Here is a 230686-nt window from a genome sequence, read left to right on the forward strand (position 1 = left end):
TGTTGTTGGCGCAGTTGGCGCCGCACTCAATGATACACACCCCATTGTTGCAGCTGCTGCACACATTCGGGCAGGTGCCTCCGGGTGAGGCCACACCCGTGTTGCAGTTCGATATCCCCGCGGAACCACCGCTCGCGCCGCTGCTGCCTCCGACGCTCGCGGTGCCGCCGGTAGCACCCGTGCCACCCGCTGCTGTTCCGCCGCTGCCGGCGGCCCCAGCCCCAGCCCCGGTGCCTCCGCTGTTCGTGCCGCCCTGTCCGCCCGCAGCAGTCCCGCCTTGACCGGCGGTACCCGCCAGGTTGCCGGTGCCGCCTTGCGTGGCGCCCGCGTCGCCCGCGCTACCGCTCGAGCCACCCGCGCCCTGAGCTTCTGGGGGCGTTTCGGGATACAGGCTGCAGCCGAGCGCAAGCGCACTCGCCGCCAACCAACAAGCTCTCAAGCGACTCAACGCGCTTAGTGTGACACGCGGGGGCCCGGCGAATTAGCGCAAGTTCTTGAATCTAAGATCGTTTCTCTGTGGTTCCGACGGCCGTCGGGCCTGAGCCAGGACCAACGCGCCGCCAGGCTGCTTGCCCCGCCTCGGCGCCCGCGTTGCACACACTCCCGAAACCTGTTAGTAACTCAGGCGCGAGTTACTAGATGCCGTCCGGTAACTCACACCGTCTTCCAGCGGCGCGGGGGCACGTCCGCCGGTGCTGACCAAGGAGTTCGTCATGCATCAGACGATGAGGTTTGTGAGGCTGCTCGGGGTGGTCGCTCTGGGGGTGACCGTGTCCGGATGCGCGCTCAGCGAGGAGTCGCCGAACGACGACGTGGGAGTTGGCGGGAGCTACCCGGATCGCGATGGGGGGCCGAAGCCGGAGTACCCGGATTGCAACGGCTCCGTCGGTAGCGGAGTGAGCGGCAGCGCCGCGAGCGGCAGCGGTGCCAGTGGCAACGTGAACTGCGCTGATGGCGGTGTGGGCGCAAACGGAGGTGCAGGCGGTTCCGCGGGGGAAGACGCCGGACCTCCCCCCCCGCCCTGCTATGAGCACACCTTCAGCTACACCGACGCGAGCGCGACCGAGGTCCTGGTTACAGGGTCCTTCAGCAACTGGGCGCCGACGGTCGCAGGCGGAGCGCTCGCGCTGACGAACGATGGTGCAGGCAACTTCAGTCTGACGACCCAGGCGGTGCCGCCTGGCACTCATCAATACAAGTTCATCGTGGATGGGAACTGGATCACCGATCCGAGTAACCCCACTCAGGTCGACGATGGCTTCGGCGGAACCAACTCCCAGATCAGCCTGTGCACCACCGAGTGCGGTGACACGGCGGCGTTCGACTGGCGAGACAGCGTGATGTACTTCGCGATGGTCGATCGCTTCAACGACTCCGACGGTCAGGCTCAACCGGTGAGCGGCGTGACGGGTGGAGACGCAGCGAACGGGCCCAGCGGACAGTACGAGGGTGGCGACCTCAAGGGTGTCACGAACAAGCTCGGCTACCTCTCGGATCTGGGTGTGACCGCGCTCTGGCTGTCCGCACCCTACGAGAACCGCAATTCCGCGGGGAATGCGATTGACCCGGGCTCCGACAATCACACCTACTCCGGCTATCATGGCTACTGGCCGAGTCCGGCGAACGTCGACTACTCGAATCCGAGCGCGCCGTCGCCGACGCCTCAGGTGGAGTCGCGCATCGGCACCAGCCAGGACCTGAAGTCGCTGGTCGACACGGCCCATGGCACCACCGGAGCGAACGGGCAGGGGATGAAGGTGCTGTTCGACTACGTGATGAATCACGTGGACAGCGCCTCGGGGCTCTATCAGGCGCACAACGATTGGTTCGCGCGCAAAGGTGACGGCAGCATCGCGCTGTGCGGGCCAGAGAACCTCTGGGATGACCCCTACTGGGGCACCCGCTGCGCGTTCACGGACTATTTACCACCGTTCGACTTTGATAACGCTGCCGCGAGGAAATGGTCCGTTGACGACGCCATGTGGTGGGCGAAAGAGTACGGCATCGACGGTTACCGCCTGGACGCGATCAAGCACGTGCCGCTCAACTGGCTCACGGATCTGCGCAGTCGCCTGAACAGCGACATTCAGAACCCGGCGGGTGACCGCTTCTACCTGGTGGGCGAGACGTTCGCCTACGATGACCCAGGCTTGCTGAAGAAGTACGTCGACCCGCAGACCATGCTCGATGGTCAGTTCGACTTTCCGTTCAAGGCGCGGTTGTGTGAGGCGGTGTTCACGAACGAAGGCTCGCTTGATGGCTTTGCAGACTGGATGGCGGGCAACGACGGCTACTACGGCAGCAACGCGATCATGACGACGTGGATCGGTAACCACGACGTGCCTCGCGCCATTCACTTCGCCAGTCGTCAGATCGGCAACTGCCGTGAAGGTTCGAGCCCCGGCAACGGTTGGGCCGCTCAGAGCTTCATGCAGCCAAGCGACGCGGCGCCCTACGAGCGCTTGGGTGTCGCCTTCGCCATCATGCTCACGAACCCAGGCATCCCTCTGATCTACTACGGCGACGAGGTGGGCTTGGCTGGGGGAGGGGACCCGGACAACCGGCGCATGATGCCCTGGAGCGGACTCAACACGCACCAGCTCGCGTTGCGAGATCAAGTGACGGCGCTTGCTCAGCTCAGAGGCTCACACCCAGTGCTGGGACGCGGCGTGCGCACCAACCTCTCGAAGAGCAAGGATACCTGGGTGTACCGGCGCAGCGGCTGCGAGGAGCAGGACATCATCGTTGCCATCAACCGCGCGGACGGCGCTCAGTCCGTGGACATTCCGGCGGGCAACTACACTGATTTGCTCGCTGGCGGCACGCAGGCGGGCGGCAGTGTGAGTCTGCCAGCGCGCTCCTTCCTGGTGCTCGAAGCCCAGTAGTCGTTGCAACGTGACACGCCGCCTGCCATGCCTTTCGCATGCAGCGGCGTGTCAGTGACCAGAGCGGGTCAGCCACCACGCTGCTGCTGGCGTCGCTGCTGACGGCTTGCGGTGCTGACTCCTCGGCGCCCTCAGATCCGGCGCTTTTCGAAGACTGGCGCGACGCCATCGTCTATCAGCTGCTGGTCGATCGCTTCGACAACGGCGACACCGCGAACGACGTCCAGGCTGGCATCGCTCCGGTGCCGGGTGATCTCGCACGCTTCCAAGGTGGCGACTGGCGAGGTGTCGAGCAGCGCTTGCCCTATCTCGAGCAACTGGGCGTCAACACCTTGTGGATCAGCCCGGTGGTGCGCAACGTAGACCGCACGGAAACACAAGACGGCTACCACGGTTACTGGGCGCTGGACTTCGACGCGCCCAATCCGCGCTTTGGTAGCCTGGAGGACCTGCGGGCGTTGGTAGAAGCGGCTCACGCCCGCAACATGCGCCTGATCATCGACGTGGTGACGAACCACACGGGGCGTGTCTTCAACTACGACCTGAACCAAGACGGGGCCATCAGCGAAGACGAGGTGGAGCCCACCTATGCTTCGGCTGCCCCAATTGAGGCCCCGCTGATCTGGCGTGCCTGCGTCGACGGCGGCGAAGCGTGCTCGACGCTCACCCCCCACTGGACCGTCAACGGCGAGTCGACGGCGCTCGCCCAGGACGACTTCCATCGCCGAGGAGCCGGAGGCTTCGGTGACGACTCGCAGCTGTACGGTGACTTCCCAACGGGCCTCCGCGATCTCGACACCTCCCAAGACTCGGTGATTGACGCGCTGGTGGAGACGTACCTCGGCTGGGTCGCACAGACCGACGTGGACGGCTTTCGTGTGGATGCGGTGCCGCACATCGAGCAGCCGTTCTGGGCGAAGTTCGGCTCGCGGCTGCGTGAAGGCATCGCGGCGCTTGGCAAGCGAGACTTCCTGCTGCTGGGCGAAGTCTTCAACCGTGACCCGGCGGTGCTCGCGAGCTACACCGATAGGGACGAGCTCGACACCGTCTTCGACTTCTCCTTCAAGTTTGATTTGGTGGACCGCGTACTACTGGGCGGCGACAAGCCAAGCATCGCCCGTCAGGTGCTAGAAGGCAACCGGAGCTATTTCCGCGAGGAGCCGCAGCCGCTCGGTGCCGGACTCGACCCCTGGCAGCTGCGTTTGGTGTTCGGCGACAACCACGACGTTTGGCGCATTCGCGGGCAAATCGACGACCCCTACGCGACCGATCTGGTGATGACGGCCGTGTTCGGTGCAGACGGGATCCCTGCGGTGTACTACGGCACCGAACAGGACTTCAAAGGTCAGGGCGGCCACGAGTCCCGCGAGGTGATGTGGACCACGGGTTTCCCCACGGATGGAACTTCGTTCAAGGTGGTCCAGGCGCTATGTGCGCTGAGGAAGCGTGAACCGGCGCTCCGCTATGGTAGCCTGCGCGTGCTCTACGCAGCAGATTACGGCGGGCTCGACACCGAGAGCGACGCGGGCATGCTGGTCTGGCAACGGGAGCATGACGGGCGCCGTCTCCTCGTGGCGCTGAACGGTCACGCGCTTCAGAGTTCGCGCGCGTCGTTCCGCACTGACTACCCGGAGGGCACGCCGCTGTTTGACGCGCTGCGCGGCAACCAAGTGACCACGGTGCAAGCCGTGGGACAAGTGAGCCTCGAGTTGCCACCACGCGGTGCGTTGATCTTGGCTCCGCGTTGATTGTTGAAGGGTAGCCGCGCGAGTTGCTGCGACGGAACCTGCAAGGTGTAGGCTCCGCCGGTGGCCATCAGCGTCTTCGAGCTGTTCAGCATTGGGATCGGTCCTTCGAGCTCTCACACCGTGGGTCCGATGCGCGCCGCGCGTCGCTTCACCAAGGGGCTCGAGCGGGATGGCTTGCTCTCCCAAGTGACGCGGGTGAAGACCGAGCTCTTCGGTTCCCTCGGGCACACCGGAAAGGGACACGGCTCCGACTCAGCGGTGGTGATGGGGCTGCTCGGTGAGCGACCGGAGACCCTCGAACCCGATGCCGTGCCGCGCGCTCTTGCGGCGATTCAAGCGTCGGGCGAGCTAGCGCTGCTTGGTAGCCATGCTGTCAAGTTTCGCGCGGAAACGGACCTCGTGTTCCACCGTCGGGAGCGGCTGCCAGTGCATCCGAACGGCATGCGCTTCTGCGTGTTCGACGCGGCTGGAGCGGAGCTCAGGCGCCGCGAGTTCTACTCCGTAGGCGGTGGTTTCGTGGTCGGCGCTGATGTGGATGAAGACACCCCGCTGGTCGAGGTGGAAGACGGCGCCTTGCCTCATGCCTTCACCTCGGGGGATCAGCTCCTCGAGCTGTGCAAGGAGACCGGTTTCTCGATCAGCACGCTGATGCTCGAGAACGAGAAGGTGTGGCACAGCGAGGAACAGATCCGAGAAGGCTTGCTCCAGCGCTGGGCGGTGATGCAGGCGTGCGTGAAGCGAGGGTGTGAGCGCGAAGGGATCTTGCCTGGTGGCCTCAAGGTGCGTCGCCGTGCGGCAACGATCTTTCGCCGCCTGAAGCAGGACGCGCGCAGCGATCGTGATCCGCTCCTGGTGATGGACTGGGTGAATCTCTTTGCCCTCGCGGTGAATGAGGAGAACGCGGCCGGCGGACGCGTCGTCACAGCGCCGACCAATGGCGCTGCGGGCATCGTGCCTGCGGTGCTCCACTACTACACTCGCTTCTGCCCCAACGCCGACGAAGACGGCGTCGTGCGCTTCCTGCTCGCGGCAGGCGCGATCGGGATGTTGTACAAGCTCAACGCCAGCATCAGCGGCGCCGAAGTGGGCTGTCAGGGTGAGGTCGGCGTGGCGTGTTCCATGGCTGCTGGAGGTCTGACGGAAGCGCTCGGTGGTACGCCACTTCAAGTGGAGAACGCCGCCGAGATCGGCATGGAGCACAACCTCGGCCTCACGTGTGATCCAGTGGGTGGCTTGGTGCAGGTACCGTGCATCGAGCGCAATGCCATGGGCGCGATCAAGGCGATCAACGCCTCACGACTCGCCTTGCAGGGCGATGGCCAGCACAGCATTTCCCTGGACAAAGTGATCGCGACGATGCGTGCCACCGGCGCTGACATGAAGACCAAGTACAAGGAAACCGCGCGTGGCGGTTTGGCGGTCAACATCATCGAGTGCTGATTCAAGCTTGAAGCGAGCACCTCAGCGCTCCCTCTCCCCCACAAAAAAACTGCCGCTTCTGATCGGCAGCTGCAAATGTGTGCAGTGATTTCGATAAATAAGCGAAATTGAGCTAGGTTCAGCCCGTGGTCAAGCGCTACTCCCTGGAAGCTCTCAAGCGCCTGCGCGAGCAGCGGGTGGAGGAACAGGCTGAGCGTGTCGCAGAGCAGCTGCGGCAGGTCGCTCAGGCGGAGCGCCAGGCCCTTGAAGCCACGGCGCAGCGCAAGCAGCTCGAAAAACAGCTCGCTGACGAACGTAGCGCTGAAGCCGAGCGGCTCGCTCGCGGTGAAGCCACCGTGCAAGACCTCGCGCTGCAAGCGGCTTGGGAGAGTCAGGCGGCTGGGCGCATCGAGAACGCACGCCTCAAAGAGCGCAAGCTAGCGGAGCAATTGGTTGCCGCGCGGAAAGAGGAGGCGCGGCGGCGTGAGGAGCTCGCATTGCGAGAAGGCGAGGCCAAGGCCGTCGAGCGCCACAAGGAGAACTGGCAGGCGGAGATTTCCCGCGCCGAGGAGCTCGCGCTGGAGGAGCAAGCCCAAGAGGTTTGGAGCGCGCGGCAGCGAGGGCGCGCCTGATGCTTCAGCGATCGCGTTGGCGAGCTTGGGGGTTAGGGTCCCTAGGGCTGCCCGTGCTACCGCTGGTCGCGCTCATGGCCTGCAGCGGGCCCACCGCGCCCCCCGCGGGGCACGGCGTACAGACTCCCATCGGGATGGATGCAGGTGCATCCCCCGAGGCTTCCGCCTCGGAGCCCCCCAAATCCACCGCAGATCGCTTCGACCTCGAGCAGTTCACTCCGCTCTTGGCTTTGCCCAGCTTGAAGAAGGCGAGGGAAGCGGTCGAGCGCGCTCAGCCTGGCGTCGCTGTGAAGCTCGTAGAGAAAGTTTTCTCTGCGGAAAAAGAGAAGCTGCCGCTCGATGAGCGGTCGAGCTGGGAGTACTTGATCGGGCGCCTCCACGAGCAGGCCGGCGGCGCAAAGGCAGCTGGCGAGGCGTACACCCGTGCCGCAGAGGGCGCCGATTGGGCGCTGAGCAACTACGCCAAGCTTGGCGTTGCGCGTGCGCTGACCACGCAGCGCAAGTACGACGACGCGCTGCTCTGGCTCGAGAAGGTCAAGCCCGAGGCCCCAATCGAAGACGACCTGGACTTGCTCATCGCCGAGGCAGCGAAGGGCGCGGGGAAGCTAGACAGTGCGATCCGGCACTGGACCGCTCATCTGGAGTCCCGGGAGCGACCAGCGGACCGCCTGAACGTTGCGCTGCGCCTATCTTCGGCATTGCTCGAGCGCGCAGACAAGCAGCCAGAGAAAGCGGTAGAAGACCGACTCGAGGCGCTGCGTTGGGCTCGCCGCGTGCGAATCGAGAATCCTCGCGGAGACGCGCGCCGCCGCATGGCAGAGCAGCTCGAGGCGAAGGCGCTTGGCGCATTGCCCGACGACAAGAAGAAGCAGAATCAAGCTCTGAGCCTCGACCTGGAGCTTGTGCGTGTGCGCTCGCTGCTCGACGCGGGGTTCGACAAGGCGGCGGACGAGGCCGCAGAGGCGGTGCTCAGCGAGCAGCCCCAAGCCGTGCGCTACGCGGAGATTGGCTGCGAGATTCAGCTCATTCGCGCCAAGGCGCTTGCTTCCAAGCGGAAACACGGAGAGGCTGCGGATGCGCTGGCTGAGCCGATTCGGCGTTGCAAAGGCGACGACTTGCGTGCCCGGCTGCTGTACCTAGCCGGCGTGTACGCCGCGAAGGACGGTCGCCACACCCAGGCGGTGCAGCGCTTCAACCAGCTGGAGAAGGAAGCTCCCAGCCATCGCCTCGCTGACGATGCGAGGATGAAGGCCGCGTACAGCTACTTCGAACTCGGCGTCGAGAAGAAGTTCACCGACCTCCTGAGCACCATGGATCGCGACTACCCCGAGGGCGACATGGTGCTCGACGGAGTGTTCCGTTTGGCGATGCGCCGGATCGAAAAGGGGGATTGGCCAGGCGCTGCCCAGGTACTCGAGCGCGCAGCGAAGCTCGGCAAGCTGCGTGATGGCGCGCGGGGGCGGGAGTACGCGGGACGTGAACGCTACTTCTGGGCGCGGTCCTTGATGCAGCTTGGCGAGACGGAGCGCGGAAAGGCCGAGTACGAAGCCATCGTGCGGGACCTACCGCTGTCCTACTACATGTTGCTCGCTTACTCGCGCCTTCATGGTCTGGATGCCCAGCGTGCAACGCAGGTGCGCGACGAAGCGATGGACAGTTCCGCGCGGCAGCCATTTAGCTTTGAGCAGCGGCCGGAGTTCAAGGAGCCTGGGTTCTTGCGCGCGCTGGAGCTCTCCCGGGTTGGAGATCTCGCGAACGCCAGGCGAGAGATCAGCGCGATGGGGATCGCGAAGCGTGGGGCTGCGCCGGGGGTGCTTTGGGGGATTGCGCTCCTGTATGCGCGCGCCGGCTCCGCGAACCTGAGCCATGGCGTCGCGCGCGGCTTGCTGACGGATTGGCCGCAGCGTTGGCCAGCAGGCGACTGGATCCAGACATGGGAAATTGCGTTTCCGCGTCCCTACCTACCCACGGTGCAGAAGAACGCCACCAAGGTGGGGATCAGCGAGACGCTCGTCTACGCGATCATGCGTGAAGAGTCGGCGTTCGATGAGGACGCCGAGAGCTCCGCGAGCGCACATGGGCTCATGCAGCTGATCGTCCCGACCGCCAAGCTGTTCGCCAAGGGACTGCCGTACGATGCTCGCGCGCTCAAGCGGCCGAGCATCAACATCACTCTTGGCTGTCGGGCTTTAGCCAAGCTGTCTGAGACCTTCGACACCAACCCGCTGCTGGCCATTCCTGGCTACAACGCCGGTCCCGGCCGGCCGCGTCGTTGGCTGCGGGAGCGTCCAAACCTGGATTTCGACCTCTGGGTCGAGGCCATCCCGTACTCCGAGACACGCCGCTACACACAGCGCGTGCTCGCCAGCCGAGCCGCGTACACCGTGCTCTATGACGCAGCGAACGCCGAGCAGAACCTGCTCTTGCCGTTGCGGATCAAGAACTAGCAAGCTCGGGCGCGCGCGGCGAAACCCGGCGGAAAACAGCTAGGCTGTCGATTACTGGTTGGCGTGACCGATGTGTCACTCGCTTCTGCTATGCTAGCCACGCGTGGCTGACCCTCCATCGGTTCGGTTTCGAGCAGCCCACTCGTTTGGAGTGGTGAGCGATCGTGATGCGGTGCGGTCGGCGCTCTCAGGTCTTTGCGCTGAGTTGTCGGAGCGCACGGGACTGATTTTCTTCGGTCACGTGGTGCGCTCCTATTCGGCGCTACTGGCGGACGTGAAGCAGAAGCGAATCGACTTCGCCTGGGCGCCGCCGTTGGTCGCCGCGGAGCTCATTCAGCAAGGTGTTGCGGAGGCGTTGGTCACCTCGAGACGCGAGGCCAGCAGTCTCTTCCACTCCGCGCTGTTCGTGCATCGGGACTCGGGACTGATCGATGTCAGTGACCTCGAGGGCAAGCACGTCGGCTGGGTGGACACCGCGAGCGCGGCTGGCTACGCCGTGCCGCGCCGCTGGTTGCGTGATCGAGGCTGCGATCTCGACTCCTTCTTTGCGCGGGAGAGCTATCTCGGCACTCACGCTGCGGTGGCGCGAGCGGTCTTCGAGCGACGTGTGGATGTCGGTGCGACGTACGCGATCCTCGACACCGGTTCGCGCAAGACTCGGGATGGCGGCTGGAACGAGGTCGCGATCCCCGACGCGGGTATCCACATCGTGTCGCTCGCTGGGACCGTCCCAGCTGACTGCGTGATCGGCGCCACGGAACTACCCCCATCGAGTCGCGCCAAGGTGCGCTCCGCGTTAGTGGAGTTGGGCACGGGCGCCTCGCCGCTGGTCCAGAAGGTGTTCCGAACGTCGGGCTTCGAGGTCGCGAATCCTGGCTACACAGGGGCGTTGGCGCGTCTCAGCGTGGTCTGAGCCTCGCGAGTCTTCGAGCGCTGATCCGAGTTCTGACGTATCGTCAGCGCTGATACTTCGACTTCCACTCCGCGTAGGGCATCCCGTAGATGCGCTCGCGCGCGGCATCTTGGTCGAGTTCCACTCCGCGCTCCGCGGCAGCCGCCTGGTACCACTTGGCCAGGCAATTTCGGCAGAATCCGGCGAGGTTCATCACGTCGATGTTCTGCACATCGGTGCGCTCGCGGAAGTGCTCCACGAGGCGACGAAACGCAGCGGCTTCGAGTTCGGTGCGCATCTGAGAGTCGTCCATGGGGCGGAGCATAGGTGCTTGGCAACGCTTCGCCAACCCTGGCAAGCGGTATGCCACTCGGCGCCCGCGGAGCTCCCAGTGGTGGCGCTGAACCGCGCGAGCGATCGCCGATTCCCTTCCCACCCATGATTGCGCGGGGAACTCATCACCACCATCTACGCGCCGAGCGTGATCCCGTGCGGGGGGCGAACGGGAAGTCATGACAGGCAGTGACGACAGGCAGCAGCGATCGACACGCAGCAGCGATCGACACGCAGCAGCGACGATCAACCCAGAGCGAGTTGCTCACGGCGCTTGCCGCTTGGCTTTTTTCGGTGTGATGGGTGAGAATTCGAGCAGACTCCGCCCAATGTCTTGAAGTTTTCGCGTGGAAACAGATGCAACTGTCTGCCCGCTGCTACGCGAATTGCGCGGGCGCGGGTGGCATTCGATGTGACGAGTCATGAATCGAGTTGACGACGACGCGGTATCCCAAAAAGCGAGACCTAGCGCTTCCCTCGACGGTTCATCCGGGGAACCCTTTGAGGTTCTATCGCCGAAGCGCCTACGAGTGGGCGATTCACCTGCGAGTCAGCATGAGCTATCCCCAAATTCCGTAAAGAATTGTGGGGAGGAGCGCACCGACGTTGGACAAGCAATCGATCGGGCCTCTAAGCTCTTCAAGGTGGACTTGGAGGCCGAAAACGCGAAGCTGCGCGCCCAAGTCGCGGCGCTGGAGCTCCGTCTAGACCAGACGTTTGAGCAGAGCACCGCAGTGAAGCTGGTGATCGATCCAGCGGACGGCTCGATTCTCGAAGCCAACCCGGCGGCCATCAGCTTCTACGGCTACTCGGCAGAGGAGTTCTCAGCGCTGCGCATCACGGACCTAAACCAGCTTCCCCCCGAGCTGGTGGCCGAAGAGTTGGCCGCGGCGCGTGAACAGAAGCGCTCCTACTTCGAGTTCAAGCACCGCCTCAAGAGCGGAGCGGTGCGTGACGTTCAGGTCTACTCAGGACCCGTCCGAATGTACGATCGAGACTGCCTGTACTCGATCATTTGCGACATCACCGATCGCACTCAGCTCGCCGATCAGCTCGCGCACGCTCAGCGTATGGACGCCCTGGGGCGCCTGGCAGGCGGAGTGGCTCACGACATCAATAACCTGCTCACCGCACTCGACATGCTCGCTAGCTTGATCCGCAGCGACGTCGAGCATGCGCGACCAGTAGAGACTCACCTCCGCGAAGTGGAGCAACTCACCCAACGCGGTGCATCGCTCACTGGGCAGCTCCTCGCCTTCTGTCGGCGACAGATGCTCGAGCCGCGCTTGCTCGATCTGGGCGCGGTGATGACCGGAGTGGAGACCCTGCTTCGACGCTTGCTCAACAATCGTGTTTCGCTGACCGTTGATATCCCCAAGGAATCGATCCAGGTCGTCGCGGACCTCACGCGGCTCGAGCAGGTGTTGCTGAATCTCGTGTTGAACGCCCGGGACGCGATGCCTGAGGGCGGTCAGATCGGCTTGAACCTGGAGCGGATCTCGACCACACCGGACTTGCGAGAGGAGCTGGAGATAGAGTGGCCAACCGCAGCCAAGGTCACGATCACGGATCAAGGCGTTGGGATGGATGAGGACACTCTCCGTCACGCCTTCGAGCCGTTCTTCACCACCAAACCCTCAGGGCAGGGGACGGGGCTCGGCCTCTCGACGGTCTACGGCATCGTTCAGCAGTCGGGCGGGCGCATCCGGGTCCTGAGCCAGCTGAATCGCGGCTCGAGGTTCGAGCTCTTCTTCCCCGAGGCGGTGGAGCCTGAATTGCTACCAGAGCCGGCACCGCCCGTGGAGAGCATTGCTGGCGGCAGCGAGACCTTGCTGCTGGTGGACGATGACGGCGCGGTGCGCACGACGCTCGCTGCGGTGCTCAGGGAGGCGGGGTATCAGGTGCTTGAGGCGTGCGACGGAGAAGAAGCCTTGGCGATGCTCTGCGAGCAGCGGTTCGCCGTAGATCTCGTGGTGAGTGATGTCGTGATGCCGAAGCTAAACGGGCCAGAGTTCGTCGCGCGCGCTCGCGCGAGATTCGCAGGCCTGCGGGTGCTCTACATGTCCGGCTTCCTAGACCTCCCCAGTGTTGGCAGCGGCCTGAAGGGCGTTGGTGGGGATCCCCTGTTGACCAAGCCCTTCCCTGCGTCGCGCTTGGTGGGCAAGGTGCGGGACCTCCTGGACTCGGCCCCCCAGCGCCGTACGCTTGATAAGTCTTGATTGCTGCGCGCACCACGTCTCTCGGTTTCGACGAACTGTTGACCTACCTGGTCGAGGCGCAGGTCATCTCGAGTAGTACCGCGCGGACATTGCTCGACCAGGAGCCGAAGCAGCGCCTGATCGCGGTGCGGATGCGCACGCCAAACGCACCGCCAAGCTTGGACGAGCAGCGGCGTCTCGCACCAGGAGTATCGGCGTTCGAGCTCTTGATGTCCTTCAATGCCAAAGGCCCGGAGGGGGAGTATATCCGAGAGGATACGGTTGTTGAGGTATTTGCCGAGCGAGTCGGGGTGCCTTTCGTGAAACTCGACCCGCTCAAGCTCGACGCAGCCATTGTAACGTCGGTCTTTTCAAAGCCTTTTGCCCGCAAGCACGGCATGTTGGTGATTGATGCGGATGAATCTCGGGTGTTGGTTGCAACCAGCGATCCGTTCAACCCTCTGGCTCTCGAGGCCGTGCAGGACGTAGCGCGCAAGCGCGTCGAGCTGGTGGTCACGCCCCCAAGCGACATCCAGCGCCTGATCACCGAGTTTTTCGGTTTCCAGCGTTCGGTGGAGCGTGCCGAACAGGACCTGACTGAGTCGTTCAATCTCGGCAACCTCGAGCAGTTCGTGCGCATGCAGTCGGAGCGCGAGATCGAAGCCTCGGATCAGCACGTGGTGAACGCGGTTGAATACCTCTTCTCTTACGCCTTTCAGCAGCGTGCGAGTGACATCCACATCGAACCGAAACGGAACGAGAGCCTCGTGAGGTTTCGCATCGACGGAGCGCTCCACCAGGTGAATAGGCTTCCCGCGGTCGTGCATCGCGCCGTCATCAACCGCATCAAGACCCTCGCGCGTCTAGACATCGGAGAGAAGCGACGACCTCAAGATGGGCGCATCAAGACGGAGTTCCAGAACAAGGCCGTCGAGTTTCGCGTATCAACCTTGCCGGTCGCCTTCGGCGAGAAGGCCGTGCTGCGTATCTTCGATCCGGAAATCGTGCACGACGACATTCGCCAACTTGGCTTCTTCGAGCGCGAAGAACAGCTCTTTGAACGGCTGATTACGCGTCCCCACGGAATCGTTTTGGTCACCGGCCCTACTGGCTCCGGGAAGACGACGACTCTCTACACCGCGCTGCGTCGGCTCGCGAACGACGACGTCAACATCACCACGATCGAAGATCCGATCGAGATGGTGTTCGAACGCATCAACCAAACGGCCGTGCAGTCCGCTATCGGGATCAGCTTTGCTTCGGCACTACGTACGATCCTGCGCCAAGACCCGGACATCATCATGGTCGGTGAGATCCGCGACCTCGAAACCGCGCGTAACGCGATCCAGGCGTCCTTGACGGGACACCTGGTGTTCTCGACGCTGCACACGAACGACGCCCCGAGCGCCGTCGCCCGCCTGATCGACCTCGGGATCGAGAACTTCTTGTTGGCTTCAACGTTGAGCGGCCTGATCGCGCAGCGCCTGGTCCGCCGAGTTTGCGCCAGCTGCGCGGAGGAGCGCTCCCTGACGGAGTCCGAGTTGGGCCAGCTTGGTGGGCTCGTGGATGTTACCGGGGGGGCGCTACCTTTGGTCCGAGAAGGCGCCGGCTGTGTCGACTGCCGGCATACAGGCTTCAAGGGGCGCCAAGGCATCTTCGAGATGTTTGAAGTCAACGAGGCAATTCGCGAGCTAATCATGCAGAAGGGCAGCGTGGACGCAATACGCGCTCAAGCCCGAGGCGATGGCATGTTGAGTCTGCGTGAGGCCGCAGTGCAAAAGATGTTAGCGGGAGAGACCAGCTTTGGAGAGGTCCTGAAAGTCACTGCAGTCGACTAGCGGTTCGCGTCAGGTGTTCCGCTCGAGCCCGCACCGCTCGAGTTACCACGAGGAAACCAACTAGTTTGCCGGTTGACGGTCGACACCCAGGAGCCTATGCCTCCGCGGCGCAGTCACGCGCTCGCCCGCTCGCACTGTCCTATTCGGTGCGGCTGCACGCGACACCTGGGGCCGTTTCTTCGTTGTTACATCGCGCGATATCGGCACACGGTGGCGTATGCACGCCGCTTGCAAATCGAGCCAAGTCGCGCGCCAACCCCCATTACAGCGGGGTTCTTTCCGCGCAAAAACCGCAATGCTCAGGCTCCGGTGCGGTTGTCGAGCCGAGCGTGGAGAGCTTTGATAGTCTCCGTGTGTTTCGGGCGCGGCCTCGTCGGCTGACTCGCTAGGAAGATATCACCGTGGAACTGTACGCAGGCTATCGACGCGGGGTGGAGCTGGTGGCACCCCACTGCGACATCGAGACCAGGTTGGCGGACGTTCCTCCGTCAGCCAAGGTCCGAGGCCCGCTGTTCCGCTCGGTGTATCAAGCGCTCGAAGCAGCCGGGCATCTCAAGGCCTTCCAAGACTTGGTGCCGATCCGCAAGCGCTCGTCCTTCGGTGAGTTTCCCTTGGGCGAGTACCTCATTGAACTGGCTGTCGCCGGTGCGCTGATGGCCACCCCTGAGTCACTCGAACAGGGCATGTTCGACATCTCACGCAACAACGCCCGGGTCTTCGCGTCAACATTGATGGGGAGAGCGCTCCTTCGCCTCCTCGCTCGGGATCCCGTCAGGCTCACGGAGCAGGCGGTCGCGGCGCGCCGCCAGATGGCGAACTACGGGGACTGGCGGATGGTGCGTCATGGCCCTCACGACATCGAGATGGTTTATCGCGACGAGTACACGTGGCTCGAGAGCGCGATCGCGGGGGCCGCTGTCGGTTCTTTCGAGGCCTGCGATGTCGAGCCGCGCGTCGAGACGCTGCTGAAGGATCGCTACAACGGCTCTACCCGGATTCGTTGGGAATGAACCCAACGGCGCGCTCGATTTGAGAGAGCAAGCGCGCCCGCGTGATGGGCTTTTGCAATACGGGAACGCGGATCTCCCGCAGGTAGGCTTGGTATTCGGGGGGAGGGTCCGTCGTGACGAAGATGGTCCTCAACGCAAGCTCCGGTCGGTTTGCCTCCAGCCACTCGAGCAGCGCACGGCCATCGACGGAAGCCATGGCGAGATCGGTGACGACTACGTCTGCTGCCGAGCCTGACAGCAAGAGCTCAATCGCCTCCTGACCATCGGCCGCCAGGAGCACATCACAGTGCTCTCGAAGCGAACTCGCGTAGGCCTTCAGCATGCGCTCGTCTTCATCCACAGCCAAAACGGCGATTCGCTGCGCTCGCCGTGCGGGGGTTTGACGAAAGCGCGCTGCGTTCTGCATAGCCTTGAGAAGATCGACGCGGCTTGGGCGCTGGATCAAGGCGACGAAGGTCGCACCGACGCCGTGGACGGACTCAACCAACAGGTCCCCCCCCAGACCGCGCATGATCGAGCGTGAGATGGAAAGGCCGAGACCCGTGCCGAAGTCTTCACGCTTCGTCGTGAAGAACGGGTCGAAGATGTGCTCGATCGTATCGTGAGGGATACCGGGTCCCGTGTCTGAGATCGACACCGCGACCGCATCGTCATCCGCGCGGATAGAGACCCGAATGCGGTGAACCGAACGCTGTACCTCACGTACCGCGTGCGCCGCGTTGATAAGCACGTTGGTAAACACCTGGGTCAGCCGGGTGCGAGACGCCACGACCGGCGGGACGTCAGGAGCGTAGTCGCGCTCCAAGGCAGCGAACGGAGTGATCTCCCGTCCGACGATGCGCACTACTTGATCCATCAGCTCCGGGAGGTGGACGACTTGCGGTTCCTCCGTGTCATCCGGGCGCGCGAACACCTTCAGGTCGCGGACGACGCTCGCGATGGTCTCCGAAGCCGACAGCACCTCATCCACGAGCTCGTTCGCCTCATGAGAAGGCACCCCGCTGCGCATGCTCTGAGCAAGCTCTGTCAGTTCGTCCAAGCTCGCGCCGCGTTCGCGCTCCACGAGACCACGCACCCGATTGCGGGCATCAAAGAGCGGTCCGAGCTGTACCCGGATGGCCTCCACCGTCAGCATGAGTGCCGCGAGGGGGTTGTTCACCTCGTGAGCGACGCCCGCGACCACAGTACCCAGCGCCGCGAGTTTCTCGGATTGGACGGCTGACGCCTGCAAGCGTTCCTGGTGACGGCGCAAACGCGCGCGCAGATGCACCCGATCGAGGAACGCGAGCACGGCTTGCTGACTCGGTAGACCGCTACCGAGCACCAACGAATCATCCGCCCCCGCATCGATCGCAGCGAGGACGCCTGACTCGTCAGGAGAGTACACACCTAGCGGCTTGCCGCCGTGGCTCAGACGAGCCTGGCGGACCGCGTCCGACACAGGGAGCTCAGCTGTTTCAACTTGGCAATTGGGAGTTGCGGGCAGGCCTTCGAGCATCTGCCGGAGGCTCGTGGCGAGCTTCCCGTCGAACAGCAGGAGCAGCGTGTGCGGAGCATCGGCAGGAAAGTGCGAGTCCACCGGCGGAGTCTACTTCAATGCCCCCCCGGCATGTCGCGACTTTCTACCAGTCGACGAGTATCGCTGCGCGCGTGAGGCCCGCGCCCTGCGCAAACAGCACACTCTTCGAACCTTCCGCGAGATGTCCGTTGGCGCGGGCATCGAGTAGATTGCTGACCACGCCGCAAGCGCCCAGGTGGGCATATTCGTCGAAGGTGACCGGCACGTGCGCCGCGGCCAGGCCTGCAGCTTCGGCGATCGCCCCGGGAACCCAACGGCGCGGCTGGACGCTCGCAAACACGTTGATCTCGTTCCCGCGAACGTGCGCGCGCACCAGGAGTTCACTGACCGTGGACATGCCGATGTGAACAGTTTGCGCGATCAGCGAGCGCGCGAGCTCGGGAGCTAGACTACCCGGGTAGTAATCCGGACCTGCCTTCCACCACGGCGGATCTTCCTCCTTCCCGCGGCACCAGGTCACCGCGGGGTAGTACTCCCCATGGGTGACGGCGTGGAGCGTGCCGATCCCGCGCCGCTCGGCGGCGCACACGACCATCGCGGTGGCGGCATCTCCAACGTTCGGCGATGCCGGATGCATAAGCGGAAACGCCCTGGTCATCATGTGGCTCTGGGTGAGCAGCACGCAGCGTGCGCGACCAGACTCGATCAACGCCGCCGCCAGACCGAGCTGGGCCACCGAAGTTGCACAGCTTGCCTCGAGTCCGAGAGCCATTGCACGACGGATCCCCAGTAGGTCCGCCACGCGTGGGGCACTTGGAGGAACCACGCGATCAGGCACCGCTGCCCAGGACATGACGACGTCGACCTCGTCAGGCGACACTCCCGCGTCGAGCAATGCTGCTGCGCCTGCTTTGCTTTCCGCGAGGCAAGAGTTGACGTCCGCCGGCGCAACTCGCCGCTTCCGAGCCCCAAGGAACGGGTCATCCGCTTCTGCCGCCAAGTAGCGTTTGCCGAGTGCCTCGCGCGGGTCATCCTCCACCCGTACGTCCACGAGCTCACGCCGGTTGCTCGAGCGGCCCCGTTCCGCGAACTCCTGGGGCCAATCCGCATTCGTTCGGACTTGCTCTGGGTACCAGGCGCCGAGTCCAGTGATGCGCGCTCTCATGCGACCCCCTTGTTCGACAGCATACTCATGTGTTGCAGCGCTTCATTTCGGCCGCCGCCGGCGAGTCGTACGTCGCGGTCGATTCGGATGTCCAAGACGGCTGGGCCACCTAGCTCGAGCAAGCGATCAAACAATTCCTCCCGGATTTCCCCGGGGTGGTTCACTCGTACGCCAGTCACGCCCATCGAGCGAGCCCAGGCGGCGAAGTCCACGAAGTCTGTGGACCACTGCGCTTCACGACCGAATACTTGCTTGTAGCCGTGGTAGACCATGTTGTAGCGCGCGTCGTTGAACACGGCGAAGATCACCGGTAGGCGCTCCTTCGCCGCGACCAACAGCTCCATCCCAGCCATCTGCATGCTTCCATCGCCACAGATGCACACCACCGGACGCGCTCGATTCCCGATAGCAGCGCCGATCGCGCCGCTGACCCCGGAACCCATGCTTCCGAGGCCCAGCTGGATTTGAAAGCCTTTGGGATCCTTCGCCGTGAGGTAGTGAAGGGCGAAGAGCATATGCTCGCCGATGTCGGTGACGAACGTGGCGTTTGCACCCGCGGCGCGCTCCAGCTCGACGACGGCGCGCTGGGGGGTGATCAACGGCTGATCCTCACCCCCAAAAGTTGCGTCGTCGAACGGTGAGCGAGCCCGAAGCTCACGCAGCTTCCCGCGACAACGCGTGTTGCGCAGGCCTTCCTCGAGCACGACGTCGTACATCTTTTCGGCGAACGCGCCCACGTCACTCACCACGCCGAGCTCCGTCGGCAAGTTGCGATTGAACACGGTCGCGTCGCGGTCTACGTGGACCAGACGCCCTCCAGGGGCGACGTAAGGCGTCGGACCGACGGAGCAATCATCCAGATCCGTTCCAAGCACGACCGCGACGTCCACCCCGAGCTTCGTGTAGTCACGCGCCCAGATAGAGGCCGCCAGCCCGCCATGGCGCAAGGAGCGAGGATGCTCCTCGCTGACGATGCCCTTCGCCTTGGGCGTGGTGACGAACGGAACGTCCAGCGCATCGACGAGCCGGCGCAACACCTTCGAGTAAGGCCTCGCTCCCGAGCCGAACACCAGAAGTGGGTGCTCCGCTTGGGCGAGCAAGCGACACACTTCGAGAACGACGCTACGGTCTGGCTCACTCAGGCGGCGAGTTACCGTGCGGGAAACTCGGAAACCGTCCGTCTTGGCGGCTCCGCGGTCGATTGGCACGACCAACAGCGCTGGGCCAGGGTTTGCGGGGTCCGTTGCTGCCTCCAGCACCGCCGTCGCTTGGGAGCTGGCCGCGGACGGACTCGTTACGCGCACCGCGCGCCGGGTCATCTTGTCGAACAAGGACTCGACGTCGATCCCCTCGGGCCCAGAGTTCTGCAGTAGCCGACCGCCATTGGCCGCCCATGCGACGTCGCCGATGACCAGTACTAGCGGCACTCCTTCGTTGTGGGCCGAACACACGCCGGTGACCGCATTCGTTGCGCCTGGCCCCGCGGTGACGACCACCGCCGGTACCTTCCCGCTCGCGCGGTAATACGCCGTGGCGGCGAACGCCGCCGCGCTTTCGTGCCTCGACTCCACCAACGTGGCGCCTGGGTGACGCAAGATGGAGTCGAACACTGGAGAGACCGGACCACCGGGAATACCGAAGAAGGTGTCTACCCCTTCCTTGACCAACGCATCGATGATGCCGTCAGCTGCGGTCTGGACCTCAAACGCAGGAATTTCCGTGCGAGAAGTTGGTGCCGGGGGCGCTTCGAAGGAAACGTTCGGAGACTTCTCCGTGAATGGCGTGAGCTCGCGGATGCACGAGCGAGGCGATGACTCAGGCACGACTTCGCGTTCAGAATCGATGGAGAGATCGGATCGCATGAGATCCTCCCGGGTGCGTTGTTGTTGTTGCTCGGCGTGGACCGATATCGCTTGCTCGGCACCACGCAGATCCGAGCACGTACTTTTCAGAGTCCCCGGGCAGTTCTTTGACGCAGCTCCGCAGTGCCCAGCGCATCGTCAAGAAACGACACTGGGCGCAGAATTTCCGCGCATAAATATGAACACCTGGCGGATGCCAAGGCGCCCGAAGAAAGGCCCTGGTTTTCTAGGCTCGTGACGAGCACGAGCGATCCTCACGCCGAAGGTTGCATGAGGTTTTTGTTTGATACGGACGCGCTACGCGCCGCCCGGACATCGTGGCTCAGGAGGGGTATCTGAGCGCGAGGCCTTCTGGCCTAATTTACGCGATACGTCAATAGAGAAACCACACAGGAACACCAATCGGTACACACGAGGGGTGGTGATGGCGGGCAGTGTCAGCGACTAGCCGCCGCGGTGTGTTCGTTGTGTTTCTGCTCCACAATCGTGTGTGCTTTTTCGACACAGAAACGATTGTTGCGCGAGCTTCTACGACCACCCGGAGCGCGAATTAAGGGTTGGCGCTCCAATGCTGTTCCAATCGGCGCTGCGCAACGAGTTTTGCTCAGATGGCTATGGGCTACGCATTTCTAGCCTGATGGCGTGCCGACCCTGCGGAACGTCAGGTTCAGGCGTGGAGCGCTGATTCCAGGCTGCTTTGGGACGCCGTGGACGTAGTGGTGTTGGGTCGTCCCGGCCATTATCAAAAGTGAGTTATGAGGCAGGTCGAGTGCGTGGCTCGCTCCTCGCTCGCGCGGCTTGATGCGAAATCGACGAGTCGCGCCGAATGATACCGAGGCGACTTGGGGAGTGGGCCCGAGCTCCGGTTCGTTGTCGGAGTGAAAGCCCATGCTGTCGCTCCCGCTCCGATACAAGTTGGCGAGCAGGTGGTTGAAGTGGCACTGCGAGCTTTGCTCAACGAGCATGCGTATGCGCGCTGCCGCTGGAGTCCACTCTCGCGGCTCGAGTGTCTGTCCCGAGTAGCGATAGGGGACTTCGCCACACCACGCCACGAGCCGGGGCTGCAGCACCGAGCGCCCAAATAGCTGGATAGCTCGCTGCTCCCAGCTGAGCTGAGCCTCGAGTTCGGCGTGGAGCGTGGCGGCGACGTCGCTTGGCAACCAGGACTCGTGGAGCTCCAGAAACGCCCCGTGCTCCAACTCAATCCGCACTCTCGTCCTTGGTTGATGGGGTCAGCAAATCGCCGATCCACCTCACGTTAGGAAGCCTATCCCAACGCCCATGGGATGAGTGGGGGAGAGCTGCAGCGGGCGTCCGCTGTACCGATCTGAAGCACTTGTTACAAAACAACAGCTGCCCGCGACCGAATACGGTCGCGGGCAGGTTGCTCCTGTTGGAGTCGTTTCAGTTCACGCGTTCGAGAACCGCGGCGGCTCCGAGGCCGCCTGCCGCGCAGATGCCGAGCAGGGCCATGGAGCGCTCTCCGAGGGCGAGCTCATTGGCGACGGTCGTGACCATGCGAGCGCCGGTCGCGCCGAAGGGGTGACCAATCGCCAGCGAGCCGCCGTGGAGGTTGATCGCCTCCGGGTTCACCTCGCCGACGGCTTGCTCCCGCCCCAGGCGCTCCTTGGCGAAGGCGTCGCTCCCGAGCATCTTCAGCACGCTGAGTACCTGAGCAGCGAACGCCTCGTGCATGTCGATGAGGTCGATGTCGCTCAGGGACAAGCCCGCGCGCTCGAGTGCCTTGGGCATCGCCAGTGCCGGCCCCATCAGGAGCTGATCCGCCGGATCCACTCCCACGTAGGCCCACGACTTGATGGCTGCGAGCGGGGTGTAGCCAAGCGCCCGCGCCTTCTCCTCGCTCATCAGCACCACCGCAGCAGCGCCATCGGTGAGCGGACTCGCGTTCCCTGCGGTAACGCTACCGTCCTTCGAGAACACCGGCCGTAGCTTGCTGAGCTTCTCCACAGAGGTGTCTGCGCGGACGAGACCATCGGCGTGCACCCACTTGCCACCAGGCGTCTCCACCGCGACTACTTCCTCTGCGAAGCGACCCGACTCGATGGCGTGGGCCGCGCGATGGTGGGAGCGCGCCGCAAGCTCGTCCTGTGCCTCGCGACTGATCGCGTTGCGCTTCGCCATGCGCTCCGCCGACTCGCCCATCACCTCGCCCGTGCTGCGCTCGGCGATCTTGGGTTGGCGCGGGAGGATCTCGGTGATTGGAGTCAGCTGGGACAGCGCCGCGAGGTAGTCTGCGGGCGACGGCTTGCCTAGCGCGAGGGGTGCGAGGCTATGGGTCACCTTGGAGGGCAGGGTGATGGGTGCGTTGCTGGTCGAGTCAGACCCGCCAGCGATGATCACGTCGGCTTCCCCGCGCTCGATGGCTGCGGCCGCCAGGGTGATGGCTTGGAGCCCTGAGGCACATGCGCGGGTGACGGTCATGCCCTCGACGCTCGCGGGCAACTGAAGGTCCAGGGCGATTTCGCGAGCGACGTTAGGGGCGGTCGTCGGGAGGATGACCCCGCCCCAAACGATGCCGTCAATTTCCTTGCGGGAAAGTTCCAGCTTGTTCAGCAGACCACGAGTGGCCGCGACCCCGAGCGCGATGGTGTCGAGCTGGGTGAAGCTCGTAAAAGCTTTGACGAAGGGCGTACGCATGCCCCCGACAACCACTGCGCGCCGGGCGCTGTGCCCGTTGCCGTTTGCGCTGCCACCGTTGGTTTTGCTGCGTGTACCGGTGTTCGTGCGGCGTTTCGCTGCCATGGTTTCCTCCAATCAGGCGCCGATTAGGGCGCCTCCGCAGACACGGATGATGTTGCCTGTGACGCCAGCGGCGGCAGGCGTGCACAAGAAGTTGATGGCTTGGCCGACGTCCTCTGGTTGTCCGCCCTGACCCAAGGCGCTCATGCGGCGACCGGCTTCACGGATTACGACCGGAATCGCCGCGGTGAGGCGCGTCTCGATAAAGCCAGGAGCGATCGCGTTCACCGTGATGCCGCGGTCCGCGACTTCGCGAGCCAGGTGCTTGGTGAGGCCAACGATGCCGCTCTTCGACGCCGCGTAGTTGGTCTGGCCTACGTTACCGGCGATGCCCGCGATAGATGATAGGTTCACGATGCGCCCGCCGTCGTTCAGCGTGCCCTTCAGGAGCTCGCTTGTGATGCGCTCGACGGCGCTCAAGTTGATGTCGATCGCCTGGTCCCACAGCGCTTGCTTCATCCGCGCGAGCGTCTTGTCGCGCGTCACGCCTGCGTTGTGAACGACGATGTCGACGCCGCCGTGCTGCTCCTTCAATGCGCGGGCGATGCTCCCCGGCGCTTCGGGATCGGAGACATCTGCTAGCAGCACCGAGCCGCCGATCTTGCGTGCGACCTGGCTCACCGGACCGTCGTCATCGGGGCGATCGAGGCACACGACGTGGGCGCCCTCTGCCGCCATGATCTCCGCCGTAGCGGCACCGATTCCGCGGGCCGCGCCGGTGATCAGCGCGACCTTTCCTGCGAGCGGGCGCACCCACGAGACCTCGCCATCGAACTTTGCGCTGGCGCTGACGCTGATGGGCTGGGCAGTGACGAAGGTGCAAGCGGGGCTGAGCAAGAAGCGCAGCACGCCAGCGACGCGGTCGTCCGCGCCCTCTTCCACGCGGATCAAGTTGGCGTTCACGCCCTTCTTGCCTAGCTCCTTGGCGAGGCTGCGGGTGAAGCCTTCCAGCGCGCTGCGCGCCGCCGCGGCAGCTGCGCTGGTTGCTGTCTCGTGGGGCCTGCCGAGCACCACGATGCGCGCGTTCTTGCGCAGCTCGGGCAACCAGGGATGGAAGAACGAGTAGACGGCGTCCAGATCTGCTGGGCTCTGGATGCCCGTCGCATCGAAGACCATCGAGCCGATACTCGGCTTCTTGTTTTCGCCGAGCTCGGGCTCGCTCACGAGCTTCGGCAGGCGACCGTACGCTTCACCAAGCTCCTTGAACGGGCCTTCCAGCTCAGGAGCGGCGAGCCAGGGATTCCCACCGGCGATGATCAGGGTGCGAGCGATCACGGGCGTGAGTTCGCCGATGCCACCGACCAACACCGACTGATCCATCAGGGGGCGCTCCACGGACGGCCCGCGTTGACGTAGCAGCTGCGCGGGCATCGGGATGGGCAGGCCGGCGCTTTGAATCAGCTTACGGGCGCGAGGGTTCTGAGCCAGGTCGAGCAGGATGTCGCTCATGGTTGTTCTCCGTGTTCGTTGTTGAAGCTACCGACGAGATACGCAGGGCCACCCGGGGCGTCACCGACGAACACCGAGTTATCGAGGACGTACAGCCCGACCCTTGCTGGCAAGACCAACGGTCGCGTGAAGCGCACGTCGAGCTCGTGGAGTGCCTTGATGCTTCCGGCGAAGAGGCCCCGATTCAAGCCCTCGGCGGTGCGCGCCATCGTGGAAAATCCGTGCAGAATTACGTTCCGGAAGCCTGAAGCCTTCGCGTAGCCGGGGATCCAGTGAATCGGGTTGAAGTCACCGGTCAACTTGGCGAAGTCCAGACCAGCGTTCGCTGGCAACTTCCAGTAGCCAATCTCGCGGGCGTTGCTCGGCACGCGCGGCTTGTCCTTCTTGGCTTGCCCGTTCTTTGGAGACTGCCCGTTTGCCTGGTCTTGCTTCTTCGGCAGCGGGACGATCGCGAAGAAGTCAGCGACCACGGCCTCTGGTTGCTCCTTCGTGCCGGTCACCACGTGTTGCTGCAGCACGACTCGGCGACCATCGTCGTCGATGCTCTCGAGACGCGCGGTAACCTGGAGCTTCTTGCCCAGCGGGAGCTGGGAGTTGACTCGCATGCGGCAGCCGCCGTTCATCACCTTGAGCAGCGGGTAGGGCAGCCCCTCGAGCGTGCGGGTGGCTAGGGGAAAGCCCCACTGGGGGAAGAGGTGCGCCGGGACGATGCCACGGTAAGCGCTGGGGTCACCTCCCACGTGTCGAATGTAGTCCTTGACCAGCGCCGTGGGGAGCGGGTCAATCTCCGTGCGGAACTCGGGCCCAGGAGTGACCGGAGTGGCGCCAGCGCCAGGCTTCTGGCGCAAGGCTGCAAACGCGGTGCGCCCAAGGGCGCCGATGACGGGTGCTTGGGTCAGGATGTGTCGATTCGATACGCCCATGAACTACCTCGTGAGCCCGGCGACTGCGGGCGGTCGTATCGCAGGCGTCTCCCTGCGATGCCGCACGCTGTCTACCACCCGGTAGAGGAGCAGCAAGGGATTTTCTGCAACGCGTCATTCTGCCTGAATTTTCGCTCAGGTGCGCTTCGACTCAACCCTTGGGAGTGTTCCGGTGTCCCTCCTACGGCAGATTGGCATGGTTTCTGGAGAGAGCGGGTTTTGACGTCTTGCAGCATTCCCGCAACACAAGACAGCGTCGCTTGCTCCGCTCTCTACCAGGCGGTAGAGACGGGGCGTGGACACTCAGCGCGCTTCGAGTGCGGAACTGATCTGCGAGGCGGCGACGCGGTTATTCGCCCGTCAGGGCTTCGACGGCACCTCACTGCAGGCCATCGCAGCACAGGTTGGGATCACCAAGCCGACGCTGCTCTATCACTACCCCTCCAAGGACGCTCTGCGCGCTGCGGTGCTCGAGAACTTGTTCGCCCACTGGCGAAGCACCGTACCGCAGCTCTTGGAGGCCGTTACCAGCGGACACGCTCGCTTCGAAGCGCTGACGAATGAGCTCATTCGATTTTTCCGTGAGGATCCAGATCGCGCGCTGCTGCTGATGCGTGAGCTGATGGACCGCCCAGCGCACATGCGAGAGCAGGTGATAGACAACCTCCGGCCCTGGCTGCGGGTCGTCGCCGAGTACATCCGCACGGGCAAGCGCATCGGGCAGATCCGCGAGGATGTGGATGAAGAATCGTATCTGCTCCATGTCGTCACGCTGACGATCGCCACATTGAGCAACGCCGCCCTCGTGCACGCAGCGTTGGCGCCTGAACAAGCGTCGCCGGAGGTTGAAGAGCGTCACCTCAAGGAGCTGCGAAGGTTGGCCAAGGTGTCACTGTTTCGCGAGTGAGCGCGGCTCCCCGCTGATCGGTGGGCCACATTCGCGCGCGAATGTTCCGAACGGAGCGAGACGGACGCTGTCGGCGGGTCGAGCGGCCTGGTAGAATTCAAACATGCGTTTGCCCCCACACACGCGTTCTTCGAGCTGCGTTTCGCTCTCGAAGCGCACGACTTCGACCCTCGTCTTGCTGCTGAGCATCGCCGCGGCCGGCGTTTTCGCCGCCTGCGGTAGCGACAGCGGCGCCAGTGTCAATGGTGGCAACACGCTCACCGGTGGCAGCGGGGGTCAGACAGATGGCGGCCCTGGAGGCAGCGCGGGTGACGGTGGCACCGCTGGCGGACTGAACCTCGACTCGAGCTCACCGCTGACCCTATCCATCGAGCCCCAGAACCCGGTCTTGAACGTCAGCGGTAGCCCGGCCACTCAGGGGTTCGCTGCGAAGCTCAGCGACGGAACGACGGCGACCGCCAACTGGCTGCTCGATGACGTGGTGCTGGGCACAATCGACAGCGCCGGGACCTTCACTTCCGGTGGATTCATCGCGGGATCCGTCGGCGTAACCGCCCGCGTAGGCGATCTCGAGGCATCGACGACGCTCAAGGTGGTCGTCGACATCACCGACAATGCCGCAGGCGTTCCAGACGCTGACCGTGGCTTGTTGGACGCTGGCGGCGCCTCCGACGCTGCGTTCAAGTGGCTGTACCCGTACGACAAGACGATATTTCCGCGAGGACTCAGTGGTCCCGAAATGCAGTTCGGCGGCAGCGCCGCGGACGCCATGCGCGTCGAAGTGAGCTTTCCAGACTTCAGCTATGTTGGCTACTTCGGAGCCTCGAACCCCAGCCGCGTGACCCTGCCGCCGAATGTGTGGGAAGCGATCACCAAGAGCGCCGGCGCCGGCGTGGATGTCCAGGTCAAAGCCAGCAAGCTGAGCGGCGGCACGGCGACTGGACCGGTGAGTGAAAGCTGGCGCATCGCCCAAGGGTCCCTGAAAGGCATCATCTACTACAACACGTACCGCTCGGCTTCGACCAACACCGGCGCGGTGATGCGCGTGCGCCCCGGCGGGGCCGCGGAGGTGATGATCGGCCAGTGCACCGTGTGTCACTCGGTCAGCTCTCAAGGCAATGTGCTGGTTGGAGGCTTGAACTGGGGCAACGGCAATCCGCTTGAATCCGGGAGCTTCGATCTGACTCCCGACGGAAACGCGACGCCGCGCTACACCGACGGCGACGGGCGGAAGATGTCATTCGGCGGGCTGACTCCAGACGGAGCGCTGATGCTCTCGAATGGCGTGCCAACGAGCGGTCCGGCGATTCGCGGACTCTCGGGCGACTACCCGTCGCGCCTCTACGACACGGCTACCGGCGCCCAGGTCTCGGCGCCTACGTTCGAGAGTCAGGTTCAGTACGCCATGACTCCGACCTTCGCGCCAAATGCGACGAAGGTGGCGTTCAGCTGGCAAGAGCACAACTCTGGCAAGACGCTGGCGGTCATGGACTTTGACGGCACCACAACGCCGCCGACTTTCGGCGTCCCGAATCCGGTGGTGGCAAGCAGCCAAGTCGTCGGCTGGCCGAGCTTCACTCCGGACTCTCAATCCGTGCTGTTTCACGAGGGTGATGCCTACGACACGGGCAACGCCAACACCCACGCGTTCGCCGAAATCCGCTTGGTCGACCTGCAGAGCCAAGCGGTCAGCTCGCTCTCGGCGCTCAACGGCTACGAGGCGAGCGGCGCTTCTTACCTGCCGTACGGCGAGACCGAGGAGGGGCGCTTGAACTACGAGCCCACCGTGCTTCCGGTGCCCGTCGGAGGTTACTACTGGGTGGTATTCACCAGCCGTCGCGCCTACGGCAACGTCGTAGCGCCAGGAGGCACCGAGCCTGGCGGTGACAACAAGTGGGGCACGAACGACGCCAACGGCGAGATGCCTTCCCCTCGAAAGAAGCTGTGGGTCGCCGCGGTGGACATCGACTACCAGGGCAAGCTCGACCCGAGCCACCCTGCCTTCTATCTCCCGGGACAAGAGCTTGCCGCGGGGAATATGCGCGCGTTCACGGCGCTCGAGCCGTGCAAGGCTCAAGGCGCTTCCTGCGAGTCCGGTGCCGAGTGCTGCGACGGCTTCTGTCGTCAGACGGGCAGCGACGACGCGGGTGCTCCGGTGTTCGAGTGCGTGCCGCCGCCCACCGGTTGCTCCAACGAAGACGAGAGTTGCACGACCGCAGCTGATTGCTGTGGCGCGTCTTCCGGTTACCTTTGCATCAACGGACGTTGCGCGCGCCCAACGCCGCACTGACGCCCAACGCCGCACTGACGCCCAACGCCGCATTGCGCAGCAGCGCGCGGCGGCTCGAAGAGCTACCGCGCGGCAATGCGCGTGACCATCAAAGCGATCTCAAGCCGCCTTGCGCGCTCGAAGTTGACCGGCGATCCAGCGCAAGAGCTCTGCGGACTCCTCCCAGCCGATGCAGCCGTCGGTGATGGAGAGGCCGTACTCGAGCTTGGCTTTGTCGCCGGTCCACTTCTGGTTGCCGGCGCGGAGGTTCGATTCGATCAAGAGTCCCAAGATCGCTCGTTGTCCAAGGGCGAACTGACGCACCACGTCTTTGCACACGCGGCCCTGGCGGCGGTAGTCCTTGCTCGAGTTGCCGTGAGAGCTGTCCACCATCACCGCGCGCGTGAGCTCTGGGGCGACTTCAGCGACGAGGGCCTGCGCCTCCTCGATGTCTTCGGTGTGGTAATTCGGGCGCGGTCCGCCTCGCAGCACCACGTGGCGGTCGGGGTTGCCGCGGGTCTTCACCACGCTGGTCAAGCCGTCGTCGTTGATACCCAAGAAGGCGTGAGAGTGCCCCGCGGAGATCAGCGCGTTCACGGCGGGAGTCAGGCTGCCATCGGTGCCGTTCTTGAAGCCGACGGGCATCGATAGCCCGCTGGCCATCTCGCGATGGGTCTGGCTCTCCGTCGTGCGCGCACCGATGCTTGCCCAGCTAAGGAGATCCGCGAGGTAATGCGGGGTGATGGGATCGAGCGCCTCGCTAGCGCAAGGTACGCCGAGCTCGTTGATCGCTAGCACCGTCTGGCGCGCCCTGAGCAGGCCGCTGCCGATGTCGCAGCTGCCGTCTAGATCCGGGTCGTTGATCAGGCCCTTCCAGCCGATGGTGGTGCGCGGCTTCTCGAAGTACGTGCGCATCACGATCACGGCCACGTCTGTGAGCTCTTCACGAAGCTCCGCCAAGCGACTCGCGTACTCGTAGGCTGCCTTTTGGTCGTGGATCGAACACGGACCGACGATCAACAGCATGCGGTCCTTGTCTTCCCCACGGAGCAGCGCCTTGATCTCGCTCCGGGTGCGCAGCACGAGCTCTTCAGCTGGCGCACTCAAAGGGCAGCTTTGCTTTGCGCTCAGCGGTGTGAGGAGAGGCTCGAAGCCTTGCAGGTTGCTGTTTTCGACTCGATTGCTCATGGCGTCCTCTTGCTTGGCTTCGGGCCCTGGGTCGCTCGCACAAAGCCGAACGGCCCCAGGGTTTCCCGGGGCCGTGGTGCTCATCTCAGTATCGACTCAAGACGGAGAGCGGCGCGCCCCGGGATGGCTCCCGAAGTAAAAAAAGCGCCAGAAATAGACTCGCCCGTTCATCAGTGGCTGCACTTTACTGCGCTCCGAGTCCAAGGTCAAACAGCAGGGCAAAACACCACCTTGGCGACAGCTGGGTTGCCGCGAAACGTTGCGCCTCCCCCCCAAGAAATCCAGAAGTGCGGATCCCAGAGCAGGATCGGGGGGTGAGGATCGCCGGGAGAGCGCCCGTGCTCAGGCTCTAGACCTCGCACAAAGGCAAAACGCCGAGCGCTTTCGCCCGGCGTTGATTACCTTGTGGAAATTTAATCTAGCTCAGCCCCAGACACCGGGCGTTCAGCCCCAGACGGGAGTCAGCCAGCTCTTCCGGCTCTCGACCCGGCCCCGGCACACGTCGAGGAAGTGCTTTTGCAGCTTCTTCGTGATTTCGCCCACACCGCCACCGCCGATCTTGCGCTTGTCCACGGAGTTGACGGGAGTGACCTGAGCGCCGGTGCCACACAGGAACATCTCGTCGGCGAAGTAGAGCTCCGAGCGACCCAGGGGGCGCTCGTGGAACTTCAGGCCGAGATCTTCAGTGGCGAGGGTGATCAGGCTGCGACGCGTGATGCCGTCCAGGTTGTTCTCCGTGCTCGGCGGGCTGAAGAGCGTTCCGTCGCGCACGATGAAGATGTGCTCCGCGCTGCCTTCGCTGACGAAGCCAGTTTCCGTGAGGAATATGGCTTCGTCGTAGCCGTTGTCCTTCGCCTCACGCCGAGCCAGCGCGCTGTTGAGATACGCGCCGGTGGACTTGAGCCGAGAAGGGATCGCGTTGTCCTGCACGCGGCGCCACGACGAGATGCAGACGTCGATGGCGTCTTTGTCGATGTAGCGGTTCAGCGGCAAGCAGTAGACGATGAAGCTCGTGTCGTCCTCGAGCAACACCGGTGTCAGCTGGGTCGAGTTGTGAATCAGCAGTGGGCGGAGGTAGATGTCTTGGTGGATTTCGTTGCGGCGCAGGACCTCCAGCAGGATTTCTCCCGTGGCTTGGTCATCGCCGGGCAACTGCAGATACAGGACGTTCGCGGCGTCGCGGAGGCGCTTGATGTGCGCATCCAGACGGAACACGAAGACCTGCTTCTCATCGTCACCGAGATAGCCCCGCACACCGCCGAAACAGCCCAAGCCGTAGTTCAAGGCTTTGGAACGAACGCTGACGGTTGCTTCAGCGTCGTCCACATACTTTCCGTCGATGTAGGTGATCATGGCGCGGCGAGCTTGCCAGATCCCCCTGGGCATTCAACGCGAAAGCCGCTGACTTGGCTAACTCCCGCGGCGTCCACCCAGGCAACGCGTGTATCCTGCCATGCAATGGTGAAGGGAACGCAGCGCGTCGCTTGGGCTTTGGGTCTGCTCGGGCTTGGCTTGGTCAGCGGATGCGGTGGTGCGGCACCAGCGCCGGGAGAGCCACCCACCAGCGATCTGCAGGAACTCGAGCGTCGTCTGGATGAGCATCAGTCCGAACTCGAGGGTCGCTTTGGCGCGCTGGACCTCCGCGACAAAGGGACCGAAGCGCCCGAGGCGCCGGTTGGCGACGTGACCGGCGGCGAGGCCGCGGAAGAACCCGCCGCCGAGGCACCACCTCCACCTGCGGCCCCCGCACCGGCCCCGGAGTCAGCTGACTTGGACGATGAGGACTCAGGCGGCGATCGCCGCGAGCTCAGCGCCTGCGACGTCGGCTGCCAGGCTCTGGAGGGAATGCGTCGGGCCGCCGCACGCATCTGTGAGGTTGCCGGGACCACCAGCGATCCCTGCACCCGAGCCCGCACTCGGGTGGGGCGCGCGGAGGAGCGAGTCACGGGGTCCGGGTGCAGCTGCTAATAGCTGGCCGGCGTGTTCCGCGTGGATGTGCTTGCACCCGATGTCTCCAAGTTGTCACTCGCGGGAGCCCGCCCAATCGCGTAGGGCTCGCGGGCGTTGGTAGAACCGTTGTTCGTTAGCGCCTTCCGGGCGCGCGTTGTTCCTTGTTCGCGCCACCCGGGCGCGCGTTGTTCCTTGTTCGCGCCACCCGGGCGCGCGTTGTTCCTTGTTCGCGCCACCCGGGCGCGAATTGCACATGGCAATGAGCGGAAGCGGCGCTGAGCGTGCGCCGGCGAAGCCTGGTCAGCGCGCTCTCTCGGTTAGCTGGCCGATTGGCGCGACGCGCTCGCTTCGGCTATGCGGGGCAGACCGCGAGGATCGTTGGCGGAAACTCGAGAAACGCTCCGAAATACCAAGCAGACCGCGAGCGTCCATTCACCCACCTCCCTCGCCACCTGTAGGACAATCCTGCGCCCGCTCGCGGGCGTTTGTTGCTCGATGTAGTAGCCTGCTGCCCTGCATGCTTCGCCCCTCACATTCCCGTACTGCAATGCTCTCTTCCAATCGCATGTCTTCTCGTCGCTTGTTTGGTTCCGCGCTGGTGCTGGGCGCGCTGAGTTTGGTCTCTGTCAGCGGTAGCGCGCAGACCCCTGCGGAAATCCAGCAGGCGCGCACGCTCTACAGTCAGGGCCTCACCCAGGAAGCTGCGAGCGACTGGGCTGGTGCTCTCGCGTCCTTCGAGAAGGTGGCTCGCATTCGCATGACCCCGCAGGTGCGCTTCCACATCGCGCGCTGCAAGGAGAAGCTTGGTCGGCTCAATGAAGCGCTCGGCGGCTATCGCCTCGCCGAGCACGAAGCAGGCACGACCGACGGCGTACCGGAAAGCGTGTTGGTTGAGGTGCGGACTGCACGGGAGGAGCTGGAGAAGCGTGTCCCGCGCCTGATCATCGAGCGTGGTGAAGGGGCTGAATCCGCGAAGATCGCCCTAGACGGCGTCGAGCTCGGTCAGGCGCAGATCGGGCGCGAAGTGAACGTCGACCCGGGGCCGCACCTGATCAAGGTGACGCTGCCCGATGGTCGTCGCTTTGAGCGCACCGTGCAGGTGAAGGAAGGCGAACAAGATCAGGTGATGTTGGATGTGCCGCCCGACTTGCAGCCCGTCGCCACGGACGACGATGAGCCGAAGCCGGACGACGACAGCCAAGTGGCCGCCTTCGACTCCAAGGATGGTTTGCCCCCGTCGAGCGGCAGCCCGATGCCGTGGATCATCGGCGGCTTGGGCGTCGCGAGTCTCGCTGCCAGCGGCGTGTTCTACATCCTGCGCGGCCAGGCGAACTCCGACCTGGACTCCGAGTGCATCAACGACGTCTGTCCGGACACCCTCGAGGACACACAAAGCCGCGGGGAAAGCTACTCGATGCTCACCGGCGTCACGCTGGGGATTGGCATTGTGGGCGTCAGCGTCGCCGCGATCTGGCTCTTGACCGGCTCGTCCGGCAGCGAGCCCAAGGCGGCGAGTAACAAGCACCTGCGTTTCGATGTCGGCTTTGACCCTCGGCAGCCGTCTGTCGGCCTAGCTGGTCACTTCTAAGCGATGCGCTTTCAGGGCAAACGCGCCATTGTTACGGGGGCGGCGAGTGGCATTGGGCAGGCCTGCGTCGAGCAGCTGATCGCAGAGGGCGCCCGCGTGATGGCGCTAGACCGCGCGGAATTTACGAGCGACGCAGAACTCTCCGGCGCCTGCGATATCAGTGACCCCGAGGGGGTCAAGGCGAGCTTTCAGCGCGCCGTCGACGCGTTCGGTGGGTTGGACGTGTGCATCGCGAACGCGGGTGTTCTGGGGAGCCTGGCGCTGCTCGAAGACTTGAGCGCCCAGGACTGGCTCGACGTGCTGCGCGTCAACGTGGTCGGCACCTTCAACTGCGTTCAGCAGGCATCCATTGCCATGCGGAATCAAGGAGGCGGCGCCATCGTGTGTACAGCGAGCGTCGCTGGTCTGCGCTCCGGTGCTGGGCCGATTCCGTACAGCGCGAGCAAAGCGGCAGTGATCAACTTGGTGCAAACGACTGCCCAGCAGCTCGCTGGGAGCGGAGTGCGCGTCAACGCGGTGTGCCCCGGGCTGGTCGAGACGGGCATGACGCGCATGGTCTTCGAGGTCGCGCGCGCCCGGGGCAGCGAGGGCAAGATCGGACAGCTCAATCCGTTGCGTCGCCCGGGGCAACCTGCAGAAATCGCGCAGGCCGCGCTTTTTTTAGCCTCGGACGCGAGCAGCTACCTCAATGGTCAGGCCATCGCCGTCGACGGTGGACTCAGTTCCAGCCTCCCAGTCGTGCCTGGGCGCTTCATGTGAACTAGACTCCTTGCGACCCAGCCACGCCGCATACGCCGGTTTGTCTGCGTCAGGGAGTGTGAGTCTTGGGGCGCTGGCAAGATTGCGTGAGGGCAGTCGGGCGATGGGTGTTGGCCTGTGGAGCTTTGTCGATCGCCGGCTGCGCGGCGCCCGTGCTGAGTCAGGACGGTCAGCTCGTGTTCGCCGAAGGCGGACAGCGCGGTGCGACCGTGCTCACCGCCAACGGCGTGCAGTTCATCGACCGCAGTGATCCGCCGCAGCCCGTGCGTCGCACGAGTGCGTTTGAACCGTGGGAGCCACCGACTGGCTTTCTGCTCCCCGCGAACGGTGTCCTCACGCGGCGCTCCAAGCCCATCAGCGTGGCGGGGCGCGGGGTGAGCTTCGTCGTGCGAACCAGCGACGTCTACGCGCCGACGTGGGGCGGTGAGCTCTTGTTGCGCGTCGATGTGGTGGTGCCGGCTCAGGCGTTCCCCAAGCTAAGACCTGAGCTACGGTCCCCCGCGGAAATGATTTTGGTGGTAGACTTCAGCAATCCCGAGGCGCTAGATCTGGTCTACACCGCGCTCGAGGATCTGGGGGCAAAGGATCGCGTGATGGTGCTGGATGCTCGGCGCAATCAACGTTTGGTGCCGCTCCTGCCGGGGACCCATCGCGCGTTGATCGCCGGAGCGGTGGAGCAGAACTTGGCACACCCTCGTGCAACGCGCGGGGCGCTCTACGGCGCGCTACAGGCCGCTCGGGAGCAGCTGCGCGGGAAGGGGCGCAGCGGCCGTGTCTTGGTGATCAGCGATGGTCTCGGCTTCGCGGACTCACGCGGTGGTGTCCCTGCTCGCGCCCTGGCTGCGCTGCATCGAGAGCTGGGGGACCGCCTGCTCGTGGTAGCTGCAGAAGAACGCGCGAACTTCCCGAGCGATGCACGGGTCGTGCGGGGTGATATGGAGCAACGGCTCGACGCGCTAGTCGAGTGGCTGCCTCCGCCAGGGCCAGTCGTGATCCGTGACCTGACTCTCGAGCTGACTTCCGCGCCGGCGCCGTTGCGTATCCTCGAGGCATCGGGCGCAGACGTCGAGTGGGGACTCGAAGCCGATCGGCTCCCCCTCGGCGATTTCAACCTTGGGGAGTCGCGCACGGAGGTTTTGCGAGTTGCGATCCCCGAATGGCACGAAGGGCAACCGCTCACGGTGCGGCTGAAAGCGGACTACCGTGTCGAGGGCCTCTCCAAGCACTCCCGCTCGAGCTTGAACCTCGGCTTGCGCTACAGCCAAGACATCGAAGTGCTCGCGAATCAGCGCAATGGAGACGTCATCGCCTACGCCTCGGGACTCGCGATGGTGCGCAGGCTGGAGCGTGTGTTCCAGGGCAACGACGTCGATCGTCTGGGCGGGCTGACGGGGGTCGTCGAGTGGCAGGCGAGGTCGCTGCAAAAGATGGCGCGTGTCAGCCGAGATCCAAGCCTAGCGCAGCAAGCCGAAGTGCTGCAGACGCTGCTCGAAGCCACGCGGTGATCTCCGCGTCTTTAGCGCTTGCGACTTGGAGCTGAAACAACGCCGCAAAAAGTCGTGAGGGTTCGTGGGCACGTTGCGTTGATACATGGAAAAACAGTCGGCGGCGCCGCCGTCCGCAACGGCTCCAACTGCGCCGCTTATGGGCCTACTCTTGACGACGTGGGACTACGTTGACGCCATCAAAAACTTCTCGTTCTGCTGGAGCGTGACAGCAAGTGCGATCCAAACTAACGGGTCCCCACGCGACCTCGGTCGAGGGCGCACTTGTGTCCAACTCGCTTTGACCCGTCTCCTTCAGGCGGATGCCCCGTATGTCTAGTTCTTCCCGTTTGATTTGCGCTTTGCTTGGTCTGTCCGTCGCGGCCTGCACCCTCGAGCGGGGCGGTGCTGGTTTGACCAACACCATCGATGGAGGCGTCAGTGGCGCTGCCGGGCTCGATTCTGGGGGTAACTCTCAGGGTGGTTCAAGCGCCGGTAACGGTTCTTTCGGTGGGAATCAAAGCGTCGGAGGAGTAGGGGGTGAGGGTGGCACTGGCGCCGTTGCCGGAGTCGGCGGGAGCGCTGGCGTGGCTGGCACTGCTGGCACTGCGGGCGCTGGTGCGGCAGGCTCAGGCGGTGCCGTGGGGAATGAAAGCGTCTGCACTGACGGTGTGGACAATGATCACGACAACCTGGTTGACTGCGCGGACGCGGTAGACTGTGCGAGCTACGAATGCGTCGACACCGCCCCTGCCGGCTGGCAGGGCTACTTCAGGTTGCGTGACTACGACACCTATGACCCCGCGACCCCGAAGTTGCCGTGCGCGGGCGGGGTCCAGCCTACGCGTTACTTTACGGAACCGACGCCTTCGAGCTGTAGCGCCTGTGCGTGTGCGCCCCTGAACGGTGCGACCTGCGGGGATACGCCAATCTTCTGTGCGATGGGCAACGGGAGCTGCAACAACCCAAGCGACTGGACTTCGAACCTCGCTGACGGCAACTGCCACAAGCCGGGATCCGGCGACAAAGGCTCGTGTTATCTGGGCCAACCGGCGGTGACCAACGCGGGTAGCTGCCAACCCCAAGGTGGCGCTCAGGTGGACACGAATCTGTTCCAGGGCATGGTGGACATCTGCGGTGACGCAACGCCGCCGGGTGGTGGTTGCGGAGCGCAGCAGTCCTGTGTCCCGCGCGCTGCCGCTGATTACGCGGGCTACATCTGCGTTAGCAAGGCGGGGGAACAAGACTGCCCCTCGGGCTGGAACCTCCGCCGCGTCGCGTCCGCCAATGGTTCCGATGCACGCACCTGCTCCGCCTGTAGCTGCGCACCCAACACCACTTGCAGCCCCGGGACGTACAAGGTGTATGACCTGAACGACTGCGGCGGAGACGACTCGACGGTGAACTCGAGCAGCTGCAAGAACCTCGACGGTCCCATGGATTTCGGATTTTGGTCGATGCGGCGCAGCAGTCTCGCCACCCCCGGTGGCGCGTGCACCCCGAGCGGCGGCATGCCGGGGGGGCAAGTGACGCTGACGGGAACGCAGACCTTCTGCTGCCGTCCGTGATACACACGGCGCGATGGTCGCGCTAACCGACCCCCAAGAGCTCGTCGGAGCTGTTCTGAACCGCACCTGGAAATTGGTGCGGGTCATCGGGCAAGGCGGGCTGGGCATCGTCTACGAGGCTCACCACCAGTCTTCGCCGGGAACGTGGGCGGTGAAGCTGCTCCAGCACGAGTTCGTCGAGGAGGAGACCACGGTGGCTCGGTTCCTTGCCGAGGCGGAGGCGGCGAAGCGCCTCGACCATCCAGGCATCGTGCGGGTGTTCGAAGCCCAGCGCGCCGAGGATGGAACGCCGTACCTGGTGATGGAGCTCTTGAGCGGACAGTCGCTCCAGTCTTTGATGACGGGCCCGATGGCTCCGCGCAGGGCAGTCGAGATCTGTGGTCAGCTGCTCGAAGCCCTGGACGCGGTGCACCGGGTTGGAGTGATTCACCGCGACGTAAAGCCCGACAACGTCTTCGTGCTCACCGCTCCTGAAGGCGACCGCGTCAAGCTGTTGGATCTGGGCCTCGCGCGCGTGATGGATGCCGCGGGCGGTATGAGTCGCAAGACGAAGACGGGCATGATGCTCGGGACTCCTGGCTACATGAGCCCCGAACAAATCAAGAACGTCAAAGAGAGCGACCTGCGTAGCGACCTCTGGGCTGTCGGGGTGATCCTGTATGAGCTGTTGAGTGGCCGACAGGCCTTCGGTGCGCCTACCGAATTCGCTCGCATGACCGCCGCGCTCACGGAGCCCATCGTTCCGCTCGGCTCGCGGTCGCCGGAGCTGGCGACCTGGGATGGGTTCTTCGAGCGTGCTCTGGCCAAGGAGCCCGTCGAGCGCTTTCAGACCGCCGTTGAGATGTTGTCAGCGATGCGCGCCGTTCCCCTTGGGCATGCGTCAGTCGCCCCCGCTGCGAGCGTCGTTCCAAACACCGCTGCCTCACCCCCAACCCTGGCCGGTACGGCACCGGCTAGGGTGCCGTCGCTGGTCTCCGCTCCCGCGCCTGGTGTTCCCCGCACGAACACGCGAGTTTCCGCGGACAACCCGGTCCAGTCCGGGCAGCAGGATCGACACTTCGCGCCGCCGGTAGAGGTGGTCGAACAGCGACGCGGTCCGCGAATTTCACTCTGGGTCGCGCTGCTCTTGGCAGGCGCTTGCTTGTGTCTCGGCGTGCTACTCGGCATGCTCCTGGCCCGCTGATCGAGCGGCGCATGGCGCTGCCGGCGAACGCGACACAACACACTAGGACCAAGGGACCGAGATGAGTGATCTGAAAGCGCGCTGCCTAGAAGCATTCCCGGAGTGGCTGAAGAGCCTGGGGCCGGACATCGCATCGCTCGCCGACCTGCTCAGCGACGACGAGCTGGACGAAGGCACCCGCCGCTGGGTGACGGGAGGTATCAACTATCTCTTCAAGTCCCTCGATTTGATTCCGGACGGAATTGAGGATCTGGGCTTCATCGACGACGCATTCGTGGTGCGAGTCGCAGCGTCCAAGGCCCTGGCGGGCTGCCCTGACAATGAATCGCTCAAGCGGCTTGCAGCGGACGCTCAGCTGATCGAAGCCTTCCTGGAAGAGGACTTCTCGCGTCTCGAGACTTACGTTGGTGGGCTCAGCCAGGTCGCTGCCCGAGGCCGCACCGTAGACGAGGTGGTCGCTGACGCCGGGCTACGCGAGCAGCTCGTCGGCGAGGCCCGGGCTTGGGCGGAGGGCTACGACGCCCCCACGTTCGCCAGGGACGAGAAGAACCTGGTGAAGTTGCGCGCGTTCTTGGCAACCAAGCTCCCCAGCTGAGCGACGCGCACCTTGGAGCGCGCTCGAATCAGGCGCGCACCAATGATTCACGGCCGGCACGAACAGCAGGCGCGCGCGTCACGGCGCGACCGGAGCACGGTCGCTTCAGCGATCCGAACCGCGGGAGTTCTTGCTCTCGCCTTCGGATGACGAAATCAGCTCATTCAGCAGATCTCGGCACTCCGGCTTGCCCTTCAAGTGGCCGATCAGCAGGTTGCTGTTCTCCATGAAGGCCTTCTCGTAGCGCAAGCCTTCACGCGATCGCGCCGCGACCTTTTCTCTTCCCTGCGCCAGGTCCTCTTCGAGGGCCTCCGCGTAGCGCGCGAGTTGATCTCGGAGCTCTTCGATTTGCCGCCTCAGGTCTCGCGCGACCCCTTCCTTGGCTTCGCGCTTTGCCCGGCGGGTGTCGAGCCATTGTCGCTTGGCTTCGACCATCGCGCGGCTCGCTCCGGCACGCTCGAAGATCGCACGGGAGCCGCGTCCGGCGCGTTCTGCAGCGTCCGCCTGAGACAAGGTCTCCAGGGCTTCCTTCTCGGTGCGAGAAAGCTCCGTCCGGGCCGCTTCCTCCTCCTCGGCGAAGGCAGCCGCATCGCGCAAGGAACGGGACTCCTCTTGAGCGAGTTCCTCCACCTTACGACCAATTTCCGCGCGGAGAGCGCGGCCACGGCGTTCCAGGGCTTCGAGCTTGCGCGTATGACTGGCGATCTCTCCCTCGAGGCCGTTGGCCTTGGCCGCGGTGTCCCACAGCCGTGCAGCGCCTTGCAGTACCTCGGGAGGACCATTGCCGGACGGATACGCTCGCGCGATCATGCGGGAGAACAGCCCTGCGCGGTTGGCCCACTCGGTCACGCCCGGTGAGCGTGGGGGCGGTGGAGGCGGTGGGGCTGCAGCCGGCGCGACGCTGCTATCCTTCTCCCAGCCCTGGGAGGGCAGAGAGCGCTGTAGCGCCTTGAGCTCTTCAAGCAAATGATGGCCATCGCGGTAGCGCTTGCGGGGATCTTTCTCGAGCAGGCGCAGCACGATGCGCTCTGCGACCGGATGACAGTCCTTGCGAATCGTCGCGGGGCGCGGCGCTGGCGATTTACGCTGCATCTCGAGCAGCGTGTCGCGGTCACTCGAGCGGAACGGCAGCTGGCCCGTCAGCATTTCGAAGAACAGGATGCCGAGCGCGTAGAGGTCAGACTGCGGCCCCGCTTGTTCGCCGCGCGCTTGCTCCGGCGACATGTACTCGGGCGTACCGAAGACGGCCCCCTTGGGCGCAAGCCTTGGGTCGTGAGCGAGTGCCGCCAGACCGAAGTCCAGGATCTTCACGAAGTCCCGTCGACCGCCCCGCGCCGTGAGCAAGATGTTGTCGCTCTTGAGGTCGCGATGGACGACGCCTAGGTCGTGGGCGCGAGCCAAAGCGGCGCCCATCTGCTCGATGATATCGACGGCGCGTTGGATGGGCATCTGCCCGCGCGCAATCTCTGCAGAGAGGGGCGTGCCGACCAGGTACTCCATCACCAGATAGAGTTCGCCCTCGTCAGTCTCACCGATATCGTGGATGTCGATGATGTGCGCGTGATCGACGCGATTCGCGGCGCGCGCCTCGCGCAACATCCAAGCCCGGAGGTGCGTTTCCCCGCGTAAATCAGGGCGGATGAGCTTTACCGCAACGACACGGTCGATCAGCACGTGACGCGCGCGATAGACGATGCCCATGCCGCCTTCGCCGATGCGCGCTTCGAGGCGGTATCGCCCCGCGATGACTTTGTTCAGGGATGGGTCGTCAGTTCGGCGCTGGGGTTTGGCCTGTACCATATACGCTCACTCGCTACGGCCGGAACGCCGAGCAACGTAACGCAGGTTACATGCCCCATCGCCCGAAAGGCAAAGCAGCTCGCGCAATTGCTCGGGGTTTGCTCCCACTACTTCAGAACGAGTAGTTCAGAACCGGGACGCGGACTTCGGTCTCTTGAGAGAAGCCGTATTGGCGGGTCTCCTGGGCGCTGAAGACGTCGCGAACTTCGACGGCTGGCACGCTCAGCGCGACATAGCCTTCACCCAGACCGAGCAACGCTGGCGGAGTGAGCTGCATTCGGCTTTCCATGCGCTCGCGGGGCGTCAGTTTGGCCACGCGCCGCTCCGCCTGCTTTCGCTTCACCGGCGCCTGGGAGATTGGCTCTCCTTGAGCGGCGGGATCGGCGACCGGCTCATCGCTTGGGCCGCGGTCTTCAGTGTAGTCGGCTGGAGGCTCATAAGCGGTGGCGCTGAGCACGGCCACGGTGGTGGGAATGGCGAGCGCCATGCCACCAGCGAGTAGGTACAGCGGCAGCTTGGCGCTGCTGCCTTGTTCAGCGAAGTAGCCGGCGACACCACCGCCGATGCCACCCGCGATGCCGCCAACGGCATAGGCCCAGGCGGGCTTCACCTTGAGAGCTGCTTCGGTGAGCATGACCGCTTCGGCGCCGAGCAGCGTGCCACCCGCGATGCCTTTGCCAGTCGCGGAAACCTCATTCGACTGCGCGTGAGCGGTTTGTGGCTGCGCCAACAGCGCCATTCCGGCGCCAGCGGCGGCCAGGGCTAGTTTGCTGATGGTGCGGCGCACCGAAGAAGAACCAAAGCGCATCATCCCTCCAATGGCCTACGAGCTGTGCTCGAAGGGCGGCTAGCATATCACGCGGGTTTGGACCCGGTGAGACAAACACCTCCAACCCAGCTCGGGGTCAGGCGACTGTGTCACAAACGGTGCAGAACGGAACATGCTGAAGTGGGCGACCCTCAAGTGGGTGGCTGGCCGCGATGTCCAGGGCGCCAGCTGGGGGTTCGGCCTCGTGACCTGTCTTGGGGTGTTTGCTGCTTGGGTGCGCCTGCTCCCGTGGATGTTCGCGAGAGACATGCCATCGGCGGTGATTTGGCCGTTTGCGCGCGTGTTGCTCGCTTCTGGCCTCGAGTTGGCGCTTCAAGTGGGAGTGCCCTTGGGCTGGCTAGTGGGATGGATTCTCGCGGTTGAGCGGGGTGAGCTGCGCGCTTTGGGAGCGCTCGGGCTTCGACCGTCCGGGCTCGCTTGGCGAAGCGCAGTGGGGCTTAGCGCACTCGCCCTGTGTGTGGCTTGCGCGACTCGGCTGCTGAGTGGTCCAGTGGACAGCGCTCCCAGCCGGGTGCTGAGTGAGTTCGTCACTGCGGGACAGCGGTTTTGCGATGGCCACCCCGGCGAAGTCGCGAGGATCCCTGTTGGCGGCTTGGTCGAACACTGTGACTCCCGGCGCGTCGTCGGCCGCATCCCCGGCTCGCGGCCAGCTTGGTTTGCGATTTCGGATCCGCGGCAAGTCTCCTCGTCGGAGTTCGAGCTGGGGGCGAGCGAGTGGCTGGTCCAGAGCGCCGACGATCGTTGGATCCACGTTGACGTGGGGCGCGTGCGGGTGCGGGGGTTCGTCGCACCCAAGGCGATGGTTCGAGGGTGGGGGCGCACGCTCGGGCTCGCGGCGAGCGGCGGCTTGATGGCCTGGTTTCTGCTGCCGTTGCTCCACACGCTGCGGTCGCGAGGCGTTCTGGTGGTCTGCGCGTTGACCAGTGTGCTCGGCGTGGTGGTTCTGAAAGAGGTGGATCGACGGGCGCTTCCAAGCATCGCTTACGGGTTGCTGCCGATCCTCGCGTGCCTTGGCTGGATCAGTGCGCTGCTCCTGGATCGGCTCCAAACGAGGCTGCTTTCCCGGTGATTGCCCGACTCGCGGCGGGGTGATAGGGAACAGCTCCCCAAATCGAGCCGCCCGGACTTGGGCGGCAGGGAGAAATCATGAGTGTTGGCCCCTGGCAAATCGTCTTGATCGCCCTCGTTGTGCTGGTGCTGTTTGGTGCTAGCCGGCTCGGGGACATCGGCAAGGGCCTTGGAGAAGGCATCCGCAATTTCAAGAAGGGGATCGCGGGTGAGGACGAGGAGGAAGAGCCGTCCAAAGAACCCAAGGAACCGAAGCAACTCACCGAAGGCAGCGGTGCCAAGAGTTCCTCGAAGAGCAAGCAAGAGGAGAACAGCTAGGCGTGGCGAGGGGGGTTGCGGCGCGGCTCGACCGGGTTCCCGCGTCGGCCACTCTGGCGATGAACGCGCGGGTGGAGGAGCTGCGCGCGGCGGGAAAGCCGATCCTCGACTTTGGCGTAGGCGAGGCGGATTTCGAGCCCCCAGCCGCAGTGCTCGAGGCCGCGCGCGATGCGCTGCATCACGCGAATCACTACGCGCCGGTGGCGGGCACGGACGAGCTTCGAAGCGTCATAGCGCAGACATCCGAGCGTGACCGGGGGTTCGCGGCGAAGGCGTCTCAGGTGGTGGTTTCGTTCGGCGCGAAACAGGCGCTCTTCAATAGCCTGATGATGCTGCTGGATCCGGGAGACGAGGTGCTCGTTCCGGCGCCCTACTGGGTGAGTCACCCAGCACAGGTGGAGCTGCTGGGTGGTGTTCCGCGCGTCATTCATGCCCGGAAGGAAGACGGCTGGAAGATCCGCCCGGAAGCGCTCGAGCGGTCGATCTCCCCACGCTCGAAGGCGTTGATCTTGTGTTCCCCGGCCAACCCTACCGGTGCGACCTACTCGTCGGAAGAACTCAGCGACTTGGCGGGGGTGCTGAAGGCGCATGACCTCTACGTGCTTTCGGCTGAGGGGTACCACGCCTTCACCTACTCCAAGCCCCACGCTTCGATTGTGAACGCGGCACCAGAGCTTGCGGAGCGCACGTTGATCATCGATGGCATCAGCAAGACCTACGGGTTGGCGGGCTGGCGGGTGGGGTGGACCATCGCGCCGAAGCGCTTGGCGCGTTCGCTCGAGAAGATACAGAGCCAATCCACTTCCGGTGTGAGCGTGGTGGCGCAGGCTGTCGCCGCCTGCGCGCTATCGGGCTCTCAAAGCGTCGTGGAGGCCGCACGGTCCGCATACGAGGCAACCCGGAAAGTGCTGGCGTCCGGTCTGGACGCTATCGATGGGATCAGCTGCTCTGTTCCCGAGGGCGGGATCTACGTCCTACCGGAGATCAGTGGGCTCTACGGTATTCAGCACCAAGGGCGCGAACTTGCCTCGGCGCGAGACGTTGCCTTGTGGTTGCTCGACACCGCCCACGTCGTGTGTATCGACGGCGACGCCTTCGGCGCGCCCAATCACGTGCGCTTCACCCAGACAACTGATTCCGCGAGGATTCAGCGAGCCCTCGAAGCAATCCGGGCGGCGGTGGCTGGCGCGCGCAGGGATCCCTGAAGCACCCGCGCCTGTCCTCACGCTTCGTTCAGCCTTCGCTGCTCCGCTAGCGCAACCACAAGAGGCCAATCCAGCCAGCCAGGAAGGCGAGCCCTCCGAACGGCGTGATGATCCCCAGCTTGGTGACGCCGCTCAGCGCCATCGCGTAGAGCGACCCGGAAAACAACACGATGCCCGCGGTCCAGCAGAGCGCGGGGAGCTGAATCGATACCTGTGCACTCCGGGCGTACAGAGCCAGCGCCAGCAGCGCCACTGCGTGGACCAGGTGGTAGTGGGCGCCGGTTTGGTAGGCGTCGAGCAGATTCGCCGCCACGCGATTGCGCAGGCCGTGAGCGCCGAACGCACCCGCAGCCACGGCGAGAAAACCAAGAATTCCTGAGAGTTTCAGCCAGGTCATGGAAGGTAGCGGTGCGACATTGCGGAGCTGGCCAGTGCGCCAGGGCTGGAGTATAGACTCGCCGAATCGCGTGCGTGCAGGCGCGATGATCAATCCACTCTGTTGTTCTCACCAGCATCCCGCGCACGTTCTCCAGCGTATGCTGCGTGCCACGCGCGAAAGCCGCGCCAATTGAGCCCGATGCGAGCGCCCACTACAGCGACCCTCAATCAGCTCCGCGAAGCGTCCGCACATCAAGCGGCGGCCGTCGAGATCCGTCTCGCGGATTCCGCTTTGGTCGACGCGGGGGTGAAGGCGCAGCTCAAGGCGCTGGTCGAGCTGACCAAGCCTGGTGTTACCCGCCTGGTCATGGTGACGGCACTCTGCGGCGCGTTGGCGGCACCGGCGGAGATCCAGTGGTTGAAGGTGCTGGTCGCGCTGTTCGGGACAGTGCTCGTCGTTGCTTCAGCGAACGCCCTGAACATGTTCCTCGAGCGGGACGTCGACGCGAAGATGACCCGTACCGCGACGCGTCCGCTGCCTAGCGGCCGCATCTCGCCGGAGCTGGCGTTCCGCTTTGGTCTCGGTCTAGCCGCCGTCGGCCTGCCGTTGCTCACCTTCGCGGTGAACCCCGCTAGCGGCTTGCTCGCTGCGTTGGCGCTGGTGAGCTACGTCGCGATCTACACGCCGCTCAAGCGCGCAAGCGACTTTGCTCTGCACGTCGGCGCGGTGCCGGGTGCCCTCCCCCCCGTGATCGGCTATGCGGCGGTGACCGGTTCCGTCGGGAAAGAAGCGCTGCTGCTGTTCGCCATTCTCTTGGTCTGGCAGCTGCCGCATTTCGCAGCCATCACCATCTTCCGCCGTTCTGAATATGCGCGCGCCGGGTTGAAGGTGATCGCCGTCCAACGCGGAGTCGCTGGCGCCAAGCGCTTCATCATCTTTCATTCCTTGATGCTGCTCCTCGTGAGCCTCGCACCTACGGTGTTGGGTGTTGCCGGCTGGTCCTACTTCGCCATCGCTGCCGTCGCGGGTCTGTTGTTCGTAGCGCTGGGCTTGCACGGCGCAGGCTTCTTTGGCCGCCGCGTCGCGGACGATGATCGCTGGGCAAAGGTGCTCTTCTTCTCCTCGATGCCTTACCTGGTCGTGCTCTACGCGGCGCTGGTGATCAGCATCAGCGCTTGAGCTGGGGTGAGGAGATGAGCACGCTGCGAGTTCTGGCATCCAGGGCTCCGCGATGTGTTGCTCGCTGCGGCTTCGCCGCTGCGCTGTTGCTGTTGGGGGCGCTGGGGAGTGGTTGCCGCCACAAGGAGAAGACGCCGGTCGAGCGCGGGCAGGGGATCTTCATTCGCACCTGTGCTGGCTGCCACGGCACCGATGGTCGCGGGGGCACGACGCGAACGGGGTTCGCCACGCCGCCGAAGGACCTGACGGATCCAGCCCTCCACAGCCGCCTGGGACGCGACGGCATCAAACACACGATTGAGGTTGGCAACGGCGACATGCCCGCCTTTGGCGCGCTGATGGCTCCAGAGGACATCGACGCGCTGGTTGCCTATATCGAGAGCATCAAGCGCTAGCAGCTAACCCCGATTGGCGCGGGGCTCGAGGGCGAGCTCGCTGGACTTGTCTCCATGCGGAACTGCGGCGAGCGGGGCCAACAACGCGGCCAAGAGCAGACTCATCGCACACAACGGAATATCCGTCGAACCGCGGGCTAGTATCGCTAGAGCGATCACCACGCCCGAGAGCTTGCGCTCGGCGCCTTGCAACAGCGCGCCCGCAGCCAAGGCAAAGGCCAGCACCTCGATGCCAGCTCGCACCGTTTGGGGGACGAGGGGAGCGGGATGCTGGGTCAGCTCGGTGAGCGCGCGATCCGCGATCACGGCGAACAAGCTTGCGTCCGGGGCAGAACCGGATGCCGCCGCTCCAACCAACAGCACGGACAGCAGTGTACCCACCGCGAGCACCGTGGCGCCGACTCGCGGCTTCGGGACCCACAGCCACAACACGCTCAAAACCAACGCGCCAACATCGAACAGCATGCCGATGGTTGCGACTCCTCGAGCCACGCCGAAGAGTGACACCAACGCGTTGTCCGATGCGTAGATGGCGAGCGCGCGCGCGACAGTATGTGTCAACGCGCTCAGCCCAGCCGCGAGCAGGACCAACGCGGCGCCTCGCGAGCGTGGAGTGCGCAGCGCAGGCAGGCTCGACCAAAACGCGAGGATGCTGGTGACCAATGCTACCACCAGGACCGAATCCGCGCGGATACGGTGTCGGTGTGCAGTCATGACGACTGTCAGCGTGCCCGCCCCAAACACCGCCATTAGCAAGCGATAGACGATGCCTAGGCCGTTCTGTTTGAGGTTCGTTAGGAGCAAGACCACCGTCGTGACCGTGCCCACCAGGAGCGCCGCCTGGCTAAAGACCGCACCGAAGCGATCTCCCCAGGTGATCCAGCGCTCGAATCCAGCGCGGGCCCCCGGGAGGGCCGGCGCCAGGGCGCGGCCAAAAACGCTCGCGAGGAGCAGCAGCCAGCCGACCAGCGCGGCCATGGGTAGAGCAGGCGGCGCCGTTAGGTCCCGGGCATCGACCCTTGACCGGGTGACTTCCGGTGCTCCCTCGGGTCGGTTGTCGGAGGCGGGCAGCGAGGGTGGCGCGGCTTCGTCTGCGGCGTCCGGCTTGGACTCCACCTGGTCAGGCTCTCCGGGGGAAGGCACAGGCAAACGCTAGTGGCCTCCGGCGCAGCTGACCAGTTTTGTCGGTCGATGCTTGGGACTTCTCGGGTTGGCGGAGAGCGGCTCAGTCGCGAGAAGCGTGCTCTTGGGGCGGCTCGAGCTCGAGGGGCAACCACGGCTCATCGGGCATGAGCAGCTCTTCAGGCAGCCACAAGGAACCAGTGCGCCCAGGCCCCTCTTCGCGCGGGCCGAACTTGGGCGGCTGCACACTTGGGGGCTTGCTCCCCGGAGCGGCCTTCAAGATGAAGGGGCGCGCGAAGTAGGTGGAGCACGCGTACCAGGGGTCTCGATAGAACTCCCAGTGCAGGTACACGTTGCCATCGGGGGAAACGATCGCGCTTGGGGGCGCTCCGAATGGAGACGCTCGCTTCACGGCTTCCAGTGCGGCGACGTCGAACGCCGTTACGCCGCTCGAGCGCGTGACGCCCATGTCCACCAGTCGCCCGTCGGTACGACTCACGATGATCTCGAGGTTCGTGCGCAAATCGGGGCGGTTCATCGGGTGATCGTTCGGGAGTCGAGACAACGACGCCAGGAACGAATCAGCGAACACCGGGTGCAGCCGATTGTGGATCTCGTTGAGGTAGCGCGCGAAGGGCACGCGAGCCGTGTTCAGCGCTGTCTGGTTACCCGGCTTGACCTTCGCAACGTAGTTCTCGATGGCGCTCTTCCAGCGTTCGAGGCCCACCGCCTTCCAGGTACCGCGGTGTTTGCTGCGCCGCCGCTCGCCGTCGAGCTTGCGAAGGCGTGCGAGCTCACCTCGGCCCATCACGTCCAGCGCTGAGTCCTGCTGCAGGTTCAAGTTGATCCCGTCTTTCGTCTTCCCGCCGGCGCCGAAGCCGAGCAGTCGGTTCTTCCGGCGCGGAGGGGGAAGACGCTTCTTGCGGGCCTTGTGTCCCTTTTTCGCCTTCTTGGCTTTGCGACCTGGCGCGACCGGATCGCTTCCGTCGGGAGACGTCATGAGGTCCGGTGAGCCATCCACGGCCTTGGAGCCTTTTTCCTCTTCTTGACCGGCGGAGGCGGCCTTGGCCTTGCTCTCGGAGTCTTCCTTGCCCTTGTCGCGTCCTTCCTTCTGCTCCGGGTCGGCCTTCTGCTTGTGCACCAGATCGTCGCGTCCGCTGCCCGCGACGCGTGGAGTGGCGCTGGCTTCTTCACCGGGCTTCGGTGTGGTGGCCTTGTCGTTGGGCGCCTGGGCCATTTCCCCAGGGGAATCCTCCGACTGCTTTACGACGGACTCTTCGGCGTTACCGGGGTTGTCTGCGGCGCTGGAGTGCGTCGCTCCCGGGTTGGGTTCCGGATCGTTCTTATCCGTCGAGGTGATGCGAGCCTGGGTTTGCTCCGCAACCTTGCGCGCCTTTTCAGCGATGAACTCGGCGTCGGGGTTGTCCTCTTCGTCCTGCTCTTGGTGCTGCTGGACAGCCACCCGATTCTTCGGATCCGGAAGCTGCTGGGGCTTCTGCTTCTCCTCTTCAGGAGCCTTCTTCTCTTCCGGCTTCTTCTTCTCGACGACCTTCTTCTCAGGCTCCGGAGGTGGCGGCTTGGGCTTCTCCGGATCGTCGGGCAAGGGCACCTCGGGGTTGTCCTTCGGCTTCTCCTGGCTCTTCTCTTTCGGCTCGGCTTCATCTTCCGGGGTCTGGTCGTCGTCCTTCGCTGGTGTGGGATCCTCCCTGGGGATCTCTAGCAGGGAGACCTCAAGCTCATTTGCTCCGCTGCCCGAGCCGAAGTAGCCCCCGACGCGATCGGCGAAGAGCCCCACATCGAGCTGCTGCTCAATGACCTTGTTCCCGACCTCCGCCGAGCCAGCCCAGACCATGTGGGCCACGATCGCCGCAGCCACCCATAGCCCCAAAGGGATGGCGATGACTGATGTGGGATAGGCCTCGCGCTTCATGTTGGACCGAGCACAGCCCGCAGCCGCGGAGACACCGCACGAGCCATGAGAGTTCTAATGCCCTCGGGAGGAAAACCTAACACCCGCCCTCGCCCCCAGCAACGAGCGGCGGTGGACGCGACTTGGCCCCACGGGGCCGTGCGGACGGCCTCAACCCGGCGCGTCTCGCAAGCGCGCCTCAGTGGGCTCTAGTGCACGCGTCACAGCTTCGTAATCGACGCGAAATGCTCGGCGATTTCGGAGGCTTCCCAGATCCCGTCGGAGCCCTCTTTGAACCGCCCGGGGCTCTCCACGACTTTGTAGACGGCGAGCTTGCCACCGGCAACGGTCAGCACTTGACCCGTCACCTCCCGGCTCAAGTCGCTCCCGAGGAACAAGTGCACGGGCGCCACGTGGTCCGGCGTCATGCTGTCCACCTTCGCGAACATGGGCAGGTCTTCCGTCATGCGCGTCTTGGCGATCGGTGCAACCGCGTTCACTCGGATCTCGAAGCGCTGGAGTTCGATCGACGCCGTGCGCGTCAACCCGTAGATGCCAGCCTTTGCCGCCGAGTAGTTCGTCTGTCCAAAGTTGCCCAACATACCCGAGACGCTGGTGGTGTTGATGATGCTCCCGCCACCACCCTGGGCCCGCAGTTGCCGTGCGGCAACTTGCGTGCACAAGAAGCTACCCTTCAGGTGCACGTCGATCACGGCGTCCCAGTCGCTCTCCTCCAGCTTGAGTAGCGTCTTGTCCCGCAGGATACCGGCGTTGTTGATCCAGACATCGACCCGCCCGAACGCCTGGAGGGCGCTGTCCAAGATCCCCTGGGCACCGCTCGGCGTCGCGACGCTGTGAGCGTCTGCGACCGCTTCACCTCCACTCTCACGAATGCGTGCGACGACCTCATCTGCGGCGCTCGCGTCGCTGCCAGAACCATCGCGCGGGCCACCCAGGTCGTTCACGACGACCTTGGCGCCTTCCTTGGCCAGGAGCTCTGCAGTGGCGGCTCCAATGCCACCGCCTGCACCCGTGATCACCGCGACCTTGCCTTCCATCAACGACATGGCGCGCAGGATAGTGGCTACGGGACGCCCGGGCCACGTCGGATGCGACTCACCAGCTGAAGTGCAATCCCTGAAGCGTTTGGCTCTGGGTTTGGGGGTGAGGTGCGCCGCGGATCGCCAAGTCCAACAACAAGGCGACACCAACCCCCACGCCGGTCCCAATCACGTCCCAGGTGAGATCCTTCCAAGATGGGTCCCCTGCGCCGGTCGCGTCGTAGACTTCCTTGCCTATCCCAAGGCTCAAGGAGAGCGCGGCACCGGTCAGGGCACGAGCTCCGTACGAGTCAAAGAACAGCGCGCCTGCGCCGTAGCCTCCAGCACCTAACCCCGCGGAAACGCTGAAGTGAAGCGCCTTGTCTCGACCCCACCAGGGATCGGCGTCCGCAGCTCGCGCCGTGTTGCTGGCGAGCGTTGTGTTGCAGAGCGCCGCGAAGATGGCTGCGCCCCAGCGTGCTCGACGGTGCGTGGGGCGTTGGCTCACTTGCTAAGTCGCTCGAGCACGAGTGGGGTAGGCAGAGGCGCGCCACGTTTCACCGTGTACGCTGCGCGCACCCGCGCAGTGAGGGCCGCGGCGTCCTTCGGGCGTTGAACGTGGAGCCAGCAAAGCGTGTCTCCCGTTTTGATTTGATCCCCCCGGTTCTTCACGAGCTCGATGCCCACAGCGGGGTCGATGGTGTCCTCTTTGCGTTTGCGTCCCGCGCCAAGCTCAAGCGCACTCAAGCCTAGTTCGAGCGGGTCACACGCATGGATGAAGCCCGTCTTTTCGGCGGTCACGGCGATGCGGTGCTTCGCTACGGGCAGGCGGTCCGGCTCTTCGACGACGCGAGCGTCGCCTCCGTGAGCCTTGATCATCGCAGCGAAGGTCTTTCGACCAGCGCCGTTCTTGATCGCGCCATCGAGTAGCTTTCGCGCCTCTGAAGTGCGCTTGCAAGCACCACCAAGCACCAGCATCTCGGCGCCTAGGGCCAGGGTGAGTTCTAGCGTATCGGCCGGACCGGCGCCGTGGAGGATCTCGATCGCCTCGCGGGTCTCCAGGGAGTTGCCAATCGTGTTGCCAATCGGCGCGGACATATCGGTCAGCAGCGCTACGACTTGCTTGCCAGCTCCGCGGCCGACCCGCACTAGGGCCTTGGCTAAGTGCCGCGCGGAATCAAGATCCTTCATGAAGGCGCCACGGCCGACCTTGACGTCGAGGACCAGTCCATCGATGCCTTCCGCGAGCTTCTTTGAAAGGATGCTGGCGACGATCAACGGAATGCACTCGACGGTGCCCGTCACATCGCGCAGCGCGTAGATGCGGCGATCAGCCGGGGCTAGGTGCTCCGTTTGTCCGATCATCGACGTGCCGACTTCGCGCACCGTCTTTTCGAAGCGCTTCGTGTCGAGATCGACTCGATACCCAGCAATCGCTTCGAGCTTGTCCAGAGTGCCACCGGTATGACCTAACCCCCGCCCGGAAATCATGGGGACAGCGACCCCGCAGGCCGCGACCAACGGCGCGAGGCAGATGCTGATCTTGTCTCCAACGCCGCCCGTGGAGTGCTTGTCGACCTTGGTCGCCTTCACGCTCGATAGTTCGAGCACGTCGCCGGAGCGCAGCATCGCTTGAGTGAGCGTCACTGTTTCCTTGTCGCTCAAGCCCCGTAGGAACGCTGCCATGAGCCAGGCGCTCATCTGGTAGTCCGCGACTTCACCCTTCAGGTAGCCGTTGATCAGCGACTGGATTTCTTCCGGGGGATGCTCTTTGCCATCCCGCTTCTTGATGATCAGCTCGACCGGCGTCATGGCGCGCATCCTACACCGCTGAATCCGCAAGGCACGGATCGCGTGCTCCGGGTGCGATCTGCGGGGGCACAAAAGCCAACTGGCCGGTGGAATCCACCGGCCAGTCGTTGCTTGAGGGTTCGACTCGGGACTACTACTGCGGGTTCTGGTCGAAGCAGCAGCGGAACCCCACGTCGAACAGCTTGAACGACGAGTCGACGGTGTAGAAGCTGAAGTTACAGCTCGCGCCGTCCTCCGACTGCGTGTTGAACGCACCGCCCATCAGACTGAACAAGCAGTTCGGGTCGGAGGGGTTCTCCGGCGTGCAGGCGTTGCTCGCGCTGGTCGTGCGGTTCCACGTGATCTCGCGCAGGTTGCCCATGATGTCGAAGAAGTCGAGGGAGCCGCTGTAGTCCGCTCGGCAGTTCTGCAGCGTGGGTGACGCGGCTCCACCGGTGTAGGCGGTTGGTAGCAAGCCATCCGTCACACCGTTGCCAGCGTTGCCGTCCCAGTCGTAGGGGCCGATGTTGCAGTGAGGGTTACCCTGGGGATACGACCCGTTCGAGGTGCAAGCACTTGCCGGGGCGTAGCCGCGGGTACAGGTACCGCTCGGGCCACGGCAACCAGTGCGCCACTCGGGGAAGGTGCATAGCCGGCCGCCGACTGCGGCGCAGGTCTGTGCGGCCTCAGACGGGGTGACGTTGAACCACGGCACCACACCAGGGACGGAGCAGGCGAGGGTCTCGTCTGCGGTCTCCGTGCTCGGCGGGTTGGTGTGCCAACCATTGCCGGTGCCAGGGTTCGTCGACGTAGCACCCGGTCGAGACGCTTCGTACATGTACATGTACTTGCCGCCACCGATCGAAGCCACCGCGGGAGCTACGTGGCGAGGGTCGCTACCCGGCGCGTTGTAGGTCTCGTCGATGTCACCGTCACAGTCGTTGTCCTTGCCGTCGCAGAGCTCTGCGCTGGCGAGGGTCGTGTTCTTCACCGCGGTGCACTTGGTCTGAGCGGCGTTACCTGGATCACACTGATAGGTGCCCGAGGTGCGGCAGATGCCGTGGCTGGTCGCGGTGCCATCGTCGCTGAAGCAGGCCTTGCCCACGTAGTTGCCCGTGGGGCCAACGACTGCGAGCTGGAAGTCGTCGTCGATGGTGCCGTTGCAGTTGTCATCCCTGGTGTTGCATGTGTTGTCCGGGCTGCTGCAGTAGTCCGGGAAGGCACCCGTGCAGTAGCCGGACGGGAACGCACAGCGCCAGGAGCCGGACTGGCAATTCACCGCGACGTTCGTGGTGCAGTTCGGGTCCGTGGCAGCTGGGCTCACGCCGCAGACCTGAGCCGCCGTGGGCTTGTTCGCTGGGGCGACGTTGTCGACCTGGCAGTCGCAGTTGTCATCGATGCCGTTGCAGAGCTCCGTTGCGCCGGAGCTACCGGAGCAGGCCGTCTCGCAGTCGTTCGCCGCGCCCGAGCACTCGATGAAGCCGCTCTTGCAGCCCGCGAAGGCGCAGGTACCTGCGTTGCAGGTCCAGTTGCCGTTACCGCCAGCCAGCGCGAAGCAGTCGCGGCCACACTGACCGCAGTTGCGGACGTCGTTCTGCAGGTCCGGCTGGCTGCTCAGGGTGCCGTCGCAGTTTGCGTCCACACCACAGGTGTCAGTCGTGGAGGTTGCCTTGACGGAGCCGTTGCACACTGGGCTGCCGCCTTGGCAGCGCAAGATGCCCGACCTGCACGGCGTGGTAGCGCCGGGAGGTGCAGCGGGTGGAACGTCACACGTGACTCCCATTCCGACCGCATCCGACGTGCAGAGGTTGTTCACGCAAGTTGCACCGCCGCTGCATTGAGCGTTGGTGGTGCAGGGGGTGGCGGGAGTGACCACGACGCCGTCGATGACACCGTCGCAGTTGTCGTCGCGTCCGTTGCAGATATCCGGGGTGGGATCGACCGCGCCCTGACAGGACGGCGCGCCGCTGATGCACTGGATGGTTCCCGTGCGACACGAGCCGACGGAAGAACCACAGGTGCCGCCCACGTCGATCGGTGAGTCGTCGATCTGGTTGTCGCAGTCGTCGTCCTTGCCGTTGCAGGTCTCCTGGATATCACCCGGGCGAAGGACGAAGGGAGCGGAGTCGCCCTTGCAGATGCCGTTGCGAACGCCCGTCGCGGGGAAGTTCGGGTTGGTCGCCGTCTTCTGATCCGAGCTGGTGTCGCAGCAAGTGATGCTGCCACCGATGCACTTGCTCTTGCCCTTGTGCGAGGCGGTCGAGCACTCACCAGAGGCGCCACCGAAGCACTCCGCGCCGACGTTGGTGTCGTCAGTCTCGAGGCTCGGGTCGGCGTTGTCGATCAAGCCGTCGCAGTCGTTGTCGATGCCGTCGCAGACTTCGGGGCCCGGCGTCGCCACGGAGCACTGATACTCGCAGCCGTTGTCGGGGGAGCCGTCGACGTCGTAGAAGCCCGGATCGCACTGATCGATTTGGCACTTCGTGTTGGTCTCGTCGCAGGTCCCTCCCGAGCCAGCGGTGGTCTCGCACTTGGCGGTGCCGTTCGGAATCACGCACTTCTTCCCGCAGCGACCGCAATTGAGCACGTCGTTGCAGGTGTTTACGTCCTCGTCGACGGTGCCATCGCAGTCATCGTCGCGACCGCAGACCTGAGCGGTGGTTCCGCCGCTGTCCGTGGTGACGGTGCCGTCGGGGTTCCACGGACAGTAGTACTCGCAACCGTCCTTTGGGTCCCCGTTGAGGTCGTAGAACTCAGACTCGCACTTCTCGTAGGTGCAAGTGCCCGCTTGCGAGCCGTCGGTGACCGACGGTGGATTGCAGCCGGGATTGACCAAGTGCTCACCTAGGGTGCAGTTGGTGGCGCAGTTGCCGCAGTTTTGCGGTCGCGTGTAATCGATGTTCTCATCGATCTCACCGTTGCAGTTGTCGTCGAGCCCGTTGCAGAGTTCCTGATCGAGGCAACCATCCGGCTTCGCCGCATCGTTACCGCCATCGACCTGGATGAAGCCACCCGTGCCGGAGTCGATGCCAAAGCCATCGAGGTTACCAGCGTCAGCGCTGGTACCACCGCTGCCGCCGTTGTTCTTTCCGTCACCGTCACACTGGTCGAAGCAATAGCTCTCAGTCGCGCAGCCCATCATCCCGGTGAGCGCAGTCGCTCCGGCAATCAGGAGTGCGGTCCAAACGTGGGGTCTCATTTCGAGGCTCCTTCCGACTTTTGCGCGCCAAAGGGACGCCGTTTGCGGCGTCGCATCCAAACAAGAGCCAGACCGAGTCCCGCGAAGGCCAGTCCAGCGGAATTTCCACGCTGATTCACGCGGCAGGCACAGCCGCCGCCGCCAGTTGCCAGACCCCAGACGCCCTTGGGCGCTTCCGAGGAGTTCCCAGCGTTGCCAGCATTGCCCGCGTTGCCACCTGTGGCTCCGGCGCTGCCCGCGGTTCCGCCGTTGCCACCAGTTCCGCCGTTGCCGGCGCCACCTGTTGCACCGGTTCCGCCAGTACCGGCGGTCTCGGTGTAGCAGTCCCCCTCGCGACACTCCTGACCGGTGGGACAGAGCACACCGGCACAGGGGTCGTCACCACACGAGCCATCGATGGGATCGCAGGTGCTTCCGTCGTCGCAGAATGGATTGACGCAGGAGCTGTCGGCGCATGCAAAGCCTGTGTCCGCATCTCCCTTGCAGACCTGACCTGCGGGGCAGTCGGTGCCACAGCCGGTGGGCTCACAGGTGCCTCCCTTGCAGACTTCGCCTGCGGGGCAGGAGACTTCAGCGCAGGAGCCGGTGCAGGTGGCGTCAGTGAAGGTGCCGTTGGGCTTGCAGACTTCGCCCGGCTGACAGGGATTGGGATCGCACGGGTCATCGACACAGGCGCCGTTGTGACAGGCGAGCCCACCGGTGCATCCGAAGAAGTTGCAGTTGGTGTCGGGTCGACACTCGCCAGCGAATCTTCCGTAGGGAACACACTGCTGTCCGTCGGGACAGGCGATGCCGTAGCAGGGGCCTTGGCATCCCGCTTGTCCCTTGCACTCACAGACGGGGACGGTGCGCCCGCCGATGGTCGGCGTGCCTTCGGGTCCGCAGGCGAGCGAGCCATTGGTGTTGAAGGTGGTCTTGGTGGTGCAATCTCCGCAGGGATCCGAGACACAGAAGTCCCCGGCGGACGTGTCAGTGCCAGAGCGGTCGACATTCTTGCAGTCGGAGCCGGTGGGGCACTTGAATTCGCCCGAGCCGCAGGGCTCGGCGCACTGGCAGTTGCCCGCGCTAGCTTCGACACAGGTCTTGCCAGGGTTACACAGAGCTTGCTCGTTGGGGCTCGCGTCCTCGTCGATCTGTCCGTCGCAGTCGTTGTCTAGACAGTCGCAGGTTTCAGGCTGCGGCCCGACGCCACCGGAGCAGACCACCGAGCCCTGGACGCAGGCGAGCTTGCCCGGTGAGCACTCGCCTTCGGAGACACCACAGGCGTCACCGATCTTGCGGGTTGGGTCGTTGGGATCGGTCGTGCCGTCGATGCCGTCCGGCGCGGGTCCTGCTTCATCGACCTGGCCATCGCAGTCGTTGTCCTTGCCATCGCAGACTTCGGGGGTCGGGCCGATGCCTCCGTTGCAGATGAGGTTGCCGGAGCCTTGGGTGTCGCACGCGAGCACACCAGGTCGGCACTCACCCTGGTCGCGGTTACCTGGGTAGAGAGTGGTGTCGTAGGTGGCGTTGCAGGCGTTTCCGAGCGGAATGCCGTTGTCGATCTGGTTGTCGCAGTCGTTGTCCTTGCCGTCGCAGGTTTCTGCGACTGGTCCTTGCCCGCCTTGGCACTTGAGGGTGCCGTTGTCGCAGACGTTGACGCCCTTGGAGCACTCCCCGGTGTCGATGCCGCAGCTATCTCCGACCGGTGAGCCGAGGGCGTCGTCGGACTGCCCGTTGCAGTCGTTGTCGGCGCCGTCGCAGACCTCGCTGGATGGCACGGTGCCCCCTGAGCAGGCCCATCCGTTGAGTCCGTCACAGACGAGTGTGCCGGTCTGACAGGGTGAGGTGAGCGTGCCGTTGCCTTGGCAGGTTGCGCCGGGAGGCGGACACCAGGCGAGTCCTTGATGCTGACAGCTGGGCGGCGGGGTGCAGCCGGTGGGGCTGGTATTCCAACAGGCGGAGTTGGTGGGCGCATCCATGAGGGGCGCGTCGTCGGTGATGCCGTTGCAGTCGTCGTCGACGCCGTTGCAGACCTCGGGCGCGGGCGGGCTGCCGCCGGAGCAGACGAGGACACCACCCACGCAGTCGGTCAGGCCCTTCTGGCACTGGCCAGCGTTGGTGCCGCACTCGTTGCCTTCGCCGGGGAGCGTGCCCTCATCGACGCTGCCATCGCAGTCGTTGTCGATGCCGTCACAGATCTCCGTGCTGGGGCCAACGTATCCGGTGCAGGTGCCGTTGCAAGGCCTGGTGCCGCGCTTGCACTGGGAGTTGGGGCCGTAGTTGAGGCCCGGCATACCCGGTACGTCACACGCGGTGGGCGCGACCTCGTCGATCTGGTTGTCGCAGTCGTTGTCGAGGCCGTCGCAGATCTCCGTCGCGGGGACGGCGGAGCAGGTGGTGAGCCTTGGAGCAGGATGTCCCGGTAGACAGCCGTTGGGGGTGGAGACGGTGCCACCCGCGGGGCACGAGCGGACACCGGCGCAGTTAGCCGGCGGGCTGAATCCGCAGGGAACAGCGGCGATGCCTTCATCGACCTGCCCGTCGCAGTCGTTGTCACAGCCATCGCAGATCTCGGCTGAGGGAACACACTGAGAGCAACCTGGCAGCGAGAAGGGGGCTGAAGAGCCGGAGGCGTTGTCGACGATGCCGTCGCAGTTGTCGTCGACGCCGTTGCAGGTCTCAGGCATCGGACAGCAGACGGGATCGCCGAAGCCCTCGTCAGTCTGTCCATCGCAGTTGTCGTCGGCACCGTTGCACTGCTCCCCGGCGTTGGGGCAGAGGCCGAGGGTCGGGTTAGCCGACTGCGCTGAGGTCACGCAGGGGATCTTGGTGACGTCGGGGGTGCCGTTGGCGACGGAGGTGGCGTACTGCGAGAGGCAGGTGGCGCGGCTGCCCGTGCAGCAGTCCGTGCGCGTGTTGCAGTAGTGCGCGTACCCTTCGTCGATGCAACCGTTGCAGTTATCGTCGACGTTGTTGCAGTTTTCCGGGCGGATTGCCGAGGAGATGATGGTCGCCAAAGCGACGGAGAGCGTCGTCTCGTCCGTGGCGAACAGCGACGCGGTGGTACCGCCAGCAGCGGCGATCGCGTCCGTGTTTGCCTGCGTCCCGCCGGCGAAGTTGATCACGTGGGTGCGGATCTTGAAGGTCTTGCCCCCCACGCTGACGCCGGTGGCGTAGAGCGCTTGCGCAGCACTCACGGCGTTGGCTTGGGAGTCACACGTCTCGTCACCGTCAGTGATCAGGATGACGTTGACGTCGCGGCAAGAGGTGCCGCCGTTCACGCCGGTCCCCGCGCGGTCCTGAGAAGCTAGAGGGGTGTTGTACGTCACACTGCCGTCGGGCGCCGTCCAGCTACTCGCGAAGTAGCGCCGCATGTCGCGCAGCATGCCGTTGAGCGGCGTCGAGCCCGACGCGTAGGTCTCCATGCCGTTGTTGCAGTTGTCGTCGAACCACGCGAGCACGCCATTGGTGTTGCTCGCCTGAGGGGGACTGTTCCAAAAGTCGTCCGTCTGCATCGGCACGCGAATGAAGGCGCCGGCTCGGGTCGTCGAGTTCCCTGGGCGCGGCCCACAACCCGCGCAGGTGCCTGCAGTGTCGATTTCCTCCTGGAAACAAAAGGTGTCACACTGGTAGTCGTCCGCGCCGCAGGTGCCGCCGGTGAACGGGTCGCAGTCGCTGTTGCACGCGCCCGCCGTTGGTCCGCAGTTCCCAATTGCGGTTGCGAATGTGGCTAGACCGAAGTTCACCTGACCTGAGAACGCCTGGACGGTCTGACGTAGCGCGCACTTCGCGTCGTTCATGCGGCTCGGGTTCTGACCGCAGGAGTTCAGCTGGTAGCCCGCAGCGTTTCTATTGCACTCCTGATCGTAGTTCGTGGGCGGCGTGGTGCAGGCAGTCATGGAGCCCGATGTGTCCACCGCCAGCATGAAGTAGGGCCGCGAGGCAGCGGGCCAGTCAGACGGGTTCGTCGAGCTGCAGCTCTGAGCCTGGGCTTGCGATGTCCAGCCAGCCAACACACCCAAGCTGGCTAACGCTGCGAGGGCCATCGGCCCTAAGCGTGAAGTGTTGTGTCCCACGTTTCGTCTCCCATCGCGTATCCGTGGACGAACTCCGAGCAGCAGCGCCGTAGCGCCCCCCGCGAGCCGTCCTCTGCCAAGCCTTACGAGGATCCCAAAATCTTCCCTCGGATTCCAGGCGAGTTTTCACTTTCCGCGCGTGGCGTTTGCGACTCTTCTGGCTAAGGGTCGTTGGCGTCCACCTCGAGACCGCAAGACGGCCAGAACTTTGGAAGCTTCAGGCCTTGCTCGCTCGCCTCGGTGAGTTCAGGCAGCGCGCGTCGACTCGAGCCGCTTCAACCGAGCCGCTTTAACCGAGCCGCTTTAACCGAGCCGCTTCAACCGAGCCGCTTCAACCGAGCGCGTGATCGGCGGCGATTGGGAGCAGCGGTTGACTCGAGCCGGGCTCGTCGCTGCTGAGCTGGTCTTCGTTGCCGTCCGGCTGGTCTTCGTTGCCGTCCGGCAGGTCTTCGTTGCCGTCCGGCAGTGTGTGGGAGCGAAGCGCACTCGCTCTCATCCTCACACGTCGATTCTCTTCAAAGCGCGCGGTCATCGACTTGAGCTGAAGCCCATGTCACCGCGGGCGCATGTCACTGAAGGTCAGAGGGCGGGGCTTTAGGATCGCTCGGCGTCGGTGCGGGCTGAAGCTGGTTCCGCGAACAACGGAACCAGCCTTCACGAGCCCACGCTCAGGCGCGCGCCGATTGGGAGCGACTACGGCGGCGGCGCACCAACCCAAAGAGGAGCAGACCGAGCCATAGACCCTGACGGGAACCGCCGGGTTGAGTGCGGCAAGCACAGCCGCCGCCGCCAGTTGCCAGACCCCAGATCCCCTTCGGCTCTTCCGCAGCGGTTCCAGCGTTGCCAGCATTGCCCGCGTTGCCACCTGTGGCTCCGGCGCTGCCCGCGGTTCCGCCGTTGCCACCAGTTCCGCCGTTGCCCGCGGTTCCGCCGGTACCACCGGTTCCGCCAGTACCGGCGGTCTCGGTGTAGCAGTCCCCCTCGCGACACTCCTGACCGGTGGGACAGAGCACACCGGCACAGGGGTCGTCACCACACGAGCCATCGATGGGATCGCAGGTGCTTCCGTCGTCGCAGAATGGATTGACGCAGGAGCTGTCGGCGCATGCAAAGCCTGTGTCCGCATCTCCCTTGCAGACCTGACCTGCGGGGCAGTCGGTGCCACAGCCGGTGGGCTCACAGGTGCCTCCCTTGCAGACTTCGCCTGCGGGGCAGGAGACTTCAGCGCAGGAGCCGGTGCAGGTGGCGTCAGTGAAGGTGCCGTTGGGCTTGCAGACTTCGCCCGGCTGACAGGGATTGGGATCGCACGGGTCATCGACACAGGCGCCGTTGTGACAGGCGAGCCCACCGGTGCATCCGAAGAAGTTGCAGTTGGTGTCGGGTCGACACTCGCCAGCGAATCTTCCGTAGGGAACACACTGCTGTCCGTCGGGACAGGCGATGCCGTAGCAGGGGCCTTGGCATCCCGCTTGTCCCTTGCACTCACAGACGGGGACGGTGCGCCCGCCGATGGTCGGCGTGCCTTCGGGTCCGCAGGCGAGCGAGCCATTGGTGTTGAAGGTGGTCTTGGTGGTGCAATCTCCGCAGGGATCCGAGACACAGAAGTCCCCGGCGGACGTGTCAGTGCCAGAGCGGTCGACATTCTTGCAGTCGGAGCCGGTGGGGCACTTGAATTCGCCCGAGCCGCAGGGCTCGGCGCACTGGCAGTTGCCCGCGCTAGCTTCGACACAGGTCTTGCCAGGGTTACACAGAGCTTGCTCGTTGGGGCTCGCGTCCTCGTCGATCTGTCCGTCGCAGTCGTTGTCTAGACAGTCGCAGGTTTCAGGCTGCGGCCCGACGCCACCGGAGCAGACCACCGAGCCCTGGACGCAGGCGAGCTTGCCCGGTGAGCACTCGCCTTCGGAGACACCACAGGCGTCACCGATCTTGCGGGTTGGGTCGTTGGGATCGGTCGTGCCGTCGATGCCGTCCGGCGCGGGTCCTGCTTCATCGACCTGGCCATCGCAGTCGTTGTCCTTGCCATCGCAGACTTCGGGGGTCGGGCCGATGCCTCCGTTGCAGATGAGGTTGCCGGAGCCTTGGGTGTCGCACGCGAGCACACCAGGTCGGCACTCACCCTGGTCGCGGTTACCTGGGTAGAGAGTGGTGTCGTAGGTGGCGTTGCAGGCGTTTCCGAGCGGAATGCCGTTGTCGATCTGGTTGTCGCAGTCGTTGTCCTTGCCGTCGCAGGTTTCTGCGACTGGTCCTTGACCGCCTTGGCACTTGAGGGTGCCGTTGTCGCAGACGTTGAGGCCCTTGGAGCACTCCCCGGTGTCGATGCCGCAGCTATCTCCGACCGGTGAGCCGAGGGCGTCGTCGGACTGCCCGTTGCAGTCGTTGTCGGCGCCGTCGCAGACCTCGCTGGAAGGCACGGTGCCCCCTGAGCAGGCCCATCCGTTGAGTCCGTCACAGACGAGTGTGCCGGTCTGACAGGGTGAGGTGAGCGTGCCGTTGCCTTGGCAGGTTGCGCCGGGAGGCGGACACCAGGCGAGGCCCTGATGCTGACAGCTGGGCGGCGGGGTGCAGCCGGTGGGGCTGGTATTCCAACAGGCGGAGTTGGTGGGCGCATCCATGAGGGGCGCGTCGTCGGTGATGCCGTTGCAGTCGTCGTCGACGCCGTTGCAGACCTCGGGCGCGGGCGGGCTGCCGCCGGAGCAGACGAGGACACCACCCACGCAGTCGGTCAGGCCCTTCTGGCACTGACCAGCGTTGGTGCCGCACTCGTTGCCTTCGCCGGGGAGCGTGCCCTCATCGACGCTGCCATCGCAGTCGTTGTCGATGCCGTCACAGATCTCCGCGCTGGGCCCAACGTATCCGGTGCAGGTGCCGTTGCAGGGCTTGGTGCCACGCTTGCACTGGGAGTTGGGGCCGTAATTGAGGCCTGGCATACCCGGTACGTCACACGCGGTGGGCGCGACCTCGTCGATCTGGTTGTCGCAGTCGTTGTCGAGGCCGTCGCAGATCTCCGTCGCGGGGACGGCGGAGCAGGTGGTGAGCCTTGGAGCAGGATGTCCCGGTAGACAGCCGTTGGGGGTGGAGACGGTGCCACCCGCGGGGCATGAGCGGACGCCGGCGCAGTTAGCCGGCGGGCTGAATCCGCAGGGAATAGCAGCGATGCCTTCATCGACCTGTCCGTCGCAGTCGTTGTCACAGCCGTCACAGATCTCGGCTGAGGGAACACACTGGGAGCAGCCTGGCAGGGAGAAGGGCGCCGAAGAGCCAGAGGCGTTGTCGACGATGCCGTCGCAGTTGTCGTCGACGCCGTTGCAGGTCTCAGGCATCGGGCAGCAGACGGGGTCGCCGAAGCCCTCGTCGGTCTGGCCGTCGCAGTTGTCGTCGGCGCCGTTGCACTGCTCACCGGCGTTGGGGCAGAGGCCGAGGGTTGGGTTAGCCGACTGCGCTGAGGTCACGCAGGGGATCTTGGTGACGTCGGGGGTGCCGTTGGCGACGGAGGTGGCGTACTGCGAGAGGCAGCTGGCGCGGCTGCCGGTGCAGCAGTCCGTGCGGGTGTTGCAGTAGTGGAAGTAGCCCTCGTCGATGCAGCCGTTGCAGTTGTCATCGACGTTGTTGCAGTTTTCCGGGCGGATTGCCGAGGAGATGATGGTCGCGAAGGCTTGCGCGAGGTCCACCTCGTTGCTGGCGACCAAGGCTGTCTTCGAATTGTTGAGCAGCCCATCGTCGCCGCGATCTGCAATCGGGTCTACCGCGCTAGCCGGCACCCCAGCGAAGCCGATGACGTGGGTGCGAATCGGCACGGTTGCGCCTCCAACCGTCGCCCCGGTGTTGAACAGATCGCGGGCAGCGTTGGCGGGGTTACCGCTGCACTGCTCGCTACCATCTGTAACCAGAATTACGTTGAGCGAACGGCAGGACGGGTCCTGCGAAGTGAGCGGGGTGGTCATCTCGAAGCCACTGCTCGCACACCAGCTATTTCCACCCCACGCCGAGTTGTAACCTCCGCGGTAGTACTCATGGACCGTCTGAAGCGCCCCGGCGATCGGTGTGCTGCCCGCAGCGAACAGCTCCCGGTTGTCGCACACGCCATCGAACCAGGCTAAGAGCCCCGACACGTTGGACGTGGGGGTATTGGCTCCCCACGGATTCGGATCTTGGAGCATGGGTACAACGACGCGTCCGCCCAGGTCCCAACCCGCAGCGAGGTTGGGGGGAGAGGCTGGCTCCGCTCCGCTGTTGCAGTCCATGTCAGTTGGACCACAACTGCTGCCGCCCAGCGAACAACCATTGCCCAAGTACGATTCACCGTTGTTCGCGTCTGCGCAATTGCTGCCGCTCGCAGTGGTGCAGCTGTCCACACACGCAGCGCCGTTGCAGCCGGTGAGCGTGCGGGAGAAGGTTGCCAAGCCGAAGTTCACCTGCCCTGCGAAGGCCTGAACGGTGTTGCGCAACGCACACTTCGCATCGTTGATGCGCGTGGGCTCCATGTTGCAGCTGTTCCTGGGCGCGTTCGATGCACACGAGTTTGGGTGTTGGTTGGCAAAACCCGGCGCGGAGCACGCGATCATGCTCCCCGACGTGTCGACGACGAGCATGAAGTAAGGCCGCGCTGCCGCGGGCCAATCCGCAGGGTTCGGAGACGAGCAGTTTTGTGCTGCAGCCGAGGAAGAGAAGGCAACGCCAGCGACCAGCGCGCCCAAACTGAGGAGGAGGCGTGTTGAAACCATAGCCAAGCAAGCTCCGGTACCTGACTCCAGGCACAACAGAACCTTCTCATGGTCCCAAATCGATCCCCGCGCGGCTATGGAAAAGCGACAGGCGGGCTCACTGCCCTCACGCTGACTTCTCGCCGTGCGCTCAGGCTGACTCTTCTCGCAGTGGCTCTTGGCTGATTTCTCAGAGTGCCTTCTGGCTGACTTCTCGCCGTGCGCCTCGCACCCGCAACCACACTCGTGGTCTCGCCTCTCCGAGCATCTCGCCAGTAGATGCCCTCGTCAGTAGATGCCCTCGTCAGTAGATGCCCTCGCCAGTAGATGCCCTCGCCAGTAGATGCCCTCGCCAGTAGCTGCCGTCGTCAGTAGCTGCCGTCGTCAGTAGCTGCCCTCGCCGGCAGAAAGCGTGGGCGGCCATCCTGGGTTCTGGCTGCGAGTTGTCCCAGGTTCATTCGCAGCGTTAGCGCCGTGAGTTTTCGAGCTGCGTCGAGAAAGGCGAGCTGGTGCTCGGAGGCGCACCTAATAGTTTCAGCTGAGCCTGCCCACCTCTGCGTCAGTGCCTTGGGCGACGTTTGTTGAGGCCGCGCAGCGTCAGCGCAACGCGCTTGGTGCATTCACCCCGCGCATTCACCCCGTGCATTCATCCCGCGCATTCACCCCGAACGTGTGTTTGCCTTGGGCATCAAACCGGAGCAACTCGCGGCACCCAGAGCCAACACACTTGAATTGTGTTTGGACCAGCGAAGCAATTCACGAGGCTACGTTTGGCATTCCGCAACGTTATGGGTCGCTCGGCTACTGAATCGACCGGGTTTTCCATCTTGAAATGAGCGCCTGGGTTTGCCCACGTCGTCTGACCCAGCGCCGATATCGTCTAGTGTCCTTTCTCCGTAGTTCCCTGCAAAAGTCGCCCGCCCCTGAGGGTGTGGGCGCAGGAGCTTTGCACCTTCGCGCTACTTTGAGACGAGGAAGCGCCGTGTTGATTTGTTCAGCGAATCACAGATTCACTTGCTGGGGCGGTCAGGGAAAACCGCTCCTGAGTGTCCAGTTCCACTCGCGTTGTCTGCTCCATGGATTCAGCTTTAAGCTCGGGTGCAACGTCAGCCCGCGCGTTCCCGCAAGCTGACGTTCTTCACCAGCCCTTGTTCGACCCACCGCTAGCGTGAGTCATGAGTCTACCGCCCCCCAACATAGACCAGCCCGATCTGAAGGGCATGAAAGCGGCCAGGCGACGCGGAGCGCCGCGCTTCGCAGGGTCGCGGCTCGGCAAGTATCACGTGGGTGCGCGGCTCGCGGCAGGTGGTGCTGCATCCGTCTATCTCGCGCGCCTCACTGGCCCCCACAACTACGAGCGGCTGCTCGCGCTGAAGATCATCCACGAGCACCTTGCCGACGAACAGGAGTTCGTCGACATGTTCCTCGATGAGGCGAACCTCGCCTCGCGTCTCGCACACCCCAACGTCGTCCATGTCTTCGAGCTCGCGCGTGAAGACGACGTGCTCTTCATGGCCATGGAGTACCTGCATGGCCAGCCGCTCAGCCAAGTGTACCGACGCTTCGTCGAGAAAGCGGAACCACTTCCCCTCGACCTCGTAGCGTGGATTGGTGCGCGCGCGGCTGACGGTCTGCACCATGCCCACGAGCTCTGTGACGAAACCGGTCGACGACTTGGGCTCGTCCATCGCGACGTGAGTCCGCAGAACGTCATTGTCACCTACGACGGCCAGGTCAAGGTCGTCGACTTCGGCATCGCACGGGCCGACGGTCGTCTCGCTCAGACTGCCATGGGGCAGATCAAGGGCAAGTTCAGCTATATGGCGCCGGAGCAGGCGCTGGGCAAACCCTACGATCACCGCTCGGACTTGTTCGCACTCGGCGCCACGCTCTACGAGCTCGCCATGGGCCGCCGCCTGTTCCGCGGGGAAGATGAGATGGAGACCTTGCGCAAGGTCATCTCCGCTGAGGTCCCCACGCCGCGGAGCATCAACCCCGATTTCCCGGTGGCGCTCGAGACGATCCTGCTCCGCGTGCTCTCCCTGGATCCCGAGCGACGCCACGCCTCCGCCAATGAGCTGGCGCGCGATCTCGATGCGTTTGCGGCAGCGGGCGGCGCCAAGGACCATGCGGAGCGCCTGGGCGAGCTGATCACGGAAGCGTTCAACGACGAGCGGGCAAAGCAAGAAGCCGCGCTGGCCAGGCTACGGGAGGCAACCGTGGTCGAGAGCGTCGGTCAACATCCGACGCTCCCCAGCGACTCGACTCAGCTGAACTCAGGTCTCGACAACGCCACCCCAGAGGTTTCGACGACCACGTCCCGCAGTCGCTCGAAGTACTGGATCGGCTTGGCACTTGCTGCGGTGGTCGCGATCTTCGTCATCGTTTCGATGAGGAAAAATCCAGACGCTGCGGCTGCCGGGGGCAACGTGGCGGTCGAGGTGACCTGGACCCCCGCCGTCCCAGCCTCGGTGAGCATCGACGGGCAGCGCGTTGAGGGTATCCCCGCGGTTACGCACCTCCCACGTGCGGAGCGCAGCGTCAGCGTCAAAATCGCCGCAGAAGGCTACGAACCGACGGAGCTCTTGGTGGTCCCCGATCGCGATCGCAGCGTGCTGCTTCGCTTGACGGAACAGCGCTTGCTCCCCCCTGAAGTACCGCCTTCGCCCATGGACGAAGTACCGAGCGCTGCGCCTGCAGCCAGCGAGGAACCGCCCACGAAGTCCGGCAAGCAGCCGCGTTGGTATGGAAAGCCTGCAGCGAAGCCAGCCACCACAGGCGCGCCAAAGTCCAAGGTGATCGACCAAAATCCGTTCTAGCGTCGCGTGCCTCGAGGGCGCTGGTTGCTTTCGGCTGGAGTTCTGGACGGCTCTGCTATGCTGGCGCCGGTGCCTGCGTCGCGCTCGACAGCTAACCATGCGGCTTCGTGGTTGAGCATCTTGCTCATCGCCGCGATGACTCAGCCAGCGTTGGCTCAGGGGGCGGAGGAGTGCGACCTAACTCCCCGAGAGTGCGGACGTCGCGCCTTCGACGCAGGGGTCGAGGCTTTCAAGAAGGAAGACTACCCCGCTGCGCTCGCGCAGTTTCGCCAAGCGTACGAGGTGCAGCAGCATCCGATCGTGGTCTTCAACCTGGCCCTCGCGGAAGCGAAGCTGAACTTGCCCCTCGAGGCAATGGAGCACTTCGAGCAACTGCTCGCGGATCCCGCCGCCGAGGCTGAACTCAAGTCGCGAGCGAAGACCGAGCTCGAGCTAGCACAGGGGTTGGTTGCGAGTGTCAGCGTGGAGTTCTTGGGATCTGACAAAGGCTCACGCAGCATCGAGCTCCAAGTGGGGGACCAATCTTCGAAAGGCGATGCACCGACGATTCGGGTCAATCCTGGCAAGTACCACGTGAGCGTTACCGTGGATGGTAAGGAGGTCGTGTCCCGCGACCTCGAGCTCGCGCCATCGGAGCGTTTCCGGCTCGCCGTCGATCAATCCGGCGCAGTGACTGCCCCTCAGGACAGCGCGCCCAAGGACGTACAGCCCGAGCAACATGGTCTCAGTCCGGTTTGGGCCTATGTCGGCGTCGGGCTAACTGCCGTCCTCGGTGGTCTAACACTGTGGAGCGGTCTCGACACTCAGGCGGCGGTTCAGGACTTCGATGAACGCGAGGCAACGCTGCCCGAAGCCGAGGCACAGGCGCTGCTGGATGACGGACACGCAAAAGAGACGCGCACCAACATTTTGATTGGAGCCACCGGCGTCGTCGGGGTGACGACCCTCGTCCTTGCCGCGTTCTTCGTGGATTGGGGGGGGAGGAAACACCCGGAGCAAGCGTTCGTCACAGGACCAGTCGTCGGGCCTGCATTGGATGGCAGTGGTCTGAGCCTGGGCTATCGCGGACGCTTCTAGTACGTTCCGCTGCATGGCCAACGAGCTGTCGTGAAGGGGCTGTCGTGAAGGGGCTGTCGTGAAGGGGCTGTCGTGAAGAGGCTGTGGTGAAGAGGCTGTGGTGAAGAAGCTGGGACGTCCATCGGGTCGCTTTACCCAACATCGGCGCATCGAGCGGCTACAAGAGATCCTCACCAAGCATCCGAAGGGCCTCTCGCTGTACGAGCTGGCGGATCACTTGGGGGTCACCGTGCGCACCATGCGCCGTTACCTCAAGGAAGTGGAGAAGGACTTCGACTTCGAGAAGACGCGGCCGCGCAGCGGTGCCCAGCTGTGGCGTATTCGTGCTTCGGAGATCCCACGCAAGGTTGAGCTCCGCCGCACCCAGGCCTACGCGCTGCTAGCGGCGCGCCGCCTGTTCGAGCCGCTGCGTGGGTCGGCTCTGTTCGATGAGATCGACATGGCGATCAACAAGCTGTTGAACTTCGCCCAGCGGCCTGGGCGCGGTCCCAACGCTGGACTCGCCGACGCTCGCCTCGAAGATCGCTTTCTCTATCTGCCGCACGCGCCGAAGAACTACATGCAAAAGACGGAAGAGCTCGATGACCTCTTCCAGGCGGTGAGTGACCTGCGCCCGCTGTCGATGGTGTACCGGCAGAGCGACAAGAAGTCTGAAGAGCGCGTGACGATTCACCCTTATGCGCTCGTGATGCACCGTGACAGCATCTACGCCGTAGGTCTCCATGCGGAAAAGAACGAGGTTCGTACGTTCGTGCTCGACCGCATGCGGGACACCGAGGCGTCGGCGACGGATCGCTTCGAGTTGCCCGAAGGCTTCTCCATCGATGAGTACTTTCAGGGCCAGTTCGGCATCTGGCGCAGCGATGACAAGCAGCAGGTCGTGATCGACTTCGATGCCCAAGCAGCGCAGTTCGTACGCATGCGCGTCGTGCACCCGAGTCAGCGGCTACAGCTCCTATCAGGGGGCGGCGTGCGACTCACGATGCAAGTCGGCAACCTGATCCCTGTACGCACCTGGGTGCTCGAGTGGGGCGCCCGCGCCCGCGTCGTGGAGCCCCCAGAGCTCGTGCAGATGGTCACCGAAGAACTCAGCGAGGCGCTGAAGAACTACAGCAAACCGGTCAAAGACAAGCCGGTAGAGAAGAAGGCCAAGAAGGCCAAGAAGCGCACAACGAGCTGAGTCCCCATCCAACCTTGCGGAGAAGCGGCTAGCGCTTCTGTCCGTAGGTCTGATCCAGCGCGCGGAAGTGGCGGTAGTAGCCGAGCACCTTGACCACGTAGGCTTGTGTCTCTGCGTAGGGTGGGATCCCGCCGTAGCGCATCACCGCGTTCTCGCCTGCGTTGTAGGCAGCGATGGTCAGCTCGAGATTGCCGTTGAAGGTATTGGCGAGGATGCGCAGGTAGCGCACGCCACCAAAGATATTCTGCCGCGGATCGAAGATGTCCGTGACCATCATGCGTTCCGCCGTCTCCGGGATCATCTGCATCAGGCCGCGGGCGTTCGCCGGCGAGAGCGCCCGGGGGTCGAAATCGCTCTCCACCTTGATCACGGCGCGCACCAGCGCCTCGGGGATTTGGTACAGCGTCGCCGCTTGACGGATGTGCACGTCGTAGCGCGTGTAGCGCTCCGGGCTCGTATCCTTAGGGAAAAACGGTTGGACCTTGAGCTTGGGCTTCTCTTTCAGGTAAAGCGAGCCCTGCTTGTTCCCTGGCACGTTGGAGAAGGAGATGGTGCCGTCCTTGTCCACGTGCTTGAAGATGTCCGCTTCCGCGCTGCCGCCAACGAGCAGCGTCGCGCTCGTGAGGAGACCGCCAGCCAGGGTAGCGCCTACGCGCCGGGGACGGCGGATGCGCAGCGCGCGTCGAGTCGTGGTTTCAGGGTCGCTCATCGTCGGCCTTCGCGCGTCGCGCGTTCTGCGATCTTAGCAGGCGAGGTGGCGAGCAGCGCAAACTCCAGGCGTTTTGCCAGCTTGGCAGCGACGTGAGCTAGGCGTTGGAGCGAGCCAGCGCGCCTAACCCCCCAAAAATCCAGAGGCCTAGGGCGCTGAAACGTGGGTCAGCAGCTGCCTTGAGTGTCAGCCTGGCAGCTGCGCGAGCGCTTTACATAAGTGGCTTTGGTGCCAGCCGCAGGCTCACTCGCCTTCGGAGAGATACGTGTAGGCGAGCATCGAGCCTTCGTAGTGGTTCATCAAGAGGCGCATCTGCTCCACGGTGATGCGGCCGCGAGACAGCGCGCGCTCCGCTTGGCGGCGCACCGAGTCGATCATCACATCCGGAGAGTACTGCACGTAGCGCAGTACGTCGCTCATGCGATCCCCGCGGATCACCTGATCGATCTCGTAGCCTTCTTCGGTCAAGCGCACGTGCACGGCGTTGGTGTCGCCGAACAGGTTGTGCAAGTCGCCGAGGATCTCCTGGTAGGCGCCGTTCAGGAACATCCCGAGGTAGTAGGGCTCGCCGTCCTTCAGCGGGTGCACCGCCAAGGTGCGGCTCGCGTCCTCTTCGACATCGATGAAGTGATCGAGCATGCCGTCGCTGTCACACGTCAGGTCAGCGAGCGTCGCGCGCACCGTGGGGCGCTCTTCCAAGCGATGGATCGGCATCACCGGGAACAACTGATCGATGGCCCAGGTGTCGGGCGCCGACTGGAACACGCTGAAGTTACAGTAGTAGATGCTGCTCATGGTGAGCTCCAAGGCATGGAGCTCTTCCGGCACGAACTTCAGCCGGCTCATGGTGTCGAGGATCTTCTCGCAGCAGTTCCAGAACAGCTTCTCCGCTTGGGCGAGCTCGCGCAACCCGAGGTAGCCGTACTTGAACAAGCTCTGCGCCTCTTCCTTGAGCTGGCTCGCGTCGTGGTAGCTCTCCTGCACGTTCTTCGGCAGCACGTTGCGCCAGGTGTCGTAGAGGTCACGCAGCAGGCGATGCGCCTCGGGGCCAGGCTCTTGAGGCTCACCGAAGCGCACCTCGTTGACGCCCACGACGTCGAAGATCAGGCAGCTCTGGTGGGCCACCGTCGCGCGGCCGCTCTCGGTGACGATGATCGGCATGGGTGAGCCGGCCTTGGTGCACACGTCTTGGATGCCGCTGACGACGTCTGCGGCGTACTCGTTCAACGAGTAGTTCCGCGAGGCATGGAAGTCCGTTTGCGAACCGTCGTAGTCGATGGCGAGACCACCGCCGACGTCCAGGTACTTCACGCCGCAGCCCATCTTCGCGAGCTCGGAGTAGATGATCGCGGCCTCCTGCACGGCGCTCTTGATCGGCATGATGGAGGAGATCTGGCTGCCGATGTGGAAATGCAGGAGCTTGAGGCAGTCGAGCATGTTGCGCTGGGCCAGTCGGTCCACCACCTCGATCACCTCGGCCTTGGTCAGCCCGAACTTGGCGCGTTCCCCCGCGGAATCCTTCCAGCGGCCCACGCCCTTCGCCGCGAGCTTGGCTCTGACGCCCAGGCTCGGCTTCACCCCAAGCTTCTCTGCGGCCTTGAGCGCGAGGTCGAGCTCTTCCATCCGCTCGAGCACCACGACGACGGTCTTGTCGAACTGCTGCGCGACGAACGCGGTCTCCATGAAGGCCGCGTCCTTGTAGCCGTTGCAGACGATGAGGCTGCCTTCGTGCTGGCTCATCGCCAGGGCGATCATCAGCTCGGGCTTCGAGCCAGCCTCGAGGCCGAAGCGCCACGGCTCACCGCGCTGCACGATGTCCTCTACCAAGTGGCGTTGCTGGTTCACCTTCACGGGGAACACGCCCTGGTAGTGCGCGGGGTAATTGTAGTCTTTGATCGCCGCCTCGAAGGCCTCGTTGATCTGGCGAATGCGGTCACCCAGGATGTCCGGGAAACGGATCAAGAGCGGCAGCCCGAGGCCACGAGCGCGCAGGTTGTTCACCAGCTCGTGCAGATCCACCGTTTGTGGCTTGAGCGGGTCTGGCGTCACGACCACGTGACCGTTGTCCGCCACCGAGAAGTAGGGGCTGCCCCAGCCGTGAATTTGATACAGCTGCCCACCCTCTTGCGGGGTCCAGACGTGTTCGTCTTCGTCGTCGCTCTCGACGACGCGCTCGGAGCGTGACTCGGGACTCCGTGTCACATCAGGTCGCTGCTGCTGGGGTTTGCTGCGCTTGCCATTGGCGATGACCCGTTTGTTCATGGCTTTCTCCGAGTGCTTGGAACTTGCGGCTAGCCGCCCGCCCAGAAAGTAGTTGGCAAGACCCCTCGCTTGTACAGCGAGAGGAAGTCCATCAGGAATGCGACGGTGATGTGAAGCAGGAAGCCGGAGTAGATGCTGCGCGTGCGCATCGCAAGGCTGCCGAGGACGACACCCGCGACGATCGCCCCGTGCGCCTCAAGGTAAGGCTTACCGTAATGGATCATGCAGTAGGGCACCGCCATCACAAAGATCGCAGCGAACCCCATGGTGCGTTTCAGCGCGCCTAGGATGAACCCTCGGAAGAACATCTCCAAGGCCAGGAACTGCGCAAAGTAGATCACTTCCCAGATCAGGAAGTCCCACCAGCTGCGGCTGGCCTGCTTATAGAAGGGGTAGTAGTTCCCGAAATCGGGCTGCTGTGCCACAACCAGCATCGCCGGAACCACGACTGCGAGGCACATCCCGTAGATCCAGGCATGCTTGAAGAAGCCCTTCGTCCGGAGGCCCATGTCGAGCAAGCTGTCTTCCCGGAACAGGATTTTCCATAAGGCAAATGGAAAGAAGACGTAGCCTGCGACGCGCGAGAAGGACCACCAGCAGTAGCCGTAGTACTCGTCGTACTTCTTGAGCTTGAGCCAGGTGTGGTGCGGCTCGAGATCAGTCAGCCATGGCCGCAGCACTTGGTCGTAGAACTGCCTTCCGCCGTAGTACTCCTGCAGGGTGAGCACGATCGCTACGATGACGAGACAGGCCACCGGGCGGTAGTCAGTCTTGTCGCCCGCTGCTTCGCGTAGCGCCCGAGCTTCCTGGTCGAGCTCCTTCCACGTCTGGCGAAAGAAGCGCCAGATCGGCCACGCGATTGCCGCGAGGATCGGCAGTGGCAAGAGGGACTTGACCAGCGGGTGGCTGAGCACTGCATGAAACCAGGAGACCTCTGGTATTTCCCTTGTGGGAAATACTAGCTCCGGGTCCAGCGCGGCGAGCAAGTCGAGCATCGTTGGCGCGATCAACCGGCGGCGCGGCAGAGTTCAACTGCGCGATCGAGGCGAGCCAAGGAGCGCTCGCGGCCAAGGACGCTCATCACCTCAAACAGGCCAGGGCTGGCGGTGCGGCCCGTGAGCGCGACGCGCACCGGCTGAGCGACCTGCTTCATGCTGCGCCCGGTCTCTTCCAGCCAGCTCTTGAGCGCCTCGTTCATGGGGTCTACCTCGCCGACGCTAGCGGGCCACGGTTCGAAGCCGGCGAAGCGCTCGCGGAAGGCCTGCAGGTGCTCTGCGTTGTCCGGCACCAGGAACTTCTTCTGCGCCTTCTCGTCCATCACTGGCAGCTCGCGTAGGTAGAAATCCAGGTGATTTACCGCGTCTTTGAAGTCGCGGGCGCGCTCACGGATGAGCGGCAGTGCCGCGCGCACTCGGCCTTCGTCGTCTCCAAGGCCCGCTTCCTCGAGGAAAGGCTTCACCTGGGCAACGTAGGCGTCGTCGTCGGTCAGCTCGGGTTGCTTGAGATGCTCGAAGTTCACGTCGGCGAACTTCTTGTCGTCGAACTTACCGTCGCCGCGGTTCACTCGCGTCCAGTCGAAGGCGTCGATCAGCTGCTGACGGCTGAAGATCTCTTGGTCCCCGAAGGACCAGCCGAAGCGCGCGAGATAATTGAGCACGCCCATCGGGCTGTAGCCCCGCGCCTGGTAGTCCTGCACCGCGACGTGGCCATGACGCTTGCTGAGCTTCTCGCCCTTGGGTGAGAGCATCATCGGCAGGTGCGCGAAGTCCGGGCACTCCCAGCCGAAGGCTTGGTAGAGCATCACTTGGTGGGGTGTGTTGCCGATGTGATCGCGGCCACGAGCGACCAGGTTGATCTCCATCAGGTGGTCATCGATCACCGCCGCGAAGTTGTAGAGGGGCAGCCCGTCGCGCCGCATGATGACGAAGTCCTGCTGTTCTTTGTTCGGGGTGTCGATCACGCCGAACACCTTGTCGTCGAACGCGGTGCTGCCCTCGGTGGGCGCCTTGAAGCGCACCACGTGAGGCAGGTCGGGGGAATCCGTGCGGTTCCGGCAGGTGCCCGGGTACTTGAACTGCGCCTTGGGGTTCTCCGCCTTGAGCGCCTCGCGCTGGGCGTCGAGCTCCTCCTTGGTGCAGTAACAGCGGTACGCTTTCCCCTCGGAAATGAGCTTCTCGGCGTGCTCCTTGTAGATCGCCTTGCGGTCGCTCTGGAAGTACGGCTCGTGAGGGCCGCCGACGCCGGGGCCTTCGTCCCAGTCCATGCCTAGCCAGCGCATGGCGTCGAGGATCGCCTGAACGCTCTCCATCGAGCTGCGATCCTGATCCGTGTCTTCCACGCGCAAGACGAAGCTGCCGCCCAGCTTGCGAGCCCACAACCAGTTGAACAGCGCCGTGCGGGCGCCACCGATGTGCAGGTAGCCGCTTGGAGAGGGAGCGAAGCGAACGCGGGGCTTGGGGTCGCTGGCCATGGCGCCCGCGAGTAGCATGATGCTCGGGCGGTCGCCGCCCTTTTTGCTGATACGTCACGCGGGGTTGGCTCCCGATTGGCCCTCTCCCCCAACAAAAACCGAAACGGCGCTCCCCGACACAAGTCAGGGGGCGCCGCTCCAAGCTTCGGCTGAGCGTCGCTCAGCCTGCTGCCGAAATCAGGCTTCGGCGGTCTCGGCTGCCTTCAGCCCTGCAGCCTCGGCCACATCGGGGTCGATCCCGTGACCACCACCCAGCTCTCGGGGGTAGGCCTCGTTGCCGTGCTCGGTGATGTCGAGACCTTCGATTTCCTCTTCAGCCGTGACGCGCAGACCGACGGTCGCCTTGATCACCTTGAACAGGATGAACGCGAGGCCGAAGGACCAGACGAATGCTGCGAGCACGCCGATGGCCTGCGTCGCGAGCTGCGCTCCGGTGAACCCGCCATGGTTGAAGATCGCCGCCGAGAGCGTGCCCCAAGCGCCGCACACACCGTGGACGCTGACCGCACCAACCGGGTCGTCGACCTTGATGCGGTCGAAGAACTGCACGGCGAACACGACGAGTGCACCACCGATGGCGCCGATCACGACCGCGGACATCGGGGAGACGTTGGCGCAAGGCGCGGTGATCGAGACCAAGCCAGCCAGCGCTCCGTTCAGGGTCATGCCGATGTCGGGCTTCTTCGTCATGCCCCACACCACGATCATCGCCATCACTGCACCCGCGCAGGCCGCGAGGTTCGTGTTCACAGCGATCAGCGCGAAGGCCTTACCCGAGCCGCCGAACGGGTCCGCGCCGCCACCGGTCACCGCCGTGGTGCTGCCCGCGTTGAAGCCGAACCAGCCCATCCAGAGGATGAACACACCAACCGTGGCAAGCGCCATGTTGTGGCCACGAATGGGCAACGGGCGGCCCTTGGAGTCGTACTTGCCGATGCGCGGTCCGAGCACGATGGCGCCAGCGAGCGCCGCCCAGCCGCCGATGCTGTGAACGACGGTGGAACCCGCGTAGTCGATGAAGCCGGGCAGGCCCTTGCTCGCCAGGAAGCCACCTTCAGGGGCTTCGAGCCAGCCGCCGCCCTTGAACAATCCACCCCACGCCCAGCTACCGAAGATCGGGTAGATGATGGCGGTGATGAACACCGAGTAGATCAAGTACGAGGTGAACTTGGTGCGTTCGGCCATGGCGCCCGAGACGATCGTCGCCGCGGTGGCGGCGAACACCGTCTGGAACATCAGGAAGGTGAACGACCATGTCTCGTTGTCGTAGCCCTTCAGCATGAAGCCAGTGGTGCCGAAGAAGCCGTTCGACACGCCGAACATCAGCCCGAACCCGAGCGCCCAGAAGATGATGGACCCCAAGGAGAAGTCCATGAAGTTCTTCATGAAAATGTTGACGGCGTTCTTGGCGCGGGTGAATCCCGACTCCACGAGGGCGAAGCCGGCCTGCATCCAGAACACGAGGATCGCCGCCACCATCGTCCAGAGGTGATTGACGGGCGTGCCGCCACCAGCGCTCCCGAGCGGGCTGTTCTCCAGCGACTCGTCGTCCTTGATTCCGGACTTCTCCTGGAACTCCTCGAACGTCATGTTCTTCTTGGCTTCGGCCGGAGCCTCTGCCGCCGGCGCTGGCGCCGGTTCGTCTGCGAACGCTGCCTGCGACCAGGAAGCAGCGCTGAGCGCGACCGCCAGCGCGACAAGCGCTAGCCCGATTCGATTCCGCATGGATATGGCCCATGCGTACAGAGGGGTGTGGTTCGATGTCATTGGGATCTCCGCTCCATCCGATCTTCTTCGGCTCAGCGCGCTGAACCGTGGGGCGACTCTGCGGCTGCGCCCGTTTCGGATTTCTTTCGGCGGCGGGTCGCCTCGACACCAATGCCGCGGTGTGTCGGAAGCCTTCCCGAAATCCCCCGTCAGCCCCTGGGTCGCAGAAAAACCGCTCGAACTCCGCCCAGCCCCAGGATTGGCGTGGCGAGCCAAGGCGCTGGCGCCCAAGGCACAACGAAACACTCTGGATCCCCTTGGAGCAACGCCGGTCATGGGGCCGAGCCCCCATCGACGTATGTTTCACGCTGCGTTGCCGACGCCCGGGTTTGGGGGTGAGGACCGCGGGTCACGAGCCCGAGCACCCCTTGCGCCGCCCCGCTTGGCCTGCTACGTCGCCCGACCCCATCTGGTGTCTCACCAGACTTTCGGGCCATGTCGGACGCGCCTCAACAAAGCAGATGGTCTGCTGCGCTGAGCGCCCCAAGTCGGCTGACGAGTCCGCCGGCACTTCCTACGGGAGAGCCATCGTGAAAAAGACCCCCCTGCAAGTAGTCAAAGAGAAGTTCGAGAACAAAGAGAAGCTGGTTGCCGCCGTTCAAGCGCTGGCCACCGACGAGCTGTGGATTGACCGCGTGAGCGAGGTCAAGGGCCTGGCCAAGGTGTCCAACAAGAAGCTGCTTCACCTCCACAGCGTGCTCAGCACCGTGAAGGACAAGTTCGGTTCTCGCGGCAAGCTCATCACCTCGATTCTCGACCTCGAGAAGCGCACGAAGGACGAGGGCTACAAGACCCGCCTGGAGCGTCTCTCAACCCCCGCGCTGCTCGACCAGCACGGCGCAGCCACCAAGCGCGCAAAGCGCGCGGAGAAGGCCGCCAAGGCGCCTGCCGCTCCCGCGAAGAAGAAGGTCGCGCGCAGCAAGAAGGCGAAGGCCAAGGCCAAGGCCGCCTGAGTCACTCAGCGTAACTGAGCGCAGCAAGGAAGCGAGAGGCCAACCCGAACGGGTTGGCCTCTTTGCTTTCGGGTTTCACATTCGAGTCATTCTGGGGTAGCGCCTTCCGCGCCGAGCTATGCTCGGCTACGTGGCGGAGGACCCGAGTGCAGACCTGAGCGCAGGCGACGTGGTCGCTGAGCGCTTTGAGCTCGTGGCTCGCCTCGGCAAAGGCGGGATGGGCACCGTGTGGCGCTGCCGGCATCTGACGTTGGCCTCGGACGTCGCGTTGAAGCTGCTAGACCCAGCGATCGCCAGCTCTCCTGAGGGCCGCGCGCGCTTCAAGCGAGAGGCCCAGGCGGCCGCGGGGATTCGTAGCCCTCACGTCGTTCAGATCCTGGATCACGGAGTTCACGAGCAGACGCCATTCATCGTGATGGAGCTGCTCGAGGGTGAGGCGCTGTCCCAGCGCCTAGACCGCGGAGCCCTTAGCCTCGCGGAAACAAGTCAGATCTTGGTCCAGGTGGGGCGCGCGATATCCAAGGCGCACGCTGCTGGGGTGGTGCACCGGGATTTGAAGCCGGACAATATCTTCATCGTCAAGAACGACGATGAAGAGGTCGTCAAGGTGCTCGACTTCGGCATCGCAAAGGCGCGCTTCGACCAAGCGGCTGAAGACACGACGCGCACCGGTGCGATCCTCGGCACGCCTCACTACATGAGCCCGGAGCAGCTGCGAGGCGACAAGTCGCTCGATCACCGCGCCGACATCTGGGCGCTCGGCATCATCGCGTATGAATGCGTCACCCAAGCGAAGCCGTTCATCAGCGCCAACTTTCCCGACTTGGTGATCAAGATCTGTTCAGAAGATCCTCCGCCTCCGTCCAGCAAGGTGACGATACCGCAGGACTTCGATGCCTGGTTCGCCAAGTCGACCGCGCGGGACCCCGGCCAGCGATTTGGATCCGTGCGGGAACAAATCCACGCGCTCCGCGCGATCGCAGAGCCGAGCTTCGACGCCGCGCGCGCCCTCGCCGGTGAGCGAGAAGAGGTCCACCAGCGTGAGCCGCGCGTCAAGGAGTTGGGCCGCCTGGCTGCGCCCGCTATCTCCGAGGTCGCGCTCGACACTCAGCATGGAACGGCGAACACACGCCCCATCGAACTCACCAACAAGAAGCCTTCCCGGACCTGGGTTTGGGCGCTCGGCGCTCTGGTCGTCGCTGCTGCGGGTGTGGCCGTGGCTAGCGTTGGCACCAAGCTGACCCAAGAACCGCTATCCGCCTCTGGAGCTGCGCAGACTAGCTCCTTCCCGCCGGAGTCATCATCGGGAGCCACGGTCGCTAGGGTGCCAGCGTCCGCAAACGCTTCTGCGGGGGCTAGCGCAGAGAGCGAGCCTTCTTCAGCGCCGAGTGCTACTCCCTCACCCCCAAACCCCGTTTCCCCCACGCTGAAGCTGCAACCTACGGTGACTGCAAAAGCGAGCACCCAGGCGAAGCCAACGTCTCCACCTGCTGCGCACACCGCGCCCAAGCCGGGCTCGCAGAAGCCCGCATCCACCGCTACGGGGCCAGTCGATCTCGGAATCTGATGCGCTGACCCGTTGCGGTCAGTAGGCTTCCGAACATGCTTGGGCGAATCCTGCCGACGTGCCTGCTGATGCTCGCGCTGTCGACGAGTTCGGCGCTGGCGCAGCCTGCTGGAGCCGCGGATCGCAGCGCTGCGCGCCAGCTCGGACAAGAAGGCGTCGCGCTCTACCAAAAGGGCGAGTACGACTCGGCATTGGACCGCTTGAGTCGCGCCGAGGCGCTCGTCCCCGCGCCTTCACTCTCGCTGTGGGCGGCGCGCAGTCTGGTGAAACTAGGACGCTTGGTTGAGGCGAACGAGCGTTACCTCGCGGCAACCCGGGTCAATGTCGAAGAACAGGGGCTCGACGCTGCCCGCCTGGAAGTCCAAAAGAAGGCCCAAGCCGATGCGGCCAAGGAGCGCACAGAACTCCTACCCCGCATCCCCAAGCTGACGGTGAAGCTGAAGCCAGTGGGTGCCGTTGCGCAAGTCACTATCGACGGTCGAGAGTTGCCGGCTGCGCTGATTGGGGTGCCGCATCCCATCGACCCCGGCAAGCATCGCGTGGAGCTCGGGGGTGAGGCCCAGGAAGTGATCTTGACGGAAGGCGAGGCAAAGGAGGTCGAGCTGAACGCACCAGCCGTTGACGCGACGCCCCCACCGATGCCAGCTAACGTAGCACCCAAGCCAGCTACCACTCCGCCCGCCGACGCTTCTCCCCGCGCGGGTAGTCCTCCCGTGGATGCCGGGAGTGAGTCGTCTGCGCTTCCCGCCTACCTCGCGCTCGGCATGGGCGGCGCCGGTTTCATTTTTGGTGGTGTCACGGGCTTCATTGCCCTGCAGAAAAAGAGCGATCTGGACGACAACTGCCCCGACAAGAGCTGCGGACCCGAGTTTCATGCGGATGTCGACAGTTACGACAGCATGAAGCTCCTCTCCACGATTGGCCTCGCGGTCGGCGTGGTGGGCGTGGCGAGCGGAGTGGTGTTGCTGATCAGTCGCTCTCGCGAGTCCGAGGTGCACGCCCGAGTGGGGCTTGGCAGCGTTGGTGTTGGAGGTCGATTCTGATGCGCCGCGTGACCTGGGGTGTGAGCGCCGGAGTGCTGTGCGCGCTCGCCGTGACCGGAGGCTGCCTGCTGCCCAACTTCGAGAAAGTGGACGGCACGGCAGGCGCGGGCGGTACCGCGGGGCAAGGCGGCAGCGCGGGTATTGGAGGCAGCGCAGGCAACGGTGGTGCGGCGGGCAACGGCGGTACTGCTGGCAACGGCGGTACCGCTGGCAACGGCGGTACTGCTGGCAACGGCGGTACTGCTGGCAACGGCGGTACTGCTGGCAACGGCGGTACTGCTGGCAACGGCGGTACTGCTGGCAACGGCGGTACTGCAGGTGGCGCAGGCAGCCCCGGCGACTGTCCAAGCGGTACCACCACGGACACACCGGCGAGCTGCGGTTCGGGTCCGCTCTTGGGCTGCGGGACGGACAAGACCGACGACTGCTGCTCGACGACTTGCTTGCCTGGCGGCACGTTCAGTCGGAGCTACTCAAAGGCGTCGGAACAGGGTTGGACGGATCCTCAGTACACGGCGACGATCAGCCCCGTCTATCTGGATATCTACGAAGTGACCCACGAGCGCTTCAACGCTTTTCTGGATGCGGGAGAGGGGATCGCAGCGAACCCGCCGTCGCTCAACAGCGGAGCATTCGGTGATTTCCCCGGTTGGCAGTCTGGCTGGCCCTTGCCCAACGACAAGGCCGAGTATGCGACCCAGTTCTCTGGTGGCGATGGCTACTGCACAGGCGGCTCAGGGTGGGGTGGCAACGACGATCTACCCGTGAACTGCGTGACTTGGTACCAGGCGCTCGCCTTTTGCATCTGGGACGGCGGCCGCCTACCCACAGAGGCTGAGTGGAACTTTGCCTTCGCAGGCGGCTCGCAGGAGCGTCGATTTCCCTGGGGAGATGGCGCAGCGGGTAGTGGCTACGTCAAGCTATGCGATGATTTCCAGACAGGCGGAACCGCCTGTGAGATCCCCAATGCCTTCGCGCAGCCGGGTTCGTTCGACGACGCTGCGAGAGGCCGCTGGGGCCACGCCGATCTGGCGTCCAACGTCATCGAATGGATGCTGGATTCGGGAAGCCTCGAGGCGGGCGGCGCCATCCGCCAGACACCTCTCAGCGAGTACCCGATGCCGTGCAGCGATTGCGTGTACTGGAACGGGCTGGACGATGGCAGGATGATTCGCGGCGACGGTGCGGTCGGACGCTTCGACACGCTCGAGGTGGGGTTGCGTCAGGCAGAACACGCTCAAGTGATGGCGAGCACCGGCACCGGGTTCCGCTGCGCGCGGCCGGCGAAGCTGCCGAACTAGTGTCCTGTCTCCGTAGTTCGCTGCAAAACTCGCGCGCCCAAAGAGGCTGTGGGCGCACGAGTTCGGGTGCTGCTGCATCCGGGCGCTGGGCTAACGCGCATCTGCTCCTCAAAGCTCGCGGACGTTCTCGAAACATACGTCGAGGTTTCCCAAATCGAGCTGCCGTACGGATACGTCGGCCTGCTGCCCAAAAAAGGCGCAGGCCGCTTCCAAGAGCCCCACGTGGAACGGGATTGGGTGCCACACATCTCGGATCCCGATCACCATGCGCTGGTCGTTCACCTCGATCACCTCCACGTTTCCCACGTCTTGGGTGAGGCGATACGCCCTGGGCATGGCGCGAACGGCGGTCTGCAGATGGCCCGCTGCGAGGGTCATGAAGGTCTTGCCCGCAAGGGACTCGCTGAAGCCCTTTACGGCGAACCCGCCGACCCGCCACAGCGACTCTCCCAGTCCCAGGCGAGGAAAGAGTGTCTCCGCAGCCCGCAGACACAGGACGTTGTAGTCCCGCATCGGGTAGAGCTTGAAGGCGACGCGCTCCGCCTTCTCGTGCAGCGCACGCTGGATGACGTTGAACTGCACGCCTCGGATGTTGTGGTGGGCGGGCGTTCCTTCGAGCACCGGACGTGGGTCGCAGGCCGCTGTGACGTCGAACGCTTCGAAACCTAGCACGACATAAAGCTAACGGACGTTTCACGCATTTCGCGACACGGAAAAGCAACTGACGTGGAGCAACGCAGCGTCGATGTGGGCAGGAGTGAGACTCGCTACTCGTTGCTCCCGCTAGCGTGCTGTGTTGAGCTGACGCCGAGGAGGTCTGTGGATGCTGTATGACCTGATAGTCGGACCGGCCAATTCAGCCGAGCAGATAAGCAGTGAAGGCGTTCCAACGGACACCTTCGAGGGCGCTTCGATCAAGCCGGTTGATACGGTGAAACTCGAGAAGCTGCAACGGCTCCTCCTGCCAGACGCTGATGTCGGGTGGACCGGTGAACCTTCGATGACCAACGACGAAGGTCCCTGGGTGTTTCGCTTGCCACCAGAGTTTGTTTCCGCATTGAATCAGCTAGGCGGGGCCGAGCATCGACGGGTGCTGGATGCGTGGGCGGCAACCGAGGAGTTCGCACTGGATCGCGTGAAGCCACGCGATGTCGCCGAGTGCCTGAGCATCATCCAACGACTCGCGGCCCGAGCGCGGGAGACCCAGCAGAGCCTGTTCTTGTGGATGTCCTTGTGAACGCCCACAGGGCGAACTTCCGTTGCGGTGAGATCCCCCGCATCCCGAAGTAGTTTTCGCCCAAGTTCACCGCGCGCTGTGAGGTCTCGCAGCTGTGCAACGTGCGCTGCGCCCCTTGCTCACGTTGTGGGCCTTCGTGTTCCCGCTCTGCCTGAGCCTGAGCTACGTCTGGCACGCGCGTGAGCAGACGTCATCCGGGCCCTGCTTGGTCACCAAAGAGATCCGCCTGCAGGGAGGCAATCTCAGCGTGTTCAACGTTTGCTGGTCACGGGGCTGGAAGGAGTCCCACGCAGCAATCCACGGTCCGGTACTTGGCGGTGTCGTAGAACCCGTGGGCTACGGCGTCACTGTCAGCGTCTACTGGTTTGCGGGGTGCGCCTGGTTCAGTTGCCTCTTCATCGCGGCAGCCCGCGAAGCGAGGGCGAGGCAGCGGGCGAAACGACGCGTTCGCCAGACCCCGACCAGAGCAAGCGTTGGCCGTTCGGAGGCTGCTTGACGGCGCCTGTCAACGCACGTGCCGTGAGTCACCTGCTCCTGACCCTGGCGCTCTTTGCGTTCCCCATGTGTTGCGACCTGACCTACTGCTGGGACGACGACTCGGGGCTGCAACGCCTGGTCGGCTTCGAGAACGGTTCTCTCGTGTTGATGTGGAGCGTGGCACCCCTCCAAGAGGGCTGGAGCTTGCTGCCTCACGGTCCAAGACTTGGCGTCGTCGGTGCCGGAATTGGCCCCGAACGGAGTGGCTGGTTGGTGTGCTCTTGGCTCGTGATGACGTTCGTCTGGTTCGCCTTTCAGTACCTAAAGGTCGGCCTCTGGAAGGGCCTGAAAATGCTCCACGAATCAGGCCCAAAAATCGCCAAAACAGCTAAATTTTAGCTGAATTCGTCGTCTCTGGATGCTAGATATGGGGAGTCGAAACAGGGGGTGCGAAGCAGGCTCTTGAGAGAGCCCGAGGCCCCTTCACGTCTGCTCTATCTCGCCGAGTTGGTCGCTGAAGCTGCCAAAGCCGTGGCTCACGGATTTTGGGGGGAGGGCACGCGTCGAGCAAGTTCTTGAGGGTCAAATCTTTTGCCTCGAGGAAACGGCCGCGGCTGCGTTGTGCAGGTGCGCGCAAAGCATTGGAGGAAGCATGGGCGAGAACGAATATTCGGCAGCGAACATCACTGTGCTCGAGGGACTGGAGCCTGTTCGGAAGCGACCAGGAATGTACGTGGGAGACGTGCACAATGGGAGTGGTCTGCACCATCTGTTCCGGGAGGTGCTGGCGAACGCGTTGGATCAACACCTCGCGGGGCACTGCAATCAAATCGCCGTTGAACTTGGCGCGGACGGTTCGTGCACCGTTGAAGACGACGGACTTGGTATCCCTGCGGAGGGACTCGAGGGTCGCTTCATCGAGCGAATGATGACCACGCTACATGCCGGTTCAACGTTTGACGGTCACTATCCACACGACCACATCGCTTCGCACGGCGTGGGCCTGAGTCCCGTCAACGCGCTGTCTGCATGGGCCTTGGTGGAGACCTTCAGAGGGGGCATTCACTATCGTCAACGCTTCGCCAGGGGCTTCAAGGCTTCGGAGCTTGAACGGCTGGGAACAACCGAGCGCCGCGGGACGCGTATGAGTTTCCTTCCGGACGCGGAGATCTTTTCAGAATGCAGCTTTAGTCGCCGGAAGATCGAGCAGAAGCTCGTGGAGTTGGCGCTGGCGCTACCCACGGTCTCGTTCTCTCTTTGTGACCGTCGCGCAGAGATCATCCGACGTCCATCGGGCTTTCGGAGCCTTGTCGAAGGCAAAGGTGACTTCAGTGCGTCGCCTTTTTGCGTGCACCAGGAAGTTGATGGGGTGCGCATTGAGGCGGTTGCAGCTTGGAGTGACACCGGGACGGCGCAGATCGAGAGCTACGCCAACTACTGCAGAACGAGCGGCGGAGGTACACACGAAGAAGGCCTGTTCCTCGGGCTCCGCGAAGGGCTGCGGTTAGCCGCGGAGGACGTGACGAATTGGAGCGAGTGTGCGGAAGAAGCTGAACTTCGCAGGGGGCTGACGGCTGCTGTGTGTGTGCGCTTGGCGGATATCGAGTACGACAGTCCCACGCGCAGTCAGTTGGCCACCCGGCGCGTCGGTAGCCTCGTGCATCGCCTAGTCGCTCGCGAGTTTGCTGCGTACCTGCGCGGCGAACCCGCGTTGCTCGAGCACCTCACGCGAAGAATGCGCGCTGAGTAGCGCGCATTCCTCGCGGATATGCGGCTAGTGACCGCCGACGAGACGCACCAATGTGCCGAGCACGTGGTTGAACTGGCGCGCGAGCTGGGGCTCTACGGGAGGGAGGTAGCGGTGTGCCGCCGCGACCTCGAAGCAGGCGAGCGCCTCCCGCAGCGAGCCCAGCGCGTTGTAGTAGTGCGCCTTGCGGTTGCGGCCCTGGCTGTAGCTGCCTTCGGCAAGGTTGAGCGGCGCGCTCGAGAGAGCGCGCCGACACTGCCGAGCGAGGTCAGGGTCGTGGCGTTCGAGTTGGGACAAGAGCGGCTGGACTGAATCGATCAGGGAAAGTAGGACGGGATAGATTCGCAACATGGTGTTGTTCCTTCTTCGGTGACGGGCCACACACCGCGCGTGGCGCTCCACCCCCCGCGCCGCCGCGCGCAGGCGCGGTCGAGGCTGCGGGCAACGCCCGCACCGCGCGCAGCCACGCGCAGGACGCAGTCCGAGCCTGGCGAGCACGGCCCCGGCCTCGATCGCACCGAGCACGGCGGCACGATCCGGGCGAGAGCGCGCGGACGAGCGGGAGCGGGAGCGGGGGCTTCGCCTGGAGAGCGGGAGCGGGAGCGCACCCGCACCCGCACCCGCTGCGATGTTCGCGAAAGCGAACGAGCCCCGCTCCCGCTCAGTGGACCTCCGATGCGAGCGCAGCGAGCGAGCCGCTCCCGCCCTCGCTCTGGCAGATTCCGATGCGAGCGCAGCGAGCGAGCCGCGCTCGCCCCCGCTCCCGCCCTCCCAGCGAGCGCAGCGAGCGTCCCTCCCGCTCCCGCCCCCGCTCTTCTCTCTCCGCTCAAGCTCTCTCCGCACCTGCCGTTCACCCTCGATGGGCGGGTTTGGCTCGCTCAAGGAGTGCGGTGTCGAACGTCAGACAGCTTTCAGTTGCAGCTCGGGCTAGCGGAGGGGCCTCCTCCCCCCCGTCCTCGCATGCGCATCCCGTCCATTCGGAAGCGGCCCACGCGCGTTGCCGCGAGATCTTCTCCGCCGCGATGCAGGCGGCTCTCGCCCTGGACCCGCAGCAGCTGGAGGGTGAGCCGGCGCCCGCCTGCGAGCCCGCTGTTCAGGTTGCGCGAGACGCGCTGGGATCGGGGCGGGCAGCGCTCGCCGTGGTCTTGGAACGCGTTGAGCACGTCGAGTCGCCCTTTGCTGAGCGCGTTGGGGATGCGGCCTTCATGGCGCGCTTCGCCTTCGGGCAGCTGGACGCCGAACTCACGCGGGCTGGCACGGGGGACCGGTGGCAGGTCGCGCGCTTGGTGGACAAGGTGCGGCGTGAACTCTTGCGCGGTCTGCGCAACGCTGAAGTCTTGATGTGTCGCCTCCTCGAGGTACCGCCGCTGTCGACGTATCACTACGACGAAGTGGAGATCGCCCTCGCCACGCGCCACGCGTATTTTCGCCTGCGTCAGGGCGCCGAACGGACCCACGGAGCCGATCTCTGGAGCAATGTGCGCAGCGCGTCGAATAGTCTCTCGAAGCTCTGTGGACGTGACGCGTTCCAGACCCTTCGCGTCTACGACCGTCGTACGGTGCTCAAGTTGCGCCAGCGCATGCGAGACCTCTTCGACGTGAATAGCCAGGGGGAAATGGACGAGCAGGAGGCCTCCCGGGTGCTCGGCGAGTACCACAACTTCGTCGAAATTGCGCAAGAGGTGAACAAGCGCCCGGAGTTGATCGAGCACGATCGCGTGGTGCTGACGCGGCTGCAGCGCGACTGGCACGGGCTGAGCTACGCGGTGGTCAGCCGCGAGCTCGAGTCTGTGAAAGGGCGTGACCCGCGCCTCGATCAGGCGCTCGAGTGCGGGCTGTCCGCCGAGGCGCTCGAGGAAATCATCGACGATGCACTGAGCGCGCTAGGTGGCAAGGCCAGCGCGCACTGGGTCGCCGCGGCTGACATGCGTATCGCTTGAGACCTCAGCGCTCGTCTGCGCCGATGTCTGGGGCGCCACCCTTGTCGTGGGTCTCGCCATCGATGTCCACGCCCGCTTCAGTCAGCGCTCCGCCTTGGTCCACTGCAGCGTCTGCGGCGCTGCCCGCCGCTAGATGAAAGTCACCCCCGTTCGCGTCCACGAACAGTGACAACGGCGAACCTTCAAGGTTGTCGGCCAGAGTCCCCATCGCGCCGTTGCGCACCGTGATGCGTTGCGCGATGTTGTTTTGGATTTCCACCAGGCTATTTGCGAAGCGGTAGTCGATGCCGGTGTAGAACCCGGTCGCGCCTGATCCGATGGCGATGGTGTTGTGGAACACCTTCGCGCCGCGCGCCTGGTCGAGCTCGATGCCGGTGTCGAAGTAGGCGATGTTCGCCCAAATCACGTTGTTGCGGATGATGCCGTCGTAGTGCCCGATGTAGCCGACGCCTGGGTAGGGGTTATCCGGGTAGTCCCGCACATTACCGGTCTCGACTAGCCCGAAACCGACGCCTCGCGCGCAGTCGATGATCGTGTTGTTCTCGACGAGGGTGTCGCGCGACGCGCTCCAGAAGTGAACCGCATGCTCCGCCAGACCTTCGCCTGCGCAGTAGATCCCTTTGAACGTGTTCTGCCGCACGACCCAGCCTTGCGCGGAGTGTCCGTCGATGCCGCCTGTGTAGCAGCCACCTGGGTTGCGTTCGATGTGTGGGCGGCCAGCGTCGGTGAGTTCGAAGTAGGAACACTCAACGCTTCCGTCGTCGGCGAACGCGTCGCGATCTCCGTTCTGGTTGATCTTCACGAACTGCTCACCGCCATCGATGATGCGCATGCCGTAGAGGCGTGTCCCGCTGACGATCTCGCCGGACTCGTCCGGGGTGACGTGGATCGGATGATTCACCGCATGGGTCACGGTGAAGTGGGCGAGGGTGACGTCCGAAGCGTGCACCGTCACCATCTCGTCGGTTTGGTATTCGCCGTCCAGGATCACCTTGCTCGCGTCGCCGCTCTCTCCGCGCAGCGTGACGCCGGGGGTTTTCAGTTGGATGCGTCGGGCGGCTTCACCGCTGGTGGACATCGTGTAAGTGCCGTCCGCAAGCAAGATTGTCGTGCCTGTCGCGGCGCCAGCGACGATGCTGGGGAGCTGGTCTGCTTCGCTTGGAGTGACGCGGACGGTGTTTCCGCTCGGCATTGGTAGTGGCGCGCAGCTGGTCAACCCCCCGCTGCCGCCGCTCCCAGCGGACCCGCCGCTCCCAGCTGTTCCGCCGTTGCCTGCGGTTCCGCCGTTGCTCGAACCTGCGGTTCCGCCGTTGCTCGAACCGGCGGTTCCGCCGTTTCCACCACCTGCGGTTCCGCCGTTGCTCGAACCGGCACTGCCCCCACTGGAGGTCGCTCCAGTTCCCCCACTGCTGCCGCCCGAGTCATCAGAGCCGCAAGCGACGGCAGAGGCACAGAGACTGATCGCGAAGGAGCCCAACAAGAGACGTGACATGTCGGCAGTATGCGCGCGCGGCCTGTCACCTCATAGCTCGCAGATCTGCGAATTTGGCGGGTTTTTGGCTGGTTTTGGGGGCTCTAGTCCACGCACGAGACTGGATTTGGGGGGGAGGCGCAACGGATCTCGAGCCGCGGACCGCTTCAAGAGCGCTTCACGCGCTCGCTGAACTTCGTTACCGATTCGAGCTTGAGCCGCTACGCGTTGCTTTCCCTCGTCGTCCTCACCGCGTGTGCAGCGCGCACGTCGGAGTCCGAAGCCATCCATAAGTGATCCGTTGTTGAGTTAGGCTCTGGATATGCGTCTCGCGTCTGCGTTCGCGTTGAGTGCGCTCAGTGTCCTCGCCAGTTGCGAGCCACGGCAGTCGCGAAGCCGTGCGGCGTATCCGCCGGCATACACGGGGCCGCCCGCCGCGCCTCAGGCAAACTACGCAGCTCCTCCCCCCCAAAACCAAGGCTCGCTTACGCTGCCGGGGAGTCGCGTCGTTTGGAGCCACGTGCCGCCGACGAACGCCGCGACAAACCCGACTTGGGGACCCACCCTGACCGATATCGTGCAGCGCCGGCCCGCCCGGGAAACCACGACTTGGCCAGATGAAGCGAGCACAGCCCATGAGCTGACGCACTCGATTGGATTCGAGCTCAGACTGGTGGCATCGCGGGCTGACCGGCGCGCCACCGGCTTCTATGTGCTCGGGGGTAGAGCCGCTATCCTCCGCGAGCCTGGTTTCCGCAAGGCACAGGTTGCGGCGCTGATACCGCCCAGCTTGAGACGCTATCGCTACGATCTCTACCTGGCTGGGCAGCCGGGTTGGGACGATCGACCGCTCTACGTGTGGGACGAATGGAATGCGTACATCAACGGCGCGACCGTCGCCATTGAGCGCTTTCAGCAGGGACTCGAGCCGCACAACACGTTCGCGGTCAATGACAGCGTGCTCGCGGTGCTGGAGTTCAGCGTCTATGCCGCCTCAGTGATCCTTGCGGCAACGCAGTATGAGCCGGACTACCTGAGCCGAGAGGAGCAATCACGCGAGTTTTTTGCCTTCAACGCGGAGCGGGGAATGCGCGTGTTTCAGTCTGGGCGCGCGCTGGCGCCGTTCAACCACCCGGATACTCAAGCGTACGAAGCGGCGTTCAGGTCGGCGCCCGAGGCCGAGCCGTTGCGCGCCACGCTCCGCTCCGTCTACGGGGTCGCGTGGACGCAACGCGTGTTCGGGTTCTGAGAGCCTGCCGCGCACCGCTCCGAACGTCAGCGTCGGCGCCGTCGGAGCAAGTAGACGGCTAGAGCCGCACCAAACCATGCTGGCGTCAGCGGCGTGCTGCCACCGCTCAACGGCGTCCGACACGCGCAGCTGCTCGAGTCCGCGCTCGAGGAGTTGCTGCAATTCACCTGTGGGTTCGTTGCGCACGGCGTGCCGCTACCCGTCCCGCCCTGTGCGCTGCCTCCATGGTTCGAGCCCCCGCTTCCCGCATTGCCGCCTCCGCCGTTGCCGCCCCCGCCGCTTGGATCCGGTGGCGCACCGGTGATCTCGTCAGCGACGCCGTTGATGTAGTCTTCGATCGCGGTGTAGCCGCTTGGTTGCTGACTCGCGCTGTCGTCGGTACTGGGGTCGAGGCCATGTTCGCTTTCCCAAGCATCGGGCATTCCGTCGGAGTCGGTGTCCACTGGCGCTGCGCCCGGGTTCAGGCCCTCCATTAGGTCATCGGGAGGCTTGGCGCCCCACGACCCGCCGCGATCGGCAACCTCAGCCAGCGTGCGTCGCGTGACGGTGTCGCGCGGAAAAGCCCCTGCGAGTTGGAGCACGCGATCGTACGCTTGCTCGGCGGTGTCGAGTTGATAGCTGGCGTATTCGGCGGTTTCCGTCGCGAAGTCGAACGGCGTGTCGACCCAATCACCATCGCCCAGCATGTTGTCGAACGTCGAATGACCACCCTCGACCCAGGGGTTGTCCACGTAGCCCTCGAGCTCGTCGGGGTCATCGATATAATTTCCGTGGAGATAATACCTCGGTTGGCCGTCACTCGACTCCGAGTCGAAGTAGAACGGAAAGAGCTCCGCGGACGGACCCCGGCGATAGTAGTTGCCGACGATGTTGAAGTTGCCTGAGGCGGGGTTGTGATGCACGAACCCGTGATTCGTGTCGTAGATCAGGTTGTTCGTGACTTCCGCCGGTCCAGTAGCGATCGCCGGGGCGCGGTTCTTGTGGTGGGCGAACAAGTTGTGGTCGACGCTGATCAGCCCGCCTGCGGGGCCGTTGATCAGGCCGTAGTTGTGCTCCCCCTCCGAGTGGCCGTAGACGCCTGACTCCTCGATCGTGCTCCACTGAATCGTGGCTTCACGGGCCTCGTAGAAGTCCACGGTCTCGTCCGAACCCCAGCTCACGCTCACATGGTCCAAGATGAAGCGGAAGTTTCGTGACAGCTGGATGCCATCGTACTGATCCCCATCTCCGTCGCTTGGGGTCAGCGGTGGTGGCCGAACGCGGATGTGGCGAATGATGATGTTGCCGACGTCGAAGTCATAGGCCCCGAACAGTCGACCCTGAATCGTGATGCCTGCGCCCGGCGCCGTCTGGCCAGCGATGGTCACGTCTCCGTGCGCGATGGTGTGGTCGCCGTCGATGACTCCACTTACGTCGAAAACGATGATGCGGGGGCCGCTGGCGGCCAGCGCCTCCTGCAGGCTGCCAGGACCGCTGGAAGCGAGCGTGGTCACCTTGATAACGCGACCACCCCGACCTCCAGTCGCAGCAGCGCCAAAGCCCTTTGCCCCAGGGAAAGCCGGTAGCGCCAGCGCGGGCCCAGCTGTGGCCAAGATCACTCCTGCGGTAGCAAGCTGCAGACCTAGCGAACGCGCAGTGCGTCGCCTCCCTCCCTTTGAATACATCTCCCGAGGATAACCTCGCGGCTTGGTACCGAGTCAACGCTCAGCGCACGCGATCTCGTTTCGAGACGTTCTTCCGATGAAGTGAATTTTCGGTTGAGCGGTCGGTGCCTGCGAGTTCCAAAAGCGGCCACCTATCCGAGGTGCACGCCGTGGCGCAGCACCAACAGGCAGAGCAACGTCAGCACCACCCACAAGCCAGCGTTGAGAGCCGGGAGCGCGACGTTGAGTCCGTCCGGCGTCGAAGTCTCCGTGTCCGATACGGGTGACTTGCCTGCTTTCGCGTCTGCCTTGGAGAAGTCCGTGAACCAAACGCTGCCGACACCAGCGATCAGCACGTACATCAGCGAGAGCCAGTGCGGGACTGGGAGCGAGGCCGGGAGCACCAGCAGTACACCGATTGGCCAGGCGAACAGCGCAAGACCCACCAGGCCTCGGTTACGTGCGGAAACATCCGTGCGCGCGTTCGATGGCAGCAGTGCGACGAACCCAGGGTAGATCCAGTGCGCAGCCACGCGGATACTCCAGAAGCCGAGTCCACTCATTGCGAGCATGCCCCAGAAGGGGATCTCGAGGCGCCGGGCGGCGGAGCCCATGTCCGCGTCCGGCACGAAGGCGGTAGTGAACAGGTAGCCGGTGGCGTTCATCAGTCCATGAAAAGCGAGCCACACCACGAACAGGCGCAGCTCCGGCGATGCCTTGCGCAGGCGTCGTTCGAGCGGCAGCAGCAACACGCCTTGCAGCAGACTGAAGATGGGACCCGCGAGGCTCGTCGTGACGCGTGCGGTGTTCGAGACCTCTAGCGCGCTCTGCACCGAGTTGTGGAACAGCGTCGGGTCGCGACCCCAGCCGAGCGCGACAACGTAGTGCGCGAGCTCGTGCAGCACCGTCGTCACCAGAAAGGACGCGGCGTAGCTCACGCCAGAGACTGCGATGCGCTTCAGATCGAAGGCGCGCCCGGCACCGCCAGGTTGTGCCACCTGCGGTTCGTCGGGCGCGCTGCTCATCGATGCGGACCTTACTGCGCGTGTTTCTGTATGGCAATACGCGCGCAGCAGGCGAGAGGGATCAGAGACCCTTCTCGGCGATGTACTTGTTGGTGAACTCGGCGCCCACCTCGTAGCTCTTCTTCATGTCTTCAATCGTCTTCTTCTCGAGCATGCCGCCTACGCCGAAGATCTTCGCGTTGACGCTGCAGGTGAAGATACGGTTGCTCTTGCCGTCGCCCTTGGGCTCCATCCACATCTCGCCGGTGATGGTCACCTTGTCGGCCATCTTGTTCGGCGTGATCACCATCTTGTAGCGCTTGGTGGACTTGTTGAAGACGCCGTCCTCGCGGTAGCCGAGGCCGTCTCCGATGATCTTCTTCAGCGGTCCAGGCATCGGGCCAAGCTCCGGAGTCACCTCCACCGAGCGACGGATTTCGGTGTCCGTCTCCTCGAACTTCGTCTGCTCGTAGGCGGGGAACTTCAGACCTTCTTTGAACAGGCGAGTGTTGTACTCCGCGTCAAAGAAGAACTTGTCCCAAACGGTGTCGGGTTCGCAGTTGTAGATGTGTTCGATGCGTACGTCTGCCATGGGGCGCGCATCCTAACCCCAAACCCTCGCATGGAGTCAGGGTGATTCGTGAGCACTCGAACTAGCGCTCAGATCAGCGATTGACCGGGGGTTGCGCCTGCTTGCTACGCGGCGTGGGCGCGGTGTTTCAAGGTGTTCTGCCCTGAACGGACGAGCTCCAGGAACTCCGCGGCGGCGCGCACGGTGTAGACGCCACGGATCGACTTGAAGATCTCGAAAGCGTGCTGCGCGTCGGGGATCTCCGCATACAGCACTGGCGCCTCGGATACTGCCCGCAGTGCTTCGCTGAAGTGGCGCGACTCGCCAGTCGGCACCAGGGAGTCCACGTCCCCGTGGATCACGAAGAACGGAGGCGCGTCGCGTCGCACGTGGGTGATGGGACTCATCAACTCGTACTGGTCTCGCGCCTTGTCGAGGCTCTGCTTGATGACCACGAAGCGCATCAAGTTCTGCATGCCGCTGTGTCGCCACTGCCCCTTGCTGTTCAGCAGGTCGAAGACGCCGTAGAACGGAATGCACGCGGAAACGCGGGTGTCTTCAGCCTCGAACCCTGGCTGGAGTTCGGGTTTGTCCCAAGTCAGCGCCGCCAAGGCAGCCAAATGGGCGCCAGCGGAGTTGCCGCTCAGCGCGACGAAGCTCGGGTCTCCGCCCCACTCCGCGACGTGCCGCTTGGTCCATGCGATGCCGCGCTTCACGTCGATCAGCGGATCGGGGAAGGTTGCTCGAGGCGCCAGCCGGTAGTCGAGGCTCACGCACACCCAACCTTGCGCTGCCAGCTGGTTCAACATGGGGAGCGCCTGGAAGCGCTTGAAACCCACGACCCAACCGCCGCCGTGCGCGAAAACAAGTACCGGGGCGTTTTTCGGTCGATCCTCGCGGAAGTAAACGTGAGCGTGCAGCCGCTTGCCCCCGTGGGTGGCGTACTGCCGCCGCTCCACCTTCACCTGCCTGTGCCGTAGGGAAAAGGGGCGCCAAACCTCACCGAAGCCGACCTGGACGCGCCCCTCACTCTCACCGCGCAACGTTGCCAGCGCCGAGTCGAGCGCGTGCTCCGCCAGGGCCGCGCGGCGGTGGAGCCGCATGAGCTGAGCCCAGCTGATAACCAACAAGAAGGCTCCCACGTAGCCCGGCCGAGAGAAGTCGCTCAGCGCTCCCAGGTAGATCAAGACGCCCGCGAGCCCGAGCTGAACCATCAGGTGGTGCAGCGCGAGCTCCGTGGTCAACCAGCCGCCAAAGAAGCTCACGAGGGACAACCCTCCAAAGCGCTGGACTGGAAAACGCGCGTTGAGGCTCAGCAGTAGGCTCAGTGCGCCGAGCCCCAGCAGGTACCACGCGGCACTCATGCTGGCGTCCTACCAAGGCCGAGGGAGAGCGTCCAGCGCACTGCGTCATTTGTGCGGCCTTCGGGCCGGTAGGCAAACAGACCTGCGGCTCCGCGCAAACAAGTCGCCCCCAAACGGCTCGCTGCGGCTAAACATCTGCTGCTCATAGGAGCCCAATCCGAATCAGAATGCCGCGGGAGGTCTCACTCGACCGTCCCGATCTCGAGAGCATAGCGCTTCAAGCGATGAACGCCCCTACCACCCACCGCCCACCCGGCTGGCTCAGCCAAGCGCGCTTGCTCTTGATGAAGGATCTCCGCATCGAGGTGCGAACGGGAGAGGTCGTCACCACCAGCGCGTTCTTTGCGGTTCTGGTGGTGATTCTCTCGAGCATGGCGTTCTACGGCGGAGTTTCCACCCGGCGATTGGTCGCCAGCGGCGCGCTCTGGTTGTCCGTCGCCTTTGCCGCCGTGCTGGCAATCGGCCGCACCTGGCAACGCGAGCGCGACGAAGCCGCGCTGATTGGCCTGCTCACGTCCCCCCTGTCACCCAGCGCTCTGTTCGCGGGCAAGGCGCTCGGCGTGCTGTTCTTCCTGTTCGTCGTCGAGGTGGTCGTCGTACCTCTCACGGCGCTGTTTTTCTCCCTCGAGCTGTCCGAAGTTGGGCTCGGGGTGCTGGTGATCGCGCTCTTCGCAACACCCGGGATCGCTGCGAGCGGAACCCTGTTTGGTGCCATGACCGTGCGCACCAGGGCGCGGGACTTGGTGCTGGCAACGGTGCTGTTCCCCCTGCTGTCTCCGTGCTTGCTGTCCGCGGTGGTGGCGACGCGTGAGCTGCTAGATGGCGCGCGCCTACACGAACTCACCGACTACTTCATGTTGCTTGGTGTGTTCGACTTGGTGTTCATCGCCGGCGGCTTGGGGCTGTTCGAGGCGCTCATCCGCGATTAACCCCTGCGCGCCGGATCTGCTAGGCTCCGCCGCATGAGGCGCGTGGGTTGGGTCGCGTTGGTAGCTTTGGCTTGGGCGGTCGCGTGCGGCGACGCAGAGACGTCGTTTCCTGGCGGTAACGCAGGAGGCGCTGGCGGCAGCGGCGGTAGTTTCGTCTCGAGTGGTGGCAGCGCCGGCGCAGGCAATGGCGGCAGCTCGAGCAGCCAGTGCACCGTGGCGCCCAACTGCTCAGGTTGCACGGGTTGCTTGCTCACCTGCGTATGCAACGGCGCTGACGTCGACAGCTGTACCGCGCAGTGCGCGGCGTCGGGCGGCAACGGCGGGTCGGCCCAGGGCGGCTCGAGTCAGGGCGGCTCGAGTCAGGGTGGCTCGAGTCAGGGTGGCTCGTCCCAAGGCGGCAGCAACACCGGTGGCTCCGCTCAAGGCGGCTCGAGTCAGGGCGGTTCGAGTCAGGGCGGCTCGAGCTTCGGGGGATCATCGAGCACTGGCGGGTCGTCCATGGGCACCTGCAACCCCGCATTCTGTCCCAACAGCGGCTTCGGTACTCCCTGCTGCGTGACCATCAACGGGCCGTGCGGCACGGACTTCGGCATGGGTTGCATGCAGGCGCAGCCCGACAACTGAGCGAGTCCAGAGTCTTACTGCGTTTTCGTGGGGAAGCATCGGTTCCTCACCAGTGCACCCTCACCCCAAGAAAAGCGTGATGCGCTTGGCGATCTGCTCCGGGGTCGACCCGGTGGTGCGCGCCAAGAACACCGGGACACTGCCAGACTCCGGGGACAAGACAGGGTCTCGAGGCGTGTAACCGGCGGCTGGGTCGAACTCGACCTCGACGCCGGCTTGAACTGCGAGTTCGAACGACGGTGCACGGGGACCACCGATCACCACTGCATCCACCTCGAGTGTCTGGGTGGAGTTTCCGTGACGCACCACGGCTCCCGTAACCTTGGAGTTGCCCTTCACCCTCTCCAGCGCGGGCAGCGGCACCTGGGTGAGCTCTGCGTGGAGCTCGGCGCGCCGCATGAACCCTTCAGCTTCGACGCCGGCGCCCACGACCAGTACGCGGCGCCCGACCAGCACCCCGTAGTGCAACGCCGTCAGCGCCGCTCGCGCAGAGAACACACCGGGCAAGTCGTTGCCATCGAACGTCGCGACGTAGTCGTGGCCGCCAACTGCCAACACCACGACCTTCGGTTCCACCCGATCGATGCGGGGCGCTTGCTCTTCGCTTGCCGCGCGCGCGAGCAAGACGACGGGGCGCTGGGCCTGTGCTGGCTCGAGGAACAACCCTGCTACGGTAGAGGCCATTTCCGGGAGGATTTGTGCTGCTGCCAGCTCAGCATTGAGTCGCTGCCATGCCTCCGGCTCCGAGAGCGCAAACCGCCCTCCCGGCTCGAGCGCCGAGCCGACCACCATCACGTTCGTCTCCGGGCGCTGCTTCTTGATCGAGAGCGCCGTGCGGCAACCGCTGCGTCCAGCCCCCACGACCAAGACATCCGGCGTGAACGTCAAAGAAGTCTCGCTCACCCCCAGGGCGCTCTCCGGCATACGCCCGAGCCCCGCCACGCGGCGAGCGATTTGCTGCATTGCCGTCCCGAGGATCGGCGTCCCGGCCATCAGACGATGGTGGTCGAATCCGTGAGGAAATATGAAGTCGGTCGCGCGCAGTAGATCGGCGCCGCGAGAGCCGAGCACGTTCTGGGTCTCGATCCGCATTCCCTCCCGAGCGCGAACCTGACAGGTCATGATGTTGGGCTCCCCGTCCACCCGCGCGAGGCAGCCGTCGCAAGCGGCCCGCAGGCAGTAGGGACCTCGTGGCCGGTGTAGCTTCGGACTGCGGGCGAGCAGCAGGCGCCCGGCGCCGATCAGGCTGATGGCCACGGGCTCCCCGGCTTCGGCCTCGACCGCGTGACCATCGTGAAACACTCGCACCGGCGTGCTCAGTGCACGGATCCGCCGCTGCTTCTGCTCCTGCCTGGCCGGCTTGCTCATGGCCGGGAGCTTCGTTCGGTCTTCTGGTGACATGCAAGAGAGGGGCGGTACTATGTCCCAATGCGCTTAGGGTTGCTCGGTCCAGCCGAGGGGGACTTGGTTACCCTTCGCAACAGCGCGCGCTTCTTGCTGGAGGAGCGTAAGGTCGACCGTGCCGTGTACCTGGGGCGCGACCGCGCATTGGATGATGTCGTCACGGCCTGGGCCTCGGACCTGGTTGGAGACGATCCCACGGACGACGCCCTCTGGATGCGCGCCGCCGACCGCTGCACCGATGCCAGCCCCGAGGAGATCAGGAGCTTCTTGCGCGCCGAACTCGACCGGCGGGAGTTGGCGCGCCTCGAGGTACTCCCGGGCGTCGGCTCCCGCTCCGTGGAGCTCTTGAACGGCAAGGTCGTCGTGTTGATCTACGACAAGGCGCACCTCGACGAAGAAGACATCGTGGCCGCCAGCCTGCTCGTCTTCGGCAAGAGCCTCGAAGTGATGATGAAGCAAGTGGGCCCGCGCTGGTTCCTCTCTCCCGGCAACCAGGGCTCAATGATCCTCGAGGATCGCGATGACGGCATCCACCTCAGCGTGTTCGACGCCGACCTCCGTGAGCTCCAGTCACAGCCCCTCGAGCTCGGGCGCGGAACCCGCATGCGCGTCCAGGGAGCCAGCTGAGTTGGCGAAGGCTCTACCGGATCCGCGGATGCAAGCGCCCCGCGAAGTGGGTTTGGGGGTGAGGGTAGTCGCTTCAAACCCTCTCCAGGGTGCGCTGAGGGTGTGATGCAAGTCGCTGTCTTTGGAGGTAGCTTCAACCCGCCTCACATTGCCCACGTCCTCGCTGTCACCTACGTCGCGAGCTTGGAGCTCTGCGAGCGTGTGCTGGTCGTACCGGTGCACGCTCACGCATTCGATAAACACCTTGCGCCATTTTCCGTGCGGCTGAAGATGTGCCGGGAGGCCATGGGCTTCATCCCCGGCGTGGAAGTGTCTGATATCGAGGCTAGCCTGCCACCACCAAACTACACGCTGCACATGTTGCGTGCCCTGGCAGCGCAGAACCCCGACTGGCAGCTCCGCCTCGTGGTCGGCGCCGACGTGCTCGGGGATAGCCACAAGTGGCACGCCTGGGAAGACGTGTGCGCCCTGGCGCCGCCCATCGTGCTCGGACGTGTGGGCTACGCCAGGCCGGACGCACCACCGCCGGTCTTGCCTGACGTTTCATCCACGCGGATACGTGAGTTGCTGGCGGCGCGTGATCCGGCCGCCCAAGAGCAGCTGCTTCTGCTGCTGCCGCGCTGCGTGCGCGAGACTATCGAGCGCGAAGAACTGTTTCGATGAAGCTCCTGATCATCGGTGCCGGCAAGCTGGGCAAGAACTTCAGGGCAGCGCTCAATGAGTCTACCCACCGCGAAGCGTCGGCTATCCAGGTAAGCCTGCGGGCGGATCGCCGGGGACTACCCAAGCAGAGCGACGCAGAGGTGGTGTTGCTGGCCGTGCGCGACGGACGAGTTGCGCCCCTCGCTGCCGAGCTGGCGGCGACGCCATGGGGGGCCAAACTGAATGCGGCCATTCACGCTTCGGGCGCGTTGTCAGCCAGCGCGCTCGACGCTTTGCGAGGCGTGGGCGTCCCCGTGGCGCAGCTGCACCCGATGCTGAGTTTTGCTTCCGAACGGCAACACCTGAAGCTCGGCGCAGTCGCTGATCCGCGTTTCAGCGGCGGACACGCGTTGGTTGCGGGTGATGCGCGCGCGGTGAGAGTCGCGAGTCGTATTGCTCGTGTCGTTGGGCTCAAGCCGCGTCACTGGGAGGGGATCGACCCGGGCCTCTATCACGCAGCCGCGGCACTGGTAGCGAACGGGGCGGCCGCATTGGCAAGCGTCGGCGCGGAAGTTCTGCGTGCAGCGGGTGTCCCGGAAGACCGCGCTCCGGACGTCCTCGGTCCACTGCTGGGGAGCGTCGCCTTCAATGTTTCGCACTTTGGCTTGCCCGGTGCGCTCACCGGGCCAGTCCGCCGCGGTGGAACTGCCGTGATCGCCTCGCACCTGGCGGGGCTGAATCGCGCGCTGCCCGAAGCGGCGGATCTGTATCGGGCCGTGGCGCTTGCTCAGCTCCCGCTGGCGGAGCGCCTTGGGGATGCTTCCATCAAGGATCTCCAGCAGATCGCCGCGCTGCTGCGCTCGGCGCACACGGGTTCCAGTGGCGCGAGTCGCCGCGGCGCGAAGCCACGCAAGCGAGACACTTCGGTCCGCTCCTGAGGCAAGGGCGAACCTTTGAGCCCCCGCGCGGGGCAACAGTTCCATCGCGTCGCGTCCACCATCTGCGGCTTGCACCCACACCGGCATTGCTCGTCACGAAGATGGAGGTTACTTTTCACGCGCTTGGCGCTCCATCTCGCTCACTCCGTTGCGGCCGCCCCGGGAGACTCCGGCGTTCGCGAAGCGGCCACCTTCGACGTGCTCGACGACATCGTTCGTCAGCGGAGTGCTCAAGGTGTGCTCAGCGTTCGCGTGGACTCGAGTTCCGATCTCAACGCGGTGATTGGGCATTTGGAGCGGCGCGCGGAGCAGCAGGGTCGGCCTGTTGTGGTCGTCACGAGCACCGGCGTCGAGAGCAGCTTTCGTGACGCCGCTCAGCGCCTCGGTTTGCGGGCGGTTCCCCACGATGCGCTCGAGGCCGCTCAAGCGATCGGCGAAGAGGCATCTCGGCGTGGGCTGCTGCTCGCCGTACCGCTGCTCGCAGGGCCAGGCTCCAACCAGATCAGTCAATGGGACCTGAACGTCGCTGCAGCGCTTTCCCGTGGGGAATACCAGGCGCTGGTGGTGCTCATCTCACCGCGTGAGCTGGAGGTCAGCCCGGAGCTTGAGGCCTTGAGCTTTAGCGTCGGCCGCGAGCTCAGCTCGGAAGAGGCTCGCCGTTGGTGGGATGCCCTCAGCGAGTCCGCGCGGGCGCGCTCTGAAGGCGTTGGCCTCGCCGGGCTGGAGCGCTGGGCAAAGCGCGGCATGTCGAGCCGCCTGTTGCGCGGCACCGACGAAGAAGTGGCGGCTGCACCCGAACTCTCTGACAGCGCGCGGCACCTGCTTGGCCGCGTGGTGCTTGCTCACCGCGCGTGGCCCGAGCGCAGCCTGGCGGCGCTTGGCTCCGAGGCGTTGGCGCCAACCAGCGCGCTCGCGGAGCTGCTCGCATCCGGTCGCGTCGACCTCAGAGACGGCTTGATCTGCGCGCTGCATGGCGAAGGTTCCGGGCCGGCGGTCGAAGATGCTGATCGCGTCTGCGTTGCCGAGGCTTTGCAGCAGACTTTCCCTGCGGATGCGTGGGCCTTTGTGCGGGCAGCGGAGCTGCTCGCCGCGGCAGGCAGTGGCGATGCCGCTGAGGCGGCGATGCGCCGAGCGCTTCGCGCGGCGGCAGACGCTTCGAGTCGGTCGGCGCTCTGGGAGCGTTGGCGTTCGGCGCTCGAAACCCTCGACGACGCGCAGCGCTCGACTCTGGGTATCCGCGGCGCCGAGCTGGCGCTCGAGCTGGGCGACGTAGACGTTGCGTTGGTCTGGGCGGAGCGCGCATCCGGCGTGAGGCCTCGGCCCGAGTCGGCATTGGTGCTCGGGCGCGCGGCGCTTGCGCGGGGCGACCTGGTCAGTGCTGAGGCAGCGCTGCGTCGTGCACGAGAGCTCGGTGGAGCCTCCGACGTGCGTGAGGCCGCCATCGCAGAGCTGGCTGAAGTCGCGTACGCCTCCGGCGACATCGAGCGAGCTCGGGCGTTCGCCCACGAAGTGATCGAGTCGGAGAAGGCGTCGGTGCGTCTCTCCGCACGGAATCTACTCGGGAAGCTGCTTCTGGCGCAGGCGGAGTGGGACGCTGCGGATGCGCACTTTGCCTCCGACGCATGTGACGCGGCCTTCTGCGGCGAGCGTGTCGCCGAGCTGCGTGCCCGGATCAACCGTGCGATTGCGCTGCTATCCCGGGGTAGTCCCGACGAAGCGCGACCGATCCTGCTGGATGTCTTGAACTCGGCAGAGCAAGCCGGCGAGGTGCGCGCCCAAGGCTTTGCTCTGAGTAACCTTGCGGTGCTCGCCATCGAGCGCCACGACTACTCCCAGGCACTCGACTTGAGTGAGCGCGCCATTTCGGTGTTCCGTAAGCTAGGCGAACGCCTGGGCTTCGCTCGAGACGTCACCAACTTGGTGGAGCTTCGCTTGCGCCTGGGCTTGGTCGACGCTGCGGAGCAGGCGCTGACGTTCGGGCGCCAAGCGCTTGGACCAGGTGCTCCGGCTTCTCGACTGACGGAACTTGGCCTGGCTGCGGCGCGTGTTCACCTAGCGCGCGGGCGCACCCTCGAGGCGGAGCGCGAGCTTCGCACGGCAATGCGTAGCGCCACGCTCTCCAGCGACGGTGACAAGCTATGCGAATGTCATCGGCTTGCGGTTCGCGTCGCCCTGGAAGAGGGCGTGGTGCTGCGCGCAGAGGCTGACCTCGCGCGCGCTGAGACTCTCAGCAACAATCCCTTCTCCTCCGCCGAGGTCGCGATCCTCCGCGGGCTCGTGCAGCGTGCCGCCGGCAAGCCAGATCTCGAGCACTGCTTGCAGGCCGTGCTCGTCGCACGAGAAACCGGAGACGAAGAGCTCGCTCGTGAAGCCCACGTTCTGGTCGCGGAAATCGCTCTCAACCGAGGCGCCGAGGGGCTCGCTACGGAACATATCCGCGCGGCAGTGTCGTTGCGTGATGAGGTTGCCGAGAACTTGGGCGGTAGCTATCGCGAGGTTTACCTCGCGCGGCCAGATCTACGCAGTCTGTCTCAGCTTGAAGTCCTGCTGATCGAGCCTGAAAACGAGCCGCTTCCCACGCCATCGACCCGCGGTACGAACTGGTCGCGCGCCGCCGCGCGGCGTGAGCGGGAGTACGTTGGGCGCCACGCTAGCGTCAAGAAGCTGCTCGCCACCGTCGCGCGCGTTGGCGAGACGGACTCGACGGTCCTGATTCACGGTGAGAGCGGCTCCGGAAAGGAGCTGATCGCCGAGGGGTTGCACCGCGCGAGCTACCGTCGCTCAGGCCCGCTGGTGAAGGTCAATTGCGGCGCGCTGGTCGAGACATTGCTCCTGAGTGAGCTGTTTGGTCACGAGAAGGGTGCCTTTACCGGCGCGAACACCCGCAAGCGAGGTCGCTTCGAGCGGGCCCACGGCGGCACACTGTTCCTCGATGAGATCGGCGACATCTCTCCCCGAACTCAGGTCGCCCTGCTGCGCGCTTTGGAAGAGGGCAGTATCGAGCGCGTCGGTGGTTCAGCGCCGATCTCCGTCGACGTTCGCATCGTGTGTGCGACGCACCGTGACCTGAGGCGGCTGGTGGAGCGCGGTGAGTTCCGTGAGGATCTCTACTACCGACTGAGCGGGATCACGTTGCAGGTCCCTGCGTTGCGCGACCGCCTGAGCGATCTACCCGCGCTGTGCGGTGCCCTGCTCGATTCCATCGCCCGAGAGCGAAACGAGGCTCCAAAGCAGGTGGATGCCAACGCTCTCGATCTGCTCGCCCAGCACCGCTGGCCAGGCAATGTTCGGGAACTCGAGAACGCGCTGCGGGTCGCGAGCCTGTTTGCAGAATCGAACCAGATTCGCTGCGAGGACTTCACGAACCATGTGGAAGCTCTCGCCCGGGTGGCTGAAGCCCAGCCCAGCGCGCCGACTTCGGCTTCTCTCCCCCCGCTCTCACAGGACTTCTCGCAAGCAGCGCTCTCCCAGCCTGGGGTCTCTCAGCTGGATTCGCGCCCTGACCTTGGTCTTCCGGATGCCGCTTTCTCGCTGCCACACGCCTCGGCCGGGTATGAAGCCGGTGACGATGTGGCAGGCGGTGCCTACACTCAAATCCGCGATCAAGGAGTTAGCCTCAGTGATCTCAAGCGCCAGATTGAACGCGAGTGCATCGCTCGTGCTCTCGAAGAAACTGGCGGGAATATTACCCGTGCTGCGGGGGTCTTGGGCATGAAGCGCCCGCGGCTCAGCCAGCTGGTGAAGCAATACGGACTGACCACGAGTCAGCAAGACTCCTCCGCGGACGACTCTTCGTCCCCCAGTGCGGTAGGCTTCGAGGACGAATCATGAAATCTGCCACTGACCTCACCAATCGCCGTTCGCTGAGCACCCCCAGCAAGCTGATGGGGCTCATCGCGATGTTCGCGCTCGTGGGTTCTGCGGGCTGCGCGATGGAGGCTCAGCCCGAGGAAGAAGGGGTGACCCAGTCAAGCGCCCTGGTCGAGGATCAAGGGCAGCAAGTCGACGACGTGGAGTTTGACGAGGCGGAGTCGATGGGGAACGAGGCGGAACCAACCACCGGTACTGTGTCGGATGACCCAACTCCCGTGCCGTGGCACGAGGACACCGCCACCAACGCCGATCCCACCGACGACGCTGAGCAAGTCGGGACCGCAACCGACCCGACGCCCCAGCCTTGGGACGTTCACGTGCTGAACAACCGCTACTCGGCGCAGTCGCAGCAGTCGAAATAGCCGCGACCCAGCAGTCCGCTTGTCGAAGAGCGCTACGGGCCAGCGCGCCTGATTAGCGCTCGCTCGGGCCGGGTGTTTGTGCTGTTCGCCGGGGCGCCTGCTACCCTCTCGGCGTGGATCTCCGCACTCGAACCTCGCTGTTCTGCGGCGCGTTGGCGCTTGCCATCGCGGTGTCCATGCTGCTTCGCGGCCGCCCGCAGAGGCCTCAGATCTTCTTTGCGGCGTTCGCGGCAGATATCGGCCTTTGGTACCTAGCCCAGTGGCTCTACCACTTTATCCGCGCGGATGTATGGGCGCACTTCACGGCGTTGCTCGCGGTGCTGCTGCCCCAGTTTGCACTCCACCTCTTCGAAGCGGTGGTACCGCAGCCCGCGCCGCGCTCGACTCTGCTGCGGGTCGCGCGTCTCTTGCTGATCCCCATGCTGGTGGCCGTTTTGTCGCCAATCCACGGCCATGGTCTGGTGCGTGGGGCGGTGTTTCTTTACGTCTTCGGCTTGATCGCCGCCGGCCTGGTGTCGCTCGCTCTGCGCGGACAAAAGAGCGACTCCCGAGCAACGCAGCGCCGCGTGCGCTTTCTGGTGTTGATTGGCGCGTTCGCCACGTTGTTCACGTTGGGCGACTTCCTCTGGTTCATCGGCGCGCCGCTCCCACCGGTTGGCGCGGTGCTCAGCATCGTTTTTCTCTTCGTCCTCGCGGAGTCGATGTCGCGCGAGCGCCTGCTCGACCTTTACGAAATCTTGGGGCAGCTCGTCGTCTCTACGGCTCTCGCGTTTTCGCTGGCCGGGATCTTCTACGTGTTCGTGGTGTTGGTTGGCGGCTTCAACACCATGTACCTGAACGCGGTGCTGGCTGCGATCGTCATCCTGGTGTTGTTCGAGCCGCTGCGCGCCAAGGTCGAAGAGTACATCCAGCGGTTGTTCTTCTTGGAGCGGGTAGATCTCGACAAGGCAGTCACTTCCGCGCGGAGAAATTTGCTGCACGTGCTGCAGGTCGAGGAGATGACCCAGGTCGTTATCTCTGCGCTCGAGAGCTCGCGTCGCGCGACGGGGGCAGCCTTGTTCTTGCGCAACCCGGGTGGTAGCGACTTTCGTCTCGCGGATGCATTCGGCGCGCCGATGCCTCCGTTGGTCGACGCTGCTACCGCTCGGCCACTGATCGAGCGCCTCGAGGGAGCGAACTCGCTGCTCCTCGAGGAAGTGGAGGGTGACCTCCAGCGCACCAATCACGCGGAGCGCGATGCGAGCAGCGACCGACAAGTGCTCGCGGCGGCCGAGCTCCTAGGACCTCTGGCTCGAGGTCTATGCCTCGCGGTGCGCAGCGAAGACGGCGAGCTGCTCGGGATCTTGGTGGTGGCCGACGAACGGGTGCGGGACGCATTCAGTCCTGATGAGGTCGTGCTGCTCGAGTCGCTGACCGTGCAGATGGGCGTCGTGATCGAGAACTCTCGCGTCTACCAGCGCTTGCAGGAGCGCGACCGGCTTGCGGCGCTGGGGCAAATGGCCGCTGGTCTAGCCCACGAAATCAAGAACCCGCTGGGCGCCATCAAAGGCGCTGCACAGTTGCTGAACGAACCGGTCGCGGGAGAACAGTCCGCCGTGGATGCTGAGTTTCTCGGCATCATCCTGGAGGAAGTCGAGCGCCTGGATCGCGTAGTTGGTTCAGTGCTCGACTACGCGCGCCCCTCCAAGTCGAACCTGGGGACCACGGACGCGAACTCCGTGGTGCAGCGCACCCTACAGATCCTTCGCGCCGACACCCCCGACAGCTGCGAGCTTTTTGCGAACCTCGATGAACACCTTCCCTTGGTTCGCGCAGACGCAGAGCACCTGCGCCAGGTGCTGATGAATCTGGTGAAGAACGCGGTGCAGGCTGGCGCTTCGCGGGTAGAGCTGCGCACGCAGCCAGCGCGAGACAACCGGGTGTTGGGCGAGGCGTCCGAGACCGATGTTGGCTGGGTCGAGCTAGTCGTGGTGGACGATGGCCCCGGTATCATTCCGAAGCTGATGGACAAGTTGTTCCTGCCGTTCTTCACAACCAAGGACAAGGGCACGGGGTTGGGACTCGCGATCAGTCAGCGTCTGGTTCAGGAGATGGGGGGCAATATCGCGGCCGCCTCCGACGAAGCGGGTGCTCGGTTCACGATCACGTTGCCCGCAACCAACAAAGACTCTGTCAGTCTGGTGCCGCCCGCGCGGGCGCCCGACGACAGCGCCAGTTCCACCCGCCGGCTCGCCGCCGCGGGTGAAAGCAACCGTCGGCCGCGCACCTCAGCGGTTGGTGTGTCAACCGCGGAGCTGGACCGCCGGGACGACCTACTTCCAGAGAGCTGACACCGCCAGAGAGCTGACTTACTGATGTGCCTCACCCCCAAACTCCGACACTTGCCGGGCGGCCCAAAGGCCACCCGCAGCAGGCTTGTCCCAGTTTGAGGTGGTTACGCCGGCTAAACCCGCCACCGACGACCCCGCAGCTACTCACCACACCCCGCAGCTGCTCACCACCCCGCAGCTACCCAGCAACAGCCGAGCTTTGCTACACGTGAGCGCTTGACCCTATCTATTCTGAATGCCTATCCTTTTGATCCTCGTACACGCGTCTTGGGGCGGGTGTGGGGCTGAGCTCCAGCATGGCAATGGCCGACAGAATCGCGCCCAGTTCTAGCGGCTCGCAGTCTCCGTCAGGAGGTGGGGGGCTCGCCCTCCGTTTCATCTCTGGCAAGTACCAGGGGGGAGAGTTCCCCTTGGAGAGTGACCGCGAGATCTACATCGGACGCTCCAGTGATCTGGAGATGGTGCTCGTAGAGGAGATGGTGTCGCGCAAGCACGCACGCATCACCGTGCGCGGCGCTGACATCACCATCGAGGATCTCGGATCTACGAACGGTACGTTCGTGAACGGCGAGAAGATCGAGCAGGCGAGCCTCAAAGAAGGTGACCGCGTGCTGATCGGTACCAGCATCCTCAAGGTCGTTTCCACGACGGGATCTCAGGCGGGCATTCGGGTTCCCGCGGGTGGCATCCAGAGCGCAGGCCGCAATCGCACCATGGCGGGCACTGACGAAGGGCCACGCATGAGCGGCGCGATCGAAGAAGTGCCGCTACCCGATCTGCTTCAGCTCTTCGGTACCTCCCGGAAGAGCGGCGTACTGGTGGTGAGCACCGACCACAACGCGGGTCGCATTCACCTCAAGCAAGGCATCGTGCACTTCGCCAGCATCGATTCGAGTCCCGACCTTCCGGGCTTGAAGGCGATCTATCGCATGCTGACCTGGCAGCGCGGCCTGTTCCAGCTGGACCCGCCGGAGGAGCGCAACTTCGACAACCCCCTGGATCTCCCGGTGCAAGAGATCCTGATGGAGGCGTTCCGCCAGCAAGACGAGTTCGGCGTCCTGCGTGAGAAGCTCCCGGCGAGCGAAGTGCCGTTGATGCTCTCGGTGCCGCTCGAGCCGAAGTTGAGCGAGCTTGGAGCGAAGGAACTCGATGTCCTGCAGCTCGCCCTCAACTCACCCGACCTAGGCGCGGTGATGGATTCGAGCGGCCTTTCGGATCTGGAAACGGGCGAGATTCTGCTCAAGCTCTTGAGCAAGAAGTACCTCACGTCCGCCGAGTAGTCAGCGAGCGCTCGCGATATTAGAGCGCTCGGCAAGTTGAGCGCCTGCGATAATTACCGCGCGGTTATTCTGATTTGCTGGGGACCAGGGCGCACAGCTTGGGTCCCTTTGGTGTCTTGCACAGCGGTTCGTACATCAGCACTTCACACACGTAGAGCGCGCGCTCGTAGGCGCCGAGGTGCCCATGGTGTCCCTTTGCCGACAGCTTGCCGCGCACCTTCACCGCGCCAGCCGCAGAGCTGTGCAAACGATCCATCGCGTCCTTGGTTCCGCTCACCCAATAGGTGGTCGAGTCGGTTTCGTTGGGGGCGAAATCGCTGACCTCGAACTGGTGGACGTAGAGGCCTTCGAAGACCGCGAGCTCCCCTTTGCACTTCGGGTCGAGCGTGTAGCGCAGCGTTGGAACATCGAGCTCATCGAGCGCCTCAGGGCTCTCAGTCGGCAGTTCGACCTTGTCCAGGATGCGCGCGAAGCTTTGTGATTCCGCAGGGTCTTGGGGCGGCGCTTGGTTCGCAAACGCCGCCGGGCGCTTGGTCGCGGTGGCTGCTTCGGCCGACAATTCGTGGTGACTGCCCCCGCAGGCGACGAGCAAGCCGAGAGCGAACGCAGCTGGGATGAAACGGCGCATCTGGCGTAGACACTCGAAGCGTCTAGGCATTGGGTGGGTTGTTTGTTGTCGGGTTTGGGGGAGGCGCGTCGTTCAGGCGCAGCGTCTGCCTCAGGAGACGGCTACCTCGGAGGGGAGCCGCATGGACCTCCAGCGTCGCTTCAGTGCCTTGAAATCCAAAATGGCATCGGGTGCCTCGATAGCAATCGCGCTCTTGTCAGCCAGCCGGCGCTACCGCCAAACGAGGTCGTTTCTCCGCCTCTTCGCTAGTGAGTGGGGGAGGCTGCTCTGCTGATACATAGTGCGGATGAGTTTGCTGGACTATGCCATTCATTGCAGTCTCGTCGAGCGCTGACTAGAACCAAGAGCGGAGGTTCGCGTGGACGTCGTCTGTGTTGGAGGTGGCCCTGCTGGGCTGTATTTCGCCGCACTGCTCAAGCAGTCCCATCCGGAGACCCGAGTGCGGGTCTACGAGCGCAACCGCGCGGATGACACTTTTGGTTTCGGGGTTGTCTTCTCCGATCGCACGATGGACAACCTGCGAGAGGCGGACGAGCCGAGCCAGCAAGCGATCACCCAGAGCTTCGCCCACTGGGACGACATCGATATTCATTACCGCGGGGAAGTCATTACCTCGGTAGGCCATGGCTTCGCCGGGATGAGCCGCCAGCGTCTGCTGACGATTCTGCAGGAACGGGCGAGGGAGCTTGGCGTCGAACTTCATTTCGAACACGACATCGGCGACGTGTCGCAGTTCCAGGACGCTGACTTGGTGGTCGCAGCGGACGGTATCAACAGCCAGATCCGCAGCGCGCTCGCGGCGGATTTCGCACCCGACATCGACGACCGGCCGAATCGCTTCGTGTGGCTAGGCACCACGTTTCCGTTTGGTGCCTTCACCTTCTACTTCAAGCAGAACCAGCACGGACTATTCCGCGTCCACGCGTACCGCTACGCCGAGGACAGCTCGACCTTCATCGTCGAGTGCACGGACGCCGCGAGCAAGGCGGCGGGCTTCGACGACTACAACGAAGAGCAGACCATCGCCTACATGGAGCAGCTGTTCGCCGAGGAGCTGAAGGGGCATCGTCTTGTCGGCAACAAGAGCGTCTGGCGGCACTTCGCGACGGTGAAGAACGGCAAGTGGTGGACACGGCTCCAGCAAGCCGGCAAGCCTGGGGCGCACGTGGTGCTCCTCGGCGACGCGCTGCACACCGCGCACTTCTCCATTGGCTCCGGCACGAAGCTGGCCCTGGAGGACGCCATCGACTTGCATCGGGAGGTGGTTTCCTGTTGCTTTGCTGACGAAGAAAACCGCGCGGAAAATTTGTCTAAGGCGCTCTCGGCCTTCGAGGCGAACCGCAAGCCCGGGGTGTCGAGCATTCAGCGCGCCGCCCAGGTGAGCCTGGAGTGGTTCGAGAACACCGAGCGCTACATGGGCCTCGAGCCGCTGCAGTTCGCCTTCAGCTTGCTCACCCGAAGCTTGCGGGTGAATCACGCCAACCTCCAGCTCCGCGATCCGGAGCTGACCGCCCGGGTCGATCGCTGGGTAGCACGCGGCGCGAGTCTTGCCGCCGGTGTGGCGGCGTCTGAAGATCTCCCTCCCATGTTCACGCCGCTCAAGTTGCGAGAGCTGGTGTTGCCAAACCGCATCGGCGTCTCCCCGATGTGTCAGTACTCTGCCGAAGACGGACTGATCGGAGATTGGCACCTGGTTCATCTCGGGAGTCGCGCCATCGGCGGTGCCGGGCTCTTGATGTGCGAGATGACGGCTATCAGCCGCGAGGCGCGCATCTCTCAAGGTTGCGCCGGCCTGTACACCGAAGAGCATACTGCCGCGTGGAAGCGCGTGGTTGATTTTGCGCGGGCGAATTCCAGCGCGAAGCTCGGCATTCAGCTGGGGCACGCTGGACCCAAGGGTGCGACGGACCTGCCGTGGCTCGGTGAAGCACCGCTCAAGAGCGGGGCTTGGCCGCTGCTCGCAGCCAGCGCGGTGCCGTATTCCCCCGCAAGCCAAACGCCGCGCGCGATGACTCGTGAGGACATGGACCGTACGCGGGATGACTACGTTGCCGCCGCCAAGCGAGCTCTGGAGGCCGACTTCGACTTGCTCGAGATCCACCTCGCTCACGGCTACTTACTGGCAAGCTTTGTGTCTCCGCTGCTGAATCGCCGCGAAGACGACTACGGCGGCTCCGTGGCCGGCCGTATGCGCTATCCGCTCGAGGTGATCGACGCCGTCCGCGACCTGTGGCCCAAGGGGCGGCCGCTCAGCGTCCGTATCTCTGCCTGTGACTGGCATGAAGGCGGCATCTCGCCCGACGACGTCGTTGCGATGGGCAAGCTGCTGAAGGACCACGGCGTCGACATCGTTGATGTTTCCACGGGGCAAACAGTCGCGGCCCAGCGCCCCGAGTACGGTCGCTTGTATCAGACTCCGTTCAGTGAGCTCGTCCGGCTGACATCAGGCCTGCCGACGATGACCGTTGGCAATATCTCTTCGTTCAGTGACGCCAACAGCATCATCGCAGGCGGACGCGCGGACGTTTGCTTGCTCGCGCGAGGCCATCTCTTCGACCCATACTGGACTCAGCACGCGGCGCAGGCTCAGGGCGTAGAACTCCCTTGGCCGTCGCAGTACCTGGCGGTGCAGCGCTTCCGTCCGCGCTCCGACTGACGCGCCTGCGATGGCGCCGCTCGAGATACGGCATCTCGACGTGGAGTTGAATGCGCTGGGCGCCGCGATACAGAGTGCCGCTGATCGCTGGCGCTTTGGCATGGCGCGCGCCTGCCACCAGGCCGATCACTTGGGCCACGGAGTGGACCGGCTGACCTGCTGCGTGAGTAAGCACGTCGCCGTCTTGGACGCCTACACCTAGCCCAGAGACGCCGCTGAGCATCAAGCCCGCCGGGTGCTGCTCACTGGCTTGAACGAAGCTGCCGCCGGGAATACCAGCGCTGCGCGACAAGGCGAGGACTCGTGCCTTGCGGATACGAATACCGATCAGCTTCTGCGCAGGCCGTGGGGATGGACTTGTGAGATCCCGCCGTGCGGGCGCCGGGGCACTCGACTCCGTGAGCACGGTCGCAGGTGGTGCCAGCTCGAACTCCACATCAGCGCCCCGCGCTGCTTGTGCTTCGCTTTCGGGCGCTGCGGCGTCGGGAGCAGCCTGGGTGGCTCCCGGGTTTCGCGGCTGCCACGCAGCGAGTGACTGACCTACACCCCCAGCAGCTTCGACGAAGCGGACTCCTACCCAGCCAGCCAGCGCGAACGGCGCAGCGCAAGCCGCCAAGAGGAGTGCCGCTTTCGTCAGTTGGCGCATTCCTTACTTCTTGGGGGCCTTTAGGTAGCGGAATAGCTCGCTCTTCGAGGACAACACCAGGCTGTCTTTCTTGCCCAGCGTCTTCTCATAGGCCTGGAGGCTGCGCAGGAAGGCGTAGAACTCCGGATCCTTGTTGAAGGCTTCCGCGTAGATCTTTGCGCTCTCGGCGTCGCCTTCACCCTTGAGCTTCTGCTCGGTCTCGTAGGCCTTGGCGAGCAGGATCCGCTTCTCCTTGTCGGTATCCGCGCGGATTTTCTGAGCCTCCTCACTGCCCTCGGAGCGATAGCGCTTCGCCACGCGCTCACGCTCGGCCTTCATGCGCTCGAAGACGCTCTTCTGCACCTCGGGGGGCAGGTCGGCGCGCTTGATGCGTACGTCGACGATGTCTACGCCGAATTCCTTGACCCGCGTGCGCACGGCCTCACCGACCTTTTGCATCAGCGGCTCACGCTCGTTGCCGATGATGTCGCCGAAGTTCTCCGTTGCGAGCTCACGGCGCAACTCGGAGAGCACGATGTCGTCGATGCGTTGGCGCGCTTGTACGTCGTTGCCGACAGTCTTGTAGAACAACAGCGGGTCCTGTATCCGCCAGCGGGTCACCGGATCTGCGACCAGGTACTTCTTGTCCTTCGTCAGCATGCGCCCGGAGGGCGAGTCGCTGCTCAGCACCCGACGCTCCATGCGGGTCACGTCCTGCCAGGGCAGCTTGAAGTAGAGACCCGGAGCCTCGATGCTGCGTTTGTGTTGGCCGAACTGAGTCACGATGGCGAGCTCCCGCTCGTCGATCACGAACGCGCTGGAGCTGGCCCCGATCAACAGCGCGAAGAGCAGCACCCAAGGGAGGAAACGTTTCATTGCTTGGCTCCTCCTTCCAGCGCACCAGCGCCGAGTGGCAGCACCGGCAGCGTGCCGCGGCTCACGTCCTCATCAATCAAGATCTTGCGATCGACTCCGGTCAAAATGCGCTCCATGGCCTCCAGGTAGAGGCGCTCACGCGTCACGTCGCGGGAGGTCTTGTACTCGTCGTAGATCGCCACGAACTTCGCGACGTCGCCTCGCGCGCGCACGATGCGTTCCTCTTTGTAGGCCTCCGCTGAACGCTCGATCTCTCGTTGCTTGCCGCGCGCCTTGGGGAGCTGATCCTCGTTGTAGCCGTTGGCCTCGTTGATCAGCTGCTCCTTCTTTTCGCGCGCGCGCACGACCTCGTTGAACGCGTCCTTCACTTCGTTCGGCGCCGAGGCGTCCTGGAGCTTCACGTCGGTGATCTCGAGGCCGCTCTTGTACTCGTTCATCAGCCGCTGCAGCAGCGCGCGGGTGTCGTCTTGGAGCTTGGAGCGCCCCTCGGTGATCACGTCGTCGATGGTCATCGTGCCGACGACGCTGCGTAACGCGACCTCGGTCGTGACGTGGAGCGTCTCTTCCGGATCCTTGAGTCGGAACAAGTAGTCGTTGGGATTTACCACACGGTATTGAATCAACAGCTGAGCGTCGACGATGTTCTCATCGCCGGTGAGCATCTGTGCTTCTTCCTTGTGGATCTCCTTGTCGCGGTAACCGACTTGGATGTGGCGTACCTTCTCCGTGTTCACGATGTCGACTTGCTGCACCAGTGGGAACCGGAAGTGCAATCCGGGTCCTTTCTGGTTGGGATCCGCCTTGCCAAAGGTGCGGACCACGCCGACTTCTCCAGGACCGACGCTGTAGAAGCCGGTCATGGCAACTGCAACGACGATGATGATTACGATCAGGGGCCCGATGCGCCGCAGGTTCTTTCGGAAGATCTCACTCACCCGAGCGATCACGTCCCCTACGTCGGGTCCCATGCCATTGTCTTCGAACTGACTTCGCATGCTCCTCAACAGGTACCCTTAATGACCTGGAGGCTGACTGCAACCCGTCGCGCCCTTGCGCCGCATGCAGCGGGTGCCATGCAGCGAGGGAGACGCTGCTCGTCCACGGTGTTCACCGCCGCGGGGGGCGCGGCTTGCCCGTAGCGCCGACGCGCGGAGCTAGCTGCGAACGCGCCAGTTGCCCATGTACGCGCGCCCCACGGTATCGCACGTAGGGTCGGTCACGATCAGCTCGGGACGGCTCTCCCGGCAGTAGATGATGGTGTTTTGGCGGAACGTTCGCCCAAAGTAGATGGCCTCGTCGCGATCGATGCCGTGCACCAACCAGGCGGGTTCGCGCCACACGCCTTCTGGCTCCTCGTCGTAGCCGACGCAGTGCTCGACGCGATAGCAACCGAGGATCAGTAGATCGCGCATCACCTGGTGCCGCCCCTCGTTGACTCGCCGCGGGAGCAGCATGGAGCGCGGGTTGTAGGCGGTCAGTACCGCGAACTGCTGCTGCAAGAGCTCAGGGAGGCTACCGACGTCCTGGACGATTTCGCCGTCCATCGACGACCGCAACAGCCCAGCTTCGGTGGGCAGCTCATAGACGGTTGCGAAGTAGGAACGAAGGAGGTTTTGGTCCACGGATATTCTCTTCTGGAATGGCCCGAGCGGCCTCAGGGCTCGCGAGCGCGCAATTCGCGCTGGTAGGGCGCGAACAAGGAATCCCCTAGCACACGTGTCGCTTGGGTCAGTCGGCCACGAAGCGATAGCCGACTCCGCGGACCGTGACCAGGTGTCTGGGCCGCGAGGGGTCCGGCTCGAGTTTATTCCTGAGCTGAAGCAGAAAGTTATCGATGGTTCGCAGCGTGCCATGGTGTCCCGGGCCCCAAACCGCCTCCAGGATCTGCTCTCGGCTGAGAACGCGCCCCCGCGCGCTGGCGAGGGTCATCAACACGTCGAACTCCGTCGCCGTGAGCCCAACGGCCTCACCCTCGCGACGCACCTCGCGCGTGTCTTCGTCGATCTCGAAGCTCGCTGTGCGGATCACTGGGCGAGCGCGTGAGCGCGCGATGGCGTCCCGTCGCAGCACGGCCTTCACCCGCGCGAGCAACTCCGCCAGGCTGAAAGGCTTCGTGATGTAGTCCTCGGCGCCCAGCTCGAGGCCCATCACCTTGTCCATCTCTGCGCCGCGCGCCGACAACATGATGATGGGTACGGCGACGCCCTCGCCACGCAACGTACGCAGTACTTCGAAGCCGTTCAGGCGAGGTAGCATCACGTCGAGCACCAACAGGTCTGGCTTGAACTCTCGAGCGAGCTTCAGGCCTTGCTCACCGTCTTCGGCAACGGCGACGGAGTAGCCCTCGGCCTCTAGGTTCATGGAGAGGCCCATGCTGATGCTCGGATCGTCTTCTACGACCAAGATGCGCTTCGCGGTGTCCACGGTTTACTCGGAGTCGGGGGAGGGGGAATCGGAGAGTGAGGCTGGGCCAGGTGTCGGCCCCGGGGGGCCACCAGAATTCCGTGAGGATTTGATGGGCTGGAAGATCGGTAGCACGAAGGTGAAGGTGCTGCCTTTGCCGGGGCTGCTCTCGAGCTCGACCTTGCCGCGATGGGCCTCGAGCACGTGCTTCACGATGGCGAGTCCAAGGCCCGAGCCTTCGCGCTCTCGGGCCAAGCGATCGTCGACGCGGTAGAACTTCTGAAAGATGCGTTTGTGCTCCGTGAGCGCGATGCCCGCGCCGTTGTCACTCACACTGATCTTGACCTTGTTGCTCTCACGCCACGCTTTCACTTTGATGCGTGGGGGACTTCCGCCGTACTTGCGCGCGTTGGTGAGCAAGTTGAGCAGGGCATCGGTTAGGGCTCCGGCGTCCGCGTCAATCCGTGGCAGGTTCTCTTCGACCTCGAGCTCCAGGTTCCCTCCCGGGCCAAGCTCCAAGGACTGGGCGGCGGTGACGGCCCCGTCGACGACGCGGGTAACGTCCGTCGGTTCGATGACATAAACTCGCCGACCGCTCTCCATGCGGCCCCAGTCGAGTAGGCGATCGATCAATTCTTGTAGCCGGTGGCTCTCCCGCGCCAGGCCCGCGATGCAGCGGTCCTCTGTCGCCGTATCCCCGCGGCGAAGCTCAAGGGTCTCCGTGAAGAGCCGAATCGATGTCAGCGGTGTCCGGAGTTCGTGGCTGACCTTCGACACGAAGTCGCTTTGTAGCTGGGACAGGTTCGCCTCTCGACGCACGAAGACCCAGACCAAGATCACTCCGGTGGTGGCAGCGCCGCTCAGCGCCAGCACCAAGATCCCCATCACGATGTCTGAGAGCTCGCCCAGGATGAGCAAGACCACGCCTACGGCGAGCAGCAGCACCGTGGGCACGACGACCAGCGCGACCAGCAGGATGATGATGCGCCGATAGCCGAAGGCGGTCAGGTCCCGAGTGGACACTCGGGACATCATAGCGGAAGGCGCCGCCTGTGCTCGCCCGCTCATAGCTCGAGCTCCGCGCACAGGATCCAAAGCAGGCTCGCAACGCTCGCCGCTTGAGCGGGAGCACCGGTAGCGCGGTGAGGCGGGTCGCCATTTGCCAGCTGGGAAATCTGCCCGAGCACGAGCGGCTCGTCGAGCGCCTGCTCGACGATGCGCTGGAGCTCGCTCTGGACCTCGAAATCATCCGGTCGCAGGCGCAGTACAGCCCGCGCGTAGAAGCCGAGCAGGTACGTCAGGGTTGCACCGCGATGGTAGGCGGCTTCGCGCTCTTCGAAGCTGCCGTCGAACTGCCCCAGGTAGTCCACTGCGCTTGGCGAGAGGCTACGGATTCCGCGCGGTGTCAGGAGTTCAGCGGTCACGCGCTCCACGATGGAGTTGGCTTGCCAGGTGTCGAATAGATCGGGATCGACGGCCAGGGCCAAGAGCGCGTGGGCACGAATCCGATCATCCCCCGGTTGACTCGCGTCGAGGGACAGCGAGTCGTAGGGGTAGCGCTGGTGCTCGCACCAGAAGCGCGCCTTGAAGCTCTGCGTGGCACGTGCACGCATCTCGAGGGCGCGTTGTTCCAGTGCCCGATCGCCGTAGTCTGCCGCTAGGCCTGCGAGTACGCGAGCTCCGCGCGTCCACAATGCCTGGAGTTCAATCGGCAGGCTCTTGCGCTTGCCCCACTCGCTATGCGCCGGACTTGGATCGTCGGAAGTGCTCTTGGGCGCCATGCTCTTGAGTAGCGCGTCCTCGGTCAGCTCCACACCCAGGGCGGCACGGCCTTCGCACACCGCGTCGAACGCCGCCGCGAGCGACGGATACAGCTCGTCCTTCACGAACGGGTCGTCAGAGCCAGTCCAAGCCAGCAAAGCCCGCGCCGCCTCGAACAACCACAGCGTGGAGTCGACAGAAGAAAACTCGCTGCGCCCGAAGCCCGCCGGAATGGGACGCAGGGATGGCATCTGCACAGTGCTCGGCTGCTCCGCCAGGCGACGCGGCAACAGGCCCGACTGCTGGCTCCCTAGCAGAGTTCTGAGCACCGCTTTGGCTTCATCCACCTTGCCCCGGGTGAGGTACAGCCCGGGCAAGGCGATGCAAGTGTCCCGCGTCCAGACACCGAACCATGGGTAGCCGCTGATCACCGCCGGGCGCTGGCAATTTTCCGCGCAGAATTGATCTGCGGCCAGGAAGAGCTTGCGTACGGCGTCAGGCCGTTCCTCGCCGGGGTCCTGCGCGAGCAAGTACTCCTCCGTCTCCCGCATGAACTCCGCGGGGTCTCCCTCGAGCGGTTCGCCTACAGACACCGTGAGGTAGAGCGTCTGTCCGTCCTCGATCTGCATTTCGAAGACCCCGGGCGTCCACAGGTCTTCGGTGGCCTCTCCTTGATCGTCGCTCGAGTACTCGAAGCGGCGCCACCAATCCGGGCTACCAACGAAGAGCCCGTGGTGTTCGAAATGGATCTGCGGGAGATCCAGGCGGGGTTGGATTTGCACCTGGCGGGGGCGGAGCGCGACCGTTTGCAGCATTCCGCCGTGCTCGTGCGTCAGCTCGTGCATGGGACGAAGCGACAACAGTGGTCGCACCTTCAAGGTGGCGCTCCTCACCCCCGACAAACTGAAGGAGAGCACCAGCGCATTCTTGCCTCGCACCAGCGCTAGCCGGCGATCGAAGGTCGCCTTGCCCAACTTGTAGCGCCAGTGCGGGATGGGCGTCTGGGCGAACTCCGTCAGCTGGCGGTAGCCGGGCATCGGCGCAACGCCGGGGAAGCGATGCGCGGCAAGGCGATGGGAGCGCTGCCCAATCTCTACCTCTGTTTCCGCGTGGCTAAGGATGACGTGGCGCGCCAGGGGCGGCGCTAGCGCAGCGACTAGCAGACCATGGTAGCGCCGCGTGTGGCTCAGGGCGACGGTGCTCATCGAGTAGGCGCCGGCGCCGTTGGTGTGTAACCACTCCATTTCCGCGCGGCCGAGGTCGCCTTGGACCTCGACGTATGGCCACGGTGAGCCCTCGGGTGGCTGCAGCTCGCGCTTCTTCTTAGCCACCGTCTTCTCCTCGGTGACCCGCTGCGTGCTGACGCTGGGCTGCTTGCTGATCCTGGGCTGCTTGCTGACCCTGGGCTTCCAGAGAACCCAGTGCGCGCTGCGCGGCTTCGTGCATCGCGGCCCGCGGTGCGTCGACATCGAGCCAAAGCTCGAGCGCCGCCGCGGCTTGCCCCACCAGCATGCCTAGGCCGCCTCGCGCCTCTAGGCCATGTTCCCGCGCGGCCGACAGAAAAGGTGTTTCCTCGGGGTTATACACCACGTCGTACGCAACGGCGCTCGTCGGGAGCTCCTGCCAGGGGACCACGCTTGCTACGCCTTCGCCAGGGCTCGCGCCACGCATGCCTGCGCTGGTGGCCTGCAGCACCAAACTCAGTTCGACAGCGATCTCCTCCCAAGCCTCAGCGCCCCAGTGGAGGAGCTCAACGTCCAGCAGCTTGAAAGTCTGTGCGCTGGGCCATGTGTCTCGATCGCCAACGTGACTCCGCGCGGTGACGTACACGTGTTCGAAACCGAGCTCGCGGAGCGCCGTCGCAGCGCCTAGCGCTGCGCCACCGTTGCCAAGGATCACGGCTGCGCTTCGAGGCACATCGCCAAGCTCCGAGAGCAAGGCGAGAATGTCCGTGTTGAACGCCTGGAGGTCAGAACCTTTCAGCGCAAGCACGTTGGCGGCGCCGGCCTGCCGCGCCAGAGGGTCCAGCTTGTCTGCTAGGGCCAAGGCGACTTGCTTGTGTGGCACGGTGACGTTGAAGCCCGCAAATTCGCCCTGCCGCAAGCGCGCCACTGCGTCGCTCACATGAGACGCGTCGGGGCAGTCGAGCAGCTCATAGCTGTGCTCCAGACCGAGCGCGTCATACGCAGCTTGGTGGATCACTGGCGACAGCGAGTGACCGAGCGGATGCCCGAGCAGTGCGAAGCGGCTCACGCGTCGGACTCCTCGCGCTTGATCTCGCTCACCGTGCTCCGCACGGAACCAACCCCAAGACGAACCTCGATCTCGTCACCTCGAGAGAGCTCGTCAGCACGCTTGATGATGCGACCCGCTTTGGCGGCGATCGCGTAGCCGCGGCCAAGGATGCGCAAGGGAGAGAGCCCGTCGAGCTGGGTCGCGTACAGGCTCAGTTCGTCTCGGCGCTCCTCGAGTTTGCCCTGAGTGCGATCGATCAGCGTGCGCTTGAGGTCCGCGTGCTTCTGACGTTCTCGCTGCAGTCGCGCGAGCATGCTGCTCTGCAGCTGGGCCTCCAAAGGAGCGAGCTTGAGCCGGGTGCGCGCCAACACGGCCTTCGGATCACGCAAGAGCAAGCGCCGCTCTAGCCCGACGAAGGTGGTGCGCTGACGCTTCAGTCGCTGGGCAACATGCGCTTCTAGCCGCTCGCTCAGGTCGTCTACCTCCTGCGCGTGTTCACCAATTAGGCGCAGCGGATCTCCCAGTCGTCGTTCGAGGCGCGAAAGCACGTGCTGGTCGTCTTTGAGGCGATGTCGCACGGCCTGGAGCAGGTGACGCTGTGCGTCTCGTAGTTCGCGCTTCTGCGTGGCTCGGTCTGCGACCACTAGCTCGGCGGCCTGGGACGGCGTTGCCGCGCGGATATCTGCGACGAGGTCAGTGAGGCTGAGGTCCACTTCGTGGCCCACCGCGCTCACGATCGGCACTCGAACCTTCGCCAAGCGACGCACCAAGCGCTCGTCGTTGAAGGCCATCAGATCTTCTCCGGAGCCGCCCCCGCGTCCGATGATCAGCACGTCGAGTTGCGGGTGCCGCTCCACCAGGTCGATGGCGTAGAGCAGGCTTCTCACGGCTTGCTCGCCTTGCACCTGGGCTGGAGCGAGCACGATGTGTGCGCCGCCTCGACGGAAAGCCACGGTGATGATGTCGTGGATCGCCGCGCCCTGTTCGCTGGTGATCACCCCGACGACGCGCGGTGAGCTTGGCAGCGGGCGTTTGCGCTCGTCCGCGAAGAGTCCCTCTGCGGCAAGCTTGAGCTTCAAGCGTTCCAGGGCCTCGAGCTGGGAACCGCGGCCCGCGGGGCGCAGGCGATCGACGACGAACTGGAGTCGCCCGCGAGGGATCCACAGATCCGGCTTGCCTTGTACCTGGACGCGCGCGCCGTCCTGCAGGTAGCGCCAGGCCCGGCTCGCGTTCATGCGATACATGACGCTCTCGACCACCGCGCCCTCCGCGACGTCCTTCAGCGAGAAGTAGACGTGGCCGTTTTGCGAGCGCTTGAGGTGAGCGATCTCGCCTTCGATCCAGACCCGGCCAACGCTGCGGCTGAGTGCATGTTTCATGCGACGAGCTAGCTCGGAGACCGCAATGATCGCTTCCTGCTCGTCGTTCACGCGGGGTGTATAGCAGGCGTAGGGCAGACTCGGGCATACTCAGGGGCAGATGGACCCCAAGGACTCGGATCGCGCACAAATCCTACGCCGACGTGCATTTTTCGTGAGCTCGGCGCTGACCGCTCTGGGTTGCAACAACTCGGGGCGACCGCCGGAAGGGCAACCGTCCTCAACGACGGACCCGACCGCGCCACCGGTGGTCACTGCGCCACCCACCGCGACCCCATCGGCAACGCCTGAACCGACGGCTAGCTCGAGCGCTACGCCCGAGCCGCCAAGCGAAGGCCCGGACCTCAGTACGCCAGCGGGCGTTGGGGATGTCGCCGCAGAAAACTACAAGAGCCTCCGCGAAGCCGTGGCGGAGATCCGGAAGAGCATCACCGAGCTCACGGCCACGCTCCCAGACTCCTGCAAGATCACGGATCAGGCGTGTGATCTCCAGTGGCGGAAGCTCGCAGAAGGGCTCTTGAGAATCGACAAGTCGCTTCGCCGCCTGCCACCGCGCTGCGGAGGCTCCAGCGACGAAGCCAAGGCGTTCTTCGAGAAGCGTGAGGCGGCTCGCGAGGACCTCCAGCAACGCGTCGCCGCCCTGAGCAAGCGCATCAATACGCTGGTCGCGACTCAAGCCGAGAAGGAACGTTGGGAGTCGCATCAGGCGGATGCGAAGCAAGCGAACCCAGAGCCCTGTCTGAAGTTCGCTTGCACCGACTGGTGAGGCCCCCGCCGACCTCGCGACGGCTACTTCTGGCGTCGGCGCCGCAGCCCTAGCAGCGCGAGTCCGAGTGCCAAGGCGAGCGTCGAAGGTGTGTTCCGCGAGGAACCAGGAGTGCTGCAGCCGCAGCTCGAGTCACCCTTGAGCGTCACGGTTGCACCCGAGGTACCTGCCCCGGGGTCTTCGCTGCCGGCGCTGCCTCCGCTGATGGCGCCCGTCCCACCTTCGCCGGTGGTACCGCCGCTGCCGCTCGCGCCGCCGGTTCCGTTACCCGGATCACTGCCAGCGGGTACGACTCGCAACGCGTCCACGGCGATGTGCTGGTCGTCGCCAGGCGGCGAGCTCGAGGTGTCGTACACACTCACGTCTTGATCTGCGCCCGCGTTGAAATCGAACTCACCCAGAGACACCCAGCCGCTCGCTTGGGATTGATCGATCACGACAGCGTCTTCCAGGCCGCCATGGGCGATGGCGTAGGTGGTCTCCTTGTGCACACCAAAAGCGGGGTCGATGTAGACCTCTAGCTGGTAGCGACCGGCGACCGCGAAGTCCATATGCCAACGTGCCCAGTTCGACGGATCCACGCTGTCATAGGCGTTGGTCCACAGCAGCGTTCCGTCGTAGCCGACGCCCTCTTCACTGCGCCAGAACTGACCGGGGCCGTAGGCGGCGAAGCAGCTGTCCCGCTCGTCGATGATGCGCCCTTCGGCGGGCACGACATCGCAATCAGGCACCGCTGGTGGCGTCACGAGGCCAGAGAACCAATCGCTCGTGTGCTGACTCGCTGCGACGCTGATCTCCACATGAAGGTGATCCACGTGGGGGTTCGGTCCAGTGTATGCGCGGTCCTTCGAACCGGCGCCACGCGAAGCGTTCCAGGTCCATTGATCCCAGATGATGTACTGGATCCCAATCGCTTCGGCGTTCTCGATTAGCCAGTTACCGACGGGGTCGCCCGCGTCGTTGTCAGCATCCGAATCTGCACCGACGACGGGGATCATGATGTCGAGGGCACGGCCCGTACCGTGAACGGAGAGCTCGCTCAGGTTCGCGGTGTTCTGTCGACAGGCATAGCCACCGATGCTCGCGATCTGGGGGAAGTGGTCGTACAGGTACTGGCGTACGATCTCCCCGCCGCTCGTGATGCCGCCGGCGCAACTCGCGCCGTTGTTCCACGGCCCTGCGCCGGTGTAGTCGACGTATTGCGTGTCTCCGATGGCAAGCGTTTCCGTGGGGATTTGCCACGGGCCGGGGTGGGCCAGGCGTCCAGCCTGTGTGGCCGCGCCCTCGTCCGGCGCCGCTTCACCACAGCCCATACCCAAGCCCCCAAGAGCCACCAGGACAAGCAGCAGTGGTCCGCGTACCCAACGAATCCGCCCAAGCATCGGCGGAGCTTAGCTCGGCATCGGGCGCCTGACCGGATCAAAAAGCGACCCCTTGGTCAGCTTTGCTGGAAACATTCAGGGAAACTGCACCTGCTGCGCCGCCAGCCGTTTGGTGGTCACGTCCTGCCCACTTGGCGGCGGGCGTCAAGACCGGGGCACAACCGGCCCGGGTCCTTGGCGCGACGCGTGCTATACGCGCTCGCCATGCTCAAGAAGGTCCTGATCGCAAACCGGGGGGAAATCGCAGTTCGAGTCGCACGCACGTTGCGCGAGATGGGGATTCGCTCGGTCGCCGTGTACAGCGACGCCGACCGCGAGAGCCTCCACGTACGCGTCTGCGACGAGGCCTATCACATCGGCCCCGCAGCTGCGGCGGAGAGTTATCTCCGCGCGGATAAGATCTTGGACGTCGCCAAGCGAGCTGGCTGCGACGGCGTGCATCCAGGCTACGGCTTCTTGAGTGAGAACGCGGAGTTCGCCGAGGCGTGCGAAGCGTCTGGGGTGACCTTCATCGGTCCGCCCCCGGGCGCGATGCGAGACATGGGTCTGAAGACCGCCGCGCGCGACAAGATGTCTGCTGCCGGAGTACCCATTGTTCCTGGCGGAAATGCAGACACGGTCGAAGAGGGCTTGGCTACGGCGGAGCGTATCGGGTACCCAGTGATGCTCAAGGCGACTGCCGGTGGCGGCGGTAAGGGCATGCGCCTCGTGCACAAGCCCGAGGAGCTAGGCCCGGCTCTCGAGCGCGCTCGGAGTGAGGCCAAGAAGGCCTTCGGTGATGAGACCGTCTACATCGAGAAGGCGATCATTCAGCCGCGCCATGTGGAGATCCAGGTGCTTGGAGACAAGCACGGCAACATGGTGCATCTCTTCGAGCGCGATTGTTCCGTGCAGCGTCGTCACCAAAAGGTGGTGGAAGAAGCGCCTTGCCCCGCCATCGACGAAGAGATCGTCCACAAGATGGGCGAGGTGGCGGTCAAGGGTGCAAAGGCGGTCGGATACTTTTCCGCAGGGACATTCGAATTCCTGTTGGGACAAGACAAGAGCTTCTACTTCTTGGAGATGAACACCCGCTTGCAGGTGGAGCATCCCGTGACCGAGCTGATCACTGGCGTCGACCTGGTGCGGGAGATGGTGCGTGTCGCTGCTGGACTGCCTCTGGAGTTCGAGCAGAAGGACCTCGAGCGTCGCGGCGCCGCCATCGAGTGCCGCATCTACGCGGAGGACCCCGCGACGGGCTTCCTGCCGTCCCCGGGAAAGATCACTCGCCTCCTCACCCCCTCTGGTCCTGGAGTGCGCGATGACTCCGGCGCCTACGAAGGCTGCACCATCAGCGCCAACTACGACCCGCTGATCTCGAAGCTGAGTGTTTGGGCTCCAACGCGCGCTCAGGCCGTAGAGCGCATGCGCCGTGCCATCGGCGAGTACTTGGTGAGCGGTATTCGTACCAACCTTCCGTTCCATGAGCGCCTGTTCGAGCACCCGGAGTTCGTCGCGGGGCACTACGACACCGGATTCATCGATCGCTTCCGCGACGTGCTGCTGGGTGGCACGACGTTGAACGCTGAGGAGCGCGCTGCGCTTGCGCGGGCCATTGCCGTTGCGGCGTACGAGCGCACCAACGGATCGGCCGGGGTCACGCAGAATGGATCCGGCATGAGTCCATGGGTCGCCGCGCATCGCGCCGACCTTCGCTAGGCCCGTAGTCTGATTCCAGTCGCTACGGGTTTCGTCCTCGGCGTTCCCGTATCGATACGCTTGGTCCCCCGCGCGCTGCCGTGTAATTCCATTGCATGGCAGCGCTCGACGGCATCCGCGTTCTCGATCTGACTCGTCTCCTCCCCGGGCCACTTGCCACTGTGGTGTTGGCGGACTTGGGCGCCACCGTAGATAAGGTCGAAGACGCCGCTGCTGGTGACTACACCCGCGTCACGCCACCCATGCAGGGTGACACCGGGTTGATGTTCCACACGTTGAACCGCGGCAAGCGCGGCATGGTGCTCGACCTCAAGAAGCCTGAGGGCGTTGCCGCGCTGAAACGCATGGTGATGAACTACGACGTCGTCTTCGAGCAGTTTCGTCCTGGGGTGCTCGATCGACTCGGGGTTGGACACAGCGTGCTGCGCGAGCTGAACCCGAAGCTCATCGTGTGTGCCTTGACCGGCTATGGCCAGACGGGGCCCCTCGCTCAGCGTGCTGGCCACGACTTGAACTACATGGCGCGTGCGGGCCTGTTGGGTGCGATGGGCCCGCGGGATCAGGCACCTGCAACGCCTTCCTTCCAGCTGGCGGATGTGAGTGGCGGAATGTGGTGCGTGATCGCCATCCTGGCTGCTTTGCGCGAGCGCGAGCTGACCGGGGAGGGGAAGCTCATCGACATTGGGATGATCGAAAGCGTGGTCCCCTTCGCGCTCCCGGTCATGGCCAAGCTCATGGGGGGAGAGAGCGTCGAGCGAGGCAACGAGATGCTCACTGGTGGACTCGCGATCTATCGCACCTATCAGACCAAGGACGGCGGGTCGGTGGCGTTCGGAGCACTGGAGCCGAAGTTCTTCCAGGCGTTCTTCAACGCTGTGGAGATGCCGGTGGATGCGAGCTACGTCGTACCAGGGGCGCACCAGGTAGAGTTACAAGCAAAGCTCGCGGCGTTGTTTGCCTCCCGCACGCGGGACGAGTGGCTAGCGCTGAACGACAAGCACGACGTGTGCCTCGAGCCCGTGCTGCGTCCAGACGAGCTGTTTGACGACGCTCACTTGAAAGCACGCAAGGTGTTCCTCGACGTCGAGACCGCCGACGGTGTGGTCAAGCAGGTGCGCACTCCGGTGACGCCCCTCGACCTGGAGCCGCGCCCGGCACCGAAGCAAGGCGAGCACACCGACCAGATCCTCAGCGACGCAGGCTTTGGCGCTGACGAGATCGCCGCGCTGCGAGCCCAGCGCGCCGTTCGTTGAGCGCTTAGCCCCTAGCTGTTCCCGGAGGACCAGCTAGACGCGCTTGTATTCTTCGACGAACTCCCAGTCGGCGATGAGTCGCTTCTTCAGCAGTAGCGAGAGCAAAGCCGCAAACATCGACTCCCAACGGGCGTTTTCCCCGAGGATTTCCGTTGCGTCAGCGCCGTGGGAAACAGCGCGTAGCGCCGCCACTAGATCTCGTGCGGTGAGTTGATCTTCACCAGCTTCGGCTGGCTCCACTTCGGCTTCAGGCTCAGCGCGGGGTGACTGCGCGGAGCGTGCCGGCAGATTGATCGTCGTTCCGTCCAGCAGGGTAAGCGACACCATGCGAGGCGTCTTGCCCGTGCGTGGCTGGGGCATCACGACGTCGCGCGCGGGAACTCGGGAGCTCTCCGGCACAGGGGTCAGACTGCGGGGCGGTTCGTCCGGCTGGGACGGTGCGCGGCTGCTTGGCGTTGGCTCAAGACCTGTGTAGCCCCCGTCGGCGCCTTGCGAGCTGGGTGGCGAACTCGGAGTCGCGGCAGATACTGCGGGAGGTGCTTCCGTGGGGATATCCTCCGCGCCGCCGGCAAGAAAGTCTTGGGGCACTTCGGCTGTGGCTTCAGGTTCGGCTGCGGGCGCCACATCAGGTGGATGGGAGCTCGGTGGGATGTTTACGCTCGGCGCTCCGGCCATTGCCGGCGGGGGTTCTGTTTCGCCCTGGTCGGGTGTGTCGCTCGCGTCGCTTGGCGTTGGCGGTTCGCTAGCCGAGAGCTTGGTGCTTGGCGGCGCTGCCTCTGAGGTTGGGCCGGCGACCTCCGGCGAGCCCTCGGAGACAGCGGCTTGCGCCAGTGGTGGCTCCGGGCTCTCGACCTCCACCTCGATGTCGAGCTCCGACGGAGCTTCTTTGCGAGGCGGCTGTGGCGGCTTGGGGGGAGGGCGCTTGGGCTCCGCGGTGGTTGGCACCGCCATGGGATCAGAAGGCTCCGCGCCCCCAGCGGTCGTGGTGCCGTAGTAGACGCGGATGGCTGCGCGGATGTCCGAGGGAGGCGCGATCATTGCGCGCACCGGAAGGCCACTGAACTGTCGCACTTGCTCCAGTGCTGCTTCGTCCGTCGGGTCATCCATGGCCACGTAGAGCGTCTGCCCGAGTCCGCGCACACGGCGGACGAAGATTGGGACCAAACAGAAGCGTTCCACGACCTGGCTTGGGACCAGGTTCAGCAGCTGGCGCGAAAAATCGATATGGTAAAGCGAGACCCAGGGCACCGACAGCTGCTGGCTCAAGATCTGGGTGACCTGCGTCTCCGAAATCAAGCCGGACTCCACGAGCAGGGTCCCGAGGCGTCGACGATCCTCGCGCTGACGCTCCAGCACCTCATCGAGCTGCTGGCGCGTGATCATCTGGGCTTCTACGAGCAGATCGCCGAGTCGGACTCTCGGGGCGGCCATTGCTCTCAGGACCCTACCCCGAAAGCCTGAACTTCCCGAGGAGAATCGCCGACTGACTGCTTCCTTCGGAAAGCGCCACCTGCTCGCGTCTGAGCCACTTCAATAGGTGGCGGGCCCTTCTCAACGTCGGATGCCCCCCCGCGTGCGATTGCCGCATTCGCGAGACAATCTAGCAGTGCTCCTCCCACTGATCCTCTTCCGCACCGATCACTATCGCTTCATGTTGCACCCTCCCCCCCAAAACCCACCCCCGGCGAGGGTCTGGCGGCACTCAGAAGAAAAAGTGCATCGGCCGGGGCTAGCCGTGTTTCCCCTTCACCCCAAACCCCTGCGGGGATGGTAAGTTACTCAGCGATGCGACCGTGCCCCCAGTGCGGAACGCAGTGCGCCGAGGAGCACAAATACTGTCCGGCTTGCGGATTTCCCGTCGGCAGTGTTCGCACCACAGCCACTGACGACAAGTTGATCGGACAGGAGCTACCTGGGGGCTACCTGATCCTCGACTTGCTCAGCGTTGGCGGCATGGGGCGGGTGTACCGCGCCGAGCAACGCGTACTCGGACGAACCGTCGCGGTGAAGATCATCCATCCTCACTTGCTCAGCGACGAAAACTCCGCCCTGCGCTTCATGACCGAAGCGCGCGCCGCGTCCCAGCTCAATCACCCCAACTCGATCAGCGTGATCGACTTCGGGCGCACCGACGACGGGCAGCCCTATCTGGTGATGGAGTTTCTGCGAGGAAAAGACCTCGCGCGAGTTGCCTACGAGGACGGGCCGCTATCGTTCGTGCGCATCGTAGATATTCTGCGACAAGTGTTGTTTGCGCTTTCCGATGCCCACGAGATGGGCATCGTGCACCGCGACCTGAAGCCAGAGAACATCCTCTGCGAGCCGCTTCGGCGCGGTGGCGATCACGTCAAGGTCGTCGACTTCGGCCTGGCCAAGCTGAAGCAGGACGCGACGATGCCCAACGTCACCAGTCCTGGCATCGTCTGTGGCACGCCCGACTACATGGCGCCGGAGCAGGGGAGAGGCGATCCTATCGACGGACGCACCGACCTGTACGCGGTCGGCGTGATCCTGTTCCAGCTGCTCACGGGCCGCCTGCCTTTCGAGGCGGAGAGCCCAACGCAAGTGGTGATGATGCACCTGTCGATCCCCGTGCCGGATCCAACCCAGGTGGCCCCAGAGCGCAACATCCCGGAGCCTCTGGTCTCCGTTGTGAGCAAGGCGCTCGAGAAGGACGCAGAGCATCGTTACCAGGATGCGCTCGAGTTCGCCGACGCGCTGAAGGATGCGATCGACCTGGTCGAGGCAGAGGAAAAGGAGCGCTCGAGCGGCGTTCCGCCAGTGCCGGTTACGGGCAGCGTTCAGTGCCCAGCCTGTGAGTCCGTCGTGCCGCTGCAGAAGTTCTGCGGCGAGTGTGGCGCTCGCTTGCCGCTGAATAGCGTCGTGCCTGAAGCGCCCTCGGTGCCGTCGCTACCTTTGCCAATGGTGGGGCGCGACGAAGACCTCGCGTGGCTCGCGGATCGCCGCGACCAGCTCATCGAAGAGGTGTCTGGGGCGCGGTTGGTGGGCGAATCGGGTGCCGGCAAGACGCGCTTGCTCAAAGAGTTCTTGGGGCGCGCAGAGAGCGCCGGAGATCTGGTCGTCTACGCGACGCCGGATCCCCATGGAGCCGAGGTCGCTTACTACGCGCTGCGGGAAACCCTCGGCGTGTTGCTAAAGCGTCGAAAGAACGGCGCATCGATGCCCGACGTCACGGACGCGCCCAGCGAGGTGGCTGCGGCAATCCGCGAGGTCTTCGAAGGGCCGAGAGACGACGACAGACGTAGTGTGCTCGAGCGTCGCTTTGCCTTGGCGGAAGCGCTGCGCTGGGCACTCGGAGAGGCCCGTCAGCAGACGAACGGGGCAGTGATCGTCGCGTTGGACGATCTGCATCGCATGGATGGCGCGAGTCGAAGTGCGTTCGCGGACGCGCTCGGCGAGCCGCCGGCGGTGCGTACCCTGATCCTCGCGGCTCACGTTCCCGGGTTTGAAACCGGCTGGGGAGCTGCTCACGCCGCCCGCGTCATCAGCGGCCTGCCAACCCCCGCCGTTTCCCGGCTGCTCAAGGCGAGCCGCCCGGGAGAGCGGCTGCGTGCGATTGGCGACGCGGGGGCGCGCGGGGTACTCCCGATGTACGTCGAGCAAGTGATCCGCTTCACCCTCGAAGGGGGTAAGGAGCCTCCCACCCGCCTCGCAGATCTCGTTGCTGATCGCGTGGCCGCGCTGGAGCCTGATGCGCGCCGCGTGCTGCAAGCCGTCGCGGTGCTCGGCGACGAGGTGGAACCCATCGCGTTCGGCACCATGGTGCCAAACGTCAGTGACGTGCTCGGTGCGCTGAACCAGCTCGTTCAGGCGGGTATGGTGGTGCGTCACGCGGGTACGCTCTCGACTTCGCACCCGCTGATCCGTGACGTGGTGTTGGCGGCGGTGCCGGCTGGAGTGCGCCGCGACCTACACTTCCGTGCGGTAAAGGTTTGCGAGGAGTCGGGGGCGCCGATCGAAGCCCACGCGCTCCACGCCTTCTACTCCCAGGACTCCTTCCAAGCGCTGCTCCTGTTGGAGCAAGTCGCCGACCGTGCCTCTGCCCGTGGCGACACGCAGGCTGCGGTGCTTGCGCTTCGCCGCGGACTCGAGCTGGCTCGGCAAGAGATCGCTCGAGGTGAGTTGGACGACCCGCTGCGCGCGGTGCTCATCTTCAGCCGTAAGCTCGGAGACGCTCTGACTCGCGCGGGCAATTTCAGTGACGCTGAGGGTGTTCTACGCGAGGCGCTGGATCTGGCAGGCCCCAGCGGTACGGACCGCGCGCGGGTGCTCAGCGCGCTCGCCCACGTTGCCCATGGCCGCAAGCGCTCCGACGAGGCCTTCGAATACATCAACGAGGCGATCGAGGTGGCTCGCAAATCCGGGGCACACGAGCTCTTGTTGTCTCTCGAGACGATGCGCCGCGACTGGGCTTCCTGAGCCGGGCCGGCACGAGAATGGGCACTATTCGGCGTCCGCGGTCGCAAACCCTTTGTGACCGGGGCGTCGCGTCGCTACACCGCGGGGGATGGCAGAGCAGCAACTGCCCCGCTTCGTCGCGCGCTGGGATTTGGACAAGACCTACCTGCGCACTGAGTTCGACACTCCACGCGATCTGATCAAGACCGCTCTGGAGCGGCCGGATCAGAAGCGATCTGTACCAGGGGCGGCTTCGGTGTTGCGGGAGCTCGGGCGCTCCGGCGCGTACATCCACATCTTGAGCGGTAGTCCGCGCCAGATGCGCGGTCGCCTCGAGGAGAAGCTGCGCATCGATCGCGTCCGCTGGGACGAACTAACGCTCAAGCCGAACCTCTCGAACGCTCTCCGGCTGCGTTTCCGCGCGATAAGAGACCAGCTGGGGTACAAGCTGCCGGTCTTGCTCAAGAGCAAGGTCACCGAGCGCCGGGGTGTTGAAGCGGCCGCAGAAGGCGTGACACCGTTGAGCGGCCGCGAAGTGCTGGTTGGCGATGACGCAGAGGCGGATGCCTTCGTGTATTCGCTGTTCGCGGACCTCTGCGACGGTCAGATTGATAGCGTGCAACTAAAGCGCATTCTGGCGGCCGGACGCGTCTACTCCGACGTTCAAACGGACTGCCTGCAGGCCCTCGGAGCGATTCGCCGGAGTCCGATGCAGCGCCGCATCTTGATCCACCTGGAGCGTCAGACGCCGCCGAGCCGCTTCAATGCCTACGGCGCCCGGGTGGTGCCCTTCTACAACTACCTGCAAGCCGCGTTCGTGCTGGGCGAAGACGGCTTGCTGGGACCCGATGCGGTGCTGCGCGTCGCTTCGGAGTTCGCACTGCGGCAACGCTTCGACGCCCACGCGCTGGCGCGGAGCTACCACGACCTCATGCGTCGCGGGCACGTCGCGGGGGATTTGGTTGGGCATCTGGAGCAGAGCCTTGCCGGGCTGATCGCAAGCGGCCCCGTACCAGCCAAGGAGAGCTTGACCCAGATGGTTCAGACTCTGGCCGGCTACGTCGAGCGACCGCCGGAGCGTATCGAGCGTCCGAGCGACGCGCGGGAGCTGGACTACGTGGAACTCGCCCGCCGCCACCGCAGGCGCCATCGCTCGCCGTTTTTCGAACGCTGACTCCTGCGACAAGGTGTCACGCCATGCCTCGAGTCTCACGAAGGCACCGGCCTGGGCAGCTGGTTCTCCCGCCTCTGGCTAGCCTCGGGGAACAATCCTCAAATCGAGTATGCATGTCTCGGAGATTGCACTAGGCTTGCCTCTCCCCTAAACGGACTCTTTCTCGCCTGCAAAGGCGCGATTGGGCACGGTTCACGCCGGCTGAGGCGTGGACCAGCGGTCCCGCGCAAGCACCCGCGAGTCAGCCTGTCGCGCTCAGTAGGAGAGCGAACAAACAATTCGGAGCCGCAAGCCGTGGCTCCCACCACCAGCGCCATATCCAAGGCGCTGCGCGAAGGGTCGCGACGTGGACAGCGATCTCGCCGAATCCATCTCAGCCCTCAAGGCATCCTTTCAACAGCGGGGTCTCTCCCCGAGCTTCGGAGCGGCGGATCCCGCCCTGGTGGACTCGCTGAAGAAGCAGCTCAAGCTCCCCCGGCGCTACCGGGAGTTTCTGCTGGAATCGGACCCTGTCGATGTGGAAACCGTCACCCCTTCCGAGCGCGTGCGCTTGGTGCCGTCGGGTGAGTTCCTGGAGGAGCAGCAGGGTTTCTGCCTGACCGAGGAGGGCGAGCTGTTGCTCAGCCCTGCCGCCAACGGCTGGCGCCCCACCTGGGTCATCGTCGGGCACAGCGCGTTGCTTGGCGATCCCTACTTCCTCGACGTGAGCGAGATCGACGCCGAAGGCGATTGCCCGGTCTACACCGCGATGAGCGGCACAGACACCTGGAAGCCGCGGCTCTGCGCGTCCAGCTTCGCCATGTTCCTGCGTATCCTCGCGATCACGGTGGAAGTGGCGTGTGACTTCGATGAAGACGACTTCGACATGGACAACGAAAGCGTCTTCAGAGAGTCCGTGGGGCCGAGGATCCGTGAGTACGACCCGGCCGCCATGAAGGCGGGGCACTGGACCTGATTCGCCTCGAGCCGACTCTGGATCTAGCCTTCCGCGATGCCCGACCGAGCCGCGATGCTCCAGCGAGCCGCACAACCTAGCCCTGAGTTCGATGCGTTGCTTTCGCGCCTCGTGCGCCGGGGCGAGTCCGACCTCGAGCGCGTCGAACCGGCGGTGCGAGAGATCTTGGCTGTGGTTCGCAAGGAAGGCGACGTCGCGCTCCGATCCGCTGTCGCGCGCTTCGAAAAACGTGAAGTCGAGGCATTCTTAGAGAGGGATTTTGGGGGTGAGGCTGCGCTTGCGAGTCTCCCGAAAGAAGTGCAGGCTGCCCTGGAGTTCGCTGCCGCACGGATCCGGAAGTTCCACGAGCGCCAGAAGGAATTTCTGGGCGGCTTCGAGTACACCAGCGGCGGTGTTTCTCTCGGAACGCGCGTGGAGCCCCTCGGCCGCGTCGGCGTGTACGCGCCGGGTGGCAAGGCGCGTTACCCCTCGAGCGTGTTGATGAGCGCGGTCATCGCGCAGGTCGCCGGGGTACCCGAGATCATCGTCGCCACGCCCGATCCGGCTCCCGAGGTGCGCGCCGCGTGTCACCTCGCGGGCGTCACGGCGATACTCAACGCTGGCGGAGCGCAGGCGATCGCGGCGTTGGCGTACGGCACCGAAAGCGTGCCCCGCGTCGACAAGATCGTCGGTCCCGGAAACATCTACGTTGCCGCTGCCAAGCGCCTGGTGTTCGGCGAAGTAGACATCGATAGCATCGCGGGGCCGAGTGAGATCCTGGTGGTTGCCGACGCGAGCGCCGATCCGCGCGTCGTTGCCGCAGACTTGCTGTCTCAAGCGGAGCACGATGAAGCGGCGTATCCGTTGCTAGTGACCACGGAGAGCGAGCTAGTCGACGCCGTCGATCGCGAGCTCGTAGAGCAGCTCGCTCAGCTTCCGCGGCGCGCGGTTGCGGAGCGCTCCGTGCAAGATCATGGCTTCGCGCTGGTGGTTCAGGACCGCACGCAGCTGGCTCGGGTGGCGACAGAGCTCGCGGTGGAGCACGTTTCCGTGCAGACACGAGACGCGCGGGCGTTGGCTGATCAGATTGGTCGCGCTGGGGCCTTGTTCGTGGGGCACCACACACCAGAAGCCGCCGGGGACTATGTCGCTGGACCGTCCCATGTGTTGCCAACCGGCGGTGCCTCGCGCTTCGCTTCTCCCTTGGGGATCTACGACTTCGTGACGCGGTGCTCGATGATCACCTACGAAGCCAGTGCGCTCTCTGAGCAAGCGTCAGCGATCACCGACTTGGCTCGCTGCGAAGGCCTCGAAGCCCATGCACGCGCCGTTGAAGTGCGCGTACGCGGCGCCAGCAGTAAAGTGCAGAATCGCGCCTGAGGACCCCTCGGCGGCGCTGTACGAATTCTCACTCTGTCTCAGGTGTGCAGCGGTTGGTTCCGATGTGGCTGGCAGGCTTGGCTACGGCGGTATGCGAAGTGCCTACCTGCCTCTACAGGGTCTTAACAAGCGCTCGAAACCCAACTATCACAAGCGCCCCGGTGGGGCGTGTGCGGAAGTTGGCGGTGTTCGTCGAGCGACGGGGCCGGTGGTTAGCTCCCTAACGCACTTCAGCGGCAATTCTTCAAGTTCTTGAAATTGCAGAGCTTTCAATTTGGCCTGCTTGTTGCTTAACACGGTCACTGGCGCCGTCTGCGCTGGAACCGACACGGCTAACCCCGTTCGTTCGAAGGAGAACTCATGACTCTTAAATGGACCCGGCCACTGCTTGCAGCGTCAGTCGGGCTGCTCGCGACTCTCGGGTGTGCCGAGGAGCGAGAGCCGATCAACCGCGTGCAACCCAACGCCCTCGAGAAGAGCTTTTTCGTGGGTGCGGATCTGCAAAGTGAAGCAGATAACCCCGCGTTTTATGCCAACGGCACCGTGCTCGACATCGGCTATGGCGCGACGCAAGACGCGTTCTTCGACGGCTTCTACGCCAACGACCTGTCGATCATCCGCTGGCAGATCACCGAAGACCGCCTGATCGGTCGCCTGGCATACGAGCGCATCGACGGCTCGGACGGCCAGGGCGCTGGTATGGAGACGAATGACGGCCAGGTCATTTACGCCTTCAACATCCAGGGGCACTTCGACATCAAGCGCAGCTACAACCCGTCAACGGGCGAAGAGCTGAACGTGATCGAAGAGAACACGTCGGACGCGCCCTGGTACGAGCGCAAGTACTTCCGCGTGGATTGGTCGCGTAACCTCATCACCGAGGCTTACGACTTCGACACGCTCGCCATCTACGGCATCTTCTTCGGTGCCTACCAGTACGAAGAGACCGGCTACTACGTTAACGATCCCAAGGACGAGAACGCGCCGAACTTCGAGAAGGACTACTTCGACGTCACCACCAAGGCGTGGGCGAAGCCTCAGACCATCGATCTCGGTGGCATGTGGGGCTACGGCGAAGTGCCGGTCTGCTTCTTCGACGCGGACTTCTCTGGCGGTCAGGCTCCGGCCGGTAACTGCAACCCCCAGGAGCTGACCATCCGTCACTCGTTCTGGAAGGTTCAGGACAAGGACTACCAGCCCGAGGACTGGGACGGCTTCCGTTTCCAGGCCGCCGGTGCCTTCACCAAGGACCGCCGCGGTTTCGCGCGGAACTACGGCATGGTGGACACCCAGTGGCGTCGCTTCATCTCGCGCTACAACATCTGGAAGCGCAGCCACGCCTACGCCGATCCAGAGGCGATGACTGGCGCGACCGAGTGCTTCACTCCCACGACCACTCCCGTTGGCGCGGATCCGAATCGCGACGAAAACAAGGACGGCACCGCGGACGAGTGCGCGAACGTGGGCGGTGGCTCGCAGTGCGACACCTTCAGCCAGAAGTGCACGCTGCCCTTCGCCCAGCGCGAGGTGGACCCGATCGTTTGGTACTACACCAACAAGAGCGACTACCGTTACTGGGAGGGCACCTACTGGGCGACCCAGGAGTGGGACGTAGCGATGCGTTTGGCCGTCCAGGCGGCGCGCAACGCGGAGTGTTACCGCACCGGCCGCACCGACTGCGAGGACGCATTCCCGGTTCCGCACGGACAGATGGACAGCAACGAAGACGCTCTCGCCATCTGGCGTGAGGTCGATGCCTGCCGCGCGCGGAACGGCGCTGCCGACCCCAGCAAGCGTTGGGACACGGCGGCCTGTGAAGGCGTAGCGGACAGCACCATCGCCAAGCGCGGCTACGCGGACGGCGATGCCGAGGGTAGGGCGCTCAAGGCCATGGCGATGATGAAGGACGTCGTCATCCTCTGCCACAGCCCGATCGCGGCTGATGACCCGGCCGAGTGTGCTCCCGGCGAAGCTCGTCTGCCCCGTGACGTGACGCCCACCGATTGCCAGAGCCTCGACGTGCTCAAGGCAAAGGCGTCCCTGACGGATGCCGAGAAGCACGTGGTCGACTCGTGTACGGCAGCGTACAAGGTGCGTATCGGCGATGTGCGTCGTCACCTCGTGAACGTCATCAACACCCCCCAGACTGGTTCTCCGTGGGGCTTCGGTCCGACGTACGCGAACCCGCTCACGGGTGAAGCCATCAGCGCCAGCATCAACGTCTGGGCCTGGCCGACGGACTTCATCGCGCAGTCCGTGGTCGACGTCAGCCGCTTCATCAAGGGCGAGCTGTCGGTGGCGGACGTCACTGACGGTAAGTTCGTCAAGGACTGGGACAAGGCCGCACAGATCATGAGCTCTGGCGGTGCCATGGCGCCCATGACCAAGGCTGAGGTCACCCAGCGCAAGGCCGACATGTTCCAAGCCATCGGCAAGGACATCGACACCGGGCTCGCCGCAATCGACGAGAATGCGAAGGTCGACCAGCGCGTCGTCCAGCAACTCCAGATGGCTCGCAACACCCGCGCGTCGGTCGGAGCTACCTCTGCCATGAAGCAGAAGTACTTCGCCCGCATGCAAACGGCGTACGGCAGCCAGACGGAAGCTGAGCTCATCACTCCGGCGATGCAGCAGATGGCTGGTTCGGGATCGTTGCCCACGGGCTCCGCTCTCGAGTTCGCCTCGCCGCTGCGTGGTCGCATCAACCCGACCCTGTTCCGCGACCTGCAGGAGCTGGGTGAGCTAGGCCTCGCAAACCGCGGTGCCTGCTTGCTCCACGCTGACGAGTTTGCTCCTTCGCCCACCGCAATGACCGGTATGGCGAACAAGCTCGAGGCGAAGTTCGGCGCCTTCAATAAGGACGACTCGCTCAACACGCAGCTCGAGCGTGCGGACGCGATGAAGAACTACGTCGCGCAGAAGATGCACTTCGCGGTCATCACGCACGAGATGGGTCACACGTTTGGCTTCCGCCACAACTTCGTGAGCTCCTCGAACGCCTTCAACTACCGCCCGCAGTACTGGCAGCTGCGTACCCGCGACGGCGCGGTCACCACTGAGTGCACCGATCTGGCGCAGGGCGCTGAGGCAGAGAACTGCGTCGGTCCGCGTTACTACGACCCGGTAACCCAGGAAGAGCAGGACGGCATGATCGGCATGTGGTCCCACTCCTCCATCATGGACTACGCCGGTGACTACGCGCAGGACATGGTCGGCCTGGGTGGATACGACTTCCACGCCGCCAAGATGATGTACGGCGACGTCGCGTCGGTGTTCAACCAGGACGACATGAAGGACGGTACCGTTCTCGCCTCGGCGATCAACGAGACCATCCTCGACTCGTTCGGCGGCATCCTCGGCTACATCTACCAGAGCGCACCTCAGCCTTCGGGCCAGGCAGCTCCGGTCATCCACTACTCGCAGCTCAACAAGGTCTACAAGCTCATCGACGGCTGCACCGCGGTCAATGTCGAGGACTACGTCCCGAGCGATTGGGATGAGGCGACCAAGGGCAAGTGGGATCCGACCCTCGACGGTCACCTGGTTCGCGTGAACGGGCAGTACACTCGCTGCAAGCAGCGTCGGCTCGGCTACGTGGACTGGGATCTGCTGAGCGGTGGTGGGTTCGAGGCTGGTAACACCGACGCGCAAGCGACCGGTGGCACGGGCCCGAGCATCGCTCCCGACGGCCGCACCCGCTTCCCCTACGGTTTCGCAACCGACCGTTGGGCAGACCTCGGAAACCTCGCGGTTTACCGTCACGACCAGGGTGCTGACGCCTACGAGTTGTTCGAGTTCCTCATCTCCGAGCAGGAGCTGCGGCACATCTTCGACAACTACCGTCGCAACCGGAACACCTTCAGCGTGCGTAGCGCCGCCAACCGTGTGTTGAGTCGCTACAACACGAAGATGCGTGACGGCGCCAAGGGTCTGGGCCTGATCTACAACAACATCCAGAACATCCAGCCTGGTGCGTTCGGCCTCTACGTCGACTACTTCGGCTGGGGCGACAACATGCTCGCCGCTGGTATGGCGTTCGATCACTTCACCCGTCAGATGCAGCGCCCGAACGCCGGTCCGCACGAAGAGGGTAACAACCTTGGTATCACCAACGTGTTCTCCCCCCTCGTCGCGAACGACTTCGTGCCGGTGGGCAGCACGCTCCTCACCGTTCCCGATGGCCCCCAGGGCTACTGGAACACGGTGGGTATCGGCGGCAAGCTGGTGAACAACACCCTGTCCGACAACCGCGGCGAGTACGACTCCGAGTTCACCATCAACGCGGGCTCGTACTACGACAAGGTCTACTCCACGATGTTGCTCACCGAGTCGGTGGACAACTTCATCAGCAGCTCGCTGACGGACTTCGTTGACGCTCGTTTCCGCTCGGTATCTCTCGCTGACCTGTTCGGCGACGGCTACCGTCGTTGGCTCGCCAACAACCTGACCGGTGACGGCTGGGTCAAGGGCGCGCGCGTTGCGGCGACCGCGGGTGGCAAGCCGGTGGTGGACGCGGAGGGTTACCCGACCCAGCCTCTCGGCTGGATCAGCTGGTGGCCGTCGACCCCCGAAGTTTGCTTCCCCAACGAAGGCACCTCGATCTGTTCGGCCTACGGCAAGGATGGAACCAGCTTCAAGCCGAACGTGCCCGAGGTTAGCCGTGCACTGGATCCCCAGATCGGTTGGGAGCAGCAGAAGTTCCTGATCGCCTGGACCCTGATCTACCTGCCGGAGAACCAGAAGACCCGTTGGCTGGACCAGATGGGGATCTGGAGCTTGGGCGCGGACAGCGATCCTGGCTTCGACAACCGCATCGAGTTCCACATGCCCACCGGTGAGGTCTACATCGCCCGCACTTACGGGTCGGAGACCTTCTGCTTCGGCAAGACCACCAGCGGCTCTCCGGCGTGCAAGACGGTTCAGCGCGGTATTGGTGCCCGTATCCTTGAGTACGCGAACGAGCTGCTCAACGCGGCGTACCAGACCACTGAGGTCGACCACAACGGCGTCACCTGGTACGTCCCGGTGATGGACTCGGTCACGGGTCAGCCTCTGCTGAAGTCGGGTACGAGCTGTGAGAGCAGCGCGGCCTGTCTGAAGTTGGTGGACTTCGTCTCGGTGCCGGACTTCATGCGTCAAGCCATGCACGACTTCGGCATGGCGGATCCCAGCATGAAGGGGATCTACGGAACCAGCGGCGAGTGATCGGCTCCTGCTAGACAAATAGAAAGACTGACGGCCCGAGTGGGAACACACTCGGGCCGCGGTCGTTTTGTGAAGCGATGTTATCGATGAATAGACTTGTCCCGCTCGCGCTGATTTCCGCATGCATATCTTCAGCCGTGCTGACCTCGGCCTGCGATGAGTCGAAACCAGCGCCTACCAGCCCTTCGAGCAACGCACCCGACGGGTCGCGGATCGACGCGATGCGCGCCGATTGGTTGAAGCGCTGGAAGCAGTTTCCCGCTCTTCCCGAGTGCATGGCTCTGGGAGAAGCGGACCGGCCGCTTTGCTCCACCGCCATCGCGAAGCGCGAAGCGCTCAAGGTCGGCGAAGAAAAGTCGGTGGCACCAGCCGAGCACCTCAAGCTTGCAGCGGAGGCGGCCGACGCCGCTGCAGCGGCCGGCGAGAAGCTCGAGCTCTCCTACATGCAGAAGCTGGTGCTACGGGCGGACCCAAAGGCGGGAGACAAGGGCAAGCCCCCAGCTGCCACTCCCTCCGCCGCTCCGAGCGTCGCGGCTTTGTCCAGCTCCGCTCCTTCGCCCGCACCCTCCGGTTCAGCCGAGCCAAAGAACGGCGTGATGGCTGCAGTCGAAGCTGCGAAGCATGGGGAGAACCGCGACCGCGATCCGCTTCAGCTCGCTGCCTTTCAGTACTACAACGCCGAGCGTGACGCGCTGCTGCGCATCGCGGGCTACATTCGTGAGGGTGCGCCGGCGGATCGCGAAACGGCGATCGAGCTGTTCAAGAAGCACGCGAACCGCCATCCAAAGTCCACACGCGCGCGCCAGCTGTTGAACGAGGCCATCATCCTGGTCAGTGACAAGGCCCTGCGTGATCGCTTGCGAAAGATCCGCACCGAGATGGGTCCCGGCGCCGTGCCAGCTCCCAGTGCGAGCGCCGAGAAAGAGTAGGCGCCGCAACACCACCCCCCCGTGCCAGTCCCGAGAAAGAGTCAACGGGGCTGGCTGACGGTTGACGGAGGCAGCGGAAACGACCAGAACCCACGCCATGGCTCGTACCGTCAACTGCATCAAGCTCGGCCGTGAGGCAGAGGGACTCGACAAACCCCCTTTCAAGGGTGAGCTCGGTCAGCGGGTGTTCGACAACATCTCGAAGGATGGCTGGCGAGGTTGGCTGGAGCACTCGAAGATGCTGATCAACGAGTACCGTCTCGACCTGACGTCTGAGCAAGGCCAGCGCATCTGGATGACCGAACTCGAGAAGTACTTCTGGGGAGAAGGCTCCGAGCTGCCCCCGGAGTTCGCTCCCGTCGACAAGGGCTGACCCGTCTCCCGCGAGTAGCGGGGAGCATTGTCACCGGCCAGCGCAACAAGTACGCTCCCGCGCGATGCTCGAGACGCTGTCCAAGGATGACCGCCTGCTGTTGTTGAAGTTCGTTTGCGCGTTCGCGTGGGCGGACCTCGAGGTGCAGAAACAGGAGCGTCAGTTCGTCCACCGCTTGGTGAAGCAGCTGAAGCTGGAGAAGGACGAGGCGAAGCTTGTCGATGGCTGGCTCGCTAATCCTCCCACGCCCGAGGAGGTGGATCCGGCTACCGTGCCCAGAAAGCACCGAAAGCTGTTCCTCGATACGGCCAAGAAGCTGATCGAGAGCGACGGCAACGTCGATCCCAACGAAGCGGAAATCTTCGAGTTATTGGAACAGCTCCTGGTCTGAGCTGCGCGACCTCTAGCTCGCTCCGGTTCATCGGCCGGGCCGCGATTGGCAAGCGCCGCTCGTTCGCGCTAAGCCCAGCGACCTGATGTTGCGCCCCCTCGCAGTCATCATCGCCGCGATGTACCTCACACGGCCGGGCATTCCATACCCGGAGGCCGAGCGTTACGCGAAGGTGATCCAAGCCGAGGCAAAGTCTCGAGACTTCGATCCTTTGAGCGCCGTCGCGATCGTGCATTTCGAGACAGGCTTCTTTCCCGAGCTGGTTAGCGAAAACGGCGAAGACTACGGGCTTGGGCAGATCCGGGCGCGCTACATCGGCGCTTGCAAGCTCGACGATGACCCGGTGAATCACCCAAGCGACGAGTGTAAGGCTGTGAAGTCGCAGCTCCTCGAGGGTGAGGAGAACCTACGCTGGGTAGCGAAGCTCATCACTCGCAATCGGAAATTCTGCAAGGAAAAAACCGGCAGCGCGCTGTTCCAGCAATGGCTGGCGAGCTATCAGGGCTTGAACTTCCCAAAGCAAAACCGCTGGTGCCAGCCAAAGAAGAAGACGTGGCGGGTCGTGAAGTACCACGCATCGCTCAAGCAAGAGCTGCTCGCCGGTGGCAAGCTGAAGAAGAAGCACCGGGACCTCGTCGAGCAGAAGCGCAAAGAAGCCCAAGCGGAGCGCGCTAAAGAACCGGAGCAGCCGAAGAAGGCTCCTCCCCCCCAAGAGAAGCCGCCGAGCAAGGGCAAGGGCAAGCAGAACGCAGCGCTACAGTCCAAGAGCTCGCTCTTGATGCGCGTCACGCTGCTCTGACATTACCGACGCGCTCGGATGAGCATGGCGCGCTCGGGTCGCGGCGGTCAGTCCTCGAGCGCCGCTAGGGCAGCGGATGCCGCCTTGAGCTCTGGCTGGTCTTCGTCGCCGTAGTAGCCTCGATACGACTCGGGCAGGAGCCTCGCGATGGCCAGACCCACTGCGTGCATCTGAGTCCCACGTTTCCCTTCGGAAGCGGCGACGAGCGCCTCGGCGCTGAGGGGCTTGCCGATCAGTGCGTCGACGTGGGTGGTGTGCGCGTGCTCTTCGCCGATTGGCACCAGGTGCTCGGTGCCAGTGAGCGCAAGCGGGATGATCTGAGTCCCCGGTACCTCGAGGTAACGAGACACTGCGCCGAGTGCAGGCTGCATGGCGGCGCTACGGCTGCGGGTGCCTTCGACGAACACCAGCAAGTGGTCCCCTGAGCGAAGGCGCTCCTCGCACGTGCTGATTGTCTCCGCCGCCAGCCGAGCGACCTCTCGGCGCGGCATGACGGCCTCACCCGATGCGCGGCTTGGACTCTGGGGCAGCTTGATCGCACCGAAGCACAGGCTGCTGAAGCGTCGGAAAGCTTCAGTAAAGACCTTCGGGCCTGCCAGGACGCAGAGCTTTTCCACGCTGGCTGCGTGTCCTTCGCGCTCGAGCAAGTACGCGAACAGGTTCGCGTCGGAGAAGGACAGGTGATTCGCGAGGTACACGCTAGGCGTACCGGAGACCGGCAGGTGTTCGGCTCCACGCAGCGTCGAATCAGCCTTCACCGTCAGTTCGCCGAGGGCGTAGTTGATACGCCGCGCGAGCTGGTTCGGCGGAAAGTAGCCCCAGCCGTCTCCCGTCGTCATCAGCCGCTGCAACAGTTCACGCTGTGCCGCCTCTTCCTCACCGACGAGCAGTGACGTCAGACTGGAACGTACCTCCTCCGAGAGACTAGGCGTGACGAAGCTCGCAGCGGTCTCCACCAGCATCCGAACGCCGTCCTCCAGGGCCATGGCCGCGACCATAGCAGCACTACCAAGTCATGGTACGCCCATCCGACGCAGAACTTAGGAGCCTTCAGATGCTAGACTCGAGCCACGCCTATGAACCTTGAGCGCATGCTGGAAAAGTGTCGCCGCGAGCAGTGGAACGTCGAAGACCTCGACTGGAGCGGTTCCCCCCGGGCGATGTCCGCCGATGACGAGCGGGCGATCGTTCAGTACTTCACCGACATGGCCGGCATCGAGCGCTTGGCCGGTGCACTGTTCGAAGAGCAACGGCGACGCGCGGAGGACCCCACGCTCGAAGCCATCTTCGCCACCTTCGTCGAAGACGAAGAGCGCCACGCTCAAGCAGCCGAACGTCTCGCGCGCTACTACGACACCCGGAAGCTGCAGACCTATGAAATGAACGAGGCGCTGCAGCGCTTTCGTCCGCATTTCGTGGCCTCGGTGAAATATCTCTCTGCGGAAATTGCGAATGCGTACATCACCAGTGGAGAGTTGATCCTCGACATCGCGCTGCTGCGCTCGATCAACGACTACGTGCACGACGCGATGAGCGAGCGCGCGATGAACCTGATCAACCGCGACGAGTCGCGCCACATCGCCATCGACTTTCATATGATCGGCTACTACTCGTCCCAAGAGTATGCCGACAAGCTGTCCAAGGAGCCGCGTAAGCCCCTGGCGGTGCAGCTCTCCGCGCTGTGGTCATTTGCGCACGTGCTGTACTACGGCGCGCCATTTTTCCGCGGGGTATTCTTCAAGCCGATGCAGGTCGTTGACCCGAGCGGCGTGCGCATGAAGGAGGCCTTCAAGCGCATCCAGCTCTTGAGCAAGAAGACCGGCGTGCGACGCAGCGCCTTCGTGAAGTTCATGGAGCGCCTGCAAGATCAGTACAACGACTCCGCCTTCACTCGCGTGGTGTTCGGGCGCGCGATCGAGCGCTTCCTCGGCGTTGGGCCCGAGATGATCGCGCGGCTGTACGACGAAGCGGAACGGGAGCGCGCCTCTCGCATGAGCTACGACGAGCTGGCCGCAGACGCACTGGAAGCCAAGTTCGCGTGAACTCGGCAGCCTGACGCAAACCTCAGGGCGAACAGGCGTCGGTGCTCTTGCACACGTTGCCTTCGCAGTTCCCTGAGTAGCACATACTGTCCGCTTCGCAGCTGCCACCGAGGCGCTGCAGGTTGCGGCAAGTGCCGTTCACACAGCGCGCGTAGGGCTGACACTGTGGGCCGAATACCTGGGCACACGGCTGACCCGCGGCTGGGAGCTCGCTGCAGGTGCCAGCGTCCGCGCTCTCCAGTCGGCAGTAGGCGCTGTCCCCGCATCCGTCGGGAAACGCCGGGACGCAGCTCTCGCCCAAGCTTGAGAACTTCTGGCAGGTACCGGACGTGCCGCCGCTAGGTACGCACGCCAAGTCGAGGGTGCAGAGCGGACCGGTGGCGATATCGCACGCCTGGCCCTCGTGAGTGGTGAAGAGCGAGTCGACATCTTCGCATCGGCCCTGGGCATCCATCGTGGCGCCAAAGCAAAACGCGCCCGCGGTGCATGGCACTCCGCCATCGTCGCAAGGGGAGCCTTTGGCGAGAGGGGCCGCACAGGTGCCCGCTGAGGTGCAAACCAGGCCGCTGCCGCACGCAGAGTCCCCTGCGCAGGTTGCCCCCGCAGCGCCGCGCTCGGCGCACTTGCCAGGGCAACTGCCCGCGGCGCTGCAGTAGCGGGTGTTGCCGCACTCGGCGTCGATGCTGCAGTCGCCACCCAGGGGCGTGGTTCCTTCGATGGTGTCGTCGCACACCTTGGGGAGCCCACCGAGCAACACATCGCACTGACCGTTCGCGATGGCGTCGAGGCACGCACGGGCCGCAGTTGGGTGGTAGACCACGCGGCCACTCGCAACGCCTGAAGCGAGCGCTGGGTAGTCGCTGTCACTGAAGATCTGACCCTGGAGCTGTTCGCAGTCTTCGTTGGGCACGTACACGGCGGTGAGCTCCGCGCCGCAACCGCTGAGCAGCTGGCAGATCGCCGTCGTCAGCTCCCCAGGCAGCTCTTCGAACGGGATGCCTGCGTCACCGCCGCCTGTGTCATCGCTCGAACTGCAGCCGACCGCGAAGAGCCCTAGCGCCACCGCCGTGGCTCCCAATCCTGAAAGCAAGCGCACCATGGGGACAGTCTAGCTGAAGCTTCTCAGGACTTGGCTGAAGCTTTGCTGGTGGCCTTGGGCTTGTCCGCCGCGATGGCTGCTTCAGCCAGCTCCGCGAGCTCCGGATCCAGGCCATCCGTTGTGGGGACGGCGCCCTCTTCGGCGCCCGCTTTGCCCTTGCTCCAGACGTTGCGCTTGGTGTGCAGAAAGAAGATCGTGAAGAGGCCGTACTCGCCGAGCATCAAGAGCAGCAAGGAGAAGTGCGGAAAGCCGTCGATGAAGAGCGAGATGGTGCGCGATACCGGCATCAAGAGCAGCACGACGACGAACAGCGAGGCGTGACGCTTCTCCGTGAGGATCTGCTTGTTGAGCACCGCGACGGCAGCACCGAAGCCAATGGCGATGGCGCCCATGTAGCGCAGCTGGTTGAGCAGCGACGCGACGCCGCTCTGTTCCAGCATCTCTGTGCTGACGCCCACCATTTGCGCGGCGTCTTTGGCGCCGATCAGCATCGCGCCGCCCGCGCCGATGAACACGAGGACGTAGAGCCACAAGCAAATCCGAGCCAGCGCTTTCACGCCGCGCAGTATCTCACGCGGATCGTCCCAACCCAAGCGCTGCTCACGGCCGGGCTCTCAAAGACCCGCGAGTTAGCTGGTCCCCGGAGGCGGCCAAGTGTCCTGCGTCTCGTTCTGGTGCAGCCGACCGGCTGAGATATGGCGGCGGCCTGCTAGGCTAGTGAAGTAGCCCGCGCTCCCGGAAGTAGGCGATGGCGTCGCGCAGCGTCTCTGCGAAGTCGCGGTAGCTGGCGCCGAGCTCCAGGATCGACTTTTCGTTGGAGTAGAAACCGGGCTTGAGTGTGTACTCGAAGAAGGCGCTGGTGACGGGCGGCTCCTTTCCGCGCAGAATTGAAATGCGCTCCATGCCGCGCACCAGGCGCTTGGTTAGGCCCGTCGGGAGGCGCCGGATGGACCGCTTGTCGCCGGAAGCGCTCAGGATCGCTCGCATCAGGTCGGCGTTGCTCAAGTTGTGCGCTGTTGCGATGTAGCGCTCACCCGCGCGACCTTTCTCCGCTGCGAGGAGATGCACCATTGCGGCGTCACGGACATCGACGTAGCTCATGCCGCCCTCGGTGGTGACCGCTGGCCCGGGGGTCTGCAATGTGTTGATCACCGTCTGCCCGGTTGGCGTCGGCGCAATGTCTCCGGGGCCGAGCACCGCCCCCGGGCAGACCACTCGCACATCCATACCCCAAGCGGAGAAGCCTTCGGCCACCTCCCGCGAGTGGTACTTCGAGCGGCTGTAGTGCATCTCGACGTCCCAGGCTTCATAGGCGGAGCTCTCATCGCCTAGACGCCCGGGCGCTGGTCTCCCTAGGGAAACAATGCTCGCTGTGTAGATCGTCCGCTCGACCTCGGCACGTCTTGCGGCTTCTAGCATGTTGAAGGTGCCGCGCAGGTTCACCTCGTACATCGGACGAGGGTCTGGCATGAAAGACTTGTACACCGCTGCCGCGTGGAAGAGCGTGTCGATGCCGCTCACGGCGCGCCGACAGGCCTCCAAATCGAGCACGTTACCGCGCTGGATCTCCACGTCGAGTCCCGCGAGGTTATCCAGGGGCTCGTTGGGCAACGCCATCACGCTGACTTCTACGCCGCGCTCGAGCAAGAGCCGCACAATCGAGCTGCCCAGGAAGCCGCAGCCACCAGTGACCATCGCTCGCTTCACATTCCCTCCTGGATAAAGCGTCGGCTCATGGGCGCGAGCGTACTACAGCCTGTCCTCCCGCCGATCGTGGCTTCCGGAGACGCTTGGGATGCGTTTGCTGTGCTCGCAATCTGCCGAGCCTGGAAGCTTGCTCCAAGTGCGCAACCGCGGTTGTGTCTCGACGCCAAAGCAGCGTCGTAGCTCGTGTTTCGCTTCCTCTGCCTAGCGGCCGACCTGTCGGCTCCGCTAGACTGTGTTTCACTGCGCTGGGGTGTGGTTCCAGCGCCCTGGCTGCCGGAGCTTGGCGGCCGTAGCAGGAAGGACGAGGCAATGAGCGGCGTGATTGCTCCGACGGCGAGCGTTCCCCTTAAGCGCGTGGGCGGGTTCGCGCCAACCCTGCTGGCTCTCAGCCTGGGTCTCGCTGCGGTGGGCTGCGGTAGCGATGAAGCGGTCGGCGACGAAGGCGCCACGCAAGTCGGATTCGACGACGCGACCATGCAGGAGCTGCGAGAAGCCGGTGTCGATCGTTACATCGGCAAGTTCAAGCCAGAAGAGGTGCGTGACTACGGAGAAGGCTTGTACGGCTTTCAGTTCGCAGCCGACGAGCACGGTCCGATCTGCCTCTGGGGCGATCCCTACGCCTTTGGTTTGCAGGACACGGGCTCGGAGAATCTGCTGATCTACTTGCAAGGGGGCGGCGCGTGTTGGTCTGAGCTCTGCTCAGCGAACACCAAGGCGGGGGATCGCGTACCGACTCTGGGCTGGACGGATCCGTCCACCGAGCAGAATCCGTTCTACGGCTACAACATGGCCCACGTCGCGTACTGCGACGGCTCCGTATTCAGCGGCGACAACGAAATCGATCAAGGTGACGGCACGATTCGCTACCACCACGGGCTCGCTAACCTGACGGCGGCGATGGATGTACTCAAGGAGCGCTACCCAGAACCCAAGCGCATCGCGCTGGTGGGGTCGAGTGCGGGCGGCTACGGAACCATCATCGGCACCGCTGCCGTGCGCATGCAGTGGCCAACGGCGCGACTCGACGTCATCAACGACGCAGGGCTTGGTCTGACCAACCCGGATCGCCCAGAGACCCTCGAGAACTTCAAAGCCGAGTGGAAATTCGACCAGTTCATCCCGGCATCCTGTGAGACCTGCCAGGAGGGACAGTTCTCCGAGATGATCGCCTGGGCACTCGACCGTGACCCGAGTCTGCGGGTCGGTGCGTTCTCTTCATACGAGGACGCGGTGATCGGTGGTGTCTTCCTGGGCATGGCCGGCGAAGACTTCAAAGCGCTCTTGCTCAAGGAGACTGGGAGCATCCACGAGCGCAGCCCTGAGCGCTTCAATCGCTTCTACATCGCTGGGGCGCAGCACACCGCGGCGATTGGCCTCTACGATCACCAGGTGAACGGAACGTTGCTCACGGATTGGGTGGACGAAATGCTGGTAGAGGATCCCAAGTGGCCCGATCTGCTACAGACTGACGACTGATGTCTCTACGCAGTCTCGGCCTCCCCGATAACGTCTATTCCTACCTGCTGAATCACTCACTCCGTGAGCCGGAAGTGCTCGCCGCTTTGCGCAAGGAGACGGCGGAACACCCCGCCGCACGCATGCAGATTTCCCCCGAGCAAGGGCAGTTCATGCGCTTGCTGGTGGAGCTCATGGGGGTGAGGCGCGCCATCGAGGTTGGAGTGTTCACCGGCTACAGCTCCCTGAGTGTGGCGCTCGCGATGCCGGAGGATGGGAAGCTCCTGGCTTGCGACGTGAACGCCGAGTTCACCGCGATCGCCAAGAAGTACTGGGAGCGCGCTGGTGTCAGCCACAAGTGCGAGCTGGTGCTCGCACCTGCAGCGGAGACGCTCAAGGCACGACTCGCTGCTGGGGAAGCAGGTAGCTACGACATCGCGTTCATCGACGCGGATAAGGGCGGCTACCTGACCTATTACGAGCACTGCTTGGAGCTGCTACGCCCCGGCGGCTTGATCCTGGTGGACAACGTGCTTTGGAGTGGCGCCGTTGCGGATCCGTCGGATCAAGACGAAGACACCGTAACCATCCGCAAGCTCAACGAGCACATCCACCAAGACGAACGGGTCAGCGTCAGCATGCTGCCCCTAGGCGACGGCCTCTATCTTGCCCGCAAGCGCTGACATTCCCGAAGGCGGAGAGCCGTCGAACAGTCAGTGCCGCACGGAATCAAGGCGGGTTAGATGAACTCAGTTTGCTTGCAGGTGCGGAAGCGCCCACTCGCAGAACACCTCGAAGTACGCTCGCAAGCCGTCGCTCTGGTCTTTCCACTGGCAACCCAGGAACTCGTGGAAGAGCTGCACCGCGAGGGCGCCGGCAGGGTACACCTCTGACGCGCCAGGACGCGATGCTTCCCACTCTGCTTGGCCCCAGGCGGCGGCGCGTAGCTCGCTGCCGAGCGCTGGCCCGAGGGCCATGCGTTGGTACGACACTGCGCCCGCTGCTTGCGTCACGAGGTTCAGGCTGCGCCCTGGGTCATCGACGGTGTCGAGGGTCATCACGGCGCAGCCCGCGGCGTAGTTCGCGGCCAGCGCTGCGTAGCGCAGCACCACGGTGGTGGCGTGACGGTCGAGTCCAGTCTCCGCCTTGCGTTCCATGACCCGCAGTGTGGCTTCCACGGTTTCGCTGGTTCGTTTCTCTGCGGCAACGATGGCGTTGAACGCCTCGCTGCGAGCTTTGCGTACGGCTTCGATGCTGGCTTTGCCTTGGACCCAAGCGTAGGCGACCTGGAGTTGCTCGAGCAACGGGCGGTTCGCGCCTGGCGGCATCGACTGGCGCAGCGCATAGTCGGCGAAGGTCAGGCAAAGGTGAACCAGAGCGCGGTGGGTCTCGTCGCCCCGCGCGCAAATCTTCGCGGCGCGCTCGATGGGGAGGGGAGCCGCGCCGGTGATTTCTTCGCCTTGGTGGACGATGCGCAGCTGGAGCTTGCGCTTGATTCCTGGGCTTGCCATCGGCGCGTCGTATACGACACCCTGGGGCTCACGCATGCGCTTTGTGACGCCAGATCCCGCGCCTGGGGATGCGCGCCGACGCGCGGCCAGCCCTAACAACGCCTCTGACCACACCGGCGCGGCGTGCTTTGCATTGGCTTTGGTCGGGTGTCTAGCGGTTGGCTGCGAGCGCTCAGAGCCCTTGCAGCAGCGCTTGGTCGCCTCAGCCTCCGCGGCGGCGGACACTGCACGGGCTGCGCCGGTGACTTCTGCGAGCAGCACGGGCAGTGTGGCGCGCCTCACCCCCAAACCCGTCGAGAGCGTAGAACCTGCGTCGAACGAGCATCCAGCGACGCTCACAGATCCGTTGAACGCGACGCGGCCCTTCTCCGCGACTCAACAGACTTATCTGCCGCTGCCCGAGGGCTGGCGTGACGCAGTTCCAGCGAAGGAGCTGCAGTTCATGGCGGGCCCGGCGGAGCGAGGCGGCGTGCTGCCGTGTGAAGCGCCGGACCCTGGTTTTGGTGTGCATGAGCCGAAGTGGATCCATGTCCAGCCGATGGGGAACTTCATCGTGCCGAAGCACCTCACGCTCGACGAAGGCGGCGGCTTCGACCTGGTGGTGCACTTCCACGGTCAACGACCGGCGCGCAAGGAGCTCGTGCGCACCGGAGAAGATCTGGTGTTCTTGGGAGTGAGCCTGGGGATCGGGAAGGCGTACGCACCCCCGTTTCACGACGGAAAGCTGTTCACTCAACTGATAACCGGTGTGGAAAAAGCGTTGAGCAAGCGCATCGGGCGACCTGCTCATGTGCGGCGGATGGCGCTCTCTGGTTGGAGCCGCGGCTTCGAGGCGATTGGCGAGGTGTTGACGCAGCCCCTCGGTGAGAAGGTCGATGCTCTGATCTTGCTCGACAGCTTTCACGGCTCTCGCGACTTGAATGCGCGCGCCCTGCGCCTCGCGCCATTCGTCGCATTTGGTAGGGCAGCGCTAGTGGGGAAGCGCTTCTTCTTCCTGAGTCACTCCGCGATCCCCACGGAAGACTATGCCTCCACCACGGAGACGATTCACTGGTTGGTGTCGGAACTCGGAGGTAAGCCGGTGCCAGCTCGCCGTAAGGACCCGCTCGGGCTTCAGCTGACGGACTTCTACAGCGCAGGCGACTTTCACACGCGTGGCTATGCCGGCAACGGCAAGCTCGACCACTGCGCGCACTTCGGTGTCTACCCCGACGCGATCCGCGCTGTGGCCGAGCGCTGGCGCCGCACGCCGACGGCGCCTGAAAAGCTTTGACGGGCTTAATATCCTCGGGGAATCAGCACTCGGCGATGCCGGCGAGCTCTTGGGCCGTGAAGCCCATCAGGTGCAAGAGCGCATCGAGGCGGCCCTCGTTGTGGTTCAGGCTCATATCCGCCACGGCCTGCAGCTTGGGCTTGGCGCGGTAGGCGATGCCGAGGCCTGCCGTCTGCAGCATGAAGATGTCGTTCGCGCCGTCACCAATCGCGACCGTCTGCTCGAGGCGGACCTCGTAGGTCTTCGCCATGTCCTTCAAGAGCTGCGCCTTGCGCTGGGGGTCGACGATGGTGCCGAGCACGTTGCCGGTCAGCAAGCCGTCCTTCGTCTCGAGCTCGTTGGCGAAGGCGAAGTCCAGGTTGAAGCGCTGACGCAGCTCGTCGACGAAGAAGTCGAAGCCGCCGCTCACGAGTCCCACGCGGAAGCCGAGGCTCTTCAAGATCTTCACGAACGTCTCGGCGCCGGGGTTCAGCTCGAAGCGATCGCTCAAGCTGCGAGCACGCTCCATCGGCAGCCCTTCGAGGAGCTTCACGCGCTCGCGGAGCGCGCCGGAGAAGTCGAGCTCACCCGCCATGGCGCGCTTCGTGATCTCCGCGACGCGGTCCTTCACGCCGCAGAGCTCAGCGAGCTCATCGATGAACTCGCCGTTCACGAACGTGGAGTCCACATCCATGCACACCAGGCGCTTGTTGCGGCGGAAGATGTCGTCTCGTTGCACCGCCATGTCCACCTGAAGCTGCGCGCCCATCGCGAGCAGGTCGCCGCGGAGACCCATCACGTCGTTGTCTGTGAGCTCCTTGTGCTCGGAGTCGGCGATCAGCTCGACGCCGCTGAAGCCGTCGTCGGACAGCGGGCGGATCTGACGGATGTTGAGGTTCTTGCTCGCGATGTAGCGAGTGATCTCCGCAAGGGAGGAACCATCCCCCAGCGCTCCGAGGAAGCTGACACACAGCGCGCTGCGGGGAGGGAACGGCGTCTCCTCCATTTCCGCGGTGAAAGGCGATACGTCCACCTTCAAGCCCAAGGCGCTGACGGAGAACAAGATCTCGCGCAAGGCGCCGGAGGTGGTCGGCAGGTCGATCACCGCGCTCAGGTTCAAGTAACCGTGCAGCACGGACTGGCCGATGTTGACGAGCCTCGCGTGCTCGGACGCGATGACTTCAGCGAGCTTGGCGGTGACACCAGGGCGGTCAGGCCCGGCGACGTGGAGGATGATGCGATCGTTCTGTGCCATGGCTTTGAGCTCTCGTTTCACGGAGCAGGCTCCCCATAACGCGCGGCCAGAGCGGGCTGCAAGCTCACGCGGGAGCCGCGGCTCAAACCCTGATGCAAGCTGAGCTGTTTGGCGCGAAAACGGGGCCGGATGCGGTCGGTCGCCTGGAGTTTCACTCTGAGTGAACAGCCCCTGGCCGCAAGTGTGGGCGCCGTGACAGGCCGCGAATGCGCTTGCGCGGCTATCCTTCCCCGATGGCGAACGAACGCTCGAAGTGGATCACCGTCTTCCGAAACCGGCTGCGCGCCGACGCGGGGAGCGACTACGGCGAGGTTGCGCTGCGCATGCGTGAGCTCGCTCAAAGCATGCCCGGCTACCTGAGCTTCAAGACGTTCACTGCAGACGACGCCGAGCGGGTGAGCCTCGTGGAGTTCGACTCGCTGGAGAGCCTGCTCGCCTGGAAGAACCACCCGGAGCATCATATGGCTCAAGAGCGTGGTCGGGACGCCTACTACTCCGAGTACTCGGTGCAGAGCGCGGAGATCGCTCGAGAGTACCGCTTCCGCCTCGAACCCGACGACTGAAGACTCAGCCCGCCAGGGGAACGCATTGTTGCGGCGCTTGCTTGGTGCTGGCGAGTGCCGCCAAACTCGAGGCTGCGCTCCGGAGTGCGGGCGCGGAAACGGCTCCCTGAATCATGAAACAGATCCCGCGGCGCGAGGTGCTCGGCAACTTGGTGACTCTGGCTTCGGCCAGTGTGCTCGGCGCTGGTGGTCTGTTGGGTTGCGATACCGGAGCGCCTGAGGCGCGCTCCGCGACGCGTACCGCTCAGCCGCTGCCGGCGCGACGTGTTCCACGGCAGTTCCGCAGCATGCCGACCGCGGAGGGCCGTGGCGCGATCGTGCATCGCATCTTTCCGGTGCCGGGCTTTCGCCACCTCGACCCGTTCGTCGTGCTCGATGACTTCGAGGTCGCGCAGCCCGCTGGTTTTCCGGATCACCCGCACCGCGGATTCGAAGCCTTCACGTACATGATCGAAGGCGCGTTTCATCACAAGGACAACCTCGGTAACGACAGCATCATCACCGCCGGCGGCACTCAGCGCTTCACTTCAGGCAGTGGCGCACGGCACTCGGAGATGCCGGGGTCAGGCACGAACAACCGCGGCTTGCAGCTGTGGGTGAATCTCCCGCGGGTGAAGAAGCAAATCGATCCAAGCTACGCCGGGACGCCCCATCAAGAGCTGCCCTTGATAAAAACCGCAGGGAAAACTACCCGGCGCATCGTGGGTGAGGGCTCACCCGTCAAGCTCGAGACCGCGGTGTTCTACGAGGACGTGATGCTTGACGCCGGCTCCACCCACTCGGTGAGCCTGCCTGATGACAACAACCACCTGCTGTACCTGATCTCTGGTGAGGTTCAGGCTCAGGGCGTGAAGCTTGCGATGCGCGAAGGCATCCTGCCGCTGTCGGGGCAACTCGACATCTCAGCTAGCCGCCCCTCGCGCTTCGTGGTGCTCAGCGGACGCCCCCACCGCGAGCCGATTTACCTGCGCGGCCCGTTCGTCGACTGACGGCGGGTCAGCTCGAGCACCGTGCAAGCCTTGCGCGCTTCACCCGATTGCAGACGACCCTGACCTTATCGTGGACGCCTGAGCGCTCGTTTTGGGGGTGAGGCGCGCTGCTTTCGCGCTGTAGTCCACCCGCTCTGTGGCGTTTGAGTTCGGGCGTTGACGATGGCGTTCCGACGTGACAGAGCGCGGCCCATGTCGATGCGCGGTTTGCGACGAGTGGTGATGCTGTCAGTGCTGGGTTTCAGCTGTATCAGCGCCGCTCACGCCGAAGAGGGGAAACAGAAGGAAGCGGCAGGCGCGCCGGAGGCCAGCGACGTCCCTGACGACGTGCCCGGCGACGCCGATGACTCCGACGACTCCAAATCGGACGACAAGGACAGCGACGACGCGAAGTCAGACGACGACGCAAAGTCAGACGACGACGCAAAGTCAGACGACGACGCAAAGTCAGACGACGACTCCAAGTCCGATGACGACTCGAAGTCCGATGAGTCCGCGGATGACGACGAGAAGGAAGATCCCGTCGTCTCCCTCAAGGACAGCCGGGAGTTCCGCGTCGTTGCACGCAGCTTGCGCCTCAAGGAGTCCAGCGCTGAGCGTCTCCGCGAGGTAGCGAACCTGTATCGCAAGGCCACGCGTCAGAAGCTGGTGGTGACCGGAGGCGATCGCACGGCCCAGCGCCAGGCAGAGCTGATGTTCAAGAAGCTCAAGTCGGGCGAAGACGTGATCAAGCTCTACGCCCGGACAGATTTGGCGAAGGCCATCGTGCAGGTCTATAAAGAGGCGCGCGCCGAGGGCATGACCCGCAAGGGCACGATCATTCGCATGCGCAAGCTGATCCAGCAGCAGATGGAAGAGGGGCAGTTCATCTCACGCCACTTGAACTTCACCGCGGCAGATGTTCGTTCGCGCGGCATGACCGCGGATCGCATCAAGGCGCTGCGTGAGGCCGTGAAGGCGGTCGACGGGGTGTCGTTGATCGATGAGCGCGATGGCGCCGCGCCGTGCTTCCACCTGAGTCTGTGATTTCAGGCGTGGAGCATGTCTAGTGCCCGCTTGAGCGGGCACCTAGGCTTGGAGTGCCCGCTTGAGCGGACATTCTGCAGGAATGGCTTCGCCGCGGCGGTAACGTCCGAGGAGCGCCGTGGAGCGTTGGGCTAGCTGGCGGCGCACTTCGCGGCGCATGCCTTTGACGCGCGGAATTTTCATGTCGTCGTAGGCGGTGGTCTGGTGGCGCATCCAGGCGATGGTGGCGGCACGCGCCCGCTCCTCGATGGAGATGCGTTTGGTGCGCGCGACGGTGCCGCTACCCACTGGGGTCGCGTGTTTCGCGATCGCCTGTGCCATGCGACCAGCTAGATCTGCGTATTGCTCTGCAAAGCTCAGAAACTCGAAGACTTCCCGCTCGAAGTCTTCCGCGTACTCGGCTTGCTCCGTCTCGCGCTTCGCTCGCGCTGCGTCCAGCTTGCGCTGGTACGCCGGGTCCTTCCGTTCCACTTCGAGGTCGGCTGTGATACGCTCCACGCGCTCCTTCGGCGCCCAGATCCCCCGGGAAAAGAGCTTGCGGCCCTTCTTTTCCTGAACCAACCAGTGGTCGCCCTCGGCCTTGATGCGTCGACTGAGCGCCGGATCCCCTGGCGGCACCAGCACCCAATCGCTGGGCGCGACGCGGTAGTCACCGGCTTCCGTCTTCACTTCGCGCGCGGATCGCCCGGGCGCGACGATGCTGCCGAGTTTGGGTGCTGTGCGGCTCTGCGCGGGCATGGCGCTGCCCCCCCTAGCATAACGTCGAGGTCGTCGTCGAGGTTGCGATAGCGGGTTGGCAACTGCGGGAGTGGCCAGCTCTGTGCATGGCGGTGCTTGTGAACGCGTTACGACCCACAGCGCAGAAGTGCCCAACCGCCGACGTTCACACCGGCTTGTGGATCATCATGGCTGAGCCAAGTTACCAGCAGTAGTCCTCGTGCGGCTGCCGCTGCCACACGGTAACCAGCAAGAGGTTCGAGAGGAGTGCCGCCGAAGTTGGTGAAGCTCGAGGTCTCAGGGCTGCCTAGGTTGCCTATCACTCCAGGAATTCGCGCAATGGTCAATCGGCCGAGATGGCCCAAGAGCAGCACCAGATAGTCTCCCGCCACCGTCAGGTCACCACTTCGGAGCTCGGTGGTTGGCACGCTGCCCGCGGCCAACAGAGCGCCTTTGCTGTCTTTCACGGTGTAGTTTGCGGTTTTCTTGTTAGCGGCCTCCACGAGGGCAGCAGCGCGGTCCTGCCATGCAACCAAGCTCGACCACGAGCCGAACTCGATGTCGGAGGAGGTCTGGTTTCCGTCGTAGTCCACCACGCTGAAATGCATCCCAGTGGGTCTACCGCCCAGGTAAGCGCGAATCTGGTTCGTGCGGGCGGTCTGAGCTGAACTCACCTCGGCGCGATTGAAGAGCGGCGTATGTACCGCACCAGGCTTCACGCCGTTGGCGTCAACAACCACCGCCTTGCCCAACGCTTGGGTATCTTGCTCGTAGTAGGCTAGTTCGTAGTCTGCGGTTCCCGGGATCGCCGCTAACCCGGAGTGTCTGGCGAGGCGCAGTGCCGTGGTGCCTGGGTAGCGGGCGATGTTCAGGCTGCCGTCCAACCCTGCTGGAGTGAGCCCAGCCACTGCTAGTCCAGGGCCTGTATTGGCGCAGTCGGGTAGCGCGGTTGCGGCAACGCCTGTATCCCCGTGGAAATCGACGGCGGTTCCGTAGATATCAGTAAAGCTGCAGCTCTGGAGCTTGAGGTTCAACGGAGTGCCGGCGCCACCGGAGTCGTCGATGGGTACGGAACTAAGCTGCATGCTGCCGGTGTGTGCGTGCTCCCGATAGACGATGACGAACCCGGTCTGACTGGGAGCCACATCAATGGAGTTGAGCCTCGAATGTCCTAGGAAGGGTGGCGGGAGCTGCCCCTGGTTCACCAACGCGAGAGAACAGGTTTGAAGTGTGCCTCCGCCTCCCTCCGTACCGCCACTTGTCCCGCCTCCGCCTCCCCCGCCAGAACCACCTGGCGTGCTCCCACCGCTGGACATTCCCCCAGAGCCGCCTTGTGCGGTTCCGCCGCCACCTGCGCCGTTGGTGTATTCCCCTGCGGATCCGCCATGCGCGCCACCGCCAGCGCCGCCAAGCGTAGTACCACCTTGCGCGCCGACACCGCCGCTGCCAGAGCCAAAGCGAGGATCATCCGAGGAGCTGCAAGCACTCAGCCCGATCGTCGCACCAACGACCAACCGTCTCATTCCTGAAAGGTCAAGTGGTAGGGGAGCATTCGCGAGGTTGTATTTCCGCATAGTTCACTCGCCCTGGCCTGATGCTGATTCCAAGTTGCACTGGAGCAGTGCCCAGCCACCAACAGCCGTATTCGCAGCGGCAGACTTTTTGAGCAGCCACGCGATAAAGACCCGCCCCCTGGCAGCGTTGATCTCGAGCTGATGCCCGTCGAAGCTCTCGAGATTTGCTACGCTCGGGAGCGCATAAGTAGACGAGTCGTTGCTGAGATCGCTTGTCGTCGCAAGGACGAGATGTACGCCGCCCGCTAGTCCTAGGGCGCCGAATAGCCTTCCTTGAGATTCGGTGAGCGCCACCGCCTGGACGTCGGACTCGGGTAGGTCGATCGCAGACAACACACTGCCGCTTGTGCTGTAGGTGCGGAGACTGGACGCGCCGTTTGCTTCGGGGAACAACAAGCCGACCTGGTCGTTCCAGGTGGTGATGGCGGCCTGGTCCGCAAGAGCCAGGGTTTGCTCGCTCAAGGAACCCCCCGGCACACCCGTGTAGAGGCGAGTCTCGGTGTTAGTCGCTCCCAACAATGCTCGCGCCGAAGACGAACGGGAGACGCTCGCGTAGCTGACGGGCGCGGCATCGAATAGGTTGATTGTGTTCGCGCCAGCCTTGAAGTCGTTGTTGGTGATGACTGCCGATTGTCCCACGACGCCCGAAATCCTTGCTCGGTAGACGAGCTCGAAATCATTCGTTCCAGGAATCGCCGCCAGGGCCCCGTGGTGTGCGAGGGATAGGGAATCAAAGTTGGCGTTGCGACGCTGCGTGGCTGTGCCCAATTCACCTTGGGCATTGATCGGGATGAAGGCGATGCCTGCGCCCGAACCGGCGCAGTTCTGCAGCGTGCTTACCACGGTGCCTTGATCCCCGTGGAAAGCCACATCGATGCCATCGAATGCACTCTCGGGGCAGGTTTCGAGAGATCGCCCTGACACACTCCCGACGACACCCTCGTCACTTACATGCTGGGAGAGCATGGAGATTTCCTGAGTGGAAGTGGAACGCTGACGAAGGACCACTACGAAGCCTGAACTCACGGATGCGACCGCTAGGCCACTGAGTTCGACGGGTGCCGTCTGTTGCGCACCCAGCGCCCCTGATGTGAGCACGCCGCATGCACTCGAGGAACTACCTCCGCTACCACCAACACCACCGTTCGCGGACGAACCACCGTTCGCGGATGAGCCGCCACTAGCCGACGAACCACCGTTCGCGGATGAGCCGCCACTAGCCGACGAACCACCGTTCGCGGATGAGCCGCCACTGGCCGACGAACCGCCCTCTGAACTGGTTGCGGCACTGCCCTGTGGATCGATCTGCTTCGCCGACCCGCAAGCGCACACCAGCAGCGCAGAAGCGAACCAGAACAAACGCATGTGTTCAACCTACGCGAGGGATGAGCCATTCGCAATCAGTGCGATACGAATAGGGGTGTGACCTGTTGTGGGCTCTTGTCCGAAAGAGGAGTGTTGACCGGCGTGCTAGACACATCACGCACAGAAGTGGCAGAAGCCTGGCGAAGCTCCGCCTCGCCTACCTAGCACTCGCGCGACCGGGCGGTCCTCTCGTTGGCGTTGCGCGTGTTTGGCTTTCAGCCGACAATGCGGCATGCGAAGCCTCTACGCGCTCTTTCTAGTTTTTGCAGTTGCGAACTGCGGCGGAGGCAGCCCATCCGACGGACTCTATGGCGGGGGTAGCGGGGGTCGGGCGACTTGCAGCGCGGAGGTGTCCTGCAGTCATGGGTACTGTGACTCCGCTTCCAGCATCTGTGTCGACTGCTTGTTCAGCTCTCAATGCGGGGGTGCCCAGATCTGTAGAGACGGCTCCTGTATCGATCAGCCGAGTTGCTCGACCAGCCTGGACTGCGCGAAGAATGAGAATGGGCTCGGGATCTGTGATGCGATTCATCAAGTGTGTGTCGAGTGTGCGTCGGCGGAGGATTGCGGGGTCGCAGGCGAGTGCGTGAATCAACGCTGTGTGTCCCACACTGCTTGCCGTGATTCGCGCGATTGTGACGGGAGCGCAGTGTGTGACCCTGTGAAGGGCTGGTGTGTGGATTGCGTGTCCACTGCAGATTGCCCTGAGGAAAATACCTGCTTGAACTCCGAGTGCCGGGCCACGTGCAGCAGCGACAACCAGTGCACTCCGCAAGGTCAGCTGTGCGACAAGCAACTCGGCGTTTGCGCCGACTGCATTACACATGATCAGTGTCCGGTGGAATTCTATTGCAGTCTCGGGAAGTGCGAGTTCGATGTTTGCGACGCAGGAGTGAAGAGCTGCGAAGGCGGAGCGATCGTCACGTGCAACGAGGTGGGAGACGCGTTCTCGGCTCCGACGCCTTGCGCTGCAGCGCAGACCTGTGCCTCGAGCGGTGGGTCCGCGAGCTGCATCGACTGGACCTGCGAGGCGGGCGCTACGTATTGTGAGCCGGGGACGGAAACGGCGATCGCGTGTTCTCCGGACGGATTGAGCGTACTCGGTCGCACTGATTGCGCGGCGTTTGGTCAGAAGTGCTTCGCAGGGGAGTGCCGAGACCAGTTATGCACGCCCGGTGCACAGTTCTGCGATGGCAACGCGCTGAAGATGTGCGACAGCACGGGTCAGAGCGCGTCGGTCGTGACGCAGTGTGCGAGCGGTCAATACTGTGATCCGGCATCCAATGCGTGTGTCGTCCAACTCTGCCCGCCCAACACCGCCGTGTGCGATGGGAGCGTTGCCACGACCTGCAACGCGCAGGGTTCAGGCTACTCAGGGGGCGGGACGGACTGTGCATCGCTTGGCCAGACCTGTGCTGGTGGGGCGTGCACGAGCTGTCCGTCACCGAATACGCTGCGAGACTCCATGCGTATCGTCGAAGTGCATTACGGCGATCCCGACTATGCTGTTGTGAGGAATCAGCACCCGACTTGTCCGGTGAATCTGAACGGACTCGGTGTTCGGCTCGCCTATGTGGCTCGGGTGTGTAGCATTGGGTGCTTCGACTCGGTCAAGAACTACAACGTCGTCTTGACCAACCAGGAGGTGCCACCGGGCGGCACGGTTTACATCACGGAAAAGGCGCTCTCCTCTGCCGATATCGCGATCACGAGTCAGTTGGACTGGGGCGGCGACGAAAGCGGAGGCGTACGTCTGTGTGACGGTGCCTGTGATCCCCAGGATGGGAGCAACACCTACGACGTTGTCTTGGTCGCGAACGCAACCACGCAGGTGACGGCCCCGGCTCCCGTTACGTTCAACAACCCCATCTCGGGTATCAACGCTCAGAACCAGTTCTACACGAGCTACGTTCGTGCCGCTTTCGACGGCCTCTACCCAGCGTTTCAAGGCGGCGACTGGACCACTGGTCCGGCGACGAGACCGAGTCAGTGAGTACCTGAGCCGACTTTAGAGCGACCGGGGCGATGGATCGCTAGCTTCTTACAAGAAGCTCACGCAGCGCAGCGGGTGGGTTCGCCGACTCGAAGAGTCGAGAATGCTGCAGCGCTTCTGCGCCAGGCGCCGGGGCGCACGCCAAAGTGGCGGTAGAAGGCGCGGCTCAGCGCGAACTCGGAGTCGTAGCCGACCTCGTCGGCGATGGCGGCGAGGCCCTCCTCGGTCTCGGTGAGCAGGCGGGCTGCCTTTTCCATGCGGAACTCACGGAGGACACTCAGCGGTGGCTTCCCGAGCGCCTCGTTGAAGCGGCGGTTCAGCACGGGGCGCGAGGTGCCGAGTTCCTTCGCGATCGACTCAACCGTCCAGCGAGTGTCGGGACGAGCGCGGAACAGCTCGAGCGCTGCGCTCACCAGTGGATCCGCCTCGCCCGTTTCCGGGTCGATGCCGCAGGTCTCCGACGTGTTTTCCGCGGCGGGCTCGATGTGTTCCTCGCTGTACGGATCTTCGCGGTCTTGCCCCATCCGCTGATCATTGCGCCTCACCCCCAAGCCGCAAGCCCCGAGCGTTTTGGGTATGCGATTGCGGGTGAATGAGCGCTTTGGTCATGGGCGAAAGGCGCGAAGTCCATCAGTTCTTGGAGATGCCGAAGAAGAGTGACCCTGACAGAGAATCCAAGCAGCCAGAGGCATCGCGCATGGCGCAGCTTGGGGAGCGCCTGTTTGCGACGCGCACGCTGCTGGTGTTTGGTGAGATCACGATGGACGTGGCGGAGCTAGCCAGCGCGCAGCTCCTGGCGCTCGCAGCGGACAGCGATCGTCCCATCCGCCTGGTGATCCACTCGCCGGGTGGTCACGTGGAGAGCGCGGACAGTATCTTCGACTTGGTGCGCGCCATCCCAGCGCCGGTGTCGATGATTGGAACGGGCTGGGTGGCGAGCGCGGGAGCGTTGATCTACGCGAGCGTGCCCCGGGAGCAGCGCTTCGCGTTGCCCAACACGCGCTTCCTCTTGCATCAACCCCTTGGCGGGATGAGCGGCCCAGCGGCAGACGTGGAGATCGAAGCGCGCCAAATCGGTCTCATGCGGAAACGCCTGATCAAGACGTTCGCTGAGGCAACAGGGCAGTCAGAAGAGCGCATCGAGCGGGACAGCGATCGCAACTACTGGCTCAGCGCTCGAGAGGCGGTGGAGTACGGCCTGGTGGGACGCGTGGTCAACGAGATCACGGTACCCTGAAGCTGCCACGCTGCACGTTGCATGCAACGGACCATCAGCGTTGCGGGACGCGCGTTTGTTCGCAGAAAGCCGGTCAAACGGCTGGCATAGGCGGTGCACGGGTGCTTGGCGCTGCGGGTTTACCCCTCACCCCCGCGGCGAGGAGTATTCATGAACTTCAAGCGAACTTGGATTGTATTGGCTGGTCTTCCGCTGCTCGTCTCGGCGTGTACGTTGAAGCAATCTGACGATCAGGAAACCGGCGGCACCGCGGGCCAGGCCGGAACCGGGAACGGCGGAAGTGGAAACACTGGCGGGACCGCGACCGGGGGATCCTCCAACGGCGGAACCGCAGGCGGTTCTCAAGGAGGGACAGCGGGGCAGGGTGGTTCCGCGGGGCAAGGAGGAGGCGGAGCTGGTGGCTCTGGTGGAAGTCCGCCGGGCGCTGGTTGGCAAAAGATGCCGCTCCTCGATGACCCGAACGACAACCAGTACCACGAAGGGATCGATCGGGTCAGTGGTATTAGCTGCGAGAGCACGGAAGCGTGTGTCGTGATCACGGACAACACGCAGGCTGGTGGTTTGATCTACGCGGCTAGCAACCAGGCGGTCACTTCGATCTTGATGTCGGGGAAGGTCGCTGCGGATGAACGCCTGAGCTTCTTCGGCTTCTCGAAGACCGCTAGCGGACGCTTGATTGCGCGTAACGACCGCGCCAAACGCGTATTCTCCGCGTCGAGTGACTACACCAATCCGAATAGCTGGACACGTGTTGACGTCGGAACGAACCCCGATTTGAACTTCGACAACCTGAACGGTCAGGAGGCCTTTGGGGAGGCGCCGGACGGCACATGGCGTTACCTGTACCAGGGCGTGCTCTATGGGGCCGACGCGGCGCCTTCGCCGACGACAGCGTGGACCGGCTTGTGGTCCCCCGGGCGTATCCCGCCCTTCCCGGCGAACTATAAGGACCTCAAGGATGCCGACGACACGATTTGTCGATCGTTTCCAGGAGGATTCGTACTGCCACATCCGTCGTCGACAATGTACATGAGCGATGACCTATCGCTAATGATGTATCCGGCCAGCGCGATGAACGCCAAGGGGGACATCGACTTCGATCCGCCTGGCGTGTGTGTGTCGACGGATCGCGGAGCGACGTTTAGGGTGGTGGCCTTCCCTGGCAATACCAACGAACTCGGACCGATTGGTTTGACCTGTGGAGACGCTGACCACTGTTGGGCTTACAATGGCCTACGAAGCAGCGCTGATAGTCACTGGATCTATTACACGACCAACGCGAGCCAAGGCATGAGCATGACGTGGACGCGGGGTGCACTCCCGGCCACGCTGCTGAGCGAGCGAACGGAGATCCGCGAGGTATTCTTCGCGCCCGACAACGTTCACGGATGGGCGGTGGGTGCGCATGACTCGGTTACGATGTTGTTGAGGACGCTCGATGGAGGTGCCTCCTGGACAGACATCAGCGAGTCAGTCCGAGCGTTGGCAGACGACGCCAAGCTGAGCAGTGGGTTCGCGCTGGATGCCCAGAACATCTGGCTTGGCGGCGAGCGCGGCTTCCTCGCCAGCAACGGTCGGGGCGGTCTCTAGTAGTCTCCTCGAAACGGGGCGCTGTCATGCGCCCCGTTTCATCGAAAGCAATTCGAACTGAGTTGAATCCGTGGGGATATGAAGCGCCGCTGCTATGGTTTGAAGACGTACAGCGCGCCGGAGTTGCCCTTGGAGTTATCGGACTCGTCACCGTTCGTGCCCGTGGCGCCGCTGTCTTCGAAGAGCGCTGAGACGACGAAGCTCGGTCCACTGATCGCGACTCCCTGACCAAACAAATCAGCAATGCCGGGGTTGCTGGCCTTGATGTACGTCGAGAACGCCCAGTTGCCGCTGGTGCGGGTGTAGAGATAAGCGGCGCCCGCAGCGTCCGTGCCGTCGCTGGTGTCGTCGCCGCCGAGGCCCGATGCAGAGCCGTCTTCATTCGGGGCGCCGATCAACACGCGGTCGCCGCTGATCGCGACGCTGGTACCGAACTTGTCGTTGGCGCCCGTGTTGCTTGCCTTGACGAAGGCTTGCTGGGTCCAGGTCACCCCGCTGCGGAAGAAGATGTAGGCCGCACCGCTAGAGGCAACCCCTGACGTCTGCGAACCGTTCACCCCGGTCGAGTCACTGTTCTCGTCGATCGCACCCGCGACGAAAGTATCCCCGTCGATCGCCAGGGACTCGCCGAAGTTGAGGTTCGCGCCGGTGTTGCTGGCCTTGATGTACGCTTGCTGAGACCACGCGGAACCATCGTGAACGAAGGCATAGACCGCTCCGGCCGAGATATAGCTCGGGTCGTTGCCTTGGTTGCCGTTGACGCCCGTCGCCGGGCTGTCTTCCCCTGTGGCGGTGACGAGGATGGTGCTGCCGCTGATCGCTACGGCGTCACCAAAGCTGTCACCTTGCTCGGCGTTGCTTGCCTTCAGATACGCGTCTTGCGCCCAGCCTCCGGCTCCCTTGCGGAACACGTAGGCTGCGCCCGCCTGTGCCGCGTTGTCGTTCGTTTGATCCCCATTGATGCTCGTCGCGTCGCTGTCTTCTTCCGGTGCACCGACGACGATCACGTCACCGCTGATGGCCACTTGTTTGCCAAAGCGATCGTTGTTGGCGGCGTTGCTCGCGGTGAGGTACGCGGTCTGCGACCAGCTCGAACCGCAGCGCTCGAATACGTACGCTGCCCCCGAGTTGCTGAAGGACTCGCCAGGCCCGTCTTCGTCTTCTGCGCCGATAACGATGGTGTCACCGCTGATGGCCACGCTGCGACCGAACTGATCGTTGCCCGGGTTGTCGGGAGTGAGCACGGCCTGCAGAGACCAGCCGTTGCAGTCCCTCGTGTACACCAGCGCCGCGCCGGCACCCGTGGTTCCGACTGGATAGCCGGTGCTCCCCGCGACGATCGTGTTGCCGTCCATCGCCACTGCGCGGCCCAGCTCCAGACTCGCCTCGGAGACGTCGGTCTTGAGGTAGGCCTCCTGGGGGCTCGGAATGGTCGTCGTGCAGCCGGCGTCTGGCGGCGGATCGCAAGTGCCTGCATCCATGCCGGCAGCACCCGCAGAACCCCCGCTGCTCATCCCCGCGGAACCGGCGGAGGCATCGCCGCCAGCCGTGCCACCGCTGCTCGAGCCGCTGCTCCCGGCGGTACCGCCGCTGGTCGTGCCCCCGTTGGTTGCGCCTCCATTGGCGGTGCCGCCGCTAGTCGAGCCACTGCTCCCCGCCGCGCCGCCGTTTGTCGTGCCAGCGTCGCCTTTTCGGTTGGTCGATTCGTCTTCACTACAAGCGACCGCAAGTGAGATCGCGCCAAGAACGCCCAGCAGTGCCCGCTTCCCCATGCCCTCACCCTACGGGATGCCGTGGGCTTGGGACAGCTCGAAGCCGTAGGCCGCTCGTCAATCCTTCGGCGGGTTCGGATTCCCTCTCTGGTTCCGTGCGGTTAGCGTCTTGCTCCGAACACGGCACGTTTGTGAGGAAAAAACATCTCGCGCGATTCCGCGACCTAGCGTTCGAAGCTAGCGTTGCAGAGAGACCAGCGCTGTCCGTTCCCCCTGGTGAGCGGGGTCGTCCCGGCGAAACAGCAGCGTGAAGGCAATGAAGGCGACCCACAGCACAGCGAGGTGATGCAGCATCGGCGCGCCGCCGAACTGCTCGAACAGCGCGCTCGAAACCGGAGGCCCAACCAACATGCCAGCGGCATAGAACGCGTTGTAGATCGCCGTTGCGCGGCTGTAGTCCTTGGTAGGGACCACCAAGCCCTGAAGCGCGAGGCTCATCGGCGAGATGCTGGCCAGGGTCGCGCCGGCGACGAACACCGCAACCAACATCAGCGGAAAGCTATCAAGCCAGGCGAACGACGCGATCATCACGGTGCCGATGATCGCCAGCGTGCGCATCGTGAGCAGGTGCCCGAAACGATCTCCGATGCGACCCGCCGGATTGGTGAAGAGCACCATGCCGAGGGCGAAGCACGCGGTCACGTAGATGGTGTCTGCCTTGCTGACGTGCTTGTCCGTCATCAAGAAGAGCGGCAGGAAGAGCACCACGCTGGCTTGAAAGTAGCCATATGCGAAGGTCGCGAAGCAGCTGGTCTTGATGCGCCAGAGCACACCCAGGCTACCGAGCTCCTCCGGTTCCTGCTTTGCATCAAGGTCCGCACGCTGGAGCTGAGCTTCCACTGAATTGGCCGCGTCCTCTCCCCCGCCATGCTCTAGTCCCGTTTCCGCGTGGCGACTCAGGAAGGCGAGGAAGTACACTGCCACCGCGAGTGCAAGCGCACCGGCCACACTGAAGGCGGCTGAAAGCGGCCACACCGTGGCCAGGCCGCGGCTCACCAGAGGACCGAGGATGTAGCCCAGGGCCATGAATACGGCGTACAGACTGGTGACGAGCGCCTTCTGCCCCGGGCGCGCTCGCGCCAGCAGCACCGTCTCACAGCTGACCCAGATGCTCACCGACGCGGCTCCGTCGATGAAGCGCAGCCCGGCGATGCCGTAAAAATTGTTTACGTGGGGAAATGCAAGGGTGACCACGGCGTAGGCCGCCACGGCGCAGGTAACCAGCGCCTTGGCCGAGAAGCGCCGAATCAGCGCGCCCGCCGGGATGCTCAAGCAGACGATGCCAGCCGCGAACGCCGCGGCCAGGTTGCCAATCTCCCGCTTCTGAAAGCCGCGCTCGTCCAGGTAGACGGCGATCACGCTCAGCGCGATGCCATACGCAAGGCCTAGCGCCAGCGTGCCCAGGTACACATGGCGGATATCGGAGTCTTTGAGAGGGTTGGTCGAACTCAAGCTGCGTGCTGTCGTACTACAAACGCGAACGGGCGCGAGAGTCCTCGCGCCCGTTCATCACTTCGTTGCCTTTGGTAGAGCCGAACGCCTCACTCGGCGGCGATGGGCGCTTGCTCCGCGGTGTTCGCAGCTCCACCGAGGCGCAGCTTCACTTTGCCAATCAAGGACTCCGCCGCTACCGGGGCCCGCTCTTTGGCGATCTCGAGCAGCTCCGCGCTGGCCTGCAGACTGAGATCCGCAGCTGCCTTGGCGCGAGTCGGTCCGTGCTCCAGCCAGCCCTTGGCGCTTGAGCTGAGCCAGCTCGCGGCGCCCCTCGCGCTACGCACCAAGCGCTGCGCGCGCGTGGTCTGCATGCGATCGATGATCTCGTGGACCGCGTCGGTCGCGGTGCTGCCTGCCTTGTGGGGGGAGCGGTGCAAGGCGTTCGCGTACTTCGGGTGCTCCGCGAGGTAGGCGCGCAGCTCATCTTCAGTGACGCCCGCGTCCTTCAGCGCCTTGGCGAACTCGTCCGCCGCGGCTTGCTTGGCCTTGAACAGGTACATTTGCACACGGGAATAGAAGTTCACCGCGCCATCGCCGCTGGTCTCCACCGCGCAGAAGATGGTGCCGGGGAAGCGCTCACCGATCAGTGACTGCACACCGTCGCTCACGCTGGAGCTCGGCATGCAACCGAAGGGCTTCACGCTGAGGGTCATGTTGGCCTTGTTCTTGACCACGTTGAGGATCAGCTTGCCGACCTCCATATGGCCTTCGCCGCCGCGCAGGTCGTTGTTGTAGAACGGCATCGCGACGTCAGCGACTTCGTCCATATCCGGCAGGTGGTAGTCGTAGAAGCCAACAGCGCGGGCGAAGGTGTGGAAGATGACGCGGAGGGCACGGTCAGCGACCAGCAGCGCGACGCGCCGGGTGAACACACCGTACTCACCGAGCTCCGACAGGCCGCTCTTCGCTGTGTCGACGCCGCGCAGGTCCTTGCGGTTCTCCGTGTCGAAGCTGACTTCCCAGATGTTGTAGAGCAGCCATGCCGTGAGGAACTGGATGTCGCATTCCGCACCTTCGGTCTCCACGAAGCGCTGGAGGGCGTAGTTGCCGTCGCCTTCGGTCGTCATCGCCCAGAACTCACCGATGATCGCGACCTTCGGCTTCAGGCGCAGACGGTCGACCGGGATGGCCTCGAACCACTTGCGGCTGCGGCGCAGCGCGAGGAGCACGGACTTGCCGGCTTTCAGTGCGTCGTAGCACTCCTTCTTGGCGCGCTCGACAACCTCATCCGTCTCGCCCTTGTTCACCTCGTAGGGGCGGATGCGGTAGGCCATGCCGTTGATCACGTCGCCAGCCAGCAGGCTGCGCACGAGAGTGATGAAGAACTTCGGGTTCATCTCGAGCCCGCTCTCTTCGCCCGTCGCTTGGCTCAAGCCGCCCTGCTGCTGGAAGAGCATCACGCGGAAGCCGTCGAAGCCAGCGTCACGCAGTGCCTTGCGGTACTCGGTCACGTACATGCCGAAGCGACAGGGGCCGCACGCACCGGCAGTCAGGAACACGAACTTGTCGATGATCTCCTGGCTATCCATGCCCTTCTTGTCGCGCAGCTCGATCAGGAACTTAACGAGGTTCCCCACGGTAAAGTAGGTGGGGTTACACTGCGCGCGGTTGCCGAACTCCTTGCCGACCTGAAGTGCCGCGTTGTCCGGCACGTCCATCGCGATGACGTTGTAGCCGAGGCTCTGCAGGCCGCCTTCCACCAGGTAGTCGTGGGCCATGGTCAGGCCGCCGACAAGCAGCGTGATCTTGGCCTTCTCACTCTTGGTGAAGCCGAGGTCCGCCATGTCCTCGATCCACTGTTTCTCCGCTCCTAGGCCGAGGCGTTCGCGCTCCGCTGCTTCGAACTTCGCGAGCTCCGCATCCATGTCGAAGTCGTCGCCCACGACGGGCAGGCTGCGCTTGGTTCCGAGGTCGATGTGCTGTGTCATGTCAGTGTCCCTCTTTGATTCCTTGCAATCGTTTCACTCGGCGGCCGTCGCGCCGCGCTCGTTGGGTAGTTTGGTGGGGACGATGCTGCCGTCCTCCTGCTTACGTCCGAGCCGGACCATGCCCTTGGGCAGCTCCGGCGGTTGCTCCACGCGTGTCTCGTAGGCCAAGACGCGGCTACGCACCTCGGCGATCTGCGAGGCGATCTCGCTGTCGCTCTGGCGCACTCCGAGGAGCTGCTTCTGCTTGAGTTCGAGCAGCTCGAGGCGCTTCAGATCGATGGCGTGGTTGAGAGCGTCGCGCTTGCGCGACAGATCCTCGAGCGACTCTTGTCGCAGGCGTAGCGAGTGGGCGTACGTCTTCACGCGGATCTTGATGCTGCCGCCCGGCTTGTTGGCATCCAGGTCGTGGAGCGCCGCAGCGGGGGTGCGGGACGTTTGCACGATGGAGTCCACCATGCCGTAGGTCGGCGCGTCGTGGCCGCACTTGAAGCTCGACAAGTCGAGCACGCAGACGTTCGGGTGATGCGCCGCAAAGCTCGCGGCCCACACCTTCTGTGCGCTATTGGCGGAGTAGTTCTCCGGCCACACGTGGTTCAGCTCCAGCGGGTCCTTGATCAGGCCGGACTCGAGCTCCTGCTTGAAGTAGCGGGACAGGTACTCCCGATCCCTGGGGATGCTACGGATGCTCAAGATCGGGTAGCCCAGGACCTGGAATTCCTCGGGGATACCGTGGTTGAGGCCGGGGTCCGAGTGATACGGTCGATTCAGCACCAGGATCGCGATGCGGTCCTCTGCTTCGACCGTCTCGAGGATCGCACGGCCCTTGTCTTGAAGATCGAGTTCGAAGGTCTTCAGCGCCTTGAAGGCCTCGCGGCAGGCGTGGTCGTTCTCGTCTTCCGTTACCCCGAGGCGCTCACCCCAGGCCTCGAACATGCGGCGGGTGAGCAGGAGCGGCTCGGCGAAGGAGAGCGCCGGGCTCATATACTCGATGTTCCGCACGGCAAAGAAATCGAGCTCTTTCGTGAAGGCCGCCTTCATCACGTCCGGCGTGCCCGCCACGATGGGACAGCTGGTGTTGTCCATGGTGTCCTTCACGAAGGAAGGCACGTGGGTGAGGATCGGGAAAAAGATGTAGTTGAGTGGGCGCTTTCGCTCCGGCTCATGCTTGTGGAAGAGTAGGTTGTGGATGTGCGCCTGCGCCACCTTGGAGGGGAAGCAGGGGTCGATGCTGCCGTACTTGCCGCCTTCGACCCACATGTCCTCGTCGGTGTGCTCGCTGAAGATCACGTTCGTCTTCGGGATGCCGAGGGCCTCGAAGTATGCGCGGAAGAACGGCGCCGTGGAGTAGATGTTCAACACGCGCGGCATGCCGATGCGGATGCTCTTGCGTTTCCGTGCGGCTTCTTCGCTCGAGCGCTGGAAGGGGCGGGTCACCGTGCGGCGCTTGATGCGGAAGAGGCCTTGGGTGACCTCTACGTCTTCAACCGGGCTACCTGCTTCAGGCATCGCCTCGCCCTTGTAGAAGGACGCGAACGCGCGCTTGGACTCGTAGTCGACCAGATTCGGGAACTGCTTGGCCGTCTTCTTGCGCTCGGCGACCAGGTCGAGCATCGCCTCTTTGCTCTCGACGGTGCCCTTCTCACAGGAGAAGCCGGCGATGTAGCGGCTGGTCGAGCCGTCAGGGCGCTGCGTGTCGATGAAGGTGCGCTTGCACTCGTTTGGGCAGAAGTGACAGACGGTGCTCTCGTCGGTGGTGGTTTTGTATTCGAGGTCCAGAGTGGCCTGGATACCGATGTAGCGAGAGGTGCCCGTGCGCTTGTAGCGGCGCAGCGTTTCCATGGCCGCACCGATGGCGCCGGCTTCGCCGGTGTGCGGGTGCACGTACACCTCGGCGCCGGGCACGCGCTCCTTGATGTAGTCGACCTGCGCCTTGACCGCCGCGAGGTTGTACTGCGTGCCGCCCTGGAGCACGAACTTTCTCCCCAGGGAAGCAAGGCGAGGGATCTGGACCACATACTGCCAGACGTTCTTCGGCAGCACCTGGGCGAGCCCGGCGAGCAGCTCTTGCTTTTGGTAGCCTTCCTTCTGGAAGTTCACCCGGTCGCTGTCGAGGAACACGGCGCAGCCGTAGCTGAACTTCGGTGCGAGCTCTGCCTGGAAGGCGACCTCCGCGTAGTCCGTCACCGGCAGGCCGAATTGGTCTGCCATGGCTTGCAGCAGCATGCCGTTACCAGCGCTGCAGGAGTTCGAGAGCTTGAAGTTCTCGATGTCGCCGTTCTTCATGAACAGCACCTTGATGTCCTGGCCACCGATGTCGCAGATGACGTCGACATCGCCGAAGAAGTGCACGGCGCTCATCATATGCGCCACGGTCTCGACGATGTTCACGTCGGCGAGCACCGTTTCCTCGAGGACATCGGCGGCGTAGCCCGTGGCACCAAAACCGAGCACCTCGAGCTTCGCGCCTTGGCCTTCCACCTGGTCTCTTAGGTTGGTGAGCAGCTCTTTGGTGTCGAGGATGGGGTTACCCTTGGAGAGCTGATACGCCTTCGCGAGGATCTCTCCCTCTTCACCCACGAGCACGGCCTTGCTCGAAGTGGAGCCGCCGTCGAGGCCGATCACCGCACGCACCGTCTGTCCCGCCTCGAACTTAGCCGCGACGAACTTCGGGATCTTGTAAGTGTCCACGAAGGTCTCGGTCTCGCTCTGGTCGGCGCTCAGCGGCGGGCCGGCCTGCTCACCAAGGCGCTCGCGGCGCCCGTGGGTGATGAAGTTCCTCAGATCGTCGAGGCCCTTGAAGCGACCCACGTCGCTCTGGTCGGTTCCGACCTCTGCCTTGCCAAATGCGGCTGCGCCGAACGCGGCGTACAGCTCGGCATTCTTCGGGACGAAGATCAGCTCTTCGATCGGAACGTCCTTGGGGAACTCATAGCCGCGGTCGCGCCAGGTCTCTGGGATGCGTTGACGCCAGCAGTCCTGCAAGAAGGGTAGGTAGGTGTTGGGACCGCCGAGGAGCAATACTCGGTCCTTCAGCGTGTTTCCGCGGGTCAACACGCTGAGGTTCTGCATCACGATGGCGTCTGCCAACGAGTTCAGCACTTCGTCCTTCGGGATGCCCGCCTTGACGAGGTTCACGATGTCCGTCTCAGCGAACACACCGCATTTCGCGGCCACGTGGTGCAGCTTCTCGTCATCGAAGCGCAGCTGGTTGGCGAAGCCTGGTTCGGCGTGCACCTTGATCATGCACTTGTCGATGGTGGCGCCAGTGCCCGAAGCGCACTTGTCGTTCATCGACGCGATCGCCGTCTTCTGGCCGGTGTTCTTGTCGACCTTGAAGATGATGATCTTCGCGTCTTGGCCTCCCAGCTCGACGACGGAGTTGACGTCGGGGTGCAGCTTCTCCACGGCCAGCGTGACCGCGTTCACCTCTTGCACGAACTTGGCGCCGGTGGGGGCCGCGATCGGTGAGGAGCCCGAACCAGTGCAGAACATCCGCCAGCCGTCGCTCGGCTGGTCAGGGAACGCCGCGAGGATTGCCTCGAGCAGCTCCAGCACCTTCTCCGGTTGCTTGGTGTGGTGACGCTGATAGTCACTCCACAAGATCTCTTCGCTGGTCGGGTCGATGACCACCGCCTTCACGGTGGTCGAGCCCACGTCCATGCCGATGACGAGCTCTTTGGCCTGCATCCTGAATTCCCCTTCGATCGTTCCGCGTCACGCGAGCCCGGGTCGGGCAACGCCGAGCTTTCCGCTAGCCCAGCGCCCGAACGCTAACCTGAACTGACGCTGACGTCAGTGTCTTCCCGTGTACCAGGTCGAAAGGCGAATTCAACGGCCGTCGCACTCGGCCCCGCGCTCGAAAAAGTCTCAACGACATCCGACGTTTAAAGATGTTTCCGCCACTTTTCATGTGTCAGCGACGGAATCATGACCGCCTGGTCCGCGACTTCCGAGGGGCAGTTTTCGGGCGGGACGGTGACTGGCGTCAGAGACCCGACTGACACGAGCGTCAGTGGAAGCACCACACCTGAGCTGGATGAATCACCGCGCTGCATTGAGCCTCAGAAGGTGCCATCGTCCGTGAGTGCACGTTCGGCGTTGGTCACTTGGGCTCGTAGCGTGCGCTGCACTCGTCCTCGCCCCGGCCTGTGAGAAGGACAAGCCAGCACCATTAGCAGATCCAACTCCTGCGCAGCCGAAAGCGCTCACGGGCGTCACCCTGGCGAGCCGCAATGGTTTCGACTTTGCGTTGGGGAGCGATGGCTTCGAGCTGGTGTGGGGTGCTCCTCCCCCCAAGAAACAAGCAACGCTAGCCCAACAGAAGTCCGTTACCGTGGGGATTTGGAGTCGAAAATTCGACGCCGGTGCCCACGCTCTGGATGAACCGCGCAGGCTGTTCGAGCTGCCTCCGGGGCACGATCTCGGGGAGCTGGAAGCGCTGTCGCTTAGCGAGCGGCTCGCAGTAGGTTGGACCGAACGCAGCGACGACGGCTACGAGGTCAGGGGTTGGTTGGGTGAGGGTGCCACGGAAGTAATGGGCCCCACCACCCTGGGTAGCAACGAGGCGAGCGCGAACGTGCGCGGCAATCTGCGTCTGTTGATCTCCCGAAGTCGCCCCACAGTATTTTTCCGTGGGGCAAGCGGCGACTGCCCAGCTGGGGTAGCGAGTAAGGACGAGCGTTGCTCAGCGGTGAGGTTCGTGAGCCTGGAGCCCGAGGGGCCCAAGCCGAGGCGCGGTCCGCTGTCGGTGCCGAGCCCGTGCCCGGCAGCCATCGTCGGGGTGAGCATGAGCGACAAGACGTGGCAGTACGCGCTGTGCTCTTGGAAAGACGGCAAGGTCGATACAACGCTTTTCTCTGTGGATTTTAACCCACAGTACGCGAGGGCCGTGGAGCTGGAACACGGTTGCGCGCCCCTTGGAGCCGTGGATGCTGGTCGGGACATCCTGCTCGGTTTCGACTGCGGCGGTGTCCGTAAGCTTACCGTCGTGCGTGATACCCAAGTGCCCGAGCCGACCCGAGACATGAGCGACGCGCGTCTTGGCTGCGAGCTCGGGCACCTGACGTTCCATGCTGCCGACTTCAGCCAGGTCTTCTCCGAGCCCCAACGGAACCTCGAGGTGCTGCTGCCCAAGGCGATGCAGCATCCCGGGCTGCGTGCCGTGTGGACTGGGGTGAGCCTGGTGCTTGCGTACCCGCTCGGCAGCGAGCTCATGCTGGAAGCGCACTCCTGTCAGCGGGGCAAACTGCTTCCCCAGAGCCCGTAGTCGACAGCCGAGGCGGATCCAGGCTATTTCCGCTAGCGATGGCGGCAAAGCGCACCAAGCAGACCAAGGCTCACGCCACGGCGCGACCGAAGCCTGCGGACCGCCAGGCGCGGCGGCAACAGATCCTCGAGGCTGCCCGCATCGTCTTCGCCAAGCGCGGCTATCATCAGACGACCATCGAGCACATCGTTGCCGAGGCGGGAGTCGCTCGCGGGACGTTCTATCTCTACTTCGAGGACAAGCGCTCGGTGTTCGGAGAGTTGATCGATCGCTTCAGCGCGCGCATCTCGATGGCCATCAGCAGCATCGTGCTCGACGACCCCTCGCGGAATGTGGCGGAACAGGCGCGCGGAAACATCCACGCGATCATCGGGCTCGCGCTACATGAACGCGAGATGACCAAGATCCTGTTCACTGACGCGGTGGGCCTGGATCCGGGTTTTGACCGTAAGCTGTACAGTTTCTACGACGAGGTCGTGCAGCTGCTGACCGAGAGCCTGCGCCAAGGCCAGCGCTTGGGGATCGTTGCGGATGGCGAGCCTCGCGTGCTCGCGTACCTGACGATCGGCGCCCTGAAGGAGCTCTTGACGCAGGTCGTCACACTGGGGCTCACCGCCGACAGCGCTGAAGTGCTCACGGCCCAGCTCTACGACTTCCTGAGCCAAGGCTACCTGCGCGTCGAACCCGCCGCTCCCGCACGCAAGCGCTCACGCTAGGTGATGGCAAGCGCGTCAGTCCTGAGGCGTTGCGATCCGGCGGGGGCGCTGGTGCTATACTGACCAGCTACCTTTCGTAGCAGCCAACGTTATGAGCAAGCCTGCGGATGAATCGGAAGGCGACTCCCGTCGCGGCTCGGAGCGCCGCACGGCGACCAGCCCTGGGTTGGGCGTGCCCTCTCATCGTCCCTTGAGTGCCAGCCCGAGCTCGTCTCCACCCCCGGCCAACTCCCGTCGCGATCCGGTGAGCGACTTCCCGCCGAGCGTTTCCGCGAACAGCCACGGGAGGTGGAAGGGCCTCTTGGCTCTCGCTGCCCGCGATGCCGTGCTCCAGGCACTGGGGCCCCGCCGCCTCAGCGAGCTGACCGCCCGACTCTCCCAAGGCGCACGGGGCGTGTTCGAGCAGCAATACATCGCGACAGCCTGGTATGAGGAGGACGCGAGCGGAGAGATCTTGGAACAGCTCGCCGCGCTAATCGGCCGCGACCCGCAAGCGGTGGCGCTCGAGATTGGCGCTCGTACGGTCGATCTCTCTTCGGGTCAGCTCGGCCAGTGGCTGATGCGCTTCATCTCCACGCCCGAACGTGTGGTGGGATACTCCCGCGAAGTCTGGTCTCGCTTGCGAGACGGGGAGCTAACGGCCGAGCTCCGAGATGGGATGATCGTCTGCCGGCTGCGCGGCTGGGCGGGGCATCATCCCCTGGTCTGCGTGTGTACACAGGGTGCGCTCGACCGGCTGGGGAGCCGCATGCCCGGGTTGGTTTGGCTCGGAAGCTCCCGCACAAGCTGCGTGACCGACGGCGCCCCGGCCTGCGTGTACGAGCTGCGATTTCGCCGAAGCCCCAAGTAGGCGTACATCCGCCCACCCGGAAACATCCGCGTAGGGCTAAGGGGACGCGGCGCTAGCACCCCCTGTTCCATCTTGCAACGCTGCGCGGGGGCTCAGTCACGCTTGAAACATTGAGGCGCTCGGACTGGCGTGCGCATGAGCACACTGCATGCCGCCCTTTGCCTCTCGGAGCGCCGTGGTTCGCGTTTTCTGACTTGCGCCGGGCAAAGGAATCGATATCGAGCCTTCTCAGGCTGTCGACTCCAGTCGTAGCCTGTGTATTGGTTGCTCTAGCCTCAACTTTGGGGCCGCCGCGTTGAGCGCGATTTGGAGTGCTTTAGACATGCCAGGACCTGAACCAGCACCGAACGCCATGAGCCTCGCTTTCGTCGAGGAGCTGTACGCCGACTACCTTCAAGATCCGAACAGTGTGCCCGAAGACTGGCGCGCCTACTTTGCGGGTACCGATGGCAACGGCTTCAAGGGGCAGCTGGGCCCGAGCTTCGCTCCCGCCAGTGTCTTCAATCCTCCGTCTCCTCGAGGAAACGGCCAGGCCGCGTCATCCGCGTCATCCGCGTCATCCGCGCCAGCCGCACCGGTCGACCAGGGCCGCGCGGGGCCTCCGCCGGCCCCGAACACTCAGATGAAGCACGCGCCCCTCGGATCGATGCGTCCGGTGGGTGATGTGAGCGAGCTCGCGATCAAGCAGGACCGCGTCGATCAATTGATTCGTGCCTACCGCGTGCGCGGACACATGATCGCCAAGATCGACCCCCTCGACTTGCCGCGGGGTGAGGAACCTCCCGAGCTCGCGCCCGAGTTCTATGGCCTGTCGGAGGCTGACCTCGATCGTCGGTTCTCGAGTCGCACGATCTACGGCACCGAGACGCTGACGCTGCGCGAGATCATCGATCGCTTGAAAGCGACCTACTGTCAGTCGGTGGGTGTGCAGTTCATGCACATCGATGATCTGGCGACGAAGAACTGGCTGCAAGAGCGCATGGAGGGCGTGGACAATCGCATCACGCTCTCCCACGACGAGCAGCGCAGAATTCTATCGAAGCTCACCGACGCGGTGATGCTCGAGGAGTTCGTGCAGAAGAAGTTCCTCGGCGCGAAGAGCTTCTCCCTGGAAGGCTCGGAGAGCTTGATCCCCTTGCTCGATCTGATGATCGACCGGGCAGCGGAACACGGCGTGAACGAGATCGTGCTCGGCATGGCGCATCGCGGGCGCCTCAACGTGCTCGCCAATATCATGGGCAAGAGCCCCCGCGATATCTTCCGCGAGTTCGAGGACGTGGACCCGGAACTCTATCGAGGCAGTGGCGATGTGAAGTATCACATGGGCTACAGCTCCGACTACACCACTTCCGCGGGGAGCAAGCTGCACCTGTCGCTGTGCTTCAACCCGAGCCACCTCGAGTTCGTCAACCCGGTCGTGCAAGGCCGTGTACGAGCGAAGCAGGATCGCGCGGGAGACATCGAACGCCTCACCAAGATCCCCGTGCTGATCCACGGCGACGCGGCGTTCGCGGGTGAGGGTATCGTGCCTGAGACGCTCAACCTGAGCGAGCTCATCGCCTACCACGTCGGCGGCACCGTCCACATCGTTGTCAACAACCAGATCGGCTTCACCACGCCACCCTGGCAGTCACGCTCGACGATGTACGCGACGGACGTCGCGAAGATGCTGCAGAGCCCGATTTTTCACGTGAACGGTGAAGACCCGGATGCGGTCGCTCACGTCGTGCGCCTCGCCATGGATTTCCGCATGAAATTCAAGCGAGACGTCGTGATCGACATGTATGGCTATCGTCGTCACGGCCACAACGAAGGCGACGAGCCGGCGTTCACCCAGCCGGTGCTCTACCGCGCGATTGCACAGCGAAAGAGCGTGCGCGACGGCTACCTCGACCACTTGCTCAAGCTCGGCGGCATCACTCAAGAAGAGGCCGATCAAATCGCCGTGGACCGACGCGACAACCTGGAGACGGAGCTGAGCGAGGCGCGCAAGCGTGACTTCGTGAAGAACGTCGACTGGCTTGGCGGTGTTTGGCAGGGCTACTGTGGCGGCGCCGAGGCGGGCGTGAAAGAGTTCGATACCGGCGTGGACCGCGACCTGTTGGTCGACCTGTTGCAACGGCAAACGAAGGTGCCGAGCGACTTCCACCCCCACAAGAAGATCGAGCGCTTGCTTGAGCAGCGAGCGGACATGGCTGCCGGCAAGCGTGGGCTCGACTGGGGTACCGCCGAGGCCTTGGCGTTCGCGACGTTGCTCATGGAAGGCACTCGCGTGCGCATCACGGGGCAGGACTCCGGACGCGGAACGTTCAGTCAACGCCACGCGGTGCTGTATGACGTGGAGGACGGCCGCACGTACACGCCCCTTGCGAAGCTCTCGGGGGACCAAGCTCCCGTCGAGATCTACAACAGCCCCTTGAGTGAAGCGGGCGTGATGGGCTTCGAGTGGGGCTACTCCCTCGACTGGCCCGATGGGCTCGTGGTTTGGGAAGGTCAGTTCGGCGACTTCGCGAACGCCGCTCAGGTGATCATCGACCAGTTCATCGTCAGCGCCGAGGACAAGTGGAAGCGCCTCAGCGGCCTGGTTCTTTTGTTGCCTCACGGATTCGAAGGCATGGGGCCGGAGCACTCGAGCGCGCGCATCGAGCGCTTCCTCACGCTGGCCGCCGAAGAGAACATTCAGATCGTCGAGCCGAGCACGCCGGCTCAGTACTTCCACTGCCTGCGCCGGCAGGCCGTGCGAAAGTGGCGCAAGCCGTTGGTCGTGTTCACGCCGAAGAGCCTGCTCCGTCATCCGGACGCCGTTAGCCCGCTGGACGACCTGGCTACCGGGCGCTTCCAGCGCGTGATCGCCGACGACCTTCCCGTGGGCGGCGGGCGCCGTGTGACGCGCGTGTTCCTCTGCAGTGGCAAGGTTTACTACGAGCTGATGAAGCGCCGCGAGGAGCTCGGGCGTGAGGACATCGCCATCGTGCGAATCGAGCAGTACTACCCCCTAGCCGACGAGCATTTGCGTAACGCCTTGTCTCCCTATCCTGACGGCACGCCCGTGATCTGGATCCAGAACGAGCCGGAGAACATGGGCGCCTGGCGGACGCTGCGTGCGCGCTTCGGTGAGAAGATTTTCGGACGTTTGCCCTTCTCCGGTGTCTGTCGTCCGGAGTCTGCGAGCCCCGCCACCGGTTCGAACGCCAGCCACAAGCTCGAGCAACAAGAGCTGATGGAGCGAGCGTTTGGCGGAGCCTGAGAGCTGGGCGCTGGATCTGACTGGGCGCTGGCTCTGAGAGAGCCAGGCGCGGCTGAGAGGTGGTGAGCCGCTCCCGGTCGCGGTTCCGCGCGCTAGGTTCTACTCCAAGCAATTTGCCAAGCCGACGCGTCCACCCGTGATAGGGTCGGCGCTGCTTTTTACCGCGCCAGCTTCGAGGCCGAAGCGTGTAGCGCCGATCTATCCAAACCGTAGGAATAGGAGCTGGCTGACCATGGCCGTTGAACTCAAAGTGCCCGAGGTGGGGGAGTCCATCACCGAGGTTCAAATCGGTGAGTGGCTGAAGAAGGTTGGTGAGGCCGTCAAGCGTGACGAGCCCGTCGTCATGATCGAAACGGACAAGGTGACCGTCGAGTTGCCGTCACCCGTCGACGGCGTCATCACGGAGATCAAGCTTACTGAGGGCACGAACGCCAGCGTGGGCGACGTGGTCGGCTACGTCGAGGAAGGCGCGACCGCAACGGAAGCGCCTGCTGCCGCAGCACCCGCGCCCGCCGCAGCACCCGCGCCCGCCGCAGCACCCGCGCCCGCCGCAGCACCCGCGCCAGCATCTCCCCAAGGAAACGTGGGTGGGTTCGTCATGCCCGCCGCCCAGCGTGAGGCAGCTTCCCGCGGGGTGGATGCCTCTCAGGTTGCTGGCAGCGGCCCGGGTGGCCGGGTGCTGAAGGAAGACGTGCAGCGCGCTGCGGCGCCCGCACCTCAGGCAGCGCCCGCACCGCAGGCAGCGCCTGCTCCCGCGGCACGACCGGCCCCTCGCGTTAGCGCAGGCGACCGCGAAGAGGAAGTCGTAGCGATGAGCCCGATGCGCAAGCGCATCGCGGAGCGTCTGGTCGAGTCTCAGCAGACCGCCGCGCTGCTCACCACTTTCAACGAGGTGGACATGAGCGAGGTGATGGCGATGCGCAAGCAGTACCAGCCGATGTTCACCGAGAAGTACGGCATCAAGCTCGGCTTCATGTCCTTCTTCGTGAAGGCCGCGTGTGACGCGCTCAAACTGGTTCCGCAGGTAAACGCGCAGATCAGCGGCACCGACATCGTCTATCACAACTACATGGACGTCGGTGTCGCCGTGGGCGGCGGTAAGGGCCTCGTGGTTCCGGTGATCCGCAACGCCGAGCGCCTGAGCTTCGCCGAAGTGGAGCAAACGATCTCCGACTTCGGCGCACGCGCGAAGAAGAACCAGCTGAAGCTGGATGAGCTACAAGGCGGCACGTTCACCATCTCGAACGGTGGCGTCTACGGGTCCCTCATGTCGACGCCCATCATCAACCCGCCCCAGAGCGGTATCCTGGGGCTCCACGGCATTCAGGAGCGACCCGTGGCGCGCGACGGGCAGGTGGTGATTCGCCCCATGATGTACATCGCGCTGACCTACGATCATCGCATCATCGACGGCCGCGAAGCGGTCACCTTCTTGAAGCGCATCAAGGAATGCGTCGAGGAACCCTCGCGCATGTTGATCGAGGTGTGAGGTCATGGCCACGAACCACGACTTGATCGTCATTGGTGCTGGCCCGGGCGGCTATATCGCGGCGATCCGCGCAGCTCAGCTCGGCCTCAACGTCGCTTGCATCGAGTACGAACCGCTGCTCGGCGGGACGTGTCTGCGCGTCGGCTGTATTCCCAGCAAGGCATTGCTGGAGGCCAGCGAGCTGTTCAACCAAGCGCAGAACACGTTCGGCAGTCTCGGCATTCGCCTACCTCAGGTGCAGCTGGATCTGCCGACGATGTTGAGCCGCAAGGACGCCGTGGTGAAGGGGCTGACGAGCGGCATTGCGGGGCTGTTCAAGAAGCACAAGATCACCCGCTACGAAGGCCACGGGCGCTTCCTCGGTACGCAGAACGGCGTCACCCGGGTTGCCGTGCGGAATAACGGAGCAGACACGGAGCTCTCGGCCGCGAAGGTGATCATCGCCACCGGCAGCAAGGTCGCGCCGCTGCGCGGCGTCGAGTGGGACGGTGACAAGATTGGTGGCAGCACCGAGGCGCTGAGCTACCCGAGCGTGCCGAAGCACCTGGTGGTGATCGGCGCTGGCGTGATTGGCCTCGAACTCGGTTCGGTTTGGTTGCGCCTTGGCGCAAAGGTCACCGTGCTCGAGTACCTCGACCGCATCTTGCCCGGTATGGACACCGAGATCGCGAAGGAGGCCAAGCGCACCTTCGAGAAACAAGGCATGGAGTTCCGTTTGGGGTCCCGTGTCACCGGTGCGCGTGCCACGGGAGATGGAGCCATCGTCGAGGTAGACGGCCAGGAGCCGCTTCAATGCGACCGCGTGTTGCTCGCCGTCGGGCGCATTCCGAACACGGATGGGCTGGCGCTGGAAGCGATCGGGCTCTCGACGGATCAGCGTGGCCGTATCCCGGTTGGCGATCATTTCGACACCGGGGTGGCTGGCGTCTACGCTATCGGCGATGTGATCCGCGGGGCAATGCTAGCTCACAAAGCCGAAGAAGAAGGCGTGGCTTGCGTGGAACACATCGTCACCGGCTACGGTCACGTGAACTACGACGCGATCCCGGGTGTGGTCTACACTTCCCCGGAGATTGCCTCCGTCGGCAAGACGGAAGAAGAACTGAAGGAAGCAAACATCCCCTACAAGAAGGGTGTGTTTCCCTTCATGGCCAACAGCCGTGCTCGCGCGATCGGTCATACCGAGGGTCGGGTGAAGATGCTGGCCCACGCGGAAACGGATCGCGTCCTCGGCGTGCACATCATTGGCGCGCACGCGGGCGACTTGATCGCGGAGTGTGCTGCGGCCATTGAGTTCGGTGCGAGCAGCGAAGACGTCGCGCGCACGTGTCACGCGCACCCGACGTTGGCGGAAGCAGTGAAAGAGGCTGCGCTGTCCGTCGACAAGCGACCGCTCAACATCTAGCAACCAGCGGTGGGGCAGAGGTGATGCAAAGCAGCGTACCTCTCCCCCAAACCCGCACGCGACCTACGTGGCGTGGACGAGTGTTCGACGGGAGATTGGTTGAACCTCCTGCGAGATGCGCCAACCCCTCCGCCCTTCGCCCTTGACCGTCGCGAAATGCGAGCCGAGGTCGGCTGGTTGGTCGAGCAAGACGCGAAACGCAATCCAGCCCAAATCAAGTGTTGTTCGTGCGGGGCGGGTTGGCGCTTTGGCAAAGCGAAAGCGTCACTGGTACCGCGGAATAGGTTGCGGTTAGGGTGGGTTCACGAACCATGGAAACTCAGGCGGAACTCACCCTCGTCGTTTTGGAAGAGGGCGCAATTTGGCCTGAGTGGCACCCCGCGTGTCAGTTCTCAGCAGAAGAACCTGAGGGTCCTCCGCCGGCGGTGATGGCGATCGCCCAGAGCCAGGGCGAAGCAGAGAGCCATTTCGTGGAGCGCGTGAGCCACCGCCTGAAGGCGCTACCCGCGGAGCTCAGAAAGCAGCGGGCGAGGTTGGCTCATGTGGTGCTCTCCACCGCTGACGTCGCAGATCCATCGACCAAGGCGAGAGTGGAGCTTGCCAGGCGACTCGCTCAGGTGTGCGTGGGCGAGGCCGCGCGTTTCGTCTTGGCAGCGCCGCCAGCGTGTTCTCCCGCAGCTCAGCGCGATCTGTTTGCGCTGGCCGGCGGCCTGTGTGAGGTGCTCGGCTCCGCGTGCGACGTGTCCGTGAGCTTCGGTCCGGCACAGGCACCGACCAGCGAGACTCGCTTGCGAGTTACTCGCCCCGACAACGCCGAGCTGGCAGATTTCCAAGAGGAAATGGACATCCAGCGCATCTCAGTCCACTAGCTCGCGCCGCATACTCCTCAGACGGCTCGTTTGGGAGTGAGAGAGCGACGGAGCTAGCGTCAGGCTTGCTCGGCCTGGGAGCGATGCAACGGCACTTCAATCGCGACGTCGAGGATGCCACCGCGCATCCCGCGCCACGCGTGGACCAGCAGCGAAACGACGCCCCACATCAGGCCGAGCACCACGCCCCCGTCGATGATCCCGCGCCAGGGCTGTGGAACGTGTCGCACCGCGATCACGATCAGCGCGATCATGCTGCTTACCCCCCACGCCGTGATGAGGCCGCGCTTTGTCGCGTGAAAGTAGGCCATGCAGAACGCGGGCGCGAAGAGCACGTGCAGCGGGCGCGGATTCGCCGCGAGGTGCAGTGCACGCCCCACCACCTTCGGGCTGAAACGCTTCTGAAATCCCCGGTAACCCTCGGCGTATCCGCTAAAGAGCAGCCAGCCCACATAGAGCAGCGCTTGGATTTCGGTGAGGCTGCCTTCCTTGAGCGGTTCCCACGCCAGAGGAGCGATGCGGTAGATCGCCTGACTGAGGAACGCGACCACACCGAGAACGCCCCAGAGCACGATCAGGGTTCCGGTCAGCGTGCGCGGGGGCCCGACAGTCACGTCCGGGCTTATAGCCTGCAAGGAATGCCCACGCCCCAACAACTTTGCCGCAGCTGAGCGGCGGGCTGCTGGTTGACACGCCGCGTTAGGATGCCTACCTGTAGTCGTTCATGGCGAAGCAACCCCTCGCTGAGCCGCTGGCAGTGGTCGCTGGCCTGCGGACGCCGTTCGTGCGCGCGGGCGGACCTTTGGACCGCGTCGCAGCGGAGTCACTGCTCGGAGGGGTGCTGAGCGAACTGCTCGAACGCTCGCTGCTAGCCGAGGGGCAGCTCGAGCTTTTGGTGCTGAGCTTGGCGGCTGAGGATGCGCTGGAAGTAGACGCTCGCGAGGTGCTGCGCCGCTCGGTATGTTCAGCCGACATTGCCGTGCGGCAATATCTTCCGGGTGCACCGGATGACTTGCAGGCACTGGATTCCCTGGTCGAGGCGATGCAGGGTGGTGGTGTTGGTGTGGGCGCGCTTCTCGGCGCAAGGCTGCACCGCCGTGGTGCACCAGAGCGGCTCTGGTGGCGGCTGTGGAACTCGCTGCGAGGAATGCGCGATGGTCTCAGGCGCGCGCGCGGGGAAAGCGGTGCTGGCTTTGAGTTTCGGGAAGCGTTGAAGAGCTACGGCCTCGCAGCTCGCGCTTGGGGTGAGGGGCGCTTCGAAGATCAGGTGATGTCGGTGCTCATCGCCGGCGCCGGTGAGGTCATCGCGGAGGACGAACTCCGCAGGCACTTTCATGCGGAAACGCTGAGGAGCTACGGTGTCGCAGGCCTGGTGCTGGCGACAGCGGACCAAGTACAGTCGCTGGCGCTCCGCCCGCTAGGCTGGATCCGCGCGATGGCGAGTGAGCGGGTTCCAGTGGGAGACACTGCGCTCTCTAATTTCGCCCTCGATGTCCTGGCCGGCAGTGAGCCTTGTTTGGTCGAATTGAGTGAGAGCACGCGGTCGGCTGAGGCGCTCAGACGAGGGCTGCTCTCGTCGGGCGCGGAGTGGCTGGAGATGGCCGACCGTTTGAATGTGACGGGAGACAGCGTGGCGTTTGGGGACGCAGGCTGCGCGACCTTTCCACGCCAAGTAGTGCAACTCTTGCATGAGCTTGGGCGACGCGGTGGCGGTGTTGGTTTGTGCCTCTCGGTAGGTGAGGTGTCCACCGCGCTCGCTCTGGAGGTACCCCGTGGATGAACAGGTAGAGCATTACCGCGAGGAAGTAAACGCCTCCCCCGGGCCGGTTGGCCCTGCTGTGCGCCTAGACGTTGACACCATGGAGGTGGTGCTCGGCCCGGGGTTCGAAGTGCTTGAGGGAGCGCATGCGGGTGAGCTGGCCTCCCGAGTGGGCTTGGCTGAACAAGCTGGCGTGCGAGGGTTGGTACTTCGGTTCTGTGCCGCCGAGCCTTCTCGGCTGCTCGACGCTGATCGTTTGGAGGCGTTCGAGACGCCAGGCCAAGCCGAGGCCGCGCTCGACGAAGCGAGCTTGCTGGTGGACCGCATCGAGCAGACGACCCTGAGGTGTGTCGCGGTGGTCGAGCGCGACCTCGGCGGCCCCAATCTCGAGTTGGCGCTCAGTTGTGGGCACATGATCGCTGGGACAGGGTTGCGCTTGGGGCTCGACGGCGCCGCCTTGGGCGTTGTGCCCGCCTTGGGAGGCCTTCCGCGTCTGGTGGCCCGCCTAGGTGCCAAAGGCGCGCTCATCCACCTGCTACGCGGCGAGCGTATCGCGAGCGAAAGTGCGTGCGAAGTTGGCTTGGTGGATGAGTGCCTGGAGGAGGACGCTTGCAGTATTGCCGCGAGGCAATGGGTTGCGCGTCCCACCTCCGGTCGTCTCGCGGCCCTTCGGGATTGGGCGCGGGTGCGCTTGCCATACCGCATGCCCGGCGCGGAGCTCGACGCCCGCAGCGACGTGGCGAGCGCGCTCAAGCGTCAGCTGCGCACTGCTATGTGGAAAGACGCCGGTCGTCAGCGCGGCGAAGCAGCGAAGGTTTTCTCCAAGTTGGCGTGTGGAGAGCAGAGCGCGGCGCTGCGGCGCCTAGCAAGGCTCCTTGAAGACAGGGCACCGGTTGGCGGGCCCCCACCACGTGTCGCGTTGATTGGCGGCGGTCGAGTTGGTGCAGAGCTCGCACAACGTACCTTGCTCGCGGGAGGTGTGCTCAGGCTGCTCGAGCGGGATGAGAAGGCGCTGCTGCGCGGCGTGCGGCGTGTAAGAGACGGCCTGCGTCGCTCTGGGCTCGATGGCGTGCGCCTCGAGCGAACCATGGGCCATATGACGCACACCGCCGAGCTCTCGCGTCTTGGCAGCTTCGACGTGGTCGTGGAGGCAATCGCGGAGGAGTCGGTGGTCAAGCGTCGCCTGCTCGACCAAGTGGCGGCCCAGCTTACGCGATCGGTGGTCCACGAGCCTACGTTGGTTACGACGAGCAGCACTCATGAGCTCGCGAGACTCACGTCAGGGCAGGTGGCGAAGGTGGCGTTGGTCGGTCTGCATCTCGGGCTGCTGACCGAGCGCCCCTACGCAGAGCTCGTGCATGGAGACCCAGCGGCGACGCGGACCATCGAGCGCTTCTTGAGCATGCTGGGTTACCGTGTGGTAACAGTCGCTGACGTCGCGCCCGGGCTGTGCCTGCGCCTGGCTACTGCGTTCATCGTGGAGTCCCTTGAGCTCGGGCGCGAGGGCTTCGCCCTCACAGAGGTGGATCAGGCGGTGAAGAACTGGGGCTTTGAGCTGGGCCCCACGGAGCTCCTTGAACGCCTTGGTCAACGCACCTTCTCTGACTTGGTAGCCGTCGCGTTCCATCGCTCCTCCCGTCGCTTCCCCGCACCCGCTCGCTTGGAGGCGCTGTTCGAGGCTCAGCCGCGAGCACGACGCTGGGTGCATCCGGCTAGCCCGGTGCCAGTCGAGCGTCTGGTGCTGCGTTTGGTGGAAGAAGCGCGCTGCGCGCTCCAGGAAGGCGTGGTGGCGCGCCCGGAGCTTGCCGACCTGGCTGCGGTTTGGGGCATGGGGTTCCCGGCCTATCGCGGAGGGCCGCTTAGCTGGGCGGAGACCCTCGGCGAAACGAAGGTGCAGCGGCGGCTCAGCCGGCTCCATTCGCTGCACGGTCCGCGTTTCGAGCCGAGCGTCGTGCTCTAAGGGACTGCCAAGGCAGGAAAGTCCTCAAGGGTGGACGTACGCAACCGATCTCGGAGGTATGCTGAACCCTTCCGTAGCGATAGTGGACGAGGACCCGCTTTCGCGCGAGCTACTTAGGTTGTGGCTCGAGGCGGCGGGCTACGACGTGCTCGAGCTCGCGTCAGCGGCTGAGCTGCTATCGCGTCCGATCTTGCCAGAGATCTCCTGTGTCAGCCTGACCCTGTCGGACACGCCCGGTGACGCGCTGATTGGCACGCTCAAGGCCCGCGACCCCGACCGTCCTGCGCTGCTGATCAGCTCCCTCCAGGCACCTGACGCGGTGGCACGGGCGCTGGGTTGTGGAGCCTACGACGTGTTGAGCAAGCCGCTGGTACGCGAGCAGGTGCTGCTGCGGGTCAAGCGGGCCGCTGAGGTGTGGCGCTTGAAGTCTCGGGTCAAGGCGGTGTGTGGTGCAGCCGACTTGCCTCCCTCGCTCTGGGGGCGCAGTCCGGCCATCAAGGGCTTACTGGGCGATATTGATGCCGAAATCCATGGGGAAAATCCACTCATCGTGGTGGGTGAAGCCGGCAGCGGACGCGCCGCGGTCGCGCGTTTCCTCCACGTCCGTGGCTTGCGCTCAGGTGAGACCTTCGTTTCGTTCAACTGCGCGGAGTTGCCGCCGGCGCGCCATTTCGAAGAGCTGTTTGGTGACCACGGCGGGGGCGCGGAGAGCCTGTTTGCACGCGCCGCCGGGGGCGTGCTGTACATTCATGACGTTGGCTGGCTAGCCGCCGAAGCTCAGCAAGAGCTAGTCGATGCCTTGCGGTTGGATGGAGCTCCGAGGAGCTCAAGGCGACCCAGTGGTGGTTGGGCTGTCGCCGACGTGACCACCCGTCCAGCGTCGTTCGCCGCGCGTTCGGCACCGCGGCTGATCTGCAGCAGCAGCGTGGAGGTTCCGGTGCTGGCGCGCACTGGTCAGTTGAGCGAGGCGCTTGCCAGCCTGTTCGAGGGGTCGACTGTCTCAGTGCCACCGCTACGAGAGCGGCGCGACGACATCCCCGAGTTGCTCTCCTATTGGGTCAGGCGACTGTCGGTGGAGTCAGGCAGGCCGTCACCGCGCATCGCTGCGAGTGCGCTCGAGGCGCTGCTCGACTACAGCTGGCCGGGGAATGTCCACGAGCTGAGTCAGGTCGTGCAGCGTGCGATCCTGGCTAGCGATGGAGCGAGCATTCAGCTGAATGACCTACCCATTGCCGTGCGGCAAATGTTTGAGGAATCCGAGCGAGACAGCGGGCTCTTCGAGCCGACCCGGGACGACAACGTCGTGCCCTTGCGCGAACTGGAACGACGCGCGATTGCCCACGCTCTCAAGGTTGCTGACGGCAACGTTGGCCACGCGGCCCGCTTGCTCGGCATTGGCCGGGCGACGCTGTATCGGCGTCTGGCAGAGCAAGCTGGCTCACGGGTCGGTTGAACTGGACTGCGACTCCAGTTCACTGGCAGCTTGAATCCGCAGCAGCCGACCGTGTTCCGGCGAACGCCCGACTGAGTTGCTATCCTGGGCCCACCGCGGGACGGCCCGCGAGAAGGAGCTCGGCGTGAAGCGAAGTCTGCTCAGTGAAGAACACCGCATTTTCGAGAAAGCGTTCCGTACGTTCGTGGAGCGCGAGGTGCTGCCCAAGCAGAGCAGCTGGGCCGAGCGAGGCATGGTCGACCGCGAGACCTGGCTCGCCGCGGGCGCTGGTGGTTTCTTGTGCCCCTGGCTCGAAGAGGAGCACGGTGGGGCCGGCGGAGACTTCATCCACTCGGCGATCGCGATCGAGCAGCTGGCGTATGCCTACGAGTCAGGCTTCGCGATGGGGCTTCACAGTGACATCGTGACTCCGTACATCCACGAGTTCGGCACCGCGGAGCAGAAGCAGCGCTACCTCCCCGGGTGCGCCAGCGGTGAGGTGATCACCGCCATCGCGATGACCGAGCCTGGCACTGGCTCCGATTTGAACGGTATCCAGACGACCGCGCTGCGAGACGGAGACTCGTACGTCATCAACGGCTCAAAGACCTTCATCTCCAACGGCATCCTTTGCGACGTATGCATCGTCGCGGCGAAGACGGATACGAACCCTGACAATCGCCACCAGTCGCTATCGCTTTTCCTCGTGGATGCAGGGACGCAGGGTTTCACGAAGGGCCAAAAGCTCAAGAAGATGGGCATGGCCAGCCAGGACACCTCGGAGCTGCATTTCGAGGACTGCCGCGTGCCGAAGAGCGCTTTGCTTGGCGAAGAGGGCATGGGCTTCTTGATGCTGACGCGCAAGCTTCAGCAAGAGCGTCTCGTGGTGGCCATCGGGTCCCAGGCGAGTGCGGAGCAAGTCCTCGCGGATACGCTCACTTATGTCAAAGAGCGGACCGCGTTTGGCAAGCCTCTCAGCAAGTTCCAGAACACCAAGTTCAAGTTGGCGGAGTGTGCAACCGAGGTGGAAGTGGGGCGTGCCTTCCTTGACCGCCTAATTGCAGAGCACGTGGCGGGCGAGCACCTGGTGAAGGAGTGCTCCATGGCCAAGCTATGGCAGACCGAGATGCTCGGACGCGTGGTGGATGAGTGCCTGCAGCTGTTTGGCGGCTACGGGTACATGCTCGAGTACCCGGTCACGCGCGCGTACATGGATGCGCGAGTCCAGCGGATCTTCGCGGGCACGAACGAGATCATGAAGGTGATCATCGCGCAGCAGCTCGGCTTGTAGAGCGGGGGCGGCTTGCGGGGGTGTAGCGGCTCGGGCTAGACGGCAGAGCAACGGCTCTCCCCCCGACGCTGTCTCATGCTCGACGTTGCTCAACCCTGGTACTTCGGACTCGCGCTCTGCTGCGTGTGCCTTGCGGCGCCTGCTGCCTCTGCACAGGCGGGCGACGTGGTGGTGAAGGGGGCGCGGTCGGATCACTCGACGCAAGATCCCAGCGCGGCGAGCCAGGTGCTTCGCGACGATGAGTTGAAGGCGCCAGGCGCGAGTGCCGGGGATGCTCTGGAACGCGTGAGCGGCGTGGAGGTCTCCCGCAGCGGAGCTGCCACGGATCGCACCACGCTCTCTCTTCGGGGGTCGACAGCCGCACAAGTGCCCGTCTATCTCGGACCGCTGCGCCTGAACGACGAGGTGACGGGCGCTGCCGATCTCGGCAGCGTGCCGCTGTGGATGTTGGATCGCGTCGAGGTGTTTCGCGGGAGCACCCCTGCAAGGGCAGACGCTTACGGTATGGGGGGCGCGGTATTCTTTGAACCAAAATTTCCCCGTAGAAACTCGATTGGGGCCGGTCTCGGTATCGGAAGCTTTGGAGAACAGAGCGCGTGGGGTAGGGGGGAGGTCAGCTCTCGCGGCGCTGGTGGGTGGCGCTCCGGAGCGCTAGTAGGCTTGCGCCTCGCGCGTGCTGACAACGACTACAGCTACGTCGACGACCGGGGCACCGCCTTTGACGAGCGCGACGACATCACGCGGACTCGTTCGAACGCTGACTTCTCCGAGTGGGATGCGTGGGCCATTGGCCTGATGCGTTCCTCGCGAGGCGCGCGGGTGCTGACTCTGGCAAACGCCTTCTCGAGGGAACAAGGAGTGACAGGCCTTGCGTCTGTTCCAGCGCAGGCTGTGCGCTCAAGACAACAGCGACTTCTCGCTGGTGTCTCGGTTAAGTTACCTTGCGGAAAAAAAGCGGTGGGCAGGCGCTGCGAGTTGGAACTCGGGACGCAGCTGCTCGACACTCGGGAGTCCGTCTCCGATCCACTCTCGGAGCTTGGCATCGGACCAGGAGGAGCGCAGAACATCGGCAGTCGAGCGGGGCAGCGCCTGCGGCTCACCTGGGGGGCGGGCCCGCTGGAGTTGTCGGGCCAGGCTGACGTGGCGCGTGACTCGCTGCGCGTGCGCGGAGCTCAACAGAGCGGCTCGGAGCGCTTCAGCGCACGCCCGGCGCTCGAGGTCGTGTTGCGTCCTGACGCGCGCGCGAGCTACGCGCTGAGCGGCGCGTTGCCCATCGTGTCCACTCGCTCTGATGCTAGAGTCTCTGACGTTTCCGCGGGGAGTGATGGCTTGGAGCCTGAGGGGCGACTTGGCGTGGCGTACTCGGTGACCGAGCACTTGAGCCTGTTGTTCAATGTTGGACATTTCACCCGGCGCCCTACCTTGGGAGAGCTGTTTGGCTTGAGTTCGCTGGTCAGGGGGAACGCTGGACTTGTCGCTGAGCGCGGAGAGGGGATCGACTTCGGTGTGCGCGCCGCGCTCGTGCAACAGCGAACGTTCAGCTTGGCGGTCGAGAGCTTTGGGTTCGCCCGTTGGTCTAGGGACTTGATCGCTTACCGGCGGTCGACGTTTGGGGTGGTGACGCCTTTCAATGTGGCTACCGCGCGAGTGCTTGGCGTGGAATCAGCGTTCCAGATGACCTTCGACGACTGGCTGCGCTGGCGGGGGAGCTTGACGTTGCAGGACCCGCGGGACACCAGCGACGACCGCGGCGTCTCCAACGACCTCTTGCCCTATCACGCTCGGCTCATGGCTAGCTCGCGGCTCGGCTTCTACGCCCCACGGGGCAGCAGTCTTCCTCCGTCGGAGTTGGTGCTCGCGACGTCTTACCGCTCGTCGAAGTTTGCGGACCCTGCTGGGCTCGTCGTGGTTCCCGAGCAACTGCGCTGGGACTTGGAGGCCGCCGTAGCGCTCTACGACGAGCGCTTGCAGCTCCGTGGGATGCTGCGAAACCTCTTCGGAAGCCGGCAGTACGACCTCCTCGGGCAGCCACAACCGGGACGCAGTTTCCACGCGAGTGCTGAGCTAGTCTGGTAACTGCGGCCTCCTCAAAACAAACAGCCAAGCCTGTAGGCAGAGCCGTGTCCATCAGGGACGGAGGCTTTAAGGCATGGCGGATCTACTCAGGGAAGACTCACTACTGTTCTCGCTCAAGGGCTTGCAGCGCTTGGAGAAAGAGCGCGTCGACCGCGAGCTGGCCGACCGAGAGCAACGCCTGGCGGAGCAACACCAGCGTCGAGTCCTCGAAGAGCAGCGTCAGCGCGACGCGGAGAAGCGCCGTACCGAAGCCGAAGCCGCTCGTCGCGAGGCCGAGCGTCTGCGCCGACAAGAAGAGGATGCCCGCCTGGAGGCGCTGAAGCGCGCGGAGTGCGAGCGGGTACTGCAAGAGTCCAAGCTAAGAGCGGAGCTAGCCGTCGCGGCGGCGGAGCGCGCTCACGAGGTCAAGCTCGCCGAGATCCGTACGGATAATGAAAAGCGTGTGGCGAAGATCGCCGCTAGCCTTTGCGCAGGGCTCGCGATCCTCGTGACGAGCGGGTCACTCGGTCTCTACTTCGGGAAGCTCGAGCCGGAACACACCCAGGCGATAGCCCAGTTGGAGCGCCAGTTCGCGAATGCGAAGGCCGACTCGAAGCAGCTTCGCGATGACCTCGACGAGGTGAAGGGACAGCTACAGACGGAGCAAGCCGAGAGCGCGCGCCTCAAGCGCCAGCGCGACGAGGCCCAGCGCCAGCTCTCCCAAGCCGAGCAGACCAAGCCAGAGTCGATCCCTCCGGTGCGACCTCATCGAAAGGCGTCCGGCACCCCCATCGCTCGCGCCGGGGCGACTCAGAAGTGCAAGCCCGGCGAGGCCTACGACCCAATGAGCTACTGTTTGCCCTGAGCAGATGTCAGCATTGTAAGGGCCTGCCAGCTCGCTTCATTTCCCGCAGGAATCGATGTGAGCGAGAAGGCGCTCGAGGCGCCAGTCCAAGGCGGATAGGTGCTCGGTACTGAGCACCGGTGCGAGTGGATCCTTGGCGAGGGAGCGCGCCAGGCGTTGGCCGAGGCGCTGCGCTGGGGGGACGCGTGGGCCCAGGGCTCGCAGATTTTTGATCAGCCCGGGCGGGAACTCACACAGGTGTTCGAGGTCGCCGTCCAGCGCGAGCTTGCGCTGCATCCGCCAGTCCGCGAACCCAGCGCCATTGTCGAGGAAGATGAGCGGCCCAGCTTGACCGAGCAGCAGGGTATTACCACCTGACCAGCGGTCGGTGTTGTCGAGCAGGTAGTCGAACGCGCTGAGTTCTTGCAGAGCTGGGATCTGCGGTTCAATTGCCGTGGGGATTTTTTCCAGGCTCCACTTCGGCCAGCCGCGAGGAACGTCGAGCGAGTACAGGCGCTTGGTGTGCCAGGCGATCACGGCGCCCCGCAGCATACCCGGTTCGGCCTCATTCAGCTCGGAGTCGAAGCGTTCGATGAATTGGCTGTCGGCCTTGCTGGCGACGAGTAGTCGCCGTAGCGCTGAGCGTGGTAGCTGACGTCCCACGACGGGCGCGGTGCGCGCACAGCCCAGCAGGCGGTCCAGGTGGTAGGCGACGATCTCGCTCTTGAAGTTCGTTGCGGACTTCTTCTGGTCCGCCTTTAGTACCGCGCGGTAACCATCCTCGAAGTAGAGACGAATGGTTACGGTGGACCCTCCCTTGTTCTGAGTTGCCTTGGTGATGGAGGCATAGGACATGCGGCGCAGCCACGCGGCGTCCTCGGCAACATCGATGGGGCCGCGTGCATCGCCTTTGATAGCGTGCGGTGGATTTTGGGTGAGGGAAGTCGGCACCTTGCCACGAGGGATCGGCGCTGCGGCGCTTGCGGGAGGTTCTGCGGTGGGCGGTGGTTTTCCCTCACCCCCAGACCCGGCTGAGGTGGCTGAAACGCTGAGTGCTGGTGCGGCCGCGGATGCGGGAGCCAAGGGAGCGCTCGCAATGGGCGCTGATGATTTCCGAGCACTAGGCGCGCCATCGGCCGCCGCTTCTTGATCGCAGCTCGCGAGGCATAGACACCCCATGGCCCACCACGCGCGGCCCAGGGCCCTGGAGATTCGCTTCGTTCGCACCTCGACCGCCGCGAAGCTATCATCGCGCCGTGCAACACACGAGCCCGCAAGAGTCGCCGAGGCTGACCCGTGGCTCGATTGCTGCTGCACGCCTCGTGGGCATTGGCGTGCTCACCTTCGCCGGAGTCTATGTTGGGGCCAAGCTGCGGACGTCGGATGCGGGCGGCGCTGCGGTCAACCAAACGGCTGCGCTAGTCGTTTCGGTTGCGCCCTCTGCGCCTGCGACAGCTCCGCCCAAGGTCGTGCAAGGAGGGATCCTCGAGCTGCGGCCTCACGGCTCACGGGTCAACTTGAACACGGCCATCGAGCTCGACTTCTCCGCGCCAGTGGAGCCCACGAGTGTCGAGAAATCGGTCGAGAGCGTGCCACCGATCGACTGGCGAGTCAGTTGGCCGAGGCCGACGCGCATTCGGCTCGAGCCCAAGGCGCCGCTCAAGAGCGGAACCGTGTACCGCATCAGCACCGGGGGCCGCCTAGCGAACGGTGGGGAGCTGGCCAGCTTCCTTGGTGAGTTCCGTACGGAAGTGCCTGCGCCGAAGGAAGTGGTCAAGGGCAACGGCGGCAATCTGATCCTCAGCTTCGACGACGGGCCTCGGGGTAGCGCACGCACCCGCCACATCCTGGACGTGCTCGAGCAGTACCATGCGAAGGCGCTGTTCTTCCCCGTGGCACAAAACCTCGAACGCTATCCGAAGTGGATCGAGCAGGTGGAAGCGAGAGGGCACCGCGTGTGCAATCACAGCTACACTCATCCCAACCTGGCGAGTCGGCGGATCTCGGATCGTGGCTTGCGCCAGGAGATTGAGAAGGGCGCAGGGTTCGGACGCTGCAAGCTGTTCCGGCCTCCCATGATGGCCCATGACGAGCGCAGCGATCGTGTCGCTGCAGAGTTGGGACTCAGCGTCTTCTTGTGGGACATCGACACCCGGGACTGGGAGGAGATCCCCGCGGATGAGATCTACAACCGCGTCCTGCGGGCGGTGGAGCCGGGCAGCGTCGTGTTGTTCCACCTGCAGGCGCGCCGCACTCTGCGTGCACTGCGCGGCTTGTTGCCGCGGCTGGTGAAGGAGGGATACGTCCTCTCCTGGGACCCACGAGATGTCGACCAAGCGGCCCGGGAGCGTTTTGGGGTAGGGCGTAGCGCGACCTGGCTCTCCCCCCCGGAAGACGCGCGGCGTCGCTGGCTGGCGGCGTTCGAGGCACCCAGCGGCGTCGATCCGTGGCCGTTTCCCTTGGGAGAAACCGAGAAATAAAACGGGTTCGAAACGGCCATTGGTTCACGCAAAGTCGGCGTACCCACATTCACACACTGTTCCGAACCTCGTGGGCGCTCCTCGCCCCTGACAGCGCTGTCCCAGGTGTGTTGGCGCTTTCCTGGAACGGATCCGAGAAAGTCAGGCTAGCTTTGTTGTGGTTCGTGTTTTGCACCGCTGACTGAATGCCCCGTTGGGGCACTCGTCGATCCAGAGTGGCCAGGCCGGGGGGAAGCTCGGGTTTTCACCAACCGTAAGGGGTTCTGGTTCGCTTTCTTTGGATTGCTATCTGTCGCCCCCATGCGCGGGGTGATTCCTGCCAGGAGTAATACTCAACATGACCAAGCTCACGTCTCTCCTCGCCGCCGCCGCGCTGGCTCTCCCGTTGTTCGCAACTCAACAAGCTCACGCCGGCATCGCCGCCTGCGGTGACATCAACATCGAAGCGAACGCCACGTGTTCCGCCACGGCCGAGGGCGGTTGCGACGTGCAGTGCGAGGCGCTCGACTTCAAGGCCACCTGCGCCGCCGAGCTCGACGTGACCTGCAGTGGTGAATGCAACGCCACCGCAGAGGCGTCCTGTACCGGAAGCTGCGAGGCGGACTGTACGTCCAAGTGCGAAGTCGACCCGCCCAAGTTCGACTGCCAGGCCAACTGCAGTGCGACGGCGGAGGCCGACTGCAGCGCCAACTGCAACGCCGGCACCGACGAAGAGAAGAACGAGTGCAAGGCGAGCTGCAAGGCAACCGCGAGCGCCACTTGCGAAGGCAAGTGCGACGTGGATCCCAACGCCAGCGTCGACTGCAGCGCTCAGTGCAAGTCGAGCTGCGAAGGCTCGTGTGAGGTCAAGGCCAACGCCACCTGCCAGATCGACTGCCAGGGCAAGGCGTACGCGGAGTGCGAGGTCAAAGCCCAGGGTGGCTGCGTGGCCCAGTGCGAGCAGCCGAGCGGTGCGCTCGTGTGCGATGGACAGTTCGTCGACAACAACGGCAACTTCGAAGAGTGCCTTGCTGCTCTCAAGGCGGAGCTAAACATCGAGTACGGTGCTCGCGGCAGCGCGAGCTGCAGCGGCGGCTCCTGCACCGCCGAGGGCTCCGCGGAAGCCAGCGCCAGCTGTGCGATGCAGCCCGGCACCACGACTGGTAACACGGGCCTCGGCCTGCTCGCCCTCGGCGCGATGGGCGCGCTGGTGGTGGCACGCCGCCGTCGCCGCAGCTGAGCCTCAGCGTCGATGGACGTGTGGCGCCGTGTTCCTTCGGGAGCGCGGCGTCGCTGCTTTGTGGTTCCTGTCAGCGTTGCCGCACGGCAGAGAAGCGGGGTCAAATGAGGAACGGCTCCGGGGCTGCGCCAGAGATAGACGAAGCCTCGCGGAGCCGCTCTTCGTGGGTGTGGAAGGTCTCAGCGTGCCGGCTGCTTGACCATGCGCAGGTAGGGGCGCAGCTCGCGCACCTCCCCGAACTTTTCCTTCGCCTCTTCGGTGGTGAGTGCACCGGAGACCACGCAGTCCCCGCCCTCGGTCCAATCCGCGGGGGTGGCGAGCTTGTGCGTGTCCGTGAGCTGCAGCGAGTCGATCACGCGCAGGATCTCGTTGAAGTTACGTCCCGTGCTGGCGGGGTAGGTGATCATCGCGCGGATCTTCTTGTTGTTGTCGATGATGAAGACGGAGCGCACCGTGAGCGTGTCGTTCCATTCCGCGTGGATCATGTCGTAGAGGTTCGCGACCTTCTTGTCCGCATCCGCGAGGATAGGGAAGTTCATCTTCGCGTTCTGCGTCTCTTCGATGTCACCGATCCAGCCCTTGTGGTCCTCCACCGTGTCCACGCTCACCGCGAGCATCTTCACGTTGCGCTTGTCGAACTCTGCCTTGAGGTTCGCCGCGCGACCGAGCTCTGTCGTACACACCGGGGTGAAGTCCTTCGGGTGTGAAAACAGAATCACCCACTGATTACCGATGAAGTCGTGAAACTTGATCTTGCCTTCGCTGGAGTCCTGCTCGAAGTCGGGTGCGATGCTTCCGATGTGTAGTCCCATTGCTCTCTCCTGTTGCGTGGTGGGGCGCCCTCCGCCGAGCCCGAGCCGATCGGCTGGGCCACGCCGCGGCGCTTTGCTGCGCGGACGTCGGTGAACCGCTTCATTTGCGCTCACCTTGTGATCCCCCACCTGGCGCCCGCATCAGGTAACGTCGAGCCCTTGCACCGTCAATCGCGGACTGTCGATCCCCTCACACGCGAGTTCGGGTATGACTAGCTTCTGATGTTTCGCGCGGTTTGGATCCTGGGCCTGTCGTGTTTGAGTGTTGCCTGCAAACCGGATGTCGGAAGCTCGTGCGACAAGGGTGAGTCGCGCTGCCTCGATCCGTCGACTCAGCTCATCTGCTCCGAGGGCAAGATGATCGCTGCGCCGTGTCGCGGCGAGAAGGGCTGCTGGGTCGAGGGCGGCGTGCGCTGCGACATCAGCGGCAACCAACCCGAGGATGTGTGTAGCAAGGATGACGAAGGTGCTGCGACCTGCGCTGGAGACAAGCGGGGGCAGCTCGTGTGTCTGAAGGGAGCGTACGTTCTCGAGCCCTGCCGCGGCCCGGCAGGCTGCACGCTCTCCGGGGATCGCGCTCAGTGCGACAAGTCGGTGATGCAAGCAGGGGATACTTGCCGCGACCCAGGACTGAACGCGTGCAACGTCGTCGGCACTCAGCTGCTGGAGTGCAAGGACGGCAAGATGGTCACGAGCCTCAACTGTCGCGGGTCGAGTGGCTGTCAATCCACGGGTGGAAAGCTCGACTGCGATTTGTCCGTCGCTGCAGCGGACGATCCGTGCCCCGCTGCCATGAGCGGCAAGAATGCGTGCAGCGCCGATCGGCTGAGCATCTTGGTGTGCAAAGACGGCAAATTCAAAGTCGACGAGAGTTGTGACAAGGGCAAGCTGTGTCGCAGCAAGGACGGCGGGATCCGCTGCGAGAAGGACGACGGAAAAGCCGAATAGTCACAGAGTGACTTCTGGTTGGTCGACCTGGTGCTCCAGCGTGTACCCTCGCGGTGCACGTGTCCGAACCTGCCTCCCAGCGCGTCGTCCCGCCGGACGATGACATCCTGACGTGCCTCGAAGGTGAGACCTTGAAGAGCTCGGCCTTCGAGGGCACGAGCTATCGCATCACCAAGCGCATTGGCGCGGGAGGCATGTCCATCGCGTTCCTTGCGGTGCGTCGTAGCCCTAGCGGCAGCGCTCCCGTGGTGCTCAAGGTGATGCGCCCGTTCGTGATGCGGCAGTCCGCGCGAACGGGCAACCTGATTGTCCTCAAGGAAACGGTGGCGCTCGGTCGCCTCAACGAGAAGGTGCCACCGACGCCCTTCGTCGTGCGGCTGATCGAAACTGGCAGCTCTTGGGTGAGCTTCAAGAACGCACCCCTCGAGTTGCCGTGGCTCGCGCTCGAATACGTTCATGGAGGGTCGGAGGGCACGACGTTGCACGAACGCGTGCATTGGTCCGTCCAGCGTACCGGTTATGCCTTCGACCCGATCCGCGCGAAGCACGCGGTGGAGTGCTTGGCGATCGGCCTGGATGCGATCCACGAAGTCGGTGTCGTGCATCGCGACCTCACCCCTGCAAACGTGTTGTGTTGCGGCTTCGGGCGCGAAGAGATTTTCAAGATCGCCGACTTCGGCATCGCGCGTCCCGCAGGGACCGGTGGCTTCACATTCGGTGGTGTCCCGGTGGGCACGCCCGGGTACGCCGCGCCCGAGCAAGTGGAGATGAACAACGACCTGGTGGGCAACCAGAGCGACGTCTTCAGCTTGGCCGCGGTGACGTACCGCATGCTCACGGGTGACGATTACTTCCCATCGTCGAGCCCCATCGACGCCGTGCTGGCTGCCCGCGCGGAAGAGCGACGTAGCATCACCGAGAGCCGCAACCTGGCCCCCGAGCTTGCGGAGCGTCCCAACGCTTGTCTCGCCATCGATGAGCTGCTTGCGCGCGCCACGAGTCACGACCCAAAGGTGCGTCCGCCAACGGGCGCAGCATTCGCTGCGATGCTCGCTCCAGCGCTGCGGGGGGACTCCTCGGTCAGCCAGCGCACGACGGCGCGGCGCCTGAAGAGCATCGCGGATGGCGTCTCGAGCACCCTCTTCGCCGGTTACAACTTCATCGTGCGTAACCAGCCGGGCTCGGACCATGTGGTGCGTTCCGTTGCCTGGGACGGCGACGGTCGTTGCCTTGCGGCAAGCAACTATGGCCTGGCGTTCTGGAACGGCACCAACTGGGAGAACTCCCCGGCCCAAGATCTGCCGGTGAGGGACGGCGTCCGCTTCGTGCGACGCGTCGGTGCGGGACGTTGGTTGGTGGGTGGCGACCAAGCCACCATCTGCGAGTATTCGACCAGCGGTGTGGGGACGGTGCTGAAAGGCCCTGACCCCAAGGTCAGCTTCACCCAGGCCAGTGGTGAGATGACCGATCTGGCCGTTTTGGTGGGGGAGAGGAGCGGCGAACCGCCGCTATTGTACGCCATCGCGGGGGGCCACTGGTTGAAGCCAGCCCAGCTGACGAAAGCGGAGAGCGTGAACGCGCTGGCTCGCATTGGCCCAGAGGAGTGGCTCGTCGTCGGCCGCGCAAAGGATGGTCACGGCTTTGCCGTGCGGTACCGACCGACGATGTGGAGCGTGGACAAGCTGTCCCTCCCGCGGGTGCGCGCCTTCCTGGGCTGCGCCGGCGTGATCGAGACTGGTAACGGCGTGGTAGTTGGCGCCAGTGGGCGCACCGCGCGTACCACCGATGAGGAGCCGTGGGTCAGCGTGGTGCCAGGCGAGCCGGATCTATCCGCCGTGGCACTAGACGTCGGCGGCCGCGCTTGGGCAACGAGCCCCGGCCAGCTCTGGCTCCAAGCGGGGGCGCCAGGCTCTGAGTGGCGCCCGGTTTGGCGCGAGGACTGGCGAGTGCCCTTCGTCAGCGTCTACGCCGACCTCGGCATCGTGATCGCCATGACCGTCGACGGTGCGATCGTCGAAGGCCGCGACGACGGGTAGGCGCTCGCTCGCCCCCTTGCGGCAACGGCACGCTCGCGCCCCAAGGGTGAGGCCGCCAGTTTGCTCGCTTCGCCATTTTTCGAGGGGGATGACCGCATCCCCCTCCCCCGCGAGCGGGGCCCCCACCCCGATCGGCGGCAACCCGAAAAGTAACGGGGGCAGGTGCCGCACACTGCGCCCACCCCGAGCAAAGGGTTGATGTGGTTGCCGTGGGGAATTAGTTGGCCATGACTAGGCGCTCGGAGCAGGGCTTGGCGCGCTCGTCTTGGCCCAATCCGGCAATGCGTAGGGGGTTCGAGTCGAGGGCGCGCAGCTCGCGCTGCACCTTCTGTACGATCAGCGTGTCCAGGTTGCCGCTCGCGTAGTTGGTGTGCGTACCGCCGCAGCTGCTCTTTGCGTCGCCGGCTCCGGTCGACTGCGGACCCGCACCGCCTCGGAGCACGAACATGTTCGTGCCGCCGGTGTACTGAGCGATCTGTCGCCACACCACTTGGCCAAGTCCGTCCATGCCGCTCGCCGCGATCGTGAAGATCTGGATGCCGTCGTGGTTTGCCCGCTTCATGCTCTGGGAGTAGCTCGTGTCCTGGTAGTCGAGGTGAGGCGGTGCATCGCCGATCAGGAAGGCGAAGCGGCCGACGCTTTGATCGCTCCAGTCGAGCTTGGTCAATGCAACGTTGAGGCCTTCGTTCACTGACTCCGGCGTGTCGCCACCGCCGCTAGCCTGTACGCTCTCGACGCTGCGAGCAAAGGAGCCGAGGTCCGTCGTGAAGCGGCGAACCTTGGTCACGTACTCATCGGACCGGTCCTTGAAGTCGACCATCGCGATGCGCACGTTGACGTTCCCCGTATCCAGTTGCTTCGCTACCGCGCGGATAGTCTCTTTGACGCTGGCGATCTCTTCGGACATCGAACCCGTGCTGTCGAGCACGAACGCGATGTCTACGGTGCGGGTGCCGGCGAGCTTGCGAGCTCTGTCGAGCTTCAGCGTGACGACCCCGTCGGCTTGGTCCAAGTTGAAGCGCTGAGCCGCCCGGCTGCCCTGACAGTTGGTCGTGGCGATGAGGGAGGCGCCCTTGAGTCCTTCAGCGGCTGGGAACAACAAGCTGCGTCCGCTCGTCTGCGTCTTCAGCTGAACGCTTCGTTGGTCGCTATCCGTCACGCTCACCTTGCAACCGGGAACTGCCTTGCCCTGGCTGTCCGTGACCACGATGAAGCGCCGCTTGGCAACGTTCACTGAGTCGAAACCGAGACCGCTCTGCGAGGCGATCCAGCGCTGGAACTCGCGATAGTTCGCGTTGTCGTCCCACTCTCCGGCCTTCACACCACCTGCCTGCGCCAGGCCGCCGCCAGGGCGACGGCTCGTCTTGTCGGCCGCGCTGGTTCGCTTTTCCGCGCGGTCTCGCGACGGCTCCGCGGCCACGGCGCCCCCGCTCGGGGCCACTGCGCCGGCGATCGATGCGGGGGGAGGCGCGGCTGCTTCAGGCGCCTCCTCGCTGTCAGCGCCGTAGGCGTAGCCAGGGTCGCCAGCGGCGTCATCCGCCGGTGCCCCAGCTGTAGCAGGGCTCTCCATTGCAGGCATGGGAGAGGGGGCCATGGGGGCTTCAGCGGCCTTGGAACCACCGCACGCCACCACCGCCAGAGCCAACAATCCAAAAGAGCCTTGTCCGAGTCGTCGCATCATGTCCTCCGCGACTCGAAACGGCGGGACCGGCCCACGCTTACACCTGCTTTTCTTTCCTTGGTTGCTCGAGCGTCCAAAGCTCAATATGCGCTGGTTTTGGGCCTGAGGGACGCATCGGGGTAGCGCGGCTCGTATGGGGCGACTCGTGGGTCCACCCAAAATCGTACCTGCGTACCTGAGACGTAGGCCGGGCGGGCTCCCAGGCAGTCTCGTGCTCCTTTGAACACGTCCCGCGCCTCGTCGAAGCTTAGTCGGAGCCCCAGTCGGGCGCGGCGCGCGTGACGGAGCACCGAACTCGAGAGGTTGGCCTCATGCCGACGTGCTGTGCGTTCGAGGGCGTGGAGCTCATTGAGACGGTCGTTCAGGCAGAGCGCTCGCACCACGTCACGCTCTTGGCGCGCGCTCATCAATGAGCGCTGAGTCCAGGTCGCCCAGCGGGCGATCTGAGTTGAGACTTGAACGGGCTTGCTCCGGCGAGCCTCGGCCCGAATGGGGCTTGAGACGAGCGCACACATCAGGAGGCCCGCCGCGAATAACGTGGGTCGAGCGTTCATGGTCCCCGTGGGATGCGCTCTCGCTGCGAGACGTTCAGGCGCCGATGCGGATCACGACTTTGCCAAAGTGCTTTCCCGACTCGAGCTTCTTGAAGGCCGCGGGGGCGGCGTCAAAGTCCATGATCTCGTCGACAACGGGTTGAATCCTGTTCGCTACAACGCATCGAACGAACTGTTCGAAGGTCTCTCTCGCGCCCACCATCACGCCCTGAAGCCGTACCTGATTCATGAGCATCGGCAGCAGGGAGATCTCGCCCTTGCCGCCGCTCAGGATGCCGATCACTGCCACGTGCCCGCCCGACCGAACAGCCCTGAGCGATTCCTCTAGTGTGCCGCTGCCTCCGACCTCGACGACGTGGTCGACCCCATCGCCCGGGGCCAGGCTTCGCGCTTTCGTTCCCCAACGAGTTTCCGTGCGGTAGTTAATCACGTGGTCCGCGCCAAGTTCACTCAGCCGCGCCGCCTTCTCGTCGCTGCTCGTGGTTGCGATCACGGTCGCTCCCATCGCCTTTGCGATCTGGAGCGCGAAAACACTCACGCCACCGCTACCCTGAACCAGGACCGTGTCCCCGCCCCGTAGCTGACCCAACGTCACGAGCGCGTTGTACGCGGTTACTCCCGCGCACGGCAGAGTTGCCGCTTCGGCGTCGGGAATGGAGTCCGGGATGCGGACCACGGCACCGGCTGGCACACGCATTTGCTCGCACAAGGTACCATGCCTCGGTCCCCCAAGGGTGGAGCGCAGGCGCGCCTTGGTTGGCTCGCCGGCGAGCCACTCTTGAGCAAAGATCGGACACACGCGTTCCCCGATGGAAAAGCCGTCCACGCCTTCGCCTATGGCGATCACTCGGCCGACGCCGTCTGATAGGGGAATCAATGGTAGCTTCTGCCTGGGGTCGTATTTCCCCTTCAGCATAAGCAGATCTCGATAGTTCAGCGACGCGGCGAGCATCTGTAGCACCAGCTCCCCGTGCCCGGCTCGTGGCGCCTCGTGCTCGCCAAGCGCAAGACCAGCGTGACCAAAGGACTCGATTGAGTACGCGCGCATGTCGAGGCTATAGCCCAGCGCGCGAACGCGGTCAGCCCTCTCCAGCTCACTAAACTGGTGGGGCGTGGCGCGCGAGGCGCTGGCGCCTGGCCTCGACTCCATCGAGCAGCTCGTAGGCAAATCGCCATGCGGCGCCTCGTCTCGCCACCCGCTGTTGGAGGAATCGAACGACGTCGGCAAGCTGCGTTGCGTCTTGTTCGAGCACCCGCAGCTGGTCCAGCAGCGCCTCTAGCGCTTCTGGGTCGGATTCGGCTGGCTCCGTGGACAGCAGACGGAGGGCTTCACGGAGCTCGGCCAGCCGATTCTCTCGTTCACCGCGTGTGGCGCTTGAGAGGTGCTGCTCGAGGCTCTTCAAGCACCGATCGCGGGCCGCTCCCCAGGCGCGAGTCAAGACCTCCGCTGGCCACGGGGCGGTACTCGCTCCGAGGCTGAGCAGACCTGCAATTGTTTCTCCGGGGATATGCCTGAGCATGCGCTCTTGGTCAGTGATCGCTTGGCCCTGCCTGAGAGACGTGTCGGTCGGTACGCTTTCGGCGTCGATTTCCGACGGTGCGTTGAGCTGCCACAGCTCAGCGATCCATCGCCAGTGTTCTGGGGAGAGCAGCTCCCAAGGAACGCGAAGACCGCGCCCGGTTACCAGGCCGAGCAGGCTGTCGCGCTCGAGACTCGGCCAGATGCGCGCGGCGGGGAGCGCTCCTGCTTCGAACCAAGCGCGCCCCGCCTCCGGATACCCTTGCTCGGCCCAACCCTGGGCTGCGTGGTTGATGAATCGACTCCTTGCTTCCGGCGTCTCGAGGGCGCGCAACACGCGGTCGAATAGCTCCGGTTTCCAAGGCGCGAGGTGTTCCGCCTTCAACGTATTCGCGCGGAAAGCCGCAAGACAAAGCGAAGCTTGCTCCAGGTCGTGGGGAGCGTCGGGGGAACCGCCGCGGCGGTCGAAGAGCCGCAGGAGCATCTCCTCGCCGGGGCCGTTATTGGACGCCCGCAGCCAAGCCTGAACGGCGTCCAGGGCTGGGGCGAGGGAAGTACCATCGTGGGGTCGCCACGGATCGAGCCAGTGGCTGACGCTGCGCGGTTTCGAGCCAAGGCGCTCCGCGATTGCCCAAATCGCGACGTACCACGCACCTCGAGCGAGCGTGGGAGCATCGTCCACGAGGCTCTTGGGGTGCTCCAAGCGGGGCAGTGGTGGACCGTTTGGGACTTCGATCGCCAGCTCCGCCTGCTCCTCGTAGAGGCCCCGTAGTAGCTCCAGGCTCACCTCGCGAAGCAACTCGGGGTTGAGGCCTATCACCCGGACCAAGCACTCCACTGCCGCCGCGTAGGCAGGGCTGTCCCTCGCCTCGAGTTCCAGAACACCGTCCACGATCGGATCGGGGTCTTGCTCGAGCCGTACGTGGAGCGCGTCGAGCACCGAGATCGCCGACCCAGGGCTGAGCAACGCCTCTCCCCACTCGAGTGCAGGCCGGCCCAGGAGCTGCCGTAGCGCGGCGCTCCGCGCGATGTTCACGAGCCACTGAGGGCCCAGGGAGAGCTCAGCACCGGGTTCGAGGTTGCGCAGCAACCCCCCAGCGCTCAGTGCCCGGAGGATACGAAACGCGCCCGGAGGAAGCTGCCGCGCAGCACGTTCGAGCTCCCGCACGGTGACGGGGGCACCGGCCCGTTGCAACGAGAGCTTCACCCATTCGACGTCGACGCCGCGCGCTAGCTCAGGCGGAATCAAACGCAACCACTCGTCTTCGGACCTTGGCACATCAGCAGGGAGAGATGTTTCCGTAAGGCATTGTTGGTGGATGCCTACAAGAATTTCTAGCCCCTGCTCTTTGAGCAGGCGGTGGTCGCCGGCCAGTTTTGCTACGCGGAATTTAATTGCCGCCCGGGCTAGCTGATTTAGGCTGCGTCCGCGGATCTGGCTGTGCCCGATCTCGTCCATTAGCCCGAGTAGCCCAAGCGCGGCGCCTAGGGTCGTGAGCACCCCTCTCTCCTGGGGCAGACCACCAAGCCATGCCAGCGCGGTGTCAACCCGGAGCTGGCTGTCGCTGGGTAGGCGCTCCGCGACCCAACCAACCAGATCTTCGATGTAGGCACTCAAAGGCAGACACCGCACGACGGTCCATTCATCGCTTTCCGGGGGGAAATCAGCGGCCACACAGATCTTCTCGCGAGGTGGCTGACGACGGATCGATTCGCTCTCGTGGGCGGTGTGCAGCTCTACGAACACCGGACCGGGCTCTCGAGTTTCGGGCTCCGCGGCGCTCCAATCCCGAGCCGCGACCCAACGAGCGGCGCCCCGAGCTTCGAGCCAACGCCCCACCAGGCTGCGCCCAGACCCAGAAGGGGCCACCCACCACACGCGATCCCAGGCGGACACGCGCTGGGGTAGGAGCGGGATCCCAGGTGGAAGTGGCTCTTCCTTCAGGCGGAGTGCTCGTCCAAACGGAACATCGTCCAGCCTGACTGTAGCCTCGCCGGGGGCGCCAAACCCCTTCGACACGAGACAGTGCACCTGGATGTCGGCGACTGGTACCTCCAGCACCTCCGCCATCGTTTGCTGGACGGCAGGTCGATCGCGGAGCCAATCGAAGTCCAACTCCCGATCCAGTCGGCTGAACAGGGTCGCCAGGGAGCGAGGTTTGGGACGTGGATCCGCCGGCCATGAGGGGTGGGCGAGACAGCGCCGTGCGAGCTCACCAAAGCTCCGGGGCGGCTGCGTGCCGCGCTGCATCATCTCTCGCAACCAACCCATGGCCGAACAGCTGTGCAGTTGCAGACCATCAGTCACAGGCTCGGGATGAGCCACGACTGAACGTCTTTCCACTGGACAAATGATAAGAATTTAGAGAACTTAGCGCATCATATCCCGCTGAACTGTCGACCTGCAACTGATTTGCAGGTCGAATGCAGGTTGCACGCAACCTGCAAACTCCTGCAATCTGCCCTGTGGATAACCTGGGATTTCAAAGGCTTCCATGGGGTATCCGGACAGGCGTTCGGGAGGACCGGACCATCTGAGCGCCGTGAGAGTGGGGTTCAGGCTTCACATCGCTTTCCGATCCCCCGACGGGCGGCAGGTCTCGGTTCTAGGGATGAAGCGGGCCATGTGGAACGCGCCCTTCGATCCTGGACGGCCGACCAGTCCCACAGCTTTTCCACAGAACTGTGTGTATGTGCAGTGGTGGCGCCCGGCCTCGGGCTCGTTGCACGCCACCCTCGCTTTGCTGGCTCGCGGACAATGCTGGGCACACCCCGACCGTCCCAGCGGGTTGCCTCGGGGGCCAGGGACGAAACTCCACTGCCGGGCGCGCCTCTTCCACCCCCAGGCCCCAAACATACGTTTTCGTATGATTCGCCTTCGGGCCTGGGTTCCCCGTCACACTGGCCTCTTCGGGGGCGCGGTGCCCGAACCGCAGCGTTTCCGGCTACCATCCTGCTGTGGAGCTCAGGCCAGGCAACTCTCCGCCCACGCCGTACCCCAAACCCCCGTGGGACACGAGCGGGCGGGCCGTCTTTTTGCCCTACGTGACGGCGCGCCGCGATCTAGAGTTGCCGCGCGGATTCGAACCAGTAGCGTTGCGAGGCCGCTGCATGGGGCTCTTGGCGTACGTGGTGTACGAGCCGCCATCCCCGCTCACCTATCATGAGCTGATTTGGATGCCCTGCATGGTGCAGGTGAGGCGCAATAACCGCACGATTCGCGGCTATTTCGTGAGTTTTATGTACGTTGACGACGACACCACCCTGCGCGCCGGCCGGGAGCTCTGGGCGTTGCCCAAGACGTGGGCAAACTTCGAGGATTCGAAGGGTCAGGTCGCGGTAAGCGCCGACGACGGCACGCAGTTGCGGCTCGAGTACGCATCGCGCCTGCCTACGTTGCCCGCGAAGAGCAGGATGGCGACGCTTCAGAGTTCGAACGATGGCGTGGTGCAGTTTCGCGCGGAAATGTCTGGGAAGGGCCGCCCTTGTCGTGCGTCAGTGTCCGATTTTGACTCCGAGCAGAGCGGCTGGCGTAGTTTCAAGAGCGCGCGTCGACTTGGGCCAATGGCGGTTGAGCTTACGCGCTTTCGTTCGCTGATGATGGCGCCAAATCTGCTGAATATCGGCTAAATTCGCTGTTCTTGGCGTAGCTGCGGGGCAGGTTCTGTTGCCTTGTGGAAAGCTGTTAAATTGCCGCGAGGTAACGTAGGTCGGGTCGGCTATTCGCCTGTTCTGCGCCATATACTGAAGCCTTCCTTGCCTTGGCGCGAAGGATGGCTCTCAGAGACCTCTTCGAAGTGCTCCAGTTCGAACAGCCCTGTCTGCTCTACCAGATGCTTGCGGTAGATCTCGCGCGAGAGCGGGAATGGAGGTCCTTCGTGCCGAGCGACGTCTTCACCCTCAATCAGCGGATACATCAGCGTCAGCAACACGCCGTTTGGACGTAGGAGCGCAGCCAGCGCGTCTCCCCATGCACTTCGCAGACGTGGGGGCAGCGCGCAGAAGAACGTGTAGTCCCAGATTAGAGCGTATTTCCCGCGGTGCTCGGGGTCATTTCCCAGGCTGAAGAAGTCTCTACAAATGAACTCGGTCGAGCCCGCTGTGGGCAGTTTCGACTTCATCTGGGCGAAGCGCTGGGCGGCACTAGGCGCGGCGTCCAAGCCGACCGTGTGCCTGCCGGCGCTTGCTAGCGTCAGGACGTCGTATCCGCTGCCTGCCCCTGGCACCAGAAGCCGCATGGGTTCGTCGCTCCGCGGTGCCTTGTCGCTCCGCGGTGCCTTGTCGCTCGGCGGTGCCGCAACGCTTTCCAGCAAGCGGGTGATTTCCCCTTCGGCCTGCATGCGTCGCAGCAGGGGCGAAGACTGCCCCGCGTCCCAGCGCGTGCGGCCTTCTTTCCAGGCTTGCTCCCAGTCGACGTCGGTGGCCTCGGGCGCTTGCGCCGACGCTCCCTGCGGGTCGGCGACGGCCCTTTCTGCCCGAATCATTTTCGGGGTTTCGGCCACCCTCGAGACGGAGGGCGGTGGCTTGTTTTCCGAATCGCGGTCGCTATCTCCAGCCATCTGCTGCGTTTACCACGCCTCGCCGCTTCACCAGCTCGCGGCGAACGGTGGGCGAAAGCGCGACCCGCGAAGGCTCGCGCCGTCGCGACACCCCGTTTCAGCGCCGGGTGTGATATTTTCGGAGGTTGTGTTGCGAACTAGCCGCGCGGTGCGCTCCCTTTTCGCGCTGGGTCTAGGCCTAGCGCTAGCTTCGGCGTGCTCTTCTGGAGACTCCGGCTCCACCTCAGCCAACGGTGGATCAGGGGGTGAGGGAGGCGCTTCTGCTGGCGTGGGTGGCGTCGAGAACGACGCGAGCGCCGGGAATGCAGGTTCCGCTGGATTCGGTGCCCAAGGTGGCGCAGCTGGGAACGCTGGCGCGGGCGCCGTGGGTGGCGGTGGGAGCGGAGGCAGTGCGGGGAGCGCTGGAGCCACCGGTGGCAGTTCCGCAGGGCAAGACGCAGGCAGTGATGCTGCAGCTGATGCACCTGTAGACGTGACCTGCGCAAGTGACGAGAAGAGCTGCAACGGTAGCTGCGTCAAGCTAGACGACCCGGACTATGGCTGTGGCATGGGCTGCTCGCCGTGTCCCACGCCAGGTGCACTCTCCGTGTGTGAAGCCGGAGCGTGCAAGATGGTCGGCTGCGCCACGGGTTTTGCGAACTGCAACCTGGACCTGAGCGACGGATGTGAGGTCGACCTCAACACGGATCCAGATAGCTGTGGCGCATGCGGCAACGTCTGTCTGGCGAACCATGGCACTGCGGGCTGCAGTGCCGGCAGCTGTACGGTGGCGAGTTGTGACGCGGGTTTCAACGACTGTGATGGCATCCCCGAGAACGGGTGCGAAGCGCGCACCACGACCGACCCGAAGAACTGCGGCTCGTGCGGCAAGGAGTGCATGCCTACCCCCGGCGCGCAGGCCGTTTGCAACTCCGGTACTTGTGGAGAAAAGGCCTGCTTGGCTTTCCGTGGGGATTGTAACAACAACTCCCAGGATGCGTGCGAGACCAATCTCATCATCGACAACGACAACTGCGGTTTCTGCGGCAACAAATGCGACCTCCCGAATGCGGTGACGAAATGCGACGCCGCGCAGTGCGCGATCGAGTCGTGCATCGCTCCGTTCGAGGACTGCGACGGTGACCCGCGAAATGGCTGCGAGGTGGACACCAGCAAGCAGAACGCACTGCATTGCGGCGCTTGCGGCCGCGCTTGCTCCGGCGCCGGAGTGGCGACGGCGACCTGCAACGCGGGGGTGTGCACCCCGTATTGCGCCGCGGGATTTGGAGACTGCACGAGCCCAGCGTTCCCGGCTGCGGACGACGGCTGTGAGCAGGACGTGTTCACCGACCCGGACAACTGTGGAGCTTGCGGAAGCGCGTGCATGCTTCCCGGTGCGGAAGCTGGGTGCTCTGGGGGCAAGTGCGTCGTCGCGAACTGCGGCGCCGGCACGGGTGACTGTGATGGGGATCCTTTCAATGGCTGCGAGACGGATCTGCTCACGACGGAGGACCACTGCGGCGCTTGTGGTCGCCCGTGTTCGGACACCGGCGTAGCTTCCAAGCTCTGCAACGCTGGTCTCTGTGTTTCCGGCTGCCTACCAGGCCTTGGCAACTGTTCGACACCGGCAGCCCCCGCGGCGGATGACGGTTGTGAAAGCGATGTGTCCGCCGATCCGCTGAACTGCGGCTCCTGCGGACGCGCCTGCGGGACAACTCACGTCACCAGCCTCGCGTGCACCGCCGGAGCCTGTTCCAGCAGCTGCGAGGCTGGCTTTGGCAACTGTGTCATGCCCGGGCCCGGAGCCATCGATGATGGCTGTGAGACGCCAGTCGATCAGGATGATGCAAACTGCGGCGGGTGCGGTAACGACTGCACCCAGCAAGGCTCGCCGGCGGGCAGCTTGCGTTGCGGCTTCGTTACCGCAGGGCAATGCGGGTGTGTTGGCAACGCGGGACGCTGCAAGGTCGACTCGGGAACGAATCCGACTTGCTCTGCCAGCTCGGGGCTCTGCATCTGTGGTGGGAATGAGTGCCGCCCCGGAGAGGCTTGCGTTGCAGGGACTGGAGGTGACCAGTGCAGCTGCGAAGGCTCGGCTGCTTGCGGCGCCTCCGAAGTTTGCTGTCAGAGCGCTGGGGGCTGCGTGGACGTGAGCTCCGACCCGGATAACTGCGGAGGCTGCGCTCGGGCTTGTCCGACTGGCTTCAGCTGTAGCAGCGGAAGCTGCGGTTGCAGCGGCGACGCCAGCTGCAACGCGGGTAGCGCTGGCACCTGTAGCGCTGGTGTGTGCAGCTGCGGAGGGACTACGTGTGCTGCTGGCCAGCGTTGTCTGGCTGACGGGACGTGCGGCTGAGGCTTCGCTGTTTCAGCGGGTTTGATGGAGTGAAGAATGTCGACGATCAAGGCGAGGGTGTGGCTGCTGTTGTGGACCGTGTGTGTGGCTTGCGGAGGGGGCACTCCAGAGCCAAGGCAGGCTGACGATAGCGCGCCAAAATCGGACCTCACCCCCAAACCCGGAGCGGACCCCAAGGCTGCACAGGCGATTCCTGAGAGCGGCAGAGTTTCCAGCGAGAAATTAATCGAGCGGCGGGCATCCACCGCGCTCGCGCCGGACTCCCTCGACACCGTCAAGTCACGTTCTCGGCCACCCAAGTCGTCGAAGGAGGTGTACCGCGTGGTCGCTCCGGCCACGGTGATCATCCGCGTGCCCGGCGGAATGGGAAGCGGCGTGATCATCGACCCCGCAGGGTGGGTGCTCACGAACCACCACGTGGTGGCTGACGGAAAGCAGGAAGACTTTCAGGTGAAGGTGGAGGTCATCCTGGGTTCTCTGTCCAAAGACACGGGGGGAATGGAGCGCGACGCAAAGGCCCACGAGGCCCTCGTCTACAAGGTGGACAAGCTGCGCGACATCGCCCTGTTGAAGATCAAGGACCCGCCAAAGAAGCTGCCCTATGTGAAGCTGGCCAAGGACAAGCCGGTGCCGGGAGACCAAGTCGTTTCCCTGGGGCACGCAGGGGCCGGCATGTTGTGGGCGATCAAAGCGGGTCAGGTGTCTGCCCTCGGCAAGCTCTCGGAGCACTTGGCGACACTGGCGAGCTTCAGTGATGACGACAAGGAAGTGGAGCAGCGCTTCAAGCAATACCTCGACAAGCAGAACTTGGGACTCGTCATCCAGTCTAGCTGCGAGATCTTGCCGGGTGACAGCGGTGGCCCCTTGGTGAACAGCCAAGGCGAGCTGGTTGGGCTGAACGCGTTCTCCAACAAGGACGGAAAGACCGGTGGGTTGCTCAGCTTTCATGTCCACCTGGACGAAGTGAAGAAGTTCTCCGCGGCCTATCCTCCCAAGCCAGAGCGACTGCTGCCTGACCCATGGCGCGAAGGCGGTGGCGACGTTGCGCTGGATGATGTGGACTTCGACGGTAACGTCGACACCATGGTGCTGCACGGCCGGCAACCCTGTGTGTTTTGCCCCAGGGAAAGCGAAGCCGTCTTCGTGGACCTCGACGAGGACAGCTTCAAGGGCAAGTCGAAGCTACCCAAGGTAGAAGACATCTACGAGAAGCAGGCCTTCGACGCCGAGCTGATGTACCTGCGGGTGAGGTCGAACAGCTTCATTTGGTATGACACCGACAACGACGGCCGCTTCGACCTCTTGCTCTACGATGAGGGGACGAACGGCGGAATCGATGCCGCCTACGACATCGACAAGGACGGCGATCTGAAGTCTGCTGGTGTGAAGCGCCTGGGGCGCGCGGTGCGCGGCTCGGCGTTTGGTGACCGCGGTCTCGCAGAGCGGATGTTGCGTATCGCGGGCATCGTCTTCCCCTCGAGCTTCATCGAGAGCGGCGGAGCCTCTGAATCTCAGCTGCCCGACCCGATGGGAAACACAGGCTCGGGCACCCGGGGCGATCTGAACGATGACGGGACGCCGGACGCAGTGCTGCTGTCCAGTCCGTTCTCTGCGCGCCTGCTGGTAGACGTGGATGGCAACGTTGCCCCACGCCTCTCGCCTTCCCCAACCGTGGAAGAGCTGCGCTCGCCGAGCATCACTGCAGACTTCGAGCTAGCGGTGGTGAGCCAGGGCGATGAGCTGTGGGCTTGGTACGACACGGACAACGATGGCCGCCATGACTTGGTGCTCCATTCACCCGGGTCGCGCGTCTACGTCGCCGCTTCCGCATGGAAGATAGGTGCGAGCGGCGGTCGCACGCCGGCTCCAGAGCACGTTGGTCGCAAGTTGATCCGACCGGCGCTCCTGCAGTCTCCCGGTTTGCGTTCACAGTTCGAGTCGATGGTCCAGAAGGGGTTACTGGGCATTCTCTCAGCGAAGGGTGGAGACGGAATCGAGTCGTTCCCCGATCCGATCAGCGACCACCGTGGCGCAGGGATGTCCTTGCTCGACATCAAGGGCGCCAGCAAGACCGCAATCGCTGTCAACGGTCAGGGGAGCGATGGCTACCTGTTGGACCTGGACGAGAGCACCTTCCGTTCAACTGCGCGAAAGAAGATCGACATCGATAAGGCGATCAAAGACAAGAAGCTCGACCTCGAGCTCGCGTACTTCCAGCGCAACGGCTACGCCTGGTGTTTCTACGACACCAAGAACAAGGGCTTCTACGACCTCGTCCTCTACACTTCGAATCCGCGCGGAGGTAAAGTCGAGCAGGCGTTTCGCGTAGAGAAGGGTGGCGCGGCCACGCTTGATGCCACCCTGGTGGGCAAACCGCTGGTCCAGCCAGGCTTGCTGACTGGCCGTTCGAAGTCGCGCCTCAAGAAAGTCGCGCCCGAGATCTTCTCGAGTTCCATGATCGGGGAGTGACCAACCGCCTGGCTGGTTCCACTGTGAGTGCACTATCCAGCGCGAGCAGACAGCGTCGGAGGTCGAAAACTCGGATCAGCGTAACTCTGACGCTGTAAGAACCTGTTGCGCATTGCCTCGCGACCGCTCTCTGCTCGCGGCCGGCGGCGGGCGGGGACCAGAACGCTGTGAGACCGATAGGTTGCGTCCACTCGTGCGGGGGGAAGCGACAACCGCGCTCGACGGGCGACAACGCAGTCGACTGGTCGCCACCCACGCCCTGATGGTGGCGATTGAGATGCGGGGGTTTGGTCATTCCGTGAACCGGAAACAAAGGGCGACCAGAAATCGAACTGACGGCACAGCCTGGAGCGTGTCCTGAAAGTCTGCCCAGCACGGTCGCGGGGCCGGCGTCGAACTGCTGTTGAGCGTGCATTGTTCCACCCACGCGTGTGTTAGCCTGACGTTTAATTCCGACTCTCGATGGGGAACTTCAGTCGCACCTTCGCTAAGTACCGTTTGCTGGCGCGCCTTGGGCACGGCGGGATGGCGGACGTGTACCTGTCGGTGTCGAGTGGACCCGGTGGCTTCAACAAGCTGCAGGTCCTCAAGGTGTTGCGTCCCCACCTGACGGAACAACCAGAATTCTTGCAGATGTTCCAGGATGAGGGACGTCTTGCCGCCAGGTTGAACCACCCGAACATCGTTCAGACGAACGAGATTGGTGCCGAGGGCCAGCGCTTCTTCATCGCGATGGAGTACCTGGATGGGCAGCCACTGCATCGAGTCAAGGCTCGGGCCCGGGAGTCTGCTGCCGGTTTCCCTCTGGAAATGGAGTTGTTCGTTCTCTGCCAGGTCCTCGAAGGGTTGGAGTACGCCCACGGCTTGAAGGACTACGACGGGACGCCGCTAAACATCGTCCACCGCGACGTCACCCCGCAGAACGTCTTCGTGACGTATGCCGGCCAGACCAAGCTCGTTGATTTCGGAATCGCTAAGACGCTCGAGTCGACGGAGACTCAGTCGGGGGTCTTGAAGGGCAAGGTCGCGTACATGGCCCCCGAGCAGGCCCTGCGCGACGGCTTGGACCATCGTGCAGACTTGTTCAGCGTTGGCGTGATGCTGTGGGAGGCCGTGGCCAATCGGCGCATGTATAACACGCGCGCGGAGGTCGAGATCCTCCACAAGCTCATCCAGGGAGAGATCCCCAAGATCCGTGACGTTGTCCCAGATCTGCCGCTGCAGCTCGAGCAAGTGATCGAACGCGCTCTCGCGCTCAAGCCCGAGCACAGGTATCAGGACGCGGCCTCATTCCGTGCGGATTTGTTCGCCTTCCTGGAAGCCTTCCGCAAGATCAGCGGGCGTGATGTGGGTGAGCGTGTCAGCGAGCTGTTCTCCGAAGAGCGCACGGAGATCGGCGAGGTCATCCGGCACGAGATGACAGACGTCACGGGACCCGACGCGATGCCAACGAGTCCGGAAACCATGGAGCTCCCGAGCTTGCGTGGCTCCTCGCTGGCGGGGTACGCCACGCCCTCCTCGCGTGGGTCAAGCCTCGTGGACGTACAGGCGCCGGTGAACCTGCCGCTGGAGAGCCCGCCAGAGCCCGCGGGAAAACGCTGGCTGTTCCCAGCGTTGGCTGGAGTGTTGCTGTTAGGGGTCGCCGGGTTGGCGATGTTCGCGTTTACGCGCGGAAACGAAGAGGCGCTCGACCCAGCTGCTGCCTCCAGCGATTTGGCGACTAAATCGACTCCGGCAGCTGCCGGCTCAGTCAAGGTCCACATCGAAGTAAGCCCCCCAGAGGCGAAGCTCACTCTCGACGGCGTGGCTCTCAAGGACAACCCTTATGAGTCCAAGTACTCGCGTGATGAGAACGTGCACAAGCTCGAGATCAGCGCGCCAGGCTACGCGAAGCGGGAGCTGGATTTGCGATGGGATCGCGACGTCGATCTGCGGCTCGAGCTAGCCAAGCAGTCGGAAGGCGCACCGCCTGAGGAACCAGAGACCCCTGCGGCTGGGCAGGTTAGGACACCCCGCGTCGGCCAAGGTACGGCGAAGCCCGCCGAGACCCAATCGGGTGATCCCTTTGGCGATCTTCCGCCCGTGAAGAAGCCGAAACCCAAGGCCCCGACGCTGGATAAGACCGATCCCTGGGAGTAGCGCACGCGTGCGTAGGTTTGCTCGCCCTGGCGAAGGCAGACTAGCCCGCATTTCGCGCCCGGGAGGCGCGAACAAGGAACAATTCTCTCATGGAAGTTCAGGTCCCGAGACAGCGCGGCGACCCCACTTCCACCAACGCCACTTCGTACGCACTCGTCCTCGACCGCACGCCCGAGCAAGAACGTGCATGGATGGGGTGTGCACTCGCGCCCGCGCAAACAGCGATTGCGCGATGTGCTGATGCCTCGAGATCGCGGCATTGATCATGCTGGCGAAACCCAGGTTTTGGCATACTCAAGGGCAATGAGACGCATCAGGGGGTTGCTGCTGAGCGGCTTGCTCGCTTCAGTAGTTCTTGGCTTTGGGGGAAGTGCGTTCGGCGCCGACCCAGACACGGAAGCGCGAGAGCGCTACGAGCGAGCGATCAAGCTTTACGAAGACGCGGATTTCGACGGCGCGTTGGTGGAACTCGAGCGCGCATACAAGCTGCGCCCCAGTTACAAGCTGCTCTACAACATCGCCCGCGTGCGTTTCGCCTTGAATGACTACGCTGCGGCGTTGAAGGCCTACCGTCAGTACTTGGCCGAGGGTGGAGACAAGCTTCCGGCTTCCCGTAAGGACGAGGTCCAAACCGAGATCAAGAAGCTCGAACGCCGCGTGGCCAAGTTGAAGGTGGAAGTCGACGTGGACGGCGCCGAGATCTACGTGGACGACGCACTGGTCGGAACCAGTCCGATGACCGAGCCGGTGCTGGTCAACGCTGGACTCCGGCGTATTGCCGTGCGGCACCCGGAGTACTCTCAACAGGGACGGAAAGTCAGCATCGCCGGAGGTGATGAGGAGGCGCTGTCGATTCAGCTGAAGAGCGCGAAGCCATCCACGACTGCCGCTCCGCCCCCCCAGCCTGGCGGGCCCACGCCTCCGCCCCCCACGCCTGGGCCTTCGGAGGAGGTTGTGGACGAAGGCGGGAGCCCGTGGTTCGGCTGGGTGCTGACCGGCGTTTTCGCCGCAACGGCGGCGACCACCGGGGTGATCGCACTCTCTGCCAACGGCTCGCTTGCGGACAAGCGCGACTCCGCTGGCGCGTCCGCAGACGACCTGGACACCGAAGCCAAGCGCGTGCGTACCCTGGCGATAGTGACGGATGTGATGATCGCAGCGACGGTGATCACTGGCGGTATCACGCTCTGGCTCTCGATGGACGACGACTCGGATCCCGCCGCGGACGCCGGCATGGCGCATCGTCGTCGCGGTACGAGCACGCAGCTCGGGCTTGGTCCAAATGGCGTTTCCTTGCGGATGCAGTTTTGAGGTGGATGCGATGAGGAGTTTCAAACACGGTAGCGCCGCTTGGAAGTACTTGCGCTTCGGCGCGCTGGCCCTGGGCAGCGCCTTGCTGATGCCTCAGCTCTCCAGCTGTAATCTGGTCGTGGATACGAGCACCGAGCAGTGTGAGTCTGACTCTGACTGCTCTGCAAAGGGCGGCGCGTTCACGGGTACGCTCTGCACTGAGCAGAAGGTGTGTGAGCGACTGGTGTGCAGCTCGAGCGCCGAGTGTTCGACGCGCCTCGGCGAGGCAGCGGTGTGTCGTCCGTCAGACAACTCATGCGCGAAGCTGCGCACCGACGACTGCACAGAGATCTTCCCCGAGGACGCGCTCATGGAAGGGGAAACCATCGTGCTCGGGTTCATGGGGCCACTGCGCGACCAATTTGCCAGCGTTGGGATCCCCTTGCGGCAGGGCGCCGAGCTGGCGCTCAACGAAATCGAGACGCGCACCAACGGCTTGCCCGCTGCGGGAGGCTCAAGCCAACAAAGACACCTCGTGATGTTGGGGTGCCACGACATAGACAATCCTGAAGCCGTAGCGAAGCACCTGGTCGACAACGTCCAGGTACCCGCGATCCTGGGGCCAGCCTTCAGTGGGATCACCGTGCAGGTGACGACCGACGTCACAGTGCCCGCCAACGTGATGACCATCTCCGCCTCAGCGACAAGTCCCGACATCACCTCGCTGAACGACAAAGGTTTGGTGTGGAGGACGGCTCCGTCCGACACCATCCAAGCGATCCCGTTGGCCGAGCTGGTCCTGAAGGTGGAAGAGATCCTGCGGAACGACGGCAAACTAGGCGTTGGAGAATCCGCACGGATTGCAATCGCCGCAAAGGACGACGCCTACGGGCTCGGCCTAGCGGACGCGGTATTTGCCCAGATGCAGGCTCAAGGTGTCGGCGCAGCCTCGGACTCGAAGCTCCTGCTTCGGCGGGACTACGCGGACCCAGCTGACAACGAAAACGTCGACTGGGAAACGCCCGCGAGCGAAATCGTCAGCTTCCACCCGCACGTGATCTTCGGTCTGGGGACGAATGAGTTCGTCACCGAGCTACTGACGCGGGTGGAGTCCAAGTGGGACACAGCCGACCGGCCAAAGTACCTACTGCCGGAAGGTGGGAAGGTGGACGAACTCGAAGGCATCGTTGCCGCGCAACCGGATCTCTCCGCGCGCATTCTCGGTACGGTCCCCGGTGCGCAGCTCGCGCCAGGCTACTCCGGGTTCGCACAGCGCTTCAGTGCGTTCTTCAATGAACCGCCGGGGACGTTCAGCGAGTTTGCCTACGACGCCGCCTACCTGCTTGCGTACGCGATTGCCATCACCGGCCAGGCGCACCCGAATGGCACTCAGATGGCGGAGGCCATGAAGCACATGACCTGTTCGGACAAGACCCTGGTGCCGGCGGGGCCCACCAACTTCTCAGGTCTGTTCCAGAACGCGGCGACCAATCAGTGCATCGACTTTGATGGCGTGAGCGGGCCGCTGGACTTCAACAACGACACCGGCGAAGCATCGAGCGATATCGCGATCTGGTGCCCAGAGCGCAGCGGAAGCAACGTGTCGTTGAGCGCCCAAGCGGAGTACTACAGCGCCGCCGAAGGGGCGATCCAGGGCACCGTGACTTTCTGCCCCTGACTCGGTTCTTGCCTACCCTGCGCTGGCTCCGTGAGGATCATGCGCGGTTGGTCAGTGTTGCAGACTGAACTCGACAAACCGTCGCCTGTAGTCGACGGCGCCGCGGTCTCGTCTCATAACGGGGCAGCAGCCGTGCGAGCGCACCCGCATTTTTGAGTCTCTGTGCTGCTTTCTGTATGGTTTCGAGCGCGGAGAGACAGGGCACGCCTCTTGCTAACCCGCGTCCAGGGGCTCGCCCTCTCTTTGCGGATCAGCCTGAAGCCGCAGGCCTATCGCCAAAACGCTTCTCTAGACTTACGCGCCTTCGGCGCCTCGACGGAGTTTCCATGAGAAAAATTTTCGGACTATGCGTTGTCTTTGGATGCCTTTTGAGTTCCAGCGCCTGGGCACAGGTCCCCACCAGCGCCCAAGACGACGCCAAGGTGAGCGGTGGAGCGACCGAGCTCACGACCGACAAGGCCACGACGATGGGGGCCCCGGACGAAGAATCCAAGGACGCGACGGAGCTGAGCGTGTCCGCGGGTGGACTGCTTTCCACAGGGAACGCCCGACTCTTTGCCGGCACAGCCAACTCGAAATTCAGACTTCGGCGGTCCGACAACCAGTTCTCTGCTGCTGCGGCCATCAACTACGGTCGCGCGGCGGCCGGGCCCGACGAAGACCTGGAGACCAACGTCGAGAACTATCAGGGCACCGCGAGGTACGACCGGTTCTTCGGTGACTGGACCGTCTTCCTCTCGACTCAGGCCCGCCGGGACCGCTTTCAAGGGCTCAACCTGCGAGGCCGCGTAGACCCGGGTGTCGGCTACTACTTCATCAACGAGAAGACCGCGCTGCTCTGGACCGAGGTGGGCTACGACTTCTTGTTCGACTTACGTAGGGCGGACTCCCTGGAAGTCAAAGACGACGCGGGCAACGTGGTCGAGGTCTTGGACGACACCGAGGTGGTCCACTCTGGGCGCCTCTTCCTGGGGTTCGACTACGCCTTCCATGACGACCTGAAGCTCGCTCTCGGGGTCGAGTTCATGCAAGGCATCAGCGATACGGACATTCGCCGCGTGAACGGCACGGCGGAGATCAACGCGAAGATCGAGGGCAACCTTGCTCTCGCGTTTGGCTTCACCGAGCGTTACGACTCCGCGCCGCTACCGGGCAAGGAGGAACTCGACACCATCACCACCGTCAGCATCGTGTACACGCTGCTGTGAATCACGCTCAAGCGGTTTGATTCTGAGCGTGCTGTCCGTTGCTGATAGCACGCTTTTCTGTTTCCGTGGGGATGCCGACCCACTCTGCGCTCGCGTCCCAGAGCTGCTTGGGTAGTGCTGGATCGCGGGCCAGCCGACTCGCCTTCTTCGGGCGAGACTTCTCATAGTAGAGCCCGCTCTCCTTGCCCGCCTCATCGCTGAGGGCGCAGTGAAGCGTGGTTTGGGCACCTTCTTCGTTCGTGAGCATGAAGAGCTTGATCACGGAGCGGACGGGCCACGGCACCGAGCGCCACACGTCGCTCGCGACGACGCCAGGGTGGAGCGCGTACGTGGAGACGCCGGTGCCTTGGAGGCGCTTGTCGAGCTCGATGGTGAACAGCACGTTCGCGAGCTTGCTCAGCGCATACTCGGGGATGCCCCCGATGGTCTTCGTGCGCTCCTTCACGCCACTCAGGTCGAAGTCCTTGGTTTGATAGTGAGACTTGCTCGAGACGTTGACGATGCGAGCTGGCGCGCTCTCCACGACGCGGTCGAGCAGCAGTCGGGTGAAGAGGTAGGGACCGACGTGGTTGACGCCAAACGTCAACTCGAAGCCGTCTTTGGTCTGACCACGCGTGCCCGCGAGGCCGGCGTTGTTGACCAAGATATGAAGCGGTCGCTCTGACGCCAAGAACTCCGCGGCAGCCTTGCGTACGGACTCGAGAGACGCCAGATCCAACTCTAGGAACTCGAGCTTCGCCTCAGGGATATCCTTGCGGATATCATTCATCGCCTCTTCGGTTTTCTGCCGAGAGCGACAAGCCAAGACTACGGTCGCTCCAGCCCTGGCCAACTCTTGCGCGGTGACCTTGCCGATCCCGGTGTTTGCCCCGGTGACCACGCACACTTTCCCCTGAAGGCTTTGTTCCATAGCTTCGCCGTGCTCCATAGCTTCGCGTGTGTTCCAATGGGCCGAAAGAAAAGGGTCCGCCCAAGCTGAGTGGATAGGTACGCGCGTGAAGCCGTACCCGTTTCGGAAAAATCACGCGAAGCGTCAAACGCCGGGAATTTGGGCTGAAAGTGCCCAACAGTAGCGAACCAGAGTTCAGGTCGGATGCCGCGCCGAGAGGTGCTGGCACCTCAGGAGTTCAGGAAGGTCGTCTCGCCGTCGACCACGTTGCCGCGCGCCGTCTTGATGGCGTGGGAGGAGTGAACATCCAGTGCATCCGCTGGCGTCGCGAGGGGCTTCGTCAATGCGTTCCACACGGCGCCCCAGCGGGCACCCCGGTTGTTTCGTGTTTCTTCCGTGGGGAACATGAGTTCCACGGTGGCGCCGATCATGGGCATGGCGATTCCGCGGTTCTTGTCCACGTCCCAGCCAATCGCCGCCCAAGCTTCACGCACCGCGACCATCTGCTTGGCCCGCGCGCGGTCCAGGATTCGACGCTGATCGATGCCGAGCGCTTGGAAGTCGGGTTCGAGGACCTTGTTCTCCCACAGCGCGAACCCCACGAGCTTGGCTTGAAACAAGCTCATGCGGATCAGCTGTGGCCGGCTCATCTCCTTCATCAAGATGGGCAGGTACTGAACGCCCAGCCCCACGTGTCGAGCTTCGTCTCGCTCGTAGTAGCGCATCAGTTCACTCAGCACGGGCTCCACGTTGAGCTCGCGGATCTCCTGAAAAATGGCGAGCGCGATCGTCTCGATCAAGAGCTGCATGCCGAGCAGCTTGCACGCCAAGTCGTCGGTCGACAGCACATGATCCAGCAAGGCCTGGGGCGCGGGATCGAGCCTTTCCGGAAGGTAGTCGAGCTCCTTCAGGTAGTCGTACATCGTGTAGAAGTGCCGCGCCTCGTCGAAGGCCTGACTCGTTGCGGCCATCTTGGCCTCCAACGGAACCAACCTATCCGCTAGCTGAGCTGATATTTTCCACGCGGCTAATTCTCCCCAAAGAATGATCGCGAAGACCCGACGTAGCGCTTGCTTCTTCTCGGGTGCGACCCTCACCCCCCCATGCTTCTCCAGCAACATAGGGAGGATCTCTTTGCCGTCCCACGCGAGCACCTGACCCTTGTGGTAGATCCGCTCACAGGTTGCGAAGCGTTTGGCCTCTGCGGCGTTCCGCGCCAGGTCGAACATGTCGTAGCTGAGCCGCGAGCTACCAAAGCCTAGGAATCCCATCGGAACCTCCGTGTTGAGCGCAGCCTATCACAAACTAACCAGCCGGTCAGAATTGGAGGCAAGCGGCCGCGGGGTTTGGGGGGAGGGGAGTACTGGGAATGGCACCTAGAAGCGGCCGTGGAGTGATCCTCCGAGAGTGCCAGGACCCCAGAACGGCGCCGCGGACATCTCCATGCTTGGCTGAGGCGCCTCTTCTTCTTGAGTCTTCGTCTTGGGGGTGCGCTCACGCTGGTCGAAGTTGATCTTCGGGTCGTCGAAAGACATCAAGAGCACGCTCGTGGCGGTCAACAGCGCGCCTGCTCCATACGCGATAACCGATGCCGTGCGGAAATCGTCCCGCTTCGCGATGTGGTCTTCGTACTCCAGGACCTGGGCGCGTGTGATGTTGCTGCTGCTCCGTTGATCATCGATGTCTTGCGCCTTGCCTTCCTGGCGTAGCGCGAGGAAGGTGAAGACGCCGCCGGTCAGGAGCCCTGCCACACCCGTTCCGAGCACGACGTAGCTGGCTACGCGCTGGGTCGTGACCTCCAAATCCACGTTCAGCGTGCGCTTCTCGCCTCGGCTCAGGTCGAGCTCCTTCGAGTAGGGTTCCCGACCCGTGCGACTCACCGTGATCAGGTGCGTCCCCGCCTCGAGCTCCAGGGGCCCGTTGAGCGGTGTCACCCCAGCCGGCCTGCCGTCGACGCGGACTTCGGCGCCGCTCTCCGTGGTGATGCTGATCTTTGCGGGTTGGGGGCGGAGGCGCACGTCGACGGCGACGATGCCACCTTCCGCGGCTTGCACTTCTCTTTCCTCAGGGAAGTACCCTGGCGCAGATAGGCTGACCTTGTGCTTGCCTGGTTTGACCTCGGCAATCAACGGCGCCTGCTTCGTTGCGCCGCCGTCCAGCTGCACCTGCGTTCCTTTGGTCTGTGACGAGACCATCAAGCGGGTTTGCTGGATGATCGGCGCCGGAGCGGGCGGGGGGGGCGCGTCGGGGTTCTCCGGATTTGGGGTGGCGCTCGCGGCCAAGCGCGCGGCGATGGGCTCCAGCTCCGAGAGGGCTTGTGCCGCGTCGGCTCGCCGACCTCCCTCAGCAACCTTGGAGAGGTAGCTGCGGTAGTTCTTGATCGCGAGCTGAAGGTTCTGTGCGTTCTTGTCGATGAAGTACTGACGGCGATACGCCTGAGCCGCACTGAACAGGATCGCTGGGCGTGGAGAGTACTTGTACGCCTGATCAAAGGCCTGGATCGCGGCCAGGTACTCGCCGGCTTCGTAGGCTTGCGCGCCAGCGTTGAAGTACGTGCGCGCCTTCTGCACGTCTTCTGCTTGAGCTTGTGCGCTCGAGGTCGAGAGGCAAGGCGCGCTGATCAGGGCAGTCGCCAGGAGGCTAGTCAGCAAGAAGCGTCTCATTCGATCACCGCCTTACCCAAGAACACCTGGACGCCGCCGTCGCCAGCAACCGCGAGGTCAGGGACGCCATCGCCGTTGTAGTCCGAGCTGACGACGCTGTTGCCGCCGCGAATCGCGGGTAGATTGCGTGCGTTCACCAGTTCGTGTTTGCCGAAGTCAAAGTCGGCTACCCAGCCGCCTTCGGCGCCGAGCAGTACGACTTCCGGTGAGGCATCGGTGTCGGCTTGGGTCAATGCGAAGGAACCTGGGTCCACGTCGCCTGGGTTGGCGAAGACGATGCGCTTTGACGCGTCGATCGTTCCGTTGCCTTCGTTCTTGAAGAACACGATCTTGGGTTCCGGAATGCCGTCGTCTCCCGCGGCGGCTAGGCCCAGCGCGAGGATGTCCTTCTTGCCGTCCCCATCCACGTCTTGGACGAGGATCTGGCCGTTGTAGACCACGTAGCCGGTGCTCGTGCTGCCGTCGGGGTTCGCCGGCTCGGGGCCGGGCACCGGACCACCCGTGACGTTTCCCAGGGGATCGAAGTAGTAGCTCTCATCAGTAAACTGGGGATCATCGAGCACGAAGCCGTTGTCCACGACGTGAGCGACAATCAGTACACCACCGGTGGAGGTGCCGTTGCACACGAACGCGACCAGCTCGTCGACCCCGTCACCGTCGAGGTCGACCGCTGCTGTCAGCGCGTTCTCTCCGGACTCCAGGGTAGAAACGGGCTGGCTGGTAAACACCTTGGTGGAGTCGATGGCGGCTTCCCCGGTGGACGGTAGGAGCCACACGTGGTTGGTGTAGTTTCCGTCGAAGGCGTCCGTGGTGGAGGCAAGCACCGCGATGTCGTTGTGATCGTCTCCCGTGAACTCGCCGATCACCGCGCGCACGGGAACCGTGTCGCTGTCGCCGTTCAGGTAGAAGGGAGACACGAGCTGGCGGTCACTGCTGCCGTTGAGCAGAGCGATGCTCCGGCCGTCGGAAGTCTCCGAAGTCGACAGCACGAGCAGATCGGCGATGCCATCGGAGAAGAGCTCCTCCACGTTTCCACTCACGACGCGGTCGATGCGGGCGAGGCGCCCCATGCTGATCGGTTCGCCGGGTCCACCGAAACCGTTCCCAAAGGCGATGGAGAGCGAATCCCCCGTTTCGACACCGGCGCCGACGTTTCCGTGGGGACCACGCTCCTTGAAGGCGAGGTCGTTGACCAGGTCGCCGTCGAAGTCGCCCACCGTGAGTTCACTGGGTTCACCACGGGCCTGGATCTGGAAACGGTTCAGGCGCCCGTCTCCGACGCCGTTGTAGAAATCGATCGTATTGGAGCCCGCGCTGATGGTGGCCACGTCGGGGATGCCGTTGGCGTTCAAGTCCGCGACCACCGCGGAGGTCCAGGGCGCCTCGAAGTTCGCCGTTGTCAGGCTGTAGGCGGCGCCTCCGAGCGGTCCCGTCATGGTGCCGGTGTCGCTGACGAGCACCGAGTTCTCGAGAACCAAGTCGACGACTCCGTCGCTGTTCAGGTCGCCCAACGCGAGAGGCATGGAGCATACGACGCTGCTGCCGATGGACACGGCGTTGCCATCTCCGGAGCCCGTCAGGGACGCCACGTCAGAATCCGAGTGGAAAGTGCCGTCGCCAACGCCAAACGCGATGAACAGCTCCGAATCGCCACCAATGCACGGTGAATTGCCGGTTGGCTCCGCGCCGATCAACATGTCGAGGTGAGTATCCGCGTTGAAGTCGGCAAGCTTGACGCCGCTGCTGATGACGCGGCCGGCGGGGAGCTTGACCGCAGGCAGCGTGCGCGCCGGCGGGGAACCCTCACCCGCACTGTAGGAGTTCCACTTGAGCGCCGCACCGTCGCGATAACACGGGGTGTAGACCCAGACGCTGTTGGCTCCTTCGTATGCGAGCGCCAGCTCTTCGCAAGGCGACTGCACTTTGCGCTCGTCGAGATTGCCGACCGCTGGATGTCCCGCGAGGCCTGACACTGGACCCGGCAAGGTCAGCAGCAAATCCACCGTGTCCGACGCGGTGAACATCAAGTCTTCGGTGAGCATCAGGATCTCGTCACCCTGGATGTCCAAGATGTCAGGACCGATATTCACCTTGGTCTGCATTGCCTCGAGAATCACCACCTCCGCTTCGACGTTTCCCACGTCGAACGGAGAGTAGGCGGTCGGTTGTAGCGTGCCGTCGCGCCGACCCCTGAGCACGTTCAAGCCGCCGCCAAGCTCCGAGCGGAGCACGACCAGATCGGATAGGTTGTCTCCCGTGAGCTGACCGATGGCCGGGACGATGGCGGCGCCGTTGACGTCCGTCTGGGCCTGTTGGTTGCCGCGCTCATCCAAGAAGTGGATGCCGAGCTCGGTGGGGGTCACGCTCACGATCTCGGACTGACCGTCGCCGTCGAAGTCACCGCTCTCGACGCGCAGGGTGTAGCCCTGTCTCAAGACGCTGCCCGGTGTGTAATCTCCGGACGCGCGTCGGCAGACGCCATCGGTCCCACAGCCAAAGCCGGCGGGACAGTTAACGGTCTCGCTACCCGGTTGGCTGCTTGCGGTGGTGCAGAGGTAGCGGCACTGATTCTCGGAGCCTTTAGGTGCGCAGTTTCCTTCGGGAAACGAATCGCACTCCTCCCCGGCCTCAGGCTCGATCACCCCGTTGCCACACTCTCCGCTCTCGATCGTGTTGAGGTTCGCACAGCTCGCGAGCACCACACCCGTGAGGGTGGTGCCGAGCCAGGTGAAAAGCCCTGCAAACCTTCTCATTCTTGTTCTGGTCAAGTTATGGCCCCTAACCTGCACCCGCGGGGTGCCTTTAAGCAAAGATGGTCGATGCGTCGGTGCTTTCGCGCCGCGCAGAGTCAGAACGGGTTCTCCAAGTCTCCGCTGCCCTTCTTCTTGGTCTGTGTGCGCTGGACGATCTTGGCTAGCGTGACGCTGATCACGCCACCGACGTCAGGCTTCACGTGCACCTTCTTCGAGAGGTAGCCGGGCGCCTGAAACTCGATTTCGACTTCCTTGTCTCCGTACGGCAACTCGAGCGGTTCGTCGGAGGAGCCGATCTTCTTTCCGTCCACGTACGCCTCGACGCTCTTCGGCTTCGAGTCGACGGTGAAGCGCACACTGGTCGGCTTCTCCGGCTCTTCAGGCTTTTCTGGTTCTGCGCTTTTCAGAGGTGCGGCAGGCGCTTCCGTGGCCGTGGGCGCTGTAGACGGCGTCGGTGTTGCCGTTTCCGCGAGGTGATCCGCTGTGACCTGTGGATGATTCGAGCGTAGGGCGAACACAGCGGCGCCGGCGCCGCCGAGCACGAGTACACCAAGCACCGCGAACAGCGCCATGCGAGAGCTCTTTTTCGGGCTGCCCGTGTCGACCGCCAGGGGCGCTTGGGTGGACGCGCCCGCGGCTTTCTGCAGCTGTCCTTGAATCGAGGGCGACATCTGTTCGGTGTCGAGCTCGGTTCGATCGAGCACACCGAAGCGCGGAGTCGGCATCGCGTGCCCGCCGCCCGAGAGTGGGCTCACGGTCACGCTCATGCCGGCGCTCTGCGCGGCCGCTGCTAGCTCCTCCAGGGCCCTCGAGACTGTCTGAGGGCGATCGGCTGGATCCTTTGCCATCATGCGCTGAATGGGCGCGTCCAGTTCCGCGGGGAGACCTCCAACCGCGCTCACTGCTGGTGGCGGTTCGTTGATGTGCTTGAGCATCAACGTCAGCATCTGGTCGGAGACGAACGGGCGCTGACCCGTTAGTACCTCGAAGCACATGACGCCGAACGAGTAGATGTCCGTGCGGTGGTCAACTCCAGTACCGCGACACTGTTCCGGAGACATGTAGTAGGGCGTACCGATCGGGGCGCCGGTGTTTGTCTTGTGGCCACTCGTGTGGTCGCCGAGTAGCTTGGCGATACCAAAGTCGAGGAGCTTGGGCGTCGGCTTCCCCTCGGAGTCGAAGGCGATGTAGATGTTCTCTGGCTTGAGATCGCGGTGCACGATCTCGTTCGCGTGAGCTGCGTCCAGCGCGCGCGCTACCTGACGCAAGATCGGTACCGCCTCCTCTGGGCTCAAGCGACCCTTGCGCTGGATGTACTCGTCGAACGGTACGCCATCCAGCAGCTCCATGACGTAGTACTGGCGCTTGTCTGGCAGGCTACCGAACGCGAAGATATCGATGATGTTCTGGTGCTGGATCTGATTGACGGCACGCGCTTCCGCGATGAAACGCGAGACCATCTGCGGGTTCGAGGAGTACTCGCGGTTCAAGACCTTCACCGCGACGCGCTTGCCGATCAGCGGATGAACGCCGGCGTAGACCGAACCGAAGCCGCCTTCACCAAGCTTCTTTTCGATTTCGTACTCGCCGACAGTTATGCCTGGCGTGAGGTCAGGATCGACGCCTGCGAACGCGGCGTCCGGGAGCAACGTCTCGCCGTCATGGCCGCACTTGGCGACGCCTTCGGGATAGACGGTTCGGCATTTGGGACAGGTGGGCATCTTTGAGGGCGGGGGCCTTGAAGGAGCCGCAGCGTCGCTCGGGCGGCTACACAGTGGACTCAGTTTGATAGGGTGCGCGCCTTCCTCGACGCGATCAATAGTCACCGAACTTTGTCGCGCAGCTCACGAGCAGCCTGAAGGCGGAGACGCGCTTTCCGGCGCCGCGGCTAGACGAGGCCGCTCGCTGATGCGGCAAGTTCCGCAGTCCTTCGGGTGTTCGACCGCGTTTTTTACTTGGTTTTCCTTGAGACAGCCCAGGCCGCCTTGCTCACCTCTGCTGGTCGCCATGAGCCAGAAGCCGGTCCGCCTGCGCGCGTGTGACGTGTGCTAACCTTCGCGGTCATGCCCGTCTGCAAAGCCTGCGGTGAAGAGGTCGACGAAGTCGTGTCCGTGAAGGTCAACGGTAAGACCAAGAAGCTCTGCGAGGAGTGCGCAGAGATCGCCGAGCAGGAACAAGAAATCCTCGAGCAGAGCGAGTCGGTCGTGCAGGGGATGATGGGGTTCAAAGGGCGTCGCTAGGCGGCCGCACCAGCTGCAGCGGCACGCTCACTGCGCTGCAGCACGCTCACTGCTGCAGCACCAGGCTTGCTTCACTCATCGCTTGGGGCTGCCGCTAGCTCAGCGAGGAAATCTCGTACCGCGCTGTGGCCGAGCAGATGCTGGGCGATGCGCTGTCCGCGCTCGATCATGGCCTCACGGGTCTCCGTGGAGACGCCGGTCTCCTCCAGCAGTTCGGACAAGGGCCGTGCTCCCTCATGGTCTAGAAACGCGCTGACCTCGAGTAACACGGCCTTACTCAGCGCCTCGCCCCGGGCGTTGTGACGTAGCACGTCGGGCGCAAGTTCCGCGGCCATGCTCCGCACGTCTTCTACGTCTCGCATCATGTCCGCGACCTTCACCTCGCGGATGGCGCGCAGCGCGTGACGCCGCATGCGTTGAAGCAACGCCTGCCCATCGTCGCTCTTGAGTCTCTCAATCATTGCCGCGCGGAACTCGTCTTGGGCGGTCCGGCTGAAATCTGTCACGACCTTCTGCATGCGACCCTCGAGGCCTCCGACCACGCTCTTGCCCACGTCGGAGATGCCCTTCGCTCCTTCGCCGACACGGCTCTTGAGCCCCCGCGCCAAGCCAGAGAGCGCGCTGCCTCCGGCGGCCGCGATGCCGGTACCGATACCCACGCCGGGCAGTCGCTTCGCGAAGCTTTGGAGTGTGCTCTGCACCACCGGCGAGAGCAGCTCCCGCATGAGCTTCGGATCGATGATGTCCTCCGCCCATTTGCCCTGGGGAATTCTCAGGCTCGACAGCTGCTCTTCCAGTGCTGCCCAGCTCGTGTCGCTCATCAGGCTCCCCACGCGTTGTTCGCTCTCATCGAAGCGCTCGAGCTGACGGTACCAGCCAGGGGTGACGTGCTCGTCGACCAACAGCGACGCCGTTTCGCCGCCAAGCGCGACCAGCACGAGGGCACCGACCCGTGGCAGGTCGACCAGCTCCTCCAGGGGCAGCTCGAGCAACGCGTCGACTACAACCGCGGCCCCTTGCCGCAGCCGAGGGTCGTCCGACGCGCAGAGTCCATCCAAGACCTGATTCAATCGCGATCTGTCCATGGCGGCCCCATAGCTCAGCCTGGTCTCGTCGCCCAACCGGGCACGATCGGCGAAGCGACTGGCCGGCGCTGAAGTCGCCAGTCGGCCACAACGAGGGCTCGGCAGGCGCGGACAAACAACGACTCGGGCGCTGCCAGCCCATCCCCTCTCAGTCCTCGTTCGCTCAATCGACAAGGCTCGAGGGAGCGGCTAGTGTGCTTTTTCGCGCTTCTCGAGCGCTTGGGGGTTCGCCCACCATCGCGTCCGGAGACGCGATGTGTTCAGTCACTAATCGCCGTCAGCGTTTCGTCAAAGCGCCCGCAAAAAGACTCACATGGCCAGACGTCATTCACGACCCAGAGGATTTGGGGGAGGCCTCAAGCGCGTCAGCAAGGGCGCGCAGAACGCCATGGAGGTACTACGCCTCGGGCGCCTGACACCCCGCCAAGGTGCAACCTTCGAGGTGGTCCACCAAGAGCGGATGTTCAAGCTGCGTCGCTACGCCAGCGTGAAGCATCCGAGCGGAACCCGCGTGAAGGCGCCCCTCGTGCTCATCCCGCCATTGATGCTCACGGCGGAGATCTACGACGTATCACCCGAGCTGAGCGCAGTCGGCGTGCTGACCAACGAAGGCATCGATCCTTGGGTGATCGATTTTGGCGCGCCCGAACGCGAAGAAGGGGGCATGGAGCGCACCCTCGATGATCACGTGCGCGCGGTCGCCAAGGCCATCCGCATGGTCGCCGAGCAAACAGGCGCCCCGGTGCACCTCGCTGGCTACTCCCAGGGTGGGATGTTCGCGTATCAAGCTGCGGCTTACCTTCAGTCCGCTCACCTCGCGTCGGTGATCACGTTTGGTAGCCCCGTGGATATTCACGCCAACCTACCGTCGCTCTCGAATGAGGTGGCAGAGCGCGTGATCGGAATGGCGCGGACGCTGATCGAGTATCCGCTGACTCATATGGAGGGTCTGCCAGGCATCCTCACGAGCACCGGCTTCAAGCTGCTCACGCCCGTGAAGGAAGCCCAGCAGCTAGTGGACTTCGTGCGCAACCTGCATGACCGCCAAGCGCTGGAAAAGCGCGAGAGCCGCCGCAGGTTTTTAGGGGGTGAGGGGTTCGTTGCGTGGCCTGGTCCGGCGCTGCGGAAGTTCATTGATGAATTCGTGGTGCACAACCGCCTAGCGTCGGGCGGCTTCGTGATCGACGGCCGAAGCGTGACGTTGGCTGACATCCGCTGCCCAGTGTTGGCCTTCGTTGGAGAGCGCGACGACATCGCCCGGCCCCCAAGCGTGCGAGCTATTGCGAACGCCGCACCCAACGCGGAGGTGTTCGAGATCCCGCTGTCCGCAGGCCACTTTGGACTAGTCGTTGGTTCGACGTCCCTCAGGGAAACGTGGCCGAGCGTGGTGCAGTGGCTGCGCTGGCGCGAAGGCTTGGGAGAGCAGCCCCTGCTAATCAGCGATCCACACGCAGAGCCGGAAGCACCCGAGTACCTCGACGACGACGACGAAGTCGGTGGCTTCGACCTCGACGTGGATATTGACCTATTCGTCGATACCGCGGCTAGCGCGGTCTCTTCCGCGTGGAAGCGCCTGGGGCACGCTTTCGAGGACGCAGCGGATGCTGTCGACAACTTGCGCTTTCAGCTGCCTCGCTTGAGCCAGCTGCGACGCATGGGCCCCGACTCGCGCATCAGCATGGCTGGAGTGCTCGCGCGCCAGGCGAAGCACATCCCAGAGCAGACGTTCTTCCTCTTCCGCGGGCGGGCCTTTTCCTATGCGGACGCTGACCGCCGGGTGAATCACGTCGTGCGTGGCTTCATCTCCTGCGGGGTGCGGCGTGGAACGCGCGTTGGCGTGTTGATGGAAGGCCGACCGAGCTACCTCTCGGTGGTCGCGGCGCTGAACCGCATTGGCGCGATCGCCGTGCTCTTGAACCCGGCGTCTTCGCGCATCGCGCTGTCAAAGTGCCTGGAGATGGGCGAAGCGGAGTTCTTGGTGAGTGACCCGGGGCACGCGGAGCTCGCGCGGGACTCTTTCCAGGGCGACGTGCTGGTGCTGGGTGGTGGTGGGCGAGTGCGCAACTCGACTGCTGGCGTGATCGACATGGAGCAGATCGATCCTGATCGTGTCGAGCTCCCCGCCTGGTACGAACCGAACCCGGGCAAGTCGGGTGATCTGGCCATGATCATCTTTACCTCGGGTCGCTACTCGAAGCCTCGAGCGGCACGCATCACGAACCGGCGTTGGGCGTTCTCGGCGTATGGCGCGGCCGCCGCTTGTACGCTCACCGGGAAGGACACGGTCTACTGCTGCCTGCCATTGCATCATCAGTCAGGCATGCTGGTGAGCGTCGGAGGTGGGTTGGTCGGTGGTGCACGGCTCGCGTTGGCCAGTCGTTTCACCCCGGAACTATTTTGGAAGGAAGTACGTCGCTACGGCGCGACCGTCGTCTTCTACGCCGGCGAGATGTGCCGCGAGCTGGTCAACGCTCCCGTTGCGCCTTCGGAGCATATCAATCCCCTACGACTGTTTGCGGGCAGCGGGATGCGCAAAGACGTTTGGTACAGACTTCAAGATCGCTTTGGGGTTGGCGTGCTGGAGTTCTATGCATCCAGTGAAGGCAACGCGGTGCTCGCCAACGCATCCGGCAAGAAGCTCGGCGCCCTGGGGCGGCCGCTGCCTGGCGCCACCGACATGGCGATCGTGCGCTACGACTTCGACCGTGGCGAGCTGATCAAGGACGCCCGCGGTTGGCTCGTCCCGACCAAAGAAAACGAGTGGGGGATGATGATCTCCCGCGTCGACTCGACCCATCCTTCAGCAACGCTCGCCGGCTACGCTCAAGACCCCGACACCGCGAAGCGCATCGTGCGGGGTGCCTTCGAGGCCGACGACGTGTGGTTCTTGACGGGCGATATCCTGCGCAGGGACGACGACGGTGACTACTGGTACGTGGACCGCGCCTCAGATATGATCCGTACGGTAACGGGTCCTGTCGCGACCACCGAGATCGAGGACGCGCTGTACGATTTGCCCGAGGTGGGCCTCGCCGTGGCGTACGCTTTGCGGGTGCCCGGTACTTCCTGGCAGATGCCGGTTGCTGCCGTGGTGCCGCAAGGTGACGCGCGCCTGGACCCCGGCGCCATTCTGGACGTCATCGAGCGACAGCTGCCGCTACGTGCGCGGCCACGTATCATCCGCGTGCGCTCGCAGATCGCCCTCACGGATGGCTACCGTCCGATCAAAGCGCCGCTCATCGAAGCTGGCATCCGCGGCAGCTCCACCGAAAAGCGCTTCTGGTACGACTCGGATCGACATCGTTACGAGGAGTTGGACCCGTCGGGCTACGTGGAGGCCGTGCGTCAGGCCGGCGGGAGCGCGTCGGAGCTCGACCTCGAAGAGGAGGCGGCGAGCTAGCCCTTGAACCTCAGAGCTGACAGCCTCGACCACGCTCCGGAGGACGACCGGCAACGGCCCGTTGGTGTGCGCGATACGCTGAGCGCGCTGTGGCGACTGTCGCGACCTCAGGGCGCCTTCTGGCTGTCGTGGATCGTATTGATCGGATACGGCTTCACGCTCTGGGACTGGGGTATGGGACCACGTGGCGTCTCGGGGCTCGTCGTGATCTTGATCAGCTGGTGGCTGCTCAACGCAGGGAGCCTGTGGCTCAACGCGGTGCTCGACGACGACCAGGGCGAGGTCCTGTTTCAACCCTCTCCCGTAGCTTTGCCTCGCGGAACCGCTGTGGCGGGTTACCTCGCTCTGACTTCAGCCGTCGTGGTGAGCGCTTTCAGTCGCTGGCCGGGAGTGCTGTGTGCAAGCGGAGCGGCGATCTTGGCGGTGCTGTACTCTCACCCCCGAACCCGCTGGAAGGGGCACGCATGGGGTGGGCCGTTCGTGAACTTGGCGGGCTACGGGCTGCTGACTCCTATCGCCGGGTTCGCTCAGACTGGGCTGCCTCCTACGGCCCGGGGCTTCGTCACGCTGCTGCTCCTTGCCGCGTGGATCTTAGGCGCCTTCTTCGCCGCCCAAGCGTTCCAACAGCGGGAGGATGCCGAGCGCGGATACTCGACGCTTGTTGTGAGCCAAGGGGCGGTCGGAGTGATTCGCGTGGCCCGCTGGTTGATGGGTTTCGCGATGGCGGGCGTGGTGCTCGGTATCGCGCTTGGCTACTACCCAAGGCTGCTGTTTCTGGGAGCGCCTCTGTTGTGGCTGACGGATCGCTACATCAAGCGTTGGCAGGAGTTGGCCGGTGGCGCTCAAACGGACAGCTGGGGGCGCGCGATGGCGATGGGCCTGCATCGGCGCATGATGCTCAGCGGCGCCTTGCTGTTCGTCCTCGCGTACTACGACTACCAGGCGGACTACCAAGCCGACCGCCCAGCGGCGGGGTGGGCGACCGCGCGCGGCCGGCCGCCTTTCCCTCAGCGTTTCCAGAACACCGAGTAGCCAGGCACGCAGCGGCAAGCCGCTCGCTCGCATTCCCTCGCGGGTAGCGAACGCGAGCTTCCGTAATCATTCGCGAGGTTTCGTGACAGGGGGTGCCCTCACTGTCCAGTTCTGCCATGCTCGCTGCGAGCGATGTTCGTTTGTCCTGAGTGCGGTCAGTGCTTTCAGGCGCCGGGCCAATGCCCGAGCGACGGCAATCCTCTATCTGACAACCTGACCGAGCCGTTGCTCGGGCAAATGGTTGGAAGCTACCGCATCG

General features: G+C 64.1%; 171 protein-coding genes (2 of these 171 cut by a window edge). 97 read left to right on the forward strand and 74 right to left on the reverse strand.

Translation table 11 applies throughout. The features are described 5' to 3' along the window. Window positions 1-439, reverse strand: partial view of a hypothetical protein gene (locus H6718_23850; protein ID MCB9588463.1) — the 5' portion only. The gene continues 305 nt to the left of window position 1, outside the view; the window shows 439 of its 744 coding nt (coding positions 1-439); the start codon lies at window positions 437-439; the stop codon falls past the left edge of the window. A 274-nt stretch (window positions 440-713) separates the two neighbouring features. On the opposite strand from H6718_23850, the gene H6718_23855 reads away from it, so the two are divergent. The 6 genes from H6718_23855 (at window position 714) to H6718_23880 (ending at window position 10044) form a co-directional block, all read left to right on the forward strand. Beyond that, window positions 714-2885 (forward strand): hypothetical protein, encoded by a 2172-nt coding sequence (locus H6718_23855; GenBank protein ID MCB9588464.1) that lies wholly within the window; start codon window positions 714-716, stop codon window positions 2883-2885. Between the two features lie 38 nt (window positions 2886-2923). Continuing rightward, a complete protein-coding gene (locus H6718_23860; protein ID MCB9588465.1) occupies window positions 2924-4633 on the forward strand; it encodes a hypothetical protein in 1710 nt (569 codons plus the stop codon). A gap of 60 nt (window positions 4634-4693) precedes the next feature. Next, a complete protein-coding gene (locus tag H6718_23865; GenBank protein MCB9588466.1) occupies window positions 4694-6073 on the forward strand; it encodes an L-serine ammonia-lyase in 1380 nt (459 codons plus the stop codon). Between the two features lie 125 nt (window positions 6074-6198). Beyond that, on the forward strand, window positions 6199-6684 hold the full coding sequence (locus tag H6718_23870) for a hypothetical protein (protein ID MCB9588467.1): 486 nt from the start codon (window positions 6199-6201) through the stop codon (window positions 6682-6684). Further along, window positions 6684-9131 carry a transglycosylase SLT domain-containing protein gene (locus H6718_23875; protein ID MCB9588468.1) on the forward strand — a complete coding sequence of 816 codons (2448 nt, stop codon included), beginning with the start codon at window positions 6684-6686 and terminating at the stop codon, window positions 9129-9131. The genes H6718_23870 and H6718_23875 overlap by 1 nt, the downstream gene beginning before the upstream one ends. Window positions 9132-9285: 154 nt before the next feature. After that, complete coding sequence (locus tag H6718_23880; GenBank protein ID MCB9588469.1) at window positions 9286-10044, forward strand: phosphate/phosphite/phosphonate ABC transporter substrate-binding protein; 759 nt, start codon at window positions 9286-9288, stop codon at window positions 10042-10044. Window positions 10045-10087: 43 nt separating this feature from the next. On the opposite strand, the gene H6718_23885 is transcribed toward H6718_23880, so the two are convergent. Further along, window positions 10088-10336, reverse strand: coding sequence for a DUF1244 domain-containing protein (locus H6718_23885; GenBank protein MCB9588470.1), 249 nt, complete (start codon window positions 10334-10336; stop codon window positions 10088-10090). 664 nt (window positions 10337-11000) lie between these two features. On the opposite strand from H6718_23885, the gene H6718_23890 reads away from it, so the two are divergent. The 3 genes from H6718_23890 to H6718_23900 all read left to right on the forward strand — a co-directional run bounded on the left by H6718_23890 (window position 11001) and on the right by H6718_23900 (window position 15402). Then, the gene (locus H6718_23890; GenBank protein ID MCB9588471.1) at window positions 11001-12575 is read left to right on the forward strand and encodes a response regulator; all 1575 of its coding nucleotides are present in this window, start codon (window positions 11001-11003) and stop codon (window positions 12573-12575) included. Between the two features lie 131 nt (window positions 12576-12706). Then, a complete protein-coding gene (locus H6718_23895; protein MCB9588472.1) occupies window positions 12707-14392 on the forward strand; it encodes a type II/IV secretion system protein in 1686 nt (561 codons plus the stop codon). Between the two features lie 401 nt (window positions 14393-14793). Then, a complete protein-coding gene (locus H6718_23900) occupies window positions 14794-15402 on the forward strand; it encodes a DUF2378 family protein (GenBank protein MCB9588473.1) in 609 nt (202 codons plus the stop codon). Here H6718_23900 and H6718_23905 read toward each other — a convergent pair. From H6718_23905 to H6718_23935, 7 genes are all read right to left on the reverse strand, one after another. Next, window positions 15380-16981, reverse strand: a complete 1602-nt coding sequence (locus H6718_23905; protein MCB9588474.1) for a response regulator — start codon at window positions 16979-16981, stop codon at window positions 15380-15382. The two genes, H6718_23900 and H6718_23905, sit on opposite strands and share 23 nt — an antisense overlap. 43 nt (window positions 16982-17024) lie before the next feature. Then, window positions 17025-18086: a hypothetical protein gene (locus tag H6718_23910; GenBank protein MCB9588475.1), complete on the reverse strand. Its 1062-nt coding sequence runs from the start codon at window positions 18084-18086 to the stop codon at window positions 17025-17027. Beyond that, window positions 18083-19948 (reverse strand): thiamine pyrophosphate-binding protein, encoded by a 1866-nt coding sequence (locus tag H6718_23915; GenBank protein ID MCB9588476.1) that lies wholly within the window; start codon window positions 19946-19948, stop codon window positions 18083-18085. Before H6718_23915 ends, H6718_23910 begins: the two co-directional genes overlap by 4 nt. Window positions 19949-20577: 629 nt before the next feature. Next, window positions 20578-21159: an alpha-ketoglutarate-dependent dioxygenase AlkB gene (locus tag H6718_23920; protein ID MCB9588477.1), complete on the reverse strand. Its 582-nt coding sequence runs from the start codon at window positions 21157-21159 to the stop codon at window positions 20578-20580. A gap of 193 nt (window positions 21160-21352) precedes the next feature. Continuing rightward, window positions 21353-22711 carry an acetyl-CoA C-acyltransferase gene (locus H6718_23925; GenBank protein ID MCB9588478.1) on the reverse strand — a complete coding sequence of 453 codons (1359 nt, stop codon included), beginning with the start codon at window positions 22709-22711 and terminating at the stop codon, window positions 21353-21355. A gap of 12 nt (window positions 22712-22723) precedes the next feature. Further along, window positions 22724-24157: a 3-oxoacyl-ACP reductase gene (locus H6718_23930; protein ID MCB9588479.1), complete on the reverse strand. Its 1434-nt coding sequence runs from the start codon at window positions 24155-24157 to the stop codon at window positions 22724-22726. Further along, complete coding sequence (locus H6718_23935) at window positions 24154-25080, reverse strand: MaoC family dehydratase (protein ID MCB9588480.1); 927 nt, start codon at window positions 25078-25080, stop codon at window positions 24154-24156. The genes H6718_23930 and H6718_23935 overlap by 4 nt, the downstream gene beginning before the upstream one ends. Before the next feature lie 295 nt (window positions 25081-25375). Here H6718_23935 and H6718_23940 point away from each other — a divergent pair, with 295 nt between their 5' ends. After that, window positions 25376-25987 (forward strand): TetR family transcriptional regulator, encoded by a 612-nt coding sequence (locus tag H6718_23940; protein MCB9588481.1) that lies wholly within the window; start codon window positions 25376-25378, stop codon window positions 25985-25987. Between the two features lie 103 nt (window positions 25988-26090). Then, entirely contained in the window at window positions 26091-28277 is a 2187-nt protein-coding gene (locus H6718_23945) for a hypothetical protein (GenBank protein ID MCB9588482.1), read from the forward strand. 99 nt (window positions 28278-28376) lie between these two features. Here H6718_23945 and H6718_23950 read toward each other — a convergent pair whose 3' ends face one another. Together H6718_23950 and H6718_23955 are read right to left on the reverse strand one after the other, a co-directional pair. Then, the gene (locus tag H6718_23950; GenBank protein MCB9588483.1) at window positions 28377-29444 is read right to left on the reverse strand and encodes a 3-deoxy-7-phosphoheptulonate synthase; all 1068 of its coding nucleotides are present in this window, start codon (window positions 29442-29444) and stop codon (window positions 28377-28379) included. A 444-nt stretch (window positions 29445-29888) separates the two neighbouring features. Then, complete coding sequence (locus tag H6718_23955; protein ID MCB9588484.1) at window positions 29889-30797, reverse strand: branched-chain amino acid transaminase; 909 nt, start codon at window positions 30795-30797, stop codon at window positions 29889-29891. A 105-nt stretch (window positions 30798-30902) separates the two neighbouring features. On the opposite strand from H6718_23955, the gene H6718_23960 reads away from it, so the two are divergent. From H6718_23960 to H6718_23990, 7 genes are all read left to right on the forward strand, one after another. Beyond that, the gene (locus H6718_23960) at window positions 30903-31412 is read left to right on the forward strand and encodes a hypothetical protein (GenBank protein ID MCB9588485.1); all 510 of its coding nucleotides are present in this window, start codon (window positions 30903-30905) and stop codon (window positions 31410-31412) included. A gap of 547 nt (window positions 31413-31959) precedes the next feature. After that, window positions 31960-32982, forward strand: coding sequence for a hypothetical protein (locus H6718_23965; GenBank protein ID MCB9588486.1), 1023 nt, complete (start codon window positions 31960-31962; stop codon window positions 32980-32982). 3 nt (window positions 32983-32985) lie between these two features. Further along, window positions 32986-33741, forward strand: a complete 756-nt coding sequence (locus H6718_23970; protein ID MCB9588487.1) for an SDR family oxidoreductase — start codon at window positions 32986-32988, stop codon at window positions 33739-33741. 125 nt (window positions 33742-33866) lie between these two features. Next, window positions 33867-35246, forward strand: coding sequence for a VWA domain-containing protein (locus tag H6718_23975; protein ID MCB9588488.1), 1380 nt, complete (start codon window positions 33867-33869; stop codon window positions 35244-35246). A 311-nt stretch (window positions 35247-35557) separates the two neighbouring features. Beyond that, on the forward strand, window positions 35558-36793 hold the full coding sequence (locus H6718_23980) for a hypothetical protein (protein ID MCB9588489.1): 1236 nt from the start codon (window positions 35558-35560) through the stop codon (window positions 36791-36793). A 13-nt stretch (window positions 36794-36806) separates the two neighbouring features. Beyond that, a complete protein-coding gene (locus H6718_23985) occupies window positions 36807-37976 on the forward strand; it encodes a protein kinase (protein MCB9588490.1) in 1170 nt (389 codons plus the stop codon). 61 nt (window positions 37977-38037) lie between these two features. Continuing rightward, complete coding sequence (locus H6718_23990) at window positions 38038-38571, forward strand: DUF1232 domain-containing protein (GenBank protein MCB9588491.1); 534 nt, start codon at window positions 38038-38040, stop codon at window positions 38569-38571. A 105-nt stretch (window positions 38572-38676) separates the two neighbouring features. Here H6718_23990 and H6718_23995 read toward each other — a convergent pair whose 3' ends face one another. Continuing rightward, on the reverse strand, window positions 38677-40371 hold the full coding sequence (locus H6718_23995) for a protein kinase (GenBank protein MCB9588492.1): 1695 nt from the start codon (window positions 40369-40371) through the stop codon (window positions 38677-38679). Window positions 40372-40483: 112 nt separating this feature from the next. Continuing rightward, the gene (locus H6718_24000) at window positions 40484-41182 is read right to left on the reverse strand and encodes a hypothetical protein (GenBank protein MCB9588493.1); all 699 of its coding nucleotides are present in this window, start codon (window positions 41180-41182) and stop codon (window positions 40484-40486) included. A 130-nt stretch (window positions 41183-41312) separates the two neighbouring features. Between H6718_24000 and H6718_24005 the strand changes: the two genes are divergently transcribed. From H6718_24005 to H6718_24015, 3 genes are all read left to right on the forward strand, one after another. Further along, entirely contained in the window at window positions 41313-42269 is a 957-nt protein-coding gene (locus H6718_24005; protein MCB9588494.1) for a hypothetical protein, read from the forward strand. Window positions 42270-42346: 77 nt separating this feature from the next. Beyond that, complete coding sequence (gene tatA / locus H6718_24010) at window positions 42347-42586, forward strand: twin-arginine translocase TatA/TatE family subunit (GenBank protein ID MCB9588495.1); 240 nt, start codon at window positions 42347-42349, stop codon at window positions 42584-42586. Between the two features lie 2 nt (window positions 42587-42588). Continuing rightward, window positions 42589-43791: a pyridoxal phosphate-dependent aminotransferase gene (locus H6718_24015; protein ID MCB9588496.1), complete on the forward strand. Its 1203-nt coding sequence runs from the start codon at window positions 42589-42591 to the stop codon at window positions 43789-43791. Between the two features lie 46 nt (window positions 43792-43837). On the opposite strand, the gene H6718_24020 is transcribed toward H6718_24015, so the two are convergent. After that, window positions 43838-44188 carry a DUF423 domain-containing protein gene (locus H6718_24020; protein MCB9588497.1) on the reverse strand — a complete coding sequence of 117 codons (351 nt, stop codon included), beginning with the start codon at window positions 44186-44188 and terminating at the stop codon, window positions 43838-43840. A 180-nt stretch (window positions 44189-44368) separates the two neighbouring features. Here H6718_24020 and cyoE point away from each other — a divergent pair, with 180 nt between their 5' ends. Both cyoE and H6718_24030 read left to right on the forward strand, forming a co-directional pair. Further along, window positions 44369-45349, forward strand: a complete 981-nt coding sequence (gene cyoE, locus H6718_24025) for a protoheme IX farnesyltransferase (protein MCB9588498.1) — start codon at window positions 44369-44371, stop codon at window positions 45347-45349. Window positions 45350-45363: 14 nt separating this feature from the next. Beyond that, a complete protein-coding gene (locus H6718_24030) occupies window positions 45364-45744 on the forward strand; it encodes a cytochrome c (protein MCB9588499.1) in 381 nt (126 codons plus the stop codon). Between the two features lie 3 nt (window positions 45745-45747). Here the strand turns inward: H6718_24030 and H6718_24035 are convergent, their stop codons facing one another. From H6718_24035 to H6718_24075, 9 genes are all read right to left on the reverse strand, one after another. Further along, window positions 45748-46887, reverse strand: coding sequence for a hypothetical protein (locus H6718_24035; GenBank protein ID MCB9588500.1), 1140 nt, complete (start codon window positions 46885-46887; stop codon window positions 45748-45750). A gap of 82 nt (window positions 46888-46969) precedes the next feature. Beyond that, window positions 46970-48796 (reverse strand): TonB family protein, encoded by a 1827-nt coding sequence (locus H6718_24040; GenBank protein ID MCB9588501.1) that lies wholly within the window; start codon window positions 48794-48796, stop codon window positions 46970-46972. Window positions 48797-48996: 200 nt separating this feature from the next. Beyond that, complete coding sequence (locus tag H6718_24045; protein ID MCB9588502.1) at window positions 48997-49842, reverse strand: SDR family NAD(P)-dependent oxidoreductase; 846 nt, start codon at window positions 49840-49842, stop codon at window positions 48997-48999. Between the two features lie 49 nt (window positions 49843-49891). Next, window positions 49892-50323: a hypothetical protein gene (locus H6718_24050; protein ID MCB9588503.1), complete on the reverse strand. Its 432-nt coding sequence runs from the start codon at window positions 50321-50323 to the stop codon at window positions 49892-49894. Beyond that, window positions 50320-51627, reverse strand: coding sequence for a thymidine phosphorylase (locus H6718_24055; GenBank protein ID MCB9588504.1), 1308 nt, complete (start codon window positions 51625-51627; stop codon window positions 50320-50322). The genes H6718_24050 and H6718_24055 overlap by 4 nt, the downstream gene beginning before the upstream one ends. Before the next feature lie 133 nt (window positions 51628-51760). Next, window positions 51761-54805, reverse strand: coding sequence for a hypothetical protein (locus H6718_24060; protein ID MCB9588505.1), 3045 nt, complete (start codon window positions 54803-54805; stop codon window positions 51761-51763). Then, window positions 54802-58833, reverse strand: coding sequence for a hypothetical protein (locus tag H6718_24065; GenBank protein ID MCB9588506.1), 4032 nt, complete (start codon window positions 58831-58833; stop codon window positions 54802-54804). The genes H6718_24060 and H6718_24065 overlap by 4 nt, the downstream gene beginning before the upstream one ends. A gap of 361 nt (window positions 58834-59194) precedes the next feature. Further along, a complete protein-coding gene (locus tag H6718_24070) occupies window positions 59195-59365 on the reverse strand; it encodes a hypothetical protein (protein MCB9588507.1) in 171 nt (56 codons plus the stop codon). 166 nt (window positions 59366-59531) lie between these two features. Continuing rightward, the gene (locus tag H6718_24075) at window positions 59532-63344 is read right to left on the reverse strand and encodes a hypothetical protein (protein ID MCB9588508.1); all 3813 of its coding nucleotides are present in this window, start codon (window positions 63342-63344) and stop codon (window positions 59532-59534) included. Between the two features lie 1394 nt (window positions 63345-64738). Here H6718_24075 and H6718_24080 point away from each other — a divergent pair. The 3 genes from H6718_24080 to H6718_24090 all read left to right on the forward strand — a co-directional run bounded on the left by H6718_24080 (window position 64739) and on the right by H6718_24090 (window position 68639). Beyond that, window positions 64739-66382 carry a serine/threonine protein kinase gene (locus tag H6718_24080; protein ID MCB9588509.1) on the forward strand — a complete coding sequence of 548 codons (1644 nt, stop codon included), beginning with the start codon at window positions 64739-64741 and terminating at the stop codon, window positions 66380-66382. A 111-nt stretch (window positions 66383-66493) separates the two neighbouring features. Further along, window positions 66494-67459 (forward strand): hypothetical protein, encoded by a 966-nt coding sequence (locus H6718_24085; protein ID MCB9588510.1) that lies wholly within the window; start codon window positions 66494-66496, stop codon window positions 67457-67459. 97 nt (window positions 67460-67556) lie between these two features. After that, entirely contained in the window at window positions 67557-68639 is a 1083-nt protein-coding gene (locus tag H6718_24090; protein ID MCB9588511.1) for a transcriptional regulator, read from the forward strand. Window positions 68640-68667: 28 nt separating this feature from the next. On the opposite strand, the gene H6718_24095 is transcribed toward H6718_24090, so the two are convergent. The 5 genes from H6718_24095 to H6718_24115 all read right to left on the reverse strand — a co-directional run bounded on the left by H6718_24095 (window position 68668) and on the right by H6718_24115 (window position 75805). Beyond that, entirely contained in the window at window positions 68668-69348 is a 681-nt protein-coding gene (locus H6718_24095; protein ID MCB9588512.1) for a lytic transglycosylase domain-containing protein, read from the reverse strand. A 243-nt stretch (window positions 69349-69591) separates the two neighbouring features. Continuing rightward, entirely contained in the window at window positions 69592-71610 is a 2019-nt protein-coding gene (gene speA, locus H6718_24100; GenBank protein MCB9588513.1) for a biosynthetic arginine decarboxylase, read from the reverse strand. Between the two features lie 29 nt (window positions 71611-71639). Beyond that, window positions 71640-72605, reverse strand: coding sequence for a CPBP family intramembrane metalloprotease (locus H6718_24105; protein MCB9588514.1), 966 nt, complete (start codon window positions 72603-72605; stop codon window positions 71640-71642). A gap of 11 nt (window positions 72606-72616) precedes the next feature. Then, entirely contained in the window at window positions 72617-74080 is a 1464-nt protein-coding gene (locus H6718_24110; GenBank protein ID MCB9588515.1) for a glutamate--tRNA ligase, read from the reverse strand. Window positions 74081-74257: 177 nt separating this feature from the next. Further along, the gene (locus H6718_24115) at window positions 74258-75805 is read right to left on the reverse strand and encodes an ammonium transporter (GenBank protein ID MCB9588516.1); all 1548 of its coding nucleotides are present in this window, start codon (window positions 75803-75805) and stop codon (window positions 74258-74260) included. A gap of 572 nt (window positions 75806-76377) precedes the next feature. Here H6718_24115 and H6718_24120 point away from each other — a divergent pair. The 4 genes from H6718_24120 to H6718_24135 all read left to right on the forward strand — a co-directional run bounded on the left by H6718_24120 (window position 76378) and on the right by H6718_24135 (window position 80711). Continuing rightward, entirely contained in the window at window positions 76378-76800 is a 423-nt protein-coding gene (locus tag H6718_24120) for a hypothetical protein (protein MCB9588517.1), read from the forward strand. Window positions 76801-76930: 130 nt separating this feature from the next. Further along, window positions 76931-78367 (forward strand): protein kinase, encoded by a 1437-nt coding sequence (locus tag H6718_24125; protein MCB9588518.1) that lies wholly within the window; start codon window positions 76931-76933, stop codon window positions 78365-78367. Window positions 78368-78402: 35 nt separating this feature from the next. Continuing rightward, entirely contained in the window at window positions 78403-79410 is a 1008-nt protein-coding gene (locus tag H6718_24130) for a hypothetical protein (GenBank protein MCB9588519.1), read from the forward strand. Further along, window positions 79410-80711: an SUMF1/EgtB/PvdO family nonheme iron enzyme gene (locus H6718_24135; GenBank protein ID MCB9588520.1), complete on the forward strand. Its 1302-nt coding sequence runs from the start codon at window positions 79410-79412 to the stop codon at window positions 80709-80711. Before H6718_24130 ends, H6718_24135 begins: the two co-directional genes overlap by 1 nt. Before the next feature lie 108 nt (window positions 80712-80819). Here the strand turns inward: H6718_24135 and H6718_24140 are convergent, their stop codons facing one another. Next, window positions 80820-81383, reverse strand: a complete 564-nt coding sequence (locus H6718_24140) for a DUF2378 family protein (GenBank protein ID MCB9588521.1) — start codon at window positions 81381-81383, stop codon at window positions 80820-80822. A 151-nt stretch (window positions 81384-81534) separates the two neighbouring features. Between H6718_24140 and H6718_24145 the strand changes: the two genes are divergently transcribed. The 4 genes from H6718_24145 to H6718_24160 all read left to right on the forward strand — a co-directional run bounded on the left by H6718_24145 (window position 81535) and on the right by H6718_24160 (window position 84175). Beyond that, a complete protein-coding gene (locus H6718_24145) occupies window positions 81535-81948 on the forward strand; it encodes a hypothetical protein (GenBank protein MCB9588522.1) in 414 nt (137 codons plus the stop codon). A gap of 94 nt (window positions 81949-82042) precedes the next feature. Next, on the forward strand, window positions 82043-82444 hold the full coding sequence (locus H6718_24150) for a hypothetical protein (GenBank protein MCB9588523.1): 402 nt from the start codon (window positions 82043-82045) through the stop codon (window positions 82442-82444). A gap of 23 nt (window positions 82445-82467) precedes the next feature. Then, window positions 82468-82824 carry a hypothetical protein gene (locus H6718_24155; GenBank protein MCB9588524.1) on the forward strand — a complete coding sequence of 119 codons (357 nt, stop codon included), beginning with the start codon at window positions 82468-82470 and terminating at the stop codon, window positions 82822-82824. A 253-nt stretch (window positions 82825-83077) separates the two neighbouring features. After that, window positions 83078-84175 (forward strand): hypothetical protein, encoded by a 1098-nt coding sequence (locus tag H6718_24160; GenBank protein MCB9588525.1) that lies wholly within the window; start codon window positions 83078-83080, stop codon window positions 84173-84175. 24 nt (window positions 84176-84199) lie between these two features. On the opposite strand, the gene H6718_24165 is transcribed toward H6718_24160, so the two are convergent. After that, window positions 84200-84523, reverse strand: coding sequence for a four helix bundle protein (locus tag H6718_24165; protein MCB9588526.1), 324 nt, complete (start codon window positions 84521-84523; stop codon window positions 84200-84202). 671 nt (window positions 84524-85194) lie between these two features. Here H6718_24165 and H6718_24170 point away from each other — a divergent pair. Further along, entirely contained in the window at window positions 85195-86112 is a 918-nt protein-coding gene (locus H6718_24170; GenBank protein MCB9588527.1) for a hypothetical protein, read from the forward strand. A gap of 4 nt (window positions 86113-86116) precedes the next feature. On the opposite strand, the gene H6718_24175 is transcribed toward H6718_24170, so the two are convergent. Then, entirely contained in the window at window positions 86117-87604 is a 1488-nt protein-coding gene (locus H6718_24175) for a hypothetical protein (GenBank protein ID MCB9588528.1), read from the reverse strand. Window positions 87605-87905: 301 nt separating this feature from the next. Here H6718_24175 and H6718_24180 point away from each other — a divergent pair, with 301 nt between their 5' ends. Continuing rightward, window positions 87906-88832: a hypothetical protein gene (locus tag H6718_24180; GenBank protein ID MCB9588529.1), complete on the forward strand. Its 927-nt coding sequence runs from the start codon at window positions 87906-87908 to the stop codon at window positions 88830-88832. A gap of 26 nt (window positions 88833-88858) precedes the next feature. Here the strand turns inward: H6718_24180 and H6718_24185 are convergent, their stop codons facing one another. From H6718_24185 to H6718_24200, 4 genes are all read right to left on the reverse strand, one after another. Beyond that, the gene (locus H6718_24185; protein ID MCB9588530.1) at window positions 88859-90424 is read right to left on the reverse strand and encodes a pectate lyase precursor; all 1566 of its coding nucleotides are present in this window, start codon (window positions 90422-90424) and stop codon (window positions 88859-88861) included. A gap of 203 nt (window positions 90425-90627) precedes the next feature. After that, the gene (locus tag H6718_24190) at window positions 90628-91500 is read right to left on the reverse strand and encodes a hypothetical protein (protein ID MCB9588531.1); all 873 of its coding nucleotides are present in this window, start codon (window positions 91498-91500) and stop codon (window positions 90628-90630) included. A gap of 61 nt (window positions 91501-91561) precedes the next feature. Next, window positions 91562-92071, reverse strand: coding sequence for a DUF2505 family protein (locus H6718_24195; GenBank protein ID MCB9588532.1), 510 nt, complete (start codon window positions 92069-92071; stop codon window positions 91562-91564). A 104-nt stretch (window positions 92072-92175) separates the two neighbouring features. Further along, window positions 92176-93414: an alpha/beta hydrolase gene (locus H6718_24200; protein MCB9588533.1), complete on the reverse strand. Its 1239-nt coding sequence runs from the start codon at window positions 93412-93414 to the stop codon at window positions 92176-92178. Between the two features lie 224 nt (window positions 93415-93638). On the opposite strand from H6718_24200, the gene H6718_24205 reads away from it, so the two are divergent. Together H6718_24205 and H6718_24210 are read left to right on the forward strand one after the other, a co-directional pair. Beyond that, on the forward strand, window positions 93639-94343 hold the full coding sequence (locus H6718_24205; GenBank protein MCB9588534.1) for a heme exporter protein CcmB: 705 nt from the start codon (window positions 93639-93641) through the stop codon (window positions 94341-94343). A 33-nt stretch (window positions 94344-94376) separates the two neighbouring features. Continuing rightward, window positions 94377-94967 carry a hypothetical protein gene (locus tag H6718_24210; protein ID MCB9588535.1) on the forward strand — a complete coding sequence of 197 codons (591 nt, stop codon included), beginning with the start codon at window positions 94377-94379 and terminating at the stop codon, window positions 94965-94967. 60 nt (window positions 94968-95027) lie between these two features. On the opposite strand, the gene H6718_24215 is transcribed toward H6718_24210, so the two are convergent. After that, window positions 95028-96335 carry a (2Fe-2S)-binding protein gene (locus H6718_24215; GenBank protein ID MCB9588536.1) on the reverse strand — a complete coding sequence of 436 codons (1308 nt, stop codon included), beginning with the start codon at window positions 96333-96335 and terminating at the stop codon, window positions 95028-95030. Window positions 96336-96395: 60 nt separating this feature from the next. On the opposite strand from H6718_24215, the gene H6718_24220 reads away from it, so the two are divergent. The 7 genes from H6718_24220 to H6718_24250 all read left to right on the forward strand — a co-directional run bounded on the left by H6718_24220 (window position 96396) and on the right by H6718_24250 (window position 106423). Beyond that, window positions 96396-96998, forward strand: a complete 603-nt coding sequence (locus H6718_24220) for a hypothetical protein (protein ID MCB9588537.1) — start codon at window positions 96396-96398, stop codon at window positions 96996-96998. A 105-nt stretch (window positions 96999-97103) separates the two neighbouring features. Further along, window positions 97104-97661 (forward strand): nicotinate-nicotinamide nucleotide adenylyltransferase, encoded by a 558-nt coding sequence (locus H6718_24225; protein MCB9588538.1) that lies wholly within the window; start codon window positions 97104-97106, stop codon window positions 97659-97661. Then, a complete protein-coding gene (locus H6718_24230) occupies window positions 97658-98578 on the forward strand; it encodes a DUF2520 domain-containing protein (protein ID MCB9588539.1) in 921 nt (306 codons plus the stop codon). The genes H6718_24225 and H6718_24230 overlap by 4 nt, the downstream gene beginning before the upstream one ends. A 123-nt stretch (window positions 98579-98701) precedes the next feature. Further along, on the forward strand, window positions 98702-102409 hold the full coding sequence (locus tag H6718_24235; protein MCB9588540.1) for a sigma 54-interacting transcriptional regulator: 3708 nt from the start codon (window positions 98702-98704) through the stop codon (window positions 102407-102409). Continuing rightward, window positions 102406-102813, forward strand: a complete 408-nt coding sequence (locus H6718_24240) for a hypothetical protein (GenBank protein ID MCB9588541.1) — start codon at window positions 102406-102408, stop codon at window positions 102811-102813. The genes H6718_24235 and H6718_24240 overlap by 4 nt, the downstream gene beginning before the upstream one ends. 113 nt (window positions 102814-102926) lie before the next feature. After that, a complete protein-coding gene (locus H6718_24245; GenBank protein MCB9588542.1) occupies window positions 102927-105143 on the forward strand; it encodes a two-component system sensor protein in 2217 nt (738 codons plus the stop codon). A gap of 302 nt (window positions 105144-105445) precedes the next feature. After that, on the forward strand, window positions 105446-106423 hold the full coding sequence (locus tag H6718_24250; protein ID MCB9588543.1) for a DUF4388 domain-containing protein: 978 nt from the start codon (window positions 105446-105448) through the stop codon (window positions 106421-106423). Between the two features lie 64 nt (window positions 106424-106487). On the opposite strand, the gene H6718_24255 is transcribed toward H6718_24250, so the two are convergent. Continuing rightward, a complete protein-coding gene (locus tag H6718_24255; protein MCB9588544.1) occupies window positions 106488-107051 on the reverse strand; it encodes a hypothetical protein in 564 nt (187 codons plus the stop codon). Window positions 107052-107409: 358 nt separating this feature from the next. Between H6718_24255 and H6718_24260 the strand changes: the two genes are divergently transcribed. Together H6718_24260 and H6718_24265 are read left to right on the forward strand one after the other, a co-directional pair. Continuing rightward, entirely contained in the window at window positions 107410-109707 is a 2298-nt protein-coding gene (locus H6718_24260) for a bifunctional salicylyl-CoA 5-hydroxylase/oxidoreductase (GenBank protein ID MCB9588545.1), read from the forward strand. Window positions 109708-109717: 10 nt separating this feature from the next. Then, entirely contained in the window at window positions 109718-109909 is a 192-nt protein-coding gene (locus H6718_24265) for a hypothetical protein (protein MCB9588546.1), read from the forward strand. Between the two features lie 447 nt (window positions 109910-110356). Here the strand turns inward: H6718_24265 and hflC are convergent, their stop codons facing one another. From hflC to xseA, 8 genes are all read right to left on the reverse strand, one after another. Next, on the reverse strand, window positions 110357-111208 hold the full coding sequence (gene hflC, locus H6718_24270; GenBank protein ID MCB9588547.1) for a protease modulator HflC: 852 nt from the start codon (window positions 111206-111208) through the stop codon (window positions 110357-110359). Next, window positions 111205-112203, reverse strand: a complete 999-nt coding sequence (gene hflK, locus H6718_24275; GenBank protein MCB9588548.1) for an FtsH protease activity modulator HflK — start codon at window positions 112201-112203, stop codon at window positions 111205-111207. Before hflK ends, hflC begins: the two co-directional genes overlap by 4 nt. Before the next feature lie 159 nt (window positions 112204-112362). Beyond that, on the reverse strand, window positions 112363-112830 hold the full coding sequence (locus tag H6718_24280; protein ID MCB9588549.1) for a DUF3293 domain-containing protein: 468 nt from the start codon (window positions 112828-112830) through the stop codon (window positions 112363-112365). Window positions 112831-112936: 106 nt separating this feature from the next. After that, complete coding sequence (locus tag H6718_24285) at window positions 112937-113581, reverse strand: response regulator transcription factor (protein MCB9588550.1); 645 nt, start codon at window positions 113579-113581, stop codon at window positions 112937-112939. A gap of 54 nt (window positions 113582-113635) precedes the next feature. Continuing rightward, window positions 113636-114643 carry a two-component sensor histidine kinase gene (locus H6718_24290; GenBank protein MCB9588551.1) on the reverse strand — a complete coding sequence of 336 codons (1008 nt, stop codon included), beginning with the start codon at window positions 114641-114643 and terminating at the stop codon, window positions 113636-113638. A gap of 32 nt (window positions 114644-114675) precedes the next feature. Further along, a complete protein-coding gene (locus tag H6718_24295; GenBank protein MCB9588552.1) occupies window positions 114676-116703 on the reverse strand; it encodes a glycogen debranching enzyme family protein in 2028 nt (675 codons plus the stop codon). Then, window positions 116696-117625, reverse strand: coding sequence for a shikimate dehydrogenase (locus H6718_24300; GenBank protein ID MCB9588553.1), 930 nt, complete (start codon window positions 117623-117625; stop codon window positions 116696-116698). Before H6718_24300 ends, H6718_24295 begins: the two co-directional genes overlap by 8 nt. Next, window positions 117622-119037: an exodeoxyribonuclease VII large subunit gene (xseA, locus tag H6718_24305; GenBank protein MCB9588554.1), complete on the reverse strand. Its 1416-nt coding sequence runs from the start codon at window positions 119035-119037 to the stop codon at window positions 117622-117624. Before xseA ends, H6718_24300 begins: the two co-directional genes overlap by 4 nt. A gap of 49 nt (window positions 119038-119086) precedes the next feature. On the opposite strand from xseA, the gene H6718_24310 reads away from it, so the two are divergent. Then, window positions 119087-119752, forward strand: a complete 666-nt coding sequence (locus tag H6718_24310) for a hypothetical protein (GenBank protein MCB9588555.1) — start codon at window positions 119087-119089, stop codon at window positions 119750-119752. Between the two features lie 23 nt (window positions 119753-119775). Here the strand turns inward: H6718_24310 and H6718_24315 are convergent, their stop codons facing one another. Next, a complete protein-coding gene (locus tag H6718_24315) occupies window positions 119776-121134 on the reverse strand; it encodes a hypothetical protein (GenBank protein MCB9588556.1) in 1359 nt (452 codons plus the stop codon). Window positions 121135-121338: 204 nt separating this feature from the next. On the opposite strand from H6718_24315, the gene accC reads away from it, so the two are divergent. Together accC and H6718_24325 are read left to right on the forward strand one after the other, a co-directional pair. Further along, window positions 121339-122832, forward strand: a complete 1494-nt coding sequence (gene accC, locus H6718_24320; GenBank protein ID MCB9588557.1) for an acetyl-CoA carboxylase biotin carboxylase subunit — start codon at window positions 121339-121341, stop codon at window positions 122830-122832. A gap of 95 nt (window positions 122833-122927) precedes the next feature. Next, window positions 122928-124085, forward strand: a complete 1158-nt coding sequence (locus H6718_24325; protein ID MCB9588558.1) for a CoA transferase — start codon at window positions 122928-122930, stop codon at window positions 124083-124085. 33 nt (window positions 124086-124118) lie between these two features. Here the strand turns inward: H6718_24325 and H6718_24330 are convergent, their stop codons facing one another. Beyond that, window positions 124119-125468 (reverse strand): hypothetical protein, encoded by a 1350-nt coding sequence (locus tag H6718_24330; GenBank protein ID MCB9588559.1) that lies wholly within the window; start codon window positions 125466-125468, stop codon window positions 124119-124121. 402 nt (window positions 125469-125870) lie between these two features. Here H6718_24330 and H6718_24335 point away from each other — a divergent pair, with 402 nt between their 5' ends. The 9 genes from H6718_24335 (at window position 125871) to H6718_24375 (ending at window position 139689) form a co-directional block, all read left to right on the forward strand. Then, complete coding sequence (locus H6718_24335; protein ID MCB9588560.1) at window positions 125871-128525, forward strand: protein kinase; 2655 nt, start codon at window positions 125871-125873, stop codon at window positions 128523-128525. A gap of 88 nt (window positions 128526-128613) precedes the next feature. After that, window positions 128614-129678, forward strand: a complete 1065-nt coding sequence (locus tag H6718_24340; protein MCB9588561.1) for a hypothetical protein — start codon at window positions 128614-128616, stop codon at window positions 129676-129678. A gap of 439 nt (window positions 129679-130117) precedes the next feature. Next, window positions 130118-130633, forward strand: coding sequence for an SMI1/KNR4 family protein (locus tag H6718_24345; protein ID MCB9588562.1), 516 nt, complete (start codon window positions 130118-130120; stop codon window positions 130631-130633). A gap of 54 nt (window positions 130634-130687) precedes the next feature. Next, entirely contained in the window at window positions 130688-131992 is a 1305-nt protein-coding gene (hisD, locus tag H6718_24350) for a histidinol dehydrogenase (GenBank protein ID MCB9588563.1), read from the forward strand. 360 nt (window positions 131993-132352) lie between these two features. Next, window positions 132353-137197, forward strand: coding sequence for a zinc-dependent metalloprotease (locus H6718_24355; GenBank protein MCB9588564.1), 4845 nt, complete (start codon window positions 132353-132355; stop codon window positions 137195-137197). A gap of 86 nt (window positions 137198-137283) precedes the next feature. Beyond that, a complete protein-coding gene (locus tag H6718_24360; GenBank protein ID MCB9588565.1) occupies window positions 137284-138126 on the forward strand; it encodes a hypothetical protein in 843 nt (280 codons plus the stop codon). A 97-nt stretch (window positions 138127-138223) separates the two neighbouring features. Beyond that, on the forward strand, window positions 138224-138499 hold the full coding sequence (locus tag H6718_24365; protein MCB9588566.1) for an oxidative damage protection protein: 276 nt from the start codon (window positions 138224-138226) through the stop codon (window positions 138497-138499). Window positions 138500-138563: 64 nt separating this feature from the next. Further along, window positions 138564-138890 carry a TerB family tellurite resistance protein gene (locus tag H6718_24370; protein MCB9588567.1) on the forward strand — a complete coding sequence of 109 codons (327 nt, stop codon included), beginning with the start codon at window positions 138564-138566 and terminating at the stop codon, window positions 138888-138890. A gap of 85 nt (window positions 138891-138975) precedes the next feature. Next, complete coding sequence (locus tag H6718_24375; GenBank protein ID MCB9588568.1) at window positions 138976-139689, forward strand: hypothetical protein; 714 nt, start codon at window positions 138976-138978, stop codon at window positions 139687-139689. A 47-nt stretch (window positions 139690-139736) separates the two neighbouring features. On the opposite strand, the gene H6718_24380 is transcribed toward H6718_24375, so the two are convergent. Continuing rightward, window positions 139737-140675 carry a 1-acyl-sn-glycerol-3-phosphate acyltransferase gene (locus H6718_24380; protein ID MCB9588569.1) on the reverse strand — a complete coding sequence of 313 codons (939 nt, stop codon included), beginning with the start codon at window positions 140673-140675 and terminating at the stop codon, window positions 139737-139739. 90 nt (window positions 140676-140765) lie between these two features. On the opposite strand from H6718_24380, the gene H6718_24385 reads away from it, so the two are divergent. Further along, a complete protein-coding gene (locus H6718_24385) occupies window positions 140766-141731 on the forward strand; it encodes a hypothetical protein (protein MCB9588570.1) in 966 nt (321 codons plus the stop codon). Window positions 141732-141753: 22 nt separating this feature from the next. Here H6718_24385 and H6718_24390 read toward each other — a convergent pair whose 3' ends face one another. The 3 genes from H6718_24390 to H6718_24400 form a co-directional block, all read right to left on the reverse strand. Beyond that, window positions 141754-142830: a hypothetical protein gene (locus H6718_24390; GenBank protein MCB9588571.1), complete on the reverse strand. Its 1077-nt coding sequence runs from the start codon at window positions 142828-142830 to the stop codon at window positions 141754-141756. 23 nt (window positions 142831-142853) lie between these two features. Further along, the gene (locus H6718_24395) at window positions 142854-143387 is read right to left on the reverse strand and encodes a DUF4345 family protein (protein MCB9588572.1); all 534 of its coding nucleotides are present in this window, start codon (window positions 143385-143387) and stop codon (window positions 142854-142856) included. 157 nt (window positions 143388-143544) lie between these two features. Next, window positions 143545-144537 (reverse strand): NAD-dependent epimerase/dehydratase family protein, encoded by a 993-nt coding sequence (locus H6718_24400; GenBank protein ID MCB9588573.1) that lies wholly within the window; start codon window positions 144535-144537, stop codon window positions 143545-143547. A 309-nt stretch (window positions 144538-144846) separates the two neighbouring features. Between H6718_24400 and H6718_24405 the strand changes: the two genes are divergently transcribed. Beyond that, window positions 144847-146013, forward strand: a complete 1167-nt coding sequence (locus H6718_24405) for a hypothetical protein (GenBank protein ID MCB9588574.1) — start codon at window positions 144847-144849, stop codon at window positions 146011-146013. After that, a complete protein-coding gene (locus H6718_24410) occupies window positions 146013-146675 on the forward strand; it encodes a class I SAM-dependent methyltransferase (GenBank protein MCB9588575.1) in 663 nt (220 codons plus the stop codon). The genes H6718_24405 and H6718_24410 overlap by 1 nt, the downstream gene beginning before the upstream one ends. A gap of 66 nt (window positions 146676-146741) precedes the next feature. On the opposite strand, the gene H6718_24415 is transcribed toward H6718_24410, so the two are convergent. After that, entirely contained in the window at window positions 146742-147503 is a 762-nt protein-coding gene (locus tag H6718_24415) for a hypothetical protein (GenBank protein MCB9588576.1), read from the reverse strand. 241 nt (window positions 147504-147744) lie between these two features. On the opposite strand from H6718_24415, the gene H6718_24420 reads away from it, so the two are divergent. Beyond that, a complete protein-coding gene (locus H6718_24420) occupies window positions 147745-148776 on the forward strand; it encodes a hypothetical protein (protein MCB9588577.1) in 1032 nt (343 codons plus the stop codon). 22 nt (window positions 148777-148798) lie between these two features. On the opposite strand, the gene serB is transcribed toward H6718_24420, so the two are convergent. After that, window positions 148799-150010 carry a phosphoserine phosphatase SerB gene (serB, locus tag H6718_24425; GenBank protein MCB9588578.1) on the reverse strand — a complete coding sequence of 404 codons (1212 nt, stop codon included), beginning with the start codon at window positions 150008-150010 and terminating at the stop codon, window positions 148799-148801. Window positions 150011-150243: 233 nt separating this feature from the next. On the opposite strand from serB, the gene H6718_24430 reads away from it, so the two are divergent. From H6718_24430 to H6718_24440, 3 genes are all read left to right on the forward strand, one after another. Continuing rightward, on the forward strand, window positions 150244-150573 hold the full coding sequence (locus H6718_24430; protein MCB9588579.1) for an antibiotic biosynthesis monooxygenase: 330 nt from the start codon (window positions 150244-150246) through the stop codon (window positions 150571-150573). 113 nt (window positions 150574-150686) lie between these two features. Next, window positions 150687-151562: a pirin family protein gene (locus H6718_24435; GenBank protein ID MCB9588580.1), complete on the forward strand. Its 876-nt coding sequence runs from the start codon at window positions 150687-150689 to the stop codon at window positions 151560-151562. A gap of 192 nt (window positions 151563-151754) precedes the next feature. Further along, the gene (locus H6718_24440) at window positions 151755-152588 is read left to right on the forward strand and encodes a hypothetical protein (protein MCB9588581.1); all 834 of its coding nucleotides are present in this window, start codon (window positions 151755-151757) and stop codon (window positions 152586-152588) included. 42 nt (window positions 152589-152630) lie between these two features. On the opposite strand, the gene H6718_24445 is transcribed toward H6718_24440, so the two are convergent. The 3 genes from H6718_24445 to H6718_24455 form a co-directional block, all read right to left on the reverse strand. Further along, window positions 152631-153326 carry a DUF2293 domain-containing protein gene (locus H6718_24445; GenBank protein ID MCB9588582.1) on the reverse strand — a complete coding sequence of 232 codons (696 nt, stop codon included), beginning with the start codon at window positions 153324-153326 and terminating at the stop codon, window positions 152631-152633. Window positions 153327-153433: 107 nt separating this feature from the next. After that, window positions 153434-154828 (reverse strand): hypothetical protein, encoded by a 1395-nt coding sequence (locus H6718_24450; protein MCB9588583.1) that lies wholly within the window; start codon window positions 154826-154828, stop codon window positions 153434-153436. 54 nt (window positions 154829-154882) lie between these two features. Then, on the reverse strand, window positions 154883-156244 hold the full coding sequence (locus H6718_24455; GenBank protein ID MCB9588584.1) for a hypothetical protein: 1362 nt from the start codon (window positions 156242-156244) through the stop codon (window positions 154883-154885). An 838-nt stretch (window positions 156245-157082) separates the two neighbouring features. Between H6718_24455 and H6718_24460 the strand changes: the two genes are divergently transcribed. After that, on the forward strand, window positions 157083-158237 hold the full coding sequence (locus H6718_24460) for a hypothetical protein (protein MCB9588585.1): 1155 nt from the start codon (window positions 157083-157085) through the stop codon (window positions 158235-158237). Between the two features lie 59 nt (window positions 158238-158296). Here the strand turns inward: H6718_24460 and H6718_24465 are convergent, their stop codons facing one another. Further along, entirely contained in the window at window positions 158297-158761 is a 465-nt protein-coding gene (locus H6718_24465) for a helix-turn-helix transcriptional regulator (GenBank protein MCB9588586.1), read from the reverse strand. 119 nt (window positions 158762-158880) lie between these two features. Here H6718_24465 and H6718_24470 point away from each other — a divergent pair, with 119 nt between their 5' ends. Together H6718_24470 and H6718_24475 are read left to right on the forward strand one after the other, a co-directional pair. Beyond that, complete coding sequence (locus tag H6718_24470) at window positions 158881-159474, forward strand: ATP-dependent Clp protease proteolytic subunit (GenBank protein MCB9588587.1); 594 nt, start codon at window positions 158881-158883, stop codon at window positions 159472-159474. Between the two features lie 150 nt (window positions 159475-159624). After that, complete coding sequence (locus H6718_24475; protein ID MCB9588588.1) at window positions 159625-161064, forward strand: hypothetical protein; 1440 nt, start codon at window positions 159625-159627, stop codon at window positions 161062-161064. Window positions 161065-161156: 92 nt separating this feature from the next. Here H6718_24475 and H6718_24480 read toward each other — a convergent pair whose 3' ends face one another. From H6718_24480 to H6718_24495, 4 genes are all read right to left on the reverse strand, one after another. Continuing rightward, window positions 161157-162836, reverse strand: a complete 1680-nt coding sequence (locus H6718_24480; GenBank protein ID MCB9588589.1) for an FG-GAP repeat protein — start codon at window positions 162834-162836, stop codon at window positions 161157-161159. Window positions 162837-163013: 177 nt separating this feature from the next. Then, entirely contained in the window at window positions 163014-164288 is a 1275-nt protein-coding gene (locus tag H6718_24485; protein ID MCB9588590.1) for an MFS transporter, read from the reverse strand. 89 nt (window positions 164289-164377) lie between these two features. Then, window positions 164378-166258, reverse strand: a complete 1881-nt coding sequence (locus H6718_24490) for a 2-hydroxyglutaryl-CoA dehydratase (protein MCB9588591.1) — start codon at window positions 166256-166258, stop codon at window positions 164378-164380. A 33-nt stretch (window positions 166259-166291) separates the two neighbouring features. Further along, window positions 166292-169945, reverse strand: coding sequence for a CoA activase (locus tag H6718_24495; protein ID MCB9588592.1), 3654 nt, complete (start codon window positions 169943-169945; stop codon window positions 166292-166294). A 397-nt stretch (window positions 169946-170342) separates the two neighbouring features. Between H6718_24495 and H6718_24500 the strand changes: the two genes are divergently transcribed. From H6718_24500 to H6718_24530, 7 genes are all read left to right on the forward strand, one after another. Further along, window positions 170343-171524: a hypothetical protein gene (locus H6718_24500; protein ID MCB9588593.1), complete on the forward strand. Its 1182-nt coding sequence runs from the start codon at window positions 170343-170345 to the stop codon at window positions 171522-171524. A gap of 38 nt (window positions 171525-171562) precedes the next feature. Then, the gene (locus H6718_24505) at window positions 171563-172240 is read left to right on the forward strand and encodes a TetR/AcrR family transcriptional regulator (protein ID MCB9588594.1); all 678 of its coding nucleotides are present in this window, start codon (window positions 171563-171565) and stop codon (window positions 172238-172240) included. Window positions 172241-172331: 91 nt separating this feature from the next. Beyond that, entirely contained in the window at window positions 172332-173090 is a 759-nt protein-coding gene (locus tag H6718_24510; protein ID MCB9588595.1) for a hypothetical protein, read from the forward strand. A 322-nt stretch (window positions 173091-173412) separates the two neighbouring features. Then, window positions 173413-176337, forward strand: coding sequence for a 2-oxoglutarate dehydrogenase E1 component (locus tag H6718_24515; GenBank protein ID MCB9588596.1), 2925 nt, complete (start codon window positions 173413-173415; stop codon window positions 176335-176337). 232 nt (window positions 176338-176569) lie between these two features. Next, window positions 176570-177826 carry a 2-oxoglutarate dehydrogenase complex dihydrolipoyllysine-residue succinyltransferase gene (odhB, locus tag H6718_24520; protein MCB9588597.1) on the forward strand — a complete coding sequence of 419 codons (1257 nt, stop codon included), beginning with the start codon at window positions 176570-176572 and terminating at the stop codon, window positions 177824-177826. Window positions 177827-177830: 4 nt separating this feature from the next. After that, window positions 177831-179231, forward strand: a complete 1401-nt coding sequence (lpdA, locus tag H6718_24525; GenBank protein ID MCB9588598.1) for a dihydrolipoyl dehydrogenase — start codon at window positions 177831-177833, stop codon at window positions 179229-179231. Window positions 179232-179527: 296 nt separating this feature from the next. Further along, window positions 179528-180100: a hypothetical protein gene (locus tag H6718_24530; GenBank protein ID MCB9588599.1), complete on the forward strand. Its 573-nt coding sequence runs from the start codon at window positions 179528-179530 to the stop codon at window positions 180098-180100. 59 nt (window positions 180101-180159) lie between these two features. On the opposite strand, the gene H6718_24535 is transcribed toward H6718_24530, so the two are convergent. Beyond that, entirely contained in the window at window positions 180160-180714 is a 555-nt protein-coding gene (locus H6718_24535) for a hypothetical protein (GenBank protein ID MCB9588600.1), read from the reverse strand. A gap of 110 nt (window positions 180715-180824) precedes the next feature. Here H6718_24535 and H6718_24540 point away from each other — a divergent pair, with 110 nt between their 5' ends. The 6 genes from H6718_24540 to H6718_24565 all read left to right on the forward strand — a co-directional run bounded on the left by H6718_24540 (window position 180825) and on the right by H6718_24565 (window position 189462). After that, complete coding sequence (locus H6718_24540; GenBank protein MCB9588601.1) at window positions 180825-181880, forward strand: hypothetical protein; 1056 nt, start codon at window positions 180825-180827, stop codon at window positions 181878-181880. Next, complete coding sequence (locus H6718_24545) at window positions 181873-183819, forward strand: hypothetical protein (protein MCB9588602.1); 1947 nt, start codon at window positions 181873-181875, stop codon at window positions 183817-183819. The genes H6718_24540 and H6718_24545 overlap by 8 nt, the downstream gene beginning before the upstream one ends. Window positions 183820-183877: 58 nt before the next feature. Continuing rightward, a complete protein-coding gene (locus H6718_24550) occupies window positions 183878-185272 on the forward strand; it encodes a sigma-54-dependent Fis family transcriptional regulator (protein MCB9588603.1) in 1395 nt (464 codons plus the stop codon). 124 nt (window positions 185273-185396) lie between these two features. Continuing rightward, the gene (locus H6718_24555) at window positions 185397-186542 is read left to right on the forward strand and encodes an acyl-CoA dehydrogenase family protein (protein ID MCB9588604.1); all 1146 of its coding nucleotides are present in this window, start codon (window positions 185397-185399) and stop codon (window positions 186540-186542) included. 75 nt (window positions 186543-186617) lie between these two features. After that, a complete protein-coding gene (locus H6718_24560) occupies window positions 186618-188618 on the forward strand; it encodes a TonB-dependent receptor (GenBank protein MCB9588605.1) in 2001 nt (666 codons plus the stop codon). Window positions 188619-188691: 73 nt separating this feature from the next. Continuing rightward, complete coding sequence (locus H6718_24565) at window positions 188692-189462, forward strand: hypothetical protein (protein ID MCB9588606.1); 771 nt, start codon at window positions 188692-188694, stop codon at window positions 189460-189462. Window positions 189463-189498: 36 nt separating this feature from the next. On the opposite strand, the gene H6718_24570 is transcribed toward H6718_24565, so the two are convergent. Continuing rightward, entirely contained in the window at window positions 189499-190392 is an 894-nt protein-coding gene (locus H6718_24570; GenBank protein MCB9588607.1) for a hypothetical protein, read from the reverse strand. A 305-nt stretch (window positions 190393-190697) separates the two neighbouring features. On the opposite strand from H6718_24570, the gene H6718_24575 reads away from it, so the two are divergent. Together H6718_24575 and H6718_24580 are read left to right on the forward strand one after the other, a co-directional pair. After that, a complete protein-coding gene (locus tag H6718_24575) occupies window positions 190698-191921 on the forward strand; it encodes a polysaccharide deacetylase family protein (protein MCB9588608.1) in 1224 nt (407 codons plus the stop codon). 337 nt (window positions 191922-192258) lie between these two features. Beyond that, window positions 192259-193140 carry a hypothetical protein gene (locus H6718_24580; GenBank protein ID MCB9588609.1) on the forward strand — a complete coding sequence of 294 codons (882 nt, stop codon included), beginning with the start codon at window positions 192259-192261 and terminating at the stop codon, window positions 193138-193140. Between the two features lie 179 nt (window positions 193141-193319). Here the strand turns inward: H6718_24580 and H6718_24585 are convergent, their stop codons facing one another. Then, window positions 193320-193952, reverse strand: coding sequence for a peroxiredoxin (locus H6718_24585; GenBank protein MCB9588610.1), 633 nt, complete (start codon window positions 193950-193952; stop codon window positions 193320-193322). A gap of 222 nt (window positions 193953-194174) precedes the next feature. On the opposite strand from H6718_24585, the gene H6718_24590 reads away from it, so the two are divergent. Both H6718_24590 and H6718_24595 read left to right on the forward strand, forming a co-directional pair. Further along, window positions 194175-194900 carry a hypothetical protein gene (locus H6718_24590; GenBank protein ID MCB9588611.1) on the forward strand — a complete coding sequence of 242 codons (726 nt, stop codon included), beginning with the start codon at window positions 194175-194177 and terminating at the stop codon, window positions 194898-194900. Between the two features lie 59 nt (window positions 194901-194959). Continuing rightward, the gene (locus H6718_24595) at window positions 194960-196936 is read left to right on the forward strand and encodes a serine/threonine protein kinase (protein ID MCB9588612.1); all 1977 of its coding nucleotides are present in this window, start codon (window positions 194960-194962) and stop codon (window positions 196934-196936) included. 217 nt (window positions 196937-197153) lie between these two features. On the opposite strand, the gene H6718_24600 is transcribed toward H6718_24595, so the two are convergent. The 3 genes from H6718_24600 to H6718_24610 form a co-directional block, all read right to left on the reverse strand. After that, entirely contained in the window at window positions 197154-198614 is a 1461-nt protein-coding gene (locus H6718_24600; protein ID MCB9588613.1) for a VWA domain-containing protein, read from the reverse strand. Window positions 198615-199205: 591 nt separating this feature from the next. Further along, window positions 199206-200219 carry an NAD(P)-dependent alcohol dehydrogenase gene (locus H6718_24605; GenBank protein ID MCB9588614.1) on the reverse strand — a complete coding sequence of 338 codons (1014 nt, stop codon included), beginning with the start codon at window positions 200217-200219 and terminating at the stop codon, window positions 199206-199208. A gap of 49 nt (window positions 200220-200268) precedes the next feature. Then, complete coding sequence (locus H6718_24610; protein MCB9588615.1) at window positions 200269-202998, reverse strand: hypothetical protein; 2730 nt, start codon at window positions 202996-202998, stop codon at window positions 200269-200271. Between the two features lie 650 nt (window positions 202999-203648). On the opposite strand from H6718_24610, the gene H6718_24615 reads away from it, so the two are divergent. Continuing rightward, a complete protein-coding gene (locus H6718_24615; protein ID MCB9588616.1) occupies window positions 203649-204320 on the forward strand; it encodes an acetoacetate decarboxylase family protein in 672 nt (223 codons plus the stop codon). Between the two features lie 89 nt (window positions 204321-204409). Here the strand turns inward: H6718_24615 and H6718_24620 are convergent, their stop codons facing one another. Then, window positions 204410-205174: a hypothetical protein gene (locus H6718_24620; protein MCB9588617.1), complete on the reverse strand. Its 765-nt coding sequence runs from the start codon at window positions 205172-205174 to the stop codon at window positions 204410-204412. A 223-nt stretch (window positions 205175-205397) separates the two neighbouring features. Here H6718_24620 and H6718_24625 point away from each other — a divergent pair, with 223 nt between their 5' ends. The 6 genes from H6718_24625 to H6718_24650 all read left to right on the forward strand — a co-directional run bounded on the left by H6718_24625 (window position 205398) and on the right by H6718_24650 (window position 216365). Next, window positions 205398-207581 carry a hypothetical protein gene (locus H6718_24625; GenBank protein MCB9588618.1) on the forward strand — a complete coding sequence of 728 codons (2184 nt, stop codon included), beginning with the start codon at window positions 205398-205400 and terminating at the stop codon, window positions 207579-207581. 36 nt (window positions 207582-207617) lie between these two features. Then, on the forward strand, window positions 207618-210050 hold the full coding sequence (locus tag H6718_24630; protein MCB9588619.1) for a trypsin-like peptidase domain-containing protein: 2433 nt from the start codon (window positions 207618-207620) through the stop codon (window positions 210048-210050). Between the two features lie 462 nt (window positions 210051-210512). Further along, window positions 210513-212189, forward strand: a complete 1677-nt coding sequence (locus H6718_24635) for a serine/threonine protein kinase (GenBank protein MCB9588620.1) — start codon at window positions 210513-210515, stop codon at window positions 212187-212189. A gap of 303 nt (window positions 212190-212492) precedes the next feature. Continuing rightward, window positions 212493-213500 carry a tetratricopeptide repeat protein gene (locus H6718_24640; GenBank protein MCB9588621.1) on the forward strand — a complete coding sequence of 336 codons (1008 nt, stop codon included), beginning with the start codon at window positions 212493-212495 and terminating at the stop codon, window positions 213498-213500. A gap of 10 nt (window positions 213501-213510) precedes the next feature. Further along, on the forward strand, window positions 213511-215157 hold the full coding sequence (locus tag H6718_24645; GenBank protein MCB9588622.1) for an ABC transporter substrate-binding protein: 1647 nt from the start codon (window positions 213511-213513) through the stop codon (window positions 215155-215157). Between the two features lie 368 nt (window positions 215158-215525). Continuing rightward, window positions 215526-216365, forward strand: a complete 840-nt coding sequence (locus H6718_24650; GenBank protein ID MCB9588623.1) for a DUF481 domain-containing protein — start codon at window positions 215526-215528, stop codon at window positions 216363-216365. A gap of 7 nt (window positions 216366-216372) precedes the next feature. Here H6718_24650 and H6718_24655 read toward each other — a convergent pair whose 3' ends face one another. From H6718_24655 to H6718_24675, 5 genes are all read right to left on the reverse strand, one after another. After that, window positions 216373-217275, reverse strand: a complete 903-nt coding sequence (locus tag H6718_24655; GenBank protein MCB9588624.1) for an SDR family oxidoreductase — start codon at window positions 217273-217275, stop codon at window positions 216373-216375. A gap of 209 nt (window positions 217276-217484) precedes the next feature. Beyond that, complete coding sequence (locus tag H6718_24660; protein ID MCB9588625.1) at window positions 217485-218525, reverse strand: ferritin-like domain-containing protein; 1041 nt, start codon at window positions 218523-218525, stop codon at window positions 217485-217487. A gap of 105 nt (window positions 218526-218630) precedes the next feature. Next, window positions 218631-219917, reverse strand: a complete 1287-nt coding sequence (locus tag H6718_24665; GenBank protein ID MCB9588626.1) for a PEGA domain-containing protein — start codon at window positions 219915-219917, stop codon at window positions 218631-218633. Beyond that, entirely contained in the window at window positions 219914-222670 is a 2757-nt protein-coding gene (locus H6718_24670) for a VCBS repeat-containing protein (protein ID MCB9588627.1), read from the reverse strand. Before H6718_24670 ends, H6718_24665 begins: the two co-directional genes overlap by 4 nt. Before the next feature lie 95 nt (window positions 222671-222765). After that, window positions 222766-224391 carry a serine/threonine protein kinase gene (locus H6718_24675; protein MCB9588628.1) on the reverse strand — a complete coding sequence of 542 codons (1626 nt, stop codon included), beginning with the start codon at window positions 224389-224391 and terminating at the stop codon, window positions 222766-222768. A gap of 342 nt (window positions 224392-224733) precedes the next feature. Here H6718_24675 and H6718_24680 point away from each other — a divergent pair, with 342 nt between their 5' ends. Continuing rightward, window positions 224734-224910 (forward strand): hypothetical protein, encoded by a 177-nt coding sequence (locus tag H6718_24680; protein ID MCB9588629.1) that lies wholly within the window; start codon window positions 224734-224736, stop codon window positions 224908-224910. A gap of 71 nt (window positions 224911-224981) precedes the next feature. Here H6718_24680 and H6718_24685 read toward each other — a convergent pair whose 3' ends face one another. Further along, window positions 224982-225995, reverse strand: a complete 1014-nt coding sequence (locus H6718_24685; protein ID MCB9588630.1) for a hypothetical protein — start codon at window positions 225993-225995, stop codon at window positions 224982-224984. Window positions 225996-226308: 313 nt separating this feature from the next. Here H6718_24685 and H6718_24690 point away from each other — a divergent pair, with 313 nt between their 5' ends. The 3 genes from H6718_24690 to H6718_24700 form a co-directional block, all read left to right on the forward strand. Beyond that, the gene (locus tag H6718_24690) at window positions 226309-229395 is read left to right on the forward strand and encodes an alpha/beta fold hydrolase (protein MCB9588631.1); all 3087 of its coding nucleotides are present in this window, start codon (window positions 226309-226311) and stop codon (window positions 229393-229395) included. A gap of 3 nt (window positions 229396-229398) precedes the next feature. Beyond that, complete coding sequence (locus H6718_24695) at window positions 229399-230427, forward strand: UbiA family prenyltransferase (protein ID MCB9588632.1); 1029 nt, start codon at window positions 229399-229401, stop codon at window positions 230425-230427. 132 nt (window positions 230428-230559) lie between these two features. Continuing rightward, window positions 230560-230686, forward strand: the beginning of a protein-coding gene (locus tag H6718_24700; GenBank protein ID MCB9588633.1) for a serine/threonine protein kinase. It continues 1688 nt past the right edge of the window; the window shows 127 of its 1815 coding nt (coding positions 1-127); it begins with the start codon at window positions 230560-230562; the stop codon falls past the right edge of the window.

This window comes from Polyangiaceae bacterium, assembly GCA_020633205.1.
Classification (GTDB): domain Bacteria; phylum Myxococcota_A; class Polyangia; order Polyangiales; family Polyangiaceae; genus JAHBVY01.

What these genes read in the sequence shown, in the direction of transcription:
- H6718_24210 (MCB9588535.1), top strand. Translation starts at nt 94,377, where the DNA reads ATGAGGCGCGTGGGTTGGGTCGCGTTGGTAGCTTTGGCTTGGGCGGTC.
- H6718_24505 (MCB9588594.1), top strand. Translation starts at nt 171,563, where the DNA reads ATGGCGGCAAAGCGCACCAAGCAGACCAAGGCTCACGCCACGGCGCGA.
- H6718_24195 (MCB9588532.1), bottom strand. Translation starts at nt 92,071, where the DNA reads ATGGCAGACGTACGCATCGAACACATCTACAACTGCGAACCCGACACC.
- serB (MCB9588578.1), bottom strand. Translation starts at nt 150,010, where the DNA reads ATGGCACAGAACGATCGCATCATCCTCCACGTCGCCGGGCCTGACCGC.
- H6718_24075 (MCB9588508.1), bottom strand. Translation starts at nt 63,344, where the DNA reads ATGGAGCCCACGCGCATCAACGATGCGAAGTGTGCGTTGCGCAACACC.
- H6718_23985 (MCB9588490.1), top strand. Translation starts at nt 36,807, where the DNA reads ATGGTCGCGCTAACCGACCCCCAAGAGCTCGTCGGAGCTGTTCTGAAC.
- H6718_24640 (MCB9588621.1), top strand. Translation starts at nt 212,493, where the DNA reads ATGAGACGCATCAGGGGGTTGCTGCTGAGCGGCTTGCTCGCTTCAGTA.
- H6718_23995 (MCB9588492.1), bottom strand. Translation starts at nt 40,371, where the DNA reads ATGGTACAGGCCAAACCCCAGCGCCGAACTGACGACCCATCCCTGAAC.
- odhB (MCB9588597.1), top strand. Translation starts at nt 176,570, where the DNA reads ATGGCCGTTGAACTCAAAGTGCCCGAGGTGGGGGAGTCCATCACCGAG.
- H6718_24475 (MCB9588588.1), top strand. Translation starts at nt 159,625, where the DNA reads ATGAACTTCAAGCGAACTTGGATTGTATTGGCTGGTCTTCCGCTGCTC.
- H6718_24105 (MCB9588514.1), bottom strand. Translation starts at nt 72,605, where the DNA reads ATGCTCGACTTGCTCGCCGCGCTGGACCCGGAGCTAGTATTTCCCACA.
- H6718_24675 (MCB9588628.1), bottom strand. Translation starts at nt 224,391, where the DNA reads ATGCCCACCTGTCCCAAATGCCGAACCGTCTATCCCGAAGGCGTCGCC.
- H6718_23895 (MCB9588472.1), top strand. Translation starts at nt 12,707, where the DNA reads ATGCGCACGCCAAACGCACCGCCAAGCTTGGACGAGCAGCGGCGTCTC.
- H6718_24290 (MCB9588551.1), bottom strand. Translation starts at nt 114,643, where the DNA reads ATGTCCCGAGTGTCCACTCGGGACCTGACCGCCTTCGGCTATCGGCGC.
- H6718_24450 (MCB9588583.1), bottom strand. Translation starts at nt 154,828, where the DNA reads ATGAGACGGTTGGTCGTTGGTGCGACGATCGGGCTGAGTGCTTGCAGC.
- accC (MCB9588557.1), top strand. Translation starts at nt 121,339, where the DNA reads ATGCTCAAGAAGGTCCTGATCGCAAACCGGGGGGAAATCGCAGTTCGA.
- H6718_24440 (MCB9588581.1), top strand. Translation starts at nt 151,755, where the DNA reads ATGTCGATGCGCGGTTTGCGACGAGTGGTGATGCTGTCAGTGCTGGGT.
- H6718_24145 (MCB9588522.1), top strand. Translation starts at nt 81,535, where the DNA reads ATGCTGTATGACCTGATAGTCGGACCGGCCAATTCAGCCGAGCAGATA.
- H6718_24250 (MCB9588543.1), top strand. Translation starts at nt 105,446, where the DNA reads ATGGCCGACAGAATCGCGCCCAGTTCTAGCGGCTCGCAGTCTCCGTCA.
- H6718_24630 (MCB9588619.1), top strand. Translation starts at nt 207,618, where the DNA reads ATGTCGACGATCAAGGCGAGGGTGTGGCTGCTGTTGTGGACCGTGTGT.
- H6718_23925 (MCB9588478.1), bottom strand. Translation starts at nt 22,711, where the DNA reads ATGGCAGCGAAACGCCGCACGAACACCGGTACACGCAGCAAAACCAAC.
- H6718_24135 (MCB9588520.1), top strand. Translation starts at nt 79,410, where the DNA reads ATGCGCCGCGTGACCTGGGGTGTGAGCGCCGGAGTGCTGTGCGCGCTC.
- H6718_24540 (MCB9588601.1), top strand. Translation starts at nt 180,825, where the DNA reads ATGGCGAAGCAACCCCTCGCTGAGCCGCTGGCAGTGGTCGCTGGCCTG.
- H6718_24040 (MCB9588501.1), bottom strand. Translation starts at nt 48,796, where the DNA reads ATGAAGCGCGAGGCCTATCCCACATCAGTCATCGCCATCCCTTTGGGG.
- H6718_24495 (MCB9588592.1), bottom strand. Translation starts at nt 169,945, where the DNA reads ATGCAGGCCAAAGAGCTCGTCATCGGCATGGACGTGGGCTCGACCACC.
- H6718_24380 (MCB9588569.1), bottom strand. Translation starts at nt 140,675, where the DNA reads ATGGCCCTGGAGGACGGCGTTCGGATGCTGGTGGAGACCGCTGCGAGC.
- H6718_24430 (MCB9588579.1), top strand. Translation starts at nt 150,244, where the DNA reads ATGGCGAACGAACGCTCGAAGTGGATCACCGTCTTCCGAAACCGGCTG.
- H6718_24620 (MCB9588617.1), bottom strand. Translation starts at nt 205,174, where the DNA reads ATGATTCGGGCAGAAAGGGCCGTCGCCGACCCGCAGGGAGCGTCGGCG.
- H6718_24080 (MCB9588509.1), top strand. Translation starts at nt 64,739, where the DNA reads ATGAGTCTACCGCCCCCCAACATAGACCAGCCCGATCTGAAGGGCATG.
- hflK (MCB9588548.1), bottom strand. Translation starts at nt 112,203, where the DNA reads ATGCGAAGTCAGTTCGAAGACAATGGCATGGGACCCGACGTAGGGGAC.
- H6718_24405 (MCB9588574.1), top strand. Translation starts at nt 144,847, where the DNA reads ATGAGCGGCGTGATTGCTCCGACGGCGAGCGTTCCCCTTAAGCGCGTG.
- H6718_24515 (MCB9588596.1), top strand. Translation starts at nt 173,413, where the DNA reads ATGCCAGGACCTGAACCAGCACCGAACGCCATGAGCCTCGCTTTCGTC.
- H6718_24175 (MCB9588528.1), bottom strand. Translation starts at nt 87,604, where the DNA reads ATGTCACGTCTCTTGTTGGGCTCCTTCGCGATCAGTCTCTGTGCCTCT.
- H6718_24580 (MCB9588609.1), top strand. Translation starts at nt 192,259, where the DNA reads ATGACCAAGCTCACGTCTCTCCTCGCCGCCGCCGCGCTGGCTCTCCCG.
- H6718_24370 (MCB9588567.1), top strand. Translation starts at nt 138,564, where the DNA reads ATGCTCGAGACGCTGTCCAAGGATGACCGCCTGCTGTTGTTGAAGTTC.
- H6718_23990 (MCB9588491.1), top strand. Translation starts at nt 38,038, where the DNA reads ATGAGTGATCTGAAAGCGCGCTGCCTAGAAGCATTCCCGGAGTGGCTG.
- H6718_24415 (MCB9588576.1), bottom strand. Translation starts at nt 147,503, where the DNA reads ATGGCAAGCCCAGGAATCAAGCGCAAGCTCCAGCTGCGCATCGTCCAC.
- H6718_24470 (MCB9588587.1), top strand. Translation starts at nt 158,881, where the DNA reads ATGCCGAAGAAGAGTGACCCTGACAGAGAATCCAAGCAGCCAGAGGCA.
- H6718_24340 (MCB9588561.1), top strand. Translation starts at nt 128,614, where the DNA reads ATGGCAGAGCAGCAACTGCCCCGCTTCGTCGCGCGCTGGGATTTGGAC.
- H6718_24435 (MCB9588580.1), top strand. Translation starts at nt 150,687, where the DNA reads ATGAAACAGATCCCGCGGCGCGAGGTGCTCGGCAACTTGGTGACTCTG.
- H6718_24690 (MCB9588631.1), top strand. Translation starts at nt 226,309, where the DNA reads ATGGCCAGACGTCATTCACGACCCAGAGGATTTGGGGGAGGCCTCAAG.
- H6718_24115 (MCB9588516.1), bottom strand. Translation starts at nt 75,805, where the DNA reads ATGCGGAATCGAATCGGGCTAGCGCTTGTCGCGCTGGCGGTCGCGCTC.
- H6718_24360 (MCB9588565.1), top strand. Translation starts at nt 137,284, where the DNA reads ATGAATAGACTTGTCCCGCTCGCGCTGATTTCCGCATGCATATCTTCA.
- hflC (MCB9588547.1), bottom strand. Translation starts at nt 111,208, where the DNA reads ATGAAACGTTTCCTCCCTTGGGTGCTGCTCTTCGCGCTGTTGATCGGG.
- H6718_24685 (MCB9588630.1), bottom strand. Translation starts at nt 225,995, where the DNA reads ATGGACAGATCGCGATTGAATCAGGTCTTGGATGGACTCTGCGCGTCG.
- H6718_24455 (MCB9588584.1), bottom strand. Translation starts at nt 156,244, where the DNA reads ATGCGTTTGTTCTGGTTCGCTTCTGCGCTGCTGGTGTGCGCTTGCGGG.
- H6718_24465 (MCB9588586.1), bottom strand. Translation starts at nt 158,761, where the DNA reads ATGGGGCAAGACCGCGAAGATCCGTACAGCGAGGAACACATCGAGCCC.
- H6718_24510 (MCB9588595.1), top strand. Translation starts at nt 172,332, where the DNA reads ATGAGCAAGCCTGCGGATGAATCGGAAGGCGACTCCCGTCGCGGCTCG.
- H6718_23960 (MCB9588485.1), top strand. Translation starts at nt 30,903, where the DNA reads ATGGTGAAGGGAACGCAGCGCGTCGCTTGGGCTTTGGGTCTGCTCGGG.
- H6718_24005 (MCB9588494.1), top strand. Translation starts at nt 41,313, where the DNA reads ATGCTGAAGTGGGCGACCCTCAAGTGGGTGGCTGGCCGCGATGTCCAG.
- hisD (MCB9588563.1), top strand. Translation starts at nt 130,688, where the DNA reads ATGCTCCAGCGAGCCGCACAACCTAGCCCTGAGTTCGATGCGTTGCTT.
- H6718_24240 (MCB9588541.1), top strand. Translation starts at nt 102,406, where the DNA reads ATGAAATCTGCCACTGACCTCACCAATCGCCGTTCGCTGAGCACCCCC.
- H6718_24230 (MCB9588539.1), top strand. Translation starts at nt 97,658, where the DNA reads ATGAAGCTCCTGATCATCGGTGCCGGCAAGCTGGGCAAGAACTTCAGG.
- H6718_24665 (MCB9588626.1), bottom strand. Translation starts at nt 219,917, where the DNA reads ATGAGACGCTTCTTGCTGACTAGCCTCCTGGCGACTGCCCTGATCAGC.
- H6718_24480 (MCB9588589.1), bottom strand. Translation starts at nt 162,836, where the DNA reads ATGGGGAAGCGGGCACTGCTGGGCGTTCTTGGCGCGATCTCACTTGCG.
- H6718_23970 (MCB9588487.1), top strand. Translation starts at nt 32,986, where the DNA reads ATGCGCTTTCAGGGCAAACGCGCCATTGTTACGGGGGCGGCGAGTGGC.
- H6718_24225 (MCB9588538.1), top strand. Translation starts at nt 97,104, where the DNA reads ATGCAAGTCGCTGTCTTTGGAGGTAGCTTCAACCCGCCTCACATTGCC.
- H6718_24020 (MCB9588497.1), bottom strand. Translation starts at nt 44,188, where the DNA reads ATGACCTGGCTGAAACTCTCAGGAATTCTTGGTTTTCTCGCCGTGGCT.
- H6718_24180 (MCB9588529.1), top strand. Translation starts at nt 87,906, where the DNA reads ATGCGTCTCGCGTCTGCGTTCGCGTTGAGTGCGCTCAGTGTCCTCGCC.
- H6718_24490 (MCB9588591.1), bottom strand. Translation starts at nt 166,258, where the DNA reads ATGACACAGCACATCGACCTCGGAACCAAGCGCAGCCTGCCCGTCGTG.
- H6718_24190 (MCB9588531.1), bottom strand. Translation starts at nt 91,500, where the DNA reads ATGAGCAGCGCGCCCGACGAACCGCAGGTGGCACAACCTGGCGGTGCC.
- H6718_23930 (MCB9588479.1), bottom strand. Translation starts at nt 24,157, where the DNA reads ATGAGCGACATCCTGCTCGACCTGGCTCAGAACCCTCGCGCCCGTAAG.
- H6718_23855 (MCB9588464.1), top strand. Translation starts at nt 714, where the DNA reads ATGCATCAGACGATGAGGTTTGTGAGGCTGCTCGGGGTGGTCGCTCTG.
- tatA (MCB9588495.1), top strand. Translation starts at nt 42,347, where the DNA reads ATGAGTGTTGGCCCCTGGCAAATCGTCTTGATCGCCCTCGTTGTGCTG.
- H6718_24200 (MCB9588533.1), bottom strand. Translation starts at nt 93,414, where the DNA reads ATGAGTGCCGCGTGGTACCTGCTGGGGCTCGGCGCACTGAGCCTACTG.
- H6718_24065 (MCB9588506.1), bottom strand. Translation starts at nt 58,833, where the DNA reads ATGGCCCTCGCAGCGTTAGCCAGCTTGGGTGTGTTGGCTGGCTGGACA.
- H6718_24130 (MCB9588519.1), top strand. Translation starts at nt 78,403, where the DNA reads ATGCTTGGGCGAATCCTGCCGACGTGCCTGCTGATGCTCGCGCTGTCG.
- H6718_24060 (MCB9588505.1), bottom strand. Translation starts at nt 54,805, where the DNA reads ATGAGACCCCACGTTTGGACCGCACTCCTGATTGCCGGAGCGACTGCG.
- H6718_24680 (MCB9588629.1), top strand. Translation starts at nt 224,734, where the DNA reads ATGCCCGTCTGCAAAGCCTGCGGTGAAGAGGTCGACGAAGTCGTGTCC.
- H6718_24315 (MCB9588556.1), bottom strand. Translation starts at nt 121,134, where the DNA reads ATGCTTGGGCGGATTCGTTGGGTACGCGGACCACTGCTGCTTGTCCTG.
- H6718_24365 (MCB9588566.1), top strand. Translation starts at nt 138,224, where the DNA reads ATGGCTCGTACCGTCAACTGCATCAAGCTCGGCCGTGAGGCAGAGGGA.
- H6718_24410 (MCB9588575.1), top strand. Translation starts at nt 146,013, where the DNA reads ATGTCTCTACGCAGTCTCGGCCTCCCCGATAACGTCTATTCCTACCTG.
- H6718_23935 (MCB9588480.1), bottom strand. Translation starts at nt 25,080, where the DNA reads ATGGGCGTATCGAATCGACACATCCTGACCCAAGCACCCGTCATCGGC.
- H6718_24560 (MCB9588605.1), top strand. Translation starts at nt 186,618, where the DNA reads ATGCTCGACGTTGCTCAACCCTGGTACTTCGGACTCGCGCTCTGCTGC.
- H6718_24585 (MCB9588610.1), bottom strand. Translation starts at nt 193,952, where the DNA reads ATGGGACTACACATCGGAAGCATCGCACCCGACTTCGAGCAGGACTCC.
- H6718_23860 (MCB9588465.1), top strand. Translation starts at nt 2,924, where the DNA reads ATGCAGCGGCGTGTCAGTGACCAGAGCGGGTCAGCCACCACGCTGCTG.
- H6718_24590 (MCB9588611.1), top strand. Translation starts at nt 194,175, where the DNA reads ATGTTTCGCGCGGTTTGGATCCTGGGCCTGTCGTGTTTGAGTGTTGCC.
- H6718_24375 (MCB9588568.1), top strand. Translation starts at nt 138,976, where the DNA reads ATGTTGCGCCCCCTCGCAGTCATCATCGCCGCGATGTACCTCACACGG.
- H6718_23950 (MCB9588483.1), bottom strand. Translation starts at nt 29,444, where the DNA reads ATGAGCAATCGAGTCGAAAACAGCAACCTGCAAGGCTTCGAGCCTCTC.
- H6718_23965 (MCB9588486.1), top strand. Translation starts at nt 31,960, where the DNA reads ATGTCTTCTCGTCGCTTGTTTGGTTCCGCGCTGGTGCTGGGCGCGCTG.
- H6718_24390 (MCB9588571.1), bottom strand. Translation starts at nt 142,830, where the DNA reads ATGGTGCGCTTGCTTTCAGGATTGGGAGCCACGGCGGTGGCGCTAGGG.
- H6718_23945 (MCB9588482.1), top strand. Translation starts at nt 26,091, where the DNA reads ATGCGTTTGCCCCCACACACGCGTTCTTCGAGCTGCGTTTCGCTCTCG.
- H6718_24055 (MCB9588504.1), bottom strand. Translation starts at nt 51,627, where the DNA reads ATGACGCCGGTCGAGCTGATCATCAAGAAGCGGGATGGCAAAGAGCAT.
- H6718_24335 (MCB9588560.1), top strand. Translation starts at nt 125,871, where the DNA reads ATGCGACCGTGCCCCCAGTGCGGAACGCAGTGCGCCGAGGAGCACAAA.
- H6718_24660 (MCB9588625.1), bottom strand. Translation starts at nt 218,525, where the DNA reads ATGGGATTCCTAGGCTTTGGTAGCTCGCGGCTCAGCTACGACATGTTC.
- speA (MCB9588513.1), bottom strand. Translation starts at nt 71,610, where the DNA reads ATGAACAAACGGGTCATCGCCAATGGCAAGCGCAGCAAACCCCAGCAG.
- H6718_24565 (MCB9588606.1), top strand. Translation starts at nt 188,692, where the DNA reads ATGGCGGATCTACTCAGGGAAGACTCACTACTGTTCTCGCTCAAGGGC.
- H6718_23955 (MCB9588484.1), bottom strand. Translation starts at nt 30,797, where the DNA reads ATGATCACCTACATCGACGGAAAGTATGTGGACGACGCTGAAGCAACC.
- H6718_23885 (MCB9588470.1), bottom strand. Translation starts at nt 10,336, where the DNA reads ATGGACGACTCTCAGATGCGCACCGAACTCGAAGCCGCTGCGTTTCGT.
- H6718_24445 (MCB9588582.1), bottom strand. Translation starts at nt 153,326, where the DNA reads ATGCCCGCGCAGAGCCGCACAGCACCCAAACTCGGCAGCATCGTCGCG.
- H6718_23910 (MCB9588475.1), bottom strand. Translation starts at nt 18,086, where the DNA reads ATGAGAGCGCGCATCACTGGACTCGGCGCCTGGTACCCAGAGCAAGTC.
- cyoE (MCB9588498.1), top strand. Translation starts at nt 44,369, where the DNA reads ATGCGAGCGCCCACTACAGCGACCCTCAATCAGCTCCGCGAAGCGTCC.
- H6718_23875 (MCB9588468.1), top strand. Translation starts at nt 6,684, where the DNA reads ATGCTTCAGCGATCGCGTTGGCGAGCTTGGGGGTTAGGGTCCCTAGGG.
- H6718_24600 (MCB9588613.1), bottom strand. Translation starts at nt 198,614, where the DNA reads ATGCGACGACTCGGACAAGGCTCTTTTGGATTGTTGGCTCTGGCGGTG.
- H6718_24385 (MCB9588570.1), top strand. Translation starts at nt 140,766, where the DNA reads ATGAACCTTGAGCGCATGCTGGAAAAGTGTCGCCGCGAGCAGTGGAAC.
- H6718_24170 (MCB9588527.1), top strand. Translation starts at nt 85,195, where the DNA reads ATGCAGGCGGCTCTCGCCCTGGACCCGCAGCAGCTGGAGGGTGAGCCG.
- lpdA (MCB9588598.1), top strand. Translation starts at nt 177,831, where the DNA reads ATGGCCACGAACCACGACTTGATCGTCATTGGTGCTGGCCCGGGCGGC.
- H6718_24355 (MCB9588564.1), top strand. Translation starts at nt 132,353, where the DNA reads ATGACTCTTAAATGGACCCGGCCACTGCTTGCAGCGTCAGTCGGGCTG.
- H6718_24645 (MCB9588622.1), top strand. Translation starts at nt 213,511, where the DNA reads ATGAGGAGTTTCAAACACGGTAGCGCCGCTTGGAAGTACTTGCGCTTC.
- H6718_24655 (MCB9588624.1), bottom strand. Translation starts at nt 217,275, where the DNA reads ATGGAACAAAGCCTTCAGGGGAAAGTGTGCGTGGTCACCGGGGCAAAC.
- H6718_24670 (MCB9588627.1), bottom strand. Translation starts at nt 222,670, where the DNA reads ATGAGAAGGTTTGCAGGGCTTTTCACCTGGCTCGGCACCACCCTCACG.
- H6718_23915 (MCB9588476.1), bottom strand. Translation starts at nt 19,948, where the DNA reads ATGCGATCCGATCTCTCCATCGATTCTGAACGCGAAGTCGTGCCTGAG.
- H6718_24165 (MCB9588526.1), bottom strand. Translation starts at nt 84,523, where the DNA reads ATGTTGCGAATCTATCCCGTCCTACTTTCCCTGATCGATTCAGTCCAG.
- H6718_24550 (MCB9588603.1), top strand. Translation starts at nt 183,878, where the DNA reads ATGCTGAACCCTTCCGTAGCGATAGTGGACGAGGACCCGCTTTCGCGC.
- H6718_24635 (MCB9588620.1), top strand. Translation starts at nt 210,513, where the DNA reads ATGGGGAACTTCAGTCGCACCTTCGCTAAGTACCGTTTGCTGGCGCGC.
- H6718_24255 (MCB9588544.1), bottom strand. Translation starts at nt 107,051, where the DNA reads ATGCGCCGTTTCATCCCAGCTGCGTTCGCTCTCGGCTTGCTCGTCGCC.
- H6718_24285 (MCB9588550.1), bottom strand. Translation starts at nt 113,581, where the DNA reads ATGGGCCTCTCCATGAACCTAGAGGCCGAGGGCTACTCCGTCGCCGTT.
- H6718_24160 (MCB9588525.1), top strand. Translation starts at nt 83,078, where the DNA reads ATGGGCGAGAACGAATATTCGGCAGCGAACATCACTGTGCTCGAGGGA.
- H6718_24265 (MCB9588546.1), top strand. Translation starts at nt 109,718, where the DNA reads ATGGCGCCGCTCGAGATACGGCATCTCGACGTGGAGTTGAATGCGCTG.
- H6718_24045 (MCB9588502.1), bottom strand. Translation starts at nt 49,842, where the DNA reads ATGTCGTTGATGGAAGGCAAGGTCGCGGTGATCACGGGTGCAGGCGGT.
- H6718_24310 (MCB9588555.1), top strand. Translation starts at nt 119,087, where the DNA reads ATGGACCCCAAGGACTCGGATCGCGCACAAATCCTACGCCGACGTGCA.
- H6718_24215 (MCB9588536.1), bottom strand. Translation starts at nt 96,335, where the DNA reads ATGAGCAAGCCGGCCAGGCAGGAGCAGAAGCAGCGGCGGATCCGTGCA.
- H6718_24095 (MCB9588512.1), bottom strand. Translation starts at nt 69,348, where the DNA reads ATGAGCGACCCTGAAACCACGACTCGACGCGCGCTGCGCATCCGCCGT.
- H6718_24325 (MCB9588558.1), top strand. Translation starts at nt 122,928, where the DNA reads ATGGCAGCGCTCGACGGCATCCGCGTTCTCGATCTGACTCGTCTCCTC.
- H6718_24605 (MCB9588614.1), bottom strand. Translation starts at nt 200,219, where the DNA reads ATGCGCGCGTACTCAATCGAGTCCTTTGGTCACGCTGGTCTTGCGCTT.
- H6718_24110 (MCB9588515.1), bottom strand. Translation starts at nt 74,080, where the DNA reads ATGGCCAGCGACCCCAAGCCCCGCGTTCGCTTCGCTCCCTCTCCAAGC.
- H6718_24000 (MCB9588493.1), bottom strand. Translation starts at nt 41,182, where the DNA reads ATGATGCGCTTTGGTTCTTCTTCGGTGCGCCGCACCATCAGCAAACTA.
- H6718_23980 (MCB9588489.1), top strand. Translation starts at nt 35,558, where the DNA reads ATGTCTAGTTCTTCCCGTTTGATTTGCGCTTTGCTTGGTCTGTCCGTC.
- H6718_24205 (MCB9588534.1), top strand. Translation starts at nt 93,639, where the DNA reads ATGAACGCCCCTACCACCCACCGCCCACCCGGCTGGCTCAGCCAAGCG.
- H6718_24030 (MCB9588499.1), top strand. Translation starts at nt 45,364, where the DNA reads ATGAGCACGCTGCGAGTTCTGGCATCCAGGGCTCCGCGATGTGTTGCT.
- H6718_24220 (MCB9588537.1), top strand. Translation starts at nt 96,396, where the DNA reads ATGCGCTTAGGGTTGCTCGGTCCAGCCGAGGGGGACTTGGTTACCCTT.
- H6718_24330 (MCB9588559.1), bottom strand. Translation starts at nt 125,468, where the DNA reads ATGATCACGCGCCAGCAGCTCGATGAGGTGCTGGAGCGTCAGCGCGAG.